Origin of the sequence: Nocardioides litoris, from assembly GCF_006346315.1 — a bacterium.
Classification (GTDB): domain Bacteria; phylum Actinomycetota; class Actinomycetes; order Propionibacteriales; family Nocardioidaceae; genus Nocardioides; species Nocardioides litoris.
On the sequence record NZ_VDMR01000001.1, the window covers coordinates 1,130,168 to 1,358,349 of the forward strand.

Below are 228,182 nucleotides of genomic sequence, written 5' to 3' on the forward strand. Positions count from 1 at the left end.
GCCGACCCGGTCGCCTGAGGCGCCTGGCGCTCAGCCGCGCGGGGCGGCGATGTCGTCGAGCTTGTCCCCGAAGGCCAGGCAGGCCATCGCGGCCAGCGGTCCGGCGTCGGGCCCCCCGCCCGCGTGCTCGGGGGCGCGCATCGAGACCATGACGTTGAGGAGCATGCCGTAGGCGATGAAGTCACGGACCTTGTCGTCGCTGCCGCCGGTGCGCTCGAGCACGTGAAGGATGCGCTCCATGCCGGCTCGGCTCCCCGCGGCGACCTCCGCGATGTCGCCGGCCGTGAAGCCGTGCATCATCACCATCAGCAGGTCGCGGTCCTCGAGCAGGTCGAAGTAGGCCAGGCCCAGCAGCTCCCAGCCCGGGTCGTCGTCGGGGGCGGCCGGGTCGAAGGGGTGCTGCTCGACGACCTCGGCGAACGCCGCGGCTATGCGGGCCGTGGTGCGGTCGAGCACCTCGCAGAACAGGGCGAGCTTGGTGCCGAACAGGCGCACGACGTACGGCTGGGAGACCCCGGCCTCCTTGGCCACGGCGTCGGTGCTGGTGCCGTGCAGGCCGGTGCGGGCGAACGCCCGCGTCGCGGCGTCGAGCACCAGCTCGCGGCGGTCGTCGGCGCTCATCCTCGTCGTCACGGTTGACATGTTATCAGCTGATTACTTACCGTCGTCATCGTAGTAATCATTCGATGCCTTCCTGTGGACGGAGCTCTCTCCATGGCCCTTCTCGACGCCCCCGTCGCCCCGCGCGACGACGCCGCGGCCCCCCGGCCTCGCGTGCCGGTCTGGCTCGCCGTCGTCGCCGCCTCCTTGCCGATGTTCATGGCCACCCTCGACAACCTGGTGATGACGACCGCGCTGCCGGTCGTCCAGGTCGACCTCGACGCGACGGTCGGGCAGCTGTCGTGGTTCCTCAACGCCTACACGCTGGCCTTCGCGACCTTCATGCTCCCCGCCGCCACGCTCGGTGACCGCCTCGGCCGTCGCCGGGTGATGGTGGCCGGCATCGCGGTCTTCACCCTGGCCTCCATCGCCGCCGCGCTCAGCACCAGCGCGGAGGCCCTCATCGCCGCCCGGGCCGTGCAGGGCCTCGGCGCGGCCGCGATCATGCCGCTGTCCCTGAGCCTGCTCGCCTCGTCGGTGCCGCCGGCCGCCCGCGCGCTGGCCATTGGCGTGTGGGGTGGCGTCTCGGGGCTCGGCGTCGCGCTCGGCCCGGTCGTCGGCGGTGCCGTCGTCGAGGGCGTCAGCTGGCAGGCCATCTTCTGGCTCAACGTGCCCGTCGCGGTCGTCGCCGTCCCGCTGCTCCTCGTGGCGGTGCGGGAGTCGCGCGGCGAGCCGACCCGCCTCGACCCGATCGGCACCCTGCTGATCGGCGGCGCCGTCTTCCTCGGCATCTGGGGCATCGTCCACGGCAACGACGACGGCTGGGGCTCGGCCGCGGTCGTCGCGCCGCTGGTGCTCGCCGCCGTCCTGGTGCCGTCGTACGTCGCCTGGGCCCGGCGACGCGGGGCCGACGCCGTCATGCCCCTGCGGTTGTTCCGGTCGCGCAGCTTCAGCGCCGCCAACGTCGTCGCCCTGGCCTTCACCGCCGGCATGTTCGGGGCGGTCTTCCTGCTCTCGCAGTACCTCCAGGTCGTCGACGGCTACTCCCCCCTCGAGGCCGGCGTGCGCACCCTGCCCTGGACCGCCGCGCCGATGGTCGTGGCGCCGCTGGCCGGGGTGCTCGCCGGGCGTGTCGGCGTCCGACCGCTGCTGGTCGCCGGCCTCGCCGCGCAGACCACCGCGCTCGTCTGGTTCGCCGTGCTGACCGAGGGCGCCGCGTCCTACGGCGCCTTCGTGCCCGCGCTCGCCCTGGCGGGCATCGGCATGGGCCTGTGCTTCGCCCCGGTCTCGACCGCCGTGCTCGACGGCCTGCCGGACGCCGACTTCGCGGTCGCCAGCTCCACCAACTCCACCCTGCGCGAGTTCGGCGTGGCCCTCGGCATCGCGGTCGTCGTCGCGGTCTTCCTCGGCAACGGCGGCCAGATCACCCCCACCGGGTACGACGGCGCCGTCGGCCCGGCCCTGCTGACCGGCGCGGCCGCGGTCGCGGTCGGGCTCGTGGCGGCGTTCTTCCTCCCGCGCCGCGCCCGGGCCTGACCCCGGCTGCCGCTAGCGCGGCAACGCGCTCGCGGCCCAGCCTCCCGGGCCGTGGGGCAGGGTGCGCCGCACCTGGCGGTGCGGCGCACCCCACTCACGTCGGGGGCGCGGCGCCGGCGGCTCGCCGCCGCCCAGCGCGCTGAGCACGGCTACGACCGCCGCGACCTCCTCGGGGGTCGTGTCGGGCGTGATGACGCGCAGCACCGGAGGTGCGGGAGCCTCCTTGGTCACAGCGGGATGTTCCCGTGCTTCTTCGGCGGGAGCGAGGCCCGCTTGGAGCGCAGCAGGCGCAGGGCGCGGACCACCTCGATGCGCGACTCGTGCGGCGAGATCACCGCGTCGACGTACCCGCGCTCGGCGGCGATGTAGGGGTTGGCCAGCGTTGTCTCGTACTCGTCGACCAGCTCGGCGCGCCGGGCCTCGACGTCGCCGCCGTCCTTCTCGACCGCCGCGAGCGTCTTGCGGTGCACGATGTTGGCCGCGCCCTGGGCGCCCATCACCGCGATCTGCGCGGTCGGCCAGGCGACGTTGATGTCGGCGCCCAGGTGCTTGGAGCCCATCACGTCGTAGGCGCCGCCGTAGGCCTTGCGCGTGATGACCGTGACCAGCGGCACGGTGGCCTCGGAGTAGGCGTAGATGAGCTTGGCGCCGCGCCGGATGATGCCGTTCCACTCCTGGTCGGTGCCCGGGAGGAAGCCCGGCACGTCGACGAAGGTCAGCACCGGGATGTTGAAGGCGTCGCAGAACCGCACGAAGCGGGCGGCCTTCTCCGAGGCGTCGATGTCGAGCGTGCCGGCGAACTGCATCGGCTGGTTGGCGACCACGCCCACCGGCCGCCCCTCGACCCGGCCGTAGCCGATGACGAGGTTGGGCGCGAACAGCTCCTGGACCTCGAGGAACTCCTCGTCGTCGAGCACCGCCGTGATGACGTCGTGCATGTCGTAGGGCTGGTTGGCGCCGTCGGGGATGAGCGTGTCGAGCGAGCGGTCGAGGTCGGTGACCTCCATGACCGCCTCCTCGTCGTAGGTCGGCAGCTCGTCGAGGTTGTTCTGCGGCAGGTAGGACAGCAGCGCCTTGACGTACTCCAGCGCGTCCTCCTCGTCGGAGGCCATGTAGTGGGCGTTGCCCGACTTGGTGTTGTGGGTGCGCGCGCCGCCGAGGTCCTCCATCGAGACGTCCTCGCCGGTGACGGTCTTGATGACGTCGGGGCCGGTGATGAACATCGCCGAGGTCTGGTCGACCATCACGGTGAAGTCGGTGACCGCGGGGGAGTAGACGTGGCCGCCCGCGCAGTTGCCCATGATCAGGCTGATCTGCGGGATCACGCCGGAGGCGTGCACGTTGCGGCGGAAGATCTCGCCGTACAGGCCGAGCGAGACGACGCCCTCCTGGATGCGGGCGCCTGCGCCCTCGTTGATGCCGATGATCGGGCAGCCGGTCTTGATGGCGAGGTCCATGACCTTGACGATCTTCTCGCCGTACACCTCGCCCAGGGAGCCGCCGAAGACGGTGAAGTCCTGGCTGAACACGCACACCTGGCGGCCGTCGATGGTGCCGTAGCCCGTGATGACGCCGTCGCCGTACGGGCGGGTCTTCTCGAGCCCGAACGCCGTCGACCGGTGGCGGGCCAGCTCGTCGAGCTCGACGAAGGAGCCCTCGTCGAAGAGCAGCTCGATGCGCTCCCGGGCCGTCTTGCGGCCCTTGGCGTGCTGCTTCTCGACGGCCTTCGCCGAGCCGGCGTGGACGGCCTCGTCGAGTCGTCGCTCGAGGTCGGCCAGCTTGCCGGCCGTGGTGTGCAGGTCGAGGTCGTCGGGGACCTCGGTGCCTTCTCCGGGCTGGGCGCTCAACGGCTCTCCCGCTCTCTTGGGTGACTGTCGGTGCTTGGACAGGGCTGGTCGGTAGGACAGGCTAGTGCTCGTGACCACCGACCAGGCCGGACGCCCACCCCTCGACAAGGCCCGTCTCGGCAGCGACAACCCCGAGCTGATGCCCGACCTGACCGTCGAGGTGGTCGACCAGCTCCCCTCGACCAACGCCGAGGCCGCCGACCGCGCCCGCGCGGGCGCGCCCGACGGCCTGGTCGTCGTGGCCGACCACCAGTCCGCCGGTCGTGGTCGCCTCGACCGCACCTGGGAGACCCCGCCCGGCACCGCGGTCACCTTCTCCCTCATCCTGCGCCCCGAGGTGCCCGTCGCGCGGTGGCCCTGGCTGCCGCTGCTCACCGGGTACGCCGTCGACAAGGCCCTCCAGGCCAGTGGCCTCGAGGCGGGCGTGAAGTGGCCCAACGACGTCCTGGTCGGCGACAAGAAGGTCGCGGGCATCCTGGTCGAGCGGGTGGAGACCCCCGACGGCCCGACGGCGGTCGTCGGCGTCGGCATCAACGTCGGCCTGGGCACCGACGAGCTGCCGGTGCCCACCGCCACCTCCCTCGAGCTCGAGCTCGGCCGCCCCGTCGACCGCACCGACGTGCTGGTCGAGGTGCTCAACACCATCCGCGAGGCCGTCGACGCGTGGGAGATGGGCGGGGAACCGGGCGTCGCGCGGCTCCAGGAGTCGTACGCCGCCGCCTGCGTGACCGTGGGCCGCGACGTCCGCGTCGACCTGCCCGACGGCTCGGCCCTCGAGGGGCGGGCTGTGCAGATCGACGACGTCGGCCGCCTCGTCGTGGAGGCCGGCGGCGCCCGCACGGCGGTCTCCGCGGGTGACGTCGTGCACGTCCGCACGGCGTGACCCTGCCCCCGGGGCCGGACCCCCTGCCGGAGCCCGTGCCGGAGCCCGACGACGCCCCCGCGGCCCTGGCCGAGGGGGAGGAGGCCGTCCGTCCCGAGTGGGGCGACCCGGCCGCCATCGTGCGGGCGATCCTGCGCGAGGAGCCGACGTACTCCGCGGCCGAGGTGGCCGAGGACGCCGGCATCACCCTCGGCCAGGCCCGCCGGCTGTGGCGGGCGCTCGGGTTCCCCGAGGCCGACGGCGCGGCGGTCTACACCGCCTCCGACACCGACGCCATCCGCACCATGGTCGAGGCCATCGACTCCGGCCTGCTCGACTTCGACCTCGCCGTCACCATCACCCGCGCGCTGGGCCAGACCATGGCCCGCCTGGCCGACTGGGAGGTCGGGGCGCTGGTCCACCGGGTCGAGGAGCTGCAGGTCGAGGGCCAGCGCGGCAACGTCACCCAGACCGCCGCCCACCTGCTCGAGGAGCTCGGCGACGGGTTCGAGACGATGATGGTCTACGTCTGGCGGCGCCACCTGGCCGCGGCCGTCTCCCGCATTGTCGCGCTGGGCCAGGCCGACGACCTGCACACCACCCGGCTCACCGTCGGGTTCGCCGACATCGTCAGCTTCACCGCGCTGTCCAACGAGATCTCGCGCGAGCGCATCGGCGACCTCGTCGAGCTCTTCGAGTCGCGCTGCGCCGACGTGGTCGCCACCCAGCGCGGCCGGGTCATCAAGAGCATCGGCGACTCGGTGCTGTTCGTGAACGACGACCCCATCCGGGCCTACGACACCGCCGAGGGCATCATCACCGTCATCGGCCGCGACCCCCGGATGCCCGACGTCCGCGTGGGCCTGGCCACCGGCGACGTCGTCATGCGGGTCGGTGACGTCTTCGGGCCGCCGGTCAACCTCGCCGCGCGGCTCACCGCGGTCGCCCGCCGCAACCGCATCATCATCGACGCCGCCACCGCGGCCCGGCTCCCCGAGGACCAGTTCGAGACCCGGCGGCTGCCCGAGCGGCCGGTGCGGGGCTTCGGGCTCGTCGAGCCCGTCGCCGTACGCCGGCACTGAGGCCACGACCGGCGCCGTGGCCCGGTCTGGACCGCCCGGGGCACATCTGGCCGTTCCGGTCCCCCCGGGAGCGGGGCTTCCTACGGTGAGGGCGTGCTCGAGGTCCAGGGGGTCCGCGTCGACCCGGCGACGCGCCGCGTGTGGGTCGCCGAGGAGGAGGTCGCGTTCTCCCGCAAGGAGTTCGACCTGCTGCACGCCCTGATCTCCCGCGCCGGCCAGGTGGTCTCGCGCGACGACCTGATGCGCGATGTCTGGCAGACCACCTTCTGGACGTCGTCGAAGACCATCGACGTCCACCTCGGCTGGATCCGGCGCAAGCTCGGCGACGACAGCCGCCGCCCCCACCTCATCACCACCCTGCGGGGCAAGGGGCTGCGCTTCGAGACCCAGGCTCCGGTCCGCAGCGGCTGAGGGCCTCCCACTACCGTTGGCCCCGTGAACGCCACGCCGTCCGCCCCTCTCGTCGCGGTCGTCGGCGGGGGCCAGCTCGCACGGATGATGGCCGAGCCGGCCGCCGCGCTCGGCCTGCCCCTGCGCCTCCTCGCCGAGGCCGAGGGCGTCTCGGCCGCCCAGGTCGTCGTCGACCACCTCGTCGGCGACCACACCGACCTCGACGACCTGCGGGCCGTGACCCGCGGCGCGTCGGTGGTCACCTTCGACCACGAGCACGTCCCGACCGAGCACCTGCGCGCCCTCGCCGCCGACGGCGTCGCCGTGCGCCCTGGGCCCGACGCGCTGGTCCACGCCCAGGACAAGGGCGTCATGCGCGAGCGGCTGGCCGCCCTCGACGTGCCCTGCCCGCGCAACGCGATCGTCGCCTCGGCCGCCGACGTCGAGGCGTTCGGGTTCCCCTGCGTGCTCAAGACCACCCGCGGCGGGTACGACGGCAAGGGTGTCTGGTTCGTGCGCGGGGCCGCCGACGTGGCCGAGCCCCTGCGGGCCGTCGCCGAGGGCGCCGAGCGCGGCGTGCGGCTGCTGGCCGAGGAGCTCGTCGACTTCCGCCGCGAGCTCTCGGCGATCGTGGTCCGCTCGCCCAGCGGGCAGGCCGCGGCGTACCCGGTGGTGGCCTCGACCCAGCGCGACGGCATCTGCCACGAGGTCGTCGCCCCGGCACCCGACCTCGACCCCGACCTGGCCACCCAGGCCCAGGAGGTCGCGCTCCGCATCGCCGGCGAGCTCGACGTCACCGGCGTGCTCGCCGTCGAGCTGTTCGAGACCGGTGACGGCCGGATCCTGGTCAACGAGCTCGCGATGCGACCGCACAACACCGGCCACTGGACCCAGGACGGCGCGGTCACCTCCCAGTTCGAGAACCACCTGCGCGCCGTGCTCGACCTGCCGCTCGGCTCGCCCGCGGCCCGTGAGCCGTGGACGGTGATGGTCAACATCCTCGGCGCCCCCGATCGCGACCTCGGCGACGGGAGCGTCCCGGTCGGCCGGCTCTACGACGGCTACCCGCACGCGATGGCCCGCGACCCGCGGCTGCGCGTGCACCTGTACGGCAAGGACCTGCGGCCCGGCCGCAAGGTCGGCCACGTCAACGCCTACGGCGACGACCTCGACGACTGCCTCGAGCGCGCGCGGCACGCCGCCGCGTGGTTCCGGGGCGACCTCGGCGACGAGAGCGAGTGAGCATGAGCGAGCAGCAGGCGACCCGTCCGCGGGTCGGCATCGTGATGGGGTCCGACTCCGACTGGCCGGTGATGCGGCTGGCGGCGGAGGCCCTGGAGGAGTTCGGCGTGCCCCACGAGGCCGACGTCGTCTCGGCGCACCGGATGCCCGAGGAGATGCTGGCCTACGGCAAGGAGGCCGCCGGCCGGGGCCTGTCGGTCGTCATCGCCGGGGCCGGGGGAGCGGCCCACCTGCCCGGCATGCTGGCCGCGGTGACGCCGCTGCCGGTCATCGGCGTGCCGGTGCCGCTGAAGACCCTCGACGGCATGGACTCCCTGCTCTCGATCGTCCAGATGCCGGCCGGCGTGCCGGTGGCCACGGTCGCCATCGGGGGCGCCCGCAACGCCGGGCTGCTCGCCGTGCGCATCCTCGCCGCGACCGACCCCGCGCTGCAGGAGCAGATGACCGCGTTCCAGGCCGAGCTGAAGAGGTCCGCGCAGGACAAGGGCGCGGTCGTGCGCGGGGAGAGCGGTGCCCGCCGGTTCGGCTTCTAGCCGCACCCGCACCCGCGGTCGGTCGGGCCCGGGCGCGGGCAGCCGGACCCGGGGCGGCGGCGACCGGCTCGTCGGCATCGACCTCGCCCGGTGCCTCGCCCTGCTGGGCATGATGGCGACCCACGTGCTCGACGCGCGCACCCCGGGCGGTGACGTCAGCGCCTCGCACTGGCTGGCCAGCGGGCGCGCCTCGGCCCTGTTCGCCGTGCTGGCCGGGGTCTCGATCGCCCTGGTCAGCGGCCGGGGCACGCCGGTGGTCGGCGGGCAGCGGCTGCGGGTCAGCGCGGCGCTGGTCGTGCGTGCCGTGCTCGTCGGCGCCATCGGGCTGCTGCTGGGCACGCTCGACACCGGGATCGCGGTGATCCTCACCTACTACGCGGTGCTCTTCGTGCTGGCCCTGCCCTTCCTCGGGCTCACCGCGCGGCCGCTGCTGGCCGTGGCCGTCGCCTGGGTCGCCGCCGCGCCGGTGGTCTCCCACCTCGCTCGCCCCGAGCTGCCGCCCCGGCAGTTCGACAGTCCCGAGCCCGAGCAGCTGCTCGAGCCCGGCCGCCTGGTCGCCGAGCTGCTGTTCACCGGCTACTACCCGGCCGTGCCCTGGGTGGCCTACCTGCTGCTGGGCCTCGCGATCGGCCGCGCCGACCTCCGCTCGCGCCGGGTGGCGGCTGTGCTCGTGGTCAACGGCGCCGTGGCCGCGGTCGGCGCGACCCTGCTGTCGCGCGCCCTGACCTCGAGCCGGTTCGACTGGACCGAGCTCGACGCGGTCGCGGGCGGCATGTACGGCCAGACCCCCACCGACAACGGCTGGCGCTGGCTGCTCGTCGTCGTGCCGCACTCGACGACGCCGTTCGACCTCGTGCAGACCGGGGGCAGCGCGGCGCTCGTGGTCGGGCTGTGCCTGCTCGTCGCGGGGGCGGCCCGCGACCTCTCGCCCGTGGTCGAGCGAGCCCTGCAGGTCCTGGTCGGCGCCGGCGCCATGACCCTCACGCTCTTCGTCCTGCACGTCGTCATGCGCACCGACGCTGTCTGGCCGCCCGAGGAGCCCTCGACGTACGCCTGGCACGTGCTGGTCGCCCTCTGGATCGGCAGCGTGTACGCCGCCCTCGGCCGCCGCGGCCCCCTCGAGACGGTCGTCGGGTGGCTGCCCGGCAAGATCAGGGGCCGCTCGTCGGGGTGAAAGGTGCCCAGGACGGCCCCGTTCTCTTGATCCGGTCCACTCTGGGTTCCTACGTTCGAGCGGTGCCCCCGGACCTCGAGGCGCTGCTGCGGGCGGTGCCCCTGCGCGTCACCCGACCACGCCTGGCCGTGCTCGGCGCCGTCATGGAGCGCCCGCACGTCGACGCCGACACCGTGACCCGGGTGCTGCGTGCCGAGGACCCGTCAGCGGTCTCGCACCAGGCGGTGTACGACGTGCTGCGGGTGCTGACCGACGCCGGTCTGCTGCGGCGCATCCAGCCCGCCGGGGCCACCGCGCGCTACGAGGCGCGCGTGGGCGACAACCACCACCACGTGGTGTGCCGCACCTGCGGCGCCATCGACGACGTCGACTGCGCCGTCGGCGCCGCGCCCTGCCTCACCGCCCCTGACCACGGGGCCGGCCACGGCTACGTGGTCGACGAGGCGGAGGTCGTCTTCTGGGGCACCTGCCCCGCCTGCACGGCCGCCGAGACCACCACCCCCACCCATACCGACCCGGAAGGTCACCGATGAGCGACAGCCAGGACCACCCCGTCAGCCCCCAGGGCGTCGACGCCAAGGAGGCGGCCGGCTGCCCGGTCAACCCGGACTCCGCCGCCGCCCACGGCAGCGAGAGCGAGAACCCGGTGATCTCCTCGCCGACCCCGGCGACCGGCACCCGGCCGCGCACGGTCAAGGACTGGTGGCCCAACTCGTTGGAGCTCTCGGTGCTGCACGCCCACTCCAGCAAGGGCAACCCGCTGCCCGCCGGCTCCAGCTACGCCGAGAAGTTCGCCGGCCTCGACGTCCAGGCGCTCGTGCGCGACGTCGAGGACGTCCTGACCACCTCCCAGGACTGGTGGCCCGCCGACTTCGGCCACTACGGCGGCCTGATGATCCGGATGAGCTGGCACTCCGCCGGCACCTACCGCATCTACGACGGCCGCGGCGGCGCGGGCGACGGCGGCCAGCGTTTCGCCCCGCTCAACAGCTGGCCCGACAACGCCAACCTCGACAAGGCCCGTCGGCTGCTGTGGCCGGTCAAGCAGAAGTACGGCCAGGCCATCTCCTGGGCCGACCTCATCGTGCTCGCCGGCAACGTCTCGCTGGACTCCATGGGCCTGCCGACGTTCGGCTTCGGGTTCGGCCGCGAGGACGTGTGGGAGCCGGAGGAGATCTTCTGGGGTCCCGAGGACACCTGGCTCGGCGACGAGCGGTACGCCGGGGAGCGCGACCTGCACGAGTCGCTCGGCGCGGTCCAGATGGGGCTGATCTACGTCAACCCCGAGGGCCCCAACGGCAACCCCGACCCCGTCGCCTCGGCCCGCGACATCCGCGAGACCTTCGCCCGGATGGCGATGAACGACGAGGAGACCGTCGCCCTGATCGCCGGCGGCCACACCTTCGGCAAGACCCACGGCGCCGGCGACGCCTCGCTCGTCGGGCCCGAGCCCGAGGGGGCGCCGCTGGAGGAGCAGGGCCTGGGCTGGCGCAGCGAGTTCGGCTCCGGCAAGGGCGCCGACGCCATCACCTCCGGGCTCGAGGTCACCTGGACCCGCACCCCGGTGCAGTGGAGCAACGACTACTTCACCTTCCTCTACGACCACGAGTGGGAGCTCGAGGAGAGCCCCGCCGGCGCCAAGCAGTGGGTCGCCAAGGACGCCGAGGCCGTGGTCCCGGGGCCGACGCCCGACTCGCCCAAGCGTCGCCCCACCATGCTCACCAGCGACCTCGCGCTGCGCTTCGACCCGGCGTACGACAAGATCTCGCTGCGCTTCCGCGACGACCCCGACGCGTTCGCGCTGGCCTTCGCCAAGGCCTGGTACAAGCTGCTGCACCGCGACATGGGTCCGGTCAGCCGCTACCTCGGCCCGTGGGTCGCCGAGCCTCAGCTGTGGCAGGACCCGGTGCCCGCCGTCGACCACGCGCTGGTCACCGACGCCGAGGTCGCCGACCTCAAGCAGCGGGTGCTCGGCTCCGGCCTCACCGTGGCCGAGCTCGTGCAGACGGCGTGGGCCTCGGCGTCGAGCTTCCGCTCCACCGACAAGCGCGGGGGCGCCAACGGCGCCCGGATCGCCCTGGAGCCGCAGCGCGGCTGGGAGGTCAACCAGCCCGAGCAGCTCGAGCGCGTCCTCGGTGTCCTGGAGGGCGTGCGCGCCGACTTCCACGCCGCCGGCGAGGCCCGCATCTCGCTGGCCGACCTCATCGTGCTCGCTGGCTCCGCGGCCGTCGAGCAGGCCGCCCGCGACGGCGGCGTCGAGGTCACCGTGCCCTTCCACCCGGGCCGCACCGACGCCACCCAGGAGCAGACCGACGTCGACTCCTTCCGGGTCCTCGAGCCCCGCGCCGATGCGTTCCGCAACTACCTGCGCCCCGGTGAGAAGACCCAGCCCGAGGTCCTCATGGTCGACCGCGCCTACATGCTCGACCTGACCGCGCCGGAGATGACCGTGCTCATCGGCGGCCTGCGGGTCATCGGCGGCAACGTCGGCGGCGCCACCCACGGCGTGCTCACCGAGCGCCCCGGCGCGTTGACCAACGACTTCTTCGTCAACCTCCTCGCGCCGGGCTCCCGCTGGCGGGCCTCCCAGTCCGAGGAGCACGTGTACGACGTCGTCGACCTCGCCACCGACGAGGTGCGGTTCACCGCCACGGCCGTCGACCTGATCTTCGGCTCGAACTCGCAGCTGCGGGCGCTCTCGGAGGTGTGGGCCAGCGTCGACGCCCGCACGCAGTTCGTGCACGACTTCGTGGCCGCGTGGGTCAAGGTGATGGACAGCGACCGGTTCGACCTGCGCTGAGGTCTTCCGGGGTTGGTGTGGGCGGCCGCGCGCGTAGTCGATCGGGTCTCCGGGTCAAGGACGCTCGCTGCGCTCGCGCCGGCTCCGCCGGCCGCTGCGCGGTCCTTGACCCGGAGCCTCGCCCGATCGACTGACGGCGCGCTTGCCGGCACGGGCTCCGCCCGCGCCGCCGCTGGCGCGGCCGCCCCATCCGTCACACTGATGTCACTCCTGACGCCGATCTCCCACTCCTGGCAGGGAGTTACCGACCAGGGGTGGGAGATCCCCGCCAGGAGTGGTGCGGGCGGGTCAAGTGTGACTGGTGGGGCGGGTGGCCGCGCCAGCGGCGGCGCGCCGAGCTTGCGAGGCGTCGCCGACAGCGCGCAGTCCGGCGGGCTGCGCGAGGCTCGGGGTCAAGGACGGCCGGAGGCCGCCGCGCAGCGGCGCGAGCGCAGCGAGCGTCCTTGACGCCGAGACGCGGCCTGCCACGCGCGCGGGCCACCCGCCCCACCCCGCCCACACCAACCACCCAGAGCAGTCACGCCCGGGTCATCACGTGCTTGACCCGCGAGTAGTCATCGACCGACCGGGTGGACAGCTCGGCGCCGTACCCGGAGGCCCCGAACCCGCCGAAGGGCATCTCGGAGACGGTGGTGAGGTGGTCGTTGACCCAGACGGTGCCGAAGTCGAGTCCGGCGGAGAACGCCTCGGCGCGGCGCAGGCTCGTGGTCCAGACGCTCGCGGCGAGGCCCTGCTCGACGTCGTTGGCGGCCGCGAGCAGCGCGTCGTCGCCGGCGGCGCGCTGGACGGTGACGACGGGACCGAAGACCTCGCGGCGCACGACCTCGGCGTCGGCGGCGACGCCGGTCAGGACCGTGGGGGCGAAGAACCAGCCGGGCCGCTCCAGGCGGTGGCCGCCGACGACGGCCTCGGCGCCGTCGGCCAGCGCGCGGTCGACGAAGCCGGTGACGCGGGCGAGGTGAGCCTCGCTGACCAGCGGGCCGAGGTCGGTGCGCTCGTCGGCGGGGTCGCCGACGCGCAGCCGGCGGACGGCGGCGGCGTAGGCGTCGAGGAAGGCGTCGTGCACCGCGTCGTCGACGAGGACCCGGCAGGCGGCGGTGCAGTCCTGGCCGGCGTTGAGGTAGCCCGCGGGGACGAGGGTGGCGACGGCGTCGTCGAGGTCGGCGTCGGCGCAGACGACGACGGGCGCGTTGCCGCCGAGCTCGAGGTGGACGCGGGTGACGTCGCGGGCGGCGGTGGCGGCCACGGCGCTGCCGGCCTCGGTGCTGCCGGTGAAGGAGACCAGCCGCACGAGCGGGTGGGCCACCAGGGCCTGGCCGACCTCACCGTCACCGAGCACCACCTGGAGCACGTCGCGGGGCAGCACCTGCGCGGCCAGCTCGGCCAGCCGCAGGCTCGACCCGGGGGTCAGCTCCGAGGGCTTGAGCACCGCGGTGTTGCCGGCGGCCAAGGCGGGCCCGACCTTCCAGACCGCCTCGAGCAGCGGGTAGTTCCACGGCGTGATGAGGCCGACCACCCCGAGCGGCTCGCGCACCAGCGTCGAGCGGCGACCGGGGGCGAAGGTGCCCGAGGCGCCGGTGGCCGGGACGCGGGCGGCGCCGGCGAGGAAGCGCAGGTTGTCGACCACGCCCGGCACCTCCTCGCGGGCCGCGGTGATCGGCTTGCCCACCTCGGCGGAGTCGAGCTGCGCGAGATCCTCGGCGTGGGCCTCGACGAGGTCGGCCAGGCCGAGCAGCGCCGCCGCCCGCTCGGCCGGTGTCGTGCGCGACCAGGCCGGGAACGCTGCCGCGGCGCGGCGTACGGCGTCGTCGACGTGCGCGGTCGTCGCGGTCATCAGGAGATGAGCTCGTCGATGCGCGAGTAGGCGCTGGCGTCGCCCCGCAGCACGCGGCTCGGGCGACCCGAGATCGCGACCGGCACGTCACCGGCCACGGTGATGCGACGCATCTCGCGGTAGTGGGTGTCGAAGTCGGCGACGGCGTAGTGCTGGGTGGCGCGGTTGTCCCACATCGCGACGTCGCCGGGCTGCCAGGTCCAGCGCACGGTGTTCTCGAGCTTGGTGATCCGGTTCTGCAGGAGCTGGAACAGCGCGGTCGACTCGGCGGTGTTGAGGCCGGTGAACGACTTCACGAAGTGGCCGAGCACGAAGGCCCGCTCACCGGTCTCGGGGTGCACCCGCACCACGGGGTGCTCGGTCTCGAAGACCTGCGAGACGAAGTCCTCGCGGGAGTAGTTCGCGTCGGGGGCGTCGGACTCCTCGTCCCGCTGGGCGTAGTCGTAGCTGTTGGTGTGCACCGCCCACAGGTCGTCGACGAGGGCGCGCAGGGGAGCGGGGAGCCGGTCGTAGGCGTCGACGGCGTTGGCCCACACCGTCGTCCCGCCGTACGGCGGCAGGGCGATGGCCCGCAGCACGCTGATGGCCGGCACCCGGTCGACGAAGGTGACGTCGGTGTGCCAGGCGTTGGCCGCCATGCCCTTGTCGGCGGTCACCTTGAACACGCGGCCGGAGCCGGTGTTGACGGTCGGGTGGGCGGAGGTGAGGGTCCCGAACGACTGGGCGAAGGCCTCCTGGCCCGCGTCGTCGAGGTGGTGCTGGCCGGAGAAGAACACGACCTTGTGGCGCAGCAGCGCGGCGCGGATCGTCGCGACCGTCTCGGGGGGGAGGTCGGCCCCGAGGCGGACGCCGTCGATGCGGGCGCCGATGCGGCCGCCGACCTGCTGGACGACGACGCCGCTGCCGGTGCGGGGGGCGATGGTCTCGCGCTCGAGGGTGCTGGTCACGGGTGCCTCCAGGGAAAGCGGGGAAGTAAGTCACCTGAGACTATAGAGAAAGAAATCGGATGACCGGCGCCGGTGCCGTCGGGGAGCGAGACCAGTTCTCGTCCGCCGCCATCGACGTGGTCTATGGCCGGGCGATCGAGCGGGCGATCTCCAGCATCGCGACGCCGGCATCGTCGAGGCTGCCGTCGCGCCAGACGAGCTGCACCTCCGCCCGTCGCGGGGGGTCCAGCCGGGCCAGTCGGGCGCCCTGGGCCCCGGCGTCGGCCGCCATGGCCTCGGGCAGCAGGGCCGCTCCCGCCCCGGCCAGCACGAGCGGCACCAGGCTGGCCACGTGCGCGGTCTCGACGGCGAGGTCGACCGCGGCCCCCACGGCCTCGAGGTGCTCCTCGAGGAGCCAGCGCAGCGCGGTGCCGGGCGGGGTGCCCACCAGGCCGTGGCGCAGCAGCTCCGCGGTGTCGGCGACCAGGCCGTGGTGCGGCCCGGTGCCGGGCGGCAGCACGGCCACCAGGTCGAGGGTGACCACGGTCAGCGACGCCAGGGGGTCGCCGGGCGGCGGGCCGGACAGCAGCCCGAAGTCCGCCTCCCCGGCGCGCACCTGCTCGACCACCACCGCGCGGCTCGCCGGGTCGCTGACGCGGAGCCGGACGCGGGGCCGGAGCTGGCGCAGCTCGCCGACCACCCGCACGAGCGGGTCGAGCGCCCAGACGGTGTTGGTGACCACGTGCAGGCGCGCGAACCCGCTCTCGCCCGCCCCGCGCACCGCCACCTCTGCCTGCGCGAACGACCGCAGCGTCCGGCGCGCCGGACCGACGAGCGCCTCGCCGGCGGGCGTGAGGGTCACCCCCCGCCCGTGCCGCTCGAAGAGGGGCTCGCCGAGCTCGCGCTCGAGCGCGCGCACGGCGTACGACAGCGAGGGCTGGGCGATGCTCAGCGCCCGCGCGGCGCCGGTGAACGTGCCGGCCTCGGCGATCGCCAGGAAGAGCTCGAGCTGGCGGCGGTCCACGGTCTCAGGCGGCCAGGCCGTGCTCGTGGGCGTACACGACGATCTGCACGCGGTCGCGCAGGGCCAGCTTGCGCAGGATGGAGCCGACGTGGGTCTTGACCGTCGACTCGCTGAGGAAGACGCGGGCGCCGACCTCGGTGTTGGAGAGCCCGGCGGCGACGGCGGCGAAGACCTCCCGCTCCTTCTCCGTCAGGCCGAGGTACGCCGCCGGGACGGGGGTCGGGGCGGTGAAGCTGCCCGCCATCAGGGCGTTGAGGTCGCCGGGGGCGAGCACGGCGTTGCCGGCGTGCACGGTGCGGATCGCGTCGCGCAGCTGGACCGGTGTCGTGTCCTTGAGCAGGAACCCGCTGGCGCCGTGGCGGATGGCGGTGGCCGCGCGGTCGTCGAGGTTGAACGTGGTGAGCACGACGACCCGTACCGGCGGCGCGCCGGCGGCGGCCCGCCGGGCCACCGCGTCGGGCGCGAAGAGGCGGCGGGTCGCTTCGACGCCGTCCATCTCCGGCATCCGGATGTCCATGAGCACCACGTGGGGCGCGAGCTCCTCGACCCGCCGCAGCGCCTCGGCCCCGTCGGCGGCCGTGCCGACCACCGTCATGCCGTCCTGGGCGTCGACGATGACCCGCACGCCCTCGCGGAAGAGGTCCTGGTCGTCGACCAGGAGCACCCGGATGTCGTCGTCGCTCATCGCGGGCCCAACGGTATCGACGCCGTCGCGGTGAAGGTGTCCGCCCCGGTCGCGGTCTCGAGCCGCCCGCCCACGCTGGCCAGGCGGTGCCGCATGCCCTCGATCCCGGTGCCGCCGACGGCGATCATCCTGGTCTCCTCCGTGGACTCGGCGGGGTTGCGGACCTCGATCCGCAGCTCGCCGGTGCCCTCGCTGTCGGGCCAGTGCCGCTCGACCCGCACCGCGCCGTCGCGCCGGCCGTGCTTGACGGCGTTGGTCAACATCTCCTGCAGCACCCGGTAGGCCGTCACCTCGAGGTCGGGCGGCAGCGGCCGGGCGGTGCCGCGCTCGCTGACCACGACCTGGTGCCCGCCGGCGCGGACGCCGTCGACGAGGGTGTCGAGGGGCCGGGCGGCGGGAGGCGTGTCGGGGGAGGAGAGCACCTGGCGCACGTCCTGCAGCGAGGTCCGGGCCGAGGTCGCGATGGTCTCCATCGTCTTCTTCAACCGGGCCGGGTCGTCGTCGGGCAGGTACTGCGCCGACTCGGCCTGGGCCAGGATCACCGCCAGGGAGTGGCCCACCACGTCGTGCACGTCGCGGGCCAGTCGCGCCTGGTCCTCCCGCAGCCGGGCGATCTCGCGCGCCGACTCGGTCTCCTCCTGCGCGGCGCTCGCGCGCTCCTGCGCGGCCGCCTCGGAGCGCTCGGACCGGTCGGCCCGCACGGCGAGGCGGACCGCGAGCCCCGCCAGCCACGGCACGGCCAGCACCAGCAGGGCCACCGCGGCGAGCACCACGGTGACCCGGCCGCCGCCGTACCGGGAGGCGAGGTCGTACAACGCGCTCGCCGTCGCCCGGTCGGTGAACGGCTCGTAGGAGAGGTTGAGGACGAACACGACCGCGGTCACCGACACCGCGGGGATCGACAGGGCGCTGAGCGCCAGCGTCGCCCGGCCACCCCAGCGGGCGCAGCCGTAGGCCACCAGGGCCGCGGCGACCTCGACGGCCAGCAGGGGCGTCGCCGTCGCCACCTGCAGCACGGCCGCGGCCCAGACCAGGGCCAGCGCGACGGCGGGCTGCCGGCGCACGGTCGTCGCCGCCACCACGACCGCGGCGGCGACGACCGCCGCGGCGACCTGGCTCGACTCGCCGTCGAGGCGCTCGCGCACCTCGAGCAGCGCCACCGCGCCGAGCACCACGCCGGTGAAGACCTCCGTGGGTCGTGGCGGTGCGGGCCTCACCGGGCCACCTCGGCCCGGGCGGCGCCGGCCGCCCGTCGCGAGGCCCGTCGGGAGGCCCGTCGCAGCAGCGGCTCCTCGACCAGCCGGGTGCTGGCGACGGCGGCGAGCAGGGTCAGCGGCACGGCGAGGAGGCCGGCGACCTCGGGCCCGCCCAGGTGGGGGCGGAGCCAGACGGTGAGGGGGTAGTTCCACAGGTAGGCCGCGTAGGACACCGTGCCCAGGGCGACGAGCCCCCGCAGGGCGACCGGGCGCACGTCGTACCACTCCCGCCAGGCGAGCAGCAGGCCCGCGGTCACGAGCGCGACGGCCGGCGCCGCGACCAGGTACGTGGTGGCATGACCCCGCAATGGAAGCACGCTGAGGACCCCCAGCAGCGCCAGGCCGGGCAGGACGAACGGCGTGGCGCGCGCGGTCGGCACCCGGTGCCCCAGCAGCCGGGCCGCCGCACCCACGACGAAGCAGGTGGCCCAGCTCGTCGGGAGGGCGTAGGCGAGGTCGGGGTCCTCGTGCAGCCAGGCCACGGTGAGCCCGGCCGCGGCCAGGCCGCCGAGCGCGGCCAGGGCCAGCAGGGCGGGCACGCGGCGACGGGTCCAGGCGAGGGCGAGCAGGGCCGGCCAGACGAGGTAGAACTGCTCCTCGGTGGCCAGCGTCCAGAGGTGGAAGGTCGCGTCGCTGCCGTGGTCGGGGGGCAGGTTGGCCGTCCAGGTGAGCGCGACGACGACCGTCCGGCCCAGCTCGTCGCGGTCGTCGAGCGGGTCGAGCAGCAGGGTCACGAGGACCACGCCGACCACCAGCACCAGCAGCGCGGGCACCAGGCGCAGGGCCCGGCGCCTGTAGAACCGGCCCAGGTCGACGCGGCCGGCGCGGTCGAGCTCGGCGGCGAGCACCCCCGTGATGAGGTAGCCGGACAGCGCGAAGAAGGCGACGACCCCGACCACGCCGGCGCCCGGGAAGACCTCGGGCAGCGCGTGGCGCAGCATGACGAGGCCGACGGCGACGCCACGCAGCAGGTCGATGGCCCCGACCCGCCGGGGGCCCGCCTCCGCGGTGACCGGGCTGGCCCCGGTCACCGGCCGGTCAGCGCGTCGCGGACGAGCAGGTCGAGCAGGTCGGGGTAGGCCAGGCCGGCCGCGGCGAACATCCGCGGCACCTGCGACTGCCCCGTGAACCCGGGCATCGTGTTGACCTCGTTGAGCACCGGGCCGTCGGCGGTGAGGAAGAAGTCGACCCGCGCGACCCCCGCGCAGCCGAGCGCGTCGTACACCCGGACCGCGGCGTCCTCGAGCGCCTTGGTGCCGGTGTCCTCGAGCGGGGCCGGGATGCGGAAGACCGCGCTGCCGTCGTACTTCTCGGCGAGGCCGAAGACGCCGTCGGTCACGACCTCCAGGGTCGGCGCGACCACGCGGCTCCCGTCGGGCCGGCCGAGCACGGCGACGTCGACCTCGCGGCCGACCACGACGTCCTCGACCAGGACGCGGTCGTCGAGGGCGAACGCGGCGTCCAGCGCGGCGTCGAGCCCGCCGGCGGCGTCGACCAGGGACACCCCGTGGCTGGAGCCGGCGGACACGGGCTTGACGACCACCGGGTGTGTCCAGGCGTACGCCGCCCGGTCGGCCGGGGTGAGCAGCACCCCGGGGGCGGTGGCGACGCCGACGGCCTCGGCGACCAGCTTGGTGGCCCACTTGTCCATGGCCAGCGCGCCGGCCCGGACGCCGGAGCCGACGCAGGGCAGGCCGGCCAGGTCGCTCAGGGCGGCCAGGGTGCCGTCCTCGCCGTGCGGTCCGTGGACCACGGGCAGCACGACGTCGCAGCGGCGCAGCAGGCACAGCGCACCGGTGAGCCCGACCGGACGCCCACCCGGGTCCAGCCAGGTGCCGTGGGGGTCGATGGTCAGCCGGACCACGTCGTACGTCGCCGGGTCGAGGGCGTCGGCGACCGAGGCGGCCGAGGCCAGCGAGACGTCGTGCTCGCAGCTGGCGCCGCCGCCGATGACCGCGACGCGGGTGCGGGGGTCGCGCACCCCGAAGCCGCTCACGCCCGCACCATCCGGGCGCTCCGCGCGCCGAGCCCGGTGGCGACCTCGTGCTCGATGGTGCCGGACCAGGCGGCCCACTCCGCCGCGGTCGGCTCGCCCCCGTGCCCGGGGCCGAGGACGCAGGCGGTGGCGCCGGGCTCGACGTGGTCGTCGCCCAGGTCGACCACGACCTGGTCCATGGAGACCTGGCCGACGACCGGGCGGCGGCGCCCGGCCAGCAGCACCTGGGCGCGACCGCTGGCCGCGCGCGGCAGGCCGTCGGCGTACCCCAGCGGGAGCAGGGCCAGCGTCGTCTCGCGCGGCGCGGTCCAGGTGTGGCCGTAGCCCACGCCGGTGCCGCGGCCGACCCGGCGGACCGAGACCACGGGGGCGGTCAGGGTCAGGGCGGGGGAGAGCGCAGTGGTGCGGCTCGGGTCGATGCCGACGAGGCCGGCCCCGACCCGGCTCATCGTGTGGTGGGAGGCCGGGTCGGTCAGGGTGGCGGCGGTGGCGGCCAGGTGGCGGTGCCGCGGCCGGAGCCCGGCGGCGCGGGCCACCGCGACACCCCAGTCGAAGACCCGGCGGCCGGCGGCGTTGGCCGGGTCGGCCGGCGTGTCGGCGCAGGCCAGGTGGCCCATGACGCCGACGACGCGGACGGCGCCGGTGCGCTCCGCCCGGCGGGCGGCCCGGCACAGCGCGGTCCACGTGGCGGGGGCGGCCCCGTCACGGGCCAGGCCGGTGTCGAGGTGCAGGTGGACGCGGGCGCCGATGCCGGCGCGGGCGACGGCGTCGAGGTGCTCGATGCCGGGCACGGCGACGTCGACGCCGGACCCGACGGCCGCGGAGAAGTCGGCGTCGACCGGGTTGAGCCAGCTCAGCACAGGGGCGTCGAGACCGGCGGAGCGCAGGGCGAGGGCCTCGGTGACCGAGGTGACGCCGAGCCAGGTCGCGCCGTGGGCGAGGGCGGTGCGGGCGACGGCGACGTCACCGTGGCCGAACCCGTCGGCCTTGACCACGGCCATCAACGCGCCGGTGGTGCGGGCGGCCAGGAGGCGGGTGTTGGCCGCGACGGCGTCGAGGTCGACGTGGAGCCGGGACCCGGCCACGGGGCGCGTGGGGAGCGGGACCGCGAGGGCGGCGCTCACGACAGCGGCCCGTACGGCGCGTGGTCGGCGCCGGTGGCCAGCGCCCAGTAGCGGTCGCCGAAGGACCAGTGCCACCATTCGGTGGGGTAGTTCACCAGCCCGGCGCCCCCGAGGACCCGCGCCATCAGGTCGCGGTGCGCGCGGGCGTCGGCGCCGATGCCGTCGGCGGCGGTCCAGCAACGGCCCTCGCTCTGCTCGGGCGTCGCGTCGATGGGGGTGCCGAGGTCGAGGTCGTCGCCGCAGGCGTCGACCAGGGTGAGGTCGACCGCGGCGCCGGCCACGTGCGGCGCCACCTCCAGGGGCGCGACGAACCGGCTGCTCAGCACCCGCAGCCGGGCGGCGTCGGCGTCGGGGTGCCGGGCGGCGAGCTCGGCGGTGTACGACGCCACGATGGCCGCTTGGTCGGCCGCCGTCCGGTGGCCCTCGACGACCCGGAGCCCGATCCCGTCGGGCAGCCGCCCGGCGGCCGAGGCGAGCCGCTCGGCCAGCCCCCGGCGGACCCGCTCGCGGGTCGCGGAGAGCTCGCGCGGCAGCCGGACGAGGGGCTCGCCCGACTCGTCGACGGGCACGGCGGCGACCCGGGGGTCGGAGAGCAGCACGACCGGCGGCGCCGGGGAGGAGAGGGTCTGTGTGGTCACGACGGCGACGCTAGGAACGGCGCGGCGGCGCGGCATCGGCCGCAGGTGCCGACCAGCCAGCCCCAGGTGCCGGGCGGGGTGCCGGGCGGGGTGCTGGGTGGGGAGCCGGGGGAGGAGGTCAGTCGCCGCGCACGCGGCCGCGCAGCGCCTTGGTCTGCCCGCGCTGCTTCTTGGCTTCCAGCCGCCGCCGCTTCGACCCGGCGGTGGGCCGGGTGGCGCGGCGCGGTGGTGGCGGCGGCAGCAGGCCGTCGCGCAGCCGGGCCGCGAGGCGCTCCCGCGCGGCCACCCGGTTGCGGTGCTGCGAGCGGTGCTCGGAGGCCACCACCACGACCGGCGAGCCGAGCCGACCCACCAGCCGCGCCCGCTGGGCCTCGCTGAGCACGGCCGACGCCAGGACGTCGTACTCGAGCTCGACGCGGCTGTCGGTGGTGTTGACCGACTGGCCGCCCGGCCCCGAGGAGCGGCTGAACCGCTCGACCAGCTCGGCGTCGGGGACGGTCAGCCGGGGGGTGACGACGAGGTCGTCCACCTCACTGCCCCCGCTGGCGCCACTCGATCGCCGGGCAGGTGTCCATGACCATCGGGACGCCGGCGGCCCAGGTGCGCGCGTACGCCGCCTCGTCGACCACCCCGAGCTGGAACCACACGCCCCGCGCACCGACCTCGACCGCCTGGTCGGCGAACGGCCCGGCGGCCTCGGAGCGCCGGAAGACGTCGACGACGTCGATGGCGAAGGGCACGTCGGCCAGGGCGGCGTACCCGGTCTCGCCGAGGACCTCCTCGGCCCCCGGGTTGATCGGCACGATGCGCTTGCCGCGCTGCTGCAGCAGCGCCGCGATGGAGTGGGCCGTGCGCGCGGTGTTGCTCGTGAGGCCGACCACGGCCCACGTGGTGCACTCCTCGAGCATCAGCGTCACGGCGTCCGGGTCCTGCCAGGAGGCGGGTGCGGTGCGGGGAGTCGTCACGACACGAGGGTAGTCACCGCTGCTCGAGAGCCCTCACGGGTTTTGTCTGCATACGTGGTGCGGGCGGGGGTACGCACGGGGGGGAGCCGCCGAGATCCCCCCACTCGGCGGCTCCCACTTCTCTTCTGCGCCCCGTCGTGCGGCGCCCGTCACCGGCAACCGGTCCTCGGGTGCCCGGCCGTCCGGTCCGTCGTCCGGTCCGCCGTCCGGTCCGCCGGCAGTGGTCACTGCGGGTGGTCAGGAGCACCCGGTCGGGTGAAGTCGATCCGAGACCTGCCGCACCACGGTGTGTCTGTGACAACATGAGTCACACAACATCTGTCTCGGGACGACCTTCGGGTCGCGACCGGAAGGTAGCTCGCACATGGGGTCGAGTCGCACCGTGAGCGACGCGCGCAGGCGCGTCGAGACCGCCGTCCTGCTCGCCCGCGCGAGCACGGCCACCGGCGACCAGCGGGCGCGCCTGGAGGACGAGGTCATCCGCCTCAACATGCAGGTCGCCTCCGAGGTCGCCCGCCGCTACCACGGCCGGGGCATCCCGTCCGAGGACATCGACCAGGTCGCCTACCTCGGGCTCGTCAAGGCCGTGCGCGGGTTCGACCCCGCGGTCGGCGACGACTTCCTGAGCTACGCCGTCCCGACGCTGCGGGGCGAGATCCGCCGCTACTTCCGCGACTCCGGCTGGGCCGTGCGTCCGCCGCGGTCGGTGCAGGAGGTGCAGGCCCGCGTGGTGCAGGCCGAGGCGGTGCTGACCCAGCGGCTCGGCCGTGCCCCCCGGCCCGCCGAGATCGCCGCGCACCTCGACGCGCCCCTCTCGCTCGTCGTCGACGCCCTCTCGGCCACGGGGTGCTTCAGCCCGGTCTCGCTCGACGCCCCGCGCCCCGACGGCGAGGCCGCCGAGTCCCCGATCGACCGCATGGGCGACCACGACCCCGCCTTCGCCAGCGCCGAGGCCCGGGTCGCCCTCGCGCCGCTGATGGCCTCGCTCTCAGCCCGCGACCGCCGCATCATCGAGCTGCGGTTCTTCGAGAACCGCACCCAGGCCCAGATCGGCGCCGAGGTCGGCGTCAGCCAGGAGCAGGTCTCCCGCCTGCTCACCGGCATCCTGCGCCGGCTGCGCGCCTCCCTCGCCGCCTGACCCCTCCGGCAGCCGGGCCACCGTCGAGGCGGCGGTCAGCCGGGGTGGGCTCAGGAGGGGAAGATCCGGGGGGCCTCGGAGGCCTTGCCGGTGAAGCGGGGTGTGCGCTTGTCCTTGAAGGCCGCGACGCCCTCCTTGCCGTCACCGGTGCTGGCGTGCCACATGGCCACCGAGTCGGACAGGTGCGCCTCGATCGGGTGGTCGGCGGCGGCGTTGCGGTAGACGAGCTCCTTGGCCAGCGCGAGCGCGACGGGGGAGCGGTCGACCACGAACGACCGCGCCAGCTCCAGCGCCGCGGGCAGCAGCTCGTCGGGCTCGTGCACCGAGCGGACCAGGCGTCCGGCGTGGGCCTGCTCGGCGGTGAGGATGTCGGCGGAGTAGACCCACTCCAGGGCCTGCTGGACCCCGACGATGCGGGGCAGGAACCACGTCGACGCGGCCTCGGGGACGATGCCGAGCCGGCCGAAGACGAAGCCGATGCGGGCCTTGGTCGAGGCCAGCCGCAGGTCCATGGCCAGCGTCATCGTCGCGCCGATGCCGACCGCGGGTCCGTTGATCGCGGCGATCACGGGCTTGCGCAGGGCGTGGATGGCCAGGGTCACTCGGCCGCCGGTGTCGCGGACACCGTCGGCGTACGCCGGGTCGTCGAAGCGCTCGCGCAGCAGCTCGGGGGTGACCTCGAGGGTCTCGTCGAGACCGAAGACGTTGCCCTCGGCCGAGAGGTCCATCCCGGCGCAGAAGGCGCGCCCTGCGCCGGTGACGACCACGGCCCGGACGTCGTCGGCGGCGGCCTCGGTCTCGAAGACCGACAGCAGCTCGCGGGCCATGGTCAGGTCGAAGGCGTTGAGGGCGTCGGGGCGCGAGAGGGTCAGCGTGGCGATGCCATCGGCGTCGACGGCCCAGTCGAGGGTCTGGTGGCTGGTCATGTGGTCATCGCACGATCCCGTTGGGCGTGCACTGCTCCTTGGTGATGTCGTCGGTGCGGTTGTCGATGATGGCGGCGAACAGCGGGTCGGCGCGGTCGCGGTCCCAGGTGGTGGCCGAGGTGTCGGTGACCGGCATCGTGCAGGTCAGGTTGCCGCCCGTGCCGGTGCGGGTCATGGCCAGCGCCCACCGGCCGGCGTCGACGGTGCTCGTGTCGTCGCCGAAGGCGAAGAACGACGGGACGGCCTTGTTCAGCCGCCACCACCGCACGGGGTTGACGACCGTCCAGGGCGAGAGGACCTTGTCGCCGATGCCGGCGATGACCTCGCGCTGGCGCCGGACGCGCTCGAGGTCGCCCAGGGCCGACTGCTTGCGGGAGCGGGAATAGCCCAGCGCGGTGCGGCCGTCGACCTCCTGGCAGCCCTTCTTGATGTTCAACCCCGCCAGCGGGTCCTTGAGCCGCTCGCGCGGGCAGACCTCGATGCCACCGACCGCGTCGACGACGTCGGCGACGCCACCGAGCCCGATCTCGACGTACTCGTCGACGCGGATGCCGGTCTGGGCCTCGACGATCCGGGTCAGCAGCGGCGCGCCGCCGCGGTTGTAGGCGCCGTTGATCTTCCCGGAGAAGTACGGCTCGTCGATGGTCGTGTCGCGCGGGATCGACAGCAGCACGCTCGGGCCGCCGCCGGTGTGCAGCAGCATGATGGTGTCGGTCAGCACCGAGTCGGGGTTGCCGGTGCTGAGCTCCTTGCGCTGCTCGGGCGTCAGGTCGCGCCGCGAGTCGCTGCCCACGAGCAGGTACGTCGTGCCGTCCTGCTCCGCGGGACGCTCGCCCTCGGGCGCGAACGGGACCTTCTCGGCGCTCTGCCACACCACGAACGGCACCGCGATGGTGAACACCAGCCAGAGCACGAGCAGGGCGAGCACGGTGCGGATCCAGAACCGTGGCCGGCGGACCCGTCGGACCCAGGCACCACCCCCGGGCGGTCGCCCCCGTCCGGGTTCGGGCGCCAGCGGACGCGGCTGCGGGGTCGGCTGCGGCGCCGGCTGCGGGGCCGGCTGGGGCCGCCCCACCGGCTGCGGTGCCGGGCGCTGGGTGCGCACCGGGCGGGTGGCGTCGGGGCGGGGCTGCACCGGCATCCGGCGGGTGGCCTCGTCGTCGGCCGGGTCGGTCGGGCCGCCCTGGCCGCCGGACCCGCGGCCGCCGTACAGCCAGCCGAACTCCGGCCCCTCCCCGGGGCCTCCGCTGCCGGGGCGATCGTCCATGTCGCACGACGGTACCGGTCGCTACCGTCCCGGCATGACCGACAGGCCCACCGCCGCGCCCCCGGCTGCGCTCCCGCCCTCCTTCGCCCGCGTCTCCCTGGCCGTGATGACCTCGGGGCGGGAGGCCAACCTGCTCGGCAACGTGCACGGCGGCGAGATCGTCAAGCTCGCCGACTCCACGGCCGGTGCGGTGGCCCAGCGCCACAGCGGCGGCCCCGCCGTGACCGCGGCCCTGGACGAGATGGCCTTCCTGGCGCCGGTGCACGTGGGCGACATCGTGCGCACCGTCTCCCAGGTCAACTGGGCCGGGCGCACGTCGATGGAGATTGGGGTGCGGGTCGAGGCCCAGCCCTGGAACGACCCGGCGGTGGAGTCGCTGCACGTCGCGTCGGCGTACTTCGTGTTCGTGGCGGTCGACGCCGACGGTCGGCCCCGCGAGATCCCCCCGCTGGACCCCCGCACGCCCGACGAGCTGCGACGCGCCCGCGAGGCAGAGATCCGGCGCTCGCACCGGCTGGCCAAGAAGAACGAGATCGAGAGCGGGAGGCGCGGCGCGTCGGGACCCGTGTGACACCTGTGACTGGTGATACTGGCGCGTCTGCTTCCTTCCCCGGTCACGAGCAGAGGTCCTTCCCTGATGCAACCCCTCACGTCGAGCGCGCCGTCGGTCGCGACGTTCCGCGCCCACGCCGCCACGCCCCTCGCGCAGCGCGCCGCCCAGGTGCGGTTCCGCCGGGCGTTGTCGCTGATGGTCATGACGCTCCTCGCGCCCGGCACGGCCCAGCTCGTCGCCGGCAACCGGCGCATCGGGGTGATCGCCTTCCGCACCTGGCTCGGGGTGCTCGGTGTCGCGCTGGCGACCGGGATCGCGGTGCTCGTCCACCCGGCCCTGGCCCTGCAGCTGGCGACCAACACCGCGCTGCTGCTGTGGATCAACCTGGCCCTGATCGCGGGCGCGGTCGGCTGGGCCTTCCTGTTCTTCGACGCCTGGCGCATCGGCCAGCCGCTGACCTACTCGATGACCCACCGCCGCGTCTCGGTCGGCGTCAACGGCGTCATGGCCCTCGGCGTGGCCGGCGTCCTGCTCTTCAGCGCCCACATCGTCTCGGTGCAGCGTGACTTCATCATCGCCACCTTCACCGGCGCCGAGGCCACCGGCGCCCACCACGGCCGCTACAACGTGCTCCTCGTCGGCGGTGACTCGGGCGCTGGGCGGTGGGGCACCCGCACCGACTCGATGACGGTCGCCTCGGTCGACGCCGAGACCGGCGAGACCGTGCTCATCGGCCTGCCGCGCAACATGACCGGCTTCCCGTTCCGCCGGGGCACGGTGATGGACGAGCAGTTCCCCGACGGCTTCGACTGCGACGGCTGCATGCTCAACGGCGTCTCGACCTGGGCGCAGGACAACACCGAGCTGTTCCCGGGGTCGGCGGACCCCGGTGTCGACGCCACCATCATGGGCATCGAGGGCATCACCGGCCTGCGCATCAACTACTGGGTCATGGTCAACCTGCAGGGCTTCAAGAACCTCGTCGACGCCGTCGGCGGCGTCACCCTCAACGTCCGCCAGGACATCCCGATCGGGCTGCCCGGCGACGAGGTCACCGGCACCGTCGAGGCGGGCACCCGCAAGCTCGACGGGTTCGAGACCCTCTGGTACGCCCGCGCCCGCTACGGCTCCGACGACTACTCCCGCATGGCCCGCCAGAAGTGCGTGATGAACGCGATGCTCCAGCAGGTCAGCCCCTCGGTCGCCGTGCGCAACTTCGAGGGCATCGCCAAGGCCGCCTCCGACATGGTCCGGACCAACCTCCCGGCCTCCGAGCTCAGCCGCTTCGCCGACCTCGCTCTCAAGGCGCGGACGACCAAGGTCGCGACGCTCTCGCTCGTGCCGCCGCTGGTCGACACCTCCGACCCCGACATCAAGCTCATCCATCGCAAGGTCGCCGAGGCCGTCGACCGCAGCGAGGGCGACGCCCCCGCGCCGGCCAGGGCCGCCGGCGCCGGTGGCGGCGCGACGAGGAAGCCGGCCGCCCCGAGCGAGGACACCGGCGTCACCGGTGGGTCGATCGGCTCGCTCAAGGACGGGTACGCCGCCAACCAGTCCGAGGACCTCGGCGCCGCCTGCTAGGGCGCGGGGGCCGGGCTCAGCGCAGGTCCCAGCCCGTCACCAGCACGTCGTACGTCGCCGCGTCGGCCGCGGCGACCAGCCAGTGGTCGTGGGTGCCGCGCGGGTCGTACCCACGGCCGTCGAGGTGGCGCAGCACGCCGCCCGCCTCGGTGAGCAGCAGCTGGCCGGGGGCGTGGTCCCAGGGCTTGGTGGACTTGTAGAGCAGGGCGTCGCAGGCGCCTTCGACCAACCGCGGGTAGTCGACCCCGCAGGCCACCCACGACAGCGACAGGGCGCCGACCTCTCCCACCGGGCGGCCGACCGAGGACCTCCGCGAGGTCCGCACGTCCCAGCCCGCAGGCGGCCCGGCCGGCGGCTGCGTGACCAGGCGGTCCCGGCGGCCGCCGTGCTCGCGGAAGGCGCCCGCGCCGCGCTCGGCGACGTACATCGCGTCGTGCTGGGGCTGCCAGATCCAGCTGCGCACGACCTCGCCGGTCACGAGCTCGGCGACCATGACCGCGTGGTCGGGGGAGCCGTGCACGAAGTTCTTGGTGCCGTCGACTGGGTCGACGGTGAAGGCGTGCTCGGCGGCGGCGTACCGGCCGAGCAGGGCGCGGTCGGTGGCCGTGGCCTCCTCGCCGAGCACGACCGCATCGGGGTGGGCACGGCGCAGGACCGCGGTGACCAGCTCCTCGGCCTCCCGGTCGGCGACGGTGACGAGGTCGCCGGGGTTCTTCTCGGCCACGTCGCCCGAGTCGAGCGAGCGGAAGCGAGGCGTGATGACCTCGGCCGCGACGTCGCGCAGCAGGGTGCTGATGTCGTCGGTCTCCACCCCTCAACAGTAGGGTCAGCGCGTGCAGCGGGTCGTGGCGGTGGTGGTGACCTACAACCGACTGCCGCTGCTGCAGCGCCAGGTCGCCCGGCTGCGCGAGACGTCCTCCCTGGCCGAGGTGCTGGTCGTCGACAACGCCTCGACCGACGGCACGTCGGCCTGGTTGGCCGAGCAGGACGGTCACGACCGCGTGCGGGCCCGCACCCTGCCGGACAACATCGGCGGCGCCGGCGGCTTCGCCGCGGGGCTGACCTGGGCCATGGAGGGTGACGCCGACCTGGTCTGGATGATGGACGACGACGGCCTGCCCGACCCCGACTGCCTCGACCGGTTGCTGGCCCGCGCCGACGAGCTCGACTTCTGGGGTCCGGCCGTCGTGGCCGAGCAGGACCCGACGCGGCTGTGCTTCCCCATCCGCCTGCCCGGCGGCACCACCGTCGTGCACGACCTCGCCGACGTGGAGGCGGCGGCCCGTGGCGGTCTCGTCCGCGGGGTCGTGATCCCCTTCAACGGCGTCCTGGTCACCCGGGCGCTGGTCGAGCGCATCGGGGTGCCACGCGCGGAGTTCTTCATCTGGGGCGACGACGTCGAGTACCTCTGGCGGGCCGAGCGGGCGGGTGCCCGGATCGCGACCGTCGTCGGCGCCCGGGTCGCCCACCCGGCCACCGACGACCTCGGCACGCCGATGATGGGCGGGCGGACGACGTACAACGACACGCCGAGCGACCTCAAGCACTACTGCATGGCCCGCAACAACACCGTCAACCTGCGCACCTACCGCGGCTGGCCGCACGTGCTGATGTTCTGGGTCAAGACGCTGTGGTTCTTCACCCTGACCCGCCGCCGGCCGGGCCGGGTCGCCATGAGCGCACGGGCGGCGTGGGCCGGGCTCCGCGGCGACTTCACCGGCCACCGGCGGTACGTCCGGTGAGCGGGCCGCAGGAGGGCGGCGAGGGCAGGGAGTCGGTCGCGGTCGTCGTCGTCACCTACAACCGGGCCGACCTGCTGGCCCGGGTGCTCGACGGGCTCGCCGCCCAGACCCGGGTCCCCGACCTGGTCGTCGTGGTCGACAACGCCAGCACCGACCACACCTCGGCGGTGCTCGACGCCGCCCCCGCCGGGCTGCCGCTGGAGCGGGTCCTGCTCCCCGACAACACCGGGGGAGCGGGCGGCTTCCACACCGGCCTGCAGACCGCGTACGCCCGGGGGCTCGACCGGATCTGGCTGATCGACGACGACGTGGTGCCGGCCCCCGACTGCCTGGAGGTGCTGATGGCGGTCGACGAGGACTGCCTGACCTCGGTGCGCGAGGACCTCGACGGCGCCCTGGTCGAGAAGGCAGCCACCCGCTTCGACCTCGCCAACCCGCTGGCCATCAAGCCCAAGACCGCGATGGTCGAGACCGACCACGGCACCCGCAACGCCATGCCGCGGCTGGTCGAGGTCGAGAACGTCGCCTTCGAGGGGTTCCTCGTGCGCCGCGACGTCGTGACCCGCGTCGGCCTGCCCGACCCGCGGTTCTTCATCTTCTACGACGACTGCGACTACGCCCTGCGTGCCCGCGCCGCCGGCTACCGCATCTGGGCCGTCCGCGACGCCCGGCTGGTGCGCCAGCTGGCCTTCGACCAGCAGCACGACCTCGCGGGCTGGAAGGGCTACTACATGTACCGCAACCTCTTCGTGGTGCACCTGCGCCACGGGGAGAACGTGCTGGTGCGGCTCAAGCCGTGGCTCGTCGCGCTCGTGGTCGTGCTGCTCAGCCCGCTGCGCGGCGGCCCGGCCGAGGCCCGCAACGTGGTGCGCGCGGTGCGCGATGCGCCCGCGCTGCGCCGGCTCCCGCCCGAGGCGGGGCCGGCGGCCCTGGCGCAGGTCAGGCGCTGACGGTCTCGCTGTCGGCCGGCTCGGAGCGCATCAGCCGCGGCCGCAGGCCGACCCGGTTGCCGGTGGCCATCGCGGCCGCCCAGACGGCGAACGAGCCGATCGCGGCACCGCCGAGCACGTCGACGAAGTAGTGCCAGCCGAGGTAGAGCGTCGAGAGCATCGTCAGGACGAGGAACGCCCAGGCGAGCGTGCGCAGCCAGCGGGGGAGGCCGACGTACTCGGCGACCAGGCAGATGGTGACCATGATGCCGCAGTGCAGCGAGGGGAACGCCGCGATCGTCTGCAGGGTGCCGGCGCCGAAGACGTCGCTCACGACCGCCACCCGGTCGGTCCACAGCACCTCGACGAGGTGGGTGTTGTAGGTCTGGGGCAGGTCGGCGAACTGGCCACGCTGGGCCTCGGTGAAGACCGGGCCGAGCGAGGGGAGGGCGAAGTAGACCGCCGCCCCGAGCATCCAGTCGAACGCCACCGCGGTGACGTACCAGGAGCTCGCCGGGCGGTTGCGCACGAAGACCAGCGCGATCGCGATCGAGGCGGGCACGAGCACGATCCACACGACGTACACGCCGCTGAAGAAGTGCGCCGCCCACCCGGTGCCGAGAAGGTCGTGCATCACCTGGGCCGGGTCGTGGCCGAACCACAGCCACTCGTCGACCTTGCGCATCTCGGCGTCCCAGTTGTGGTGGTTGACGAACGGGACGTAGCTCTTGAGGTTGCGGAACGTCGCGTAGGTCAGGTACCACGCGCCCACGCCCGACAGCGCGAACAGCAGGTGCGTGCGCTGCCACCGGTCGCGGGTGACCTCGCGCCACTGCAGGCCGCGGCGCTCCTCGCGGTCGCGCCAGGCCCGCCACAGGGTGACCCCGATGATGTCGAGCGCGATCGCTCCCAGCACGATGGCAGGCATCCGGACGTACGCCGGCACGCCCGCGACCACCGCGTCGGGGTCGAGGACCGGCAGCTCGGCGATGGCCGCGATGAGTGCCGTCGCGAGCGCCATGACCCCACCGGCGACCCACGCCCAGGCGAAGTTGAGCTCGAGGACTCCGCGCAGCGTACGGGGTGGCTGGGGCTGCTCCATCCGACCAAGATACGGCGACCCGCCCGGGCTGTCGGTATCCGCACGCGTACTCAACGGGTGATCTGCGTCGTGTCCCCACGGTCCTCCGTGGTCGGAGACGGTGGGTGGGTCGGGTGGCCGCGCGCGTGGCAGGCCGCGTCTCGGCGTCACGGACGTCGCTCCGCTCCGCCGCTGCGCGGCGCGCTTCGCGCGTCCTTGACCCCGAGCCTCGCGCGGCCTGCCGGTCTGCGCGCTGTCGGCGACGCCTCGGGTCCCGTGCCCGGCGCGCCGCCGCTGGCGCGGCCACCCGCCCCACAGGTCACGCCTGACCCTCCGGCACCACTCCTGGTGGATACCTCCCACTCCTGGTCGGCAACTGCCCGTCAGGAGTGGGAGATCGGCGTCAGGAGTCGGGGGCGGCCGCGCCAGCGGCGGCGCGGGCGGAGCCCGTGCCGTTGAGCGCGCCGTCAGTCGATCGGGCGAGGCTCCGGGTCAAGGACCGCCGCAGGCGGCCGGCGGAGCCGGCGCGAGCGCAGCGAGCGTCCTGGACGCGGAGACCCGATCGACTACGCGCGCGGCCGCCCACACCAGCCACTCCTCCGATCTGCCCACCCCTGTCGCCAGCCCGCCCGGCCGACCAACAGCACTGTGACCAACCTCCGGGCGTTGCGGAATGCTCGCCTGGCAGCCCCGTCCGTAGACTCCTTCACCGTGTCAGACGCCACTCCCCAGCCCACGACCACGCCGACCGAGTCGACCGACCAGCCGGACCTCGTCGTCGTCGGGTCGGGGTTCTTCGGGCTGACGATCGCGGAGCGCTGCGCCACCGAGCTCGGCCTGAAGGTGCTGGTGCTCGAGCGTCGCTCCCACCTCGGCGGCAACGCCTACTCCGAGTTCGACCCCGAGACCGGGATCGAGGTCCACCAGTACGGCACGCACCTCTTCCACACCTCCAACGAACGGGTCTGGGAGTACGTCAACCGGTTCACGACCTTCACCAGCTACCGCCACCGGGTCTTCGGCAAGTACCAGGGGCAGGTCTACTCGCTGCCGATGAACCTCGGCCTCATCAACCAGTTCTTCGGCCGCTCCCACACGCCCGACGAGGCGCGGGCGCTCATCGCGGAGCAGGCGGCGGAGTTCGACACCGCCACGGCGAGCAACCTCGAGGAGAAGGCGATCAGCCTGATCGGGCGGCCGCTGTACGAGGCGTTCATCAAGGGCTACACCGGCAAGCAGTGGCAGACCGACCCCACCGAGCTGAGCCCCGACATCATCACGCGGCTCCCGGTCCGCTACACCTTCGCCGACGGGTGGTTCAACGACACCCACGAGGGCCTGCCGACCGACGGCTACACGGCCTGGCTGACCCGGATGGCCGACCACCCCGGCATCGAGGTCCGCGTCGACACCGACTTCTTCGACGTCGCCGAGCAGTACAAGGGCAAGGTCCCGATCGTCTACACCGGCCCCGTCGACGAGTACTTCGGCAACAGCGAGGGCCGGCTGTCGTGGCGCACGGTCGACCTGGAGGCCGAGACCCTCGACGTCGACGACTACCAGGGCACCGGCGTCGTCAACGCCAACGACCCCGACGTCCCGTTCACCCGCGTGCTGGAGTTCAAGCACCTGCACCCCGAGCGCACCTACCTGCCGGGCAAGACCATCGTGGTGCACGAGTACTCCCGCTTCGCCGAGGAGGGCGACGAGCCCTACTACCCGATCAACACCGCCGAGGACCGCGAGAAGCTGCTGCGCTACCGCGAGCTCGCCAAGCGGGAGCCCATGGTGCTCTTCGGGGGCAGACTGGGGACCTACAAGTACCTCGACATGCACATGGCCATCGGGTCGGCGCTGTCGATGTACGACAACAAGCTGCGGCCCCACTTCGCCGAGGGCGCGCCGCTGACCAGTGGAGGAGTGGACGAGTGAGCCAGACCGCGAGCGCGACCGTCAGCGAGGCCCCGACCGTGCGCCGGCTCCTGCAGCGGCAGGTCATGCCGACCGACCGCGACGTCGACGTCCTCCCGCTGTACGTCGACCCCGAGCCGGCCGTCCTCGACGCCGACAAGTACGAGGTCGGCTCCAACCGCAACGCCCGTGAGCTCAACGCGGCCACGATGCGCCAGGGCACCAAGACCGGGGTGTCGATCCACCCCGACCAGATCGAGTCGCGCACCTCGTTCCGCGTGGCCTCCGGTGACCGGCTCTCGTTCGGCACCTACTTCAACGCCTTCCCGGCCAGCTACTGGCGGCGCTGGACCATCGTCGACCAGGTGCGCCTCGAGGTCACCGTCAGCGGTGCCGGTGCCTCGGTGATCGTCTACAAGTCCATGGCCCGCGGCAACAACCAGCGCGTCGAGTCGGTCGAGACCGTCGGCGGCGGGTCCGAGACGTTCACCTTCGACCTGTCGCTCAAGCCGTTCATCGACGGCGGCTGGTACTGGTACGACGTGGTCGCCAGCGACGGCGACGTGCTCGTCGAGAGCGCCGAGTGGTACGCCGACGTCCCGGCCGACCGGGCCGAGCACGGCACCCTCGACATCTGCATCACCACGATGAACCGCCCCGACTTCTGCGCCAAGCTGCTCGCCCAGATCGGTGAGCGGCCGACCCTCGCGCCGTACCTCGACACCGTCTTCGTCATGGAGCAGGGCACCCAGAAGGTCGTCGACTCCGAGAGCTACCCGTACGCCGAGAAGGTGCTCGGCGACAAGCTGCGGATCATCGAGCAGGGCAACCTCGGCGGCTCCGGCGGCTACGCCCGCGGACAGCTGGAGTCGGTGCGCAAGGGCACCGCGACGTACGCCGTCATGCTCGACGACGACGTGGTGTGCGAGCCCGAGGGGTTCATCCGTGCCGTCACCTTCGGCGACCTGTGCCGCCGGCCCACGATCGTGGGTGGCCACATGTTCAACCTCTACGCCCGCACCCGCATGCACAGCTTCGGCGAGATCGTGCAGCCGTGGCGCTTCTGGTGGCAGTCGGCCCCCGGCGTGTTCAACGACTGGGACTTCTCCGCCCGCAACCTGCGCTCGACCCGGTGGCTGCACCAGCGCGTCGACGTCGACTTCAACGGCTGGTTCATGTGCACGATCCCGCGGGTCGTGCTCGAGGAGATCGGCCTGTCGCTCCCGCTGTTCCTCAAGTGGGACGACTCCGAGTACGGCCTGCGGGCCAAGGCGGCCGGCTACCCGACCGTGACGTTCCCCGGCGCGGCGGTGTGGCACGTGCCGTGGACCGACAAGAACGACGCGCTGGACTGGCAGGCCTACTTCCACGTCCGCAACCGGTTCGTGGCCGCCCTGCTGCACTCGCAGTACGACAACGGCGGCCGGATGGTCCGCGAGAGCCGCAACCACCAGGTCGCCCACCTGGTGGCCATGCAGTACTCCACCGTGGAGATCCGCCACCAGGCGCTGCTCGACGTGCTCTCCGGTCCCCAGCACCTGCACGAGGTGCTGCCGACCAAGCTGGCCGAGGTCAACGCCCACCGCAAGCAGTTCAGCGACGCCCGGCTCGAGGCCGACCCGGACGCCTTCCCCGCCGTCCGCCGCACCAAGCCGCCGCGCAAGGGCCGCGACGGCACCGAGGTGCCCACCCGCAAGCAGCTGCTCGTCAACGCCGCGCTGCAGCCGCTGCGCCAGCTCAAGCCGCCGCGGCCGCTCTCGCGCGAGCACCCCGAGGCGGAGATCCGCGCGATGGACGCCAAGTGGTACCGCCTGGGCCGCTACGACTCGGCCGTCGTGTCGATGAACGACGGCACCTCCGCCGCCCTCTACCAGCGCGACCCCGCCAAGTTCCGCGAGCTGGTCAAGGCCACCGTCGAGGTCCACGAGCGGCTGCGCCGCGAGTGGCCGCGGCTGGCCGCCGAGTACCGCGCGGCCCTCGGTGACATCACCTCGCCGGAGACGTGGGACCGCACCTTCGCCCCGTGGACCGGGGGGACCGCGGGCGATGACTGACCTCGTGGAGCCGCGACCGGTCTCGACGGAGGTCGACGAGAAGGACCTGCCGCCGCTGCGGCCGCCGTCGGCCGACAACGGGCTCGCGGGCGTGCTGCGCCGCCGCTACCTGCTCAAGCTGCTGGTGCGCCGCGAGGTCATCTCGCGCTACCAGGGCTCGCTGCTCGGCCTGATGTGGTCCTACATCAACCCGCTCAGCCAGTTCTTCATCTACTACTTCATCATGGGGACGATCTTCCGTCTCCACGAAGGCATCCCGAACTTCGCCATCCACATCTTCTCGGCGATCGTCATCGTGCACTTCTTCGCCGAGACCTTCGGCGCCGGCACCCGCTCCATCGTGTCCAACCGGGCGCTGGTGGTGAAGATGGCCATGCCCCGGGAGATGTTCCCGGTCGCCACGATGCTCGTCTCGCTCTACCACGTGGGCCCGCAGCTGGTGATCCTGCTCGTCGCGACCACCATCTCCGGCTGGACCCCCGACCTGTACGGCATGGCCTGCCTGGTCGTCGCGATCTTGATGATCATGATCCTCGGCACGGGCCTCGCCCTGCTCTTCAGCGCTGCCAACGTGTTCTTCCGCGACGTCGGCAGCTCGATCGCCATCATCAACAACGTCATCCGCTTCGGCGTCCCGATGATCTACAGCTACGAGATGGTCGCCACCCGCTTCGGCCGGTTCGAGCACTACTACCTGTGGAACCCCATCGCCGACGCCGTGCTGCTCTTCCAGCGCGCCTTCTGGACCGGCTCCACCGACAGGCCCACCGTCATGCCCGACAACCTCCTGCTGTGGGGCATCGGCATGGTCGGCGTCAGCCTCGTCGTGCTCGCCATCGGCCAGCTGGTCTTCAGCCGTCTGGAGAACAAGATCCCCGAGAGGCTCTGAGGTGGCCGAGTCCATCCGCGTCGAGCACGCCACGAAGTCGTTCACCAAGCGCTACCAGCGCACCATCAAGCAGGTCACCGTCGCCAAGCTGCGCGGCCACAAGACCATCGAGACCTTCAACGCGATCGACGACGTCTCCTTCAGCGTCCAGCAGGGCGAGTCCATCGGCCTGATGGGCCTCAACGGCTCCGGCAAGAGCACGCTGCTGAAGATGATCAACGGCGTCATGCGGCCCGACCAGGGCACGATCCTCACCCGCGGCCGCATCGCCGGGCTCATCGCCACCGGCGCCGGCTTCCACAAGCAGCTCAGCGGCCGCGAGAACCTCATCCTCAACGCCGCCATCCTCGGGATGAGCGAGAAGGAGACGATGCGCAAGTTCGACTCGATCGTCGACTTCGCCGGCCTGGAGGACAAGCTCGACACCCAGGTCGGCCACTACTCCTCGGGCCAGAACGCCCGCCTCGGCTTCGCCATCGCCATCCACGTCGACTCCGACATCTTCCTCGCCGACGAGGTGCTCGCGGTGGGGGACAAGCCCTTCAAGAAGAAGTGCCTCCAGCGCATGGAGGAGGTCCGCGACAGCGGCCGCACCCTCTTCTACGTCTCCCACGCCGCCGGGTCCGTGCGGCGCATGTGCAACCGGGTGCTCGTGCTGCGCGACGGCAAGCTCGTCTTCGACGGGGACGTCGACGCCGGCATCAAGTTCCTCAACTACGACGACGAGCCCGAGAACGTCGAGGACCGCGACGCCGAGGAAGAGCTCGGGGCTGACATCTGATCGGCCCGGGCGGGTGACGGCGGGGATTGCGACCGTCGCCGATCTGGGGCGCGTCGCGCCCGGCCGGCTCGGTTGTGGTGCAGCCACGCCGTGGTCGGGGCGCCGACCGGTCGCGTCCTCACGCGCCCCTGATCGGCGCCGGCCGCAAGATGTACCCCCGCCGCCACCCGCCCGGGCGGGTGCGCTTCGCGCACCACACGGTGGTCGAGGAAGGCCGCCTGCGGCCTGTCTCGAGGCCACGTGCCGCAGCTGACGGGGCGCCGCAGAGCTCTGGGGTCCGTCCGATCGGGCAATTGACAAATCTCAGAATTGTCGGCGTGTCGAGTGGAAATTACAGGTCTGTAGTTACTCAGATCCTCTTCCACCTCCGTGTGACTGGTGTGAAAGTTGCTACCCGTGTGACTCTTCCCCGCGCACTGGAGCTGACTTCCCCATGTTCTTCCCGCACCGTTCTCCCACCCCGTCCCGGGCCGACCACGACGCCGTTCCCGCAGGCGTCGAGGGTTCCCAGGAGACCCCCGCCGGCCGCTCTCGAGCCGCCCAGCGGCTGGTCAGCACGTGCCAGCACCTGTTGGTGCTGGGCGTGATCCTGGCGGTCCTGACCCCGGCGGCCCAGATCGTCTCCATCGACTTCGGGCCGGCGCCCGAGCCGGACGCGTCGTCCGGGGCCGGGAGCGCCGCGCCCGCGGTGCCGGCCGCGCTGTCGGCGTACGCCCAGGCCCAGACCGTGGCCTCGGTCGTGCCGGCCTCGGTCGTCGACCCGGTCGTCCGCGAGGTGTCGCTGACGCCGCCGGCCGGGGCGCGCGTCTCGCCGCGCGCCATGGCCTCCGCGGCCCGCGCCAAGGTCATCCGGACCGGCGGGCAGCGGCTGCTGAGCGCGCCCCAGGAGGTCACCGGGTACGGCGCGGTGGGCCTCACCTGGCAGCACGGGGACGTCGTCCCCGACGACCAGATCAAGGTCAAGGCCCGCACCCGGTCCTCCGGTGGTGCCTGGTCGCGCTGGACCACGATGGCCTACCACGACGAGCACGGTCCCGACCCCGCCAGCGCCGAGGGCCGCCGGGCGCGCCCGGGCACCGACGAGCTGCTCGTCGGGCGCGTCGGCGAGGTCCAGGTCAAGGTCGTCACGCCGGCCTCGGCGCCGCCCGACCTGCGCCTCGCGGTGATCGACCCCGGGGTACCGTTGGCCACCAAGCTCGAGAAGCCGGCCCTCGACACCGCGAAGCCCACCGGAGCCCAGGCCCAGCCCGCGGTCGCTACCGACGTGCCCGACGCGCCGGCCGACGTGCCCGGCGCGACCCAGTCGACCTCCGCGGGCGACGTCCGGCTCGCGGCCGCGTCGTACACGCCGCGGCCGGTCATCTACAGCCGCGCGCAGTGGGGGGCCGACGAGCGCCTGCGCGACAAGAGCTCGCTGCGCTACCACGAGGTGCACGCCGGGTTCGTCCACCACACGGTCAACGCCAACAACTACCAGCCGGCCGACGTCCCCGCGATCCTGCGCGGCATCTACGCCTACCACACCAAGTCCCGCGGCTGGTCCGACGTCGGCTACAACTTCCTCGTCGACAAGTTCGGCCGCATCTGGGAGGGCCGCGCGGGCGGCATCGACCGTCCCGTCGTCGGCGCCCACACCCTGGGCTACAACGACGACTCGTTCGCCATGTCGGCCATCGGCAACTTCGACACCGCCAAGCCCTCCGCGGCGCTCGTCCAGGCCTACGGCGCGCTGTTCGCCTGGAAGCTGTCGCTGCACGGCGTCAGCGCCGCCTCGACCCGCCAGTACGTCACCACGAAGTACTTCCAGGCCATCAACGGCCACCGCGACGCCGGGTCGACCGCCTGCCCGGGCCGCTACCTCTACGCCCGGATCCCCGACATCCGCCGCCTCGCCGCGCAGGCCCAGGTCGGCTTCGCGGGCCGGCAGCTGGAGCGCAACCTCGCCGGCACGCCCCAGCCCGACGTGCTCGTGCGGCGCAAGAGCGACAAGCGCGCCTACGTCGTGCCGCTGCAGAAGACCGCGACGGGCTACTCCCGCGGCACGCCGATCAACACCGGCATCGACATGAGCCAGCAGAACCTGCTGCTCAACGCCGGTGACTGGAACCGGGACGGCAAGCCCGACATGATCACGCGCCGCTCCACCACGGGCGTGCTGTACATGCGGCCCGGGCTCGGCAACGGCAAGTTCGGGCCCGCGGTGGAGATCGGTCGCGGCTTCGGCCCCGTCAAGCTCCTCTCGGCCGTCGGTGACGTCACCGGTGACGGGTGGCCCGACCTCATGGGGCAACCGACCGGAGCCGGCATGCGGATCTACCCCGGGCGCGGGCCCGCGCCGATCGCGACCTACTACCCGGCCTATGGGCGGGTCACCGGGGGCAACCAGATCGCCGTCGGCCTCTGGGACGGCGACGGCGCGCCCGACAGCCTGGTCCGCCAGGGTCGCAAGCTCGTCCTCTACCCCGGCAACGGGCCGGGCGGCATGACCGGGGCGCGGTCGCTGTCCCTCGACCTGCGCGGCTACGACCGCGTGGTCGGGCTGAGCGACATGGACCTCACCGGTCACCCCGACCTGGTGCTGCGCAAGAAGGGCACGGGCGAGGCGTTCCTCGTGCCCGCGACCGCGACGGCCTTCGCGGCCCCCGTCAGCCTGGGCAAGGGCTGGGAGGTCTTCGACATGATGGGCTGAGCCCCGTCGAAGGGTGTCCGGTCACTCAGGCAGGGAAGCGTGCGGTGGTGCGCTCCGAGGCGGCGATCGCCTCGAGCCGCTCCCGGGCGGCCCGGGTGACCAGGACCAGTGAGCCGCGGCGATGCAGCGGCTCGGTGAAGGAGGCCACTCCCGGTGGGGAAGCCGGGTCGGTCTCCGACAGGAGACGGCCGCCGTCGGTGAGGAGACTCCCGGCGGCGGCCGTCCGCCACACCTGCGCCTGGGTCACCGCCGCGCCGTCGAGGTCGTGGGCCACGTCGTCGGGCCCGGGCGGGTCCCACGGCGTGAACGCGTCCGGCTGCGACCAGACCTCGGCGCCGAGGTCGTGGACGCCGGGCGGCACCCCGTCGGCGTACGGCCGGCCGAGCGGGTGCAGGGCGCTGGCCAGCACCACGGGCCTGCCGCCCGCTCCGGCGGCCGCGGCCCAGCGGGGGAGCGCGTCGGGGCCGCACAGCACCGCGTCGGGGTCGTCGCGACCGGTGAGCACCAGGCCGGCCGACCACGCGGCGCCGAGCGCCACCGGGCCGAGCCAGTGGACCGGCAGGTCGACGCGCAGGGTCGACCCGCGCTCGAGGTCGAGCTCCTCGACCAGCAGGCTCGCCGTCTTCGCGACCCAGTTGGCGTACGTCGTCACCGACAGCTCGGTCCGCTCGCCGGTGGCCTCGTCGTAGAAGGTCACCAGCGGGCGGCCGGCGTCGGTGCGGAGCAGGTCGGACAGCACGGCGGCGAAGGTCGTCACCCCGTCAGTCTCGCGCAGTCGTGCCGGCCACTATCGTCGGCGCCCATGCAGCCCCTCGCGCCGCTCGACGACCTGTGGGCGGTGGTGCCCGCCGGTGGTGCCGGCACCCGCCTGTGGCCCCTGTCCCGCTCGGCCTCGCCCAAGTTCCTGCGCGACCTCACCGGGTCGGGCCGCTCGCTGCTCCAGGCCACCCGTGACCGGCTCGTGCCGCTGGTGGAGGACCGCCTGCTCGTGGTCACCGGCGCCGCGCACCGCGACGCCGTCGTGGCCCAGCTGCCGGAGGTCGACCCGGCCCAGGTCGTGGCCGAGCCGTCGGCCCGCGACTCCATGGCCGCCATCGGCCTGGCTGCGGCCCTGCTCGAGCGGCGCGACCCCGGTGCGGTGATGGGCTCCTTCGCCGCCGACCACGTCATCACCGACGAGGCCGCGTTCGGCGACGCCGTCACGCGCGCCGCCGCCGCCGCCCGGGAGGGCTGGCTGGTCACCATCGGCATCGAGCCCACCTCGCCGTCCCCGGGGTTCGGCTACATCCACCTCGGCGACGACCTCCCGGGCCACCCCGGCGTGCACGCGGTGCGGGAGTTCGTCGAGAAGCCGTCGCTCGAGGTGGCCCGCGGCTACCTCGAGACCGGCCGCTACCGCTGGAACGCCGGCATGTTCGTCGTCCGGCCCGGGGTGCTGCTCGACCTGCTCGCCGAGGGGGACCCGGGGTTCGCCGCCGCGCTGCGCGAGATCGCCGCCGACCCCGACGCCCTGCTCGCCGCGCGCTGGCTCGACCTGCCCAAGATCGCCCTCGACCACGCCGTCGCCGAGCCGGCCGCCGCGGCGGGCCGGGTGGTCGTCGTACCGGCGGCGCTGGGGTGGGACGACATCGGCGACTTCGACTCCCTCGCCGGGCTGCTGGGCGATCCCGCCCGGTCCGTGACCGTGCTGGGGGAGCGGGGGCTGGTCGTGGCCCAGGACGCCTCCGGGCTCGTCGTGCCCGCTGCCGGCCGGGTGGTCGCCGTGGTGGGCCTCGACGACGTGGTCGTCGTCGACACCCCCGACGCGTTGCTGGTGACCACGCGTGCCCGCGCCCAGGACGTCAAGGGCGTCGTGGCCGCGCTGAAGGAGGCGGCCGACGACGGCACGGGCCGGCCCGGGCTGACCTGAGCCAGCCCGGACCGGCCCGGGCGCGGGACGGTCGGGACGCGTTACGGGACGGTCGCCTCGGGCGCGTCGGTGTAGGGGTAGGTGTCCATGAAGTCGACGAGCGCGGCGCCCGAGACCTCGTCGCAGTACTGCCACACGCCGGTCGAGGTCGTCGTGTCGCCCTTCCAGTGCGTGAACGCCACGTGCTGGCCGTCGGGGAACTCCGCGCCGTCCTCGTCACTGTCGAGCCACGGGGCCGCGATGAACTTGTTGCGGAAGTTGGCGTTGTCGCCCGACTCCTTGTACTTGCGGGCGATCGCCTTCACCTGCGCGAGCTGGTCGCTGTCGTCGGCGATGGTCTGGTCGTACCAGAGGATCGTGTAGCCGTGCTCGAGGTTGTGCACCAGCGCCTCGAGCGGCGGGCGGTCGTTCTCGCCGTAGTACTTCTCCCGGAAGGTCGCGGGCGCGACGCCGGCGACGTTCCAGTGCGGGCCGAAGGCCGGGGGAGCGGTGTCGTAGGTGACGCTCTGGCCCTGCTCGACGTGGTTGCCCACGTCGGTGCCCTGCTTCTCGACGACCTTCTGGCACACCGACGCAGCGGCCCCGATCTTGTTGACCGGGGTGTCGGCGTACGCCTGCTCCTGGAAACGACCGATGACGATCGGCCCGGCCGCGACGCCGAGGATCACCAGCGCCACCACGACGGCGCTGATGATGATGATGTTGCCCTTGCGCTTCTCGGTCGAGCGCTGCTTCTTCAGCGTCTCCTCGATGAGCCGCTGGCGCTCGGTCTTGGCGGTCTTGGAGGGCTTGGACGGCTTGGCCATCGCTCGGCGTACCTCGGTCTCGGTCGTGCAGCCTGGTGCTGCGGGGCGCAAACGACGATGAGTCTACGGAGTGACCCTCACGAAGCGGTGATCGGCGCCACCCCCGTGGGGAGACCACCCGTGGGCGAAGGCCACGACCGCCAGCAGCGCCAGCACGGGTACGGCGTCGGGCGGCACGACCACGGTGGCCTCGTCCACCACGACCAGCTCGACGGCGAGGGCCTGGCGGGCCGCCGCGACGAGGTCGTCGGCCGGGACCGGCGCCCCGAACGGCGCCGCGTCGGCGGGGTCGCCCGCCACGGCGCGGAGCACGGCCTCCCGGGCGCCCCAGCCGAACATGTCGCCGCCCTCGCTGCGCACCAGGGCGACCGCACCCGGTCCGTCGTCGTCGGGCGGGAGCACCAGGTCGCCGCGTCCGCGGACCACGGCGAAGGGACGGCCGCCGAGCTTGCCCTGGGCGAGCTCGGCCAGGCCCGCGATCTCGTCGGCCACCGCGGGCGCGGTCACGGCCAGCTCGTTGCCGTGGGCGTCGTGCCGCCCCGCGAAGTCCTCGGCGACGCGCAGGCCCGCGGCGCCGACGGCGATGTCGGTCTGGCCCTCGCGCCAGGCCCGGCCGGCGGTGTCGGTGACCACGACCCCGACGGTGCGGCCGGTGCGCTCGCGCAGCCCCGCGCGCAGGGCCCGGGCGCTCGCGTCGGGGTCGAGCGGGAGCAGGACGGCCGAGCCCGCTGCGACGTTGGAGCCGTCGATGCCGGCGGCGGCGAGGGTGAGGCCGTGGCGGGTGCGGACGATGGCCGTCGGGCCGCGGCGGGCCACGACGCGGGCGGTCTCGGCGGCCAGGTGCTCCTCGCGGGCCCCGGCGACCACCCGGCCCTCGGCCTTGCTGACCACCTTGCTCGTCACGACCACGACGTCGCCGTCGCGCAGCTCCTCGGGGCCCAGCGCGGTGAGCAGGAGGTCGACCAGGTCGGCGCCCGTGGAGACCTCGGGCACCCCGTCGGGCGCCGTGGCCGAGACGGTCGGGCCGGTCATCCGGCCTCGGCCGCGCCGGCGCCGGTCACCAGCGCGATCGCAGCGGCGGCCATCGCGGCCGTGGCTGCGGGGTCGGTCATCATCAGGGGGACGGCGGCGCACGGCAGTCCGGCGGCCCGCACCCGCTCGACCTGGTCGGCGTCGCGCTCGTCGACCAGCCAGCCGTCGAGCACCCCGGCCGACCCGCTGCGGCGGGCGCCGTAGTGCAGGCCGACTGCGGACGCGCTGACCTCGACCCCGATGGCGGTGAGCACCTGCCGGGCCATGCCGCGCACGTGGGTGCCGCCGACGATGGGGGACAGGCCGACCACCGGGGCGGGCGAGGCCCGCAGGGCGTCGCGGACCCCGGGCACGCCGAGGATGGTGCCCACGGAGACGACGGGGTTGGAGGGCGGCAGCACGACGAGGTCGGTCTCGGTGATCGCCTCGAGCACGCCGGGTCCGGGGGTGCTGGCGTCGAGCCCGACGACCAGCACCGACTCCGCGGGCACCTCGGCCCGCATCCGGACCCAGTACTCCTGGAAGTGCACGACCCGGCGTCCGCTCGGCTCGGCCTCGTCGGCGACGACGACGTGGGTCTCGACCCGGTCGTCGCTCATCGGCAGCAGCCGCACGCGGGGCTCCCAGCGCCGGCACAGGGCCTCGGTCACGGCCGAGAGCGGGTAGCCGGCCTCGAGCATCTGGGTGCGGACCAGGTGGGTCGCCACGTCGCGGTCGCCGAGGCCGAACCAGGTCGGCTCGACACCGTACGCCGCGAGCTCCTCCTTGACGCTCCACGACTCGTCGCGGCGCCCCCACCCGCGGTCGAGGTCGATGCCGTCGCCGAGGGTGTACATCACGGTGTCGAGGTCGGGGCAGACCTTGAGGCCGTGCACCCAGATGTCGTCGGCGGTGTTGGCCACGACTGTGACCTCGGCGTCGGCCGCCACGCCGGGCAGGGTGCCGGCGGCGATCCCGTGCAGGAGACCCTGGAGGAACCGGGCCCCGCCCATGCCCCCGGAGAGCACCGTGATCCGCGACACCGGTCGCGCGGAGACTGCGTCCATGGCCCCTACTCTGCCGGGTCGCGCGCACCGGGCTGGACCGGGCCTGCTCCATAGCAGAGGGTGGCTTGACTTCCCGGTATGACAGGCATGTAATTCTCACAATGTCGTTCGGGGGTCACACGGGTCGAGAGGTGGACACATGAGGGAGCTGTTCCTCCTGGAACCAGCAGGGGACGAAGCCGGGTGGCAGGAACGCGCACTGTGCGCGCAGACCGACCCCGAGGCGTTCTTCCCCGAGAAGGGCGGTTCGACGCGGGAGGCCAAGAAGGTCTGCCTCACGTGCGAGGTGCGTGACGACTGCCTGGAGTCGGCGCTCATGAACGACGAGCGCTTCGGCATCTGGGGCGGGCTGTCCGAGCGCGAGCGCCGCAAGCTGAAGAAGAAGGTCGTCTGACCTGACACGTCCCAGCACGAGGGGTCCCCGGCCGCAACGGCCGGGGTCCTCGTGCTTTTGCAGGTGGTCGGCTGCGCGGGCGGGCCGTCGGCGAATCGGGCGGGTGGAGCGGCCCCGATAGTCTTCCCGGTCGTGTCGTCCCCCGCTCCGTCGTCGGTCCCGCCGTCGGTCGTGGCCCTCCTCGTGACCCACGACGGGGCCCGCTGGCTGCCCGGGGTGGTCGAGGGGATCCGCGAGCAGGGCCCGGCCCTCCGGCGTGTCGTGGCCGTCGACACCGGCAGCAAGGACGACAGCCGCGCGCTCCTCGACCCGTCCTTCGACCTCGTCGAGACCGGCTCGGCCACCACCTACCCCGAGGCCGTCGCCCTCGGCCTCGAGCACGTCGCGGCGTCCGCCCCCGAGACGGAGTGGGTCTGGCTGCTGCACGACGACTCCCGGCCCGCGCCGGGTGCGCTCGACGCGCTCCTCGCGGCAGCCGAGCGGCGTCCCGACGTCGACCTCCTCGGCCCCAAGGTGCGCGAGTGGCCCTCCCTGCGGCGGTTGGTCGAGCTGGGCGTGACCATCTCCGGCACCGGGCGGCGCGAGACCGGGCTCGAGCGCGGCGAGTACGACCAGGGCCAGCACGACGAGGAGCGCGAGGTGCTCGCGGTCGGTTCCGCGGGCCTGCTGGTCCGCCGCCGGGTGCTCGAGGACCTCGGGGGCTTCGACCCGCACCTGCCGCTGTTCGGCAACGACCTCGACCTCGGCTGGCGCGCCACCGCGGCCGGCCACACCACGCTCGTCGTCCCCGACGCGGTGCTCTTCCACGCCGAGGCCGCCCACCGCGGTGTCCGTCGTACGCCGCTCACGGGCCGGCACACGCACTACCAGGAGCGCCGCGCCGCCCTGTACACGCTGCTCGTCAACGCCAGCGCGGCCTCGCTGCCCTGGCGGGTCGTCCGGCTGACGTTCGGCACGTTGCTGCGGATGGTCGGGTTCCTGCTCGTCCGCTCGCCCGGGGAGGCGCTCGACGACCTCGCCGCGCTGGTCTCGGTCGTCTTCCGCCCCGGCACCGTGCGCGCCGGCCGCCGCGAGCGCCGCGAGCGCGAGGCCAGGCGGGGCACGCCGCCCGACACCGAGCGCGTCCGACGCCTGCTCGCCCCGGCGTGGCTGCCCTACCGGCACGGCCTCGACCTCGTGGGCGACCTCGTCTCCGCCGCGAGCAGCCAGGCCGCCGACGTCGCCGAGCGGCGCCGCGAGGCCGCCGCGGCCCTCGACCCCTCCTCGCAGGCCGCGGCCCGGCTGCGGGCGGAGCGCGCCGCGCGCGAGGAGGACTACGAGCTCGCCGACACCGGTGCCGTCGCCCGCTTGCTGACCAACCCGGTCGCCCTCGTGCTCGCGCTGGTCGTGGTCGGGATGCTGGTCGCCGCCCGCACCGCGTTCGGACAGGTCAGTGGTGGGGCGCTCGCGCCGGCCCCGGCGGCCGCCGGCGACTGGTGGGCACTGCACCTGCAGACCTGGCACCCGCTCGCCTTCGGCACCGACGTCCCCGCCCCGCCGTACGTCGCGGTGCTGGCGCTCCTCGGCTCCGTGCTGGGCCCGGAGGTGACCGTGACGGTGCTGCTGGTCGGGTCGGTGCCGCTCGGGCTGTGGGGTGCGTTCCGCTTCCTGCGGGTCGCCGGCCGGCTCGTGAGCCCGCTGGGCGCGCCGCGCTGGCTGCTGGTCGGCGCGTCCACGACGTACGCCCTGGCGCCGGTCACCGCGGGGGCCTGGGGCGAGGGGCGGCTCGGGCTCGTCGTCGCCGGGGGGCTGCTCCCGTGGCTGGCCCACGCCGCGCTGGGGTTCGTCGAGCCCGCCGTCGACCGTCGTCGCCGGGCCGGGTGGCGGGTCGGCCTGCTGCTGGCGATCGTGGCGGCGTTCGCTCCCGTGGCCTGGCTGGTCGCCGCCGCGCTCGTGCTGGCCGTGCTCGTCGTCGGGCTCGTCGTGGCCCGGGGCGTCGTGGCCTCCCGCGACGTGGCCGGACCTCCGCTGGTCGCGCTCGGCGTGCCGCTCGTGCTCCTCGCGCCGTGGTGGCTCCCGGCGGTGCTCGGCGGCCACGCCGGCGCCCTGCTGGTCGAGACCGGCCGGCTGCCCGGCCCGGCGCTGGCGGCCACCGACCTGCTCCTGGGCCGGCTGGGCGACAGCGGTGCTCCCCGCTGGATCGGTGCCGTGCTCGTCGTGCTGGCCCTGTTGGCCCTCGTGCCGCGCGCGAGCCGCATCCCGGTGACCCTCTGCTGGCTGGTCGCCCTCGTGACCTCGCTCGTCGCGGTGCTGCTGTCGCCGGTCACCGTCACGCTGGCCAGCACCGACACCCCGGTCGGCCTCGGCGCACCGCTGCTGGTGCTGCAGGCCTGCCTCGTCACCGCGGTCGTGCTCGGAGCCCAGGGCGCCGTGCGCAACCGGGTCGCGCGTCCCCTCCAGGTGCTGACGGCCGTCGGCACCGTCGCCGCGCTCGTCGTGCCGGTCGCCGGGGCGGCGTGGTGGGCGACCTCCGGTGACGACCTGACCTCGGCCGACGACACCCTCGTGCCGGCCTACATGCTGCAGCGGGCGAGCACCGGGTCCCAGCACGGCGTGCTCGTCGTGCGGGGCAGCGTCGAGGACGGCCTGTCCTACACGGTGCGGCGCGGCGACGGCCTGACGCTCGGCGAGGACGAGGTCGTCGCGCTGACCGATGCCGACCCCGCGGCCACCGCGACCGTGCGGGAGCTCGTCTCGCGGCCCACCCCCGAGACGGTCGACCGGCTCGCCGACCTCGGCGTCGAGTTCGTGCTGCTGCCGCGACCCGCGGACGGGGCCGTCGCCGCGTCGCTCGACGCGGCCAGCGGGCTGGCCCAGGCCAGCTCGCCGCCCGGCAGCCGGGCCTGGCTCGTCGACCGCGAGGTGCCCGTCGACGCCGTGGCCGGCGACGGCACCTCCTGGCTGCGCGTGGGCCTGCTGGTCGTCCAGGGCGTGTTCGTGCTCGTCGTGCTCGTGCAGGTCGCGCCGACCGTCCGCGCCCGCCGCCGCGACGGCTCGGACGGCGACGACGACGCGGACGAGCGTGACGACCGCGAGGGCGACGGCTCCCGGCCCCGCGTCCGGGCGACGTCGGAGGTGGGCCGATGAGCGTCCCCGACCCCTCCCGCACCACCGCCGGCACCCGCACCGCGCGCACGCCCGGCGGGCGGCGTCTCGACGTGACCACCCTGCTCGCCGTGCTGCTGCCGCTGCTGGCGGTGGCGGTCGCGCTCGTCGTACGCACCGACGGGGGAGCCGAGCGGACCGGCGCGGCGGCGGAGGAGGTGCCCCTGACCCGGGCCAGCGTCGTGTGCCCGGGTGGGGGGAGCGACGTGCTCGTCACCTCGACCAGCGGCGCGGACGGGACGGTGCAGGTGCGGGCCGGCGACGAGGACCGCGACGTCGAGGTCGGTCCAGGACGGGTGGCGGAGGTCGACCTGGGCGAGCGGCCCGCGGTCGTCACGGGGGAGGGCGACCTCGCCCCGGGGCTGGTGGCGGGGCGCTTCTCCTCGCCCCTGGCCAGCTTCGACTGCCGGGCGCCGGTGTTCGACCAGTGGTTCACCGGCGTCGGCGCCGGAGCGCGCCACCAGTCGGTGCTGCAGCTGGTCAACCCCGACGAGGGTCGGGCCGTCGTCGACGTCGAGGTGCTCGGCGCCGAGGGCGAGGTCGACGCCCCGGGACTGCGCGGCATCGCCGTGCCGGGCGGCCAGACCCGGGCGCTGCCGCTGGCCGAGGTGCTCCCGCGCCGCGACGAGCTGGCGCTGCACGTGACCGTCGTCCGCGGCCGGGTGGCGGCGAGCGTCCGCGACACCGTGCGCGACCTCGGGCGCGGCCGCTCCGGCGACGACGGGCTGGCCTCGCAGTCGGCCCCGGCCGCGACCAACCTGCTCCTCGGGGTGCCCTCGGGCACCGGGCCGCGCTCGCTCGTGCTGGCCAACACCGCCGAGTCCGAGGGCCGGGCGTCGATCTCCTTCGTGACCGGCCGCTCGACCTTCGCCCCCGCCGGCCTGGAGGCGGTGGAGCTGCCGCCGCGCAGCACGGTCGTCGTGCCGCTGACCCAGCCCCTGGCCCAGGCTGCGACCGACGGCGAGGCCGGTCGTCCGGTCGGGCTGCAGGTCGAGTCGACCGTGCCCGCCACCGCTGCCCTGTCCGGCTTCGTGCGCGGCGACCTGGCCACCGCGGTGCCCGTCGACCCGCTGGCGGGGTCTGGCACCGCCGTGCTGCCCGCGGGGGACAAGACCCTCGTCCTCGGTGGGTCCGGCAGTCCCGGTGTCGTCACCGTGACCGCCCGTGACGCCGACGGCCGCCAGCTCGCCGAGGAGCGCGTCGAGGTCGCCGCGGGACGGGCGCCCTCGATCGAGCTCCCCGGCGCGGCGCGCCTGGTCACGGTGGCCGCCGCGCGCACCACGGTGCAGGCCGTCGTCCTCGTGGTCGGCGACGGCGGCGCCACCGTCGTCCGGGTCCGTGAGCCCGTGACGACCGGGCTGGTGCCCGACGTGCGGGTCGGGTTGCCCTAGCCCTCGTCCACGCACGGCGGGTGCACGTCGACGGGAGGCGGACCGGCCGCAGGTCGCGCTGCCGCCCCAGGTCGTGGGACGAGCCGCCCTCCTCGACCACCGTGGGTGCGGTCGGCTCGGCTCCTCTACCCGCCGGCGAGCCCGAGCCGGGCCAGCGCGGCGGGCAGGCCGGCGGGCAGCTCGGCCCACGGCACGTGCGCCGAGGGGTGCTCGCAGACCCGGTCGACGACCCGCTGCGACGGCACCTGCACGGCGGGGGAGCGCGGGTCGCCGAGCTCGAGCACCCGGGTGCCGGCCGGCGCGAAGGCCGACAGGTGCAGCGCGGAGCCGGCGGCCCCGGCGAGGACCGAGGCCGAGGCGGCCAGGCGCACCTGCTCGCGCACCGCGAGCGCCTCGGGCGCCACGACGTCGAACCCGGCGTCCGCGAAGGCCCGGTCGAGCGCCGCGTCGTGCCCCTCGTCGGTGCGGGTCGCGCGGCCGGCCTCCCGTTCCGCGCGGTGGAAGGCGGAGCGGGACAGGAACACGCGCGGGCCGTCGGGGTCGAGGTCGGCGGCAGCGCCGGCCGCCACCGCCATCCGGCGCCACACCGTCCGCGCCTGCTCCCAGGCCCAGCCGTTGACGACGAGCCCGCGCCCGGGCACGAGGAGCCGCTCGACCACCACGTTGTCGTCGGCGACCACGACCTGCGGGAGGTGGCCCCACCCCGCCAGGTCGAGCAGCGTGGCCTGGGCGGGCGAGGGGCCGTCGACCGGCCCGCTGAAGGTGTGGAACACGACGCCCCGCACCTCGAGCAGCGACGCCGGCTCGGGCCACAGGGTGGTGACGGTCTCGAGGAAGAAGTGGCCGAAGTGCCGGACCCAGTGACCGCCGTACAGCCAGGTGCCCTCGAGGCGCCGCGCGCCCGGTTGCCGGGCCGGCACGCGGTCGGGGTCGGCCTGCGCGAGCTGGGCGCCGTGCAGTCCGCCGATCTTCTGCGAGGAGACGACGAGACGGCCCCGGTCGTCGTGCACGGCGCCGCGGATCCACCGGGTCGGCTCGACGATCGTGCGCAGCCGGCCGCGCCGCACCTTGGTCAGGATCGCGCCCGGGACCTCCTCCAGCCCAGGCGGGCCCTCGACCGGCTCGTGCGGGAAGGTCGGCAGCGCCCAGCCGGTGGGCGGACCGACCGGACCGACCGGACCGGTGCTCAGTCGTCCTCGCCGACCCGCGGGTCGACGACCTCCGGCGCCACGCCGAGCAGCTCGGCCACCTGCTCCACGACCACGGTGAGGACCATCGCCTCCAGGTCGCTGCGGCCCGCGCAACGGTGCTCGATCGGACGGCGGAACACGACCAGCCGGCTCGGGGTCGCGCCGCTGCCGCGCACGAGCGAGGCCAGCGGGACGGTCGCGCTCTCCCAGTCGTCGGGCACCTGCGGGGTGTCCTCGACGGCGTACTCGACCAGGCCGAGGTGCTCCTGCCAGCGCTCCTCGATGTCGGTGACCACCGCGAGCACGAGGTCGTCGAAGCGGTCGCGGCGCGTGCGCGTCTCGGGCGTGCCCGGCCGGCGGGGCAGCACGGCCGGCCCGCGCATGCCGCGGTCGCGGCGGTCGCGGGTGCGTCCCCGCCGTCGGCCGGAGGCCGGGTCCCGGTGCTGCGCCACGACCGCGAGCCTAGTCAGGATCGTCGGTGGTGCCGGGTAGCGTTCCCGCCGTGAGTCTCGCCCGGCGCTGTTCGCGCACCCCCTGCGGCCGGCCCGCGGTGCAGACCCTCACCTACGTCTACGCCGACCAGACCGCCGTCCTCGGCCCGCTGGCGACCTACGCCGAGCCTCACGCCTACGACCTGTGCGCCGAGCACTCCGAGCGGCTCTCGGCGCCCCGCGGCTGGGAGGTGCTGCGGCTCTCCTCCGACGTGCGGCCGCGCGGTCCCAGCAACGACGACCTGCTCGCCCTGGCCGACGCCGTCCGCGAGGCCGGCCGCCCGCTGCCGTCGTCGCGGCCCGCCCCCACCGAGGAGACCGGCCGCGAGACCACCCGGCGCGGTCACCTGCGGGTGCTCTCGACCGACTGACGACCCGCCCCACGGAGGGCACTAGGGTTCGCGGCATGGCTCTGGACCCTGCGACCGTCGGCGCCGTCTTCAAGGCCTACGACGTCCGCGGCACCGTGCCCGACCAGGTCGACGAGGAGCTGGCCCGCGCGGTGGGCCGGGCGTTCGTCGAGGTCCTCGACGTGCGCGAGGTCGTCGTCGGCTACGACATGCGGCCCTCCTCGCCCGGGCTGGCCGGTGCGTTCGCCGACGGAGCCACCCGCGGCGGTGCCGACGTCGTGATGATCGGCCTCGCCTCCACCGACCAGCTCTACTTCGCCTCCGGGCACCTCGGGCTGGCGGGGGCGATGTTCACCGCGAGCCACAACCCCGCGCAGTACAACGGCATCAAGATGTGCCGCCCCCTCGCCGTCCCGGTGGGCGCCGAGTCGGGCCTGACCGACATCCGCGACCTCGCGCTGGCCGGCGGCCTCCCCGACGCCCCGCGGCTGGGCTCCATCAGCTCGCACGACGTCCTCGAGGCGTACGCCGCCCACCTGCTCTCGCTCGCGCCCGTCACCGGCCGTCGGCTCAAGGTCGTCGTCGACGCCGGCAACGGCATGGCCGGGTGGACGGCTCCCGCGGTCTTCGGCCGCCTCGCCGACGCGGTCGACCTGGTGCCGCTCTACTTCGAGCTCGACGGCACCTTCCCCCACCACGAGGCCAACCCGATCGAGCCCGACAACCTGCGTGACCTGCAGGCCGCGGTCGTCGAGCACGGCGCCGACGTGGGCCTGGCCTTCGACGGCGACGCCGACCGCTGCTTCCTCGTCGACGAGCGCGGCGAGGCCGTCTCGCCGTCGACGCTGACCGCCCTCATCGCCGAGCGCGAGCTGGCCAAGCACCCCGGCGCGACGGTCATCCACAACCTCATCACCAGCCGGGCGGTGCCCGAGACGGTGCTCGAGCTCGGCGGCACGCCCGTGCGCACCCGGGTGGGCCACTCCTTCATCAAGGCCACCATGGCCGAGACCGACGCGGTCTTCGGCGGCGAGCACAGCGGCCACTTCTACTTCCGCGACTTCTGGCGCGCCGACTCCGGCATGCTCGCCGCGCTGCACGCCCTGGCCGCGCTCGCCGAGCACGACGGCCCGCTGAGCGACCTGTTGGCCCGCCACGAGCGCTACCCGCTCTCCGGCGAGGTCAACAGCACCGTCGCCGACCAGGCGGCCACGGTCGCGGCCGTCGAGGCGGCGTACGCCGGGCGCGACGGCGTCACCACCGACCACCTCGACGGGCTCACCGTGAGCCACGTCGACTGGCAGTTCAACGTCCGGTCCTCCAACACCGAGCCGCTGCTGCGGCTCAACGTCGAGGGCCGCGACGAGTCCACCATGCAGGCGGTGCGCGACGACGTGCTCGCCCTGATCCGCGGAGGCACGACATGACCACCCACGGCATCGACGAGGGGCTCCTCGAGATCATCGTGTGCCCGGCCGACCACGGTGACCTCGCCGTCACCCCGGTCGCGGGCGGCACGACCGACGTGGAGCTGGTCTGCGGCTCCTGCGGCCTGGCCTACCCCGTGCGCGACGGCATCCCCGTGCTGCTCGTCGACGAGGCCCGCCGGCCGTGACCTGGTTCGACGAGTCCCGGCTCGACGACGCCACCGCGCTCGGTGCGGCCGACCTGCGGCTGCGCACCCTGGCCGAGTCCGGGGCCCGCGTGCGCCGCGGGGCGGGGGAGGCCGCCGACGCCGCCCGTGAGGGCGCGGCCCGCGCCCAGGACGCCCGACCCCGCGCCGTCATCGCCGCCGGTCCCGACTCGCGGCTGCTGCGAGCCGTGCTGGAGCCGGCGTGCCCGGTGCCGTTCGTGGCCTGGCCGGGCCCGGCCCTGCCCGGGTGGGCCGGCAGCCTCGACCTCGTCGTGGTCCTCGCCCCCGACGGCAACGACGCCGGCACCGCCTCCGCGGTGGCCGAGGCGGTGCGCCGCGGGTGCCAGGTCGTCGTGGCCTGCCCGCCGACCTCGATGGTCGCCGAGCACGCCGCCGGCCGGTGGAGCACCGTGCTGCCCACGACCACCGCCGACCAGCTCGCCGTCGCCGTCGTCGCGCTGGCGTTCCTGGCCGAGGTCGGCCTCGGCCCGCAGGCCGACCCCGACACCGTCGCCGAGGCCCTCGACGCGGTCGCGCTCTCCTGCACGCCCCACCGCGACATCGCCGTCAACCCGGCCAAGATGCTGGCGATCTGCCTCGCCGACGCCAACCCGCTGCTGTGGGGCGGCTCCGTGCTCGCGGCCCGCGCCGCGCGCCGGGTCGCCGAGTCGATCCGTCGTACGACGGGTCGCACCGCGCTGGCCGGCGACGCCGACGTGCTGCTGCCGGTGCTCGAGGCGACCCGGCCGCGCGACGTCTTCGACGACCCCTTCGCCGACGGGGGCGCGCGCGAGCTGCGGCCCGTGCTCGTCGTCCTCGACGACGGCGCCGAGGGGCCGGTCGTGCGCGAGCAGCGCGGTCGGCTCCAGGCGGCCGCCCAGGGCGTCGGCGTCCGCGTCGAGACCGTCGCCGCCGAGGGGGTCGGCGACGTCGCCCGCTACGCCTCGCTCCTGCTCACCGGCACCTACGCCGCGGAGTACCTCCGCCTCGGCCTCGTCGAGGACTGAGGCCAGGCCGACCCCGTCGTCGTGGGTGGGGCGCAGGGGAGGCCGGTCGGCTCTAGGCTCCCCCCATGAGCGCTGGCCTGTTCGGACTCCTCGACGACGTCGCTGTGCTGGCCCGCGCGGCGGCGGCCTCCATCGACGACGTGGGCGCCGCGGCCGGTCGCGCGAGCATGAAGGCCGCGGGCGTCGTCGTCGACGACACCGCGGTCACCCCGCAGTACGTCAAGGGCGTCGCCGCCGAGCGCGAGGTCCCGATCATCAAGAAGATCGCGGTCGGGTCGCTGCGCAACAAGCTGCTCTTCATCCTCCCGGCCGCGCTGCTGCTCAGCCAGTTCGCCCCCGACTGGGTGCTGCCGCTGATCCTCGTCGGGGGTGGCACGTTCCTGGCCTTCGAGGGCGCCGAGAAGCTCTGGGAGCGGGTCTCGGGCCACGGGCACGCCGAGGAGGAGGGCCTCGGCACCGAGATCACGCCCGAGCAGGAGAAGACGATGGTCGCGGGCGCCGTGCGCACCGACTTCATCCTCTCTGCCGAGATCATGGTCATCTCGCTCGACAGCGTGGCCGAGGAGCCCTTCTGGACCCGGCTCGCCGTCCTGGCCGTCGTCGCGGTCCTCATCACCGCCCTCGTCTACGGTGTCGTCGCTCTGATCGTGAAGATGGACGATGCCGGCATCGCGCTCGCCCAGCGCCCCTCGGCGCTGGCCCAGCGCGTCGGCCACGCCCTGGTGAAGGCGATGCCGCGGCTGCTCGCGATCATCTCCGTCGTCGGCATCGCCGCCATGCTCTGGGTGGGCGGCCACATCGTCGTCGAGCAGCTGCACCACCTCGCCGAGGAGGACTTCCCGCTCGGCTGGCACGGCCCGTACGACGTCATCCACCACCTCGAGGAGCAGGTGCACGACGCGCTCGGTGCCCTCGGTGCGGTGGCCGGCTGGCTGGTCAACACCGCCCTCGCCGCGGTGGTCGGTCTGGTCATCGGCGGGGTGGTCGTGGCCGTCCTCCACCTCGTCCCGAGGCGGCACGCGCACCCCGCGCACGATTGAGGGTTCGGCGCAGGGCTGTCCTACTGTGGGACGCGTCCGCGTGGGAGATCCCGACAGCGCGCAGATGCGCGGCGCAGGCAGTCGCAACCGCATCCAGGAGATGACGATGGACTTCAAGGTCGCCGACCTTTCGCTGGCCGACTACGGCCGCACCGAGATCACGCTCGCCGAGCACGAGATGCCCGGCCTGATGGCGATGCGCGAGCGCTTCGCCGACTCCCAGCCGCTCGCCGGTGCCCGCATCGTCGGGTCGATCCACATGACCATCCAGACCGCTGTGCTCATCGAGACGCTCACCGCGCTCGGTGCCGAGTGCCGCTGGGCCTCCTGCAACATCTTCTCCACCCAGGACCACGCGGCCGCCGCCGTCGTCGTGGGCCCCGAGGGCACGGTCGACAACCCCACCGGCACCCCGGTCTTCGCCTGGAAGGGCGAGACGCTGGAGGAGTACTGGTGGTGCACCCAGCAGATCCTCGACTGGGGCGACGAGCTGCCCAACATGATCCTCGACGACGGTGGCGACGCCACCCTCCTGGTGCACCTCGGCGTCCAGGCCGAGAAGACCGGCCAGGCCCCCGACCCCGCCACCGCCAAGAGCGGCGAGCAGCGGATCATCTTCGAGGTCCTCAACAAGGTCCTCGCCGAGAAGCCCGGTCACTGGACCCCGATCGCCAACTCGATCAAGGGCGTCACCGAGGAGACCACCACCGGCGTGCACCGTCTCTACGAGATGATGCGCGAGGGCACGCTGCTCTTCCCGGCCATCAACGTCAACGACTCGGTCACCAAGTCGAAGTTCGACAACAAGTACGGCTGCCGCCACTCGCTCATCGACGGCATCAACCGCGCCACCGACGTCCTCATCGGCGGCAAGGTCGCGGTCGTCTGCGGCTACGGCGACGTCGGCAAGGGCTCGGCGGAGTCGCTGCGCGGCCAGGGCGCGCGCGTCATCGTCACCGAGATCGACCCGATCTGCGCGCTGCAGGCCGCCATGGACGGCTACCAGGTCACCACGCTCGAGGACGCGCTCCCGATCGCCGACATCATCGTCACCGCCACCGGCAACCGCGACGTCGTCACGGTCGACCACATGCGGGCCATGAAGCACAACGCGATCGTGGCCAACATCGGCCACTTTGACAACGAGATCGACATGGCCGGCCTCGAGGCCGACGGCGTCGCCGTCCGCAAGAACGTCAAGCCGCAGGTCGACCTGTGGACCTTCCCCGACGACAAGGCGATCATCGTCCTGTCCGAGGGCCGCCTGATGAACCTGGGCAACGCGACCGGCCACCCGTCGTTCGTCATGTCCAACTCGTTCACCAACCAGGTGCTGGCCCAGATCGAGATCTACACCAAGACCGAGGAGTACCCGGTCGGCGTGTACGTGCTGCCCAAGCACCTCGACGAGGAGGTCGCCCGCCTCCACCTCGACGCCCTCGGCGTCAAGCTGACCACCCTCACCGAGGACCAGGCCGGCTACCTCGGCCTCGACGTCCAGGGCCCGTTCAAGCCGGAGGCCTACCGGTACTGAGTCGGATGGCTCGCTGCGGGAGGGCGTGCGCCGCAGACCCGCGCCGCTCTCGCACGGCTGCCGCCGGTCTGGTCTCCCGGGCCTGACCGGCGCAGGCGCCCTCCGCTCCGCTCGCTGCGCCGTGTGGCCCGGTCCTGTTGTGGCCCGGGCGCCTCGAGGGGGACAGGGCACTGGCCCGGTCCCCGCACCACCACTCGCCAACGCCACCACGGGGAGCACTCCCCGTGGTGGCGTTCGGCGTCTCCCGGGCGACTGACACACTGGAGGGCATGACCGAGACGAGCGACCTGGCGACCAACGGTCGCGTCCTCGTCGTCGACGACGACGCGGCGCTCGCCGAGATGCTCTCGATCGTGCTGCGCCAGGAGGGGTTCGACTCCCAGGTGGTGGCGCGCGGCGACCGCGCCCTGGAGGCGGTGCGGGCCTACAAGCCCGACGTCGTCCTGCTCGACCTCATGCTCCCGGGCCGCGACGGCATCGACGTGTGCAAGGAGATCCGCGCCGAGTCGGGCATCCCCATCGTGATGCTCACCGCCAAGGGCGACACCGTCGACGTCGTGGTGGGCCTGGAGTCCGGCGCCGACGACTACGTCGTCAAGCCGTTCAAGCCCAAGGAGCTCGTGGCCCGCATCCGGGCCCGGGTCCGTCGGCGCGAGACCACCGACACCGGCGCGCAGGAGTCGCTGGCCATCGGTGACCTGTCCATCGACGTCGACGGCCACGCGGTGACTCGCGAGGGCCGGCCCATCAGCCTCACGCCGCTGGAGTTCGACCTGCTGCTGTGCCTGGCCCGCAAGCCGTGGCAGGTCTTCACCCGCGAGATGCTGCTCGAGCAGGTCTGGGGATACCGGCACGCCGCCGACACCCGGCTGGTCAACGTGCACGTGCAGCGGCTGCGCTCCAAGGTCGAGCACGACCCCGAGCACCCCGAGATCGTGGTGACCGTGCGCGGCGTCGGCTACAAGGCCGGCCAGGCCTAGCCGGCGCGGCACGGGCGCAGGACGGGCAGGACGGGATGGAGCGGCGCCGGGTCCGGCTGCCCCACGGCGTACGCCGGTGGCTCACGTTCTGGCGCCGGTCGACCCAGGCGCGGGTCGTGGTGAGCACCGTGCTGCTCTCGGCGGTCGTGGCGGGCGCGGTCGGGTGGTACCTGCTGCGCGAGACCCGCGACGGCCTGCTCGACAGCCGGGTGCAGACCGTGGTCGCCGAGGCCGCGTCGGAGACCCGCGAGGCCGACGAGGACCTGGCCGCGGTCGAGGTGCGCGACCGCGACGTCGCCGACCAGCTGCGCGACCTGGCCGACCCGATCATCGAGCGGGGCGAGACGCGCGACTTCGCGGTCGTGGTCGCCGGCCCCGTCGACGACGAGCGTCCCCTCGACCAGTCGCTGGCGTCGTACACCTCCGGCCTGGACCCCGGGGCCAGCGTGCCGGCCTCGCTGCGCACGCGGATGGCCGACGTCGGCGCGCCGCCGGGCTGGACCTACACCACGATCGAGCGGCGCGGTGCGGACGACGGCCGCCCGGCGGTCGTCGTCGGCTCGCAGGTGCGGCTGCCGGCCGACGGGCGCACCTACGCCATCTACCTGCTGTACCCGCTCGACGACGAGCAGCGCACCCTCGACCTGGTGACCAGCTCGCTGCTGACGGCCGCGATCCTGCTGGTGCTCCTCGTCGCCGGGGTCACCTGGCTGGTCACCCGGCAGGTCGTGACGCCGGTGCGGCTGGCCCGCCAGGTCGCGGAGCGGCTGGCCGCCGGCCACCTGCAGGAGCGGCTGGTGGTGCGCGGGGAGGACGACCTGGCGCGGCTGGCCACGTCGTTCAACCAGATGGCCACCAACCTGCAGCGTCAGATCCGCCAGCTCGAGGAGCTCAGCCGGGTGCAGCGCCGGTTCGTCTCCGACGTCTCCCACGAGCTGCGGACGCCGCTGACGACGGTGCGGATGGCGGGCGACGTGCTCCACGACGCCCGCGACCGCTTCGACCCGGGGACGGCCCGGGCGGCCGAGCTGCTGCAGACCGAGCTCGACCGGTTCGAGACCCTGCTGGCCGACCTGCTCGAGATCAGCCGGTTCGACGCCGGCGCGGCCGTCCTCGACCTCGAGGACGTCAACCTGGGCGACGTGGTGCGCCGGGTGGTCGACAGCACCCGCCCCCTCGCCGACCAGCGCGGCGTGAGCGTCGCCATCGAGGACCCCGGCGTGGCGGTGCTCGCGGAGGCCGACACCCGACGCGTCGAGCGGATCGTGCGCAACCTGGTCACCAACGCCATCGACCACGCCGCGGTCGGGGGTCGCGACCCGGGCATCGTGGTCCGCCTCGCCGCCGACGCCGACGCCTCCGCCGTCGCCGTCCGCGACTACGGGGTGGGCCTGGAGCCGGGGGAGTCGGCCATGGTCTTCAACCGCTTCTGGCGCTCCGACCCGGCCCGCGCCCGCACCAGCGGCGGCACCGGCCTCGGCCTGTCCATCGCGCTCGAGGACACCCACCTGCACGGCGGGTGGCTCCAGGCCTGGGGCCGGCCCGGGGCGGGGGCGCAGTTCCGGCTGACGCTCCCGCGTCGTGCCGGGTTCGCGCTGCGGCGCAGCCCGCTTCCCCTGCAGCCCGAGGACGCGCCCGAGCCGGGCGAGCCGGTGCGGGCACCGGCCGCCCCGACGACCCCGGGGCGCCGATGAGCCGCCCCCTCCGGCCGACGCCGCGGGCGGGACGCGCCGTCCTGGCCGCGCTGGCCGCGATCGTCGCCCTGGCCGCGCTGACGGCCTGCACCGGCGTCCCGACGTCGGGTCCCGTCCGCGACGCCGGCCCGCGCACCACGGTCGACGAGGACCCGGTGAGCGACGTCAGCGCCGTCCCGCCCCGGCCGGGCCTGACCCCCAGCGCGGTGGTGCTCGGCTTCATCGACGCCATGGCCGCCTCGCCCACCCGCATCGACATCGCCCAGCAGTACCTCACCGGCGACGCCGCCGCCGCGTGGGAGCCCGAGGCGGGCACCATCACCTTCGGGGCGCGCCAGCAGCCGCGCGACCAGCGCCTGGAGATCTCGGTCGACCTCGTCGACGCCGAGCGCTTCGACCGCAGCGGCACCTACCTGGGCCGGATCGCGCCGAGCCGCAGCACGCTGCGGTTCGACCTCCAGGTCGAGGGCGGCGAGTTCCGCATCACCAACCCGCCCGACGCCCTGGTCGTCTCGCGCGGGTGGTTCAACCAGCGCTACCGCCAGGCCTCGCTCTACTACTTCGACCCCACCGGGCGGATCGTGGTGCCCGAGCCGGTGTTCGTCCCGCGCGGCGACGAGCTCGCGTCCAACCTGGTGGCCCGGTTGCTCGCGGGTCCGGGCCCGCGGCTGGGCCGCTTCGTGCGCTCCTACCTGCCACGGGGCCTCGACGCCGGCCTGTCGGTGCCGGTCTCCCTCGACGGCGTGGCGCGCGTCGACCTCGGCGGCGGCCCGGGGGTGACCTCCTCGGTCGGCGCCGAGCGGCTGCTCGCGCAGCTGGCCTGGACCCTGCGCCAGGAGCCGCGCATCCGGGCACTGCAGGTGACCCTCGGGGGCGAGCCGGTGCGCGGCCCCGAGGGCCAGGAGCTCTACGACGTCGACGAGGCCGACCTCTTCGGGCCCACCGGGCCCGACCCCTCCACCGACCTGTACGCCGTGCGCGACCAGGCCCTGCAGGTGCGCGACGGCAACGAGCTGGTGCCCGTGCCGGGCCCCCTGGGCGGCGAGCGCCCGGTCCGGTCGGCCGTGCCCGACATCCCCGGCGTCCGGGCCGCGGGGGTGACCCCCGACGGCGGCACGCTGGTGCTGGCCGACCTGGTCGAGGCCGGCGCGGGCGAGCCGCCGACCCCGACGCAGGTGGTGCTCCGCGGGGCGGACGACCTCCAGCCGCCGGCGTGGGACTTCGCGGGCCGCCTCTGGGTCGTCGACCGCAACGGCGGCGACGCCGTCGTGCACGTCGTCGTCGACGGTCGCGACCGGGTCGTCCCCGTGCCCGGCGTCAGCGGCCGCGACGTGCGGTCGCTGCTGGTCTCCCGCGACGGCACCCGGGTGGTGGCGGTCGTGCGCGGCGAGACGACCGACGAGCTGCGCGTCGGGCGGGTGGAGCTCGACGACGAGGGCCTGGTCGACTCCGTGCCGATCACGACCCCCATCGACGTGCAGCCCGACCTCGCCGTGCGCGTCGACGACATCACCTGGACCTCCCCGACGACGATCGCCGAGCTCACCACGCTCGAGGCCGACGCCATCTACGAGGTCCGGTCGGTCGGCGTCGACGGCTCGCCCGACTCCACCGAGCTCCAGCCCGTGCCGGTCGGCGGTCCCGTGACCGCGCTCGCCGGCACCCCGGTCGAGGACCAGCCGACCTACGCGGTGACGCCGACCAGCTTCATCGACATCACCGACGACACCAGCTTCGGGTTCGTCGGCGATCCGCCGACCAGCGTGCTGTACGCCGGCTGAACGCTCCTCCACAGGCCGGCGGCGGCGGGTGGCGGCGCGGACCGCGGCGTGGTGGGGTCGACCCGGTGACCGGGAGCCTGCACGACGCGGCCGTCGACCTGCTGCTCGGCGGTTCCTGCCTCGGTTGCGCCCGGCCGGGCCGGCTGGTCTGCGTCGCCTGCGCGGCCGCGCTCCCGCGCGGGGCGTCGCCCCGGTGGCCGACCCCGGTGCCGCCGGGCCTGGTCACGCCCTTCGCCGCGGCGTCGTACGACGGGCTGGTGCGGGCCCTGGTCCTCGGCCACAAGGAGCACCGGCTGCTCGCGCTCGCCCCGGTGCTGGGGGTGCTGCTCGCGACGGCGGTGGCGGCGGCGCTCGACGACGCGGGCGCGTCGGGACCGGTGCTGCTGGTCCCGGTGCCGTCCCGCGCGGCCGCTGTGCGGGCCCGGGGCCACGACCCGACGCGCACGATGGCGCGCCAGGCGGCGCGGCGGCTGGCCTCGGCCGGGCGGAGCGCCGAGGCCGTCGCGCTGCTGCGCACCCGGCCGGGCGTCGCCGACCAGGCCGGCCTCGACCGCGAGGCACGACGGGCCAACCTGGCCGGGTCGATGGCGGTGCGCGGGCGCGTGCTGGCCGCCCTGGCGCGCCGGGGCACCCGGGCCCACGTCGTCCTGTGCGACGACGTCCTCACCACGGGGAGCACGGCTCGCGAGGCCCAGCGCGCCCTGGAGGTGGTGGGCGTGCGGCCGCTGGCGGTGGCCTGCGTGGCGGCCACCCGGCTCCACAGCGTTTCCTCAGCCGATTCGGCGGGTGGAGAGGTTCCACCGCCCGGGCCGACGCACTAACGTCTCTGCATGGAGTCCGTCCGGGTCCGTGGTTGCCCCGTCCAGGGGTCTGTCCCAGGACGGCTAGCCGATGCCAGTCGCAGGCAAAACGGCCCACGTAACTCGCCGCCCTCACCGGCGCGAGGATCACGGTGCGGCTTAGTCGTAAGTCCTGCCCCGTCCCGGTCGTCAGATGCGACCAGCCCCTCGGGGTGGCGGGAGAGGGTGGGTAGTGGCACCGAGCCGCGAGAGCCCCAGCAGGCGGGTGTGGGGTCGAAGACCAGGTCGGCCGGACGGACTCCTCCTCGTGCGCTCCCCCCAGCGCGCGAGGCCGCCTGAAACCAATCGCCACCGGGAGGTTCACCCATGGATGTCGTCGTCACCGGGCGCCACTGCGAGATCACCGACTCGTTCCGAGGTCACTGCGAGGAGAAGTTGGCCAAGCTCGAGAAGCACGACCACCGGATCATGCGGGTCCACGTCGAGGTGGACTGCGAGGCCAACCCCCGGCAGCACGACAAGTCCGTCCACGTCGAGCTCACCGCCTTCTCCAAGGGCCCGGTGATCCGCGCCGAGGCCGCGGCCGACCACCAGATGGGGGCCCTCGACCTCGCCCTGGACAAGATGGCCTCCCAGATGCGCAAGGCCGCCGACCGGCGCCGGGTCCACCGCGGCCGCCGCGCGCCCGTGTCCGTGGGCCAGGCCCTGGCCGGGATGGAGACGATCGACGACGCCGCCGAGACCACCGCCGCCCCCGACGAGGGCCTCGAGCGCGCCGTCGGCCCCATCGACGTGACCGGCGACGGGCCACTGGTGGTGCGCGAGAAGACCCACCCGGCCGACCCGATGACCCTCGACCAGGCGCTGTACGAGATGGAGCTGGTCGGCCACGACTTCTACCTGTTCGTCGACAAGGAGAGCGAGAAGCCGTCGGTCGTCTACCGCCGCCGTGGCTACGACTACGGCGTCATCTCCCTCGACCTGGGTGCCGACACCGGAGCCTGACCCGGCGACGCCCCACCCTCCGGCCCCGGCGCCACCCGCCGTCCTCGACCGCACCGGCCGTCCTGCGGCGGTCGAGGGGCGAGCGCCGGGGCCTCGGCGTGTCATGATGCCCCCGTGGCAGACGTCGCAGGACCGGGCCAGGCGCCCGAGCGTGAACCGATCCGGGTGCTGGTGGTCGACGACCAGCAGCTGTTCCGACGTGGCCTGACCATGCTCCTGGCGGTCGAGCCCGGGCTCGAGGTCGTCGGCGAGGCCGGCGACGGCATCGAGGGCACGGCGCTGGCCGAGACGGCCGCTCCCGACGTCATCCTGCTCGACGTCCGGATGCCCAAGCGGTCCGGCATCGAGGCCTGCCTGGCCATCAAGCAGGCCGTGCCGTCGGCCAAGATCATCATGCTCACCGTCTCCGACGAGGAGGCCGACCTCTACGAGGCGGTCAAGAGCGGCGCTTCGGGCTACCTGCTCAAGGACTCCTCCATCGAGGAGGTCGCCCAGGCCATCCGCGTCGTCGCCGACGGCCAGTCGCTCATCAGCCCGTCGATGGCCATCAAGCTCATCGACGAGTTCAAGTCGATGTCCAAGCCCGAGCGCGAGACCGGCCCGGCGCTGCGGCTGACCGAGCGCGAGCTCGACGTCCTCCGCCTCGTCGCCCAGGGCCACTCCAACAAGGAGATCGCGGCCCGGCTCTTCATCAGCGAGAACACGGTGAAGAACCACGTGCGCAACATGCTGGAGAAGCTGCAGCTGCACTCCCGCATGGAGGCCGTGATGTACGCCGTGCGCGAGAACCTCCTCGAGCTGCCCACCGGTACCGAGGGCGGCCGCGGCCGCGGCTGACTCCCGTCGTCCAGGCGCCGCGGTGGCCACCTCCTCCTCTTCCGGCTCGCTGTCCCGGGCGCAGGCCCGGCGCGTGGCCGTGGCGGCCCAGGGCTTCCTGGACCCGGCGCACGACCCGCCGACGCTGCGCACGGTGACCCGCACCGTCGGCCGCACCGGTGTCCTGCAGGTCGACTCGGTCAACGTGCTGGCCCGGGCGCACCTCGTGCCGCTGTACTCCCGGATGGGGCCCTACGACCCGGCCCTGCTCGAGCGGGCGGCCTCCGGGCGCGAGCAGCGACGCCTGGTCGAGTACTGGGCGCACGTCCAGGCGCTGGTGCCGGTCGACCTGTGGCCGGCGATGGCCCACCGGCGCGACGCCTACCGCGATCGGCGCGGCAAGTGGGGCTTCGTGGCCGCCGACGACGCGCTCGAGGCGGGCGTCTTGGGCGAGCTCGCCGCCCGCGGGCCGTCGACGTCGCGCGAGCTCGCCACGGCGCTGGGCGAGTCGGCCACCCGCAGCACCGAGCACTGGGGCTGGAACTGGTCGCGCACCCGGCGGCTGCTCGACTACCTCTTCACCGCCGGCGACGTCGCCATCGCCGGGCGCAACGCCCAGTTCGAGATTCGCTACGGCCTGCCCGACCAGGTGCTGCCGCGCGCGGTGCTGGAGGCGGCGACGCCGACCGTGGAGGAGCAGCACCTGGAGCTGGTCCGCCGGGCGGCCCGCTCCCACGGCGTGGCGACCCTGCGCTGCCTGGCCGACTACTACCGGATGGCGGTCGCCGACGCGGCCGCCGCGGTCGAGGTGATGGTCGAGGCCGGCGAGCTCGAGCCCGTCACGGTCGAGGGGTGGCGCCGCCCGGCGTACCTGCACCGCGACGCGCGCCGCCCGCGCGCCGCCGCGTTCGCCGGCGTCCGCGCGCTGCTCAGCCCGTTCGACCCGCTCGTGTGGGAGCGCGAGCGCGCCGAGCGGCTCTTCGACTTCCACTACCGCATCGAGATCTACACCCCGGCGGAGAAGCGGGTGCACGGCTACTACGTGCTGCCGTTCCTGCTGCGCGACGAGCTCGTCGCCCGCGTCGACCTCAAGGCCGACCGCGCCACGGGACGCCTGCTCGTCAAGGGGGCGTACGCCGAGGACGGCGCTCCCGACGACACCGCCGATCAGCTCGCGGCCGAGCTGGCCCGGGTCGCCGGCTGGCTGGGCCTCGGCGAGGTCGTGGTGGAGGACCGCGGCGACCTGGCGCCGGCCCTGGTCCGCGCCGAGGAACGCCTCGTCGTCGACGCTCGTTAGGATGGAACGTGGCCCACACCTGGGCCGCGCCCGCCACACCCGAGACGTGCAGGGAGTCCACCCACGTGCCCGCCATCATCGACAAGCTCCTCCGCATCGGCGAGGGCAAGACGCTCCGACGTCTCGAGGCCATCGCCAAGGCCGTGAACTCGATCGAGCCCGAGTTCGAGAAGATGAGCGACGCCGAGCTCCAGGGCATGACGGCGGAGTTCAAGGAGCGGCTGGCCAACGGGGCCACGCTCGACGACATCATGCCGGAGGCGTTCGCGACCATCCGCGAGGCCTCGCGCCGGGTCACCGGCATGCGCCCCTTCGACGTCCAGGTCATGGGTGGCGCGGCGCTGCACCTCGGCAACATCGCCGAGATGAAGACCGGTGAGGGCAAGACCCTCGTCGCGACCCTGCCGTCCTACCTCAACGCCCTGTCGGGCAAGGGCGTGCACGTCGTGACGGTCAACGACTACCTGGCCAAGTTCCAGTCCGAGCAGATGGGCCGCATCCACCACTTCCTCGGCCTCTCGGTCGGGGTGATCCTCCCGTCGATGCGCCCGGCCGAGCGCCGCGAGGCCTACAGCTGCGACATCACCTACGGCACCAACAACGAGCTCGGCTTCGACTACCTGCGCGACAACATGGCGGGCTCGATCGACGAGTGCGTCCAGCGCGGCCACAACTTCGCCGTCGTCGACGAGGTCGACTCGATCCTCATCGACGAGGCCCGCACGCCGCTGATCATCTCCGGTCCTACCCAGGACGAGGTGAAGTGGTACGACGAGTTCGCCAAGATCGCCGCCAAGCTCGTCCTCGACGAGGACTACGAGGTCGACGAGAAGAAGCGCACCATCTCCGTCCTCGAGCCGGGCATCACCAAGGTCGAGGACCACCTCGGCATCGAGAACCTCTACGAGTCGGTCAACACCCCGCTCATCTCGTTCCTCAACAACTCCATCAAGGCCAAGGAGCTGTTCCGCAACGACAAGGAGTACGTCGTCATGAACGGCGAGGTGCTCATCGTCGACGAGCACACCGGCCGCATGCTGGCCGGCCGCCGCTACAACGACGGCCTGCACCAGGCCATCGAGGCCAAGGAGGGCGTGCAGGTCCGCGAGGAGTACCAGACCCTCGCCACCATCACGCTGCAGAACTACTTCCGCCTCTACGACACGCTCTCCGGCATGACCGGCACGGCGATGACCGAGGCCAGCGAGTTCGACAAGATCTACAGCCTCGGCGTGGTCCCGATCCCGACCAACAAGCCGATGGTCCGCCAGGACCAGCCCGACCTCGTCTACCGCACCGAGGAGGCCAAGTACGACGCCGTCGTCGACGACATCGTCGAGCGCCACGAGAAGGGCCAGCCGGTCCTCATCGGCACCGTCTCGGTCGAGAAGTCCCAGTACCTCTCCGAGCAGCTGACCGAGCGCGGCGTCGCGCACTCGGTCCTCAACGCCAAGGTCCACGCCGACGAGGCCAAGATCGTCGCCCTCGCCGGCCACAAGGGCGCGGTCACCGTGGCCACCAACATGGCCGGTCGCGGCACCGACATCATGCTCGGCGGCTCGGTCGACTTCCTCGCCGACCAGGAGCTGCGCAAGCGCGGCCTGGAGCCCACGGGCGAGACGGCCGACGAGTACGACGCCGCGTGGCCCGACACCGTCGAGAAGATCCGCGAGCAGGTGGCGGCCGAGCACGACGAGGTCCGCGAGCTCGGCGGCCTCTACGTCGTCGGCACCGAGCGCCACGAGTCGCGGCGCATCGACAACCAGCTGCGTGGTCGTTCCGGCCGTCAGGGCGACCCGGGCGAGTCCCGGTTCTACCTGTCGCTGCAGGACGAGCTGATGCGGTTGTTCAAGTCCGAGTGGGTCGACCGCGTGCTGACGATGCTCAAGATCCCCGACGACGTCCCGATCGAGAACAAGCGCGTCACCAACGCCATCGCCAACGCCCAGGGCCAGGTCGAGGCGCAGAACTTCGAGTCCCGCAAGAACGTCCTCAAGTACGACGACGTCATGGACCGCCAGCGCAAGGTGATCTACGGCGAGCGGCGCGAGGTGCTCGAGGGCGCCGACATCGAGGAGCAGGTCCGCGGGTTCGTCGACGACGTCGTCGAGGGCACCGTGCGCGGCTCGCTCGAGGACTTCTCCGAGGAGTGGGACCTCGACCAGCTCTGGACCGACCTGCGCCAGTTCTGGCCGGTGTCGGTCTCCCACGAGGACCTCGTGGAGGAGGTCGGGGGCACCCAGGGCAGCCTGGAGAAGGACGAGCTGGTCAAGCGGCTCCAGCTCGACGCCCAGGAGGCCTACGACGCCCGCGAGGCCGAGGTCGGCCCCGAGGTGATGCGCGAGCTCGAGCGCCGCGTGCTGCTCTCCGTGCTCGACCGCAAGTGGCGCGAGCACCTCTACGAGATGGACTACCTCCGCGAGGGCATCTACCTGCGCGCCTACAGCCAGCGCGACCCGCTGGTGGAGTACCAGCGCGAGGGCTTCGACATGTTCGCCGCCATGATGGACGGCATCAAGGAGGAGGCGGTCGGCTTCCTGTTCAACCTCGAGGTCCAGGTCGAGGAGGAGCCCGAGGCGGACGACGACGGCACCTACGACCCGTTCGGCATCGCCGGCGGCGGGGCCGACGGGGCTGACGGCACGGTCGAGGAGCCGCTGCGTCGCGAGCTCCCCTCGGAGCCGCAGCCGGCCGAGGCGCCCACGCTCACCAAGCAGGCGCCGCAGATCAAGGCCAAGGGGCTGGAGAAGAAGTCCATCCCGAGCAACCTGCGCACCTCCGCCCCGAGCATCGACGGCGACAACGAGGTCGAGGAGACCGGTGGCACCGTGACCACCGCCGACGACGAGTACGCCGGCGTCGGCCGCAACGCCAAGTGCCCCTGCGGCTCGGGCAAGAAGTTCAAGCAGTGCCACGGCGCCCCCGGTGGTCCCACCGGGGTCACCGCCCGCATCGGCTGACCGCTCCACCTCCACGCTGACCCGTCGTCCACGACGGGTCAGCGTGCTTTTTCGGGCCTGCGCGCTGGCTGAGGTGCGAGGAGCGCAACCACGAGCCTCGAAGGCCCGGAGCCGGTCTCGGTGCCGGACCCGTGCTGGGGTGTCGAGACCCGGCTGCGGTGGTCTCGACGCGCGGTTGCGACCTCGTGCCTCGGTCGCACGCTTGATCGACCCGCCTGAGCCCACGCAGGCAGCTCGTTCCTCGCTTCGTGCTGCTCAGGCGGCTCGGGTCAGGCGAACTCCAGGGCGGTGCACAGCCACCGCTCGTCGCGCCGCTCGAAGCGTGCCGCGACGGCACGCGAGCGGTCGCCGTACCGCACGTGGGCGGAGGTCTCGGCGACCTCGGGGGAGACCAGGCTGACGTGCACCGAGCGGACGCGCGGTCGCACGGGCTGGTGCCGGCCGGTGCCGGGGACGTGCCCGCCCGCACGGGCGACGAGGACGGCGCGGCGGTCGAGGTCGGCGTGCACGTCGCGGTCGCAGTGGCGCAGCAGCTGGCTGCTCGGCCGGTCGCCCCCGACGATCTCGACGGCCGCCTGCACGAACCGGTGGGCCCAGGCCTCGACCTCGTGCCGCCGACGCTCCTCGACGCGGGTCACCGAGGCCAGGGGGCGGTCGGGCACCTCGGGCGGGTCGAGCCGCGGCTGCAGGGCGAGCGCCAGCGTGCCCTGGGTCGCGGCCACGGGCACGGGGACCCGGAGGGGCACGACGTTGCGGTGGAACAGGTCGTCGACGGTGGCGGTCATCAGGGTCACGACTCCTTCGGGTGCTGGAGGTGGTCGGGCGTCCGGAGTCGGAGCCCGGGGTGGATGAGGTCGGGGTCGTCGCCGACGGCGACGTGGTTGGCGCGGTAGAGGTCGTCGGTGGCGTGGGCGACATCGGCCACTGCTGCCTCGGGACCGAGCAGCCCCTCGCTGATGGCCCACAGGCTGTCGCCGGGACGGACGACGACCTCGGAGACGGGAGCACGGCGGGCGTGGGCGGGACCCACGGCGCGATCGGGGAACGGCAGTCCGTCGAGGTCGGCCGTCGAGGTGGCCGACCGGCCGGCGGTGGCAGCGGCGACCCCCGTGCCGGCCGGCCCGAGGTCGACCGACGTCGCGTGCGCGGGGGCGGTGGTGAGGGCGGCGACCCCGCAGGCCGCGAGGAGGCCCCGGACGGCCCAGGCAGGGACGCCGGGCAGGGACGGCGCCGGGGCCCGGCGCACGGCCTGCACCACGACCACGGTGCACACCACCCACGCCCACAGGGCACAGGCGGCCAGGACCCAGCCGGCGCCGGCGACGACGGCGTCGTCGAACGCGCGGGCGGCGCCCTCGCGGGCCGGGGCCACGGCCCAGGCCGCCACCGTGCCCGCGACCAGGGTGGCCACTGCCCAGACGAGGAGGCAGCGCATCGTCGTTGTCATCCCAAGACCAACTCTTGTGTTTGCGTGCGTTTGCACCATTTGACGCCCGAAAGGGTGGGGCGTCAACCGTTCGTCCACAAGACGGGGTTTGTACGCTCGACGCATGTCGTGGGAGGAGGAGCTCTTCGCCGTCCTCGACGATCTGGAGGCCCAGGCCGCCGGCATGTACGACGCCGAGCGGACGCTGGAGCTGGCCGACCGCGCGCGGGCGGAGTACCGCGAGGTCACCTTGGCGGCCCGGCTGCAGGCCTCCGTGGGTCGGGAGGTCGTGCTGCACGTCCGCGGGCCGGGGGTGGTCTCGGGCCGGCTCGACCGGGTGGCGCACGGCTGGCTGGTGCTGACCGGGGCGGCGCAGGACTGGGTGGTGCGCACGGCGGCGCTGGCTGCGGTCGACGGCACCTCGGACCGCGCCGTGCCCGAGGTGGCCTGGCCGGCGGTGGCCCGGCTCGGGGTGGGCTCGGCGCTGCGGCGGCTGGCCGACGCGGGGGAGCGGTGCGTGCTGCACCGCCTCGACGGCGGCCGCCACGACGGGACGCTGCGCCGGGTGGGTGCGGACTTCGTGGAGGTGCTCGAGGGCGACCCGCCCCGGGTGGGCCTGGTCGCGCTGGAGGGCCTGGCGGCAGCTAGTTCCCGCTAGCGGGACGGTGGGGTCCGGCTCAGGTCGCCTCGAGGTCGAACGGCGGCCGCTCGCCCTCGCGCAGCGGCCTCTCGCGCTTCTGGACGGTCGCGGCCTCGTCGCCGGCGTCCTCCATCGCCTCGATGATGTGCTTGCGCACGATGGCGCGGGGGTCGAGGTCGCGCAGCTCGAGGTCGGCGTACTCGGGACCGAGCTCCTCGCGGAGGTCGTCGCGGGCGGTGTTGGCGAACTCGCGGAGCTTGCGCACCATCGCCCCGGCCTGCTTGGCCAGGTCGGGCAGCTTGTCGGGCCCGAAGACGATGACCGCCACCAGCGCGATGACGGTCAGCTCCGGCAGCCCGATCCCGAACACGCGATCAGCCTAGAACTTGCTGGTGGGGGTGAGACCCAGCTGCATGCCGGCCAGGCCCCGTCCCCGGCCGGAGAGGCGGGTGGCGACCTGGGTGAGCTCCTTCGCGGCGGGCGCCGTGGGGTCGGACTCGACGATCGGCTTGCCGGCGTCGCCCCCCTCGCGCAGCGACATGTCGAGCGGGATGCGGCCGAGCACGGGCACGTCGTAGCCGAAGCGCTGGCCGAGCGTGGTCGCCACCCGGTCGCCGCCGCCGGACCCGAAGACCTCGAGCCGGTGCTCCTTGCCCTCGGCGGTGCAGTGGGGGCAGGGCAGGTAGCTCATGTTCTCCACGACGCCCACGACGCGCTGGTGCATCATCGAGGCCATCGTGCCGGCACGCTCGGCGACCTCGGCGGCGGCCTCCTGGGGCGTGGTCACCACGACCACCTCGGCGCCCGGCAGGTGCTGGCCGAGGGAGATCGCGATGTCGCCGGTGCCCGGCGGCAGGTCGAGGAGCAGCACGTCGATGTCGCCCCAGAACACGTCGCTGAGCATCTGCACCAGCGCCCGGTCGAGCATCGGGCCGCGCCAGGCGACGACCTGGTCGCGGCGCGGCTTGAGCATGCCGATCGAGATGACCGAGACGCCCGAGGGGGTCGGCACGGGCATGATCAGGTCGTCGACCTGGGTGGGCCGCGAGTCGGCCACGCCGAGCATCGCCGGCACCGAGTGGCCGTAGATGTCGGCGTCGACGACCCCGACCTTCAGGCCCTGCTGGGCCAGCGAGAGCGCGAGGTTGACGGTGACCGAGGACTTGCCGACGCCGCCCTTGCCGCTGGCGATGGCGTAGACCTTGGTCAGGTTGCCGGGCTGGGAGAAGGGGATCTCGCGCTGGGCCTGGCCGCCCTGCAGGGTCTCGCGCAGGCCGGTGCGCTGCTCGGCGGTCATCACGCCGAGGGTGAGGTCGACGCCGGTGACGCCGGGCACGCGCTCCAGGGCAGCGGTGACGTCGCGGTTGATGGTGTCCTTGAGCGGGCAGCCCGCCACGGTCAGCAGCACGGTGAGGTGGACGACGCCGGCGTCGTCGACCTCGACGGTGTCGACCATCCCGAGGTCGGTGATGGGGCGCTTGATCTCGGGGTCGTTGACCGTCGCCAGGGCGGCATCGAGCTGCTCACGGGTGGGAGAAGTCATGGTGCCCCGAGTCTACGGGGGCCGCCGCGGCGCGCCGGGGGCCGACGGCGCTGTGAGAGCGAGCACACACGCCGGGGCGGAGCCGGGAGTCAGGAGCCGGGCGGCGGTGGCCGGTCGTCGGGCCCGTCGTGGGAGGCCCCGCGGCCCTCCAGCGCCCGCCGCGTCGCCTCCTCGACCCGCTCGTCGAGGTCGGCCAGCAGCGAGCGCAGCTCGGAGCGCAGGTAGTCGCGCGTGGCGACCTCGCCCACGGCCATCCGCAGCGAGGCGACCTCGCGGGCCAGGAACTCCATGTCGGCGTGCGCCCGGGCGTTGGCCTGCCGGTCCTGCTCGGCGACCACCTTGTCGCGCTGCTCCTGGCGGTTCTGGGCGAGCAGGATCAGCGGCGCGGCGTACGACGCCTGGAGGCTGAGCATCAGGGTCAGGAAGATGAAGGGGTAGCCGTCCCACCGGGCCGACCCGGGCAGCAGCACGTTGGCCGCGACCCAGACCACCACGAACAGCGTCATGTAGGCCAGGAACGTCGCGGTGCCCATGAAGCGGGCGAACTGCTCGGCGAAGACGCCGAAGGCGTCGGAGTCGTAGGCCGGGCGCCGCACCAGGGCGCGCCGCGGGTCGCGGGGGAGGTCGAGCCGCTCGCGCCGGTCCTGGCGCTCGTGCCGCTCGCGCTCAGCCACGCCGGCTCCCGGCGTCGTCGCGCAGCGCCCGGTCGCGCCAGCCCGAGGGGAGCATGTGGTCGAGGAGGTCGTCGACGGTGACCGCGCCGAGCAGGTGCCCGTCCTCGTCGACCACCGGCGCCGCCACGAGGTTGTACGTCGCCAGGTGGGCCGCGACCTCGTCGATCGAGGCCTCGGGAGGCAGAGCCTCGAGGGCGTCGTCGAGCGCGCCCGCGACCAGCGAGGACGGCGGCTCGCGCAGCAGCCGCTGGATGTGGGCCACGCCGATGAGGCGCCCGGTCGGGGTCTCCAGCGGCTGGCGGCAGACGTAGACCAGGGCGGCCAGCGACGGCGTGAGGTCGGGGTTGCGCACGTGGGCCAGGGCGTCGGCGACGGTGGCGTCGGGGCCGAGGATGACGGGCTCGGGCGTCATCATCGCGCCCGCGGTGTCCTCGACGTAGGACATCAGCCGCCGCACGTCCTCGGCCTCCTCGGGCTCCATCAGGTCGAGGAGGATCTCGGCCGTCTCGGGCGGCAGGTCGGCGATGAGGTCGGCCGCGTCGTCGGGCGACATCTCCTCCAGCACGTCGGCGGCCCGCTCGGAGTCGAGGCGCTCGAGGATCTCGACCTGGTCGTCCTCGGGCAGCTCCTCCAGGACGTCGGCCAGCCGCTCGTCGTCGAGCGCGGCGACCACCGCCGCACGACGCTCGGGCGGCAGCTCGTGCAGCATCGTCGCCGCGTCTGCGGGCCGCATCTCCTGGAGCGCGTGCAGCAGCGCCGTGGCGCCCTGGCTGTCGGGGTCGGTGCGGGTGAGGCCCTCCACGTCGCGCCACTCCACGACGTGGGTCTGGCCGCGGCGGCGCAGCCCCCGACCCGGCTCCTGGACCGCGACCCGGCTCAGCACCCAGTCACGGGTGCGGCCCTGCTCCATCGCGACGTCCTGCACGGTCGCGGCGATCCGGCCCTGGGGCCCGGGGATGGTGACCTGGCGGTCGAGCACCTGCCCCACGACCAGCGTCTCGGTCGAGCGCTGCTCGAAGCGGCGCACGTTGAGCAGGCCGGTGGTGTAGACCTGCCCGCTGTCGATGCCCGTCACCCGGGTCATCGGCACGAAGATGCGGCGCCGGCCGAAGACCTCGGCCACGAGGCCGAGCACCCGCGGCTGGCTGCGCTCCGCGCGCACGGTGACGACGACGTCGCGGACCTTGGCCACCTGGTCACCGCGCGGGTCGAAGACCGGGAGCCCGACCAGCCGCGCGACGTACACGCGCGTGGGGCCGTTGCTCATGCGTCGTCCTCCCGGCGGTCGTGGGGCCCGACCCGTGCCGGTCGGTGCGCCCCGATTCAACCACCCGGGGCCGCACCCGCTGCGTGGTCCTCGTCCGGTGGCCCGGCCCCACCGTCTACCATCGCCGGGTGGACGCGCCGGACGAGGGACAGGAGCCGTCGCACCGCACCCCTCGGGCCACCCGCGAGGCCGTCGCCACGCTGACCCTGGTCGGCGTGCTGGTCCTGGCCAGCCTGGCCATCGTGGTCTGGTCGCAGCGCTCCGACGGTGGTGGCGGTGGCGGTGGCGGTGGCGGCGGCGCTGCCGAGCCCGCCGCCGGGTCGACCTCCACCTCCTCGGCCGGTGAGACCACCCAGGCCACTGAGACCGCCTCGCCCGCCCCGACGCCGCGCCCGATGGGCCAGCAGGCCCCGGCCATCAAGCTCGCCAAGCTGGCCGACGTCGACGAGGCCATGGCCCGCAAGGGCAAGACCCGGGTGCCCACGCGCGAGGTCGAGTCCCTGTCGTTCGTGGTGTCCTCGTTCAACATCCTCGGGGCGAGCCACACCCGCGGACCCGGTGCCCGGCGCGGCTTCGGCAGCGCCGAGGCCCGGCTCGGCGGCCAGATCGAGCTCCTGGACGCCAAGGGCGTCTCGGTCGCGGGCCTGCAGGAGTCGCAGGGCCCGCAGATCAGCGGCCTGCTCGGGCGCACCGGCGACACCTGGGGCATCTTCCCGGGCCTGCAGCTCGGGGAGCTCGCGGCCGACAACTCGATCATCTGGCGGCAGGCCGAGTGGACCCTCGTCCAGGCCGAGACCAGCCAGATCCCGTACTTCGGCGGCCGGCCGCGCGAGATGCCGCACGTGCTGCTCGAGCATCGCGAGACCGGGCGGCGGGTCTGGTTCGGCAACTACCACAACCCCGCCAACATCGGCGGCAACGAGGCCGGCAACCGCGCGCGGGCCCTGGCGATCGAGGCCGACCTCTCCCGGCGCCTCAGCGCCGACGGCACGCCGGTCGTCATCACCGGTGACATGAACGACCGGGGCGCCTTCGCCTGCCCCTTCGCCGCCCAGAGCGGGATGGTCTCGGCCGACGGGGCCAAGGACGAGGGCGGGCAGTGCTTCACCCCGCGCCAGATGAACGTCGACTGGATCTGGGGCACCCGCGACCTCACGTGGACCGGGTTCCTCACCGACTACCAGACCGAGGACCGCAAGCTCTCCGACCACCCGATGATCACCGCGACGGCCAACCTGCCGGGCGTCGCCGACCGACAGGGCTGCGTCTCGCGGATCACGCGCAAGGGCGCCTTCTGGTACTGCCCGAGCTAGGGCACGCCGAGGTCGCCGGCGTCAACGACCCGAGCGCGAGCGGACGGCATCGACCACGCGGCGTACCCGGCGGCGGCCCTGCTCGGCGCGCGTCGGCCGGACCGGGCGGGCGCCGTACAGGTCGCGCAGCCGTGGCCCGAGCGTCTCGGCGTCGGGGCTGTCGGGGATGAAGAGGAGCTTGTCGACGTCGCGGAGCAGGTCGAGCCGCTCGCGCAGCAGGGCGCGATCGGCGTCGGGCAGCGGCGTCGGGGTGTGGGTGGGGCGCCGCACGTCGACCTCGACCAGGAGGCCGAGCCGGTCGAGGTCGGCCACCGGGTCCTCCATGTAGGTGCGGTAGACCCGCTCGAGGTAGCGCGCCTTCGTCTCCGGCGGGAGGTCGCCCTCGACGAGCGTCTTGAGCCCGTCGGCCAGGACCTGCCGGTGCTCGCCGAAGTGCATCTTGGGGCCCGAGCTGACCATGTTGGTCCACTTGCGCACGAAGTCGTCGCCCGAGTAGGACTCGTAGTGCAGCAGTCGCAGGCCGGGGTCGGGCTTGACGAAGATCCGCTCGTCGTCGCGGTTGACGGCCTTGTGGATGCCCAGCCAGACGTCGAGCCGCGGCCGGATGCCGACCTTGCCGATGACGTGGCTGCGGAAGTAGCGCGAGTTGGTGGGCTCGGCGAGGACGCCGAGCTGGTGCAGCAGGTCGAGCTCGTCGGGCTCCAGCAGCCGCTTGAACTGCCGCGGCTCCCCGTCGGGGTGCAGCACGCTCACCACCTCCAGCGGGCGCAGCACGACGCCGCGCACGTGGGCGGGGACGGCGTCGAGGGCCGCGCGGTCGATGCGCACCACCTCGTCGGCGTCGACGTGGAAGAGCCAGTCGGCCCACGGGGAGAAGGCCAGGGCCGCCTTGGCGACGTTGGCGTTGACCCGCTGCCGCTTGTTGAGCAGGTGGGGACGGTTGTTGTTCCAGTAGGCGGTGTTGGTGACCACCGCGGTGACCTCGGGCCGCGAGTCCAGCCAGGACTCGACCGCCCGGTTGCCGCCCTGGTCGAGGAACACGACCAGGTGGTCGGCGCCGCCGGCCAGGTTGCCCTCCACGAACCGCTGGATGTTGGGCAGCGTGTCCTTGACGGTGCTGACGGTGACGATCACGGCGGGATCCTAGGAGTCGCGGGCCCGGACGCACGAGGGCGGGCCGACCCCGGACCGGGGCAGCCCGCCGTCGTCAGGCGTCACTGGTCGCGCCACTCCTCGCTGTCGATGCCGAGGCCGTCGTACAGGTAGGGCTTGACCACGACCGTGCGGCCGTCGGGCGTGACCCGCGAGGCGCCGCCGTTGAAGGAGAAGCCGTGGGTGTGGTTCTTGTAGACGTAGCCCCAGTTGTCGGCGTACTGCCGGTACAGGTTGGCGCTGTTGATGGCCAGGACCAGCTCGTCGCCGTACTGGCCGCCGTTCTGGTAGTTGCTGGACCCCGTCACCACGAGCTTGCGGTCGCGCTTGCCGGCCATGTTGCCGTTGACCGTGAGGATCTTGGTGTGGCTGTAGAGGTCGATCTCGAGGTCGCCGTCGGTGTCGTAGCCGGTGCTGCGCATCGGCACGAAGCCCCGCTTGGTGCGCTGGCCGAAGACCTCGCGGGCCTGGCGGCCGGCGAAGCCCACCATGAGCTTGACGTCGCAGCCGTCGGCGTACAGCTGGCGGAAGCGCTTGGCCAGGGCGAGGCCGCGCTCGCCGTCCCAGGCGTGCATGTTGACGCGGACGATCGTGCGACCGCTGTCGGTGCGGGCGCCGGTGCACTTGATGCGGTTGAGCAGCTTGATGATCGGGTCGCGACCGATGCGCCACTCGGTCTTGGGGGTGGCGCCCTTCTGGCGGGCGAACGGCATCGTCCACAGCTCGTAGCGGCCGAAGACCTCGTGCTTGAGCGGGTTGCGCAGGACCTTGTCCTGCTTCATCTGCTGGAAGGTCTTGTCGAGGGAGCCGTAGAGCCCCGGCGCCTTGTTCAGCACCAGCAGGTCGTTGAACTGGTTGACCGCACCGTTGGCCTTCATGTTCAGCGAGCCGACCATGGTGACGTTCTTGGCCGCCCCGGTCTGGGTGAACAGCACGAACTTGCTGTGCTGGACGTCGAAGTGGCCGCGGCACGAGGAGACGCACTGGTAGAAGAAGCTGTTGCGCCGCGCGGGGTTCTTGGGCTTGGGCTTCTTCTTGTAGCGAGCGCCCAGCGCCCGCTGCAGGTCGACCTGGGCGCCGGGCTTCTCGTGGCCGTTGACGATGACCTGCACGGTCACGTTGCGCTTGCGGTAGGCCCGGATCAGCGCGTCGGAGACGGGCTTGCGGTCGAAGGAGAACATCGCCATCTTGATGGTGGAGTTCTTCCGCGCGTGGTTGATGGCCTCGATGATGCGGGCCTCGTTGCGGTACTCGTTGGCCGCGGAGCTGCGCGGGATGTTGAACGAGGCGCCCTCGCGGGGCTTCCAGCCCGCCCAGCGCCGCTTCTTGCCGTTGACGGCCGCGCGGGGCTGCGCGAGGCCGTCGAGGCGAGCGGTGGTGAGGGGGGTGGCGCCCTCGGCGACGGCGGCCGCCGCCGTGAGGCTGCGGGTCGGCGCGGCGGCCACGGTGGGCGGCGCGACCGTGGCGACGAGGCCGAGCGAGACCGTGGCGACGACCACCGGGAGAGAGGTTCGACGGAGCCTGGTCGGACGACCGTCACGAGGGCGGCGGGGGAGGGAGGCCGGGTTCACCGGCAAACGATAACCCTGGACCGGCCCGTCGATGGTCTCGACGCCGCAAGACGCGCCGGACGGGTCGGGCACCCGACCACCGGGGCTACCGGCGGCGTCGGACCCGCGCGGCCAGGCGACGGGCGAGGGCGCCGGGGGCCGCGATGCCGGTGGGGGTCTCGGCGTCCGGCGCCGGGGTCGTGCCGGCGTCCGGGTGCCCGTCGGGCCCGCGGTCGTGCTCACCGCCGGGCGGTCGTCGGGCGTCCTCGGCCCCGCCGGCACGGTCGTCGGCACCCCCGTCGGCACCCTCGTCGGCACCCGCGTCGGCACCGACGTCGTCGGGGCGGCGCCCGGCCTCGCGCCCCAGGTCACGGACGTCGCCGAGCAGCACGGCGAGGAGCCGGGTCGCGACGTCGAGCAGCTCGTCGTCGGCGACCTGGCCGGGCGTGCGGCCGGCGGCCGGCTGCTGCGGACCGAGCACCTGGTCCAGGTCGCCGTGAACGGCGAAGCCCCGCTCGCGGACCAGGGCGACGGCCCGCGCGCTCCGCTCGGCGCACTCGCGGGCCAGGCGCGGCGACAGGGACACCCGCTCGCTGTCGGGCCGCAGGTCGCGCAGCCGCCGCTCGGCCAGGTAGCCCCGGATCCAGGTGCCGCGGTCGTACGGCGTGTCGAAGCCCTCCAGGTGCATGTTGATGCGGCGCAGCAGCTCGGCCTCGACCACGCCGAGGGAGGGGTTGGCGGGGCGCTCGGGCACGTCGTAGTCGTCACCGGTGGCGCCGAGGACGTCGGCGAAGCGGCGCCACAGGTCGTCGGGCGGCGAGCCGGGGGCGGGCATCGGGAGCACGTGGACCCGGTCGGGCGGCACCGTCGGGCCCCACCGCTCCAGGACGCCACCGAGGTCCCAGGTGCGCCAGGAGAACTCCGAGTGGCTGTCGTCGTCGGCGACCGAGCGCAGGTTGCGGTAGCCGCCGTTCTTGACCATCTCCTGCCACCCGGCGGCGAGCAGCCCGGCGGCGTCGCGGGCGGTGACGACCACGTGCACCTCGTGCGCCGGCAGGCGCTCGACGGCCGACCTGGCCTGCTCCGCGCTCGCGCCGCAGAAGAACTCGTGCGTGACCAGCGCGGCGCCGCCCTCGACCTCGTCGAGCTCGCGGCACAACCGCTCCCAGCTGCCGGGCGCCTCGGGGTGGCGGCGGGCCAGGCCCCCGCGCTCCTGCACGTCGAGCGCGGCCCAGAGGTGCTCGCGGTGCCCGCGGCCCGGCAGGACGAGCCCGTCGCGGAGCAGCAGGTCGCGGTTGCCCCAGACGACGTCCTGCAGGTAGGTCGTGCCGGTCTTCGGCTGGCCGATGTGGAGGTAGGCGCGGTCGAGCATCGTGGAGGGCTCGCGGGTCAGCGGGCCCGGTGGCCCTCGGTGCTGACGCCGAGCCGGTAGCGCTCGATGATCTCCGCGACCCGGGGGTCGTCGCTGTCGGCGAGCGGGACGAGGAGCTCGGTGACCGCGTCGACGAGCTCGGCGACGCGGAGGTTGAGCTGGCGGGCCTCCTGCACCTCGGCCTCGAGCTCGTCGAGCCGACGCCGCAACCGCGCGGGGGAGGTCAGCAGCTGGCGGGCCTTCAGTTCCATTCGACGACCAATCGGCTCAGGTGGGCGGGCGTGGCGGGGGTGGCGGTGAGCCGGCGGCCGTCGACGTCACCGTCGGTGCGCTGCACCACGTGACCGCCGTGGCGGGCGACCTCGGCGCAGAAGGCGTCGACGTCGACCGGACGCAGGCCGGCGAGGGTGCCGGCGGGGCCGGGTGCGGAGAGGACCTGGACGTGGAGGCGGCCGCCGCCGGTGAGCACCGTGCGGGACAGGCGCAGCAGGTTGTCGCGCCCGAGCGCGCTGGTCGAGTCGACGAGGTGGCGCGCGACCACGACCTTCTGCCCCGGCAGGCTGCGCAGCGCCGCCGCCGCGGCCACGACCGATCGCACCTCGGTGAGGTTGGTCGGCCAGAACGTCGCCGGGAACCCCTTGCGCTCCGCGCGGGCGGCCAGCGGTCCGAAGGCCCGCGGCACGTAGTCCAGGCCGTACGCCGGCCGGCCGCGCCGGGCGGCGTACATGACGTCGGCGCCGGTGCCGCACCCGACGTCGACGAGGGTGCGGTCGGCGGGCTCGTGGTGGTGGACCCACTTCACGAGCGCGCTCGCCGTGGTGCGGGTCAGGGCGCGGTCCTGGCCCCAGTAGGGGTCCCAGGTCGACTCGCGGCGGTGCCGCGTGCCGCGGAACCACCCGTTGAGCCGGCGGACGACGCCGGACGGCGTCTCGAACTTGAAGGCCGGGTCGGGCACCCGCCAGCTCGGGCCGTACATCGCCTCGAGCAGCCGGTCCGGCACGGCGGGGGCGGGGAAGGTGCGCCCGGCCATCTCGACCTCGGTCAGCGGGAAGACCCACTCGCTGCGGTAGGCGGTGCCGACCTCGCCCATGAGGTAGAGGCGCCCCTCGCGGAGGAACCCGGCGAACACGTCGAGCCCGCGCAGGGTGCCGTCGGGCTCGGTGACGATGATCTTGATCGCCGCCCCGCTGTAGCGCAGCACGGAGTAGCCGCGGGCGACGAGGTGGCGCTGGAGGCGGTAGGACTCGAGCATCACGTCGGCGGGGTGGTCGAGCCGGCTGACGTAGCCGAGGTCGACGTCGGAGTCGTGCCCGATGAAGCCGCCCTCGCGCACCGCACCGAGCAGCGTGCCGTAGGCGAGGAAGGGCTCGATCCCGGCGTCCTGGAGGGCCCCGACGACCTCCTCCATCGTGTCGAGCAGGGGGGCGAGGAACTCCGGGCTGCGCGAGTCGAACAGCCGCACCAGCCGCTGGCTCTTGTCGAGGCTGAGGGGGTTGCCCTTGGCGTCGACCACCGCGATGCGCCCCGCGCCCTCGCCGAGGGACACCTCGCGGGCCCACAGCGGCGCGTCCCCGCCGTGGACGCCGAGGGCGAGCTCGGTGCGGCCGTGCAGCTTGGGCCGCAGGCTGCGGGGCCACGCCCACAGCCGGGCGCCGCCGGCCTCCGCGGTGTCGCGCACGGTCCAGAACGACCCGATGCGGCGGCCGTCGAAGAGCACGTCGACGGGCTGGTCGTCGGCGGCGGTGGTGAAGCGGATGCCCTCGTCGTCGACGCGGACGTCGGAGACCGGCGTGCTCGCCATGGCCACTCGTCCTCCCGTCGTCGCCGCGCTCGCCGGTCGTGGGGTCCGCGCCGGGCTGGCGAGCAACTATAGGGACGAGGCGGCGGCACGTCCCGGCCGGGACGACCGCCGGGCCCGCTGGTCGCCGTGCGTCGCCGTACGAGATCCGTGCCGTGAGCATCGTCACGGGGCATGATGAGAAGGCTGGGTCGGCGCTAGATTTGGCTACCGACCGGTAACCGGATCACCCCCGCACGTCCAGACGCCACCGAACCGAAAGGCTTCACGATGGGCCGCCTCTGCCAGACCGAAGGCCTCAGCGAGGACCAGCAGCAGATCCTGAAGGCGGTGCGCCAGTTCACCGAGGACAAGATCATCCCGGTGGCCACCGAGCTGGAGCACGCCGACGAGTACCCCCAGGAGATCGTCGACGGCCTCAAGGAGCTCGGCGTCTTCGGCCTGATGATCCCCGAGGAGTACGACGGCCTCGGCGAGTCCCTGCTGACCTACGCCCTGTGCGTGGAGGAGATCGCGCGCGGCTGGATGAGCGTCTCCGGCGTCATCAACACCCACTTCATCGTGGCCTACATGCTGATGCGCCACGGCACCGAGGAGCAGAAGCAGCGCTACCTGCCCCGGATGGCCACCGGCGAGGTGCGCGGGGCCTTCTCCATGTCCGAGCCGGGCCTCGGCTCCGACGTCTCGGCGACCAAGACCAAGGCCGTCCAGGACGGCGACGACTGGGTCATCGACGGCCAGAAGATGTGGCTGACCAACGGTGGGTCCTCGACCCTGGTCGCCACCCTGGTCAAGACCGACGAGGGCGCCGACTCGGTCTACCGCAACATGACGACGTTCCTGGTCGAGAAGGAGCCGGGCTTCGGCGAGGTCGCCCCCGGCCTGACCATCCCCGGCAAGATCGACAAGATGGGCTACAAGGGCGTCGACACGACGGAGGCCGTCTTCGAGGGCCACCGCGTCTCCGGCGACCAGATCCTGGGTGGGGAGCGCGGCAAGGGCTTCTACCAGATGATGGACGGCGTCGAGGTCGGCCGCGTCAACGTCGCCGCCCGCGCCTGCGGCATCGCCAACCGCGCCTTCGAGCTGGCCATCGCCTACAGCCAGCAGCGCGAGACCTTCGGCAAGCAGATCGCCGACCACCAGGCCATCCTCTTCCGCCTGGCCGAGATGGCGACCAAGGTCGAGACCGCGCACGCGATGATGGTCAAGGCCGCCCGGATCAAGGACCGCGGCGAGCGCAACGACGTCGAGGCCGGCATGGCCAAGTACCTCGCTGCGGAGTACTGCAACGAGGTCGTCCAGGACTCCTTCCGCATCCACGGCGGCTACGGCTACTCCAAGGAGTACGAGATCGAGCGCCTCTACCGCGAGGCCGCGTTCATGCTCATCGGCGAGGGCACCAGCGACATCCAGAAGATGATCATCGGCCGCGCGCTCCTCAAGGACTACGCGCTGAAGGGCTGACCTGCCCGGTCCGCCCGATCCACCCGGCGCCCCCGGCCCGTCACATACGACGGGTCGGGGGCGTCGTGCGTGGCGGGTGTCAGCCGGCCTGACCGAGGTGGGCGCGGTAGCGCTGCTGGTGGAGGTCGGCCGGGCCCACCGCGACCTCGGGCACCTGCCACTCCTCGATCCCGCGCAGCTCGCCCGTCACGCCCGCCTCGCGGCAGGCCGCGACGACGTCGTCCCAGTCGTCGTCGCCGTGCTCGGTGGACTCGAGGGCCAACCACTCGGTGACCGAGCGCGCACCGACCAGCTCGAACTGGCCCTCCGACCCGTAGAGGACGAGGGGCGCCTCGGCGAGCGGGGTCGCCTCCGGGCCGCGCCAGTAGCCGACGACCTGGTCCTCGTCGGTCCCGAGCACCCAGTGCACGAGGGCGGCGGTCTCGTTGATCGCCCGCACGTTCGCGGCGAGGTCGGCGTTGGCGGCGAGCTCGTCCTCGGAGAGGTAGGCGTGGTCGAACGTCGCGCCGGGGGCGCCGTCCTCGGTCCACTCCACGCCCATCTCGTCCCAGGGGGTGGGCTCGTCCGCGGCGGCGCGGTCCATCCACAGGCGGACGTCGGCGGGGAGGTCGGGCGGGTGGCCGTTCGGGTTCGTCACGGTGTCGCCGTGCCCCGAGTCGAGCCGTGGAAAACGGCCGACGACCGCGGGGCGCCGGTGTGCTGCGATGAGTCCGGACGTCGGAGCCGGTCAGTCCCCGCGCACGCCGGACGTCGACCAGAGGAGCACTCGTGCCGCAGTACGTCATCTACTTCAACCAGCAGTGGGTGGGCGACCACCCAGCGGAGTGGTTCGAGAGCCGCGGGCCGCTGGCCTCGGCCGTCGTCGAGGAGATCCGGGCGGCGGGGGAGCTCGTCGTGGCCGGCGGGCTGGTCGAGGACGACGCCCGGGCGGCGCACGCCGACGCGACGAGTGGCTCGCTGGTCGTGCGCGACGGCGCGTACGCACCGCACGAGCAGCGGGTCGGTGGGTTGACGATCGTCGACGTCGCCGACGACCAGGCGGCGCGGACCTGGGCGGGGCGCATCGCGGAGGCGTGCGGGTGGCCGCAGGAGGTGCGCCAGCTCTGGTGACCCGGCTCCTGCGGGGGGTGGGTTCGGCGCAACCGGTCTGGTGCCGCGACGGGACGTGAGTCGATCGAACGTAGTGACGACAACTGTCGGTGGTCGCGTCTAGTCTGGTGACATGCCCACCAGCCGCCTCCTCGACCCGGCCCTCGCCGCCGTGGCGCGGGCGCGCGGTCGCAAGCTGCGCGAGGAGGTTGCCGAGCTCGTCGCGGTGCTCGACTGGTGCGCGGCCCACGAGGTGTTCGGGGCCGAGGCGTCGATCAACACGATGACCCCGGGTCTGCAGCTCGGCGGGCCGGGGTGTCCGTGGGTCAGCGAGTTCGACACCCACGACTTGGCCTGCGTGCTGGGCCGCTCGCCCGACTCATGCGCGGTGTACGTCGGCAGCGCCCTCGAGCTGCGCCACCGCCTCCCGCGCCTGTGGGCGCGGGTGGTGGCGCTGGAGGTGCCGGTGTGGAAGGCGTTCCGGATCGCTGAGCAGACCCAGCAGCTCCTGCCCGCGGGTGCGGCGGAGGTGGACCGGGCGCTGGCGCCGACGGCGCACTCGTGCACGTTCGCGCAGGTCGACCGCACCGTCGCCTCCGCGCTGGCCGCGCACTGTCCCGAGGAGGTGGAGCGCCGCAGGTTGGCGGCGTTGGAGCACCGCCGGTTCGACGTCCACCTCGACCACGTCCGTTCGATCGACGGCACGGTCGAGGTGACGGGCACGCTCGACTTGGCCGACGCGGTCGACCTCGACACGGCCGTCACCGGCGTGGCGGCCCAGCTCGGTGACCTCGGGTCGACGGAGTCCTGGGACGCCCGTCGGGCCCTTGCGGTGGGCGAGATCGCCCGCGCCCAGCTGGCGCTCGACCTCGAGACCACCACCGGTCGCGGTGTCACGGTCTACGCGCACCTGCGCTCGGACTCCGACGTCGTCGAGACCACCAGCACCACCATCACGGCCGAGCAGCTCGCCTCGTGGTGCCGCCAGCCCGGCACCCAGGTCACCATCACGCCCGTCCTGGACCTCCCCGGCGGCGACCCCACCGCTGCCCAGGCCATGGCCGAGCAGGTCGCGACGTGGCTCGACACCGGCGCGCACGTACGTCCCGTCATCGACCTGGCCGCCGACCTCACCAGCAGCGGCTACACGCCGTCACCGACGTTGGCCGAGCAGGTCGACCTCCGCGACCGACGGTGCGTGTTCCCTCACTGCAATCGGCGCCGCACCGACCGCGACCACATCCGGCCCCACGACTCCGGTGGCGAGACCAGGTCCAGCAACCTCGCCCGGCTCTGCCGAGCCCACCATCGCGCCAAGACCCACAGCCCCTGGACCTACCAGCAACTCAGACCCGGGGTCTTCGAGTGGCACAGCCCCGCAGGCGCGACCTACGTCGTCGACCGCTCCGCCGAACCCTGACCACCCAGCCCCACACCCCGCCCACCACCGGTGGGCGGGGGCATCAGCACGCGTTCTTAGGCCTGACCGACCCAGCATCGGCGGGTGTCCGCCATCGCTGCCGGTCTGTTTCGCCGGACCGCGGTCGAGCGGAGCGACCAGCGGGTGTCCTGGGAGCGAGCGGACCAGGCGTTCTTCGCCTCGGCGGGCGCGCCAGGTGCTCGCACGGGCATGTCGCGCGGGCCTTCGTGCAGGCGCACCGGCCGGCCTGGCTCGGCACGAGCACGACCGGAGCCGGAGGATCCGGACGCCCTACGATCAGCCCGTGCAGCTCGGACCCGCGTTCCGCCGGCAGGCGGAGGCCTGCGCCGAGCTCGGGTCCCCGATGTACGCCGACCTGCTGGGCCGCGTGGCCGACGCGCTGCTCGCGGGCGGGGAGGAGGCCGCGCCGTTCCGCGCGGTCCTGGCCGGGCACGAGGACGACCCGGGTCCCTCGGCGATCGCGCTGCGGCTGATGGGCTCGGTCCACCGGCTCGTCCTCGAGCGCCGGGCTCCCGCGCTGGCCCTGCACTACCCGAGCGTCGGGGGCACGTGGGAGGCCGAGGGGTGCTGGACGGCCTTCCGCGACCTCGTGGCCGACCAGCCGGCCGCCGTCCGGGAGTGGCTCGACCGGCCTCCGCAGACCAACGAGGTCGGCCGGGCGGCCGGTCTGCTGGCGGGCCTGCTGGAGGTGGTGCGACGCACCGGGCTGCCCGTGCGGCTGGTGGAGATCGGGTCCTCGGGCGGGCTCAACCTGCTCGGCGACCGGTTCCGGTTCTGCGACGACACCGGCGCCTGGCACGGCGACGAGGGCTCCCCGGTCGCGCTCGACGGCGCCTGGACCGGCCCCGGCCCGTGGCACGGCGGCGCCACCTGGCCCGAGGTCGTCGAGCGGGTCGGCTCCGACCTCCGGCCGGTCGACGCCACCGGCACCGAGGGCCGGCTGGTGCTCACGGCCTACGTCTGGGCCGACATGCGCGTCCGGCTCGAGCGGCTGCGCGGCGCGCTCCGGCTGGCGCAGGAGGCGCCGGTCGAGGTCCGCCGGGCGGGAGCCCGCGACGTCGTGGACGGCCTCGAGCTCGTCGAGGGCACCGTGACGGTGCTGTGGCACAGCGTGATGTGGCAGTACCTCGACGACGCCGAGCGCGCCGACGTGCTCGCCCGGACCGAGGAGCTCGGCGCGGCGTCGACGCCCACCCGCGCCTTCGCCCACCTGCAGCTCGAGCCCCGTCGTCGTACGGCGGAGGAGGAGCACGCGTTCTGGCTGGTGCTGCGCACGTGGCCGGGCGGGGTGGAGGAGCACTTGGCCCGGTCCCGTGGCCACGGCCTCCCGGTCGACTGGGGCCACTAGGCTCGCCGCACCATGACGAGCGCGCAGCGACCCCGCCTGGTGGTGCACATCGGCGCCATGAAGACCGGCACCACCTACCTGCAGAACGTGCTGGCGGCCAACGTCGACGCGCTCGGTGCGCTCGGCTGGTACGTCCCGAAGCAGCGCCGCGTCGTGCAGGCCACCACCGAGGTCCTCGCGCTGCCGGGCGTCTCCATCGCCAACCCCGCCGCCGACGACGTGCCACCCGCGACCGCGTCGCGGCGCTGGGCCGCCCTCGTCGACGACCTGCGCGAGCAGGCGGCCCGGCCCGGGAGCGTCGGGGGCGTGGTCTCGATGGAGTTCCTCTCCTTCGCCCGCCAGGTCGGGGCCCGGCGGATCGTCGAGTCCCTCGCCGACTTCGACGTCGACGTCGTGATCACGGTGCGCGACGCGATGCGGGCGCTGCCGTCCCAGTGGAACGCCCTGACCGCCAACGGCTTCCAGTACACGTGGCCCGAGTTCGCGGTGGGCGTGCGCGCGTTCATGGCCGGCACCAAGGACCCGGCCGGGCGCCCCTTCCGGCGCACCCAGGACGTCCCGCGGATGGTCCGGGCGTGGTCGGCTTCCGTCGAGCGCGACCGCTTCACCACCCTCCTCGTGCCGCCGCCCGCGGCCGGCCTGCCGCGCTCGGTGCTCTGGGACCGCTTCGCCGACGTGCTCGGCGTCGACCCCGCCCGCACGACCACCGAGGTCGAGTTCGACAACCCGCAGCTGGGCTACGGCTCCTGCGAGCTGCTCGTCCGCGTCAACGCCGCCCTCGACGCCACGCCGACACCCGACTACCGCTGGGTGCTGCGGCGCCTGACCCGCGAGCACCTGCTCGACCTGCGCGAGGGCCAGACCCGGCCCCGCAACGACCGCCCCACCGCGGTCGCCGCCGCTGACCTCAACGCCCGCACCCTCACCGTGGCCGGCGAGCGCACGGTCGTGGTCGGTGACCGCAGCGGCCTGCCCACCCACGTGGCCGACGACCTGTCCCTCGACCCGGGTGACCGCCCGCGGCTCGCCCCGGAGGCCGAGGTGCGCGACGCCGCGCACGCGGTGCTGGCGGGCGCGGTCGCCATCGGCCGCGACCTCGGCGTCGACCCGGCGCCCGACGGGCTCCCGTCGCTCGACGGCGACCTCGACACCGTCGTACGACGCGTGGCGGGGGTCCTGGCCGCGACGATCGAGGCGCGGGCGGCGCAGCGGGCCCGGCGCGAGCACGAGCGCGCTCAGCGCTGACGCAGCCGCCGCAGCACCCCGCGCGGCCCCCGGGCCCCGTCACCGTCGCCGTCACCGTCGCCACCGCCGGCCTCGGTGCCCCCGGCGGCCTCCTCGAGCTCCGCGACGCGCCGCTCCAGCGCGGCGATCCTGTCGAGGTCCTCGCCGCGCTGCAGGACGGCGGCAGCCAGGGCCGCGACCGCCGCGGGCAGCACCGCGTCGGGCAGCGGCCTCGGCAGGTCCTCCGGGGCGTCGTCGCCGGGGAGCAGCTCGTCGAGCGACCCGACGACGTCGTACCCCGCGGCCTCGAGGGCGCGCACCTGCCGCTCGGTGACCTCCCGGCACCAGTCGAGCCGCTCGCGCGGCAGGACGATGCGGGTGCCGTCCTGGGCGGCGAGGACCGTCTCGGCCAGCCAGTCCTTGACCAGCCGGGCGTAGCGACGGCGCTGGTCCAGCAGCGAGTCCGGCAGGGCGCGGTTGACCTGGCGCAGCAGCTCGGCCTGCTCGAAGCCGAGCATCGCGTTGCTCCGGCCGGCGGCACCGGCGCGCAAGGTCGTGGCGTTGACCCCCAGCAGGCCGAAGAAGCGCTCGGCCAGCAGCGTGGGCGGTGACCCCGCCGGCGGCAGGGTCACCACGTGCACCCGCCCGGCCGGCACGCCGCGGCTCCACCGGGCGAGCACGGCCTGGTAGTCCTGGCCGCGCCAGAAGACGTGGTCGGGGTTGTCGCGGATGCGGCCGAGGAAGTTGCGGTAGGTCGCGATGTGCTGGGTCTTGACGAACTGCTGCCACTCCGAGGGCACCTGCCGCTGGTAGTCGCGCACCGTGAGCACCAGGTGCACCTCGAAGCCGGCCAGCAGGTCGAGGAGCACGTCGAGGTGCGAGGGCAGGGCGTGCGAGAGCAGCTCGTGGGTCAGCAGGACGTCGCCGCTCGGGTGCGCGGCCAGGTCGTCGGCCAGCCGGCGCAGCACCGGCCGGTCGGCGAGGTCGTGCGGCGCCACGTCGTCGGCGCGGAGCGCCTCGGCCAGCAGGAAGTGGTCGTGACGGGCGAGCGGCAGGTGGACCCCGGCCGCGGCCAGCACGTCGCGGGAGGCCCACGCGGTGTTCTGCAGGTGGGTGGTGCCCGTCTTGGGGGAGCCGAGGTGGATGAACGCGCGCCTCTCCATCGGCCGACACTGTAGCGGCGGGAGCGGCAGTGCCGGCCGGGGTCCGTGCGAGGATCTCGCCCGTGATCGTCTCGGTCAGCACCGTCAAGGACTCGGCGGCCAACGTGGCGCGGTTCTGCCGCCGCAACCTCGCCAACGGGGTCGACCACCTCGTCGTCTTCACCGAGGACACCGGTGCGGAGGCCGAGGCCGTGCTCGACGAGCACCCCGCGGTCACCCACGTCCGCACGGGCGGGGACTGGTGGCCCCACCGCCCCGACGGGCTGAACCAGCGCCAGCAGCACAACGCCAACCTCGCGCGGGTGCTCCTGGCCCCGTTCGGCTGGGCGGAGTGGCTGGTGCACGTCGACGGCGACGAGGTGGCCCTGCTGGACCAGTCGGTGGTCGACGGGCTGCCGGCCGACTGCGAGACGTTCCGGATGCCTCCGTGGGAGGCGGTCTCGCGCGAGGCGTGGCCCGAGGGCGAGGTCACCCACTTCAAGCGGCTGCTGGCCAAGCGCGAGCTCTCGCTCCTCCTCGCCCTCGAGGTCATCCCCGAGCCCACCAACAAGGCCTACTTCCACGGCCACGTGCAGGGCAAGGTCGGCGTGCGGCTGCGCACCGACCAGCGCCTCGGCATCCACCACGCCACCGACGGCGGCGGCGCGAGCCGCGCGGCGTCGTACGACGGCCTGGCGGTGCTGCACCACGACTCGGCCACGGCGGAGGAGTTCGTGCGCAAGTTCCGCACCCTCACCGCGTCGGGCTCCCGGGTGGTCTACCGGCGCGACAAGGTCCCGGTGCTCAACGCGATGCGCCACCTGGTGACGATGGGCCTCGACGAGGCGACCACCGACCGCTACCTGCGCCGCATCTACGAGCGCACGACCCGGGAGGACTTCGACACCCTGCTCGAGCTCGGCCTGCTCCAGGAGGTCCGCGCCGACCAGGGCACCCACCGACCGGAGCCGGCCCCGCCGGCCGACCTCGCCGCGTTCGAGGCCCTCCTGGCCGCGGCCGCACCGCTCCCGCGTCGGCCCCTCAACGTGCAGCACCCCAGCGGCGGTCTCGACGTCCTGCGCTCCGCCCTGGACGCCACGGGCGTGCCGCCCGGGGCCGCCGCCGCGCTGCTCGACGCGGCCGCGGGAGCCGGGACGGGGGCGGTCCGGTGATCGTCGGGGTGCTGACCGACGACGGCTCGGTCGACACCGGGGACGTCGCGCGACGCAACCGCGCCCACGGGCTCGACCACGTCGTCGTCGTCCGGGGCACCGAGCCCGTGGCCGACGCCAACCTGGTGCGGGTGCTGCTGGCGCCGTTCGCCTGGGCGCGGTGGGTGGTCCGGGTCGGGCCCGACGACACCGCGCTGGTCGACCACGGCGTGCTCGACGCCCTCCCGGCCGAGCGGCAGGTCGCCGGCCTCGGCGCGCTCGAGGCCGTGGCGCACGACGCCGCGGGGGAGCCCGGCACGACGACGTGGGCCAAGAGGCCCCTCGAGCGGCCCGAGCTGCTCGTGCTCCTCGCCCTGGGCCTGGTCGGCCGGCCCAACAACCGGTCCTGGTTCCGCGGCCCGGTCAAGGGCACGCCGGCGGTGCGGGTGCGCGCCGACGTCCGCCTCGGCGGCGGGCACAAGCCCCACGGCCCCGACGGCGCGGCCCTGGCGGCCCCGCCCGTGCCCGGCCTGGCCGTGCTGCGCGGCGCCGGGGCGGCGTACGACGACTTCGTGCGCGAGCGCACCGTGCTGGCCCGCCGCACCACCCGCGACGACGCCGCGTCCACCCCGGAGGTCAACGCGGTGCGGGCCCTGCTCGGCGCCGGGCTGCCCGACGACGTCGTCGCCGACTACCTGCACCGGCTGCACCGGCTGCGGTTCGAGGACGTCGAGCAGGCCCGCGAGCTGGGCTTCCTGGTCGAGGTGCCCCCGCCCGCCGACGGAACGACGACGTCCCGGCCCGCGCCGCCCGCGGCCGACCTCGAGGCGCTGGCGGCGATGCTCGACGCCGTGCGCGGGCTGTCGCGCGCCGACCTCGCGCCCGACCACCCCGACGGTGGTCGCACCCTGCTGCGCACCGCCCTCGAGCGCACCGGACTCGACGTTGGTCCCGCCGCCGACCTCCTGGCCCTCGCCGGGCCGAGGTCCTAGCGGGAGCGGACCCGGAGCCGCCCCACGCTGACCTCGGCGCGTCGACCCCGGGCGCCGAGCGCCCACCGCGCCCGTCCGCGCAGCTCGTCGTCGCGCCAGTCCAGGTCGCCGGAGGTGTCGACGGAGAGCAGGTACTCCCAGCCCCGGCCTCGCCCCTCGTCGGCGTACGCCGTCGACGTGGCGCCGTCGAGGACGAAGGCCAGCCGGGCGCGGGGTCCGCCGAGGTCGACGGTGCCGTCGAGCGCCTGGGGCCGGACGGCGCGCAGCTCCTCGCCGTCGCGGCGCATGTTGCAGCCGACCGACCGGGTGTCGTGCCGGTAGTACATGAACAGGAACGTGTCCTCGTCGACCGCGAGGCCGAGCTGCAGGGTCAGGGGCAGGCGCCGCTCGCCCAGGTCGCCGAGGTCGCCGAGGTCGAGCACCCCGACGACCCGGTCGGTGGCGGGCGCGACGTCGGTGCGCACGACCAGCTGGGCGGTGCGCGGGAAGGACAGCCGGAGCCGCGGCCCGTCGGGCCGAGCCGACGCCCCGCCCCTGCGGTCCAGCACGGTCAGCACGTCGGCCTCGCGCCACCGGACCCGGCCGCCGGCCTGCGGGTAGGCCCGTCGGCCCGGGGCCGGCGGGACGACCTCGAGCTCGCGGACGTGCTGGTCGAGGAGCGCTGCGAGGCGCCGTCTGTCGCCGGGGCGGCTGCGGGCCAGGTCGCGGGTCTCGCCGGGGTCGCGCCCGAGGTCGTACAGCTCGGCGCGGCCGTCGCGCAGCAGCTGCACCAGCTTGAGGTCGCCGACCCGGATGGCCGAGCGCGGGGGGCGGCCGGCGAAGTGGTGCGGGAAGTCCCAGAAGAGCGCCTCGCGCGGCGCGAGCCGGCCGCGGCCGGGCAGCAGCAGCGGGGCCAGGCTGATGCCGTCGAGCTCGGCGCGGGCTCGCGTCCGGCTTGCCCCGGCGAGGTCGAGGGCGGTCGGCACGACGTCCATCGTGATGACCGGGGTGTCGACGACCCGGCCCGGTCGCCGGCCGTCGGCCCACGCCGCGATCGTCGGCACCCGGATGCCGCCCTCGTACAGGTCGCCCTTGCCGCCCCGCAGCGGGGCGTTGGTGGCGGGGAACGACCCCCCGTTGTCGGAGAGCAGGACCACCAGCGTGCGCTCGGCGAGCCCCCGCTCGCGCAGCGCGTCGACCACGGTGCCCACCTGGGCGTCGACGCGCTCGAGCATCGCGGCCAGCTCGGCCTCCGCGCGGGTGCCGCCGGAGCCCGGCTTGGCGAGGTACTTCTCGACCAGGTCGGGCGGGCCCGCGAGCTCGGTGTGCACGGCGTAGTTGGACAGGTGCAGGAAGAACGGCTGGTCGGCGTGGTCGTCGAGGAACGACACCGCCTCGACGGCCAGCCGGTCGGTGAGGTGCTCGCCGTCGGTGAGGGGGCGCACCGTCTCCATGAAGTCGTACGGCGCGGAGTAGTCGCCCCGGCCGATGTACCGCTCCTCGGTCAGCCGGACGTCGTCGAACCCGTCGGCCCGCGGGCTGCCCTCCCGCTCGTCGAGCGGGGTCAGGTAGTCCTCGCTCAGGTGCCACTTGCCGACCAGCCCGCTCTCGTACCCGCGGGTCCGCAGCAGGTCGGCCACGGTGGGGATGCCCGGCCGCAGGAACGTGTCGCTCGGCTCGTCGGCCGGGCCCAGGAAGTCGGTGACGCCGGTGCGGACCGGGAAGCGACCGGTGACCAGCGCGGCCCGGCTCGGTGAGCACACCGGTGCCGCGCTGTAGGCCTGGGTGAACCGGACGCCCGTGGCGGCGAGGGCGTCGATGCGGGGGGTCTCGTTGAAGGTGTTGCCGTAGCAGCCGAGGTCGCGCCACCCGAGGTCGTCGACGGAGACCACGACCACGTTGTGCCGCGTACGACGCCCGCCCGGTCGCCCCGCCGGCACCGGCCCGGTCGCCCCGGTCGAGGGCGCGGGCCCGGCCGGGGGCCGGGCGCGGTCGTCCGGGCCGCCCGTGCAGGCCGCGAGGAGCGTGCCGCCGAGCGCGCCCGAGGCGGTGCGCAGCACCGTCCGTCGTCCGGGGCGGGGCGGGGGAGCGTCCATGTCGGGTCGTCCGTCGGGGCTGGGCGGGGTCGGGGGGTGCCGACACAGGGTAGGCACAGGTCGGCCGCCGCACCGGCACCTCGCCGTACGGGCGCGAGGCGGGTCGAGAACTCGGTCGACGGTCCCGGCGTCCGGTGCGAGGGTGGGGCCATGACGAACGAGGACCTGAAGGCCAAGATGCGCGAGGCGCTCGATCGCAAGAACACCCGTGCGAAGGGCGTCCACGAGGACGGGCCGACGCACGAGAAGGCCCACGGGCCGGAGGTCGCGGGCGGCGCCGCCCCGCAGGTGCACCGGCGCAAGGCGGGCGGGGGCGGCTCCTGACCGTCGGCACGGCACGGCGCGGCACGGCGCGGCACGGGTGAGAGGGGTCACGTCGGACCGCCCTTCCCACGGGCCCCGCGGCTGCGAGGATGACCGGCGTCCCGGCCCACACCAGTGAGGAGCAGCCGTGCAGTTCGGTCGTAGCTACGAGGAGTTCGAGGTCGGTGCGACCTACAAGCACTGGCCCGGCAAGACGGTCACCGAGTACGACGACCACCTGTTCTGCCTGCTCACCATGAACCACCACCCGCTCCACCTCGACGTGCACTACGCCGAGGAGACGACCCAGTTCGGCAAGAACGTCGTGGTCGGCAACTACGTCTACTCCATCCTGCTCGGCATGTCGGTGCCCGACATCTCCGGCAAGGCGATCGCCAACCTCGAGATCGAGTCGCTGCGCCACGTCGCGCCGACCTTCCACGGCGACACGCTGTACGGCGAGACGACCGTGCTCGACAAGTGGGAGTCCAAGAGCAAGGACGACCGGGGCGTCGTCCACGTCGAGACCATCGGCTACAACCAGGACGGCAAGGTCGTGTGCATCTTCCGCCGCAAGGTGATGGTGCCGAAGAACTCCTACCTCGAGTCCCGCGGCGGCGAGCAGCCCGGCCGCCCGGTGCCCCAGCCCGACAAGAACTGGGCGGGCCCCACCCAGGCCGAGTGAGAGGTCCGGCCCCGGCGTACCGGGGTCAGGGGCGGGCCGAGACCGTCACGTCGGTGACCGTGAAGAGGTTGAGGTTCCACAGCGGGACCCCCAGCGGGCGCCACGTGGTGCGGACCCGGTCGTGCCGGAAGACGTAGCGCACCTGCCGCTGGAGCGAGTCGAAGTGGTTGGGGTGGTCGACCGCGTGGACGAGCTCGAAGAACTCGCCGATCCCTCGCTTGCGCGCCGCCCGCCCCGACGTCAATCGCTGCGCCGTGCGGTAGCTCCAGCCGGGGTCGGTCGGCACCAGGAGGGTGATGCCGCCTCCGGGGCGGACGACCCGGCGCAGCTCCTTCAGCGCGGCGAAGGGGTCGGGCACGTGGTGGAGCAGGCAGGTCGCGACGACCCGGTCGAAGCTGTCGGCGTCGTGGGGGAGGTCCTGGACGTCGGCTGTCTCGGCCTCCACGCGGGGGTCGAGGTCCACGCCGCTCACGTCGGGCGGGAACAGGTCGGACAGGACGTACCGGTCGAACCCGTGCCGGACGTAGGGCACGTGCTCGCCGCGGTTGCCCCCGACCTCGAGCACCTGGCTGAACGAGACGGACGCTCCGTGCCGGGCCTCCATGGCCCGGTGCATGTAGCGCTCGAACACGGACCCGTTGGCCGTGGCCGAGGTGGAGGAGTAGAACCGTTCGTACCACAGCCGCAGGATGTCCTCCCGGCCGGCGAAGGTGTCGTCGCGGTCGTTCGTCACAGGTCTCTCCTCCGGGTGCAGCGGTCGCCCGCACCCTAGTGCCGCCGGCGGGGCGCGGGTCCGGGGCATCCCGGGGGAGCCTGGCGCGTCCGCCCGGCCTAGTCTCAGCCGCGTGAGCGAGCTCTGGCTGGTCCGGCACGGTCCCACCGAGTGGAGCAAGGCGGGCCGCCACACCTCGGTCACCGACCTCCCGCTGCTGCCCGAGCACGAGGACGACGCCCGCGCGCTCGCGCCGCGGCTGGCCGGGCTCGACCCGGTGCTGGTGCTGAGCAGCCCGCGGCAGCGTGCCCGGCGCACGGCGGAGCTGGCGGGGTTCGCCGAGCCCGACGTCGACGACGACCTGGCCGAGTGGGCCTACGGCGAGTACGAGGGCGTCACCACGGTCGACATCCGCGAGGACCGCCCGGGCTGGTCGATCTGGACCGACGGCTGCCCCGGCGGCGAGTCGCCCGAGGAGGTCGGGGCGCGCCTGGACCGGGTGGTCGCGCGTGCCCGTGACGCCGTCGGACCGGTGCTCGCCTTCGCCCACGGCCACTCGCTGCGGGTGCTCGCGGCGCGCTGGCTCGGCCTGCCGGCGGCCGACGGGCGGCACTTCGTGCTCGACACCGCCACCGTCTCCGTGCTCGGTGACGACCGCGGCGAGCCGGCCGTCCTGCGGTGGAACAGCTGAGCGCTTGACGGTGGTCGGGCGGCCCACGACCGTAGGTGCATGACGCTCTCGGCGGGGTGCCCGCGCTGCGCCGCGCCGGTCACCGAGACCCCCGCGGGGTGGGTGTGCGTCGAGCACGCCGAGATCGACCCCCTGTGGCGGCCCGACGAGGCGTCGTACGACGCGTTCGGGGAGCACCTGCGTCGCACGACCGCCTTCCCGACCTACCTGCCGTGGCCGATGAGCCCGGGCTGGACCGTCAGCGACTTCGCGGTCGTCGGGGCCCAGCCGGAGCGGGTGCGGGCGACGATGACCTGCACCAGCGGCACCAGCGCGCTCGACGGCCCCGTCGACGTCGTCGTGGTCAGCGAGGAGGCCGGCACCGGCCTGGGCGCACGGATCGCGGGCACCCGGCACGGCGACCCCGGCCCCGAGGTCGGCCACGGCCCACCCGGTGTGCGGGTGCGCCTGGAGCGCCAGGTCGTGCCCCTGTGGCCGGTCTCGACGTGCCTGGGCAGCGCCGAGTGGGACCGCTCCGTCGTGGCCGGCGAGGCCGAGGGACGGTGGCTGTGGATGGTGCTGCGGCCGGCCTCCGCGCTGCTGCTGCTGCGCGACGACTGGATCCTGCGCGACGTGTCGCGGCGGGGCCCGGAGCTGGTCGAGCTGCCGTTCGGGGGTCCCGCGCCCTCCTGGTGAGCGGGCAGGCTGGGCGGGTGCGCATCGACCTCCACACCCACTCCCGCGTCAGCGACGGGACGCAGTCGCCGACCGAGCTCGTGCAGGCGGCGGCCGACGCCGGCCTCGACGTCGTCGCGATCACCGACCACGACACCGCGGCCGGCTGGGACGAGGCGGTGGCGGCGGCCGAGGCCACCGGGATCGAGCTGGTGCGGGGCATGGAGGTCAGCACCCACCACCCCGGTGGCGGCGTGCACCTGCTGGCCTACCTGCCCGACCCCACCCACCCCGGGCTGGCGCGCGAGCTCGACCGGATCGTGGCCGGTCGCGGCACCCGCGCGCCCGCGATGATCGAGGCCCTGCAGGCCCACGGCATCGAGATCACGGCCGACGACGTCGTGGCCCAGGAGGTGCCCGGCCGCCCCCACGTCGCCGACGCCCTGATCCGGCTCGGCGTGGTCGCCGACCGCGACGAGGCCTTCGCCCGCTGGCTCTCGCCGGGCCGGCCGGCGTACGTCGACCGGTACGCCGCCCCGCTCGACGACATGATCGCCACTGTGGCCGCCGCCGGTGGGGTCAGCGTCATCGCCCACCCGTGGGGCCGGGGGAGCCGCCGGGCCCTGCCCCCGCGGGAGATCGAGCGGCTGGCCCGCCTCGGGCTCGCGGGCATCGAGGTCGACCACCGTGACCACGAGCACCCCGACGTGCGCGCCGAGCTCCGGGCGCTGGCCCGCGACCTCGGCCTCGTGGCCACCGGCTCCAGCGACCACCACGGCCTCGGCAAGACCCACCACGACCTGGGGTGCCACACCACGGCGCCGTGGGAGTACGAGCGGCTGGTCGACCTGGCCGCCGCGGCGTCGGCCGCCTCGGGCCGGACGACGCCGGCGGTGCTCGGTCCTACTTCCGGCCCAGGGACTGCAGCGTCTGCAGCGCCCGCGACGGGACGACCCGGGTCAGACCGGTGATCGCCTTGTACTGCATGCCGGGGATCGAGTACGTCCGCCCCTTGTCGTAGTCCTTCAGGGCTTGGCGCACCAGGAAGTCGACGTCGAGCCAGAGGAACCCGTCACCCCGCTTGACCTGCATCCGCTCGTGGAACTCGGTCTTGGTGAAGCCCGGGCACAGCGCCATCACCGTCACGCCGTCGGAGCGGTACTCGTTGGCCGCCCACTCGCTGAAGCTGTTGACCCACGCCTTGGCGGCGGAGTAGGAGCCGCGGGGCAGGAACGCCGCCACGCTGGAGACGTTGATGACCCCGCCCCGGCCCCGGGCCGTCATGCCGCCGAGCGCGGCGTGGCTGAGCCGCAGCACGGCGGTGACCAGCACCTCCAGCATCGCGACCTCGTCGTCGACCGGGTTGTCGAGGAAGCGCTTCTTCAGCCCGAACCCGGCGTTGTTGACCAGCAGGTCGACCGGCCGGGCGTCGTCGCGCAGCCGCTCCTCGACCAGCGCCAGCTGCTCGGGCACGACCAGGTCGGCCACCAGCACCTCGGTGCCGACGCCGTGCTCGGCGCGCAGCGCGGCGGCGACCTCCTCGAGCCGGACCTCGTCGCGGGCGACCAGCACGAGGTCGTGGCCGCGACGGGCGAGGTGGACGGCGAAGGCGTGCCCGATGCCGACGGTGGCACCGGTGACCAGGGCGGTGGAGGTGGAGGAGGCGGTGGGCATGACCGGATTGTGGCCGACGCCCCGCCGCCGCCTCCCACCCGCCCGCGGCGCGGTCGGGCAGAATGAGCCCCGATGAGTCCCTCGCGCCCGAGCACCACCCTCGCGATCGCCAACCAGAAGGGCGGCGTCGCCAAGACGACCAGCGTCGCCTCGATCGGTGCGGCGCTGGCCGAGCTCGGGCACTCCGTCCTCCTGGTCGACCTCGACCCCCAGGCCTGCCTGACCTTCTCCCTGGGCATCGACCCCGAGGACCTCGAGCTCTCGGTCCACCACGTGCTGACCAAGGGCCTCGACCCGACCGAGGTCGTCATCGAGACCGACGACGGCGTCTCGCTGCTGCCCGCGACCATCGAGCTCGCGCGCGCCGAGGCCGACCTGCTCACCCGCACCGGCCGCGAGCACGTGCTGCGCGGCGTCCTGGAGGACCTCGCCGCCAAGGACGTCCACTTCGACTGGGTCCTGCTCGACTGCCCGCCCTCGCTGGGCGTGCTCACGGTCGCCGCGCTGACCGCCGCCGACGGCGTCCTCATCCCGCTGCAGTGCGAGACGCTGTCCCACCGCGGTGTCGGCCAGCTGCTCGACACCGTCCACGACGTCCGCCGGTTCACCAACCGCGACCTCGCCGTGTGGGGCGTCCTCCCCACGCTGTACGACGGCCGCACCACCCACGCGCGCACCGTGCTCGAGACCATCTCCGAGACCTACGACCTCGAGGTCGTCGAGCCGCCGATCCCCAAGACGATCAAGTTCGCCGAGGCGCCGGCGGCCGGGCGGTCCATCCTGGCCACGAGCCGCACCAGCAAGGGCGCGGCTGCCTACCGCGAGGTCGCCGCCAACCTCGTTGCTCGCGCCGCACGAGCGGGCGCGTGAGCCGTCACCGCGGCGAGGCGCCGCCCTCCTACCGGCCCCGCTGGGGCCGTCTCGCCGTGCTCGGCGTCTCCCTGGCCACGACCGCGGTCGCCATGCTCGGGGGGCTCGGGGTGCTGCCGTCCTCGGCCGGCGACCAGCCCGACCCGGCCGTCGTCGCCGTCGACGCCGTCCAGGTCGCCGACGAGACCGCCGTCCAGCCCTCCACCGGTGGGTCCAGCGAGGAGTCCGCCGGGGAGTCCACGCCGGGCCCGTCCGCGGCCGAGGTGCCACCGGCGTCGGGCTCGGGGGCGTCGTCCGAGACGGCCGACCCGGCACCCCTGCCGGCCGAGTCAGGCGAGGGCCGCCGCATCGTGTTCAGCGAGTCCGAGCAGCGGGTCTGGCTGGTCGGCGACGCCGGCAAGGTCCGGCGCACCTACCTCGTCTCCGGCAGCCTGACCGACAACCTCGACCCGGGCACCTACCAGGTCTACTCCCGCTCCGAGGACGCCGTCGGCATCGACGACTCCGGCACCATGAAGTGGTTCGTCCGGTTCACCCAGGGCCCGTCGGGCGCGGCCATCGGCTTCCACACGATCCCGGTCGACGAGGGCGAGCGGGTGCAGACCAAGGCCGAGCTCGGCACCCCGCAGTCCCACGGCTGCATCCGCCAGACCACCGCCGACGCCAAGGCCCTGTGGGCCTTCGCCCCGCTCGGCACCACCGTCGTCGTCGTCTGACCCACCGGGGGCCCGACGACGACGGCCCGCCGCCCCGGGGGGCGGCGGGCCGTCGTACGAGCGCGGATCAGGCGTCGGTCGAGGCGCTCTCGGCCGCGGCGCCGCCCTGGCCGCCGCCGGAGCGGCTGCGGCGCCGACGACGGTTGCGGTTGCGGTTGGACGACGAGCGGCCCTCGCCGTCGCCGGCGGGTGCGGACCCCGCCTCACCGGTGGCGGCCGCGGTGGCGGCCTCGGGGGACTCGGTGGTCTCGGTCACGACGGTCGCGCCGCTGCGGGTGCGCGTCCGGTTGCGGTTGCGCTCGCGCGGCTGGCGCTCGCGGGACTCCCGGGGCTCGCGGTCCTCGCGGGGCTTGCGCTCCACCGGCGCCGGGTCGACGACACGGCCCTTGGTGCCGGGCGCGATGCCCTGGTCGTGGAACAGGTGCTCGCTGGTGGAGTAGGTCTCCTGCGGCTCGTCGAAGGGCAGGTCGAGTGCTTTGTTGATCATCTTCCAGCGGTGCAGGTCGGCCCAGTCGACGAAGGTGATCGCCGTGCCGGTCGCGCCCGCGCGGCCGGTGCGGCCGATGCGGTGGACGTAGGTCTTGTCGTCCTCGGGGCAGGTGTAGTTGATGACGTGGCTGACGCCGGCGACGTCGATGCCGCGCGCCGCGACGTCGGTGGCCACCAGCACCCGGATCTTGTTCTCGCGGAACTTGGCCAGCGCCTTCTCGCGCGCCACCTGCGCCATGTCGCCGTGCAGCGGCGAGGCGCTGAACCCGCGCTCGGCCAGGTCGTCGGCCACTCGCTGCGCCTGGCGCTTGGTGCGGGTGAACACGATGAACTTGTCGGCGTCCTCGGCCTGCAGGATGCGCCCGATGATCTCGGGCTTGTCGAGGTCGTGGGCCTGGTAGATGAACTGCGCGGTCGCCGGCACCATCGTGGTGTCGTAGGACGACTCGGCCCGGATGTTCATCGGGTGCCGCATGTGGGTGCGGGCCAGCGCGACGATCGCCGCCGGCATGGTGGCCGAGAACAGCATGGTCTGGCGGGTCTCGGGCGTCATCGACAGCAGCCGCTGCACGTCGGGCAGGAAGCCGAGGTCGAGCATCTCGTCGGCCTCGTCGAGCACCACGGCGTGCACGTGGGAGAGGTCGAGGGCCCGGCGGTTGGCCAGGTCGATGAGGCGGCCGGGCGTGCCGACCACGATGTCGACGCCGCTCTCGAGGGTCTCGAGCTGGGTGTCGTAGCCGACGCCGCCGTACACGGTCAGGACGCGCAGGCCGAGGTCGGCGCTGGCCAGGTGCAGGTCGTTGGAGACCTGCAGCGCCAGCTCGCGGGTGGGGGCGACGATGAGGGCCTGCGGCTTGCCCTGCGGGAGGTCGGAGTACGCCGGGTCGGTCGAGACCACCGAGCGCTGCAGCACCGGGATGCCGAAGGCGAGGGTCTTGCCGGTGCCCGTGCGGGCCTGGCCGATCAGGTCGGTGCCCATCAGGGCGACGGAGAGGGTCATCTCCTGGATGGCGAAGGGGGTGGTGATGCCGGCGCGCTCGAGCGCGTCGCAGATCTCGGGGAGGACCCCGAGCTCACGGAAGGTGGTCACAGCACTGCTTTCGGGTCGGTCGTGGCTGTGCGGCCGACCCCGCGATGTCAGTGGTGCAGAACAGCGACGGAGCGTCGCCGGCAGGCGGGTCAACCGCGCACATGCAGGGGTCAGTCTATCGATAGGGTGAGGACATGGCTGCATCCGCCGCGCCCGAGGCGATCTTCGGCGACGACCCCGGCTACCGCGCGGCCGTCGTCGACCTGCTCGGCGTCATCTCCTACGGCGAGATCTCGGCCTTCGAACGGCTGGCCGAGGACGCCAAGATGGCGCCCGACGTCGAGGACAAGCTGGCGCTGGCACAGATGGCCGCCCACGAGCTGACCAAGGTCGCGCCGCTGCACGACCGGGTGCGCGAGCTCGGCGCCGACCCGTTCGAGGCGATGGCGCCGTTCCGGGTCGCCCTCGACGCCTTCCACCGTCACACCGCCCCGGCCGACTGGCTCGAGGGCATGGTCAAGGCCTACGTCGGCGACGGGCTGGCCAACGACTTCTACCGCGAGATCGCGGCCTTCCTCGACCCCGCCACCCGCGACCTGGTGGTCGTCTCGATGGACGAGGACGGCGGTCACTCGGCGTTCGTCGTCGACCGGGTGCGCGCGGTCATCGCCGCCGACCACAGGGTCGGCGGCCGGCTCGCGCTCTGGGGCCGTCGGCTGATGGGCGAGGCCCTCACCCAGGCCCAGCGCGTCGCGGTCGACCGCGACTCGCTCACCGCCCTGCTCACCGGCGGCGTGGACCGTCCCGGCCTCGACCTCGCGGCGCTCGGGCGGATGTTCACCCGCCTCACCGAGCGCCACGCCGAGCGCATGGCCGAGCTCGGGTTGGACAGCTAGCTCACAGCAGCAGGCACGTCCGCACCGACCGTCGAGCGCAGCGAGGCACGTCGGCCGGCGGCGGTCGGGTCAGGGGACCGTCGCCGGCCGACCATCAAGACCTGAAGCCCACGGTGCCGGCGACGCCGCCGCCGATCTCGACGTAGGCGATCTTGGCGGCCGGGACGATGACCTTGCGGCCCTTGCTGTCGGTGAGCGTCAGGACGCCCTCGGCCGAGACGGCCTCGGCGATGCGCTTCTCCACGTCCTCGGCGGAGTCGCCGGTGTCCACGACGAGCTCGCGGGGTGAGTGCTGGACGCCGATCTTGACCTCCACGGGAGGCCTCCTTCTGTTGGTCTGGGCTGTTGGGGTGGAACGTCGGTCAGTCGGTCAGTCGGTCAGCGGGTAGCCGCGGATGCCGCGCCAGGCCAGGCCCGAGACCAGGGCGACGGCCTGCTCGCGGTCGAGGCCGCCGGCCTCGGCGAGCCAGTAGCGGGCGCTGACCTGGGCCATGCCGACGAGCGAGACGGCGAGCAGGCGAGCGGCGGGGTCGGGCAGGCCGGTGTCCTCGCGGATGACGTCGGCGATCATCGCGGCGCACTCGGTGGTGACCCGCTCGACGTGCTGGCGCACGGCCGGTTCGTTGGTCAGGTCGGACTCGAAGACGAGGCGGAACGCACCGGTGTCGCGGCCGACGTAGTCGTAGAAGGCGCCCATGGCCGCGCCGACGCGCAGCTTGTTGTCGTGGGTCGACTCCAGCGCGGCGTGGCAGTTGGCGATGACGGCGTCGCAGGCGGCGTCGAGCAGCGCGAGGTAGAGCTCGAGCTTGCCCGGGAAGTGCTGGTAGAGCACCGGCTTGGAGACCCCGGCGCGGTCGGCGATCTCGTCCATCGCGGCCGCGTGGTAGCCGTGCTCGACGAAGACCTCGAGGGCCGACTCCAGCAGCTGCACGCGGCGCTCGCGCCGGGGCAGCCGGCCGCCGCGGGGCCGGGCGCCGTCGAGGCCGGTCGATGTCGTCGCCACGGCGGCGAGCCTACGCGGTGGGCGCGCGGGGTCCGGATCGCGGGTCGGCGCGCGGGCGCCTCCCGGGCCGGGGGAACAATGGAGCGCACCGCGGGCGTTCCCACCCAGGCACGCCCCTGCAGCACCCCCTCCGAGCCCACGACAGAGGAGTCCACCCGTGAGCCTTCCCGCGCTGGTCGAGCCGGCCGACGAGCTGACCATCGACGAGGTACGCCGCTACAGCCGCCACCTGATCATCCCCGACGTGGGCATGACCGGGCAGAAGCGGCTGAAGAACGCCAAGGTGCTCGTCATCGGCGCCGGGGGGCTCGGCAGCCCGGCGCTGCTCTACCTCGCCGCGGCGGGCGTCGGCACGCTCGGCATCGCGGAGTTCGACGAGGTAGACGAGTCCAACCTGCAGCGCCAGATCATCCACGGGCAGTCCGACATCGGGAAGTCCAAGGCCGAGTCGGCCCGGGAGTCGATCGCCGAGGCCAACCCGTACGTCGACGTGGTGGTGCACCCCGAGCGCCTCGACAACGACAACGTGATGCAGGTCTTCGAGGGCTACGACCTCATCGTCGACGGCACCGACAACTTCGCGACCCGCTACATGGTCAACGACGCGGCCTACTTCCTCGGCATCCCCTACGTCTGGGGCTCGATCTACCGCTTCGACGGCCAGGCCTCGGTCTTCTGGCCCTCGTCCGGTCCCGACGCGCCGTGCTACCGCTGCCTGTACCCCGAGCCCCCGCCGCCGGGCATGGTGCCCAGCTGCGCCGAGGGCGGCGTGCTCGGCGTGCTGTGCGCCAGCATCGGCTCCATCCAGGTCAACGAGGCCATCAAGGTGCTCACCGGCATCGGTGACCCGGCCGTCGGCAAGCTCGTCATCTACGACGCCCTCGAGCTGGAGTGGCGCAAGCTGAAGGTCCGCAAGGACCCCAGCTGCGCGCTGTGCGGCGACAACCCCACCGTCACCGGCCTCATCGACTACGAGACCTTCTGCGGCGCGATCAGCGAGGAGGCCGCCGACGCGGCCGCCGGGTCCACCATCTCGGTCACCCAGCTCGAGCACATGCTCAAGGAGCGCGAGGAGGGCACCCGCGACTTCGTGCTCGTCGACGTGCGCGAGCCCAACGAGTACGAGATCAACCAGATCCCGGGCTCGGTGCTGATCCCCAAGGGCGACTTCCTCAACGGCTCCGCGCTGGAGAAGCTGCCGCCGGTCGACTCCGGCAAGCAGGTCGTCATGCACTGCAAGTCCGGCGTGCGCTCGGCCGAGACGCTCGCCATCGTCCAGGGCGCGGGGTACGACGACGCCGTGCACGTCGGCGGCGGCGTCGTGGCCTGGGTCAACCAGATCGACCCCAGCCAGCCGTCGTACTGACGCTCCTCCCGTACCGGACCCTTGCGGCCGGGTGGTCACTCCCTAGTCAGGAATGACCACCCGGCCGTAACCCGTTCGGGGGGTGCTTCGTTGGGTAGGTCACACACCCAGCGTCCCGGGCGGCCGACACCGCGGTCCGGGGCACGACGAGAGGTCCGACCCGACGATGCGCCTGACCACGAAGATCGCCGTTGCCGCCGCCAGCACCACCGTCGCCCTCGCGACCTCGCTGGTCGGCGCCGCGCCGAGCACCGCGGCCGTCACCCGCACCACCGCGTTCGCCCCCGCCGCCACCGCCCAGATCGCCCCGGGCGTGCAGATGTACACCAACGGCGCCCAGTGCACCGGCAACTTCGTCTTCACCGACTCCTCCGGCGGCGTCTACGTCGGGTACGCCGCCCACTGCGCCGGCACCGGCGCGGCCACCGACACCAACGGCTGCCTCAACGAGTCCGTGCCGATCGGCACCACCGTGACCTTCAACCGCGGCGGCTCGCTGCTCGGCGAGGGCACCCAGGTCGGCACCGGCACCCTGGCCTACAGCTCGTGGCGCACGATGCGCGCCCGCGGCGAGGACCCCGCCAGCAACACCTGCGCCTACAACGACTTCGCCCTGGTCAAGGTCAGCGCGGCCGACGTCGGCAAGGTCAACCCGAGCATCCCGTTCTGGGGCGGCCCGACCGGCATCGACACCGACGGCACCGTCGCCGGAGACCGCGTCTACTCCTACGGCAACTCCAGCCTGCGCGCCGGCATCGAGCTGCTCTCGCCCAAGACCGGCATCAGCCTCGGTGACGACGCCGCCGACGGCGGCTGGAGCCACCCGCTCTACACCGTGACCCCCGGCGTCCCCGGTGACTCCGGCTCGGCCTTCGTCTCGGCCGACGGCAAGGCCATCGGCACCCTGTCGACGCTCGGCCTGGCGCCGCTGCCGCTGTCCAACAACATCGGCGACCTGGCCAAGGAGCTGGCCTACGCCCAGCAGCACTCCGGCATCGCCGGCCTGCAGCTGACCCCGGGCACGGAGCCGTTCGACCCGATCCTCTGATCCACCCCGCGCCACCCCGAGGCCCCGTCCGGCTCTGCCGGGCGGGGCCTCGTCACGGGCGGTCGAGGTGTGGAAGCCTCCTCGACGTGGTGCGGGCCGACGAGGAGTACGTCGAGCGGGTGCTCTCCCTCGTCGAGGCGGTCCCGCGCGGCCGGGTGACGACGTACGGCGCGATCGGCGACGTCGTGGGCAGCGGGCCCCGCCTGGTCGGCAACGTGCTGGCCCGGCACGGCGCGCCGGTGCCGTGGTGGCGGGTCGTGCGCGCCGACGGCTCGCTGCCGCCGAGCCACCACGACGAGGCCCGGCAGGCCTATCGGGAGGAGGGGACGCCGCTGCGCCGCTCGGGCGCCGCGGTCGACGTGGCCGCCTGCTTCTGGGACCCCGCCGACCCCACTTACCCCGCGGGACACGACGGCTAGCGCAGCCGGCCCACGAAGTGCGCAGCGCGCTGCACGTCGACGACGCGGCGCTCCCACGTCGTGCCGACCGCGACCAGCACCGCGCCGGCCAGGGCGATCACGACCCACTGCGGGGTCGCGGCGGCGTACGGCGCCAGCTCGGCCAGCACCAGCACGGTGCCGACCGCGGCGCCGACGAGGAGCGGCGCGCTCCAGCGCAGCGACGCGCCGCCGAGCACCAGGACCAGGCAGGCCAGCCCGAGCAGCAGCGCGCGCGGCGAGACCGGGTCGGTGGCCAGGACGTGCAGCAGCGACGGCACCGTCGCGAGCAGCAGGCCCGGCGCGAGCGCGAGCGCGGTCGAGGCCGACCGGTCGCGGCGCAGCCGCAGCGCTCCGGCGAGCAGGAGCAGGCCGGCGGCCGGGAGCGTGTAGCCCTCGACGACCTCGACCCCGAGGTCGGCGAGCCGCACCCACAGGCCGGCGAGCACCAGCGCCGAGCCGACCCACGCGAGCCGACGGCGCGAGGCGTGCACGACCGCGTGGGTGCCGACGAGGGCGCCGGCGAGCGTGAGGTGGAGGGAGAGGCTGGTCTGCTCGGCGCCGGCCATCGGCAGCGCGGTGAGGACCGCGACGGTGCCCGCCACGGCGGCGGACACCTCGAGCTCGACCCGGGGGCGACCCAGTGCGGCCGCGGTGAGCACCACCAGCACCGGCACCGCACGCCCGGCGTCGAGGCCGGCCAGGTCGCCGAGCACCCAGGTCAGCCCGGCGAGCGCAGGCGCGAGCAGCAGCAGGCCGAGCTCGGCGGCGCCCGGTGCGCGACCCGCGACCGCGAGGCCCGTCGCGACCGCGACCAGCACCAGCAGCGGCAGCAGGACCAGCGGCGTGGACGCCGCGGCCACGGGGAGGGCCAGCACGGTGACGGTCGCGGCCAGACCCGTCTGCGCCACACCGGCTGCGTCGCCGCGGCGCAGCCCGTCGACGGCGTACGCCGCGGCGCCGGCGACGACGAGCGCGACCAGCAGCACCACGGAGGAGCCCCCGAGGGCCAGCCCCACCGCGGTCGCGGCCACGAGGGCGGCGGGCACGAGGCGGAGGACGACGAGGCGACCGGCCCGGGACAGCGGAGCGGCGACCAGGCCGAGCAGCACGAGCAGCGCCGGGCCGACCAGCCACGGCCCGGCCACGGCGTCCGCCGGCGCGGCCCGCAGGCCGGTCGTCGGGTCGAGGGCGGCGGCCAGGGCCTGACCGGCCAGGGCGGCGGCGACCGCGAGCCCGGGCAGCGCCGCGAGCACGCCGGGCACGAGGGCGGCGGCGACCCGGCGGCGCGGGACCACGAGGGCCGCCGCGGTCCACAGCGCGGCGGCGACGACCGACGTCGCGGCGACCGTGGTCGGGCCCTCGTCGAGGGCGGGCAGGGCCAGGAGCAGGGTGGCCGCGGACCCGGCGGCCGCGACGGCGAGCTGGCGCACGACCTCGGCCCGCACGACCACCACCGGCGCGAGCAGCAGGACCGCGGCGCCCAGCAGCCCGACGTACGACGGGGAGCCGGCGAGCGCGGCCACGCCCAGCTCGTCGACCTCGACGAGGCCGACCAGGCCCACGACGACCAGCTGGCCCCACGTGACGGCGGCACCCAGCGCCGCGGTGACGACCGTGGGCAGCAGGTCGCCGACGCGACGCGCGGCCGCGGCCAGGGCGACCAGGGCGACGACGGCGACCGTCGGGACCACCAGCGGGTGCCCGGCGACCGAGGGCAGGGCGAGGGCCGCGGTGGCGAGCCCACCGACGCCGACCACCTGCGGCACGGCCAGCCGCCGGCCCCCGGCGGCGACCAGGGCCAGTCCGCCGCCCGCGGCGGCCAGCACCAGGCCGGTCAGCACGGTCGAGCCCGCCGGACCGGTGGTGACCCAGCCGGCCCGCACGGCCCCGACGACGTCGAGCACCAGCAGGCCGAGGGCGACCGCGGCCAGCGCCTCGGCCGCCACCCGCAGCCCGCGCCCGGCCAGCACGACCGACGCGGCACCGGCCACGCCCGTGAGGCCGACCAGGACCGCCGTACGACCGCCGAGGCCGAGCCAGGACCAGGCGACGGCCAGGAAGATCACCGACGCCACGAGCAGGCACAGCGCGCCGACGCCGAGCAGGACCGCCGGGACCGAGGAGCCGCGCACGCCCTGGCGCGGCTGCACCGGCTGCACCGGCACCCGCGCCGGCGCCGTGACCGGCTGGGGGAGGACCGGTGCGGCCGGGCGCGGGGCCGTGGTGGCGGACCGCAGCCGGCCGACGACGGCGTCGGTGTGCCGCAGGGCCGCGAACACCTCGGCGGCCAGCGGGTGGCCCACCGCGACCCCGCAGGCGGCGCAGCGGTGGTCGGCAGGGGCGGGCTGCAGCAGCGGACCGCGGCACGACGGGCAGGCGCGAGGGTCGGCGTAGGTGAACATGCCCCCATCCCAGCCGCGGCGGCCTCCGGCGGGATCGTCCGCGCCGCTCAGCCGCCCCTGGGTATGCGTGCTCAGCCGGTTCGGCGCACGCCTGTGCACCGTCCTCCACTGCTGTGGACAAGCCTGTGGAGAATCCCGGGTCGGCTGTGGATCCGTCGGCGCGTCGCTGTGGACCGCGCGCGGTGGGCCGCGACGTGAGGGATGTCCCGCTACCGGCCCGGGGGACCGGGTGGTGCGGTGGCGCCGTGCGTCGTGCCCTCCTCGCCCTGCTGGCCACCCTGCTCCTGACCGTGGGCCTGACGGTCGGCCTCACCGTCGTGGCCGCCGCGCCGTCGTGGGCCGCGTCGTACCCGACCCTGGCCACCGGCGCGTCGGGCAGCAACGTGACCTCGCTGCAGCACCTGCTCACCTCGCGCGGCCTCTCCACCACCGCCGACGGGCGGTTCGGGTCGGGCACCCAGGCCGCCGTCACGGCGCTGAGCGCTCGGCCGGCCTCGGCAACGACGGCGTCGTCGGCCCGGCCTCCTGGACGACGCTGCTGGGCACCGGAGGCGGGTCGAGCGGAGGCGCGCCCGGCACGACGTACGCCTCGCTGTCGGACACGCAGAAGGCGGACGCCCGCACGATCATCGGCGTCGGCAAGGGCGCCGGCGTGCCGCAGCAGGGCTGGGTCGTCGCCCTCGCGACCTCGATGTAGGAGTCGACGCTGGTCGACATCGACTACGGCGACCGCGACTCGCTCGGGCTGCTCCAGCAGCGCCCCTCGCAGGGCTGGGGCACCGAGGCGCAGGTCCTCGACACCCGGCTGTCGAGCACGGCGTTCCACGGCACCGCGACGCACAAGCCCGACCCCGGCCTGCTCGACACCAGCGGCTGGCAGTCGATGACGGTCACCCAGGCCGCCCAGGCCGCCCAGGCCGCCCAGGCGGTGCAGCGGTCGTGCTGCCCCGACGCCTGTGCGAGGTGGGAGTCCCTCGCCCGCGACGTCGTGGCCCACGAGGCCGGGGGCGTCGCACCCATCTCCCATCTCCGAGGGGCCTGCGCGCAGCCGGTTCGGTGGACCCACCGGTAACCAGCACACTGCCGAACGTGATCTACCGGGCGCTGCACGCGGTGGTCCCGCCCGTGGCCAAGGCCGTGTGGCGGCCGACCGTCACCGGGCTCCACCACGTGCCCCGCACGGGCGGCGTGCTGCTGGCCAGCAACCACGTCAGCTTCGCCGACTCCCTCGTCATCCCGATCGTGGTGCCGCGCAAGGTCGTGTTCCTGGCCAAGTCCGACTACTTCACCGGCTCCGGCGTGCGGGGAGCCCTGTCGCGGGCGTGGTTCGAGGGCCTGGGCATGCTGCCGGTCGACCGCGACGACCCGCAGGCCGCGCTGGCCAGCCTCGACACCGCGCTCGGGGTGCTGGCGCGCGGGGAGGCGTTCGGGATCTACCCCGAGGGCACCCGTTCGCGCGACGGCCGGCTCTACCGGGGCCGCACCGGCGTCGCCCACCTCGCCCTGACCGCCGGCGTGCCGGTCGTGCCGGTGGGCCTGGTCGGCACCGAGCGGCTCCAGCCCGTGGGGGCGCGGCTGCCCCGCGTCGTACCCGTGCGGGTGGCGTTCGGCGAGCCGATCCCGACCGGCGGCCGCTACGACGGCCTGCCCCTCGGCAAGGCCCGGCGGCTGCTCACCGACGAGGTGATGGCCGCGATCCAGGGGCTCTCGGGCCAGGCGCCCGCGGGCGTCTACAACGACCGCGCGCCCGACGCCTGACGGGCCGCCCGGTCAGGGCGCGCGGCCGGCCTCGACCGGGCGCAGCGGGTCGTGGCCCACGTCCATCAGCGCGTGTCGCCAGCCGTCGTCGGGCCCGGCGTCGGGCTCGAGCGGGTCCTCGCCCCGCAGGCCGCGCACGAGCTCGACCACGGCCTCCATCGCCTCGACGTCGTCGGGCGTCACGTCGGCGCGGCGCTTGCCGAGGATGCCCAGCACCTGGTGGCCGAGCGTGCCGTCCTCGTCGGGCAGGCCCTCGGTGGCCTCACCGGCCTGCTCGGCGCGCAGCCAGTCGCGCAGGGCGGGGGAGGGCATGTTGACGAGCAGGTGGAACTCGTCCCAGGTCGTGTCGTCGACGATCGTCTCGGCCATGCCGCCCGGTACCCACCGGACGGCGTGACCTGCAGGGGAAGTGTCGGTGGTCGCTGGCACAGTGGCGCCCATGGCCGGCACGCACCCCTCGGGACCCACGCACCGCCTCGTGCGCGAGCACCGCGCCGTCGCCGTGCCCGAGCTCGACGCGCAGCAGCGCGCGGTCGTCGACCACCGCGAGGGGCCGCTCCTGGTGCTGGCCGGACCCGGCACCGGCAAGACCACGACCCTGGTCGAGGCCGTCGTCGACCGGCTCTCCCAGTCCGGCGTGCGCCCCGAGCACGTGCTCGCGCTGACGTTCTCCCGCAAGGCCGCCGAGCAGCTGCGCGACCGGGTGACCGCCCGGCTCGGGCGCACCCTGGCCACCGGGTTGTCCTCGACGTTCCACTCCTTCGCCTACGCGCTGGTGCGCCACCACGCCCCGGCCGACATCTACGCCGCGCCCCTGCGGCTGCTCTCCGCACCCGAGCAGGACGTCGTGCTCCGTGAGCTGCTCACCGACGCCCCCGAGTCGGTCACCTGGCCCGAGAGCCTGCGTCGTGCGCTCGGCACCCGCGGGTTCGCCCGCGAGGTCAACGCGGTGCTCTCCCGGGCGCGCGAGAAGGGCCTCGACGGCGACGAGCTGCTCGCCCTCGGCGCCGAGCACGGCCTGCCCGAGCTGAGGGCCGCGGGCCTGTTCCTCGAGCAGTACCTCACGACCCTGGACCACCTCGGCGCCACCGACTACGCCGACCTCATCCGCCGCGCCACCATCGAGGCCGCCGCCCACCGCGACGAGCTCCGGGCGCGCTACCGCTACGTCTTCGTCGACGAGTACCAGGACACCGACCCCGGCCAGGTCGCGCTGCTGCGCCAGCTCGCCGGCGACGGCGGCAACCTCGTGGTCGTCGGCGACCCGCACCAGTCGATCTACGGCTTCCGAGGCGCCGAGGTGCGCGGCATCCTCGACTTCCCCGCGCAGTTCCCGCGGGCCGACGGCCGGCCGGCCGAGGTCGTCGCGCTGCGGACCACGCGCCGCTTCGGCCCCCACCTGCTGCTCGCCTCGCAGCGGGTCGCCTCCCGCCTGGCCCTCCCGGGCTCGATCCCCGAGGCAGCCAGGCAGGCCTTCCTCGAGCCGCGCTCCGACGCCCCCACCCTCGGCAAGGCCGAGGTGCTCACCTTCGACACCGAGCGCGCCGAGGCCGAGCACCTCGCCGACCTGCTCCGGCGCGCCCACCTCGAGCAGGGGCTCGACTGGTCCGACATGGCGGTGCTCGTCCGCTCCGGCCGGTCCACCCTCCCGCCGCTGCGCCGCGCGCTCGGCGCCGCCGGCGTGCCGGTCGAGGTGAGCCACGACGAGGTGCCCCTGGTGCGCGACCCGGCGGTGCTGCCGCTGCTCGACGCGGTGCGCGCCGTGGTCAACCTCGACAACGCCGACCCCGACCACGTCGACTTCGTGCACGCCTCCCGGGCGGAGTCGCTGCTCCTCAGCCCGCTCGGCGGCCTCGACGCCGGCCAGCTGCGCCGTCTCGGCCGCCAGCTGCGCACCCGGGCCCGCGTCCTCGCCCGTGACGAGTCCGCGTCCACCACCCCGCCGACCTCGCGCGACCTGCTCCGGTCGACCGTGGTCGAGGCCGGGTTCCTCGACGGGCTCGAGGGGCCCGAGGTGGAGCGTGCCCGAGCCCTGTCCGCCCTGCTGCACGGCTGTCGGGCCGAGCTCGACGGCGGTGCCTCGGCCGAGGAGGTGCTCTGGCACCTGTGGTCCGGCACCCGGTGGCCCGAGCGGCTGCGCCGTGCCGTGGAGCTCGGCGGCGGGGCCGCGCGCCGCGCCCACCGCGACCTCGACTCGATCTGCGCGCTCTTCGAGGCCGTGGCCCGGGCCGAGGAGCAACGGGTCCACCTCGGTGTGGCCGACCTGTTCGCGACCCTGGCCGCCCAGCAGATCCCCGCCGACACCCTGGCCGAGCGGGGCGCCCGCGGCGCCGCCGTACGCCTGCTGACGGCCCACCGGTCCAAGGGCCTCGAGTGGCCGCTGGTCGTGGTCGCCCACGTGCAGCAGGAGTCGTGGCCCGACCTGCGGCGACGGGCGTCGCTGCTGCAGCCCGACCGCATCGGCGAGGGCGAGCTGGTGCCGCCGGTGTCCTCGCGCGAGCTGCTGCTGGAGGAGCGTCGGCTCTTCTACGTCGCCTCCACCCGCGCCCGCGAGCGGCTGGTCGTCACCGCCGTCGCCTCGCCAGACGACGAGGGCGAGCAGCCCTCCCGGTTCCTCGAGGAGCTCGGGGTGCCGGTGACCCACCGGGTCGGTCGCCCGCCGCGGCCGCTGTCGCTGGCCGGGCTGGTGGGCGACCTGCGCCGCACCCTGGCCGACCCGGAGACCCCCGAGCCGCTGCGCGACGCCGCGGCCCGGCGGCTGGCCCGGCTGGCCGGCGAGACCGTCGGCACCCGTCGCCTCGTGCCCCAGGCCGACCCGGCCTCCTGGTGGGGCACCCGCTCCCGCACGTGGTCCACCGAGCCGGTCCGCGAGTCCGACCAGCCCGTGCCGGTCTCGGCGTCGGTGCTCGAGCACCTCATGGTCTGCCCCACGCAGTGGTTCCTCGCCCGCGAGGCCGGTGGTGTCGCCCGCTCGCACCAGGCGGCCAACCTCGGCCAACTGGTGCACGCCCTCGCCGAGCGGGTCGCCCGCGGCGACCTCGACGCCGGCGTCGACGGCGTCGAGGTGCTCATGGCCCACGTCGACGAGGTCTGGGACCGCCTCGAGTTCCGCACCCCGTGGGCCAAGGAGCGCGAGCACCAGCGCACCCGCGCCGCCCTCGCGCGCTTCCTGCGCTGGCACCACACCGCCACCCGCACCCTGGTCGGGGTCGAGCAGAGCTTCTCCGCCGTCGTCGACGTGCCCGACCCGACGGTCGAGCCCGGTGGGGCCGCGGCGGACGACCCGACCCTGCGGGTGCGCCTCACCGGTTACGCCGACCGGGTCGAGGTCGACGCCGACGGCGCGGTGGTCGTGGTCGACCTCAAGACCAACCGCTCCATGCCCACCGGTCCGGCCGTGGCCCAGCACCGCCAGCTCGCCCTCTACCAGTACGCCGTCGACGCCGGCGCCGCCGACCAGCTGGTCCCCGACGGCCGGCCGGCCCGCTCGGGCGGCGCCCAGCTGGTCCAGCTCGGCAGCCTCGACGACCGCGAGACCGCAGTGGTCCAGACCCAGGACCCGCCCAGCCCCGACGGTCCCGAGCGACGGCGGCTGCGCGGCGAGATCGGGGTCGCGGCCACCCTGCTGCGCACCGAGCAGTTCCCCGCCGTGCCCGGCCCGCACTGCCGTGACTGCGACTTCGTGCCGGTCTGCCCTGCCCGCAGCGCCGGGTCGGTGACGGCATGACCCCGCGCCCGATCCGCACCCCGGCCGAGCTGCAGGAGGTGATGCGGGCCGCCTACCCCGTGAGCGACCAGCAGTGGGCCGCGGTCAGCGCGCCGCTGGAGCCCGCGGTGGTCGTGGCCGGCGCCGGGTCCGGCAAGACGACGCTGATGGCCGCACGCGTGGTCTACCTCGTCGTCACCGGCCAGGTGCGTCCCGAGGAGGTGCTCGGGCTCACCTTCACCACCAAGGCGGCCAGCGAGCTGCGTCGCCGCATCCGTGATGCCCTCGTCGCCGCCGGGGCGCTCGACGCGACGAGCGGTGGCCACGACGAGACCGACGACGGCCTCGAGCCCACCGTCCTCACCTACAACGCCTACGCCGCCCAGCTGCTCACCGAGCACGGGCTGCGCATCGGGCACGAGCCCGACACCCGGGTCGTGACCGACGCCGCCCGCTACCAGCTCGGCGCTCGCGTCGTCGACCGGCACACCGGCGACGTCGTGCTGCTCACCGACCACCCGCCCACGGCCATCCAGAACCTGCTGGCCCTCGACGGCGCCATGTCCGAGCACCTGGTCGGCCCCGAGGAGGTCCGCGCCTTCGACGCCCGCGAGCGGGCCGGGTTCGTGCGGGCGGTCACCGAGGAGCAGGCGGGCAAGGACCGCAAGACCTACCGCGACCTGCCCGAGAAGGCGATCTCGGCCATCGACCGTCGCGCCGAGCTCCTGGGCCTGGTGGCCGACTACCGCCGCCTCAAGGCCGACCTCGGCCTCATGGACTTCTCCGACCAGATCGCGCTCGGCGCCCGGCTGGCCCAGGAGAGCCCCGACGTCGGGGTGGTCGAGCGCGGCCGGTTCCGGGTCGTCCTCCTCGACGAGTACCAGGACACCTCGGTCGCCCAGGCCACCATGCTCTCCCGGTTGTTCTCGGGCCCCGACGTCGAGCGCGGGCTCGGCCACGCCGTGACCGCGGTCGGCGACCCCAACCAGGCCATCTACGGCTGGCGGGGCGCCTCGGTGAGCAACATCGTCAACTTCGCCGGGAGCTTCCCGCCCGCGGCCGGCGAGCCCGCGCTGTTCCACCTCACGGTGAGCCGACGCTCCGACCACCGCATCCTCGAGGCCGCCAACCACCTGGCCGCGCCGCTCTACGACGCCTACGACCAGGTCGCGCCCCTCGAGGCGGCCGAGGGCGCCGCCCCGGGCGAGGTCCGGGTGGCCGTCCACGAGACCGCCGACGCCGAGCTGGCCGCCCTGGTCGCCGCCGTCCGCGAGCGGCACACGGGCGCCGAGGGCGGGCGCTGGTCCGACGTCGCCGTGCTGACCCGCGACAACGCCCACGCCGAGGGGGTCTTCGACGCCCTCACCGCGGCCGGGGTCCCGGTCGAGATCGTCGGGCTCAAGGGGCTGCTCCGGCTGCCCGAGGTCGCCGAGGTGGTCGCCACCCTCCACCTGCTCCACGACGTCACCCACAACCCGTCGCTGCTCACCCTGCTCACCGGTCCGCGGTGGGCCATCGGGCCGCGCGACCTGCGGCTGCTCAGCCGCCGGGCCACCGAGCTGTCCGGTCGGAGCGCGCCGGGCGACGACCTCGCCCTGGCCGACCAGCTCGCCGAGATCGCCGACGGTGTCGACCCGGCCGAGCTGCCCGCCCTCGACGACGCCCTCGCCGACCCCGGCGAGGCGGCCTACTCCGTCGAGGCCCGCGACCGGTTCGCGCTGCTCGCCGACGAGCTGCGCTACCTGCGCGCCCACGTCGGCGAGCCCCTGCTCGACCTGGTCCGGCGCATCCTCGACGCCAGCGGCGTCGACGTCGAGCTGGCCGCCGCGGTCAGCCCGGCCGCGGCAGCGCGTCGCGACAACCTCGACCTGTTCGTCAAGGCCGTGGCCGACTTCCAGGCCGTCGACGGCGAGGTCACCCTGCCGGCGCTGCTGGCCTACCTCACCGCCGAGGACGACCAGGGCAACGGCCTCGACCTGGCCACCCCCAGCGAGGCCGACTCGGTCAAGCTGCTCACCGTCCACCGGGCCAAGGGCCTGGAGTGGCCGGCGGTCTTCCTGGTCGGGGTGTGCGAGACCCGCTTCCCCTCCAACCGGTCGCGCTCGCTGTGGACCTCGGCCCCCGCCGTGCTGCCGGCGCCGCTGCGCGGCGACGCCCCCGACCTGCCGCAGCTGGCCGGGCACGACAAGCCGGCGCTCGAGGCCTACCGCGCCGCGACCAAGGCCCACGACGCCGAGGAGGAGCTGCGGCTGGGCTATGTCGCCGTCACCCGCCCCGCCCACCTCCTCGCGGTCACGTCCTACTGCTGGGGCTCACGCGCCACGCCGTACGGCCCCTCGGCCTACCAGCGCACCCTGCGCGAGCTGCTCGACGCGTGGGGTGAGCCCACCGAGGTCTGGCTCGACAAGCCCGAGAAGGGCACCGCCCACCCGCTCGCCGACCAGGACCCGTCGGTCCCGTGGCCCCCGTCGGGCACCAGCGAGGAGGTCGGCCTGCGGCTCGCGGCGGCGGCACGCGTGGCGGCCGCCGACCCCGCCGCCGTCGACGACGACCTCGACATGCTGACCGCGGCCCGGGTCGCCGACTGGGACGAGGAGATCGAGCGGCTGCTGGCCGAGGCCCACCGCGACCGCGGCGACGTCCTCGACGTGCCGATGCCGAGCAGCCTCTCGGCCACGGCCGTGGCTCGGCTGCGCGATGACCCGGAGGGCTTCGCCCGCGACCTCGCCCGGCCGATGCCCCGGCCCCCGTCGCCGGCAGCGCGGTTCGGCACCCGGTTCCACGCCTGGGTCGAGGCCCGGTTCGGCCAGCTGTCGCTGCTCGACACCGACGAGATCTCGGGCCGGGGCGACGCCGACGTGGCCGACGACGCCGAGCTGGCCGAGCTGGTCGAGGCGTTCGAGAAGGGCGCCTTCGCCGACCGGGTGCCGCTGGCCGTCGAGCCGGCGTTCGCGCTCGTGCTCGACGGGCAGGTGGTCCGGGGCCGCATCGACGCGGTCTACCGCGAGCCCGACGGGTCGGTGCTGGTCGTCGACTGGAAGACCAGTCGCGCCCGCACCGCCGACCCGCTCCAGCTCGCGCTCTACCGACTGGCATGGGCCGAGCTGCACGACCTCCCGGTCGACCGGGTGCGGGCGGGGTTCTACTACGTGCGGACCGGCGACCTCGTCGAGCCCGACGACCTGCCCGGGCGCGCGGAGCTCGAGGTCCTGCTCAGGCCGTGACCCGCTCGGCCGTGCGGTCGAGCCAGGCCGCCACGCCGAGGGCGGCGACCCGTCCGGCGCGGTTGGCCCCGATCGTGCTGGCCGACGGTCCGTAGCCCACCAGCTGCACCCGGGGGTCGGCGACCGCCGTGGTGCCGTCGAGGGTGATCCCGCCACGCGGGCTGCGCAGGTGCAGCGGGCCGAGGTGGCCGACGGCCGGCCGGAAGCCGGTCGCCCACAGCACCGCGTCGACGCGCTCGACCGTCCCGTCGTCCCACCGCACGCCGTGCGGCCCGAAGCGGGCCGGCACCGGCCGCCGTGTGTAGGCGCCGAGCGCGGCCGCGGCCTGCTCCTGCGGCCGCAGGGCCAGCCCGGTCACCGAGACGACGCTGGCCGGCGGCAGGCCCCGGCGTACCCGCTCCTCGACCAGCGCCACCGCGGCTCGGCCGACCTCGGGCGTGAAGTCGTCGGAGCGCCAGACGGGCGGGCGCCGGGTGACCCACACCGTGTCGGTCACGAGCGCGACCTCGCCCAGCAGCTGCACGGCCGAGGCGCCCCCGCCCACCACGAGCGTGCGGAGCCCCCGGAACGCCTCCGCACCCGGGTAGTCCGCGGTGTGCCACTGCGGCCCGGCGAACGTCTCGATGCCCGGGTAGTGCGGCACGAAGGGCTGGGTCCAGGTGCCGGTCGCGTTGACCAGGGTCCGCGTCGTCCACGACCGCCGGCCGGCCTCGACGCGCAGCAGGTCCTCACCGGCCTCGACCACGCGGTCGACCCGCACCGGTCGCACCACCGGCAGCCCGTGCTCGCGCTCGTACGCCGCGAAGTACGCCGGCACGGCGCGGTTGGCCCGCTCGTCGGGGTCGAGGTCGGGGTCGGGCGCGCCGGGCAGGGCGGCGACGCCGTGCACGTCGTGCACGGTGAGCGAGTCCCAGCGGTGCTGCCAGGCGCCACCGGGGGCCTCGTCGGCGTTGAGCACGACGTGGTCCAGGCCCCGCCGCTGCAGGTGGTACGACGCCGACAGCCCGGCCTGGCCGGCGCCGACGACCACGCTGTCGAGCACCCGGCTCGGGTCGAGCGTCCCCGTCATGCCGGGACAACGCTCCTAGCCCGCGGTTTGCTCCCCGAGCGCGGCGGTGAGCGCGACCTCGACCATCCGGCCGAAGGTCTGCTCGCGCTCGGCCGCCGTGGTCTCCTCGCCGGTCACGACGTGGTCGGAGACCGTGCAGATGGCCAGCGCCCGTCGGCGGTGCCGGGCGGCGAGGGTGTAGAGCGCGCTGGCTTCCATCTCCACGGCCAGGGCGCCGTGCTCGACCATGCGGTCCACGAGCTCGGGCCGGGTCGGGTAGAAGGAGTCGCTGCTGTAGATCAGTCCCACCTTCGCCTCGGGCGCCGCCGCGGCGGCGTCGCGCAGCAGGCCGAAGTCGGCGACGGGGGCGTAGTCGAGCCCGCCGAAGGTGATCCGGTTCATCGAGGAGTCGGTGCAGGCGCCGGAGGCGATGACGAGGTCGCGCAGGGCGAGGTCCTCGGTCAGCGCACCGCAGGAGCCGACGCGCACGATCGTCGCGACGTCGTAGGCGGTGAAGAGCTCGTGGACGTAGATCGACATCGACGGCTGCCCCATGCCCGAGCCCTGCACCGAGACCGGCTGGCCGCGCCAGGTGCCGGTGTAGCCGTACATGCCGCGGACCTCGGAGTGAGAGGTCGCGTCGTCGAGGAACGTCTCGGCAATCCACCGGGCGCGCAGCGGGTCGCCGGGCAGCAGCACGACGGGGGCGATCACGCCGGGCTCGGCGCCGATGTGGGTGCTCACGGGGCCCCACCCTAGGAGGGGCGCGCGCGGTCCTAGTCTCGGGACGTGAGCACCCCGACCTACCCGCACCTGCGCCTGAGCGCCGGCGCGCACGACCGGCTCGGCACGCACCGCAAGGACGACGCCTGGCTCGACATGCGCTGGCACGACCGCCGCTCGCAGGTCCTGGTCGTCTCCGGCACCCGGGTCCGGCCGGTGGACGGCGCGCTGCCCTGGGTCGAGCCGGGCGAGGCCCCCGAGGGCGTCCGGGTCCTGCTCGGCGAGCGCGACGGCACGACGTACTGGGCGGTGGTCACCGGGCCCGAGGTCGCCGCGGCGGCCGAGGGGGAGTGGTACGCCCTGCGCGGCCTGCTGCCCGCCCTGGCCGGCGACGGCGCCACCGACGGGGCGTTGGTGCTGCACGCGCTCGGCCTGGCCGAGTGGCTCTGGGCCACGCGGCACTGCCCGCGCTGTGGACGCCCGCTCACGTCGGCCGCGGCCGGCCACGAGCTGGTCTGCGCGAGCGAAGGCGGCTGCGGCCGCACGCAGTTCCCGCGCACCGACCCGGCGGTGATCATGCTGGTCAGCACGGGCGAGCCGGGCAGCGACGACGAGCGCTGCCTGCTCGGCCGCTCCCCGGTCTGGCCCGAGGGTCGCTTCTCCACCTTGGCCGGCTTCTGCGAGCCGGGGGAGTCGCTGGAGGACGCCGTGCGCCGGGAGGTCGCCGAGGAGTCCGGCGTCGTCGTCGGCGAGGTCACCTACTTCGGCAACCAGCCGTGGCCGCTGCCGCAGAGCCTGATGCTCGGCTTCCTGGGGCGGGCGGAGACGACCGAGATCGACCTCGGTGACCACGAGCTCGAGGACGCCCGCTGGTTCACCCGCGCCGAGATGCGTGACCAGGCCACGGCCGGGTCGCTGGTGCTCCCCGGCGGCGTCTCGATCAGCCGCTCCCTCATCGAGCACTGGTACGGCGGCCCGCTCCCCGGCTCCTGGTGAACGCTGACCCGCCGTGGACTCACGACGGGTCAGCGGGGTGGGGCTGCGGAGGAGGGGTCAGGCGAGGGCCGCGACCTTCTCCTTGACCTGGGCCAGGGAGGGGTTGGTCTGCGAGGTGCCGTCGGAGTAGACCAGGGTCGGCACGGTCTGGTTGCCGCCGTTGGCCGACTCGACGATCTGCACCGCGTCGGGCTGCTGCTCGATGTCGACGATGTCGTAGGCGATGCCCTCGTGGTCGAGCTGGCTCTTCAGCCGATGGCAGTAGCCGCACCACGGCGTGGTGTACATCGTGAAGCTCGCGTCGCTCATGTCAGGAGTGTCCCCTCCGGCGTCTAGGGTCGGACCGTCCGGTCCCCGGCACTCGATCCAACCACCGGCAGAGGAGTTCTGTTCCGCGATGCCCGCCCCTGACCTGCTCGCCGCGCTCGACCCCGAGCAACGTCAGGTGGCCGAGACGCTGCGCGGTCCGGTGCGGGTCCTGGCCGGTGCCGGGACCGGCAAGACCCGGGCGATCACGCACCGCATCGCGCACGGGGTGGCCACGGGGGTCTACGCGCCGACGGAGGTCCTCGCGGTCACCTTCACCACCCGCGCGGCCGGCGAGATGCGCGGGCGCCTGCGCTCGCTGGGCGCGCCGACGGTGCAGGCCCGCACCTTCCACTCCGCCGCCCTGCGCCAGCTGCGCTACTTCTGGCCCCACGTCCACGGCACCGAGCTGCCGACGCTGACGGAGTCCAAGATCCCGCTGGTCGTCGGGGCCGCACGCAGCCTGCGGGTCCGCTCCGACCAGGCGATGCTGCGCGACCTCGCCTCGGAGATCGAGTGGGCCAAGGTCAGCAACGTCCGCCCCGAGCAGTACGCCGAGGTGGCGCAGGCGCGCGGCCGGTCGGTCGCCTCCCTCGACGGCGAGCTGGTGGGCCGGTTGATCGCGGCCTACGAGGACGTCAAGCGCGAGCAGGGCCGCATGGACATGGAGGACGTCCTGCTGCTGACCGCCGGCCTGCTCGCCGACGACGAGCGGGTGGCGGCCCAGGTGCGCCGGCAGTACAAGTGGTTCGTCGTCGACGAGTTCCAGGACGTCTCGCCGCTGCAGTCGGCGCTGCTCGACCTCTGGCTGGGCGGCCGCGACGAGATCTGCGTGGTGGGCGACCCGGCCCAGACCATCTACTCCTTCGCCGGGGCCGACGCGACCTACCTGCGCGACTTCCCGGCCAAGCACCCGCGCACCACCTCGATCGAGCTGGTCCGCAACTACCGCTCGACCCCGCAGGTCGTCACCGCGGCCAACACCCTGCTCGCCGGCACCGGGTCGGCCGGCGTCGAGCTGCGCGCCCAGCGGCCCGGGGGAGCGGCGGTCTCCTACGCCGGCCACCCCGACGAGGTCGCCGAGGCCGGCGCCGTGGCCCGCGAGGTCGCCCGCCAGCGCGGCACCGGTCGTCCGCTGGCCGAGATGGCGGTGCTGTTCCGCATCAACGCCCAGTCCGAGGCCTACGAGCAGGCCCTCACCGACGCCGGCATCCCCTACGTCATCCGGGGCGCCGCGCGCTTCTTCGAGCGGCCCGAGGTCCGCGAGGCCGTCACCCGGCTGCGCGGCGCCGCCCGCGGCGGGGCGGCCCCGGCCGACGACGACACCTGGGTCGACCTGGTGCGCGACACGCTGGCCGGCATGGGCTGGCGGCCCGACCCGCCCGAGGCCCGCGGCCAGACCCGTGACCGCTGGGAGTCCTGGCAGGCCCTGGTCAGCCAGGCCGAGACCTTCGCGGAGGGCGCGCCCGGGTCCGACCTCGGGGCGTTCGTCGACGACCTCGACCGACGCGCGTCCGAGCAGCACGCCCCGGTCGCCGAGGGCGTCACGCTGGCCACCTTCCACGCCGCCAAGGGCCTGGAGTGGGACTCGGTGTTCCTCGTCGGGCTCCAGGACGGCACCCTCCCGATCACCTACGCCCAGACGCCCCAGGCCGTCGAGGAGGAGCGACGACTGCTCTACGTCGGCATGACCCGGGCCCGCCTCGACCTCGCCCTGTCGTGGGCCCAGGCCCGCAACCCCGGCCAGGCGGCCCGCCGCAAGCCGTCGCGGTTCCTCGACCCGCTCCTGCCCGACGCCGACAAGCCGCCCGCGCGGCGCAGCACCCGCGGTGTGCGCACCTGCGTCGAGTGCGGCAAGCCCCTGGCCGGCGAGAAGGGCAAGCGCCGCTGCGCCGAGTGCCCGGCGCCCTACGACGAGGCCCTCTTCGAGCGCCTGCGCACCTGGCGACTGGAGCGCTCGCGCGAGGAGGAGATCGCGCCGTTCATGGTCTTCAGCAACGCCACCCTCGAGGAGCTCGCCGAGCGCCGGCCGCAGTCGCGGCACGCCCTGAAGTCGATCAGCGGGGTGGGGCCGGGCAAGCTCGACAAGTACGGCGACGACCTGCTCTCGCTGGTCGCCGAGCAGCCCGCCTGACGGGTCCCGCGAGGAATTCCGAGACAAAGTCATAAAATAGTTTGCTCCTTACACCGGAGACGCCGTAGCGTTCCCGTTACAGCAACCCGCGCACCAGGGCACTGACAACGCCCGCGCCAGAGTCCGCCCCAGGAGGTGACCCCCATGGAGAACACCACGATGACGACGCCGTTCGCGCCGTTCGCCGACCTTGCCCTGTCCTACGACAGCTGCGTCCGCGAGCGCTTCGCGTCCGAGTTCGGCATGCCCAGGGGCGCCGCCTTCCGTGGCGACCTCGTCGGTCGTGCGGCGTGGATCCCGGGCACCGGTCTGTCCATCGAGACGCCGGCCACCGGCACCACCTCGCGCGAGCGCCAGGGCACCGCTGTCAAGGGACACGTGGCTCTCGCCGCCGTCGCCATCCCGGGTACCCCTGCCTGGAGTCCGCCTCTCTGTTGACACACATCAGCAGAGCAGCAGCCTCCAGGCCGCGGAACCCGACACCCGGGATCCGCGGCCTTTCTGTTTCCCCTGCAGTTCTCCACCGCTCAGGAAGCAAGCAATGGACAGCAACACCAGCACCACCAGCACCACCCATCCCGCGATCACAGACGAAAGAGGTGACACCATGACGACCACCACCCTCGAGCGCACCGACGGCACGCTCGTCGAGTTCGTGGCCCCCTCGGGCCTCGGGCACCTCCACGACGAGGCCGACAAGGTCGACGAGTCCCTGCTGCCCTGCCGGGTCAACGACCCCGAGCTCTGGTTCGCCGAGCTCCCGGCCGACGTGGAGTTCGCCAAGGCTCTCTGCCAGGCCTGCCCGGTCCGGCAGCTGTGCCTCGGCGGCGCCGTCGAGCGGCGCGAGCCGTGGGGCGTGTGGGGCGGTGAGCTGTTCCTCCAGGGAACGGTCATCCCACGCAAGCGGCCCCGGGGTCGGCCCCGCAAGGACGCCGTCGCATGAGCGCCGGCGCCACCCTCACCACCACCCAGACCACCGACTCGAAGCGGAGCACCACCATGAACACCATGCACGAAGCCCTCGCGCGCGCCCAGATGGACGCGCGCCTGGGAGAGGCGCAGCAGATGCGGCGCGGCCACCAGATGGCCCGTGCCCGGCGCTTGAGCCGCAAGGCCGAGCGCGCAGCGCAGCAGGCTCGTCTCGCCCTCGCCCGCGCTCTGTAGGACTCCGGGGCCGTCACCTCGGAACACCCATGATCGCGGGTGTCGCACCACCAACTGCACAGGAACCACCAGACCGGGAAGCCGGGTCCGACGTCGTCGGGCCCGGCTTCTCCGGTTCCCGGCCCGACACGGGACCTACGCTGGATCCATGACCGAGCCTCCCACCCTGACCTGCGACTTCTGCGGCGCCCGGGCCGAGGAGGCGGCGACGCTGACGTGGAGCACCAGCGTCGAGAACGGCCGGCTCCGCCGCTACTGCGACACCTGCTCGCGGCGGCACCTGCGCTCGATGGAGGGCAAGCTCGACTCCGAGTTCTGGTGACCCGGTCCGGAGCAGTCGAGCGGGAACGGGGTCAGTAGGGCAGGTCTGTCCAGGCGCACCCGCAGTGCGGGTGCCGCGGCCACGACCGCACCACCGGGTCCGCGCCCTCGTCGAGGTCGACCGTGCCCGACCACGTCAGGGGGCGCCGCCCGGCGATGTACGCCGCGGCCTCGCGCGCCGCCCAGGCCAGCGCGAGGTCGAGGACCCCGGGACCCGGCAGCGGCGCGGGTCGGCAGGCCAGCTGCTCGACGACCAGCGGCCGCCGCGGGTCGTCGACGGCCTCCGCTGCGTCGACGCACCGCAGGCACGCCGTCAGGCCGGGCTCGACCAGCGGGCCGAGGCGCAGCGCGCCCGGCCGGCCGGGGCCGGCGAGCAGCAGGTGCGGGGTGCCGTCGGCCACCCAGTCGTCGAGCACCGCGCGGGGGACCGGCGCGGCCGAGGCCAGCACGACCAGGTCGGGGGCCACGCCCGCGACGTCGGGCCCGACGCCGGCGCGCCGCAGCATCGTGTCGAGCCGCCGGATCCCCAGACCTCGGTCGACCAGGCGGACGGTCGGGGTCGCAGGACCAGCAGCGTCGTCGGGCGCCGGCCCGACGAGCAGCCCCGCGTCGGTCAGGGCCCGCACCAGCCCGGCCCGCGCGGGGTCGTCGACCGGCAGGCGCACGCCGTGCCGCAGCTCGTCGAGCAGCCCGAGCAGCCGCTCGTCGCGGCGCACGACGACGCGGGCGGGCGGGTCCAGCCCCACCTGCACGTGGTCGTCGTCGCGGCGCACGACGTGCACGCCGGGGGCCAGCCGGGCGGTCGCTCCACTCATGCCCCGGACCCTGGCACGCCGGGCGCCTGCGGCGCGGGCGTCGTCCACAGGCCCGGCGGACGGGCCGCCTCAGGCCTTGCCGAGCATCCGGTTGAGCTTGGTCCCGCACACGGGGCACACCGCCTTGGCCATGCGCCGCCCGTTGTCGCCGACCACGACCTCGCCCTGCGTCTCGCGCTTGTCGTTGCACCGCACGCAGTAGAAGTCGCCGCTCCAGGTGTCCGTCATGGCCGTCTCCTCCCGCCTCGGGCCGGGCGTCGGCGGTGACGCTACGCCACTACTGTCGTCGCCATGGCCGACCTGACCCACCTCCGTCTCGAGCGACCCGCCGACGGGGTCGCCCTGCTCGTCCTCGACAACCCCGACCAGCGCAACGCGATGTCGGTGCCGATGACCGAGTCGTGGGTCGCGGCGGTCGGCGAGCTCGCGGCCGACCGGAGCGTGCGGGCCGTGGTCGTCACGGGGGAGGGCCGCGCGTTCTGCTCCGGCGGCGACACCAGCTGGCTGGCCTCCGAGCCCGGTGCGGGTGTCGACAGCCTCCGCGACCGGATGCTGCCGTTCTACCGGGCCTGGCTCTCCGTGCGCCGGCTCGAGGTGCCGGTGCTCGCGGCCATCAACGGCGCGGCCATCGGGGCCGGCCTGTGCCTGCCGCTGGCCTGCGACCTGCGCTTCGCCGCCCGCGGCGCCAAGCTCGGGGTCCCGTTCGTCTCGCTCGGCCTGCACCCCGGCATGGCCGGCACCTACCTGCTGCCCGACGTGGTCGGCGAGGCCGCCGCCCGCGACCTCATGCTCACCGGCCGGCTCGTCGACGCCGACGAGGCGCTCGCGCTGGGCCTGGTCTCCCGGGTGCTCGAGCCGGAGGAGCTGCTCGGTGCCGCGCTCGAGACCGCCTCCGGCATCGCGGCCACGGCCCCGGTCGCGAGCCGGCTGACCACGCTCGCGCTGCGCCAGCGGCACGCCTCGATCGAGGCGGCGCTGCAGTGGGAGGCACTGGCCCAGCCCGTCACCCTGGCCACCGAGGACCTGCAGGAGGGGATCCGGGCGGTGCAGGAACGTCGCGCGCCGCGGTTCACCGGTCGCTGAGCGGGTGACCGGCTGCCCGGTCGGCCCGGCACGACAGGTGGCCCCCGCGCCGCCTCCCGACACCCGCCTTCCCCTTGCGAGTGTCGCTCGCCGGCCCGAGGGCCATCTGCGCGCAACGCTAGGGACCAGCGGCCCGGCCGGTCAACGTCGCGCCGTCCCCACCTGTGGAGGAGGCTGTGGACAAGGGTGTGCACAACCCGGACAACCGGGGGAGAACCGCGGGGAGAGCCTGTGGAGACCGTGTGGACGACGCGGTGGGCGACCCGTCGTACGCTGCGCTGACCAGCACCGATGCTCGTCCACCGCCTGTGGAGGGAAGAAACTTCCGTGACCAGTGGCCCCCATCCCGACCCCGCGGCGTACGACGCCGGACCGGTCGCCGCGCTGCGCCGCATCGCCTTCCTCCTTGAGCGCCGGCGTGAGGACACCTACAAGGTCAAGGCCTTCCGCGGGGCGGCCGCCGCGATCCTGCCGCTGCCGGCCGAGGACGTGGCCCGGGCCGTCGAGGACGGCACCCTCACCGACGTGCCCGGTGTCGGCAAGAGCACGGCCAAGGTCATCGCGGCGGCGGTGCGCGGCGAGCAGCCCGAGCGGCTCGCCGAGCTCGAGCGCACCCACGCCGCGCCCCTGGCCTCGGGCGGGGTGGAGGTGCGGGCCGCGCTGCGCGGCGACTGCCACTCCCACTCCGACTGGAGCGACGGCGGCTCGCCCATCGAGGAGATGGCGATGACCGCCATCGAGCTCGGGCACGACTACCTCGTGCTCACCGACCACTCGCCCCGGCTCAAGGTGGCCCGCGGGCTGAGCGCGGAGCGGCTGGCGCGCCAGCTCGAGGTCGTCGACGCGGTCAACGAGCACCTCGGCGGCGAGTCCTTCACGCTGCTCAAGGGCATCGAGGTCGACATCCTCGACGACGGCTCGCTGGACCAGACCGAGGAGATGCTGCGCCGCCTCGACGTCCGGGTCGCCAGCGTGCACTCCAAGCTGGCCATGGACGCGGCCCCGATGACCCGCCGGATGATCGGCGCGGTCACCAACCCGCTGACCAACGTGCTCGGCCACTGCACCGGACGCCTGGTCACCGGTGGCCGGGGCACCCGCGCCCAGTCGCAGTTCGACGCCCGGGCGGTCTTCGAGGCCTGCGCGGAGCACGACGTGGCCGTGGAGATCAACTCCCGGCCCGAGCGCTGCGACCCGCCCGACGAGCTGCTCGCCCTGGCCCGCGACGCCGGCTGCGTGTTCTCGATCGACTCCGACGCCCACGCCCCGGGGCAGCTGGACTTCCTGTCGCTGGGCTGCGAGCGGGCCGAGGACGCCGGCATCGACCCGGACCGGATCGTCAACACCTGGCCGAAGGAGCGGTTGCTGGCCTGGGCCACCCGGTAGTTTCCGGGAATGGCCGAGGTGGAGGTGCGTCGCAGCAAGCGCCGCCGCCGCACGGTCTCGGCCTACCGCGACGACGACCACATCGTCGTGCTCATCCCGGCGTCGTTCAGCGCCGAGGACGAGCGTGAGTGGGTCGCCACCATGGTCGCGCGCATCGAGCGCCGCGAGCGGCCCGACACCCTCAGCGACGACGACCTGCTGCGCCGCGCCCTCGACCTGAACGACACCTACCTCGGTGGGCTGGCGGTGCCGGAGTCGGTGCGGTGGGTCACCAACCAGAACTCCCGCTGGGGCTCCTGCACCCCCGGCGACCGGTCGATCCGGCTCTCCGAGCGGCTGCAGCGGATGCCGGGCTGGGTGCTCGACTACGTCCTGGTGCACGAGCTGGCCCACCTGCTCGAGCCCGGCCACGACGAGTGCTTCTGGGGCTGGGTCGACCGCTACCCGCAGGCCGAGCGGGCCAAGGGCTACCTGCTGGGCTGGTCGGAGGCCTCGGCCGTGCGGCCCCCGTCGGAGTTCGAGCCGGTCGACTGACCGCGCCCCCCGGTGCCCAGCGCGGCGAGGGCCGCCGCCACCAGGGGCTCCAGGTCGGGCTCCGGCAGGGCGTCGACCGGCCACCAGCGCACGTCGAGCGACTCCTCGCTCACGGCGTACGACGCGCCGGCGGGCGCCAGGGCCACGAACCGCACGTCGAGGTGGTGGACCTCGCGGCCGTCGTCCGCGACGCCCTCGGGCGGGCGGCAGAACGGCACCGCGTGCTCGTCGAGGTGGACGGGCTGCGGGTGCAGCGCCAGGCCCGCGACGCCGGACTCCTCGGTCGCCTCGCGCAGCGCGGCGGCGTCGAGCCCGGGGTCGTCGGGCTCGAGGTGGCCGCCGGTCTGGAACCAGCGCCGCGCCTTGGCGTGCAGGGTGAGCAGGGTGTGCGTCCGGTCGGCCGACAGCACCAGCGTGCTCGCGGTCAGGTGGTCGGGCCGGCAGCCGCGGGACAGCCCGTCGGGGTGGGCGTCGAGGTGGGCGACGTACCGCTCACGCAACGCGGCCTGCGCGTCGCTCGGCGGCGTCCAGGCCCGCAGGACCGCCAGCGCGTCGGCGTGGGCGCTCACGCGTCCTTCTCGCCGTCGCCCTCCTCGCCGTCGCCCTTCGCGCCGAGGTCGCCGTCGAGCAGGGCGCGCAGCTCGGCGTCGAAGTCGTCCTCGCTCAGCGCGGCCGGGGCCGTGGCCTCCTCGCGGAAGCCCAGCGGGTCGTCGAGGTCGGCCGCGGTCGGCAGCAGGTCGGGGTGCAGCCACACGCCGTCGCGGGCCTCGGTGCCCTGCCGGGTGCGCAGCGAGCCCCACAGGGTGGCGGCGTCGCGCATCCGGCGCGGGCGCAGCTCGAGGCCGACGAGCGCGGCGAAGGTCTGCTCGGCGGGACCGCCGGCAGCCCGGCGGCGGCGCACGGCCTCCTGCAGCTTGGCCGCGGTGGGCATGCGGTCGGCGGTGGCCTGCTCGACGACCTCGTCGACCCAGCCCTCGACCAGGGCGAGCGCGATCTCCAGGCGCTCGAGCGCCGCCTTCTGGGTCGCGGACTGGGGGACGTCGAACATGCCGCCCTCGAGCAGCTGCTGGAGCGACTCGGGGTTGGTCGGGTCGACGCCGCGCAGCTGCTCCTCCATCTGCCGCTGCATGCCCTCGAGGTTGACCTCGACGCCGCGGGCGTAGTCGGTGACGGCGCCGATGAGGTGCTCGCGCAGCCACGGCACGTGGGAGAACAGGCGGTGGTGGGCGGCCTCGCGCAGCGCGAGGTAGAGGCGCACGTCGGCCTCGGGCACGTCGAGCCCGGCGGCGAACGCGGCCACGTTGGCCGGCACCAGGGCGGCCTTGCCGGGGGCGCTCAGCGGCAGGCTGATGTCGGAGGCGGTCAGCACCTCCCCGGCCAGCTGGCCGAGGCCGGAGCCGACCTGGGTCGCGAGCACCCCGCCGACGGCCTTGCCGAGGAACCCGATCAGCGGGCCGGCCTGGGCGGCGATCTCGGGCGGCAGCGCGCCGCTGAGGCCCTGGGTGGACTGCTCGGCGACGGGGCCGACGAGGACCTTCCACACGTCGAGGGTGCCCACCAGCCACTCCGCGCGGCTCCAGGCCGCGGTCGAGGTGACGCCGGAGGGGAACTCGGTGGCCGCGTCGAGCCACAGGTCGGCCAGGTGCACCGCGTCGGCCACCGCGGCGGACTCGGAGCCCGTGGGCACCGGGTCGGCCTCCTGGGCCGCGGTCTTGCGGGCCAGGTCGAGGGCGGCGTCCCAGTTGAGCGGCCCGTCGTAGGGCTGCATGAGGTTCTGGATCTGGCCGAAGAGGGCGCCGAGGTCGGGCATCCCGCCCCCGGGCCCGCCGAGGCCGCCCAGGGCCCCGAAGTTCAGTCCGCCGCCGGAGAAGAGCTGCTCGAAGGGAGTGCCCTTGAACGGGTTGGGCTGCTCGTCGTCGCGGTCGTCGGCCATGCACCCAACGGTACGCGGGTGGTGCTAGGGCGTGGCTCTCGATTCTCGGCGGATGCCGGCGGCGTCCGGGTGGTGCGATGGCAAGGCGCCGGAGCGCTGGCATACCGGGTCGTCTTCCGAGCGACGGCAACGCCGCCAGCGTGCCGCCCGGGCGTCGTCCGGCGCCGCCATGGGATCGAGAGCCATGCCCTAGGGTCGCCGCGTGACCGCCGCCCCTCCCGCCGCCGTGCGCCTGGTCGAGATCCGCGACACCCCGCTCTCGGTCGACGACGTGCTGGCGAGCCTCGACGAGTCCGTCGACGGCGGCGTCACGCTGTTCGTCGGCAAGGTCCGCGACCACGACGGCGGCCGCGGCGTCACCGGCCTCGACTACTCCGCCCACCCCAGCGCGCTCGACCGGCTCCGCGAGGTGTGCGCCCAGGTCGCCGCCCGGCACGACGTGCACGGCGTCTCCGCGATCCACCGCGTCGGCCGCCTCGGCATCGGCGACCTCGCCGTGGTCGTCGGCACGGCGGCCGCCCACCGGGGCACCGCGTTCGAGGCGTCCCGCGACCTGATCGACACCCTCAAGGCCGAGGTGCCGATCTGGAAGCACCAGGTCTTCACCGACGGCACCGACGAGTGGGTCGGCACGCCGTAGCACGTCCGCCGCATCGGCCGTCGCCCGACCTACCCTCGGGAGCATGGTCCTGCTCTGGCTGCTGCCCAGCGTCGTCGTGACGCTGGTCGCGATGGCCTGGATCGCCTGGGCCGGCCGCGAGGGCCGCGGGGTCGTCGACCGCGAGGTCGCGCTGCGCCGGATGGCCGACGTGCTCGACCCGCCGGTGCGCACCGGCCGGGCCGCCCGGCTGGCCCGTCTGCTCCCCGGCCGGCGCCGCGCGCGCCCCGTGCCGTCGTACGCCGTCCGCGCGCCGCGCGACCGCAGCACCGGCCTGGCCGTGCGACCCTCCCGCAGCACCTCCACCGGCACCTCGACCAGCGCCTCCGCCGGACCAGTGACCGGAGCGGTGGGCGAGGCCCCGGCCGCACCCCCAGCCCCACCCGCCCCACGGGCCGAGCCTCCGCGCCGCCGGGCGTCCTGACCCGGCGCCACCCCCCGAGGGGGTTGGGACCGGATGAGAGGCTTCGCGCATGACTCAGCGCCTGTGGGCCGCCATGGTGGCCGTGCCGGCGGTCGTCGCCCTGCTGGTCTACGCCTCGATCGGGACGCTGCCCTACGCGACGTACGCGCCCGGCGAGACCGTCGACGTGCTCGGCACCGACGGCAGCGCGTCCGACGCCGAGATCATCCAGGTCGACGGGCACCCGGTCTACCGCGACGACGGCGGGCTGCTGATGACCACGGTGCGGGTCTCCCCGCCGGTGCCGCCGGGCACGCCGAAGGGGGAGAACCTGTGGAGCCTGATGGCCACCTGGTTCGACCGCGACAGCGCCGTCTACCCCTACGACGACGTGCACTCCGAGGACGAGACCCCCGAGAGCAGCCGCGAGCAGGGGCAGCAGCAGATGACCGGGTCGCAGGACACCGCCATCGAGGTCGCGCTGTCGGAGATGGGGGTCGAGGTGCCGCAGACGATCGAGGTCAGCGAGCTCACCGCCGGCCTCCCGGCCGCGGAGGTGATGGAGGTCGGTGACGTGCTGCGCAGCGTCGACGGCACGAAGGTCACCTCCGCCGAGCAGCTGGTCACCCTCATCCGCGACGCCCCGGCCGGCACCCCGCTGCGCATCGGCATCACCCGCGACGGCACCGAGCAGGCGGTGCGCGTCACCCCGGTGCGGGCCGACGACGGCCGCGCCCTCATCGGCATCCAGCCCGCCGTCGCCGACTACCAGTTCCCCTACGAGGTGAAGATCAACATCAGTCCCGCCATCGGCGGCCCGAGCGCCGGGTTGATGTTCTCCCTGGCCGTCTACGACACCCTCACCCCGGGCTCGCTCACCGGCGGCCGCACCGTCGCGGGCACCGGCGAGATCAACCCCGACGGCACCGTCGCCCCCATCGGCGGCATCCAGCAGAAGATCGCGGGCGCCCGATCCGACGGCGCCCAGCTCTTCCTGGTCCCGCCCGCCAACTGCGCCGACGCCCTGGGCGCCGACAACGGCGACATGCGCCTGGCCATGGCGACGACGATGCACGACGCCCGCCTCGCGCTGGAGGAGTTCGCCGAGGACCCCGACGCCGACCTGCCGTCCTGCACCGACGCCGACCAGGTGCTGGCCGGGGCCGCCCGATGAGCCTCACCGACGACCCGCGCTGGGCCGACCTCGACGCCGACCCCGCGCTGGCCAGCGCGGTCATCGAGATCGAGCAGCACCTCGCCACCGACGGCTGGGACCAGCCCGCCCGCCTGTACGCCCTCGTCGACACCGCCCGCCTCGTGGTGGAGGAGCCCGCGCTCGCCGCGGCGATGGGCCTCGACGCCAGCTCCGAGCAGGGCTCGCTGACCGCGGTCGAGCAGGAGCAGCTCGACCCGCAGGTGCCGCTGGAGCAGGTGCTCGAGACCGTCGTGTGGCCCGAGGCCGTCGCGGGGTGCGCCGCCATGGTCGAGCGCCTCGTGCTCCCGCCCGGCGCCGACGACCAGATCCCCGAGGGCGCCGAGGCCGCGCAGGCCTGGGCGCGCGAGCACCCCGACCGCCAGGAGGTGCGCATCGTGGCCGCGGTGACGCGCACCGGCTCGGCGTACTGCGCCCTGCGGCTGCGCGCGCACGACGACGACGCCTCGGTGGTCGGCGGGCCCGACCTCGTGCCGGGCCTGCTCGAGCTGCTGCGCACCACGTTCACCGACACCGAGACCGACCAGCACGACGACCAGCACGACGACCAGAAGGACCAGACGCCGTGAGCGAGCTCTTCGACGACGACCCCCGGGCGACGCCCCCGGCCCGCAGCCAGGGCGGGCGCTCCCGGGCCCTGCTGATCACCCTGGGTGTCGTGGTGGCCGCGATCTTCGCCGTCACCGTCTTCTCCTCGATCTACACCGACCGGCTCTGGTACCAGTCCGCCGGCTACGGCCAGGTCTTCAGCACGATGCTGTGGACCCGCGTGGTGATGTTCGTGGTCTTCGGCGCGGTGCTCGGGGGCGCGGTCGCGCTCAACGTCTACCTCGCCTACCGCTTCCGGCCGCTGTTCCGGCCCTCCTCGCGCGAGCAGTCCAACCTCGACCGCTACCGCGACGTGGTCACCCCCATCCGCACCTGGCTGGTCGTCGGGCTCGCGCTGGTCGTCGGCGCCTTCGCGGGCGCCTCGGGCCTGAGCCACTGGAAGACCTTCCTGCTGTGGCGCAACGCGCCCGAGGTCTCCGAGACCGACGCCTACTTCGACAAGAGCATCGGCTTCTACCTCTTCGACCTGCCCTGGTACCACTTCGTCGTCGACTTCCTCATGGCCACGCTCGTGCTGGGCCTGGTCGCCGCGGTCGTCACGCACTACCTGTACGGCGGCATCCGGCTGCAGGTCACCCACGACCGCTTCTCCGGCGCGGCCCAGGTGCAGGTCTCGGTGCTGCTCGGCCTGTTCGTGCTCGCCAAGGGCGTCGACTACTACCTCGACCGGTTCGACCTGGTGACGGAGAAGAACGGGCTGTTCACCGGCATGAACTACACGGCCGAGAACGCCGTGCTGCCCGCCCGGAACATCCTCATGGTCGTCGCCGTCATCTGTGCGGTGCTGTTCTTCGTCAACGTGTGGCGCCGCACCTGGCAGCTGCCGTCGGTGGGCCTGGCGCTGCTGGCGCTCTCGGCCATCCTGATCGGGATGATCTTCCCGGCCGTGGTCCAACAGTTCCAGGTCAAGCCGTCGGAGGCCGACCGCGAGCGCGACTACATCGCCGAGAACATCAAGGCGACCCGCGACGCCTACGACATCGACATCCCGCCCGAGGACACCGAGCCCTACTCGCCGACGAGCGCGCCGCCGACCGACCTGGCGCAGTTCATCAGCAACACCAGCTCGGTGCCCACCTCCGACCCGCGGCTGCTCTCGCAGGCCTTCGAGAACCAGCAGCAGCAGCGCGGCTACTACTCCGTCCCGCCGGTCCTCGACGTCGACCGCTACGAGGTCGACGGCGTGCAGCGCGCGATGGTCCTCGGACCGCGCGAGCTCAACCAGTCCGCGCTGCCCGACGACGCGACCAACTGGTCCAACCTGGCCACCGTCTACACCCACGGCAACGGCGTCATCGCGGCGTACGCCAACCAGCGCGACCGCGAGGACGACCCCGTCGCCTCGACGGGGTCGGAGGGCTCGAGCCAGCCGCAGTACGCGCAGGGCCTCAACACCGAGGACGACCTCACCGAGAGCATCGGCGAGTACGAGTCGCGCATCTACTACGGCGAGGAGAGCCCCGACTACAGCGTCGTCGGCAAGGCCAGCGAGGACGCGGGCGACGTCGAGCTCAACCTGCCGGTGCCCGGGTCCGACCTGGGCGAGCGGACGACGTTCGGCGGCGAGGGCGACGCCTCGGTCGGCAGCACGTTCAACAAGCTGATGTTCGCCATCAAGTTCGGCGAGCCCAACTTCCTGCTCTCCGAGCGGGTCAACGACAACTCCAAGGTCCTCTACGTCCGCAACCCCACCGAGCGGCTGGAGAAGGTCGCGCCGTGGCTGACCGTCGACAGCGACCCCTACCCGGTGATCGTGCCCGGCGAGGGCGACGCCGAGGGTCGCATCCTGTGGGTGCTCGACGGCTACACCACCACCGACCGCTTCCCCAACGCCCAGCGCGAGTCCTTCGAGTCGATGACCGAGGACGCGCTGCAGAGCGAGACCGGGGCGCTGCAGACGGTGCCCACCGACGAGATCAACTACATGCGCAACGCCGTCAAGGCGACCGTCGACGCCTACACCGGCGAGGTCACGATGTACGCCTGGGACGAGGACGACCCGATCCTCCAGGCCTGGCGCGACGCCTTCCCGGGCTCGGTCCAGGACAAGGACGAGATGCCGGAGAGCCTGCTCAACCACGTGCGCTACCCCGAGGACCTGTTCAAGGTCCAGCGCTACCAGTTCGCGCGCTACCACGTCACCGACGCCGGCGACTGGTACAACAACAACGACCGGTGGGTCGTGGCGAGCGACCCGGTCGACAGCAGCACCTTCCAGCCGCCCTACCGGCTCTTCGTCGACGGCGCCGACGGCCCCGAGTCGGAGAACTGGGCCCTCACCTCGGTCTACCTGCCGTTCGGCCGCAACAACCTGGCCTCGTTCGTGCAGGTCAACTCCGACGGCGCCAGCGAGGACTACGGCCAGATGCGGGTGCTGCGGCTCAGCAACGCCGACAGCGACTCCGAGAGCGACCAGACACCCGGCCCCGGCCAGGTGGCCAACCTCTTCGCCAACGACGACGGCATCAACAACACGCTGACCGACCTGCAGATCAACACCGAGGTCACCTTCGGCAACATGCTCACCTTCCCGGTCAACGGGTCGATGATGTACGTCCAGCCCGTCTACGCCCAGAACCGCAACACCGCCAACACCGCCTCGTTCCCGACGCTGCGCTACGTGCTGGTCAACTACGGCAACAACGAGCGGTACGTCGGGTTCGGCACCAACCTCGAGCAGGCGATCCGCAGCACCTTCGGCGGGTCGACCACGCCGACCACGCCGCCCGACGACGGTGGCAGCGGCGGGGGCCAGCCGCCCGCGGGCGAGCAGACGCTGCAGCAGCTGCTGGACGGTGCGCTCGACGAGGCCTTCGACAACTTCGCGGCCGCCGACGAGGCGCAGTCCAACGGCGACTTCGCCCGCTACCTGACCCTGGTCGAGGCGGCGGGGGCCGCTCTCGACCGGGCCCAGGGCTACCGCGACGACATCGAGGGCGGGGCCGATCCCGACCAGCCGCCGGCGAACGGCGCGGGCGGGGAGTCCTCGGAGGACCCGTCGGCCAGCCCGTCGCAGGCGCCCTCGCAGGGCGCGTCGCAGGGCTCGGCGGCGGCCTCGACCGAGCCCGAGGCCTCGGCCGGGCAGTGACGGTGGCCGCGGGCGGGGACGGGGTCGCCCCCGGGGACGACCCCGGGCTGGTCGACCGGTGCGTCGGGGTGCTCCTCGGCTCGGCGGCCGGCGACGCCCTCGGCGCGGGCTACGAGTTCACGACCCCCGCGGCCGACCTCGTGCCGGCGATGATCGGGGGCGGGCTCGGCGGGTTCGCGCCGGGGGAGTGGACCGACGACACCTCCCAGGCCGTGCCCATCGCCGAGGCCGCGGCGCGCGGCCTCGACCTGCGCTCGCCCGAGGCGCTCGACCACGTGGCCGGCCGGTTCGCCGACTGGTACGCCGAGGGGCCCGCCGACGTGGGCATCCAGACCGCCGAGGTGCTGCGGCGCGCCGGTCGGCACCCCTCGGGCGCGCAGATGGCCGAGGCCGCCCGCGAGGTCCACGACCGGACCGGGCGCAGCGCCGGCAACGGCTCGCTCATGCGCACCGGCCCCGTGGTGCTGGCCCACCTCGACGACCCCGACGCGCTCGTCGAGGCCGCCCAGGCGGTCGCCGCGCTCACGCACTTCGAGACCGTGGGACGCGAGGCGAGCGCCGTCTGGTGCCTGCTGGTGCGGCACGCCGTGGTCAGCGCCGCGCTGCCGTCGTACGACGACGTGGCGGGATGGGTGCCGGGCGACCGCGACCACTGGCGCCGGGTCCTGGCCGAGGCCGAGCAGCAGCCGCCGGGGGCGTTCACGACCAACGGCTGGGCGGTCGGGGCGCTGCAAGCGGCCTGGTCGGCCGTCGTGCACACGCCGGTGCCGGCCGAGCGGCCCGAGCAGCACCTCGTCGAGGCCCTCGGCACCGCCATCCGCATCGGCCACGACACCGACACGGTCGCGGCGATCGCGGGGGCACTGCTGGGTGGGCGCTGGGGCGCGAGCGCCGTGCCCGGGACCTGGCGGGGCATCCTCCACGGCTGGCCGGGCCTGCGGGCCGACGACCTCGAGTCGCTCGCCCGGCGCGCGATCGGGGCGGGGGACGTCTCCGCGGGGTGAGCCGTGGGGGAGGGAGACAGTAGGATCCCTCCGTCGTGCCGCCCGCGCGGCGGAGCAGCACAGAGAAGCGGAGCCCATGCCCTCGTCGTCCCCGTACTCCGGCGCCACGGAGGCAGCCGCCAAGCTGCGCCGCGACGCGGAGATGGCGGCCGCCGAGCAGGCCGCCGAGCGGCTGGCCGCCGAGGAGATCGCCACCGAGGCGATCCGCGCCCGCACCGAGGCCGAGCGGCTCGCACGCGAGCACGCCGAGGCCGCGGCCGCGGCCCACGAGGCCCGCACGGCGGCCGAGACGGCTGCGGCGACCTACGCCGAGCAGCGCCGGGCCGCCGAGGAGGCCGCCCAGCGCGCCGCGCTCACCCGTGAGGCCGCCGAGCGGTCTGCCCGCGACCACGTCGAGCTCGCCGAGTCCGAGGCCGCCCGTCGGTCCTCGGCCGAGCGGCACGCCTCCGAGCTGGCCGAGCGCGTGGTCGCCACGCTGGCCGAGCGCGAGGCCGCCGAGGCCGCCGCCCGCCGCGAGACCACCGCCGCCCAGGAGGCTGCCACCGCGCGGGCCCGGGCCGAGGAGAACGCCCGCTACCACGCCGAGCTCGCCGAGCAGGCCCTCGCCGACCGGGCCGAGAGCGAGCGCCGGGCGCTCGAGCTCTCCGAGGCGGGGGTGGCCGCCGCCGACGAGCACCTGGCCGCCGTCCGCGAGGCCCACGAGGAGCGCGACCGGCTCGAGCGCGCCGCTCGCGAGCAGGTGCGCGCCCGCACCGCCGCCGAGGAGGCCGCCCAGCGGCAGGCCACCCTCGCCGCCGACGCCCACCAGGCCGCGCGAGACGCCGAGCTGCGCGCCCGCAGCGTCTCCGACCAGGCCGCGGCTCGGGCCGAGGAGCACGCCGCCTTCGCCCGCCACGCCGTCGAGCAGCGCGAGGCCGCCGAGGCCGCGCTGACCGAGATGGCCGACGCGCGCCGGCTGGCCGAGCAGGCCGCCGCCGAGCAGTCCGCGCTGGCCGAGCAGGCCATGGTGGCCCGCGCCCAGGCCGAGGACCGCGCCCGTGAGCTCGCCGACACCGCGAGCGCCTCGGCCGAGGAGTACGCCGACTTCGTCCGTCGCGCCGCCGACGACCGCGACCTGCTGCAGTCGGCCGCGATCGAGCAGGCCAAGTCCCGCATCCGGGCAGAGGAGCTGGCCACCGAGCAGGCCGACCTCGCCCGCACCGCCCACGCCCAGTCCGCCGAGGCCGCCGAGGTCGCCCGGCGCGTCGCCGGCGAGGCGGCGACCGCCGCCGAGGAGCACGCCGCCTTCGCCCGCCAGGCGCTCGAGGAGCGGCGCGTGGTCGAGGCCCGGGTGCTCGAGATGGCCGAGGCCCGCCGCCTGGCCGACGAGGCCGCCGCGCTGCAGGCCGAGCTCGCCCGGGCCGCCGAGCTCGAGCGCACCCGCGCCGAGGAGCACGCCCGCGAGACCGCCGAGCTGGCGAGCCGGTCGGCGGGGGAGTTCGCCACGTTCGTCGAGCAGGTCGAGCGCGAGCGCACGGTGCTGCAGGAGGCGGCGCAGGAGCAGACCCGCGCCCGCGGCGAGGCCGAGCGCGCCGCCAGCCGCCACGCCGGGCTGGCCGCCGAGGCCCACCAGGCCGCGATGGACGCCGAGCAGCGCGCCCGCGAGGTCTCCGAGCAGGCCGCGGCGGCCGCCGAGGAGCACGGTGTCTTCGCCACCCGCGCCCTCGAGCAGCGCCAGGCCGCCGAGCAGTCCGCCACCGAGCAGGCCGCCCGCGCCCAGCGGGCCTTCGCCGACCGCGAGCAGGCCGAGGTCAAGGCCCGCGAGCAGATCGAGCTGGTCGCCGAGGCCAACCGGATCGCCGCCGCCAGCGCCGAGCAGGCCGCCTCCGCGGCCGAGGAGGCCCGCCTGGCCAGCCAGCTGCGGCACTCCTCGGAGGAGTCGGCCCGCAAGGCCTCCCGCGCCCGCCTCGAGGCCGAGGAGTCGGCCCGCACCCTCGCGGCCGCCGCCGAGACCGCGGCCCAGCAGCGTCGCGAGGCCGAGCTCCGGGTGCGCGACGTGCACCAGCAGGCCGAGGCCCTCCTCGGTGAGCACCGCGAGTCGCTGCGCGTCGCCCAGGAGCAGCTGTCCTCCGCCAAGCGCGAGGCCGCCCAGCAGGCCCAGGCCCGCGCCGACGCCGAGCGCACCGCCGCCCGGCACGCCCAGGCCCGCGCCGAGGCCGAGACCCGCGCCGCCGACCTGGCCATCCAGCTGGCCGAGGCCCGCGCCCGGCTGCTCGCCGTGCCCCGGCCCGCGGCGGTCCCCGCGCCCGGTGGTGGCACCGAGCCCGAGCCCCAGCGGCGCCGCGAGCCGGAGCCCGAGCCCGAGCCCGTTGTCGAGGCGGTCGAGCCCGAGGTCGTCCAGCCCGAGCCCGAGGCGCCGGTCGAGGCCGAGCCCGACCCGGTCGCCGAGGAGCGCAGCGTCACCGACACCGCGGAGCGGCCGGCGGTCGTCGTACCGGTGGCGGAGGGGGAGGACGAGCGGCCCTCGTCGCCCAAGGCCGGACTGGCCGAGCGGGTCTCGGGCCTGCTGCAGCCGCGGGTCGTCAGCCGGGACGACGAGGCCGACGGGGACTACCACGACAGCCGCCACTACCGCCCGCTGGTGCTCGCCGCCTCCGGCGTGGCCGCGCTCGGGCTGGTCATCACGGCGCTGATGCTCATCACCGGCGGGTTCTCCGCGGGAGTGCTGCTCCCGCTGTTCGTCACGCTCGTCTCGGCCTTCGCCGTGGTGTGGCTCGGCGGCCGCTCGACCGAGGTGTCGCTCGAGCAGGGCACGCTCGAGCTGCGGCTGGGCGACGACCGGCGCACGTTCGACCTCACCAACGACGCCACGACCATCGAGACCTCGGGCGAGCCGGGCGAGCCCGGCTGGACCATGACCCTCGTGCGCCGCGGCCTCGGCCCGGTCGAGCTCGACGCCCAGGTCGTCGACCCGGTGCGGTTCGCCGCGGCCGTCGAGCACTGGCGTCCTGGCTCCTCCTAGCCCTACCGCTCGCCAACCTCACCCGGGCATGCTGAGTGACGTCCGTCACTCCAAACCGTGAGGTGGTCCCGTGGTCGAGCAGCAGTCCGGTCCGTACGACGTCGTCGTGGTCGGGGGAGGGTCGGCCGGCGCGGTCGTCGCCGCCCGCCTGAGCGAGGACCCCGACCTCCGGGTCGCGCTGGTCGAGGCCGGCGGGCCGCCCCCGCCGCACGCGCTGATGCCGGCGGCCGTCGCGTCGCTGCAGAACGACCCCGACGTCGACTGGATGTTCTCCGGCGACCCGGGTGGCGCGGGGGAGGGCGTGACCGACGGTCGGATGATGGTGCCCCGCGGCAAGATGCTCGGCGGCTCCTCCGGCCTGAACTACATGGCCTACGTACGCGGCCACCCCGGTGACTTTGACGGCTGGGCCGCCGGCGGCGCCAAGGGCTGGTCGTACGACGACGTGCTGCCCTACTTCATCAAGGCCGAGGGCCTGGTGCCGCCCGACCCGGCCGACGGCGTCGACATCGACGACGAGGCCCACGGCACCGACGGCCCGGTGGGCGTCTCGGTGCGCTCGCCGCGGCTGGCGGCGGCGGAGCAGTTCGTCGAGGCCGCCTCGGCTGCGGGCATCCCGCGCGGCGACTACAACGGCCGTGACCGCGGCGGTCCGCGCGGCCTGGCGTCGCTGTTCCAGACGACGACCAAGGACGGCAAGCGGTCCTCGACCTACACCGCCTACCTCGAGCCCGCCCTCGACCGTCCCAACCTGACGATCATCACCCACGCCCACGTCGAGCGGGTGCTGCTCGAGGAGGGCGGGGCCGGCCTGCGCGCCACCGGCATCCGCTACCGCGACGCCGACGGCGAGGTGCACGAGGTGCACGCCGGGCGCGAGGTGGTGCTCAGCGCCGGCGCGATCGGTTCCCCGCAGCTGCTGCTGCTCTCCGGCATCGGCCCCTCGGCCGAGCTGGCCGAGGTGGGCGTCGACTGCGTGCTCGACAACCCCCACGTCGGCAGGCACCTCAAGGACCACCTGCACATGCCGCTGTTCTTCCCGGCGCCGGGCATCGCGCTGACCATGGCCGAGATCGGCGTCGCCCTCGGCCCCGACGCGCTCCGCGCGCCCGCCGGCCCGCTGCCCGCCGACCCGGCCGGCGACGCCGACCTCCCCGAGGAGCTCGCCGCGCTCAAGGCCGAGGCCGAGCGCCAGCTGATGGCCTGGGCCACCAGCGGCCAGGGTCTCCCGTCCTCGTCGATGTACGACGCCGTGGCGTTCTTCTCCACTGGTCTCGGCGACCTGCACACCCACGACGCCCAGATCGGACTCCTCGCCTGCGGTTACACCCCCGACATCTGGCGCAACGTCTTCCGCATCGACCCCGACCGCTACTTCGACGACCCCGCCACCGCCCTCGCTGCCGACGCCCAGACCGTCGTGGTGCTGCCCAACCCGGTGCAGCCGCACTCGGAGGGCTCGGTGTCGCTCGCCAGCGCCGACCCCGCCGCCCATCCCGTCATCGACCTCAACTACTACGACGACCCCCACGACATGGACGTGATGGTCGCCGTCGTCCGTCGGGCACTGGAGGTGGTCGCGGCCTGGCCGGGCGACGGCCTCGGCGACATGCTCGTCCCGCCCGCCCTGGCCGAGAAGCACGGCCACCAGCCCGGCGCCGTACCGAGTGACGAGCTGCTGACCGACATGGCCCGCCACTACTCGCTGACGGTCTACCACGAGACCTCGACCTGCCGGATGGGCGACGTCGTCGACCCCGAGCTGCGCGTGCTCGGCGTCGCCGGCCTCCGCGTCGCCGACGCGAGCATCATGCCGACCGTGGTCAGCGGCAACACCAACGCCGCCGCGATCATGATCGGCGAGAAGGCCGCCGCGATGATCGCCGACGACCTCCGCGTCGAGCCGGAGGTCGCCGCCGGCTGACGGGACCGACCCCGATTTGAGCCGCTGCACCCCGTCCGCTAACGTTCTGTTCACCGACGCGGGGTGGAGCAGCTCGGTAGCTCGCTGGGCTCATAACCCAGAGGTCGCAGGTTCAAATCCTGCCCCCGCTACCATTCCGAGGGCCCTCACAGTTGTCGTGAGGGCCCTCGGTTGTTTTGGCGTAGTCGTGGTGATGCTCTCAGTCGTATCAACGGACGGGTTGCAGCGATCGTCCCCCGTGACGCCGTTACCCGGGGGTTGTGCTGACGCCCGAGGCGAAGAACGGCCTGAGGTGCTCGCGGAGCGCTGGGTCGCAGACATAGACGTAGGTGCCGCGCATGCCCCTCGTCAGGAGGACGGCGTAAACGTTCCGGACGAATCGCAGCACATCGTCGTCTGTGTACGTGATGCCCAGCATCCGATTGTTGGTGGCGCCGCGCGGGTCCCAGTAGTGCTGCCGATCGAAGACGATGCGGTCTTGATCGAACCGGAGATCGCGACCGATGATCACGCCGGCGTAGTTGAGGTCGTAGCCCTGAATGGTGTGGATCGAGCCGACCTGCTCAAGTGAGCCGGGTGAGTTGACCCAGTCCACGTCCACGGCGTTCCAGCGCAGCTGGAGCCCGTCGAGCTCGATGTCGACAGCAGTCCGGTCGCGTCGGGACGCGTAGGGCCACGCGAAACCGGCGAGCAGGCGGGAGAGCCCGACCTCGGCCTCACGCGCACGTATCTCGTTGCGCATCTCCGGCAGGTGGTCGAAGAAGCGCAGATCGTAGTTCTCGAACGATCGGGGTGCCGTGACGGTCCCGTCGAGCACGCCACGGACGTAGCCCACGTAGTCGCTCCCGGCCTTGACTCGCATCTGGGAGGTGAGGGGGTAGAACCGCCCGGCTCGTCGGCCTGACTCGACCAGGGCCTCGATGGCGTCTGTCGACAGGTCGGCCGGCCGTATCGCTTGTGCGCCGTCCACGAGGAGGATCTGGTGCCGGCTCTGATGATCAATCCAATCGAGCTGGGTGTACTTGTAGTCGTCCCTGCCGAACAGAGTCTCGTTGATCTGCCGGAACTTGGCGTTGAGTGGACCCGAGGGCTGGTTGGCGCGCTGGTTGAGTCGATGGGACTCGTCCACGATCAGGAGGTCGAACTTGTCAGGAGACGCGCCGACCTCGAACGGCGAGAGCACCTGCCGGGGGAGCAGCCCCGGAGTCTTTCGGAACACCTTCTTGATCGACTCCCGCAGCGACTGCTGGGGAACCACGAGCGCGGCTCGAAAGCCGCTGAGCAGCTGGGCGTAGCCCGGGACGAAGTATTCCGAGAGGAGCGTGTCCCTCTCGGGCGCGGCGTGCTCGTCGCCGGCTTGGATGTCAGCCAGCAGCTTCATCAGGAACACCGCCACCACGGTCTTGCCAGTTCCGGGGCCGCCTTGGATGACGATCCGGCTCGAGATCTCCTGCGCGAGGTCGTTGAAGAGTCCCGAGAGGATGTCGTCCACCGCGATTGCCTGGTCCTGGGTCAAGGCCTTGAAGGGCGAGAGCTTGAAGAGGTCGGTGTTCTCGATCTCGCGGATGGGGCGGGTGAAGGCGCCCCGCGCACGCAGCTCCTCGAAGATCGCGTGGAACGTCTCCCGGTAGCCGTCGCGTCCGAAGTAGTTGGACTCGGTGATGCCGCTGTTGCCGTTGAGAACCTGGTAGTGCCCGTCACCCGCAAAGAGGCGGATGAGGAACGACTCGAGGTCGAGGCAGGCGGACTTGTTGAAACGATCGTCGATGACGACGCGCGCGCCCTTCAACCTGGCCTTGTCAGAATCGATGTGCTGCTTGAATCGAGCGGCCACGTTCAGAGACTCGCCGACATAGAGGTCCCGCTCGTCCGAGAGCGCGTAGACCACGGGCCAGTTGCGGAACTGCGGGTCAGATCGGGCCCATCTGTCGATCTCGTCCCTGCGGAGCGAGACCTCCTCAATCCTGAAGCCGGTCATACCGGGTGCTCCGTCCGCGTGCGGAGTCGGCCGGATACTTCGATCGAGTGATCTCGAGCTTGTCGAGGATGATCTGCTCCGGATCGAGGTCGAGACGTGCGGCTAGGAGCAGGCAGTAGGTCATGACATCGGCGAGCTCGGACCTGACATCGGCCAGGTCGGCGTCGTCGTCCCACTGGAAGCACTCGAGCAGCTCACCCGCCTCGATCGCGACGCTCTTGGCGAGGTTCGAGGGCGAGTGGAATTGCGCCCAATCACGCTCAGCAACGAACGCCTCGATAGCCGTCCAGACTGACTGGCTCGTCATGCGTGCACCCTAGCCGCGGGAGGCCCGGGCCGACCGTCCTGCGACGTCGTGCGACCCGTCCGGGCCACTTCTGCCGGCCGATCAGACGAATGTGCAGCGTTCGCCGGACAGTTCAGCCACGAGCGACCTAATCTCTCCGGGTCCTATACTTTCTCGACCCGGAGATCCCCTTGTCTCGTCGACCCGTCATCGGCCTCTCGGCCCTTGTCTCGGCCCTGCTCATTCCCCTGGCATCCATCGCTGGAGCCCCCGCGGCCCACGCTGCCGACCGCGACTGCAGCGACTTCGGCAGCCAGCGTGATGCGCAGATCTTTTTCCTGCAGCAGGGGGGACCCTCCTCGGACCCGCACCGGCTCGACGCCGACGGCGACGGCATCGTGTGCGAGTCCAACGGGGGCGCGACGTACTACGGCACCTCGCTGCCGGGTGGCGGGAGCAGCCCGGCTCCGGCCCCGGCTCCGCCGAAGCCGAAGATCAAGAACGTGCGTTCGACCGTCGACCTCACGGTCGCGCCTCGCGCCCTGGTGGCCGGAGAGCGGTTCCGGGTGACGGTCAAGGTCCGGCCCGCGATCAGCCGCAAGGTCGTCCTGCAGCGCAAGGTCGACGGCCGCTGGCGGTCCTTCGGCTCCGGCACGACCAGCAAGCGGGGCGTGACGCACGGAGACTTCCGCGCTCCGAAGGCCTCGACGACCTACCGCGCCGTCGTGGCCACCCTGGTCCGTGGCACCTCGCGCTACTCCACGGCCACCAGCCGGCCGCGAACGGTCGGCGTCCAGCAGCAGCGGGTGACGCTGGCGTTCGCCGAGCCGGCGGCTGCTGCGGGCGCGGCCGCCCAGGCCGTCGTGCGCGTCTCGCCGGTGCGCCCCGGCCGCACCGTGGCGCTGCAGCGCTGGAACGGGAGCGGCTGGGTCGGCGTCCGCAACGCCAAGGTCGACTCCCGCGGACAGGCCGTCATCCCGACGACCGCTCCGCTCGGGCGCACCGGCTTCCGCGCCGTCGCCCTCGCCCACGCCGGCGCGGCGGCGGTGTCGTCCTCCGCAGTGGCCCTCACCGGGTCCGACGCGACGCCGCCCCCCGCGCCGTACGGCCTCACCGCCACCCCCGGCAACGGCAGCGTGGTGCTGAGCTGGTCGCGCACCGCCGTCGCGGACTTCGCCCACGACGAGGTGTGGATGAGCGCGGGCGGTGGCCCGTGGCAGGTCGTCCAGACGACGGGTGGCACCGGTGCCGTGGTCGACCGGCTCGTCAACGGGACCACGTACTCCTTCACGGTCACCAGCACCGACACCTCGGGTAACCGGTCCGCGGTGGCTCCGGTCGTCGCCACCACCCCGACGTTCCCGCCGGTCGACTGACGTCGGATCCGGTCCTCGCCGAGCGACGCGCATGCGCCCGGACGCGTGCGACGACGTGGGTCAGCGGGGCTTGCGGCGCACGGTGGAGGTGGAGAGCACCGCGTCGTGGTCGGAGTGCAGGTTGCGCAGGTAGGAGTAGCCGCGCGACTGCAGCCGGTTCTGACCGCGCGGCTTGATGAAGTGGTAGACGTAGTCGATGTGACGGCGGCCGCCGCTGCCGTGGGTGCCGGAGCCCTTCACGCCGTGGATGGTGTAGCAGGACCGGAGTGACGGCAGGGCGCTGCGCTTGGCCTTGTCCTCGAACATCGCGAACGGGAACTGAGGCGTGGGCTTGCGTCCACCCGTGCGGTCGCTGTCGCGGGCGTAGTCGATGTTGAGGTCGCCGGTCAGGACGACCTCGAGGCCGGCCTGCGCCGAGAGGGCCGCGCCCACCGCGGTGGTGAAGATCTGGTCGAAGACCGAGGGCAGCCGGCCGTCGGGCGCCTTCGGCCGGACCCTGCTCTCGATGTGGGGCGGCAGGTGCATCGAGCAGTGGACGATGCCGACCCCCGTACGGCGGTGCACGAACCGGCCCCACACCGAGGAGTTCGGGATCGGGCCGGCGGCGCCGTTGATGTCGTCGCTGTACCAGCTGCCCTTGTCGGCGATGTCGAAGACGGACTTGCGCGCCAGGACGGCGTTGTCGCTGAGGTTGGTGCCGGGGAAGTGCACGAGGTGGAAGCGGTTGACGTCGGCCCAGTAGGCGAGCGGGATGGCGCGGTCGACGTCCCAGACCTCGTTGAGGCCGATCAGGTCGGAGCGGAGGCCGACCTGGCCGAGGTCCTCGAAGAACTTCCGGTCCGACATGCTGTAGGGCAGGTTGACCTGCGCGACGCGGAACGAGCCGGTGCTCGCGGCCTCCGCCGTCCCGGCGCCGATCAGCGGAGCGGCCGCTGCCCCCGCCCCCAGGGCAGCACCGCCCAGGACGAGTCCACGACGGGTGAGAGCGGTGGACGGTACGGCGGGCTCGGGTGCGGACATGGCGGCCTCCGGTCGTGCTCGTGGTGCGGACGGGGCAGCACTACCCGCGGGCGATGGGGGTCAACCGGGTCGTGGTCTCGAGACAGGACTTCGTCCTTCCTCGACCACCGTGGGGTGCGGTCGGGTCCGTCGGCTGCGGAGGTCTCGAGGCTCGTCGCTGGCGCTCCTCGCACCTCGACCAGCGTCAGCGGGGCAGGCGGAGGACGCCGGGCGGGCGGGGGACGGGGTTGGGGCGGCAGGGCTCGGAGTGCATCTGGGCGCAGGAGGGGAGCGCCTTCTTCACGTTGGCGCGCGGCAGCAGGCCGAGGACCAGGCGGGAGGGGAAGCGCTTGCCGGAGTGCACGGTGACCGTCTGGGGGGTCAGGTTGGACAGGAAGCCCCACAGGCCGGTGACGCCGGGGTTCTCGACGTACATGCGGACGCTGGAGCCGGCGCGGAAGGTGTGGCCGAAGGGCATCACCTCGACCCGCGCGAGCTGCGGGCGGCCGGGCGTGAGGAAGCGCTGGGCCTTCGCGGTGTGCGGGTGCCAGGGGCGCAGGGCGGTCGAGCGGCGGGCGTCGAGGGCGCGGTGGGAGGCGCGCAGCCAGCCGCGCTGCACGTAGACCTCCTGGCCGTCGGGCCGCACCTCGGTGATGGTGACCTGCAGGTCGACGTCGCGGGCGGTGCTGGAGATCCAGAGGTCCGCGCTCGAGCTGCCGTACGTCGTCATGGTCCGCGCGAGGCGGGGGGAGGTGAAGACGGCGCGGCCGGCGCCGACGTACGGCTGGACCGACCAGGTGTTGACCCGCAGGTCCTCCTCGAGGTTGACCGCTGAGGTGTCGACGACGGCGGGTGACGGCAGCGGGTAGAGGAAGGGGCGGCCGTCGGCGCGGGCGACGGGCGTGGCGCCCATGGAGCCGCCGGGGCGCAGGTAGAGCGGGGTGGCCTCGACCTTGACCGGCAGCGAGCGGCGGGTGGTGACGCTGCGGGGCAGCTTGGCGTTGGTGGTCTCGTGCCAGACCTGCACCTTCGGCGTGCGGCCGAAGCCGTTGCGGATGCCCTTGACGTGGAAGTCGTAGAACCGCGCGAGCGTGTCGAGGACGCGCGGGGAGAACTGGTACATCAGGTGGTGGCCGTTGGTGGAGATCATCCAGGTCTTGCGCGGGTCCATCCGCTCGAAGAAGTGCCCGCCGCGGCCGCCGGTCTCCTCGTCCTGCCAGCTCTGCACGACCAGGGCGGGGACGTTGATGCGGCCGGCGCGCGGCGCGATGCTGTGGGAGCGGTGCCAGCCGTCGGCGAACGGGTGCCGCGGCGCCTGGACGGCGAGCTGGTTGCCCGCGTTGCCGGGCACGTGTGCGGCGGCGGTGGCCAGGCAGGCGAGGTCGCCGTCGGCGGCGGCCTTCTGGCCGCCGGTCAGCCAGTCCTGGTTGAGCGCGAGGCCCCACTCCGGCGGGAAGACGGTGTTGTAGATGCCGCCGGGGAAGCCGATGTCGCGGTAGGTGTCGCCGACGATGTTGGCTGGGGTGATGGCGACGAGGTGCTTCGGGCGCTCCGCGGCGACCCAGGCCTGCATGATGCCGCCGTAGGAGTAGCTGTACATCGCGACCCTGCCGTTGGACCACCGCTGGCGGCCGGCCCAGTCGACGGCGTACGCGCCGTCCTTGCCCTGCTGGCGGTTGAACAGCTCCCACGTGCCGGTCGAGCAGGCAGAGCCGCGCAGGCTGACGCCGATGACGGCGTACCCCTTGGCCAGCATGCGGGGCACGAAGGTGTCGTTGGCGCGGGTGGGGTCGCTGCCGGCGAAGTAGCCCTCGTACTGCATGAGCGTCGGGAAGGGGCCCTTGCCGCGGGGGAGCAGCAGCGTGTACTTCAGCCGCGTGCCGTCGGGGAGCCGGATGTAGCCGGCGGACTTCGTCGTGCCGGCGGGCAGCGGCGCGGGGACGGGCCCCGTGGCGACGGTGACGGTGGCGGGGGCGGCGACGGACGGGCCGCTCGTGGCCACCAGGGCTGGGGTGAGCAGGCCGAGCAGGAGCAGCAGGACCGTGGCGGTACGACGCATGCGGGGTTCCTCGGGGTCGGGTGGTGCGGGGAGGGAGCAGGAGAGAGGGTCAGCCGACGAAGCGGTGGCCGGCGAAGAAGGCGGGGCCCTGGCCGTCGCCGACGGTGCCGAGGCCGCTGGCGCCCCACATGGAGCCGACGGCGGGGGCGTCGGAGCCGCTGCGGAGCACGGCGTTGACGGTGACCAGGCCGGCGCGCAGCCGGCGGCCGACGGCGCGCGCCTGATCACGGTCGGCGCCGAAGACGTAGCCGACGAGGCCGTAGGCGTGGTCGTTGGCGCTGGCCACGGCCTCGTCGAGGTCGCCGTAGGTCCGGACGAGCAGCACGGGACCGAACACCTCGTCGCGCAGGCTCGCGCCGCGGTCGGCCAGCACGACGGTGGGCTGCAGGAAGAGCCCCTCGCCGTCGGGCAGGGTGCCGTAGCGGCGCACGTCGCACCCCAGCGCGGCGTACGCCGCCACCTGCCGCTCGAGGTGCGCGCGGTGCCCGGGGTGGGCGAGCGGGCCGGTGGTCGTCGCGGGGTCGTCGGTGCGGCCGAGCATCACGTCGGCCAGGGCCGCGTCGAGGGCGGCGAGGTGGTCGTCGAGGCGGTCGGCGGGCACGACGAGGCGGCGGGGGCCGACGCAGACCTGGCCGTTGAGGAGCTGGAGACCGAACGCGACCTCGGCCGCGACCTCGGCGGGGTCGGCGTCGGGCAGGGCCAGGACGGGGTTGTTGCCGGAGAGCTCGAGGTCGGCGGGCTTGAGCTGGGCCGCACAGGCGCGGGCGACCTCGGTGCCGCCGGCGACACCGCCGGTGTAGGAGACGGCGCGGACCCGCGGGTCGGTGACCAGCGCCTCGCCGACCTCGCGGCCGCCGTGCACCACCTGCACCAGGCCTGCGGCCAGCCCGGCTGCCTGCACCGCCTCGGCGAACGGGCCGGAGAAGTGCGGCGCCCACTCCGAGGCCTTGACCACGACCGGACAGCCGGCGAGGAGCGCGTCGACGGTCTTGGTGACCACGGTCGGGGCGGGCGCGTTCCACGGCAGCAGCACGGCCGCGGGGCCCCAGGGCAGGCGCCACTGGTCGGCCGGGCCGACGGCGCTGGTCAGCTCGGTGCGCTCCCACCCGGCCTCGAGGTCGGCCGCCGCCTGCTCCAGCAGGCCGACGCGGCCGCCGACGAGCGCCGTGGTCCAGGTGAGCGGGACGCCGGTGTCGAGGCTGTCGGCCGCGGCCAGCCGGTCGGCCCGGACCGAGAGCTCCGCCGCCAGCCGGCGTACGGCGGCGGCCCGGTCGGCGAGCGGCAGGCCGGTCCACGACTCCTCGGTGTGGACGCGCGACGCCGCGGCCACCGCGGCCTCGAGGGCGTCGGCGGACGTGGCGGCCTGGGCGTGCAGGTCGCCCCCGGTGTCGGAGTCGCACAGCCGCGGCTTGAGGGTCTCGGCCGGTGTGGCGAGGGTGCCGTCGACGAGCTCGCGGACGGTGCAGTCGTGCTCGGTCACGCGGGTGCTCCCATCAGCCGGGCGACCTGCTCGCCGACGAAGATGGCGGCGAGGTTGGTGTTGGCGCGCGGCGTCCACGGCAGCACGCTCGCGTCGGCGACGCGCAGGCCCTCGACGCCGACGACACGGCCGACCGGGTCGACCACGACGTGGGGCTCGCCGGCCGTGCCCATGGTGCAGGTGCTGGTGGCGTGCACGGTGTCGGCCACGTTGGCCAGCGCGAACGCGCGGAACTGGCGGTCGTCGAGCTCGGTCGCCGGGTCGAGGTCGGCGCCGAGGGTGAACCCGCCGGCCAGCGCCCGGAGCTCGGGCTCGCGGGACCAGGCCCGCAGCTCGTCGACGACCACCCGGAAGCGGCGCAGGTCGTCGTCGGTGGAGAGCATGTCGAACTCGACCCGCGGCTCCAGGATCGGGTCGGTGGTGGTGATCTCGACCGAGCCGGTGGAGCTGACGCGGTTGACCCAGCCCGCGATGCCGGCCACCGGGAGCCCGATGCCGAGCGCCCCGACGACGGCGACCATCAGGTCGTCCTGGCCGTCGGGCCCCTCGCCGACGCCGGAGGAGAAGCGCACGCAGAGCTGGCCGCGCTGCGGCCGGCCGGCGTAGTCGGGCGGCTCGTGCAGGTCGAGGGCGAGCGCGATGCCCGGGTGCTCCTGGAGGCCGAGTCCGACGGGCAGGTCGGCGCGCAACCGCACGCCGAGGTCGCGCAGCAGCCGCGACGGGCCGATGCCGGAGCGCTGCAGGATGGCGGGCGAGTGGATCGCACCGGCGCAGACCACGACCTCGCTTGCCGCGACGTCGACGTACTCACCGTCGACGATCGCCCGCACCCCGGTCACCCGCGGTGTGCCGGGGCCGTCGGTGAGCAGCACGCGGTCGACGAGCGCGCCGCCGCGGATCGTCAGGTTGGCGCGGTCGCGGGCGGGCTCGAGGTAGCCGTCGTTGGTGGAGACGCGGCGACCGTCGCGGCCGTTGTAGGCGTACGGCGACGCGCCGGTCGTGCCCGGGGCGTTGTGGTCCTCGGCCCACGGGTGGCCCAGGCGGGCGGCGATGGCGTCGGCGGCGGCGTCGAGGGGGCTGAAGTCCTCGCGGCGCGGCCGGGTGACCGGGATGGGGCCGCCGCGGCCGTGGTGGTCGGCGTCGCCGAAGTCGAGGTCGTCCTCGAGGGCGCGGAGAGCGGGCAGCGCCTCGTCGTACGACCAACCGGCGCAGCCGGCCGCGGCCCAGCCGTCGAAGTCGGCGACCGTCGGCCGGATCGCGAACATGCCGTTGATGGCCGAGCTGCCGCCGACGCCGCGGCCGCGCAGGTAGGCCGCGGGGTCCTGGACCGCGGAGCGGCGGGCCTCGAGCTTGGTGAAGGTGTGCTCCTCGGCCAGGCCCACGGTGGGCTGGACGCGGCCGGGCTCGATGCTGCGCAGCTCCTCGGGGGTGTCGGCGGAGCGGTAGTCGGGGCCGGTCTCGAGGAGGAGGACGGTGCGGCCCTCGTCCTCGGTGAGGCGGGCGGCCAGCGCGGCGCCGGACGAGCCCGCGCCGACCACGACGACGTCGTAGGCGCGGCCGAGAGCACCGGGGGTCATCAGCTCGCCTCCGTGGTCGGGTGGGGCGCGGGGGAGGACGCCGGCATCCAGCGCTCGAACCAGTCGACCGTGCGGGCCAGCGCGTCGAGCACGGCCGCGGTCTCGCGGGGACCGTGGCCGGCGGTGGGGTAGGTGACGCACGCGCTCGGCACGCCGCGCGCGGCCAGCGCGCGGTGCATCGCCAGGGCCTGACCGGGCGGGGTGGCGCGGTCGAGGGTGCCCGCCAGCAGGAGCGTCGGTGTGCGGACGGCCGCGGCGTGGGCCAGGGGGCTGCGCTCGACGTACTGGCCGGTGGGGAGCCCGCCGGGGCCGTGCGGCGACCCGTCGAGGAACAGCTCGTCCCACACGGGCATGCACGCGGTGCCGTGCTGCTGGGCCCAGTCGGTGACGGGGTGCTGGGCGACGGCCGCGGCGAACCAGTCGTGCCGGGTGACCAGCCACGCGGCGAGGTAGCCGCCGTAGGACCCTCCGGTGAGGCCGACACGGGTCGGGTCGACGGTGCCGTCGTCGACCAGCGACCGGACACCGGCGACCACGTCGTCGGCGTCGGCGCCGCCCATGTCGCCGACGACGGCGCGGGCGAACGCCTGGCCGCGGCCCGCGGAGCCGCGCGGGTTGGGCTGCAGCACGGCGTACCCGCGGTCGAGCAGGAGCGCGGTGGTCAGGCCGAGCGGGCCCCACGTGGCGCGGTGACTGGCGATCGGGCCGCCGTGCAGGAGCACGACGAGCGGGTGCGGGCCCGGCCCGTCAGGAAGGTGGAGCCACCCCTCGACCTCGAGCTCGTCGGGTGCGGTCCAGCGGTGGACGCGGGAGGTGCCGGGCAGCCCGACCGTGCTCGCGGGCAACGACGCGGCGACGTGGGTGCGGCCGTCGTCGTCGAGGAGCAGGACCTCGGGGCGGGTACGTGGGCCGACGTGGCTGAACGCGATCCGGCCGGGTCGGAACGACGCCCGCGGGTGCAGGCCGGAGGCGGTGGAGGCGACGCTCTCCCACAGGACGCGGCGATCGCCGGTCGCGACGTCGACGAACCCGAGGACCGTCGTCAGGCCCTCGAGCCCGGCGAACCCGACCTCGGTCTCGGAGACGAAGGCCGCGTCGGAGACGTCGGTCGGTGCGGCCAGGCGGCGGGTCTCGCCGGTGTCGAGGTCGAGCACCTGCAGGTCGCCCGCCACGAGGTCGCGGTCGCTGGCCACCGACTCGACCCAGGCGATCCGCCGCCCGGACGGCGAGGCGGTGACGGCCCCGACCTGCGCCTCGGGGCGTACGACGACGTGGTCGGTGCCGGTGGCCGGGTCGAGCAGGCGGAGGTCGGCGGCGTACCAGGCCGACTCCGAGGCCGACCCGTCGGAGCAGACCGCGAGCACCTGGGGGCCGGCCCAGCAGGCGTCCCACACGGTGAGGTCGGGGCGACCGACGGTGCGCGTCGCGCCGGTGGCGGGGTCGAGCAGCACGAGGCGGCGCCAGCAGGACGAGCCGTCGGTCGACTCGACGCGGGGCTCCCAGGGCTCCGCGCCGGGCACGAGCCCGGAGCCGGCGACGCCCGGCAGCTCGGAGCCGGGCTCGGCCACGACGAGGAGGAGGGCGTCGCCGTCGGGGGCCCAGGCGAGACGCTCGACGTGGCCGGTGACGGTGCGGTGCAGGTCGCCGATCCAGACGCCGGTGTCGTCGAGGTGGGCGAGCCTCGAGCCGTCGGGAGACCAGGCGGGGAGGCGGCCGTCGCGCTGCCGGTCGGCTGCGGCCGGGTCGGGGCCGGCGGCGCCGTACGTGGTGACGACCCCGCGGGCGGGGGCGAGCAGGTGATCGCGGACCTCGGCGACGGCGGCCACGCGATCGTCGGTGGGGTGCAGGGCGACCGAGCCGGCTGCGACCGGGCGGCCGAAGGTGCCGGCGAGCCGCGCCTCGGCGTACGCCACGACCGCGTCGTTGCCGCTCGGCCTGGCCATCGGTGGTCCTCTCGCCGGCGCGTGTCCGGCAGGGTGCCGCGCGCCGGACGATCGTCACCCACCCGACGGGACGCGTCAACCAGTTGGGCCAGATTGCGTCATAGTTTGTTGGGACACGACGCGGATGGGCGGGGTGGGCCTATCATCCGCGGGTGCAGCGCATCCAGCTCAGCGAGACGTCCGGGGTGCCGGTCTTCCGCCAGATCATCGACCAGGTCGTGTTCATGATCGAGGCGGGCGAGCTGCGCGACGGCGACCGGCTGCCCAGCAGCCGGCTGCTGGCCACCAACCTCGAGGTCAACCGCAACACCGCCGCCCGCGCCTACGCCGAGCTGCGCCGGATGGGCCTGGCCACCTCGCAGGGTCGCGCCGGCATGGTCGTGACCCGCTCGGCCGAGGTGCGCGACGCGTTCGCCGACCACGAGCAGGCCGTCGCGCTGCTCTCCGGGCCGGTGCGCGAGTGCCTGGCACTGGGCCTCGACGCCGACGAGATCAGCCGGATCGCCCGGCACGAGGCCCTGGCCGCCCAGCAGGCGGAGGTGCAGGTCGGGTTCGTGGAGTGCAACGACGAGCGCGCCGAGACCTTCGCCCGCGACCTGTCCGAGACCGTCGGGGCGAAGGTGCGCCCGCACGTGCTCGGCGCCTTCGAGCCCGCCGAGCTGGGCGACCTCGACCTGGTGGTGACGACGTTCTTCCACCACGCGGAGGTGCGCCGGCTGGTCCGCTCGGTCGAGGCCGACCCGTTGCCGGAGGTGCTGGCCATCGTGGCCGCCCCGCACCTGCGCACCCTGACCCGGCTCTCGGCCCTGCCGTCTGACAAGCGCATCGGCATCCTCTACTCCACCGAGCACCAGGCCGAGCTCATCGGCCAGTCGCTCAGCGACTCCGGCCTGACCAACGTCTCGGTCGTGCGCGAGACCAGCGACGAGGCGCTGGCCGGGTTCGACGTCGTCGTGGTGCCCAGCGAGGACCCCGAGCTCAACGCGCTCGTCAAGGACCGCTCCAAGGTGCTGGAGTTCGGCAACGTGCTCGACCCGGCGAGCCGGCGCATGGTCTCCGACGTGGTCGACGACCTGCGCGAGCGGCGTACGCGGGAGGGCTGAGGCGCCTCGCCCGAGGGCTCGCTCAGGCGCCGCCGGCGGCCAGCACCGACCCGATGGAGGCCTCCAGGACGTCGAGGCCCTGGTCGAGCTCGTCCTCGCTGATCGTGAGGGGCGGGGCGATGCGGAAGACGCCGCCCATGCCGGGCAGCTGGACGATGTTCACGTGCAGCCCGCCCTCGAGGCAGGCGGCGGTGACGGCAGCGCCGAGCTTGTCGGCGGGCGTCCGCGACTCCTGGTCGGTGACCAGCTCGAGACCACGCAGCAGGCCGCGGCCGCGCACGTCGCCGACGACGTCGTACCGCTCGCGCATCGCCTCCAACCGGCCGCCGAGGTGCTCGCCGAGGCGCCGGGCGCGCTCGACGAGGCCGTCGCGCTGGATGACGCGCAGGACGGTCAGCGCGACCGACGCCGCGAGCGGGTCGGAGACGTGGGTGGTGAAGAACAGGAAGCCGCGGTCGTGGCAGACCGCCTCGACCTCCTCGCTGGTCACGACGACGGCCACGGGCAGCCCGCCCCCGAGGGTCTTGGACAGCGTGAGCAGGTCGGGGACGACGCCGTCGCGCTCGAAGGCGTACATCGTGCCGGTGCGGCCGAGGCCGGTCTGGGCCTCGTCGGCGATGAGCAGCATGCCGCGCTCGGCGCAGAGCTGGGCGAGCAGGCGCAGGTAGCCGGGGGGCGGCTCGATGATGCCGCCGGAGGACAGGATCGGCTCGACCAGGCAGGCGGCCAGGCTGCCCGAGGACTGCTGGTCGACCATCGCGAAGCCGTAGTGCAGCTCGGTCTCCCAGTCGTGAGAGCCGTCGGCGTGCCGGAACGGCGAGCGGTAGGCGTTGGGGGTCGGCAGGACGAGGTTGCCGGGCACCGGCGGGCCGTAGCCGCGGCGGCCGGCCGAGAACGTCGCCGACGCGGCGCCCGAGGTCATGCCGTGCCAGGACCGGTCGAAGGAGACGACCTCGTAGCGCCCGGTGTAGAGCTTGGCCATCTTGAGCGCGGCCTCGTTGGACTCCGCTCCGGTGGTCAGCAGCAGCACCTTCTCCAGCGGCTCCGGCAGGGTCGCCGCCAGCTCGCGGCCGAGGTCGACCACGGGCCGGCTCAGCATCCCGCTGTAGAGGTGGTCGAGCGTGGTCATCGACTCGTGCACGGTGGCCACGACCTCGGGGTGCGAGTGCCCGAGGATGGCGCTCATCTGGCCCGAGGTGAAGTCGAGGATCGGCGTGCCCGCCGCGTCGTAGACCCAGGAGCCCTGGGCCCGCTCGATGACGCGGGGGGTGAAGGCGGCGCCGTACCGCACGAGGTGGCGGCTCGCGTCCTGCCAGAACTGGTCGGTGCTCACGAGCGCCGAGCATGACTGTCATAGTTCGTTGTGTCAATCGGTTCCGGGAAGCGCTGGACCGGGTGGGCCACGACGACTACCGTCGGCGTCCGTGCCGACCCCGATCCCCGCCGCATCTGTGTTCGCCGGCCGGATCGGGTTCGACTGGCTGCGCCGCGACGGCGACGGGCTGCTGTGGGTCGAGGCCCGGCCGGCCCAGGGCCGCTCGGTGCTGGTCTCGTGGCAGCCGGGAGCCGAGCCCGTCGACCTCACCGCGCCCGGACGCTCGTGCTCGGCCCGCGTGGGCTACGGCGGCATCCCGTACGCCGTGGGCCCGGCCGGTGAGGTGTGGGCCGTCGAGGGGGCCGACCAGCGGGTGCGCTGCGCCCGGGGACCGCGGCGGGGCACCGCGGTGACGTCGACCGATGGCGACGTGCGGTGGGCCGACCTCGTCGCCACCGCCACCCACCTGTACGCCGTCCGCGAGACCCACCACGGCCCGCGCGCCGACGAGGTCGACAACGAGCTGGTCCGGATCGCCCTCGACGGCTCGGGCCGGCCCGCCGGGGAGCAGGTCGTGCTCGACGCAGGGCACGACTTCGTGGCAGCCCCCCGGGTCTCGCCCGACGGGCGACGGCTGGCCTGGATCACCTGGGACCACCCGCGGATGCCGTGGGACGGCACCGACCTCTGGGTCGCCGACCTCGTGCCCGAGGGGATCGCCGGCATCGCCGCGCCGCGCCACGTCGCGGGCGGGCCGGAGGAGTCGGTGCTCGAGCCGACGTGGACCCCCGACGGCGACCTCTTCTTCCACACCGACCGCTCCGGGTTCTGGAACCTTCACTCCCTCCAGCGTGGCCGGCTGGTCGACACCGACCACGACATGACCCCGCCGCCGTGGCACCTCGGCCTGCGCACCGTCGACTGCTTCCCCGACGGTCGCCTGGTCTGCACCTGGATCGCCGACGCGACCGAGCACCTCGGCGTGCGGCACCCCGACGGCCGTCTGGAGGAGCTCGCGACGCCGTACACCCGGCTCGGCTCGCCGACCGTGCTGGGCGACCGGGTCGCCGTCGTCGCGGCCGGTCCGCGCCACCCGGCGGCGGTGGTGCTCCTCGACCCGAGTGGGGGGCGGGTCGAGGAGCTCCGCCGCGAGCCCGTCGACGTGCCGTCGGCGACCAGCGAGCCGGTGGCGCTGACCTACCCGACGACGGGCGGCGACGTCGCGCACGCCTTCTACTACGCACCGCCCGGGCCGGCCGGCCCCGCCCCGCTCGTCGTCAACGCCCACGGCGGCCCCACCAGCCACGTCGTCCCCGTGCTCGACCTGCGCCGGGAGTTCTGGACGAGCCGCGGCTACGGCTACCTCGAGCTCAACTTCCGGGGCAGCACCGGGTACGGCCGCCGCTACCGCGACGCGCTCAAGGGCGAGTGGGGCGTCGTCGACGTCGACGACGCGGTGGCCGGGGCACTCCACCTCGTCGAGCGGGGCCTCGCCGACCCCGACCGGCTCGTGGTGCGCGGGTTGAGCGGCGGCGGCTGGCTGACCCTGTGCGCACTGGCCTTCCGCGACGTCTTCGCCGCGGGCGCCAGCAGCAACGGCGTCGCCGACGCGCACAAGATGGCCGCCGACACGCACAAGCTCGAGTCGCACTACCTCGACTCCCTCATCGGCCCGCTGCCGCAGGCGCGCGCGACGTACGACGAGCGCTCGCCCATCACCGCCGCCGACCGCATCGACGCGCCGCTGCTGCTGGTGCAGGGGGCGCTCGACGAGGTGGTCCCGGCCGACCAGGCCCAGATGATCGCCGACGTGCTCGCGGCGCGAGGGGTCGACCACGAGCACCTCGTCTACCCCGACGAGGGCCACGTGTTCGTGCGCGCCGACAACCTGGCCCACGCGCTGGAGGCCGAGGCGGCGTTCTTCGCGCGGTCGCTGGCGTTCAGCCCAGCTTGAACGGGTCGCGCGTGCCGCCGGTGAGCTCGACGTACACCGACTTCGTCTCAAGGTACTCCTCGACCGCCGCCGAGCCGTTCTCGCGGCCGATGCCCGACATGCCGAAGCCGCCGAAGGGCATGTTGGGCGCGACGACGCGGTAGGCGTTGATCCACACCGTGCCCGCCTTGATGGCGTGTGCGACGCGGTGGGCGCGGTGGACGTCCTTGGTCCACACCGCGCCGGCCAGGCCGTACGGCGTGTCGTTGGCCAGCCGGACCGCCTCGTCCTCGTCGGTGAAGGTGTAGGCGGTGAGGACGGGCCCGAAGACCTCCTCGCGGGCGATGGTGGCGTCGTGCTCGGCGACGACGACGGTCGGCTTGACGAACAGGCCGCCGAGGTCGGCGTTGGGCTCGCCGCCGGTGGCGATGGTCCAGCCCTCGTCGCGGGCCCCCTGGAGGTAGCCGAGCACCTTCTCGTACTGCGGCTGGTTGGCCACGGGGCCCATCTCGGTCGCGGCGTCCGTGGGGTCGCCCTGCTGGATGGCCTCGGCGCGCGCCACGACCTTGGCCACGAGCTCGTCACGCACCGACTCGTGGACGACGAGGCGCGAGCCGGCCATGCAGGTCTGGCCGGTCGCGGCGAAGACCCCGGCGACCAGGCCGTTGGCCGCGGCGTCGAGGTCGGCGTCGGGGAAGACGACCTGGGGCGACTTGCCGCCGAGCTCGAGGGTCACCCGGTTGACGTTGGCCACCGCGGCCTGGGCGACCTTGATGCCGGTGGCGGTGCTGCCGGTGAAAGCGACCTTGTCCACGCCCTCGTGCGAGGCCAGACGCTCACCGGTGGAGCGGTCCCAGCCGGTGACGACGTTGAGCACGCCCGCGGGCAGGCCGGCGGCGTGCAGCACCTCGGCGAACGCGACGGTCGAGGCCGGCGCGTGCTCCGACGGCTTGACCACGCACGTGCACCCCGCAGCCAGCAGGGGCGCGAGCTTGAAGGTGAGGAGCAGCAGGGGCGAGTTCCACGGCGTGATCGCGCCGACCACGCCGATCGGCGTCTTGGTGGTGTAGCCGAAGTAGGTGCTGGGATTGACCTGCGGGACGGTGCGGCCCTCGAGCTTGTCGGCCAGGCCGGAGAAGTAGGAGTACCAGGTGCCGAGGCCCTGCAGCTGCCCGAGCATCTCGCGCAGCAGCTTGCCGGAGTCGTTGACCTCCAGCCGGGCCAGGCGGTCGGCGTCGTCGGTGATCGCGTCGGCCACCCGGCGCAGGATGCGCGCCCGGTCGAACCCGGTCATCCGACCCCACTCGCCCTCGTACGCCGCGCGGCTCGACGCGACGGCCCGGTCGACGTCCTCGGGGCCGCCGTCGGCCATGGTCGCCCACGTGGTCCCGGTCCAGGGGTTGGTGGACTCGAAGGTGCGACCGGACAGCGCGGGCACCTGCTGGCCGTCGATGAACATCCCGAACGACTCGATGTCTGGCATGGTCCCGACGCTACGAGCGCCGTCGGGCGGCGGATATCCGCTGGCTGCGGTGCGGGGTCCGGTCAGCGCGTCGGCTGCGGGGGCTTCGAGGCTCGTCGCTGGCGCTCCTCGCACCTCAGCCACCGTGTTGGCGTCAGCGGTTGAGGGTCGCGCTGGGGAGCTCGCCGAACTGGTCGCGGTACTGCTGGGCGAAGCGGGACTGGTGGAAGAAGCCCCACCGCATCGCGAGGTCGGTGACACGGGTGCGCTGGGGGTCGGCGCGGAGGAGGTCGGCACGGACCCGGCCGAGGCGGACGCGGCGTACGTAGGCCATCGGCGTCTCGTCGAGCTGCTCGGCGAAGGCGGCGTGCAGGGTGCGGACGCTGACGCAGGCGACCTTGGCCAGGAGCTCGGGGGTGAGCTCGGCGTCGGCGTGCTCCTCATGTAGCGGACGACGGGGGCGAGCCGGCCGAGGCGGGTGGTGTCGTCGCGGCCGGCGAGGGCGTCGGAGTACTGGTGGCGGCCGGCCTGGAGGAGCGTGGTGAGCACGTAGGTCTCCAGCTGGGTGCGGGCCAGCGGCAGGTCGCGCAGGCCGCCGGGGCGCTCGAGCTCGGTGGCCAGGAAGCGCACCGACTGGAGCAGCGCCTGGCCGGCGGGGGAGGTCAGGTCGAGGCCGAAGTCGAAGTCGACGACGTCGGTGACCGGCCGGCCGATGAGGTCGCCGAGGTGCGACTCCAGCCCGGTGCGCGAGACCTTGAGGATCAGCTGCTCCGCGTCGGGCGTCCACCGCACGGTGTTGGACTGCTCGGGGTTGAGCACGAGCCCGCGCGCCAGCGCCGGGGTGTGCTCACGGGTGCCGTCGCGGCGGGAGGCACTGGTGGAGCCGGTGAGCTGGAGGTTGACGTGGTACCACTGCTCGGCCGCGGGCATCCGCAGCTCGGTCTCGGCTCCGTAGGTCAGGTAGCCGAGGGTCAGGTGCCGGTCGCTGGCGGCGTTGAGCCGCATGTCCATCGCGTCCTGCGGCCCGACGAGGTCGTGCGGCAGGTAGACCCGGGTCACAGCGTCGCGGGCCTCCTCGAGGCTGCGGGTCGCCATGACAGCGTCGCCCGCGAGGTACTCCCTGAGCAATCCCGACCCCCCAGCTCGGCCGCCGGTGCGACCGTGACGACGGTCACCGTATGCGGCGGGTCAAGCCCGCTCTACCTCCCCAGGAGGTCCAGCGCGGCCTCGACGACGGAGTAGGCGTCGATGCCGTGCAGCGCGTAGGCGTCGGACAGGTCGGAGCTCTGCCCGAACTCGGTCACCCCGAGGCAGCGGATCCGGTCACCGCGCGCACCGGCGAGGAACGACAGCGTGTGCGGGTGGCCGTCGATGACGGTGACGATCGGGCAGTGGTGGTGGGGCGGCAGCAGCAGGTCGAGCACGCCCGACCCCTCGCCGGGGCGGCGGCTGCTGCGCTGCTGGAACGACCGGAACACCAGGTCGGCGCTGGTCAGGCACACCACCCCGGCCACGACGTCGTGCGCGGCGAGCCGCTCGGCCGCGGCCAGCACCTCGGGCATGACCGCGCCGGTGCCGACCAGCGTCACCTGCTCGTCGGCGACGGCGTGGTCGGTGATCCGGTAGCCGCCGCTGACGACCTGGCGTCGGCGGCGCTCCCGCAGCACCTCGTCGTCGGGCACCCGGGCCAGGGCGGGGTCGATGGGCCGCGTCGAGAGCCGGAAGTACGACGACGTGCCGCTCGGCACGCCGACCTGGCCCATCGCGTGCAGGAACGTCCACTCCAGGTCCTGGGCGAAGGCCGGCTCCCAGGCGGTGCAGGCCGGCTGCTCCAGCCCGATCGACGGCGTCGAGACCGACTGGTGCGCCCCGCCCTCGGCCGACAGCGTCACGCCCGACGGGGTGCCGACCAGGATCGACTGCCCGCCGGCGTACATGCCGAAGGACCAGGGCTCCAGGGCGCGGGAGACGAACGGGTCGTACATCGTGGCGATCGGGATCAGCCGCTCGCCCCAGCGCGACCACGTGGAGCCGAGCTCGGCGGCCAGCCCGACGAGGTTGACCTCGGCGATGCCGAGCTCGATGTGCTGGCCCTCCTCGGACTCGGCCCACTTCAGCAGCCGCTGGGCGTCGTCGGCGAACCAGTCCTGCCGCTCGGCCACCGACCACACGCCGGTCTTGTTGATCCAGCCGCCGAGGTTGGTCGAGGACGCCACGTCGGGGCTCGTGGTCACCACGCGGGCCGCGGCCTCCGGGGCGTCGCGGACCAGATCGGCCAGCAGCCGCCCGAGCGTGGCCTGGGTGGAGACGACCTTGCGGTGGGGGTGCCCGAGCTCGGTGGGTACGACGACCTCGCCGGTCGGCACGGGAGCCGACCGCGCGAGCGCCGTACGACGCCGAGCGGCGAGCTCGGCGGCGGCCGAGCCCTCCGGCAGGCCGGCCCACGGGTCGGCCAGGTCGTGTCCGGTCGCGTCGGCCAGCGCCTGCATCTGCCCCTCGGTGAGCAGGGCGGAGTGGTTGTTGGGGTGGCCCTCGGTGGGCAGCCCGCGGCCCTTGACGGTGTAGGCGAAGACCACTGTCGGGCGGTGGTCCTCGACCGACTCGAAGGTGTCGAGCAGCAGCCCGAGGTCGTGTCCGCCGAGGTCGCGGACGGCGGCGGCGAGGTGGGGGGTCGGCACCGACTGCAGCAGCTCCTGCAGCGCCTCCTGGCCGGCCGGGCCGCCCGGGGACCCGTCCGGCTCGCCCATGATCCGCTCGGCGACCTCGGAGGAGTCGACGCGCAGCATCCGCTGGTACTCCTCGTTGGGCATGGCCTCGAGCCGGGCCCGCAGCTGGTCGCCCCCGGGGCGGGCGAACAGCGCCGAGATGAGCCGGCCCCACTTGAGCGTCACGACCTGCCAGCCCGCCGCCGCGAACATCGCCTCCAGTCGCTGCACCTGGATGTCGGGTACGACCCGGTCGAGGGACTGCCGGTTCATGTCGACGACCCACAGCAGCTCTCCCAGGCTGGCCACCTGGGGGTCGGCGACGGCCTCCCAGATCGCGCCCTCGTCGAGCTCGGCGTCGCCGAGCAGGCTGATGAAGCGCCCGGCGCGCGGGGCGTCGCGGAACTGCGAGCGCACGTAGCGGTGCGCGATCGCCGCCCACAGCGTCGCCGTCGCGCCGATGCCGACCGAGCCGGTGGAGAAGTCGACCGGGTCGGGGTCCTTCTGCCGCGACGGGTAGGACTGCAGTCCGCCCTTGGCGCGCAGCGTCGGCAGGTAGCGGGCGTCGAGGTCGCCGAGCAGGTAGTTGACCGCGTGGAGCACGGGCGAGGCGTGCGGCTTGACCGAGACCCGGTCGCGGGAGGTGAGCTCGGCGAACCACAGCGCCACCATGATGTCGACCATCGAGGCCGACGAGGCCTGGTGGCCGCCGACCTTGATGCCGCTCTCGTCGGGGCGGCCGCGGTTGGCCGCGTCGACGATCGCGGTGGCCAGCCACAGCACGGTGCGCGAGACCTCGCGGAGCACCTCGACGTCGGGCCGGTCCTGCGGGGCGTCGCTCATGTCGGACCATCCTCCTCGGTGAGCAGGTCGTGCAGCCAGGCCGTGTCGGCGCCCAGGTCGGGTCCGAGGTGGGCGACCGGCAGGGACGTCTCGCCGAGCAGCGGCACGACGCCCGGGAACGCCACCGCGCGCAGCCGCCCGTCGATCTCCACCGGCAGCTCCTGGACCATCTTGCGGGCCAGGTACTGCTCGTCGTCGACGATGTCGGCCGCCCGGTAGATCGGCCCGGCCGGCACCGAGGCCTCGTCGAGCAGCCGCAGGGTCTCGTCGCGGTCGTGCTGCCGGGTCCAGGACTCGATGGCCTCGTCGAGCTCGTCGCGCCGCGCCCACCGGCCGGCGTTGCCGGCGAGGTCGTCGTCGGCGGCGAGGTCGTCGCGTCCGATGGTGGCCATCAGCCGCTGGAAGATGGAGTCACCGTTGCCGGCGATGACCACCGAGGTGCCGTCGCCGCACTCGTAGGCGTTGGACGGCGCGATGCCCTCCATCCGTCCGCCCGTGCGTCGGCGGGTGACCTCGAAGGCGGAGTAGTCGGGGATCAGGGACTCCATCATCGAGAAGACCGCCTCGTGCAGCGCCACGTCGACGTGCCGCTCGGCCGGCGTCACCGGGGCCGCGTCGGCCGCCCGCCGCCGCTCCCGGTCCAGCAGGGACATGACGACCCCGAAGGCGGCGTACAGCCCCGCGATGGAGTCACCGATCGAGACCCCGACCCGGGCCGGCGGCCGGTCGGGGTCGCCGACCAGGTCGCGCATGCCGCCGAACCCCTCGGCCACCGCGGCGAACCCGGGCCGGGCGGCCATCGGCCCCGTCTGCCCGTAGGCCGAGACGCGGGCCACCACGAGCTCGGGGTTGGCCTCGGCCAGCACCTCGGGGGTCAGGCCCCACTTGTCGAGGGTGCCGGGGCGGAAGTTCTCGAGCAGGGCGTCGGAGCGCCGCAGCAGGTCCAGGACGGTCTGCCGACCCTCGTCGGTGCGCAGGTCGATCTCCACCGACCGCTTGCCCCGGTTGATGGTGCGGTAGAGCAGCGAGGTGTCGCCGCCGTACAGGCGCCAGGTGCGGAGCTCGTCGCCGGTGCCGGGGCGCTCGACCTTGACCACCTCGGCGCCGAAGTCCGCGAGCATCCGGCCGGCCGTCGGGGCGGCGATGTAGTTGCCGAGCTCGACGACGCGCAGGCCCGAGAGCGGGCGCATCGGGTCGTCGGGACGCGCGCCGATCACGGGGCCTCCGGGAAGTCGCCGGCCCGGCCGAGCAGCGCGTCGACCGGGCGGCCGAGCTGCTCGGCCAGCCACGACGCGGTGCCGGTGAGCGGGGCGAGGTCGGTGGGGTGGGGGCCGCAGACGGGAGTGCCGGTGCGGCGCAGGAGGTGGAGGAGGTCCTCGGTGGCGATGTTGCCGGTGGCGGCCGGGGCGAACGGGCAGCCGCCGTACCCGCCGACAGAGGCGTCGAGCGCGACCCGGCCGCCGACGGGGCCGAGGTCGAGACGGGTGGCGGCCCAGGCGTTGGCGTAGCCCGTGTTGCGGGTGTTGTGGAAGTGGAACCGGAGGGAGCGCAGCCGGTCGTCGGCCAGCGCAGCGGCGCCGAGCTCCTCGACCTGCGTCGGGACGCCGACGCCGACCGTGTCGGCCAGCGCGAGCTCGTCGACGCCGAGGTCGAGCACCCGGTCGACGACCTCGGCGACCCTGGCCGGGGCGACCTCGCCCTCGAACGGGCAGCCGAAGGCCACCGCCAGCGTGACGGAGACGTCCTTGCCGGCGGCCCGGGCGACCTCGACGACCCCCCGGGTCTGCTCCAGCAGGCCGGCGGTGTCGGCGCCCTGGTTGCGGGCGGCGAAGGTGTCGGTGACCGGGACGACCATGTTGAGCTCGTCGCAGGAGGTCTCGGCAGCCCGCTCGGCGCCGCGGCGGTTGAGCACCAGCCCGATGAGCGAGACCCGCCCGCGCAGGTCGGCCAGGCCGTCGAGGACCTCCTCGGCCCCGGCCATCTGCGGCACGCGGTCGGGCCGAACGAACGAGACGACCTCCATGCGGCGTACGCCCGCGTCGGCGAGGCGGTGGACCAGGGCGACGCGGGTGGGGACGTCGAGGGTGCGGGCCTCGTTCTGCAGGCCGTCGCGGGGGCCGACCTCCACGAGCTCGACCGTGGGCGGGCTGTGCATGACCTCCACCCTGACCGAGCGCGCCGGGGGTCGGTATCCGGGTCCTGCAGGGCCCTGTCCGCTGCGCGCAGAGTCGCTCCGGGAGCCTGGTGCGGTGCGTCACGTCGGGTGCACGATCCGGCCATGGACTACGCAGAGGCACAGGCCGCCTTCTTCGGGCGGCGCGAGGGGGAGGCCCGCTCCCTGGACTGGTCGAGCCCCGGCCGGCGGCTCCGTGACGCGATCGAGCCGCTGGCCACGATCTGCTTCTGGAGCGAGCCGGCCTACGAGGCGTACGCCGCCCTCGGGCTCGACTTCCTCCAGGGGTACGTCTACGGCCGCGGGTGCGTGCTCGGCGACGCCGAGCCGGGCGTGGTCGCCGCGGCCTTCGGGGTCTTCGAGCCCGGGCTGGTGGCCGGGGTCTTCGCCGCCGCCCGGGAGGTGTGCTCGGTGGACGACGTGCGGGCGGCCAAGGAGCGCGGGTCGATGACCGCCTTGCGCGAGGCCGTGACCTTCGACGACGCCGAGCTTCGTGACGTGGTGGAGGTGCTGCGCCGCGCCTGCGACGCCATCGACCCGACCGGCCGGCCGCTGCACGCCGGTCTGGCCGCGATGCCGTGGCCCGATGACCCCGTCGCCGCGCTGTGGCACGCGTGCTCGGTCCTGCGCGAGCACCGTGGCGACGGCCACCTCGCCGCCCTCGTCGCGGCCGGCATCGACGGCGTCCAGGCCAACCAGCTGACCGAGCTGTGGGTCGGCTGGGACCCGCTCGCCTACACCTCCTCGCGCGCCTGGTCGGAGGAGTCGATGTCGTCGGCCACCGCCTCGCTCGAGGAGCGGGGCTGGGTCGCGGACGGCGAGCTCACCGACGACGGCCTGCGGGTCCGGCAGGGCCTCGAGGAGGCGACCGACCGGGCTGCGGCCCGGGTCGTCGAGGCCCTCGGCGACGACCTCGACCGCGTCGTACCGCTGCTGGAGGGGTGGTCGGCCCAGGTCGTCGAGCGCGGCTGGTTCCCGCCCGACCCGTACAAGCGCGCGTCGGGCTGAGGCCGCCGCCGCGCCGTCGGCTGGTGTGGTCCGGGGCCGACCCGGGGGAGCGGTGAGCCAGCGACCGACCTCGGCGTCGAGGAGGTCGCCAGGTCACCGCTCCTCGGCGTCAGGGCGCGACGACGACCTTGATCGCCCCGCCGGACTTCGACGAGGCGACCTCGAAGGCCTCGGCGATGTCGTCGAGGGCGAAGCGGTGGGTGACCATCGGGTCGAGGTCGAGGCGGCCGGTGCGCACGAGCTCCTGGGCGCGCTCGTACTGGCCGCGGCCGCCGTTGCCGCCCACGCCGAAGACGGTGAGCGTCTTGGCCATGATCGGGATGACGGGCAGTGGCGGGAGGTCGTTGGCCCAGCCGATGTGGGCCACCTTGCCCTCCTTGCGCACGACGTCGAGCACCATCGCCGAGGACGCCGGGAACCCCGAGGTCTCGATGACGATGTCGGCGCCGGCGCCGTCGGTGAGCTCGAGGATCGTCTCCTTCGCGTCGACCTGGGTGACGTCGAGGCAGTCGCTGGCGCCGTACGCGCGGGAGACCTCGAACGGTGCCTCGCGGGCGTCGGTGACGATCAGCCGACCCGCACCCGACAGCGCGCAGAGGCGGGTCAGGGCGAGGCCGATCGGGCCCTGGCCGAGCACGACCACGGTCTCGCCGAGCAGGATGCGGAGCCGGTCGACGGTGTTGAGGCCGACGGCGATCGGCTCCAGCAGGGAGGCCTGCCAGGCCTCGACGCCCTCGGGGCGGGGGATGAGGTTGACGACCGGGACGGCGATCCGCTCGGTCATGCAGCCGTCGGACCACAGCCCGATGAGCTTCTTCTTCTTGCAGTCGAACGGCTTGTCCTGCGAGCACTCCAGGCAGTCGCCGCACGGCAGCGAGGGCTTGACCGCGACCGGCTGGCCGACCCAGCCCTCGTCGGCGCCCTCGCCGACCGCGACGACCCGGCCCGAGAAGTCGTGCCCCGGCACCCGCGGGAACGGGGTGTCGATGCGGCCGTCGTACTGGTGGACGTCGGTGCCGCACAGCGACATCGACTCGACCTGCACCACCGCCCAGCCCGGGCGGGCCTCGGGCTCGGGACGGTCCTCGAGGACGACGGTCTCGAGGGCAGTCAGCACCGCGGCGCGCATCAGACCCCCTCGGGCGCGAACTCGCGGTCGTGCATGATCTCGAAGGCCTGGTCGACGTGCCCCGCGGCGTGGCCGATGATCAGCGGCGCCCACTCGCGCACCGTCATGGTGCCGAGGTCGGGGATGGTCAGCGTGCGGTCCAGGACCTCCTCGGGCGTGGCGGGCCCGGCGGTCGCGAGTGTACGGCGGGTGCTGGCCAGCGCGCCCCGCGCCAGGTCGATCGTGGGCGGCGGGTAGCCGGTGAGGTCGTGCCCGACGTCCTCGCGGTAGATGAAGTCGAGCTCGGGGTCGTGGGCCACGCGCTGCAGGTCGCCGAGCCACATGATCGTGCAGACGTGGATGTGGGAGACGACCTGGGCGACGGTCCACCCGCCGTCACGGTGGGCGCGGTGGAGGTCGCCATCGGAGAGCTGCTCCAGGGCACGGTCGAGCCGTCCGAGGGCGTCGTCGGCCTCGGCGAGGGCGGTGGTGATGTCGGTCATGCCCCGAGCCTCACCCGTCGCCGCGAGCCGCGGTATCCGGTGGCTGCGAGGCGGTGTCCGCTCCCCGCACAGTGCCCGTCGGGTCCTCGGGTGACGGGCGCCTGACGGGTCGGTGACAGGGTCCTGACAGGTTCGCTGCGCACCCTCGGCCCATGGACACGAAGCTCAAGGCAGGGCTCGCCGCCGTCGCCGTCGTCACCCTCGGCGCCGTCGCCGCGGGTGGCGCGGCCATCGCGTCGGGAGGCGACGCGGGCGGACGCGGATACGGGTACGGCGGGCACGGTCCCGGCGGCCCCGGTGGCCCCGGTGGCCCCGGTGGCCCCGGTGGCCCCGGTGGCCCCGGTGGCCCCGGTGGCCCCGGTGGCGTCGGCGGCCCCGAGCACGAGCACACCGAGGTCACGGGCGCGGAGGCGACGAAGGTCGAGGACGCGGTGACCGCCGAGCACGACGACGTGACCGTCGAGTCGGTGCGCCAGGACCCCGACGGCTCCTACGACGTGATGGCTACCCGCGACGGGGACCCGGTGTTCGTCGAGGTCTCCGCCGACCTGGCCACCGTCACCGAGCGCACCGACGACCCCGGCCGCGGCGGTCCGGGCGGGCCGCACGGGCCGGGTGACGACGTGCCCGGCACCCCCGGGTCCGAGGCACCGACTCCCGGCTGAGCCGGCCCGCACCGCCTCGAGACCAGTTGCCCACCTCCGGGGACCGTGGTCGGCTCGCGGGTGTGACCCTCCACCTCGAGGCCGTGACGTACGACGTCGCCTCGGCCGCCGACCTCGACACCGCCGTGACCTTCTGGGCCGGCCTGCTCGGTCGGGACCCCGTGGCCGGACAAGCGTCCGGCCCCGCCCTCTCCGCGCTCCTGCCCGGGCCGGACCACGAGGTCGGCCTGCGGTTCGAGGTCCCCGACGACGCGGACGGCCCCGCGCTGCGGAGCACCCGCGACCTGCACCTGCACCTCACGACCCGCGACGACGACGACCGGCGGGCCGTCCTGGAGCGGGCGGCGTCCCTCGGGGCGCGCCCCCTCGACGTCGGACAGCTCCCCGAGGAGGAGCACGTGGTGCTGGGTGACCCCGGCGGCCGGGCGTTCTGCGTGATCGAGCCCGGCAACGGCTACCTCGTCGGCACCGGCTTCCTCGGCGAGGTGGCCTGCGACGGCACTCGCGCGGTCGGGGAGTTCTGGAGCACCGCCCTGGGCTGGCCGCTGGTCTGGGACCAGGACGGGGAGACCGTGGTGCAGGCGCCCGCCGGCGGCACCAAGGTCGCGTGGGGCGGCGAGCCGGTCGAGCCCAAGCACGGCCGCAACCCGCAGCGCCTCGACCTGGTCACCGACGAGCCCGAGCGGGAGGTCGCGCGGCTGGTCGACCTGGGCGCCCGGGCGCTCCCGACCCGTGCGGGATGGCTCGAGCTCGCCGACCCCGACGGCAACGAGCTGCGCCTGCGACCGGCCTGACCCGCTCGTGGCCGACCTACGCTGAGCGCATGCGCCTCGGAGTCCACTACGCCAGCTTCACCCACCCCGACTGGCAGACCACGCTGGAGGACCGGCTGGTCGAGACCGCACGGGTCGCCGACGAGGGCGGGGTGTCGTTGCTGACGGTGATGGACCACTGGTTCCAGATGGAGCAGCTCGGCGGGCCGGCCGAGCCGATGCTCGAGGCCTACACCACGCTCGGCCACCTCGCCGCGGTCACCAGCAGGGTCCGGCTCGCGGCGCTGGTCACCGGCGTGACCTACCGCCACCCCGGCCTGCTGGCCAAGCAAGTGACCACCCTCGACCGGCTCTCCCGCGGCCGCGCGATGCTCGGCATCGGCGCGGCCTGGTACGACCGCGAGCACGCCGGGCTCGGCGTCCCGTTCCCCTCGACGGCGGAGCGGTTCGAGCGGCTCGAGGAGGCGATCGAGGTCTGCCTGCAGGTGTGGGGCGACGACGACGGCGCCTACGCGGGCAGGCACTACCAGCTGGCCGAGACGATCGGCGTCCCGCCGTCGTATGCCCGGCCGCACCCGCCGGTGCTGATCGGCGGGTCGGGGGAGCGCAAGACGCTGCGCCTGGTCGCCCAGCACGCCCAGATGTGCAACCTCTTCGGCGAGAGCCAGGAGGTCGTGGCCCACAAGCTCGAGGTGCTGCGCGGCCACTGCGACCGGCTCGGCACCGACTACGACGCCATCGAGAAGAGCATCATCGCCATGGGCGGCACCGACGACCCCGACGCGTTCCTGGCCGACATGGAGGGCTACGCCCGGCTCGGCGTCGACACCGTCGTCGTCGGTCCGGACGGCGACGACCCGGTCGCCTGGACCACCGACCTCGTCGAGCACGTGCTGCCGCGGCTGCGCGACCTCTGACCACCATGTGACCACGCTCACGAAGGGTGGTGCGGCGCCCACCCGGCTCGGGCAGGGTGGCAGGGTCCCGATCACCCTCTCGGGCGAGGGAACGACCACACCTCGGAGGCCCCATGACCGACCTGGCGCAGAGTCCCGACACGCAGTCCACCGCGGCTGCCGATCCCGGACGCGAGGTCGCCGACTCCGCGGCCTCGCCGCTCGACCTCCTGCTCGCCGACGCCTCGCGCAGCCCGCTGCGGCGGTTCCTGCCGGGCATGTCGGGGGTCCGGTTCACCGCCGGCCTCGCGCGCCACCCCGGCCGCGTCGTACGCCGCACGGCCGGGTTGTCCGCCGAGCTCACCAAGGTGGTGGTCGGGCGCAGCGACCTCAAGCCGCACGCCAAGGACCGGCGGTTCGCCGAGGACGCCTGGGCCAAGAACCCGTTCCTCAAGCGCACCCTGCAGACCTATCTGGCCTGGGGCGAGGCCACCCGCGGGCTGGTCGACGACGCCGGGCTCGGCTGGGGCGACGCCCAGCGGATGGGGTTCATCCTCGACAACCTCGTCGAGGCGAGCGCGCCCAGCAACAACCCGCTGCTCAACCCCAAGGTGCTCAAGCGGGTCATCGACACCGGGGGCGGCAACCTCGTCGAGGGCGGCCGCCGGCTCGTGCGCGACTACGCCACGCCGCCGCGGGTGCCGTCGATGGTCGAGCCCGACGCGTTCGAGGTCGGCGAGGACATCGCGGTCACGCCGGGCGAGGTCGTGCTGCGCACCGACCTGTTCGAGCTCATCCAGTACACCCCGACCACGGCCAAGGTGCGCGAGGTGCCTCTGCTGATCGTCCCGCCGACGATCAACAAGTACTACGTCGTCGACCTCGCCCCGGGCCGCAGCATGGTCGAGTACTTCCTCTCCCAGGGCCAGCAGGTCTACTGCATCTCCTGGCGCAACCCCGACGCCCGGCACGCCGCCTGGGGCCTCGACGACTACTGCGGCGCGATCCTCGAGGCGCTCGAGACCACCCGGGCCGTCGCCCGCCAGGACAGCGCGGCCGTGCTCGGCATCTGCTCCGGCGGCATGCTGGCCGCGATGACGCTGGCGCACCTGGCGGCGACCGATCGGCTCGACGAGGTGGCGGCGTTCAGCCTCGCGGTCACCGTCATCGACCAGGAGCAGGCGGGCCTGCCCAGCGCGCTCCTCTCGCACAAGGCGGCCGCGGCCTCGACCCGGGCCTCGGCCGAGAAGGGCTACCTCGACGGCCGCGCGCTGGCCGAGGTGTTCGCCTGGCTGCGGCCCAACGACCTGATCTGGAACTACTGGGTCAACAACTACCTGCTCGGCCACGCGCCCAAGGCCTTCGACATCCTCTACTGGAACGCCGACCCGGTCCGGATGACCGCCGCGATGCACCGCGACTTCATGGATCTCGCGATCCGCAACGCGCTGGTCGAGGCGGGCGGGGTCACTGTCCTCGGCACGCCGGTCGACCTGTCGTCGATCACCACCGACGCCTACGTCGTCGCCGGCATCGCCGACCACCTGTGCCAGTGGGAGTCCTGCTACCGGTCCATGCGGCTGCTGGGCGGGTCGAGCCGGTTCGTGCTGTCCACCAGCGGCCACATCGCCGCGATGGTCAACCCGCCGACCAACGAGAAGGCCAGCTTCCAGACCGCACCCGCCTCCGACGCCTCGCCCGCCGACCCGCAGGAGTGGCTGGCCCGGGCGAGCAAGGTCCGGGGCTCGTGGTGGGAGGACTACGCCGACTGGCTGGGGGAGCGGTGCGGCGACGAGCGCGGCAAGCCCCGTCGGATGGGCTCGGCCGCCTTCGAGCCGGTGTGCGCGGCCCCGGGCACCTATGTCCACGACCGCTGAGGGCACCGGCCCGGGCCTGGCCGACCGCGTCCGCACCGTCGCCGTGCGCCGGATCTCGGTGCGCGTCTCGGAGCGACGCGGCTCCGGGCCGTACGCCGGGCAGCCGCCGCTGCTCATGTGCAACGGCATCGGCGCCAGCCTGGAGGCGCTGCAGCCGCTGGTCGACCACCTCGACCCGCGCCGGGGCGTGGTGCGCTTCGACGTGCCCGGGGTCGGCGGGTCGCCCCTGCCGCCGGTCCCCTACACGATGGCGGGTCTCGCCTCCTGGGTCGGCGCCCTGATGACCCGCCTGGGCCACCGGACCTACGACGTGCTCGGCCTGTCCTGGGGCGGGGGACTGGCCCAGCAGCTCGCCTTCCAGCAGCCCGGCCGGGTGCGCCGCGTGGTGCTGGTCGCCACCGGCACCGGGTCGCTGATGGTGCCCGCGCGCCCGAAGGTGCTGGCCACGATGCTCACCCCGCGCCGCCACCGCGACCCCGACTACGCCCGGCACGTCGCGGCCCGCATCTACGGCGGCTCGATGCGCACCCACCCCGAGCGCGGCGCCGCGCTGCTGCACCACGCCACCCGGTCGGGTCCGCAGCGGGGCTACTACCTCCAGCTGCTCGCCGGCGCCGGGTGGTCGAGCCTGCCCGGCCTGCCGTTCGTGCGCCAGCCCGTGCTGGTGCTGGCCGGCGACGACGACCCGATCATCCCGCTGGTCAACGCCAAGATGATCACCGCGCTGCTGCCCGACGCCCGCCTGCACGTCTACGGCGGCGGCCACCTCGGCGTGCTCACCGAGTCCGACGAGCTCGCCCCGGTCGTCGAGACGTTCCTCGACGACCCCACCGCCGTGCCCCCGCGCCACACGCCGCGAGTCCCCCAGGAGGACGCATGACCGCCACGCCCGACACGATCGACTCGACCGTCGACCTGCGCGGCCTCGATCCCGACCGCACGCCGTTCAGCGACTTCCTCGGCTTCGAGCTCCTGCTGGCCGAGGAGGACCGCGAGCTGCTGAGCCGGGTGCGGTCGTTCATGACCCGCGAGGCCGAGCCGGTGGTCAACGAGCACTGGACCCGTGCGTCGTTCCCCTTCGACCTGCTGCCCGGCATGGCCGAGCTCGGCATCTCCGGCCTGACCTACGACGGCCCGGGCTGCCCGGCGCGGGGCGCCCTGGTCAACGGCCTGGTCGCCATGGAGCTCTCCCGCATCGACCCGTCGCTGGGCACCTTCATCGGCGTCCACGGCGGTCTCGCGATGGGGTCGATCGCGCTGTGCGGCTCGCCCGAGCAGCAGGAGCGGTGGCTGCCGGCGATGGCCCGGATGGAGCTCATCGGCGCCTTCGGCCTCACCGAGCCCGACGTCGGGTCCGGCATCGCGGGCGGCCTCGCCACCAGCGCCCGCCGCGACGGCGACGCCTGGATCCTCAACGGCACCAAGAAGTGGATCGGCAACGCGACCTTCGCCGACCTCACCGTCATCTGGGCCCGCGACGAGGACGACGGCCAGGTCAAGGGCTTCGTGGTCGAGAAGGACACGCCGGGGTTCGTCGCGGTCAAGCAGGAGGACAAGATCGCGCTGCGCATCGTGCAGAACGCCGAGATCACCCTCACCGACGTCCGCGTGCCCGAGAGCAACCGGCTGGCCGAGGCCCACTCCTTCGCCGACACCTCCCGCGTGCTGCGGGTGACCCGCATGGACGTCGCGTGGCAGGCCGCCGGCTGCGCCCGGGGCGCCTTCGAGCACGCCCTGCGCTACACCAAGTCGCGCGAGCAGTTCGGCAAGCCGATCGCGTCGTTCCAGCTCGTGCAAGACCTGCTGGTCAAGATGCTGGCCAACGTCACCTCGGTGACCGCGATGAACGCCCGCGCCAGCCAGCTCCAGGACGCCGGGATGCTCCGCGACGAGCACGCCTCCCTGTGCAAGGCCCACGGCACGGCGCGCATGCGCGAGACCGTCGGCTGGGCCCGCGAAGTCCTCGGCGGCAACGGCATCCTGCTCGAGCACCACGTGGGCCGGTTCGTCGCCGACGCCGAGGCCATCTACTCCTACGAGGGCACCCGCGAGATCAACACCCTCATCGTCGGGCGCGCCATCACCGGCGAGAGCGCCTTCGTCTAGCGCGCGGTGGCTGAGGTGCGAGGAGCGCCGGCGACGACCCTCGAAGCCTCCGCAGCCGGCGCGCCCGGCCCGACCCCCACCACCGTCGTACGACGGGTGCGGCTGCCGTGCAGCACGCCGGCGACGACCAGCGCCGCGCCGACCAGCTCGAGCGGGGCGAGCGCCTCGCCGAGCACGACCCAGGCCGTGCTCAGCCCGACGACGGGCACCAGCAGCGAGAACGGCGCGACGACGCCGGCCGGGTGGCGGGCCATCAGCCAGGTCCAGAGGCCGGAGCCGAGCAGGGTGCCGAGCAGGACGGTGTAGGCCAGGCCCAGCAGGGCGGGCACGGCGGTCGGGGCGCTCCAGGTGGTGAGCGACGTCGCGATCCGGTCGGGCCCCTCGGTGAGCAGCGACAGCGCGAGCAGGGGCAGCGGCGGCACGACCGTCATCCACAGCGTCAGGTGCAGGGCCTTCGGAGCCCGGGCGCGGGCGTTGGCGTGGTTGCCCAGCGCCCAGCCGAGACCACCGGCGAGCACCAGCAGGAACGGCACGACCGAGGCGCCCTGGCTGCGCTCCCAGCCCACGAGGGCGAGCCCGCCCACGGCGACGCCGAGCCCGGCAGCCTGGCGGCCGGTGACCCGCTGCCCGACGAGGGCGCCGATGAGCACGGTGAACGGCGCCGACGACTGCAGGACCAGGGAGGCGAGCCCGGTCGGCATGCCCTGCTCCATGCCGAGGTAGAGGAAGGCGAACTGCAGGGTGCCGAACCCCACGCCGTACCCCACGAGCCAGCGCAGCGGCACCTGCGGCCGCGGCACGAGCAGGATCGTCGGCACCGCGATCACCGCGAAGCGCAGGGCCGCGCAGAACAGCGGCGGGAAGTGCGCGAGCGAGGCGTGGATGGCCAGGAAGTTCAGGCCCCACGTCACGGCGACGACGAGGGCGAGCAGGCGGTGGCGCAGCGGCATGCGACCAGCGTGGCCGCCGGGACCTTGCAGCACCAGCGCATGATCGAACTCTCGTCGTGTAGGTTGCCTTCATGGACGTGCGGCACCTCGAGCTGCTTCGCGCCCTGGCCGACCACGGCACGGTCACCGCCGTGGCCCGTGCCACCCACCGCACCCCGTCGGCGGTCTCGCAGCAGCTGCGCACGGCGAGCCGCGAGGCGGGGACGCCGCTGGTCGAGCGGCACGGCCGTGGCCTGCGGCTGACCGACGCGGGCCGGCTCCTGGCCGACGGGGCGCACGACGTCGCCCGGGCCCTGGCGCAGGTGCAGGCCCGCCTCGACGAGCTCCGGCACCAGCCCACCGGCACGGTCTCGGTCGCGGCGCTGCCCAGCGTCGCGACGTTCCTGCTGCCGCCGGTGCTGGCCGAGCTCGAGGGCACCGGCGTCGACCTCGAGGTCACCGACGTCGACCTCCCCGAGGCGCGCTACCCGCGCCTGACCCGCGACCACGACCTCGTGGTCGGCCACAGCCTGTCGGCCACCGTGCCCGCGGGCGTGCCCGAGCTGATCTGCGTCGAGCTGGTCCGCGAGCCGCTCGACATCGCGCTGCGGCCGGGGCACCCGCTCGCCGCCCGGTCGGTCCTGCGTCCCGCCGACCTCGTCGACGTCGAGTGGTACGGCGTCCCGCTCGGCTTCCCCTTCGACGCGGTGCGGCTGGCGGTGGAGGAGGCGACCGGCGCCCCGGTGCGGGTGGTGCAGCGGCTGCGCGACAACCGGCTGGTCGAGGCTCTTGTCGCGGGCAGCGACCGGGTGGCCGTGCTGCCGCGGTTCACCACCCACCCCGGCGCCCGGGTCGAGCTGCGCCCGCTGGTCGGCGTCACGGCGGCCCGCCACGTCTACGCCTACGCCCGCCCCGACCGCGCCGAGCGGCTGGCCTGCCGTCGGGTCCTGGACGCACTGCAGGGCGCCGCCGCTGCTGCGGCGACGCCCTGAGCGTCGTACGAGAGTGAGGGGCAGGTCAGCCCTTGAAGGCGTCCTTGACGTTCTCGCCGGCCTTCTTGGTCGACGCGGCGGTCTGGTCCTTCTTGCCCTCGGCCTGGAGGTCCTTGTTGTCGGTGGCCTCGCCGACCTTCTCCTTGACCTTGCCGGCGGCGTCCTGGGCGGCGTTCTTGGCCTTGTCTGCGAGCGACATCTGCGGCTCCTTCTGCGAGGTCGACCCCCGGGGTGGGATCGAGGTGCTTACAACGTAAGCAGGCCGTCGGCGCACCTGTTCCACCCCAAGGGTGACCCCGGCCGAGGTCTCATCGTCTTCTCAGGCACGAGGGGCGACGGCTGCCGCAGGGGCCTTCCGGCGACGGGGTGAAGCACCCCGGAGGGGCCGGGCCTAGGGTCGTCTCCCGTGACCGACCACCCGGAGGTGCCCGACGCCGACGCCGCCCGCGTCGCCGGCGAGGCGGCCCCGTCCGAGCGCGTCCCGCTCGACCGCGAGCGCATCGTCTCCGAGGCCCTCGGCTTCCTCGAAGAGGTCGGCCCGGCCGGGCTCACCATGCGCCGGCTCGGCCAGCGCCTCGGTGTCGAGGCCATGTCGCTCTACCGCTACGTCCCCGGCAAGGAGGACCTCCTCGACGCGATCGTGGAGCACCTCATCGCGGGCATGTACGCCGACGAGGAGGTGCTCGACGCGCCGCGCGACGGGTGGCAGGACTTCCTGCAGCGGCTCGCCCACGGCGTACGACGGGTCGCGCTGTCGCACGTGCAGGCCTTCCCCCTGGTGGCCTCCCGCCCGCCCGAGGCCCCGTGGCTGCGGCCGCCGCTGCGCAGCCTCGACTGGGTCGAGACGTTCTTGTCGGGCCTGGTCTCCGAGGGCTTCAGCCAGGCCGCCGCGGTCGGCGCCTACCGCGCGTTCACCAGCTTCCTGCTCGGCAGCCTGCTGCTCGAGGTGGCCTCCCACGGGGCCGACGTCGGTCCGCTCGACGTGCTCGACGACGGCAGCGACGAGCAGGTCGCCCTCGAGGACCACCCGACGGTGGCCCGGATGAAGGACGACCTGCGCCAGGACCGCTCGGCCAGCGAGTTCGAGGAGGCGCTGGAATCGCTGCTCGACCGGATCGCCTTGATGAAGGTCGAGCTGGCCGACGACGGCCCCGACGTCTGAGGGTCCGGTCTCGGCTCAGGTGTCCCCGCGGGGGCGCAGGGCCGCGATGAGTGCCGCGCCGAGCAGGCAGCCGCCGGCGCAGACCGCCACGGCCACGGTCCAGCCCGCCCGCAGGTCGGCCGGGTCGGGGCCGTGGGCGTTGACCAGCACCGCGACGACGGTGACGCCGACCGCCGAGCCGAGGTAGCGCGCGGTGTTGGTGGCCCCGCTGCCCACGCCGCCGCGCCCCACCGGCACGCTGGCCACCGCCTCCCGGCCGAGGGCGGCGTTGATGACACCGGTGGCGACCCCCGCCACCACCATCCCGGGCAGGAGCCGTGCCCACCCCGCGTCCGCCGGTACGCCGGCCAGCGTGGCCAGCCCGAGGCCGACGACCACCAGCGACCAGCCGAGCTGGGTGCGTCCGGAGACCGACGCCGGGATCCGTCGTGCGAGGAGCGCCAGCACCACGCTGGTGGCCGACCAGCCGAGCAGCAGCACGGCGGTGAGCACGACGGAGTACCCCAGGGCCGGCCCGGTGAACGCGGCCAGGTAGGAGAACAGCGCGATCGGGCCGGTGCCGAGCACGAACGCCGCCACCACGACCACGAGGAACCGCGGGGAGCGCAGCACCCCCGGCTCGACCAGCGGTCGGGCGGAGCGGCGCTCGACGAGCACGACGAGTGCGACCAGCACCGCGGCCACCACGAGCAGCAGCAGCGGCAGGGGAGCGGTCCAGTCGCGCCGGCCCTCGACCAGGCCGGCCAGCAGGGCGCTCACCCCGGCTGCGAGCAGGGCCGCGGAGACCACGCCCACGCCGCGGGGCTCGGGGTGGCGCGACTCCTCGAGCCGGGTCGCCACGACCGCGGCCAGGCCGAGCGCGGCCATCGTCATGGCGGCGTAGCAGGTGCGCCACGACCCGGTGCCGTCGGACAGCGCGGCGACCAGCGGGCCGAGGGCGATGCCCGCGCCGACGCTCGCGCCCCACATGCCCGTGGCCGTCGCGCGGGCCGGTCCGGCCGGCACGTGGTGGGCCAGCATCCCGAGCCCGGCTGCCGTCACCGCGGCGCCGCCCAGGCCCTGGACGACCCGAGCCGCGACGAAGACCCCCGTGCTGGTCGCGGCCGTGGAGGCGAGCAGCCCGAGGGCGAGCAGGGCCAGGCCGCCGGCGAAGGTCCGTCGCCGGCCGAGCTCGTCGGCCACCGCGCCCGCCGGCAGCAGCGCCGCGGCCAGGCCGATGCTCATCGAGCTCAGCACCCAGGCCCGCCCGGCGACCCCGGCGCCCAGCGACTCCGCGATGGGGCCGACGGCGGCGAGCGGGGCGGTGAAGGCCATCAGCACGAGCAGGGTCGCCGCCGCCACGACGGCGACCAGGCCGCGGTGCCCGGCGAGGGCGGCCGGGTCCTCGTGGGCGCGTGCCGGGGGCACGGGGAGGCTCATGGCCGCGACCGTAGCAGCGGTGGCAGGGCGTTGACCTGCTCCGTCACGATCCAGGACGGACGACGGTGCCCTAGGATCACCCCGTGCGCCACGACGACCTCGCCGACGTCAACTGCTCGGTCGCCCGCACCTGGGCGGTCGTGGGGGAGCGGTGGACGATGCTCGTGCTGCGCGAGCTCTTCCGTGGCCGGCGTCGGTTCGAGGTCATCCAGGACCAGCTCGGCCTCGGCCGCAGCGTGCTGACCGACCGGCTGCGCACCCTCGTCGAGCACGGCGTCGTCGTCCGCGAGCCCTACCAGGACTCCCCGCGGCGCCACGAGTACCGCCTCACGCCCAAGGGCGAGGACCTGTACCCGCTGCTCGTCGCGATGATCCGCTGGGGCGACCGCTGGTCCACCGATGGCGACCCGCCGGTCGTGCTGGAGCACCGCGGCTGCGGCCACGAGGTGGACCTCCGGCTCGCCTGCCCCGCCTGCGACCGCGACCTGGGCCGGCGCGACGTCACGGCCGTCTTCGCCCCCGACGCCTGGTGACCGGGCCCACCAGTTGACGACCAAGTCTACTGGGTCGATAGCCTTGGTCGGGTGAGTGCTCCGACGACCACCGACACCGCCCACCCTGACGGCCAGACCGCCGACCCCCGCAAGGTCGCCTCGGCCTCGGCGGTCGGCGCGGTCATCGAGTGGTACGACTTCTTCCTCTACGGCACCGCCGCCGGCCTCGTCTTCGATCGGCTCTACTTCAACGGGCTCGACGGCCCGGCCGCCCAGTTCGCAGCCTTCGGCACCTTCGCCGTCGGCTTCGTGGCCCGCCCGGTCGGCGGGCTGCTCTTCGGGCACTTCGGCGACCGCGTCGGCCGCAAGACGATGCTGATCTGGACCCTGCTCATCATGGGTGTCGGCACCGCCGTGATCGGCCTGCTGCCGACGTACGACCAGATCGGGGTGTGGGCGCCGATCCTCCTGGTGGTCCTGCGGGTGCTGCAGGGCATCGGCGTCGGCGGCGAGTACGGCGGCGCCGTGCTGCTCGCCGTCGAGTTCGCGCCCGCCGGGCGGCGCGGGTGGTTCGGCAGCTTCGCCCACATCGGCGTGCCCGGCGGGTTGTTCCTGGCCTCGGGGGCGTTCTCGATCGCCAGCCTGCTGCCCGACGAGCAGTTCCTGGCCTGGGGCTGGCGGGTCTGCTTCCTGGTCTCGATCGTGCTGCTGGCCATCGGGGCCTGGATCCGGCTGAGCGTGATGGAGACGCCGGCCTTCCAGCAGGTGCAGGAGGCCAAGCACGTCACCGACAAGCCGGTCGTCGAGGTGCTGCGCCACCAGCCGCGCCGCCTGCTGCTCGGCATGGGCACCCGCTTCGTCGAGGGCTTCACCTTCAACCTGTTCTCGGTGTTCTTCCTGGCCTACGCCGTCACCGAGGTCGGCATGGACCGCTCGACCGTGCTGCACGCCATCATGCTCGGCTCGGCCGTCGGGGTCGTGCTGGTGCTCGTGTCGGGGGCCCTGTCCGACCGGGTCGGCCGCCGGCCGGTCTTCGCCGTCGGCGCGCTCGTGGCGCTGGTCTTCGCCGTCCCCGCGACCCGGCTCGTCGAGGGCGGGTCGACCCTCGGCATCGTGGTCGTGATGGTGGGCGGCCTCGGCGTCGTCTACGGCGTCGTCTACGGCCCGCTCGCCGCGTTCTGGAGCGAGCTGTTCGACACCCGCTACCGCTACTCCGCGCTGTCCCTGCTCTACCAGCTCTCCGGCGTCGTGGCCTCCGGGCTCACGCCACTCGTGGCGGCCTGGCTCGTGCAGCGCGCCGGCGGCGGGCTCGAGCTCGTGGCGGCGTACGCCGTGGGCGTGGCGGTGCTCAGCCTGGTGTGCGTCCGGCTGCTGCCGGAGACCCGTGGTCGTGACCTGACCGTCGACGAGGCACCGGCCCACCCGTCGCGCTGAGTCCCCTACCTCGGGGGGACCCGATCCCTCGGGACCCTGCGGCACCCTGTCCGGACACTTCTGGGGGGCTGGCGAGAGGGGTCGGCGATGGCGAGGGCAGGACACACGCGCGGGCTGCGCAGGCGGCCGCGGAGCACCAGCCGGGTGCGGGTGCGCGGCTGCGGCGGCAAGGTCCGGTTCCGCGACCACGAGGAGGCCGTCGAGCACCTCCACCACGCGGCCAGCGCCCGCCAGGCGGCCTCCCTCGTGGAGGGCGTCGTGACCACCCTGCACGCGCTGCGCGCCTACGCCTGCCAGGCCTGCCACGGCTGGCACGTCACCTCCCAGCCCCGCACGACCGAGGCGGTGCCGGCCTGACACGCCGACGGTCGGCGCAGACCGGCGGCCGGGGCACCGGCGCGGGAGGATGGCCGCGTGCCCGGACGTGACCAGCTCGGCCCCATGCAGCGCGTCGTGCGCATCATGGCGCTGCTCGACGACGCGGGGTCGCGCGGCACCAGCGGCGAGCGGCTGATCGCCGTCGCGGGGTACGGCGACGCCGACCCGGGCACCCAGCTCAACCGCGAGCTCGCCCACCTGCGCGCCCAGGGATGGCGCATCGACAACGTGGCCGGTCCGGGCGAGCCCGCCCTCTACCGCATGGTCTCCGGCGACAACCGGCTGCGGCTCGCCCTGACCACGGCCCAGGTCGCCGCCCTGCAGCGGGCAGTCATCCTGGCCGACCGCGGTGACCTCGCCCGCCGCCTCGGGCTGGCCGAGGACGCGATCCCCGCCGGCGTCGGCGCCCCCGTCGTCGCCCACGAGACCGGCCCCGGCCTGTCGGGGGCGCTCGAGGCCGTCCGGCGCCGCAGCCGGCTGCGCTTCTCCTACAAGGGCGTCGCGCGGACCGTGCACCCCGCGGCGGTGCGCTTCGAACGCGGCGCGTGGTACCTCACCGGCTACGAGGAGGACGCCGCCGGCGCCCGCTCGTCGTCGCTCAAGCACTTCGTGGTGGGCCGGATGAGCGCGGTCGTCCCCGACCCGCCCGGCTCGGCCGAGGTGGTCGTCGCCGACCGCACCGCGCCCCAGCACCCGCTGCAGTGGGAGGTCGACCCGCCCGTCGAGGTCGTGCTGCGCACCGAGCCCGACTACGTCCCCGACGTCCTGTGGCTGCTGCGCGCCCCCCGGCACGCCGAGGAGCACGACGGGGTCGTCGACCTGACCTACTCCGTCACCCACCGCGCGGCGCTGCGGGCCCGGCTCTACGCCCTCGGCCGGCGCATCACCGTGGTCTCGCCCGACGAGGTCCGCGAGGAGCTGCTCGACGAGCTGCGCGAGATGGCGGGGCACTGATGGCACCGCCCCCGAAGTACATCCAGCGGGTCGCCCGCCTGCCCGAGGTGCTGCGGGTGCTGGCCGGCTACCCCGACGGCCTGACCCTGGCCGCGCTCGGCGCCGAGGTCGGCGTGCCGGCGGCGACGCTGCGCGAGGACCTCACCGCCTACCTCGACACCGAGGCGTGGGGCTGGTCGCTCGACGTGTTCCGACCGCCCACGGTCGAGTTCGTGGCTCCCGACGACGGTCCCGACGGTCCCGACGGTCCCGACGAGGTGCCGGCCGACGACCCCGACGGCACTCGCACGGTCGTCCGGGTGGTCAACGACGGCGCCGCCGGCCTCGGGGTCGAGCACGTCGACTCCGGTGACCTGGCCGTCGTCTACACCGCAGGGCTCGCCCTGCTCGACGTCGACAGCGACGACACCGACCTGGCCGACGCGCTCGTCGTGGTCGCCGAGACCATGCTCGGTGGGGCCGGAGGCACGACGACCCCGACCCCCGACCCGCGCCACCGCTACGTCGGCCCGCTTCAGCGCGCGGTCGCCGAGCGCCGCCGCGTGCGCATCGTCTACTCCCGCACCTGGCACGAGGGCGTCACCGAGCGGGTCGTCGAGCCGCTGCGCCTCGTGCAGACCCAGCGCGGGTGGGAGGTCGACGCCGGGCCGCCCGACGCCGACGGCCGCCTGCGCACCTACCTCCTCAGCCACGTCCGCTCCGCCGAGGTCCTCGAGGACACCTTCGAGGCACCCGACCGGCTCGCCGACAGGCTCGAGCGGCAGCGGGCCACGACGCGGGTGCGGCTGCAGCTGCCACAGGGTGCCCGCTGGGTGGCCGACGTGTACGCCGAGCGGGTCGCCGTGGTGGAGGAGGACGAGGCGGCGGTGGTGCTCGACCTCGACCTGCTGGAACCCGTCGAGCGCCGGGTCGGCCTCGTGCTGCTCGTGGCCGGATCGAGCTCGCGCGTGCTCGCGCCCACCACGCTGCTGCCGGCCACGGCCGAGCTGTTCGAGGAGCTCATCGAGCACCACGGAGGCTGAGGCACGGGGCTCCTCCTATCCTCCAGGGGTGCGCCGTCCGTTCCTCTGCCTCCTCGTCCTGACGCTCGCCGCGGTCCTGCTCGGTCCCGCGGGCCCGGCCCGGGCGGCGGTGCGCCCGCTGCCCGTCGGCACCGAGGCCGACTACCAGCTCGGCGGACCCGACGCCGTCCCGCCCGGCGTCGGCATCGTGGTGCGCGACCGCACCGCCCGACCGGCCGGGGCGGCGTACGACGTGTGCTACGTCAACGGCTTCCAGACCCAGCCCGACGCCAAGCGGTTCTGGCGGGCGCGGTGGGGCCTGGTGCTCCAGGAGGACGGCCGCCCGGTGGTCGACGAGGCGTGGGGTGAGTGGCTGCTGGACCTGCGGACGCCTCGCAAGCGGCAGCGCCTGGCCGCGATCGTCGGTCGGTGGGTGCAGGGCTGTGCCCGGTCGGGGTTCGACGCCGTCGAGTACGACAACCTCGACTCCTTCACCCGGTCCGGCGGGCTGCTCGACCGTGAGGACGCGATCGCCTTCGCCCAGCTCCTCGTGCACGCCGCGCACCGCGCGGGGCTGGCCGCCGGCCAGAAGAACCTCGCCGGCTACGACGGCACCCGGATCGGGTTCGACTTCGCGGTGGCGGAGTCGTGCGCTCAGTACGACGAGTGCGGGCGCTACGTGCGCCACTACGGGCGGCGCGTGGTGATGGTGGAGTACCGCGCGGTCGACTTCCGGCGCGGCTGCGCCCGCTGGGGCGCCACGCACCCGGTGGTGCTGCGCGACCTCGACCTGGCGCCGTCGTACACGCCTCGCTCCTGCTGAGGCGCGCACGACGGCGGCTGGAGCGGGTCGGTCAGGCCAGGGCGGCCCGGGCGTCGGCCTCGCCCTTGTCAGCCTCGAGGGCCGCGACGACCTTCGCGACCTGGTCGTCGTCGAGGGTCAGGCCGACCTCGTCGAGGCCCTTGCGGACCTCGGACTCGAGGGTGCCCTCGGTGGCGCCGTCCTGCCAGGAGGAGACGCGGTCGATCACGGCCTGCACGGCGGTGAGCTGGTCGTCGGTCAGTGCGTTGTCGGTCATGTCGTCCTTCGTAGTCCGCGGCGCGGGCCGATCCCGACACCTGCGGGGGTGAGTGGTCGGTGCAGAGGGGTGGGTCGGTGCGCTCAGCCGACCCGCGCGGCCGGGGCGTCGGCGTACCAGGCGGTGACGAGCTCGAGGTAGGCCTCGGGGTCCTCGAGCATGAGCGCGTGCCGGCGGTCGTCGAGCACGTGGCCCTCCCAGTCGCGGCGGCGAGCGAGCACCTGGCGCAGCACCCGGGCCGGGACGAGGGCGTCGAGGGTGCCGCCGACGACCATCGTGGGGGCCTCGACGGCGTCGATGGCCCGCCAGACCCGGCGGGGGTCGATCCATGACTGAGCGATCGACCACAGCGACGACAGCAGCGCCCGGCGCCGCTCCTCGGGCGTCGCACCCTCCCGGTCGGGCGCGAACTCGGCCGCCATCAGGTCGACCAGGTCGGGGTCGATGTCGTCGGGGGAGCCGAAGATGAGCCCGAGCAGGGCCCGCTGGCGCCGCTGGTCGAGGGCCTCGGGCGCCAGGCGCAGCAGGCCGAGGGCCGCCGCGACGCCGCTGGAGGCCACGATCGGGGCGAACCCGCCGATGGTGGCTCGCGAGGGCCGGAGCAGCTCGAGCGGGAACGACGGCGGCAGGGCGGGGGAGACCAGCACCACCCGCTCGACGCGCTCAGGGTGCGCGGCTGCCACCAGGACCGACACCAGTCCGCCCATGGAGTTGCCGTGCAGGGTCAAGCGCGACCAGCCCAGGGCGTCCGCGCAGCCGAGCACCAGCTCGACGTGCTCGTCCACGGTGAGGTGGTCGTCAGGAGTGGCGCGGGTGCCGCCGAAGCCGGCCAGGTCGAGGGCCACGACCGGGCCGCGCTCGGCGAGGCCCTCCATGACCTGGACCCAGGTGACCGCCGACGCGCCCAGCCCGTGCACCAGCAGCTGCGGCTCGCCGGGGCCGGACCCGTGCCGCCCCGCCACGCGCAGCACCCGCACGCTGCGGTCGCCGACGACGACCTCGTCCTCGACGATGCCGGGCCACGCGGGGGCGAGCGGACGTCCGGTCTCCGGCGCGGCCTCGAGGGCCCGGCGGCGGCGTACGCGCCTCATGCGGCGAGCCCGTCGAGCACCTCGACCAGCTTCTCCTCGGTCTTGGTGCCGATGCGCTCGAAGAGCAGCTTGAGGATCGGCTCGCCGAGCTTGCCGACGCCCTTCGGCTCGATGACGGCCTCGTAGGTGACCTCGCTGCCCTGCTGCTTGGCGGTCACGGTGATGGTGTCGGTCGTCTCGGCGGAGTCGTTGCGCCCGACGAAGACGATGCGGCCCGGCGTGAGCGTCTCGAGGGTGTAGGTCAGCTCGGTGCTGACGCCCGCGATCTTGCTCTTGTTGTGCCACCGGGTGCCGACACCGATCTCGCCTGGCGTCTCCTGGTGGCACTCCTCGGTGCCCGGGTCCCACGCCTCGGCGTGGGAGAAGTCCTTGAGGTAGTCCACGACCGTCTCGGGGTCGGCCGTGGTGGTGAACGTCCTGCTCACGGTGGTCATGTACTGGACGGTAGGCACGGCTGTGCACCGGCCGGACCACCCGTGGGGGCCGTCCTCGTCCGGTCACCCGGCCGGGTGGGGTGGCGTCGTACGACCTCAGGTGCCGGACTGGCGGGCCCGGTAGGCGGCGACGGCGTTGCGGTTGCCGCAGGAGGTGGAGCAGAAACGCCGCGAGCGGTTGCGGGAGAGGTCGAGCACGACGCCCTCGCACTCGTCGTCGGCGCACAGGCCGAGCCGGGAGAGCTCGTCGGCGCGGATCACGTCGATCATGGCCATCGCGGTCTCGACCCGGATGCGGGCGGGGAGCGGGGCGTCGGGGTCGATGGCGTGCAGGTGCCAGTCGAAGCCGTCGTGGCGGGCCAGCTGGGGGAGCGCCTGCTCCTCGGCCAGCATCCGGTTGACGATCACGACGGCGTCCTCGCGGGTGGCGGTGAGCAGGTCGCGCAGCTCGCCGCGCAGGGCCAGGACGCCCTCCAGCTCGGCCTCGTCGAGGTCGTGGCGGCCGGAGTAGGAGTAATCGTCGAAGAACATCGCCAGCTCCTCGACCGTGGTCATGGTCTCCGGCGGCAGCGCGCTGTTGGCCAGCGCGGTCGCGGCCTGCAGGGCGATCTCGACGTCATGGGCGAACACCACTTTGACAGATTACCCCACGCCTCCTACTGTCATGTCCCATGACGACGTTGACCGATGACACCCGCGTGCCCGCGGTGTCCGGGAGCCGGCCCGCGGCGGGCCTGCTCCTCGCCCTCGCCTCCGCCTTCTCCTTCGGCCTGTCCGGCGCACTGGCGCGCCCGCTGCTCGATGCCGGCTGGACCCCCGGCGCCGTCGTCCTCATCCGGATCGCCCTCGGCGCGCTCATCGTGGTGCCCTTCGGGGTCCGCGCCCTGCGCGGTCGGTGGCACCTCGTCCGCGACAACGCCGGGAAGATCACCCTGTACGGCGTCCTGGCGGTCGCCGGCGCCCAGTTCTGCTACTTCTCCGCGGTGGCCCACATGGAGGTCGGCCCGGCCCTGCTGATCGAGTACACCGCGCCCGCCGCGGTCGTGGTCTGGCTGTGGCTGCGCCACGGGCAGCGCCCGGGCCGGATCACGCTGCTCGGGGCCGCCGTGTGCGCACTCGGCCTCGTGCTGGTCCTCGACCTGCTCTCGGGTGCCGACCTCAGCATCGTCGGGGTGCTCTGGGCTCTCGGCGCGATGGTCGGCTGCGCGGCGTACTTCGTCATCGGCAGCGACGACACCACCGGTCTCCCGCCGCTGAGCCTGGCTGCGGGCGGCCTCGTGGTCGGCGCCGCCCTCCTCGGCGCCCTCGGCCTCGTGGGGCTCCTGCCGATGCGCTCGGCGTCCACCGACGTCACCTACGCCGGCCTCGACGTCGCCTGGTGGCTCCCCCTGCCGGTCCTGGGCCTGGTCACCGCCGCCGTCGCCTACGTCACCGGCATCGCCGCCGGCCGCCGCCTCGGCTCCCGCCTGGCGTCGTTCGTCGCGCTCAGCGAGGTCCTCGCCGGCGTCATCTGGGCCTGGCTCCTCCTCGGCCAGCTCCCGGCCCCCGTGCAGCTGCTCGGCGGCGCGCTCGTCGTCGCCGGCGTCATCGGCGTCAAGCTCGGCGAGCGCGACGTCGTCGCCGCTCCCGCGGAGGCCGAGGTCCGGGTCTGACCCGCCCTCCAGGCCTGCCTCGGTCCAGCCCGACCTGGGGTGGGGGTGAGGTAGCGACGTCTGGTGGGTCGGGTTCGGTCGCCAGGTCACCGCTGCCTCGGGCACCGGGACGCGATCGCAGGGTGCGGGAAACGGGCCGGCTACCGCTCGTCCTGGTTGCGCACCACGACCTCGCGCAGCAGCAGCAGGATCGCGGCGGCGGTAGGGACGGCGAGCAGGGCGCCGACGACGCCGAGCAGGGCGGTGCCGATGAGGGCCGCGATGACCGTCACGGCGCCGGGGACGTCGACCGACCTGCGCATGACGCGCGGGTAGATCACGTAGTTCTCGACCTGCTGGTAGATCACGTAGAACACGATGCAGGCGATCCCGGCGTTGACGTCGGAGGCGAACGCGATGGCCGTGACCGCCACGGCGCCGATGGTGGCGCCGATCATCGGGATCAGGTCGAGCAGGGCGACCACGACGGCCAGCGCGACGGCGTACTCGCCGAGGCCGATGATGAACAGGAACACCAGGGAGGTCAGGCCGGCGCACAGGCCGACCACGACGGCCCCGGAGACGTAGCCGCCGATGTTGCGCACGATCCGGTCGCCGAGGCGGGTGACGCGCTCGCGGCGCGAGGCGGGGGCGAGGCGGAAGAGGGCCTGCTTGGTCGTCTCCAGGGAGGCCAGGAAGTACAGGGTCAGCACCACCACCACGAACGCGTTGAACAGCGCCGACAGCACGGCCAGACCGACGCCGACGGCGCCACCGAACAGCCCGGAGATGAAGGTGCCGCCGCTGACGTACTCGCGCGCCTTGTCGAGGACCTGGAACTCCTCGTCGAGCTGCTGCACCCGCTCGTTGCGCTCGAGCTCGTCGACCCAGTGGGGCACGTTGGCGGTCAGGGCCGCGGTCTGGTCGGCGATCACCGGCACGATGGCCAGCACGAACGAGACCACGACCAGCAGCACGGCCACGATGACCGCCGCGCAGGCCCAGGCCCGGCTCAGGCCCCGGCGCTGCAGGACGCGCACCGCCGGGTCGAGGCCCGCGGCCAGGAACATCGAGACCACGATCAGCATCAGCACCGAGCCGATGCTGGTGATCGCGGTGAACAGGAACCACGCCGTCAGCGCGCCCAGCGCCCCGACGAACCCGAGGTAGAACGGGTTGCGCTTGACGAACGGCTTGCCCGGCCGCCCGAACTCGTCGACGGGTACGCCGGCCGCGCCCGCGGCGGCGGGCCCGGCCGGGCCCGCCGACCGGGCCGCCGCCGTGGCGACCACGGCCGACTCCTCGGCCCGCTCGGCGGCGACCTCCGCCCGGTCGGCGGCGTCGGCGACGTCGGCCGCGAGGTCCGCGGCGGCGTCGTCGGCACCCGGACCGGGCGGCCGGCTCACTTCGTGTCGGCCTCGTCAGCCGGCGTCGCGTCGTCGGCGCCGTCGTCGCTGCCGAAGCCGGCGACCACGTCGCGCAGCGACGCCAGCTGGGCGGTGATGGAGTCACGCCGCTTGACGAGCCGGTCGAGCTCGTTGCGCTTGGCCGCGATCTCGCGGGCGACGGTGTCGTCGGCGCCGGCGGTGATGGCCTCGGCCTGCTGCTGGGCGGCGGAGACGATCTGCTCGGCCTCGCGCTTGGCTCGCTGGACGACGCTCTCGGCCTCGGCCGCCGACGCGGCGCGGGACTCGGCGGCCCGCTGGGTGGTCTCGGCGGCCCGCTTCTCGGCGGCCTCGGCACGTCGCTCGGCCTCCTCGACGAGCCGCTTGGTCTCGGCGACGGCGGTGTTGTGGTGGTCGGTGGCCTCGCGGGCCAGCCGCTCCTTCTCCACCGCCAGCGTGCGGCGGGCCTCCTGGACCTCGCGGTCGGCCGCGGCCCGGGCCTGCTCGACCTCACGGGTCGCGCGGGTGCGCATCTCGCTGGTCTCCTGCTGCGCGGCCAGCCGCACCTGGTCGGCCTCGCGCTGCGCGGCGGCGACGATGTCGGCGGCCTCGGCCTGGGCGAGCGTCCGCTCCTGCTCGGTGTCGGCGGCAAGGCGGGACCGGGCGTCGTCGAGCTCCTTGAGCTGGACGACCTTCATGTCCTCGACCTCGCGGTTGGCCTCGGCGCGGATCGCCTTGCCGTCGCGCTCGGCTTGGGCCTTGATGTCGGCGGCGTCGCGCTGGGCGGCGGCGCGGATCTCGTCGGCCTCCTCCTCGGCCAGGCGCAGCATGGTGCTCGCGCGCCCGCCGAGCCCGGCGTACGACGGCGACTTCTGCTCCGCCAGCTGGCTGCGCAGGTCACCGAGCTGCTTCTCCAGCTCGAGCACGCGGCGCTCGGACTCGGTCAGGCTGGCCGACAGGCCGGCCTTCTCGCTGCTGAGCTGCCGGACGCGGGAGTCGACGGCGGCCTTGTCGTAGCCGCCCCGCCGCACGACGGGGAAGGTGCTCTGCGCGGCGGTGGTGGCGCCGCCAGCCGGGGCGCCCGAGGCCTGGGCGGGCGGGATGACCGGGCGGGCGCCGCCCTGGGGCGTCGCGGACGGCTGGGGGCGGCTGGTGGGAGCGGCGCCGCCCTGGGCGGGACCGCGCGGCGGGGCGGAGGGCCGGCCGGCGGCGCCGGTCGGCGGGGCGGCGCCCCCGGTCGTCACGGGGATGACCTGGGTGCGCTCGCCGTCGTTGTCGGCGCCCGGGCTCGCGGTGGACGCCCCCTCGGTCTCGTCCGGCTCCTCGTCGAAGATGGACAGGCCTCGGTCGCTCATGCGGTGAACCTCGCTCGGGTCGGGGGTGACTGGGAAGGGAGTGAGCTCGCCGGGGAAGTCGGCGAGGTCCCATCCTGTCCGATGGAGGCCCCCGATCCCACCCCGACCCGGCGGCGCACGGCTGGTGCACGTCGTGAGACGCGTCTCGGCCCCGGTCGGTTGTCCGACCGGGGCCGAGGAGGCGCCGTACGACGTGCGGTGGGGTGGGCCGAGGGGTCGCGGGGAGGGCCCGGTCAGACCCCGCGGAACCGGTTGATGGCGTCGAGGTGCAGGGCCCGCTTCTCGTGGTCGCGGACGCCGAGACCCTCCTCGGGCGCCAGGCACAGCACGCCGACCTTGCCCTGGTGGGCGTTGTGGTGCACGTCGAGCGAGGCCTGGCCCACCTCGTCGAGGGTGTAGGTCCGCGACAGGGTCGGGTGGATCTTGCCCTGGTCGATGAGGCGGTTGGCCTCGTAGGCCTCGCGGTAGTTGGCGAAGTGGCTGGAGACGATGCGCTTGAGGTTCATCCACAGGTAGCGGTTGTCGTACTCGTGGAGGTAGCCGGTCGTCGAGGCGCAGGTGGTGATGGTGCCGCCCTTGCGCGTGACGTAGACCGAGGCGCCGAAGGTCTCGCGGCCGGGGTGCTCGAAGACGATGTCGATGTCCTCGCCGCCGGTCAGCTCGCGGATGCGCTTGCCGAGGCGCTGCCACTCCTTGGGGTTCTGCTTGGTCCCCTCCTCGTTCCAGAACTGCCACTGCTCCTCGGAGCGGTTGATGACCATCTCGGCGCCCATGGAGCGCACGATCTTGGCCTTCTCCTCGTTGGAGACCACGCAGACCGGGTTGGCGCCGCCGTTGAGGGCGTACTGCGTCGCGAACCCGCCCAGGCCGCCGGAGGCGCCCCAGATCAGCACGTTGTCGCCCTGCTTCATCTGGCCGGCGTTCTTCGACACCAGCTGGCGGTAGGCGGTGGCGTTGACCAGGCCGGGGGAGGCGGCCTCCTCCCAGGTCAGGTGGGCGGGCTTGCGGAGCAGCTGGTTGGACTTGACCAGGGCGATGTGGGCGAGGCCCCCGAAGTTGGTCTCGAAGCCCCAGATGCGCTGCTGGGGGTCCATCATCGAGTCGTCGTGGCCGGCGGGGTCCTCGAGCTCGACCGAGAGGCAGTGCGCGACGACCTCGGCGCCCGGCTTCCAGGCGGTGACGCCGGGCCCGGTCTTGAGGACGACGCCGGCGAGGTCCGAGCCGACCACGTGGTAGGGCAGGTCGTGGCGCTTGGTGAGCTCGGAGACCCGGCCGTAGCGCTCGAGGAAGCCGAAGGTGGAGACGGGCTCGAAGATCGAGGTCCACACCGTGTTGTAGTTGATGGCCGAGGCCATCACGGCGACGTACGCCTCGCCGGGGCCGAGCTCGGGCAGCGGCACGTCCTCGACGTGGATGGACTTGCGGGGGTCCTTGTCCCGGGTCGCGATGCCCTCGAACATGTCGACCTCGTCCTTGTGCACCGTCGCGGCCCGGTAGGACTCGGGCAGGGCGAGGTTGGCGAAGTCCTCGCTGGTCGCGCTGCTCGGATCGGCGCTGGCGGCCTGGATGGCGTCGAGGATGTGCTGCACGGGTGGGCCCTCCTGGAGGTGGTCGGCAGGCGGTCGGTCGTGACCAGACCGCAACGTACCGGCCGGTAACCCGTGCTTGGGTCGACTGTGCGGCACGTCTCACCGGTCCCGCCGGAGCGGGACGGGCGGCGTCAGTGCGCGGCGCCGCCGGCCGCCGGCTCCACCAGCTCGACGAGCACGCCGCCGGCGTCCTTGGGGTGCACGAAGTTGATGCGCGAGTCCGACGTGCCGCGCTTGGGGGCGTCGTACAGCAGCCGCAGGCCGCGCTCGCGCAGGATCGCGCTCACCTGCTCGACGTCGGTGACGCGGTAGGCGACCTGCTGGCAGCCGGGGCCGTTGCGGTCGATGAACTTCGCGATCGTCGAGCTCTCGCTCAACGGCGCCAGCAGCTGCACGTGGGAGCCGGAGTCACCGACCGCCATCATCGCCTCGCGCACGCCCTGCTCCTCGTTGGTCTCCTGGTGGGCCAGCTCCATGCCGAAGGTGTCGCGGTAGAAGGCGATGGCCACGTCGAGGTCGGGCACGGCCATGCCGACGTGGTCGATGGCGGTGAACAGGTGCGGCGGGATCTCCAGCGTCATGGCCGCATTGTGACGCTCGCCTCCGCGGACACCGGGTGCGGTCCGGTGAATGATCGGTAACCTCGGCCACACCTCAGACCCACCCACTCGTGGAGGACCTCTCATGTCCGGATCCGTCATCGTCGCCGGTGCGCGTACGCCGATCGGTCGCCTGCTCGGCGGCCTCACGTCTCTCTCGGCGGCCGACCTGGGTGGCGTCGCCATCAAGGCCGCGCTGGAGAAGGCCGGGGTCGGCGGCGACCAGGTCGACTACCTCATCATGGGCCAGGTCATCCTCGCCGGCGCCGGCCAGAACCCCGCCCGGACCGCGGGCATCGCGGCCGGTCTGCCGCTCTCGCTGCCCTCGATCACCATCAACAAGGTGTGCCTCTCGGGCCTCAACGCGATCGCCACCGCCGACCAGATGATCCGCGCCGGCGAGGCCGACATCATCGTCGCCGGCGGCATGGAGTCGATGACCAACGCCCCGCACCTGCTGCCCAAGTCGCGGCAGGGCTTCAAGTACGGCGACACCGCGCTCGTCGACTCGATGGCCTACGACGCCCTGTTCGACCAGGCCACCCAGCAGGCCATGGGCGCGCTGACCGAGCAGTGCAACGCCGCGGGCACCAACCTGTCCCGCGAGGAGCAGGACGCCTTCTCCGCCGGCTCGCACCAGAAGGCCGCCGAGGCGTGGAAGAACGGCCTGTTCGACGACGAGGTCGTCCCGGTCTCGATCCCGCAGCGCAAGGGCGACCCGGTCGTGGTCTCCCAGGACGAGGGCGTGCGCGGCGACACCACCGCCGAGTCGCTCGGCAAGCTGCGCCCGGCGTTCGCCAAGGACGGCACCATCACCGCCGGCTCGGCCTCGCAGATCTCCGACGGCGCCTGCGCCGTGGTCGTGATGAGCAAGGCCAAGGCCGAGGAGCTCGGCCTGACCTGGCTGGCCGAGATCGGCGCCCACGGCATGGTCGCCGGCCCCGACTCCACGCTGCAGCTGCAGCCGGCCAACGCCACCGCCAAGGCCTGCGCCAAGGAGGGCATCGACCCGAAGGACCTCGACCTGGTCGAGTTCAACGAGGCCTTCGCCGCGGTCGGCATCGAGTCGGCCCGCTCCCTCGGCATCGACGAGGACAAGGTCAACGTCAACGGCGGCGCCATCGCCCTGGGCCACCCGGTCGGCATGTCCGGCGCCCGGGTCGTGCTCCACCTCGCCCTCGAGCTGCAGCGCCGCGGCGGCGGCGTCGGGGCGGCCGCGCTGTGCGGCGGCGGCGGCCAGGGCGACGCCCTGATCGTGCGTGTCCCGCAGCAGTAGCAGGACCAGCCGGGGCCGGGTCGACGTACCCGACCTCGTCGCGCGGGCCCGGGACGGCCAGTCCCGGGCCGTCGCGCGGCTGATCTCGCTGGTCGAGGACGAGTCCCCGGCCCTGCGCGAGGTCACCGCCGCGCTCGCCCCGCACACGGGGCGGGCGCAGGTCGTCGGCATCACCGGCGCGCCCGGCGTCGGCAAGTCCACCTCGACCAACGCCCTGGTGCGCGCCCTGCGGGCCGCGGGGCGCACGGTCGGCGTGGTGGCCGTCGATCCCTCGTCGCCGTTCTCCGGCGGTGCGCTCCTGGGCGACCGGGTGCGGATGGGCGACCACGCCGACGACGACGGGGTCTACATCCGCTCCATGGCCGCCCGCGGCCACCTCGGCGGCCTGTCGTGGTCGACCCCGCAGGCCGTGCGCGTGCTCGACGCGGCGGGGTACGACGTCGTGCTGGTCGAGACCGTCGGCGTCGGCCAGAGCGAGGTCGAGGTCGCCGGGCTCGCCGACTCCACGGTCGTGCTCCTCGCCCCCGGGATGGGGGACGGCATCCAGGCCGCCAAGGCCGGCATCCTCGAAGTCGGTGACGTCTACGTCGTCAACAAGGCCGACCGCGACGGAGCCGCCCAGGTCGCCCGTGACCTGCGCTCCATGCTCGCCCTGGCCGAGCGCCGCGAGGGCGCCTGGCGGCCCCCCATCCTGAAGACCAGCGCCCAGACCGGCGACGGCGTCGCCGAGGTCGTGGCGGCCCTCGACGAGCACCGCACCTGGTCGCAGGCGTCCGGGGCGCTGGTCCGCCGCCGCGAGCGCCGGGCCCGCGCCGAGATCGAGGCCATCGCCGTGGCGGCCCTCCGGTCGCGCTGGGCCGACCTCGGCGGCCACGCCGAGCTCGACCGGCTCGCCGCCGCGGTGGTCAGCGGCGAGTCCGACCCGTACGCCGCCGCCGACCGCCTCCTCGCCGACTGACCGTCTGGTCCTCCTGGTCGGGCCATGGCCGTCCCCGGGTTTGCCCGGCCGGTCGCGGCGGAAGGGAGGCCTGTGCTCGTCGTCCTCGGCTCCTCGGTCGTCGTCCTGCTCGTGGCGCTCGTGCGCCTGGTCGGGGCTCGCAGCGAGGCCTCCCTCGCCCGGCGAGCCCGGCGACGGTGGGTCCACCCCGACGCGCACCGGCTCACCCCTGGCGCCACTGTCGAGCTCCGGTTGGCGTGGGTCGCGGTGGCGGTGCTGGCGGCGGCCGCGGTCGTGCTCACGTTCCCGCGCCCGGGCCCGATCACCGCCGGCGAGCTGCGCGAGGAGCTCCCGGAGTCGTTCCTGGACGGACTGGGGGGACTCCCGACGGCCACGGCCGCGCGCCGGATCGAGCTGCGCGGCGACGGGCCTCGCTGGACGCTGCACACCGTCAGGGGACAAGACCCCGGCTTCGTGTCCCGCAGCCAGTCGCAGCAGCGCTGGCAGGCGCTCGGCACCGACGGCCGAGCGGCACTGTGTGTCTACCTGGTCAGCGTGGTCGAGTCCGACACCGTCGACTTCGCCTCCACCACCACCGGCTTCTGCTAGGCCCCAGCAGCCGGTGGCCCCGTCGTGGTCGGCGTCGGCTCAGCGCACCCGGACGTCCACCCAGACCGCGCGGTGGTCGGAGGAGGGGAACGGGAACTCGCCGGTCAGCCGCGACAGCGGGTCGGACGGCACCGGCCAGAACACACCGGCGTCGCGCACCTGCAGCCCGCGGCGCGACGGCAGGACGTAGTCGGCGCGCAGGTTGCCCGGGGCGGGGGAGTCGGCGAAGTCGGCGGTGTCGAGCGCCGGGTCGCCGCGGTGGGCCAGGTTGGCCCCGCCCTGCCGGACCGCCGCCTCGCGGCCGCCGGCCGACGTGGGCCGCGGGTCCTGGACCGCGGGGCTGTCGAGCAGCTGGTCGATCGCGGCGTCGGCCGAGTCGCCGTCGAGCGGGTCGGCGTTCTGGTCACCGGCGACGACGAACCGCGCGCCCGGCGCGAGGCCGCCACGCTGCCCGCGGTCGTCGTACACGTACGACGCCGCCCGGCCCCCGCGCACGTAGTCGGCCCAGAAGCGGATCTCGTCGTGGTTGCGCCGGCCGTTGCGGTCCTCGGGGCCGTCGAACGTCGGCGGGGTGGGGTGGGAGACGAGGAAGTGGACGGTCCGCCGACCGATGCGGACGGGCACGTCCCAGTGCGACTTGCTCGACAGCCGCAGCACCCGCTGCTCGGCGGGGGAGTAGAAGCCGGTCGGCAGCAGCGAACCGGGCATGTCGGCCCAGCGGAACTGCTGGAAGGTGCGCACCGCGCCGACGTCGATCGGGTAGCGGCTCAGCACGGCCATGCCGTACTGGCCCTCGAAGTCGCCGAACCCGTAGGCGTCGTTGCCGCCCCCGACGGTGCCGTTGCCGTCGAGGTCGAACCCGCTGGCCACGCCGGTGTTGGACGGCGCGACGAAGACGTAGGGGTACTCGATCGGGCGGGCGCCACCCTGGCCGACCTCGAGGTAGTTGTCGCGGAACAGGTCGACCGCGCGGTTGCCGGGCTCGTAGTCGAGCTCGTTGAGGAGCAGCACGTCGGGCCGGGTGCGCTGCACGACCTCGGCCACGGTGCGGGCCTGGGCGTCGGTGCCGGTGGAGAGGTCGGAGACCAGCTGGCCCGCGGTGGCGCGGTTGAGCGAGGCGTTGAAGGTCTGGAACCGGACCGTGTGGTCCGTGGGTCCCTGCCCAGGCCCCTGCCCAGGCCCGTGCCCCGGCCCGTGCCCGCGCTCGGCGTCGGCCGGCGCGGGGGTCGCGGCGAGGAGACCGGCGCCGAGGAGCAGCAGGGTGGGCAGGGCGACCAGGCGCGCCCGAGAAAGCGTCGTCATGGCCTCACCCTGCCACGGGCCAGGGACAGGATCGGGACGCTGCGGGCCAACGGCAGGTGAACGCCCGCCGGTCCCTACGATGGACCCCATGACGCAGCAGCCGTTCACCCGCCGTGGCGCCATCGACCTCTCCGGCCTCTCGCGACAGGCCTCCCCGCCGCCGGGCGCCGGGGCGGGCCCCGTCACGCCCAACGGGGGCAGCGCCGGCGGGGGCGCGCCGGGCCTGGGCGCCTACGCCGTCGAGGTGACCGCGCAGACCCTGCAGGACGTCGCCGAGGCCTCGATGACCGCGCCCGTCCTCCTCGTCGTCTACGCCGGGTCCCGCTCGCCCGAGAGCGCGACGTACGCCCAGGACGTGGCGGCGCTGGTCGAGCAGTACGAAGGCCGGTTCCTGGCCGGTCTCGTCGACCTCGACACCTCCCCGGAGGTCGGGCAGGCGCTGCAGATCCAGCAGGTGCCGGTGCTGCTGGTGCTGCTCGACGGCCGCCCGGTCACCCAACCCATCCCGGGCGTGGTGCCGAGCGACGAGCTGCAGACCCTGCTCCAGCAGCTCGGCCAGCAGCTCACCGCCCAGGGCGTGACCGGGCGCCACCAGCCGCAGAGCCACGCCGGCCCCGCGGCCGAGGGCGACGAGGAGCCCGCGGGCGACCCGCGCTACGCCGCCGCCGAGGACGCCCTCGCCCGCGACGACATCGACACCGCCGTGGCGGAGTACCAGAAGCTCGTCGACGCCAACCCCGCCGACCACGGCGCCGCCGCGGGCCTGGCCATGGCCAAGGTCATCCAGCGGGCGTACGCCGCCGACCCGGCCGCCGCGCACGCCGCGGCCGACGCGGCCCCGGCCGACGTCGAGGCGCAGACCCTGGCCGCCGACGTCGACCTCGTCGACGGCCGCGTCGAGGAGGCCTTCGGCCGGCTCATCGAGCTGGTGCGGGTCACCGCCGACAAGGAGCGCGACAAGGCCCGCGAGCACCTCATCGGCCTGTTCGCCGCCGTCGGCAACGACGACCCGCGCGTCCTGGCCGCCCGCCGCAACCTCGCCTCGGCGCTCTTCTAGGCCGCGGCCGTGCGCGCCTACCTCGACGGCGCCGCGTTCCTCGGGCAGGGGTGGCGGCTGCTGCGGCAGCGCCCGCGCCTGCTGCTGCTCGGCATGGTGCCGGCGGTCATCGTCTTCGTCGTCCTCGCCGGCCTGTTCGTCCTGCTGGTCACCCAGCTCGGCGACGTCGCAGCCTGGATGACGCCGTTCGCCGACGACTGGTCCGACCCGTTGCGCTCGGTGCTCCGCTGGGGCCTCGGGCTGGCCCTCGTGCTGGCCGCGCTGGTGCTCGCGGCGTCGACGTTCACCGGCCTCACCCTCGCCGTCGGCGACCCGTTCTACGAGCACATCTGGCGCGCCAGCGAGGACCTGCTCGGCCCGGTCAAGCTCGGCGACGGCCTCGGGTTCTGGGAGTCGCTGCGCGACGGCCTCAAGCTCAGCCTCGTCGGCCTCGGCATCTCGCTGCTGGTGCTGGTCAGCGGGTTCGTCCCCGTCGTCGGACCGGTGCTGGCCGTGGTGCTCGGCCTGGTCCTGTCCGGCCGGATGCTGGCCCGCGACCTCGTCGAGAACCCCCTCGCCGCCCGCGGCTTCGACAAGCCCGCCCAGCGCGAGCTGCTCCACCCCCACCGCCGCACCCTGCACGGCTTCGGGATCGTCACCCAGGCCTGCTTCCTCGTGCCGCTCGGCGGCGTGCTCATCATGCCCGCCGCCATCGCCGGTGCCACCGCGCTCGTCCGCGACGTCCTCCCCGACGAGCGCGGCCCGGCGTACGAGAAGGCGGCGCTGCGGCGCTGAGGATCGGCCCGGCGGGGCCAGCAAGACCTCCGGTCATCCGGAGGACTGACGCTCCGGCGCGGGACCGCCGCCCGCTCGCGGTGCACGACGCGCCGGGCGGTGAGCGCGGCCCGGGGAGTCCGGGTCGCGGAACATCCGGTCGACCGGGTGTTCCTCCGGCTAGCCAGGGAATCCTCGCGCTGGGTGGGCAATGCAACGCCTGACCAGCGCAAGTTTTCCCTGGCCAGCTCGGACCGGAGGAAACCCCGGCTGACCGGGGATTCCCGCGCTTGCCCGGGAGTTCCTACACACCCCCGGGGGTACGTGGACAGGCGGGGCTACCGCCCGCTCTCGGTGTACGACGCGCCGCCGGTGAGCGCGGCCAGGGCGGCGGTGATGCGACGGGCCGTGAAGTCGGCGCACCGGTCGGCGACCTGCTCGGGGGTGCAGAACTCCGCGGCCCGGATCTCCCGGGCCTGCAGGTGCAGGCGGGCGGGGTCGATGTCGTCACGGACGCCGCCGTCGAAGACCAGGCACAGGGCGTCGTCCCAGCCGCCCCACGGCGGGAGCCAGTCGGTGAGCAGGAGCCGGTCGGCGGAGACCCGGAACCCGAGCTCCTCCTCGACCTCGCGGGCCGCCGCGAGCTGGGGCGATTCGCCGACCTCGACGACGCCGCCGGGCAGGTCCCAGTCCTGCTTGTAGGTCAGGCCGCACAGCAGCACCCGGGCGTCGGGTCCGGCGGAGTCGCGGACCAGCACCTGGGCGATGGCGCGCTTGCGGGGCAGGAAGGAGTTGAGCAGCGCGCGGAAGGCGCCGGGCTCGCTGAGCGGCGGGTCGGTGCTCAGCCGCGACAGGACGACGTAGGCCTCGGCCTCGGGGCGTTCGCCGGTGCCGGCGACGACGCGCTGCACGCCCTCGCGGCGCAGGCCGCTGCGGGTGGCGACCCGCAGCGACGCCTCGTTGTCGGCGTCGACCCGCGCGTGCACCCGCGACAGGCCCAGGCCGCCCTGCTCGCGGCCGGTCAGGGCCCAGTCGACGACCACGCGGGTGGCGCGGGTGGCGTACCCGCGGTGGCGGTGCCCGGCGTACAGCGCCCACCGGACGCCGGCGCTGTCGCCGTCCTCGCGCTGCAGCACGACCGAGCCGACGACCTGGCCGTCGTGCTCGACCACGAAGGCCACCACGCCCGGCTCGTCGTCGGGCCGACCGACGGGCGTGCCCTCGCCCAGCCACCGGGCGATCAGCTCGTCGTGGCCGGCCTCGGCGGCCGCCACGTCGCTGTCGCGCCAGGGCCGGAGGGTGACCGTCCCGTCGGTCAGGGTCGGCTGGTCGGTCACGGCTCCAGGCTAGTCGGGGGCTTCGGGGAGTCGGTCGCGGGCGACCCCGCCCCACCGGCCGCCGCCGGACGCGCTGGCGCCTGCCGCCGCAGCCACAGCGTCGCCAACGGGGGCACGACGATGTCGGCGTGCGCGGGCATCGAGCCGTGGTGGCCCTCGACCGCGAGCACCGAGCCGAGGTTGCCGACCCCCGACCCGCCGTACGACGACGCGTCGGTGTTGAGCACCTCGGCCCACAGCCCGGCCGCGGGCAGGCCGACGCGGTAGCCGTCGTGCGGCGTGGCGGCGAAGTTGGTGATGCACACCAGGTCGGGCTCGCCCGAGTCCGGAGCGGCGCGGCGGACGAAGGAGTAGGTGTTGCGACCGGCGTCGTCGGCGTCGACCCACTCGAACGAGCCGGGGGAGACGTCGAAGGACCAGGCGGCCGGGGTTTCGACGTAGGCCCGGTTGAGGTCGCGCACCAGGCCGCTGAGCCCGCGGTGCTCGGGGTGCTCGAGCAGCCACCAGTCGAGCTCGCGGGACTCGGCCCACTCCGACTCCTGGCCGATCTCGCCGCCCATGAACAGCAGCTGCTTGCCCGGGTGGGCCCACATGAAGGCGTAGTAGGCCCGCAGGGACGCCAGCTGCTGCCAGCGGTCGCCGGGCATCTTGCGCAGCAGGGAGCCCTTGCCGTGCACGACCTCGTCGTGCGACAGCGGGAGGACGAAGTTCTCGGTCCAGGCGTAGGTGATGGCGAAGGTCAGGTCGTGGTGGTGCCACTGCCGGTGCACGGGCTCGCGCGCGAGGTAGTCGAGCGTGTCGTGCATCCAGCCCATGTTCCACTTGAACCCGAACCCCAGGCCGCCCTCGGACGTCGGCGCAGTCACGCCGGGCCACGAGGTCGACTCCTCGGCGATCGTGCAGATGCCGGGCACCCGCCGGTAGACGGTGGCGTTCATCTCCTGCAGGAACTGCACCGCCTCGAGGTTCTCGCGCCCACCGTGCTTGTTGGGCGTCCACTCGCCCTCCTCGCGGGCGTAGTCGAGGTAGAGCATCGAGGCGACGCCGTCGACGCGCAGCCCGTCGGCGTGGAACTCCTCCAGCCAGTACAGCGCGTTGGCGTAGAGGAAGTTGCGCACCTCGGGCCGGCCGAAGTTGAAGATGTGGGACCCCCACTCCTGGTGCCAGCCGCGCTGGGGGTTGGGGTCCTCGTACAACGGGGTGCCGTCGAAGCGGGCCAGCGCCCACTCGTCGGTGGCGAAGTGGCCGGGCACCCAGTCGAGGATGACGCCGATGCCGGCCTGGTGGAGCCGGTCGACGAGTCGCCGGAAGCCGTCGGGGTCGCCGTAGCGGCTGTCGGTCGCGAAGTACGACGTCACGTGGTAGCCCCACGAGCCGCCGAACGGGTGCTGCATGACCGGCATCAGCTCGACGTGGGTGAACCCGAGGTCGGCCAGGTAGGGCACCAGGTCGTCGGCCAGCTCGTCGTAGGACCAGAACCGCCCGCCCGGGTGCCGCTTCCACGAGCCCAGGTGCATCTCGTAGACCGACATGGGCTCGTCGATGGGGTTCTTGGCGGCCCGCGCCGCCATCCACTCCTGGTCGCCCCACTGGTGGGAGGACTCGAAGACCCGCGAGGCGGTGTCGGGCGCGACCTCGGCGTGCGCCGCCATCGGGTCGGCCTTCTCGCGCCACTGGTCGTCGGCGCCCAGCACGACGTACTTGTACGTCGTGCCGGAGCCCGCCCCGGGCACGAACAGCTCCCAGACGCCGGAGCGGCCGAGCTGGCGCATCGGGTGCTCGCGCCCGTCCCAGGAGTTGAAGTCGCCCTTGACCCGCACCGCGCGGGCGCCCGGCGCCCAGACCGCGAAGGACGTGCCGGTCACGGTGCCGCCGAGGGGCTCCTCGTAGCGGTGCACGCGGGCGCCGAGGACCTGCCAGAGGTTCTCGTGGCGACCCTCGTTGACCAGGTGCAGGTCGACCTCGCCCAGGGTCGGCAGGAAGCGGTAGGGGTCGTCGACCTCGACGGCGCCCTGGCCGTGGTCGACCAGGAGCCGGTAGCCGGGCACGGAGTCGAGCGCGACCGCGCCGACCCAGATGCCGCCGTGCTCGTGCTCGAGCGGCACCTCGGTGTCCCCGAAGCGCACGGTGACGCTCCGGGCGAGCGGCTTGAGCACCCGGAAGGTGCAGACCCCCGCGTCGAGGTGGGGCCCGAGGATCGCGTGCGGGTGGCCGTGGTCGCCGCGCACGACCTGGTCGAGCTCGCCGCGGGGGACCTCGGCGGGCCGGGCGGGCTGGGCGGCGGGGGCGCCGTTCGGGGTGGGCGTGCTGGACGGGCTCATGCGGCTCCGATCCGCGCCACGGCCGCGAGCGGGATGTCCACCCAGGTCGGCCGGTTGCGGGTCTCGTAGATGGTCTCGTAGACCGCCTTGTCGGCGGTGTAGGCGTCGACGAGCGTGCGCTGCTCGTCGCTCAGGTCCCCGCCGGCGTAGGCGGTGAGGAAGTAGCGCTGCTGGCGCTCGGTCCACTCGACACCCCGCGCCTGGCGCTCGGCCGAGCCCTCGGGGTCGTCCTCGCGCTGGCGGGCCGCGACGTGCGGGGCGTAGTCGAAGGACCGCAGCATCCCGGCGACGTCGCGCCAGGGCGAGTCGGGCAGCACCCGCTCGGCCAGGGTCTTGGCCGGCTCGCCCTCGAAGTCGACGATCTTCCAGCCCGCCGAGGTGCGCAGGGTCTGGCCGAGGTGGAGGTCACCGTGCACGGTCTGCACGTCGACGTCGCCGAGGTCGGCCAGGCGGCCGTAGAGCGCCTCCAGGGCCGCGACGTGGTCGCCCAGCCCGGGCACGATCCCGACCGCGCGGCGAAGCCGCTGGACCATCACCCCGGCCACCTGTCCCGCCGGCACCGTCGAGGTCGCGAAGGCCTCGCGCAGGTCGGCGTGCACCTCGGCCAGGGCCTCCCCGAGCCGCCCGGCCTCTCCGGAGAAGTCGCCACCGGCCTCGCGGGCCTCGACGTCCGGGTCGGCCAGCAGGTCGCGCACGCTGGTCAGGGCGAGGTCGAAGCCGTCGGTGGCGGTGCGCAGGAACTGCTGGAGCATGCCGAGGTGGGTCTCGCCGGCCTCGACCCAGCCGTAGAGGTGGGCCACCTGCGTCGACCCCTTGCGGGTCAGCGCGTCGTGCGTGGTGATGTCGGGGTTGGGGCCCGGGGTGATCTTGCGGAACAGCTTGAGCACCGAGTCCTCGCCGTAGAGGATCGAGGAGTTGGACTGCTCGCCGCTGAACAGCGTGCCCGTGGCCCCGAGGTCGAGCTCGTGGCCCGGCAGGGTGCGGAAGGTCAGGCCGTCGTCCTCGCCCGGCCGCTCGTCGGCCGCGCCGAAGGCCTCCAGCCACAGCCGCGTCGCCTCCCGGTCGTGCAGGGCGTCGTAGGCGTGCACCCAGCCGTGCCGGGGGTCCTCCCACCAGCCCAGGAAGGCGTGGTCGAGGCGGTGCTCGGGCTCGGCGTAGTAGGTCAGCGGCACCTGGTAGAGCTCGACCGCGTCGTCGCCGCCCGCGGGCACGTCACCGTAGGTCAGCTCGACCAGCAGCACGTCGACGTGCGGCCACCGGTCCGCGGTGCCGCTGCCCAGGCCGCCCACCCGGCGTACACCGGAGACGGCGAAGGGCCGGCCCTTGCCGCCGAACCAGCGGGTCCGGCCGACGTAGTCGACGAAGACCTGCGGCTCGATGTGGGAGACCTCGACGACGTCGGAGAAGTAGCGCGAGTAGTCCCTCACAGCAGCACCCCCTCGTCGGGGGTCTCGCTCGGCACCAGCCGGAACCAGTAGAAGCCGTACGACGCCAGCGTGAGCAGGTAGGGCAGCTCGCCGATGCGCGGGAACTCGACGCCGCCGAGCAGCTCGACCGGCACCATCCCCTCGAAGCGCCGCAGGTCGAGCTCGACCGGCTGCGGGAAGCGCGAGAGGTTGTTGACGCACAAGATGATGTCGCCCTGGTGCTCGCGGGTGTAGGAGAGCACCGAGGAGTTGGAGCCGCCGAGGTCGTGGAACTCGCCCAGGCCGAACGCCGGGTGCTGGCGCCGGGCGTGGATCATCCGGCGGTTCCAGTGCAGCAGCGAGGAGGGGTTCTCCAGCTGCGACTCGACGTTGACGCTCTGGTAGCCGTAGACCGGGTCCTGGATGGCCGGCAGGAACAGCTTGCCGGGGGTGGCGGAGGAGAAGCCGGCGTTGCGGTCGGGGGTCCACTGCATCGGCGTGCGCACGCCGTCGCGGTCACCGAGCCAGATGTTGTCGCCCATGCCGATCTCGTCGCCGTAGTACAGGACGGGGGAGCCGGGCAGCGAGAGCAGCAGCGCGTTGAACAGCTCGATCTGGTTGATGTCGTTGTCGAGCAGCGGGGCCAGACGCCGGCGGATGCCGATGTTGGCCTTCATGCGGGGGTCCTTGGCGTACTCGTCCCACATGTAGTCGCGGTCCTCGTCGCTGACCATCTCGAGCGTGAGCTCGTCGTGGTTGCGCAGGAAGATGCCCCACTGGCAGCCCGAGGGGATCGGCGGCGTCTGCTCGAGGATCTCCGAGATCGGGTAGCGCGACTCGCGGCGCACCGCCATGAAGATGCGGGGCATCACCGGGAAGTGGAAGCACATGTGGCACTCGTCGCCGCCGGACTCGAAGTCGCCGAAGTAGTCGACGACGTCGGCGGGCCACTGGTTGGCCTCGGCGAGCAGCACCTTGCCGGGGTACTTCTCGTCGACGTAGGACCGGACCTTCTTGAGGAAGTCGTGCGTCTCGGGGAGGTTCTCGCCGTTGGTGCCCTCACGGACGTACAGGTAGGGCACCGCGTCGAGGCGGAACCCGTCGAGGCCCATGTCGAACCAGAACGAGATGGCCTCGAGGATCGCGTCGTGGACCTTCGGGTTCTCGTAGTTGAGGTCGGGCTGGTGGTGGAAGAACCGGTGCCAGTAGTACTGCTGGCGCACCGGGTCCCAGGTCCAGTTGGACGGCTCGGTGTCGACGAAGATGATCCGCGCGTCGGAGTACTTCTCGTCGGTGTCGGACCAGACGTAGAAGTCGCCGTAGGGGCCGTCGGGGTCGGTGCGGCTGGCCTGGAACCACGGGTGCTGGTCGCTGGTGTGGTTGGCGACGAAGTCGATGATGACCCGGATGCCGCGGGCGTGGGCCTCGTCGAGCAGCAGGTGGAAGTCGTCGACCGTGCCGGCCTCGGGGAGGATGTCGGTGTAGTCGGCGACGTCGTAGCCGCCGTCGCGCAGCGGCGAGGCGAAGAACGGCGGCACCCACAGGCAGTCGACGCCGAGCCACTGCAGGTAGTCGAGCTTCTCGATGAGGCCCTTGAAGTCGCCGGTGCCGTCGCCGTTGGAGTCGCGGAAGCTGCGGACCATCACCTCGTAGAAGACCGCGGTCTTGAACCACTCGGGGGTCTGGTTGGCCGCCTCGCCCGGCGAGGCGGGCCCGATGGGCTGCTCGACGGGCTCGCCGGTCGTGGCCGGGCCGACCTCGATCTCCTGCGTGGGGGTCGGGAGCGTCTGCTCGTCGGTCACGCGGTCCTCCTCACGTGCAGCACGTGCGCGGGCTCGTGGTGGGGGTCGAGCCGCACGTAGTCGTGCTCGCCCCAGGTCCAGGTCTGGCCGGTGATCTCGTCGTGCGCGGCGAAGGTGTCGGACCAGTCGAGCCCGAGCGCCGGCATGTCGAGGTGCACCGTGGTCTCGCGGGCGGCGTGCGGGTCGAGGTTGAGCACCACCAGCACCGTGTCGTCGGTGCCGTCGGGCAGCGTCGCGGTCTTGGAGAAGACCAGGACGTTCTCGTCGTCGGCGCCGTGGATGGTGATGTTGCGCAGCCGCTGCAGGGCCAGGTGGCTGCGCCGGATCTCGTTGAGCCGCGTCACGTACGGCGCCAGCGAGCGTCCCTCGGCCTCGGCGGCCTCCCAGTCGCGGATGCGGACCTGGTACTTCTCCGAGTCGAGGTACTCCTCGCTGCCCGGCTTGACCGCGACGTGCTCGAAGAGCTCGTACCCGGCGTACATGCCCCAGCTGGGGACCGACAGCGCCGCCAGGGCCGCACGGACCTTGAACGCGCCCGGGCCGCCGTACTGGAGGTACTCGTGGAGGATGTCGGGGGTGTTGACGAAGAAGTTGGGCCGCATCACGTGGTCGGACTCGCTGGAGACCTCGCGCAGGTAGTCCTCGATCTCCCAGCGGGCGGTGCGCCAGGTGAAGTAGGTGTAGCTCTGCTGGAAGCCGACCGCGCCGAGGCCGTGCATCATCGGCGGCTTGGTGAACGCCTCGGAGAGGAACACCACGTCGGGGTCGGTGCGGCGCACCTCGCCCAGCAGCCACTCCCAGAACTGCAGCGGCTTGGTGTGCGGGTTGTCGACGCGGAAGATGCGCACGCCGTGGCGCATCCACAGCTTGACGATGCGCAGCACCTCGCGGCAGATGCCGGTGGGGTCGTTGTCGAAGTTGACCGGGTAGATGTCCTGGTACTTCTTCGGCGGGTTCTCGGCGTAGGCGATGGTGCCGTCGGCGCGGGTGGTGAACCACTGCGGGTTGCTGGTGACCCACGGGTGGTCGGGTGCCGCCTGCAGGGCCAGGTCGAGCGCGACCTCGAGCCCGAGCTCACCGGCCCGGGCCACGAAGGCGTCGAAGTCGTCGAAGTCGCCCAGGTCGGGATGGATGGCGTCGTGGCCGCCGTCCTTGCTGCCGATGGCCCACGGCGAGCCCGGGTCGTCAGGCCCGGGGGTGAGGGTGTTGTTGGGGCCCTTGCGGTTGACCTCGCCGATCGGGTGGATCGGCGGCAGGTAGATGACGTCGAAGCCCATCGCGGCCACGGCGTCGAGCCGCTCCGCCGCGGTGCGGAAGGTGCCGCTGACGACCGTGCCGGTCTTCTCGTCGACGTGGGCGCCCTCGGAACGGGGGAAGAACTCGTACCAGCTGCCGACGAGCGCGCGCTCGCGGTCGGCGTACGCCCGGAACGGGCCGGCGACGGAGAGCAGGTCGCGCAGCGGGTGGGCCGTCAGCACCCGCACCACGTCGTCGGCCTGCAGCTGGGCCAGCCGCGCCTCGGCGGGCCGGGCGGTGTCGGTGGCCGCGGCCAGGGCGCCCTCGACCACCACGGCGTCGGCGGGGTCGGTGACCTCGGCACGGACGCGCTCGAGCAGCAGTGCGCCCTCGGCGAACATCAGCTCGACGTCGATGCCGGCCGGCACCTTGATGCCGGTGGCGTGCTGCCAGGTGGCCACCGGGTCCGACCACGCGCGCACCTCGAAGGTCCACAGGCCCGGGGCGTCGGGGGTGACCCACGCGAGGTGCCGGTCGACCGGGTCGGTCTGCTTGACCAGCGGCACCGGGTCCTGTCTCACCCCCGTCGGCGACGTGAGCACCACGTCGGCACCGAGCTTGTCGTGTCCCTCCCGGAAGATCGTCGCCGAGACCGGGAAGGGCTCACCGACGGTCGCCTTGGCGGGCAGCCGCCCGAGGTCGACGACCGGGTGGACATCCATGACAGGGATACGTCCGACCATGTCCGCAACCCTTGCGGGTGCGACCAAGCACGTGCAACCTCGGCCGGGGTGAGGGATGTCCGGCCGCCCGTGCGGTAGTGGCCGACCCCGGTCGGGCCGGGGTGGGGACGCCGGTTGCGGCGCGTCGTCGAGAGCCAGGTCACGCCCCGCGGACGGCCGGCGGCGACCACTTTGGACGAATCCTTGGATCGATCCAAGGAATCGGTCTACCGTCGTCCCGTGCGTGCCATCCGTCGCTTCACCGTCCGCCCCGTCCTGCCCGAGGCGCTCGCGCCGCTGGGCGACCTCGCCGGCAACCTGCGCTGGTCGTGGCACCCCGAGACGCAGGACGTCTTCGGCGAGGTCGACGCCGACCTGTGGGAGTCCACGGGCCACGACCCGGTCAAGCTCCTCGGCGCCGTCGGCCGCGAGCGGCTCGACGAGCTCGCCGCCGACGCGGGCTTCCTGGAGCGGCTGCGCGCGGCGCGGGCCGACCTCGAGACCTACCTGACCGCCGACCGCTGGTACCAGAAGCGGGTGGCCGCCGACGGCGGCACCGGCGCCCCCGGCCCGCGCTCGATCGCCTACTTCTCGCCGGAGTTCGGCATCACCGCGGTCCTGCCGCAGTACTCCGGTGGTCTCGGCATCCTGGCCGGCGACCACCTCAAGGCGGCCAGCGACCTCGGCGTCCCGATCGTCGGCGTCGGCCTGCTCTACAAGCACGGCTACTTCAAGCAGTCGCTCTCCCGCGAGGGCTGGCAGCAGGAGACCTACCCCGTCCTCGACCCCGACGAGCTGCCCATCTCGCTGCTGCGCGAGCCCGACGGCTCCCGCGCCACCATCTCGATCCAGATGCCCGACGGCCCCGACCTGGTGGCCCGCATCTGGGTGGCCAGCGTCGGCCGGGTGCCGCTGCTCATGCTCGACACCGACGTCGAGGGCAACCCCGACCACTACGTCGACGTCACCGACCGGCTGTACGGCGGCACCTCGGAGCACCGGCTGCGCCAGGAGCTGCTGCTGGGCGTCGGCGGCGTGCGGGCGCTGCGCGTGCACGCCCGGATCACCGGCCACCCCGAGCCCGAGGTCTTCCACACCAACGAGGGCCACGCCGGCTTCCTCGGCATCGAGCGCATCCGCGAGCTCACCGTGGCCGAGGGCGGGCCGCGGCTCGACTTCGACACCGCGCTCGAGGTCGGCCGCGCCTCCACCGTCTTCACCACCCACACCCCGGTGCCGGCCGGCATCGACCGCTTCCCGCGGTCGCTGGTCGAGCAGTACCTCCACGACGACACCGGCGCCACCCCGGGCGTCCCGACCGGGCGCATCCTCGGCCTCGGCACCGAGGACTACGCCGGCGGCGACCCGGGCGTGTTCAACATGGCCGTGATGGGCTTCCGCCTCGCCCAGCGCGCCAACGGCGTCTCGAAGCTGCACGGTGAGGTCAGCCGAGGCATGTTCCAGGGGCTGTGGCCCGCCTTCGACGAGGCGGAGGTGCCGATCGGCTCCATCACCAACGGCGTGCACGCCCCGACCTGGGTCGCCCGCGAGGTCTTCGGCCTGGCCACCTCCCAGGGCGCCGACGGCGACGCCGACGACGCGGAGAGCTTCTGGGCCGCCGTCGACAAGGTCCCCGGCACCGAGGTGTGGGCGGCCAAGCGCGAGCTGCGCCAGCGGCTCGTCGTCGAGGCCCGCAAGCGCCTGGCCAGGTCGTGGGAGAAGCGGGGTGCGGCGAAGGCGGAGCTCAAGTGGACCGAGGACGCCCTCGACCCCGACGTCCTCACCATCGGATTCGCCCGCCGCGCGGCGTCGTACAAGCGGCTGACGCTGATGATGCGCGACCCCGAGCGGCTCAAGGCGCTGCTGACCCACCCCGAGCGCCCGGTGCAGCTGGTCATCGCCGGCAAGGCCCACCCGGCCGACGACGGCGGCAAGAAGCTCATCCAGGACATCGTCCGGCTCTCCGACGACCCGGCGGTGCGCCACCGCATCGTGTTCCTGCCCAACTACGACATCGCGATGGCCAAGCCGCTCTACCCCGGCTGCGACGTCTGGCTCAACAACCCGCTGCGCCCCTACGAGGCCTGCGGCACCTCCGGCATGAAGGCCGCGCTCAACGGCGGCCTCAACCTCTCGGTGCTCGACGGCTGGTGGGACGAGTGGTACGACGGCGACAACGGCTGGGCGATCCCGACCGCCGACGGCGTCGACGACATCGACAAGCGCGACGACCTCGAGGCCGCGGCGCTCTACGACCTGATCGAGAACGAGGTCGCCCCGCGCTTCTACGACGTCGACGCCGACGGCGTGCCGACCCGGTGGGTCGAGATGCTGCGCCACACGCTGAAGTCGCTCGGTCCCAAGGTGCTCGCCACCCGCATGGTCCGTGACTACGTGCGCCAGCTCTACGCCCCGGCCGCGGTCAACGGCCGGGCGCTCAACGACGACTACGCCGGCGCGCGCGAGCTCGCCGCGTGGAAGGCCAAGGTCAAGGGCGGCTGGCCCGAGGTGCGGGTCGAGCACGTCGAGTCCAGCGGCGTCGGCGACGCCCCCGAGGTCGGGCTGAGCCTGCACGTGCGGGCCTTCGTCGCCCTCGGCGACCTCGAGCCCGGCGACGTCGAGGTGCAGCTCGTCCACGGCCGCGCGCAGTCCGACGACACCCTCGTCGACACCGTCGCCGTGCCGCTCGCCGTCGGGGAGACCTACGAGGGCGGCCGGCACCGCTTCGACGGCGAGGTCACCCTCGGCCGCAGCGGTGCCTTCGGCTACACCGTCCGGGTCGTGCCGAGCAACGGCCTGCTGACCTCCTACGCCGAGCTCGGCGTGGTCGCCACCGCCTGAGGGCGCCCCGGTCACCGCCCGGGTCCGGGGCCTCGAGCCCGGGGCCCGGGCGGTCGTGCGTCCGGCTCCGCCGCCGGCAGGTCAGTCGGCGGCGGGCGGGGCGCCGGCGGCGCCGGCCGGGACGAAGAGCGCCGTCAGCTGCTGCAGGTAGACCTTGGCCGAGCCCGACGACGGCGAGAGCGTGAGCCGCAGACGGTGCTGGCCGGCCGCGACCGGCACCGTGACCGTGCTCGACTGCGCGACCCAGTCGGTGCCGCCCGGACCGCCGGGCGACCACAGGTTGTTGGCGAGCAGCCGCGAGCCGTCGTACAGGCCGGTGTAGACGAACGCCCCCGCCGAACCGCCGGCGAGGGAGGCGTCGGCGGTCACCACGAGGAAGCCCCGCGCCGGCGCGACCGCGTCGACCGTTGCCACCTCGACCGCGGGTCCGGACGACAGCAGCGTGGTCACCCCGGCGGCCGCGTTGCCGCTGTGGACGCGCGAGGCCGGCGGGAGATTGAGCGTCGACTCCCGGACGTCGGCCCCGGTGAGGGTGTCGGGGGCCACCTTGGCCCCGGTGACCGCCTTGGCGGCGAGGTCGCGGGTCTTGACCTGGCCGTTGGCGATCTGGGCGGAGCGGACCGAGCCCGGGGCGAGGCCGGCGGCGACCGCGGCCCCCGACCCGGCGTGGGCGACGGCCAGGGCCGTCGCGGAGGCGGTGTTGGCGGAGGTGAGGTGGCGGCGGGGCGGAGGCATGCCGGCACGGTGGCACGGGTGCAGGCCCGCGACCATGGCGCGTCCGGGCCATGGTGCGCAGGTCCGGCGGCGCGCCGGGCTCAGAGCCGCACGGCCCCCGGCACGCCGTCGCGCACGGCGTACGACGCGAGCGTGTACTGCGCCGCGGCCGCGGTCGTCACCGTGCGCACCATCTGCAGGTCGAACCGCATCTGCCGCCGGTCGACGGTGACGCGCACGTGCCCGCGCCGGTCGCCGTCGAAGAACCGGATGTGCGGGTTGAACGGGATCATCGGCCCGTAGTAGGGCCCGTACGGCGTCCGGTCGCCGTTGGAGGAGACCGACGTGCCGACGACCTCGGTGGCCACGACCGGGCTGTCGGGGCGGTCGGGGTCCTGCAGGACGTCGTTGACGAACGTCGAGTGCCAGTCGCCGGTGATGACGACCGGGTTGCGGGTGCCGGCCCGCTCCCAGGCCCGGACCAGGCGCCGCCGGGCGGCCGGGAACCCGTCCCACGCGTCGTGCCACAGCCGGTCGCCGGCGGCGCCGTCGTGGTCGAGGCGGGCCAGCATCACGTTGCTGGCGAGCACGTCCCACTGGGCGCGGGACGTCGCCAGGCCGTCGTACAGCCAGCGCTCCTGCTCGAACCCGAGCATCGTCACCTCGGGGTCGGAGGCTGCGTCGCACGCGTCGGCCTCGCCCCAGCCGCACGGCGGGACCGAGCGGTACTGGCGGCCGTCGACCAGGTCGACCTGGGCCAGCCGCCCCCACCGCAGCCGTCGGTAGATGCGGGCCCCGTCGACGGTCGGCCGGGAGGAGAGCCGGACGGGCTGGTGCTCGTACCAGGCCTGGTACGCCGCGGCGCGCAGCCGGCCGATGTCCTCGTAGCCGGCGTACTGCGACTGCGTGCCGGCGTAGTCGTTGACGACCTCGTGGTCGTCCCAGGTGACCAGCCACGGCACCCGGGCGTGCAGGCGCTGCAGGTCGGGGTCGGACTTGTAGAGCGTGTAGCGCAGCCGCCAGCCGGCGGTGTCCTCCGGCGCTGGGCGGTAGACGTCGGGCACCGCCACCGCCCGCTCGCGGCCGGTGGCGCCGAGCCCGCCCTCGTAGACGTAGTCGCCGAGGAAGACCATCAGGTCGAGGTCGTCGTCGGCGAGGTGGCGGTAGGAGGGGTAGAACCCGTCCCCCCAGTTCTGGCACGAGGCGAAGGCGAGGTCGAGGCGGCCGACCTGGTCGCCCGGCCGGGGTGCGGTGCGGGTGCGGCCGGTCTCGGAGAGGTGCCCGCCCCAGCGGAACCGGTAGAACCACTCGCGGTCCGGCGCCAGCCCGTCGACCTCGACGTGCACCGAGTGCGCCAGCTGCGGCAGCGCCCGCGCCGAGCCCGACCGGACCACCCGTCGGAAGCGCGGGTCGGCCGCGACCTGCCACTGCACCGCCGTCGGCCGCGCCGGCATCCCGCCGTCGGGGCTCAGCGGCTCCGGCACGAGCCGGGTCCACAGCACGACCCCGTCGGCGGTCGGGTCGCCGCTGGCGATGCCGAGCGTGAACGGGTTCCCCCGCGGCCGCCCCGGTCCGGCCAGGGCGTGGTCGAGCGGGGTCAGGCCGATCGCGGCGAGGCCGGCGACGCCGGTGACGCCCGTGGCGCGGAGGAACGTGCGACGTCCGGCGGCGAGCGCGGGGCGCTGCGAGGGGTGGCCGGCGTGCTGGTGGTCGGCGCGCGGGTGGGTGGGGTCCGAGAGGTGGGTCACCCCGGCACGCTAGGTGTCCCCCTGGCCCCGGGCCAGGGTCGCGCGACCGGGTTCGGCCGGTCGTCCGCGAGTGTTCGTCCGGCGTTCAGGGCGATGCCCTGGGGGGTGTGCAGAACACCCGGTCGACCGGGTGTTCCTGCAGCTGGGCGGGGAGTCCTAGCGCTGGGCGGGCGATGCATTGCCCGCCCAGCGCGAGTTGTGCCCGTCCAGTCGCGCCCGTGGTGGACACCCGGTCGACCGGGTGTTCTCGCGCTGGGCGGCCCTTCCCGACGTACGACGGCCGCGCGCGTCAGCCCCGCCGGGGGTCGCTCAGCAGCTCGGGACGGGGAGGCTGGCGGGGCCCTGGATGAACACGTTGCTGACGTAGCCGGCGTACGGGCTGGAGATCCGCGACCAGAGGTCGTTGGTGTACCCGTTGGCGGTGACCGTCTGGCCGGCGACCTGGCACTCGACGTAGACCGTGCGGGGGGCGGTGCCGAGGTTGCCGACGGGCGTGCCGGAGGTGGACGGCGTGGGCCGCACGTTGACGTTGCTGGAGTAGACGGTGAACGGTGTCCCGCTCGGCCCACCGCCGCTGCTGCCCATCAGCCGGGCCACGTCGGCGCGCATCGTGTCGAGGTCGATGAACGACGGGTCGATCTTCCCGGTCGTGCTGGTCTCCCGATGCCCGCGGGCGTACGACGCGTCGCGGCCCAGCTGGCGCAGCACGGCCGCGGTGGCCTTGAGCGAGGCGTCGTACTGAGCGGAGGTCATCTGTTGCACCACCCCGCCGCCCCCGTCGCCGGCGTAGTCGATCTCCCAGCCGATGAGCATGACGTTGCCGCTGCCGGCGGGGACGGGGCCGCTGGCCCGGGCGGTCCCGGCGTGGTTGGCGTAGTTGGCCGAGACGAGGTGGAAGACGCCGAAGTAGTCGACGAGGGCGTGGCACAGCGGGCCGGGCAGGTCGGCGCGACCGTTGATGCAGACGCCGAGCGCCGGCGACGGGTTGCTGGCGCTGCTGGGGGCGGCGGTGTGGTGCCAGAGCACGCCGATCGGGTCGAGCGTGCCGTTGGCGGTGCGGGTGAGCCAGCCGGGCTCCTCGACCACCTGCACGCCGGCGGCCCGCAGGACGTCACCGAGCCACGAGATCCGCACGGGTCACCTCCCCGCTGGCGATGAGGTCGGCCAGGCACTCCGGCGGCGCGGCGGCCGGCGCGACGGCCGGCGCGACGGCCCGGGCGGCCGCGGCAGCCGCCGGCAGGACGGCGGCGGCCACGGGGGCTGCGAGGGCGCCGAGCACGAGGCGGCGCCGGACGGGGTCGACGGGTCCGGGGGTGGGCATGGCGCCACCCCACCACCGCCGGCGTCCCCGGCTCGACGGGGAGAACCCTTGCGTCCCGCCTGCTGTCGGAGCCGTGGGGCACGATGCCGCCATGGCCCCGCCGGTCCCGCCCCCGCCGCCCGCGCTGGCGGGCTCGCGCCTGCTCGCCCTGGTGTGGCGCTGGGCGCACCGGCTACCGCTGGCGCCGTCGTACACCTTCGCGCCGGCGCCGCACGGCGAGGAGGTGGCGGTCTTCCGCTACGGGCCGTCCTACCTGGCGATGCGGGTGGTCATCGGCGTCGTCGGGCTGCTCGTGCCGGTCGCGGTCGTCGTGCTCGACGTCGCCGTGGAGGGCCGGATCGCGGTGCGCGGGTCGGTCTCGGCCTACTTCTTCTCGCCGTCGCGGGAGGTCTTCGTGGGCTGCCTGTCGGCGGTCGCGTTCCTGCTCGTGACCTACATGTGGGCGCACCGCCGCACCGTCGACTTCGCCGCCAGCCTGCTCGCGGGCCTCGGCGTGCTCGTGGTGGTGCACGCTCCCACCCGGCGCTCCTCCCCGGCCGACGAGCCGACCTGGCTGCAGTCGGCGATCGGGGAGGACCCGACGTGGGTGCTCCACGTCGCCGGCGCGGCGACGTTCGTCGGCTGCAGCGTGGTGCTCTCGGTGGTCTACGCGATGCGCGAGCTGCGCTTCGGGCTCACCGCCGTCGACCCCGACCCCCACGCCGTACGACGTGCGCGGCTCTACCTCGCCCTGGCCGGGATCACGCTGGTCGGCGTCGCGACGCTGCTGGTCTCGACGTTCGCCGGCGAGCTGGTCGCGTTCTGGGCCTTCGCGGTCTCGTGGCTGGTGGCCAGCCGCGCGCTCCGCTCGCCCCTGCGCCGGGTGCGGGCCGGCCGGGCCGGCCGGGCCGGCAGGTCGGCGGCGCTCAGGCCTCGCGCAGCACCACGACCGCCGGACCCGACAGGCGGAGCACCGACCCGTCGCTGACGGTCGTCCCGACCGCGACCTCGGGGTCGGTGGAGACCACGACCTCGCCCGAGCGCGACCACGGGTTGCGGGGGAGGACGACGTCGATCGGGTCGGCGCCGGCGTGGAACCACGTCACGAACGAGGCGTCGGCCATCTGCTCGCCGCGTGGCCCGGGCGAGCGCAGCGGGGTGCCGAGCACGAACATGCCGAGCGTGGCCAGTGACTCGTCGTGCCAGTCGTCGGTGGTCATCTCGCGGCCGTCGGGGTGCAGCCAGGCGAGGTCCTTGGGGCCTCCGGTGATGGTCGGACGCCCCTCGAACCAGTGCCGCTGGCGCAGGGCCTCGTGCTCGCGGCGCAGCCGCAGCGCCGCGCGCACCACCTCGTAGACGTCGAGCCACGCGTCGTCGGGGCGCCAGTCGACCCAGGAGGTCGCGTTGTCCTGGCAGTAGGCGTTGTTGTTGCCGCCCTGGGTGCGCCCGCGCTCGTCACCCATCGTCAGCATCGGGACGCCGTTGCTCAGGCACAGCGTGACCATGATGTTGGCCGCGGCTCGCCGCCGCGCGGCCTGCACGGCGGGGTCGTCGGTCTCGCCCTCGACCCCGTGGTTGGCCGAGCGGTTGCCGTCGGTGCCGTCGCGGTTGCCCTCGCCGTTGGCCTCGTTGTGCTTGCGCTCGTGGCTGACCAGGTCGCGGGCGGTGAACCCGTCGTGGGCGGTGACGAAGTTGACCGAGGCGTACGGCGAGCGGCCGTCGTCGGCGTACAGGTCGGAGGAGCCCGCGAGGCGGGTCGCCACGTCGCGCACGCCGACCGTCGCGCCGCGCCAGAAGTCGCGGATGGTGTCGCGGTACTGGTCGTTCCACTCCACCCAGGGCGGGGGGCACCGCCCCACGACGTACCCGTCCATGGTGGCGTCCCAGGGCTCCGCGATGAGCTTGACGCCGCGCAGCACCGGGTCCTGGGCGACCACGGTCATGAACCGCGAGCGCAGGTCGACCGCGCGGTCGGTGCGGGCCAGCGCCGAGAGCAGGTCGAAGCGGAACCCGTCGACGTGCATCTCCTCGGTCCAGTAGCGCAGGGAGTCCAGCACGAGGCGCAGGGCGAACGGGTCGTCGGTGTCGACGGTGTTGCCGCAGCCGGTGGCGTCCCAGTAGGGGTCGTCGGCGGCGTCGGGTGCGGGCGGGGCGCCCGGCTCCGGGGGAGCGGGGCGCCGGTAGAACGCCTGGTCGTCGAGCCCCCGGAAGCACAGCGACGGCCCGTCGGGCCCGGCCTCGGCGGTGTGGTTGTAGACGACGTCGAGGTAGACCTCGATGCCCGCGGCGTGGAAGGCGCGCACCATCTCCTTGAACTCCCGCACCTGCCCGCCGCGGTCGCCCGCGGCGGAGTAGGCGCCGTGCGGCGCCAGGAAGCCGATGGTGTTGTAGCCCCAGTAGTTGACCAGCCCACGGGCGGACACCCCGGGCTCGGAGACGAACTGCTGCACCGGCAGCAGCTCGACCGCGGTCACCCCGAGGTCGAGGAGGTAGTCGATGACCGCGGGGGTCGCGAGGCCGGCGTACGTGCCGCGCAGGTGCTCGGGCACCCGGTCGTGCAGGGCGGTCATGCCCTTGACGTGCAGCTCGTAGACGACCGTGTCGCGCCACCGCTGCCGCCGGGGCCGCTCGCCGCCCCAGGCGAAGTCGGGGTCGGGCGCGACGACCACCGACAGCGGCACGTGGCCGAGGGAGTCGAGCTCGTTGCGGACCGTCGGGTCGTCGAGGTCGTGGGCGTACGTCGACTCGTCGGGCACGAAGGCGCCGGAGACCGCGCGGGCGTAGGGGTCGAGCAGCAGCTGGGCCGGGTTGAACCGTGACCCGGACGCCGGGTCCCACGGCCCGTCGACCCGGAACCCGTAGCGCGTGCCCGGCTCGACCCCCGGCACCGCACCGTGCCAGGTGCCGAGGGTGCGCTCGGTCAGCTCGTGGCGCGTCTCGTGGTCGGCGTCGTCGACCAGGCACACCCACACCCGGGTCGCGCGGGGCGCGTGCACGGCGAAGTTGGTCGCCTCGGGCGTCCACGTCGCGCCCAGCGGCTCGAGGCGCCCCGGCCAGACCGCCGCTCGCTCGCCGATCTCGTTCCAGGTGCCCAGGGCCACCCGGGGAATGATAGGGAGGGGCCAGCAGCCCTCCGACGACGGACCAGCAGGTCCAGATGGGACCGACATGGGTGAGTTCGTGCGGCTGGAGGTGTCCGACGGCGTCGGCACGATCCGGCTCGACCGTCCGAAGATGAACGCCATCAGCCTGCAGGTGCAGGCCGAGCTCCGCGAGGTCGCGGCCGAGGCGACGGCGCGCGACGACGTCCGCGCCGTCGTCGTCTACGGCGGCGAGCGGGTCTTCGCGGCCGGTAACGACGTCAAGGAGATGGCCGACCTCTCCTACGCCGACATGGTCCGCCACAGCACGTCGGTCTCCTCCGCGGTCACCGCGGTGGCCCGCATCCCCAAGCCCGTGGTCGCCGCCATCACCGGCTACGCCCTCGGCGGCGGTTGCGAGCTCGCGCTCGCCGCTGACTTCCGCATCGCGGCCGACAACGCGACGCTCGGCCAGCCCGAGGTGCTGCTCGGCATCATCCCCGGCGCCGGCGGCACCCAGCGGCTGCCGCGCCTCGTCGGCCCGAGCCGGGCGAAGGACATCATCTTCACCGGCCGCTTCGTCAAGGCCGACGAGGCGCTCGCCATCGGGATGGTCGACCGCCTCGTCCCCGCCGCCGAGGTCCACGACGCCGCGGTGGCCTGGGCGGCGCAGTTCTCGGCCGCCGCGGCGCTGGCCGTCCGCGCGGCCAAGGAGAGCATCGACCGGGGCCTCGAGGTCGACCTCGAGACCGGGCTGGAGATCGAGCGGGCGCAGTTCGCCGCCACGTTCGCCACCGACGACCGCACCACGGGCATGCGATCGTTCGTCGAGAACGGGCCCGGCCAGGCGACCTTCGAGGGGCGATGAGATGAGCGACGAGACCGAGACCGAGACCGGCAAGACCGGCAAGACCGGCACGACCGGCGGGACCAGCAAGACCGGCGGGACCGGCGGGACCGACGGGACCGACGGGACCACGACCACCGCCGAGGAAGCACCGGCGAGGCGCCGCGGACTGGGCGGCCTGGGCCGTCGTACCGGGGGCGACGAGGCAGGCAGCGGGAGCGGCGACGCCTCGCACGGGGCCCAGGTGGCCAAGGTCCGCACGCTCGTGGCGCGGGTGCTGTGGCTGGTGTGCGCGCTCTTCGCGCTGGTGCTGGCGCTGGCCGTGCTGCTGATCGCGCTCGAGGCCAACGACCGCAACGAGCTGGTGCGCTGGATCATCGCGCGGGCCGCCGACGTCGACCTGCACTACTTCAGCCTCACCAACCCGATCAAGGACTTCGACACCGCCAAGGGTCCGTCCGACGACGTGGGCACCGCGCTGCTCAACTACGGCATCGCGGCGATCGTCTGGCTCGGCATCGGCAAGCTGCTCGACAAGATCGTGCGGCCCTGATCCGGGCCCGAGCGGCCGTTGGATCGTTCACATCACCCCCGTCGGCGTGATGTGGCGCACGTCGGGCCTCGGCTGGGTCACAGGGTGGTCCAGCCGAGGTGACGCGGCGGTAACCTCGAGGACAACGCATCCTCCGGGCCGCAGCGACGGCCCACCGACTGCATCAGGAGGGGCCCCACGGGGCCACACACCATGAACATTGTCGTCTGTGTGAAGTACGTCCCCGACGCCACCGCCGACCGGCGGTTCGAGTCGGACAACACCGTGGACCGCGTGGGCGTCGACGGTCTGCTCTCCGAGCTCGACGAGTACGCCGTCGAGCAGGCCCTCCAGATCAAGGAGAAGGCCGACGGCGACGTGACCGTCACCGCGCTCTGCATCGGGCCCGAGAAGGCCGTCGACGCGGTGCGCAAGGCGCTGCAGATGGGCGCCGACCAGGGTGTCCTCGTCACCGACGAGGCGATCGCCGGGTCCGACTACCTCGCGACCTCGCTCGTCCTGGCCAAGGCCGTGGAGAAGGTCGGCGTCCCCGACCTCGTCATGTGCGGCATGTCGTCGACCGACGGCGCCGGCGCGGTGCTCCCGGCCATGCTGGCCGAGCGTCTCGACCTGCCCCAGGTGACCCTCGCCTCGGTCGTGGAGACCCAGGGCGACCAGGTCCGCGTCAAGCGTGACGGTGACACCGCCACCGAGGTCATCGGCGGCACCATGCCGCTGGTCCTCTCGGTCACCGACCAGACCGGCGAGGCGCGCTACCCGTCGTTCAAGGGGATCATGGCGGCCAAGAAGAAGCCGCTGGAGACCTACTCGCTGGCCGACCTCGGTGTCGACGCCGGCCAGGTCGGCATCGGTGCCGCCTACAGCGCCGTCGAGGACACCGCCGAGCGGCCCCCGCGGTCCGCCGGTGAGGTCGTCAAGGACGAGGACGGGTCCGGCGCCGGTGCGCTGACCGACTTCCTCGTGTCGAAGAAGTTCATCTGAGCCGCGCGCTCGATCCGAGACTGAGCTAGACAGAGGAAGAGGAAACAGATGTCTGAGGTCCTGGTCGTCGTCGACCACGTCGACGGCGCGGTCCGCAAGCCCACCTACGAGCTGCTCACCCTCGCCCGCAAGCTGGGCGAGCCGTCGGCGGTGTTCTTCGGCTCCTCCGAGCAGGGCAGCGCCGCTGCCGAGGCGCTCGGCAAGCACGGCGCCGAGAAGGTGTACGTCGTCGACGACACCGAGATCAAGGGCTACCTCGTGGCCCCGAAGGCCGAGGCCCTGCAGCAGCTGGTCGAGAAGACCTCGCCCGCGGGCGTGCTCTTCGTCTCCGGCTTCGAGGGCAAGGAGGTGGCCGCCCGCCTGGCCATCAAGATCGGCGCCGGCATCATCACCGACGCCGTCGACGTCGAGGACGGCGGCGTGACCACCCAGAGCGTCTTCGCCGGCAACTTCACCGTGCGCTCCAAGGTCACCCAGGGCGTCCCGCTGATCACGGTCAAGCCCAACTCGGCCCAGGTCGAGGAGGTCGGCGCCGCCGGCACCGTCGAGGAGTTCGCCGCGACGATCTCCGACTCGGCCAAGAAGGCGCAGATCGTGGCCTCCCAGCCGCGCAAGTCCTCCGGCCGCCCCGAGCTGCAGGAGGCCGCGATCGTGGTCGCGGGTGGCCGCGGCACCGGTGGCGACTTCACCGCCGTCGAGGGTCTCGCCGACTCCCTCGGTGCCGCCGTCGGGGCCTCCCGCGCCGCCGTCGACTCCGGCTGGGTGCCCCACAGCTACCAGATCGGCCAGACCGGCAAGACCGTCTCGCCGCAGCTGTACGTCGCCGCCGGCATCTCCGGTGCCATCCAGCACCGCGCCGGCATGCAGACCTCCAAGACCATCGTCGCGGTCAACAAGGACGAGGAGGCGCCGATCTTCGAGCTGGTCGACTTCGGCGTCGTCGGCGACCTGCAGTCGGTCCTCCCGGCCGCCAAGGACGCGGTCGACAAGCGCAAGGGCTGACCACACCGGGTCGCTCCCCGCAGCATCCACGACCCCGCCGGCCTCCCGCCGGCGGGGTCGTTGGCGTCTTGACAGCCCCACCGGTCCCACAACGGCGGTAGTCCCTGGCAAGGATCACGGGTCGGCGGCCCGGCACCCGTGATTCTTGCCAGGGACCATCGTCCGCCGGCGGCCAGCGGGCAGGCGGTCAGGACCGGGGACGACCGAGGCCGAGGCCGCGCTCGGGGGAGGGGAGGCGGCCACCGGTGACGGTCTCGATCGCGTTGAGCACCTGCCGCTCGTCGGGCACCATCCCGCGCAGCGGCACCTGCACGGCCAGGGGCGGCGCGGCCCCCAGCGACCGCGTCAGGCCGGTGGCGCGGGGCGAGCGCTGCTGCGCCGCCCTCGCCGCATCGGTCTCCAGCACCAGGACCCGGTCGATGCTGCCGATCACGTACGCGTCGTGCACCTGCTCCCAACGCCACCCCTCGGTCCCGCCGCGGCGCACCCGTACCAGACCAGCCGGTCGCACCTGCAGCTCCTGCCGCGAGGGCCGTCGTACGACGACCGCGACCGCCCCCAGCGCGAACACCGCGCCACCGAGCGAGAGGCCGACCCCGTCGTCGAGGACCCCTCGCGCGAGCTGCACGAGCCCCCAGGCGAGGGCGAGCACCGATGCGGCCGCCACGGCCAGGGCGAGGCACTCGCCCTGCGAGAGGTGCCACCGATCGGACCGGGAGACCAGCACGGGCGCGTCGTCGTCGGGCTGCACGGGGGGAAGGATGCGTCGCCGAGACCGGGCGCAAACGGCGCCACCGCCTCACTACGCTTCGACCCGTGACCGACGCCCAGGACCCGACCCAGACCGTCGCCGACCTCGCCACCCGGGCCCGCGAGGCGTCGTACGACCTGGCGCTGGCGACCCGCGGGGCCAAGGACGCGGCCCTGCACGCGATGGCCGACGCCCTGCTGGCCCGCGGCACCGAGGTGCTCGCCGCCAACGCCGACGACGTGGCGCGCGCCGAGGCCGACGGCACCCCCGCCAACGTGGTCGACCGGCTGCGCCTGACCGACGAGCGGCTGGCGGGCATGGCGCAGGGGCTGCGCGACGTCGCCGGGCTGCCCGACCCCGTCGGCGAGGTCGTGCGGGGCAGCACGCTGGCCAACGGGCTCGAGCTGCGGCAGGTGCGGGTGCCGTTCGGCGTGGTCGGGATGATCTACGAGGCGCGCCCCAACGTCACCGCCGACGCCGCGGGCATCTGCCTGAAGTCCGGCAACGCGGTGCTCCTGCGCGGCAGCGGCAGCGCCGCCGCCTCCAACGCCGCGATCGTCACGGTGCTGCGCGACGCCGTGGCCGGCGCCGGGCTGCCCGCCGACGCCGTCCAGCTCGTCCCGGCCGAGACCCGCGAGACCGTCAAGGCCCTGATGCGGGCCCGGGGGCTCGTCGACGTGCTCATCCCGCGTGGGGGAGCGGGCCTGATCCAGTCCGTCGTCGACGAGTCGACGGTGCCGGTCATCGAGACCGGGGTCGGCAACTGCCACGTGTACGTCGACGCCAGCGCCGACCTCGACCAGGCGCTGGCCGTGGTGCTCAACGCCAAGACCCACCGCACCAGCGTCTGCAACAGCGCCGAGTCGCTGCTGGTCCACGCCGGCCTGGCCGAGACCTTCCTGCCGCGCGTGGTGACGGCCCTGCAGGACGCCGGCGTCACGGTGCACGGCGACGAGGTGGTCGCCGCGCTCCCGGGCGTCGTGCCGGCCACCGACGACGACCACGCGCGCGAGTACCTCTCCCTCGACATCTCCGCGGCCGTCGTGGCCGACGTCGACGCGGCCGTCGCCCACATCCGGCGCTTCTCCAGCGGGCACACCGAGGCCGTCCTGGCCCGCGACCTCGACGTCACCCGTCGGTTCGTGGCCGCCGTCGACAGCGCCGCGGTGCTGGTCAACGCCAGCACCCGGTTCACCGACGGGGGTGAGCTCGGCTTCGGTGCCGAGATCGGCATCAGCACCCAGAAGCTGCACGCCCGCGGCCCCATGGGCCTGCCCGAGATGACCTCCACCAAGTACGTCGTCACGGGCGACGGCCACGTGCGTTGAGCCCGGGCGCTGCGGCCGGGATAGGGTCGCGGCCGTGACTGCCGCCCGCGCGACGCACGCCGACCCGGCGGTCGAGCGGCTGTGGACCGGCGCGACGGTCATCACCGCGGTCCGCACGGTCGCCTCGCTCGCGCTCTGCCTGGTCGGGCTGTGGCAGGAGGAGCTGGCCTGGCTGGTCGCCGGCCTGGCGACGTACTGGGTGGGCGACATGGCCGACGGTGCGTGGGCCCGGCTGCGCGACTGCGAGACCCGCATCGGGGCGGTCGTCGACATGCTGTGCGACCGGCTCAACTGCGCGGCGTTCTACTTGTGCTTCGCCGCCCTCGAGCACGAGATGATCCTGCCGGTCGCGGTCTACCTGGCCGAGTTCCTGGTCATCGACTTCTTCCTCTCGCTGGCCTTCCTGGCCTGGCCGATCCGCAGCCCCAACTACTTCTACGAGGTCGACGAGCGCATCTACCGCTGGAACTGGTCCAAGCCGGCCAAGGCGGTCAACTCCTCCCTGTTCGCGGTGCTGCTGCTCGTCACCGGGTGGTGGGCGCTCGGCCTGGCCATCGCGATCGCACTGACGGTGCTCAAGTGCGTCTCGCTGCGCTGGCTGCTCCAGCTCGGCCTGCCGGTGCCGGTGCGCACGGCCGAGCCCGCGGGCCAGCCCCTCCGGTAGCCGGTGGACGTCCTCGTCTGGCCGGCCATGGTCCTGCTCAGCGCCGCCCTGGCGCTGGCGCCCTTCCCGCCGTTCGAGGCGGCCGGGCTGGCGCTGGCCGAGGCCGCGCCGTCCGGCCCGGTCGCTGCGGTCGCGCTCGGCGTGCTGGCGGGCGCGGGCGCGACGCTGGGCAAGCTGCTCTGGTACGAAGCGGCCCGCCGCAGCACCGAGTCGCGCTGGGTGCAGAAGAAGATCGGCAGGGCCAAGGTCCGCGCCGCCTACGACCGTTGGACCGCGCGCGTCGACGGCCGCCCCGTGTACGCCGGCGGGGTCATGTTCGTCGCCGCCTCGGTCGGCCTGCCGCCCCTGCTGGTGATGGCCGCGGTCGCCGGCGTGGTGCGGATGCCGATGTGGGTCTTCGTGCCGACCGTCTTCGTCGGCCGCAGCATCCGGTTCGGGCTGCTGTTCCTCGGCGCCGACGCCGTCCTGCCCGACTTCGCGCACTAGCCCCGGTCGGGCCGGTCTGCCGCCAGGGGTGAGGCCGGCGCCCGCTACGATCCCCCCATGGCGCTGACCTCCGTGACGACCGTCCTGACCACCGTGGCGGCCGAGTCGGGCGAGCACTCCGACCCCGCCGTGCCGGTCTGGGTGGTCGGGCTGATCGCCTTCGGCATCCTGCTGGCGCTGCTCGTCGGCGTCGTCGCCTTCGGCGGGGGCCGCGAGCACTCCTGAGCCGGTGTCGCTCCCCGTGGGGTCCGCCGCCGAGGCACCCGTACGCCGTCGCATCGGCGTCATGGGCGGCACCTTCGACCCCATCCACCACGGCCACCTCGTCGCGGCCTCGGAGGTGCAGGCCTGGTTCGACCTCGACGAGGTCGTCTTCGTGCCGACCGGCCGGCCGTGGCAGAAGTCCGGGCGCGACGTCTCGCCGCCCGAGCACCGCTACCTGATGACGGTGGTCGCCACGGCGGCCAACCCGCGCTTCCGCGTCTCGCGCGTCGACATCGACCGGGACGGGCCGACGTACACGATCGACACGCTGCAGGACCTCGCCGCCGAGCTGCCCGACGCCGACCTGTTCTTCATCACCGGCGCCGACGCGCTCAGCGAGATCTTCAGCTGGCGTGACCACGAGCGGCTCTTCGACCTGGCCCACTTCGTGGGGTGCACCCGTCCCGGCGCCGACCTCACGGCCTCGACCATCGAGCAGATCCCGCACGACCGGGTGACGCTCCTGGAGGTGCCGGCCCTGGCCATCTCCTCCACCGACTGCCGTGCCCGCCAGCGTGCGGGCCGCCCCGTCTGGTACCTCGTGCCCGACGGTGTGGTGCAGTACATCCACAAGCACCGCCTCTACTCGGAAGCCTGAGCTGACCCACCCATGACCGCCACCGACCACGCCATCGAGCTCGTGCACGCCGCCGCCCGCGCGGCGAGCGACAAGCTGGCCCAGCAGATCATCGCCTTCGACGTCAGCGACCAACTGGCCATCACCGACGCCTTCGTGCTCGCCTCGGCCACCAACGACCGCCAGGTCAAGGCCATCGTCGACGAGGTCGAGGACAAGCTGCGCGAGATCGGCGCCAAGCCCGTGCGGCGCGAGGGCGAGCGCGACGGCCGGTGGGTGCTCATCGACTACGGCGAGATCGTCGTGCACGTCCAGCACGAGGAGGAGCGGCAGTTCTACGCCCTCGAGCGGCTCTGGCGCGACTGCCCGACCATCACGCTGCCCGCCGACGTCGTCTCGCACGAGCGGTGAGCGCGGGCGCCCGACTCGTCCTCCTCCGCCACGGCCGCACCGCCTGGAACGCCAGCGGCCGCATCCAGGGCCAGCTCGACGTCGGCCTCGACGACGTCGGCGTCGCCCAGGCGGCCCGCACCGCACCCGTCGTGGCCGCGCTGGCCCCGGTCGTGCTGCACTGCTCCGACCTGCGCCGGACCCGGATGACCGTCGAGCCGCTCGCCGCGGCCACCGGGCTGCCGGTCACCTACGACGAGCGCCTGCGCGAGCTCACCTTCGGCGCCTACGAGGGCCTCGAGCGCAGCGACCTCGCCGATCGCGACCCCGCGTCGTACGCCGCCCTGCGCCGGGGCGACTACGAGCGGGTCCGCCACGCCGAGCCGACCGACGAGGTCACCGCCCGCATGCTCGCCGTGCTGACCGCGCTGCTCGGCGGCCTGGGCGACGACCAGACCGCCGTCGCCGTCAGCCACGGCGCCGCGATCCGGATCGCCGTCGGCGCCCTGCTGGGCTGGCCCGAGGGCGTCTTCCGCACCCTCGGCGGCCTGGACAACTGCGGCTGGGTCGAGCTGCGCCGCCACCCCGAGACGGGCGTGCTGCGGCTCGAGGCCTACAACCGCACGGCGTCCTGACCGGCTGCCGTCCACGGAGGGGACCCGATTTCACATCGTCGTCACCCATTGGCTAAAGTTCTCGTTGTTCACGGGGGTGTGGCGCAGCTGGTAGCGCACCTGCATGGCATGCAGGGGGTCAGGGGTTCGAGTCCCCTCACCTCCACCGCGAACGCAAGGCCCGGTCCGACGAGGACCGGGCCTTCGTCATTTCCTCGGCCGGGCCGGCTGCGGTCGACGTGGTGGGGCGCAGCTGGTAGCGGCTCTGCCTCTGAGGCATGGCATGCAGGGGGTCAGGGGTTCGAGTCCCCTCACCTCCACCGCGAACGCAAGGCCCGGTCCGATGAGGACCGGGCCTTCGTCATTTCCTCGGCCGGGCCGGCTGCGGTCGACGTGGTGGGGCGCAGCTGGTAGCGGCTCTGTCTCCTGAGGCATGGCATGCAGGGGGTCAGGGGTTCGAGTCCCCTCACCTCCACCGCGAACGCAAGGCCCGGTCCGACGAGGACCGGGCCTTCGTCGTCCTCGGGCCGGCTCACTCGCCGCGAGCGACCTCGCGGCGCAGCTGCGCCCGCCGCCGCACGAGCGCAGCCACCGGCACGGGCGGCTCGCCGAGCGGGTTGACCCGGGCGACCTCGTCCATCGCGGCCATCACGTTGCGCAGGTTGGTCAGCACGCCGCCGTACTCCGGCCACAGCTCGAGCCGCAGGCCCTCGGCGTGCAGGGACGAGATGACCTCGTCGAGCCGGGCTCGGGCCCGCAGGAGGGGGTCGACCTCGGCGTCGACGATCGCGTCGCCGGCCTCGGTCAGCAGGTCGGCGAAGCACTCGCGGAAGGCGTCGTCCCACGTGCGGCCCGCGGCCAGGCTGTGGCCGAAGGTGCGGGCCAGGCTGCGCGACTCGGCCACGGCCTGCTCGAGCCGCTGGAGCAGCTCGTACCAGTCCTGCGGGTCGCGCAGCTGCCTGGCCGAGCGGCGGGGGTTGAGCCGGGCGCTCTCGACCGCCTGGCGCACCAGCGCCCACGCCTCGTCGATCAGCTCGTCGAGGTCGCGGGTGCGCTGGACCCACTCCTCGACCAGGTCGGGGGAGACGCCGTCGCGCAGGCCGTGGCCCATCTCGCAGACCAGCTCGCCGAGCCGGTCGTCGATGCGGTCGATCGCCCGCACCGCCGTGCGCCGGCGCAGCGGCGGCCAGACGACGAGGTTGACTGCGATGCCGACGCCGATGCCGATCGCGGTGTCGAGCAGCCGGGCCAGCAGGACCGTGTCGTCGTCGGAGAAGCCCGTGGCCACGACCACGAGCGCGGTGGCCGCGACCGTCGTCTCCTGCCCGTCGAACCACGGCAGAGCCCCGACCACGAGCCCGAGCAGGACCGCGAGGGCCACGGTGGTGACGCTGAGGCCGAGCAGGTTGCCGACGGCCGAGGCGAGCAGCACGCCGGCCACGGTGGCGGCCACCTGGCGCGTGCCCTGGCTGACCGTCTTGTAGACGGTGCCGTGCACCACCAGGATGGCCGCCCACGGCGCCAGGAAGGGTTGCTCGAGCCCGAACGTGTCGGCCGCCAGGACCCACGCCAGCGTGGCGGCCACGGCGGTCTTGGCCAGCTGCGTGACGTCGTTCCAGAAGATCGGGTCGCGCAGGCGGGCGCGCTCGGACATCGTGGGTCTCCCTCCCCACCGGCCGCGGCGAGCGGCCAGCGCTCCAGCGAAGCACAGCCCGGGTCCGGTCTGGTCCCCCCGACGGTGGGCTGGTGGCACCCGGCAGCATGGGGGAGTGAGCGACGCCTCCGACCTGCGCTGGTCGACCCACGCCGACCCCGACTTCCTGGTCCTGCAACCCGCCCCGGTGCCCGCGGTGTCGGACGGCCGGCCGGTCGACGTGCTCCGCGAGCTGTTCGCCCGGCGCGGGTTCCGCCCGGTCGCGGAGGCCGAGCGCCTCGACCTCGGCGCGTCCAGCGGGTGCCTGCTCTCGCGCGGCGACGACGGCGAGGTGGCCCTGCTCGTCACGATCAGCGAGCGGGCCGGGGCCACCCGCTTCGCCCTGCCCGGGCTCGACCCGGAGTGGTGGGCACGGGCGGTCCAGGTCGGTCACGCCGCCGTGCTCGTCTCCTCGGCGGCCCTGGGCCTCGAGGGCCCGGTCGACCGCGACCAGCTCCGGGCCGACGTCGAGGCGGGCGGCGTCGTCGCCGCGCTGGTGCCGGCCGCCGGCTGAACAGGCGGGCTCAGCCGAGGGGCACACGGCGCGCGAGGTCTGCCAGGAACGCCTCGTCACCGCCGCGGACGGTGGCCAGGTCGAGCAGCACCACGCTGTCGGGATCGTGGGCCTCCCAGCGCGGGAACGTCCGCTGGGTCGCCAGCGGGTCGAGCACCGCCAGCTCGCGCGCCCACTGCGCGGCGTACCCCGGGGTGCAGCGGACCCGCAGCTCGCGTCCGCCGGCCGGACCGGGCGTCACGCCGGCTCCCTGGACGAGCGACCACGCCAGGGCGGCCGGCGCCACGCCGGTGCGCTCGAGGCGCAGGCCGCCGGGGTCGAGGACCAGCCGCGCCCCCGACGGGCCCGCGGCCTGGCGGCGCGCCGCGACCAGGACCAGCGCCCCGACCCCGATGCACACCAGCAGGACGAGGAGCCCGAACGCCGCGCCGACCACCCCGCCCGTGGTCGCCCAGGTGCCTCCGCCGACGCCGAGGCCGACGACCAGGGCCGTGACCACCGCGATCACCTGCAGGACTCGGGTGGCGGCCGCCTGCTCCGGCAGGTCGACGCCGTACGACGCGGGCGGCTGCACCGGCTCAGCCCGGTGCGGGCGCCGACCCGCCGGCGATCTCGTAGTTCCAGACCTCGCTGTGCGTGGAGACCGGCCGCGGCGCGTCCCCGCCGGCCCGCTCCTGCGCAGAGCGGTGGCCGTCGGCGAACCCGGGGGAGGAGAGCCACCCCTGGAAGGCCTCCTCGTCGCGCCAGCGCGTGATGACCAGCCACTGGTCGCGGCCGTCGGTCGGCTTGAGCAGCTCGAACCCCTCGAACCCCTCGGCTCCGTCGACGGCCCCGGCCCGCTTGGCGAAGCGGTGGGCGAGCTCGTCGCCACTGTCGGCGGGCACGGTGATGGCGTTGATCTTGATGACGGTCACGCCGCCAGCCTGCCAGGTCGGTCGGCGGCGTTTCCTGGTGAGCCCGGAGGGTAGGTGGGGACGACGCCCGCCCGACCAGGAGGTCCGCCCGTGCCCACTGTCGATCCCACCGCTCTGCGCGACCTCGCGTCGCGCTGGACGGCCGTCTCCGACCACGTCACCCGCGCCCGGGCCGCCGTGGCCCGCACCGAGGACGTCAGCCTCACCAACTTCACCGCCCTCGCGCTGTCCATGGCGGCCGTGCACGTCGAGGCGGAGAACTACGTGCAGCGCGAGCTCGACGCCAAGGACGAGGACGCCGACGGCTTCGCCGTCCGCATGCGGGCGACGGCGGACACGTGGGAGACGACCGAGGCGGCCAACACGGTCTCGGAGGGCGGGTCGTGAGCAACCCCTTCACCAGCGGCGCCGAGATGGCGACGACCGCGCTCCTCACCGGGTACGTCGGCGCCGCCACCTTCCCGGCGGCCTGGCCGCTGGTCTCGGAGATCTTCTTCCTCCAGGGCGACCCCGGCGCGATGTACGACGCCGGCATGGCGTGGATGGACGCCGCAGAGGCCATCGCCGACGCCATCCACGAGGCCACCGACATCCAGGCGGCGGTCGCCGCGACCGGGTGGGAGGGCACGGATGCCGACGCCTTCCACGAACGCGTCGGCGAGTACGTCACCCAGCTGACCGCCGACATGCTGATCTGCACCACGACGGGCGTCTCGATGATCGTCATGGCCACGTTGATCTTCGTGGCCGTCGTGTTCGTCTTCGCCCTCTCCGCGATCCTGGCCGGGCTCGCGGTGGCCTACTGGGCCATGCTCGCCGGGGTCGTCTCGGCCCCCGCGGCCGCGGCGTTCTGGGCCAACGTGCAGGCGTGGTGCCTCTCGATCCTGGCCCCGGTCAAGTCGATGAGCACGGCCATCACCGTGACCGGGCAGGGCTGCGCGGCCGCGATCGGCGCGATGCTCGTGGCCAACCTGGGCACCCAGACGCTGACCGGCAACCCCGAGGCCTGGCTCGACGCGGGCAAGGCCACGATCGACAGC

212 protein-coding genes, 3 tRNA genes and 1 pseudogene (2 of these 216 running past the window's edge) are annotated in these 228,182 nt (G+C 74.1%); 121 read left to right on the forward strand and 95 right to left on the reverse strand.

From position 1 onward, the window contains the following. Positions 1-18, forward strand: the end of a protein-coding gene (locus FJQ57_RS05430) for a YbjN domain-containing protein (protein WP_139978154.1). 450 nt of this gene lie to the left of the window's left edge; 18 of the gene's 468 nt are visible here — the last part of the coding sequence; the start codon falls outside the window, past its left edge; it ends in the stop codon at positions 16-18. A gap of 12 nt (positions 19-30) precedes the next feature. On the opposite strand, the gene FJQ57_RS05435 is transcribed toward FJQ57_RS05430, so the two are convergent. Further along, positions 31-642, reverse strand: a complete 612-nt coding sequence (locus FJQ57_RS05435; RefSeq protein ID WP_425465413.1) for a TetR/AcrR family transcriptional regulator — start codon at positions 640-642, stop codon at positions 31-33. A gap of 72 nt (positions 643-714) precedes the next feature. Here FJQ57_RS05435 and FJQ57_RS05440 point away from each other — a divergent pair, with 72 nt between their 5' ends. Continuing rightward, the gene (locus FJQ57_RS05440) at positions 715-2,136 is read left to right on the forward strand and encodes an MFS transporter (RefSeq protein WP_139978155.1); all 1,422 of its coding nucleotides are present in this window, start codon (positions 715-717) and stop codon (positions 2,134-2,136) included. A gap of 12 nt (positions 2,137-2,148) precedes the next feature. Here FJQ57_RS05440 and FJQ57_RS05445 read toward each other — a convergent pair whose 3' ends face one another. Both FJQ57_RS05445 and FJQ57_RS05450 read right to left on the reverse strand, forming a co-directional pair. Beyond that, on the reverse strand, positions 2,149-2,367 hold the full coding sequence (locus tag FJQ57_RS05445) for an acyl-CoA carboxylase epsilon subunit (protein WP_139978156.1): 219 nt from the start codon (positions 2,365-2,367) through the stop codon (positions 2,149-2,151). Then, a complete protein-coding gene (locus FJQ57_RS05450; RefSeq protein WP_139978157.1) occupies positions 2,364-3,983 on the reverse strand; it encodes an acyl-CoA carboxylase subunit beta in 1,620 nt (539 codons plus the stop codon). The genes FJQ57_RS05445 and FJQ57_RS05450 overlap by 4 nt, the downstream gene beginning before the upstream one ends. 70 nt (positions 3,984-4,053) lie before the next feature. Here FJQ57_RS05450 and FJQ57_RS05455 point away from each other — a divergent pair, with 70 nt between their 5' ends. The 8 genes from FJQ57_RS05455 (at position 4,054) to katG (ending at position 12,066) form a co-directional block, all read left to right on the forward strand. Next, positions 4,054-4,866, forward strand: a complete 813-nt coding sequence (locus FJQ57_RS05455; RefSeq protein WP_246081598.1) for a biotin--[acetyl-CoA-carboxylase] ligase — start codon at positions 4,054-4,056, stop codon at positions 4,864-4,866. After that, positions 4,863-5,927, forward strand: coding sequence for an adenylate/guanylate cyclase domain-containing protein (locus FJQ57_RS05460; RefSeq protein ID WP_246081599.1), 1,065 nt, complete (start codon positions 4,863-4,865; stop codon positions 5,925-5,927). Before FJQ57_RS05455 ends, FJQ57_RS05460 begins: the two co-directional genes overlap by 4 nt. 93 nt (positions 5,928-6,020) lie before the next feature. Continuing rightward, positions 6,021-6,338 carry a winged helix-turn-helix domain-containing protein gene (locus tag FJQ57_RS05465; RefSeq protein WP_139978158.1) on the forward strand — a complete coding sequence of 106 codons (318 nt, stop codon included), beginning with the start codon at positions 6,021-6,023 and terminating at the stop codon, positions 6,336-6,338. An 84-nt stretch (positions 6,339-6,422) separates the two neighbouring features. Next, a complete protein-coding gene (locus tag FJQ57_RS05470; RefSeq protein ID WP_246081678.1) occupies positions 6,423-7,559 on the forward strand; it encodes a 5-(carboxyamino)imidazole ribonucleotide synthase in 1,137 nt (378 codons plus the stop codon). A 2-nt stretch (positions 7,560-7,561) separates the two neighbouring features. After that, positions 7,562-8,092, forward strand: coding sequence for a 5-(carboxyamino)imidazole ribonucleotide mutase (gene purE, locus FJQ57_RS05475; RefSeq protein WP_139978160.1), 531 nt, complete (start codon positions 7,562-7,564; stop codon positions 8,090-8,092). Continuing rightward, the gene (locus FJQ57_RS05480; protein WP_139978161.1) at positions 8,070-9,266 is read left to right on the forward strand and encodes a heparan-alpha-glucosaminide N-acetyltransferase domain-containing protein; all 1,197 of its coding nucleotides are present in this window, start codon (positions 8,070-8,072) and stop codon (positions 9,264-9,266) included. Before purE ends, FJQ57_RS05480 begins: the two co-directional genes overlap by 23 nt. A gap of 62 nt (positions 9,267-9,328) precedes the next feature. Continuing rightward, positions 9,329-9,799, forward strand: coding sequence for a Fur family transcriptional regulator (locus FJQ57_RS05485; RefSeq protein ID WP_139978162.1), 471 nt, complete (start codon positions 9,329-9,331; stop codon positions 9,797-9,799). Continuing rightward, a complete protein-coding gene (gene katG / locus FJQ57_RS05490; RefSeq protein ID WP_139978163.1) occupies positions 9,796-12,066 on the forward strand; it encodes a catalase/peroxidase HPI in 2,271 nt (756 codons plus the stop codon). Before FJQ57_RS05485 ends, katG begins: the two co-directional genes overlap by 4 nt. 517 nt (positions 12,067-12,583) lie before the next feature. Here the strand turns inward: katG and FJQ57_RS05495 are convergent. The 11 genes from FJQ57_RS05495 to FJQ57_RS05545 all read right to left on the reverse strand — a co-directional run bounded on the left by FJQ57_RS05495 (position 12,584) and on the right by FJQ57_RS05545 (position 22,514). Continuing rightward, a complete protein-coding gene (locus FJQ57_RS05495) occupies positions 12,584-13,900 on the reverse strand; it encodes an aldehyde dehydrogenase family protein (RefSeq protein ID WP_139978164.1) in 1,317 nt (438 codons plus the stop codon). Then, entirely contained in the window at positions 13,900-14,847 is a 948-nt protein-coding gene (locus tag FJQ57_RS05500) for a TauD/TfdA dioxygenase family protein (protein WP_139978165.1), read from the reverse strand. Before FJQ57_RS05500 ends, FJQ57_RS05495 begins: the two co-directional genes overlap by 1 nt. Positions 14,848-14,968: 121 nt before the next feature. Continuing rightward, on the reverse strand, positions 14,969-15,850 hold the full coding sequence (locus FJQ57_RS05505) for a LysR family transcriptional regulator (protein WP_139978166.1): 882 nt from the start codon (positions 15,848-15,850) through the stop codon (positions 14,969-14,971). A 4-nt stretch (positions 15,851-15,854) separates the two neighbouring features. Further along, entirely contained in the window at positions 15,855-16,535 is a 681-nt protein-coding gene (locus FJQ57_RS05510) for a response regulator (RefSeq protein WP_139978167.1), read from the reverse strand. After that, complete coding sequence (locus tag FJQ57_RS05515; RefSeq protein ID WP_139978168.1) at positions 16,532-17,752, reverse strand: sensor histidine kinase; 1,221 nt, start codon at positions 17,750-17,752, stop codon at positions 16,532-16,534. The genes FJQ57_RS05510 and FJQ57_RS05515 overlap by 4 nt, the downstream gene beginning before the upstream one ends. Next, positions 17,749-18,822 (reverse strand): acyltransferase family protein, encoded by a 1,074-nt coding sequence (locus FJQ57_RS05520; RefSeq protein WP_211348749.1) that lies wholly within the window; start codon positions 18,820-18,822, stop codon positions 17,749-17,751. The genes FJQ57_RS05515 and FJQ57_RS05520 overlap by 4 nt, the downstream gene beginning before the upstream one ends. Next, positions 18,819-19,787 carry a D-alanine--D-alanine ligase family protein gene (locus FJQ57_RS05525; protein WP_246081600.1) on the reverse strand — a complete coding sequence of 323 codons (969 nt, stop codon included), beginning with the start codon at positions 19,785-19,787 and terminating at the stop codon, positions 18,819-18,821. Before FJQ57_RS05525 ends, FJQ57_RS05520 begins: the two co-directional genes overlap by 4 nt. Continuing rightward, on the reverse strand, positions 19,784-20,911 hold the full coding sequence (gene alr, locus FJQ57_RS05530) for an alanine racemase (protein ID WP_246081601.1): 1,128 nt from the start codon (positions 20,909-20,911) through the stop codon (positions 19,784-19,786). Before alr ends, FJQ57_RS05525 begins: the two co-directional genes overlap by 4 nt. Further along, positions 20,908-21,549, reverse strand: coding sequence for a M15 family metallopeptidase (locus tag FJQ57_RS05535; protein WP_246081602.1), 642 nt, complete (start codon positions 21,547-21,549; stop codon positions 20,908-20,910). The genes alr and FJQ57_RS05535 overlap by 4 nt, the downstream gene beginning before the upstream one ends. Positions 21,550-21,667: 118 nt before the next feature. After that, on the reverse strand, positions 21,668-22,078 hold the full coding sequence (gene arfB / locus FJQ57_RS05540; RefSeq protein WP_139978171.1) for an alternative ribosome rescue aminoacyl-tRNA hydrolase ArfB: 411 nt from the start codon (positions 22,076-22,078) through the stop codon (positions 21,668-21,670). Position 22,079: 1 nt separating this feature from the next. Then, positions 22,080-22,514, reverse strand: coding sequence for a CoA-binding protein (locus FJQ57_RS05545; RefSeq protein WP_246081603.1), 435 nt, complete (start codon positions 22,512-22,514; stop codon positions 22,080-22,082). A gap of 382 nt (positions 22,515-22,896) precedes the next feature. Between FJQ57_RS05545 and FJQ57_RS05550 the strand changes: the two genes are divergently transcribed. Further along, entirely contained in the window at positions 22,897-23,652 is a 756-nt protein-coding gene (locus FJQ57_RS05550; RefSeq protein WP_246081604.1) for a sigma-70 family RNA polymerase sigma factor, read from the forward strand. A gap of 50 nt (positions 23,653-23,702) precedes the next feature. Here FJQ57_RS05550 and FJQ57_RS05555 read toward each other — a convergent pair whose 3' ends face one another. After that, on the reverse strand, positions 23,703-24,578 hold the full coding sequence (locus FJQ57_RS05555; RefSeq protein WP_139978173.1) for a crotonase/enoyl-CoA hydratase family protein: 876 nt from the start codon (positions 24,576-24,578) through the stop codon (positions 23,703-23,705). 4 nt (positions 24,579-24,582) lie between these two features. Further along, the gene (locus FJQ57_RS05560; protein WP_139978174.1) at positions 24,583-25,845 is read right to left on the reverse strand and encodes an LCP family protein; all 1,263 of its coding nucleotides are present in this window, start codon (positions 25,843-25,845) and stop codon (positions 24,583-24,585) included. A 34-nt stretch (positions 25,846-25,879) separates the two neighbouring features. Here FJQ57_RS05560 and FJQ57_RS05565 point away from each other — a divergent pair, with 34 nt between their 5' ends. Both FJQ57_RS05565 and FJQ57_RS05570 read left to right on the forward strand, forming a co-directional pair. Further along, positions 25,880-26,416: an acyl-CoA thioesterase gene (locus FJQ57_RS05565; RefSeq protein WP_139978175.1), complete on the forward strand. Its 537-nt coding sequence runs from the start codon at positions 25,880-25,882 to the stop codon at positions 26,414-26,416. A 66-nt stretch (positions 26,417-26,482) separates the two neighbouring features. After that, the gene (locus FJQ57_RS05570) at positions 26,483-27,979 is read left to right on the forward strand and encodes an LCP family protein (protein ID WP_139978176.1); all 1,497 of its coding nucleotides are present in this window, start codon (positions 26,483-26,485) and stop codon (positions 27,977-27,979) included. Positions 27,980-27,995: 16 nt separating this feature from the next. Here the strand turns inward: FJQ57_RS05570 and FJQ57_RS05575 are convergent, their stop codons facing one another. After that, the gene (locus tag FJQ57_RS05575) at positions 27,996-28,790 is read right to left on the reverse strand and encodes an inositol monophosphatase family protein (RefSeq protein WP_139978177.1); all 795 of its coding nucleotides are present in this window, start codon (positions 28,788-28,790) and stop codon (positions 27,996-27,998) included. 22 nt (positions 28,791-28,812) lie between these two features. Here FJQ57_RS05575 and FJQ57_RS05580 point away from each other — a divergent pair, with 22 nt between their 5' ends. Both FJQ57_RS05580 and FJQ57_RS05585 read left to right on the forward strand, forming a co-directional pair. Further along, complete coding sequence (locus FJQ57_RS05580) at positions 28,813-29,721, forward strand: glycosyltransferase (RefSeq protein WP_139978178.1); 909 nt, start codon at positions 28,813-28,815, stop codon at positions 29,719-29,721. Continuing rightward, positions 29,718-30,671: a glycosyltransferase family 2 protein gene (locus tag FJQ57_RS05585; RefSeq protein WP_139978179.1), complete on the forward strand. Its 954-nt coding sequence runs from the start codon at positions 29,718-29,720 to the stop codon at positions 30,669-30,671. The genes FJQ57_RS05580 and FJQ57_RS05585 overlap by 4 nt, the downstream gene beginning before the upstream one ends. Here the strand turns inward: FJQ57_RS05585 and FJQ57_RS05590 are convergent. After that, a complete protein-coding gene (locus tag FJQ57_RS05590) occupies positions 30,661-31,752 on the reverse strand; it encodes a phosphatase PAP2 family protein (protein WP_139978180.1) in 1,092 nt (363 codons plus the stop codon). The genes FJQ57_RS05585 and FJQ57_RS05590 overlap by 11 nt on opposite strands. A 690-nt stretch (positions 31,753-32,442) precedes the next feature. On the opposite strand from FJQ57_RS05590, the gene glf reads away from it, so the two are divergent. The 5 genes from glf to FJQ57_RS05615 all read left to right on the forward strand — a co-directional run bounded on the left by glf (position 32,443) and on the right by FJQ57_RS05615 (position 40,055). Beyond that, on the forward strand, positions 32,443-33,663 hold the full coding sequence (glf, locus tag FJQ57_RS05595) for a UDP-galactopyranose mutase (protein ID WP_139978181.1): 1,221 nt from the start codon (positions 32,443-32,445) through the stop codon (positions 33,661-33,663). Beyond that, positions 33,660-35,696 carry a glycosyltransferase gene (locus tag FJQ57_RS05600; protein ID WP_246081605.1) on the forward strand — a complete coding sequence of 679 codons (2,037 nt, stop codon included), beginning with the start codon at positions 33,660-33,662 and terminating at the stop codon, positions 35,694-35,696. The genes glf and FJQ57_RS05600 overlap by 4 nt, the downstream gene beginning before the upstream one ends. Further along, positions 35,689-36,585 carry an ABC transporter permease gene (locus FJQ57_RS05605; RefSeq protein WP_139978182.1) on the forward strand — a complete coding sequence of 299 codons (897 nt, stop codon included), beginning with the start codon at positions 35,689-35,691 and terminating at the stop codon, positions 36,583-36,585. The genes FJQ57_RS05600 and FJQ57_RS05605 overlap by 8 nt, the downstream gene beginning before the upstream one ends. Position 36,586: 1 nt before the next feature. Further along, the gene (locus FJQ57_RS05610) at positions 36,587-37,366 is read left to right on the forward strand and encodes an ABC transporter ATP-binding protein (RefSeq protein ID WP_139978183.1); all 780 of its coding nucleotides are present in this window, start codon (positions 36,587-36,589) and stop codon (positions 37,364-37,366) included. A gap of 583 nt (positions 37,367-37,949) precedes the next feature. Next, complete coding sequence (locus FJQ57_RS05615) at positions 37,950-40,055, forward strand: FG-GAP-like repeat-containing protein (protein WP_139978184.1); 2,106 nt, start codon at positions 37,950-37,952, stop codon at positions 40,053-40,055. A gap of 25 nt (positions 40,056-40,080) precedes the next feature. On the opposite strand, the gene FJQ57_RS05620 is transcribed toward FJQ57_RS05615, so the two are convergent. Further along, complete coding sequence (locus tag FJQ57_RS05620) at positions 40,081-40,812, reverse strand: TIGR03089 family protein (protein ID WP_139978185.1); 732 nt, start codon at positions 40,810-40,812, stop codon at positions 40,081-40,083. A 45-nt stretch (positions 40,813-40,857) separates the two neighbouring features. Here FJQ57_RS05620 and FJQ57_RS05625 point away from each other — a divergent pair, with 45 nt between their 5' ends. After that, on the forward strand, positions 40,858-41,964 hold the full coding sequence (locus tag FJQ57_RS05625) for a mannose-1-phosphate guanylyltransferase (protein WP_139978186.1): 1,107 nt from the start codon (positions 40,858-40,860) through the stop codon (positions 41,962-41,964). Positions 41,965-42,005: 41 nt separating this feature from the next. On the opposite strand, the gene FJQ57_RS05630 is transcribed toward FJQ57_RS05625, so the two are convergent. The 3 genes from FJQ57_RS05630 to cofD form a co-directional block, all read right to left on the reverse strand. Further along, positions 42,006-42,770 (reverse strand): DUF3105 domain-containing protein, encoded by a 765-nt coding sequence (locus FJQ57_RS05630; RefSeq protein ID WP_139978187.1) that lies wholly within the window; start codon positions 42,768-42,770, stop codon positions 42,006-42,008. 63 nt (positions 42,771-42,833) lie between these two features. Then, positions 42,834-43,802, reverse strand: coding sequence for a coenzyme F420-0:L-glutamate ligase (gene cofE, locus FJQ57_RS05635; RefSeq protein ID WP_139978188.1), 969 nt, complete (start codon positions 43,800-43,802; stop codon positions 42,834-42,836). Beyond that, positions 43,799-44,848, reverse strand: a complete 1,050-nt coding sequence (gene cofD, locus FJQ57_RS05640; RefSeq protein ID WP_139978189.1) for a 2-phospho-L-lactate transferase — start codon at positions 44,846-44,848, stop codon at positions 43,799-43,801. Before cofD ends, cofE begins: the two co-directional genes overlap by 4 nt. A gap of 139 nt (positions 44,849-44,987) precedes the next feature. Between cofD and FJQ57_RS05645 the strand changes: the two genes are divergently transcribed. The 3 genes from FJQ57_RS05645 to FJQ57_RS05655 all read left to right on the forward strand — a co-directional run bounded on the left by FJQ57_RS05645 (position 44,988) and on the right by FJQ57_RS05655 (position 49,777). Continuing rightward, on the forward strand, positions 44,988-45,242 hold the full coding sequence (locus FJQ57_RS05645) for a WhiB family transcriptional regulator (protein WP_139978190.1): 255 nt from the start codon (positions 44,988-44,990) through the stop codon (positions 45,240-45,242). 132 nt (positions 45,243-45,374) lie between these two features. Next, positions 45,375-48,368, forward strand: a complete 2,994-nt coding sequence (locus FJQ57_RS05650; RefSeq protein ID WP_170219285.1) for a glycosyltransferase — start codon at positions 45,375-45,377, stop codon at positions 48,366-48,368. Continuing rightward, on the forward strand, positions 48,365-49,777 hold the full coding sequence (locus FJQ57_RS05655) for a DUF5719 family protein (RefSeq protein WP_139978192.1): 1,413 nt from the start codon (positions 48,365-48,367) through the stop codon (positions 49,775-49,777). Before FJQ57_RS05650 ends, FJQ57_RS05655 begins: the two co-directional genes overlap by 4 nt. A 125-nt stretch (positions 49,778-49,902) precedes the next feature. Here FJQ57_RS05655 and FJQ57_RS05660 read toward each other — a convergent pair whose 3' ends face one another. After that, on the reverse strand, positions 49,903-50,844 hold the full coding sequence (locus FJQ57_RS05660) for a glycosyltransferase family 61 protein (RefSeq protein WP_170219286.1): 942 nt from the start codon (positions 50,842-50,844) through the stop codon (positions 49,903-49,905). A gap of 119 nt (positions 50,845-50,963) precedes the next feature. Further along, positions 50,964-51,419 (reverse strand): metallopeptidase family protein, encoded by a 456-nt coding sequence (locus tag FJQ57_RS05665; protein WP_246081606.1) that lies wholly within the window; start codon positions 51,417-51,419, stop codon positions 50,964-50,966. A 50-nt stretch (positions 51,420-51,469) separates the two neighbouring features. On the opposite strand from FJQ57_RS05665, the gene FJQ57_RS05670 reads away from it, so the two are divergent. From FJQ57_RS05670 to secA, 14 genes are all read left to right on the forward strand, one after another. Further along, the gene (locus tag FJQ57_RS05670; RefSeq protein WP_139978194.1) at positions 51,470-51,829 is read left to right on the forward strand and encodes a DUF3499 domain-containing protein; all 360 of its coding nucleotides are present in this window, start codon (positions 51,470-51,472) and stop codon (positions 51,827-51,829) included. 35 nt (positions 51,830-51,864) lie between these two features. Next, the gene (locus FJQ57_RS05675; protein WP_139978195.1) at positions 51,865-53,235 is read left to right on the forward strand and encodes a phosphomannomutase/phosphoglucomutase; all 1,371 of its coding nucleotides are present in this window, start codon (positions 51,865-51,867) and stop codon (positions 53,233-53,235) included. Further along, the gene (locus FJQ57_RS05680; RefSeq protein WP_139978196.1) at positions 53,232-53,423 is read left to right on the forward strand and encodes a Trm112 family protein; all 192 of its coding nucleotides are present in this window, start codon (positions 53,232-53,234) and stop codon (positions 53,421-53,423) included. Before FJQ57_RS05675 ends, FJQ57_RS05680 begins: the two co-directional genes overlap by 4 nt. Further along, positions 53,420-54,448 (forward strand): SIS domain-containing protein, encoded by a 1,029-nt coding sequence (locus FJQ57_RS05685; RefSeq protein ID WP_139978197.1) that lies wholly within the window; start codon positions 53,420-53,422, stop codon positions 54,446-54,448. The genes FJQ57_RS05680 and FJQ57_RS05685 overlap by 4 nt, the downstream gene beginning before the upstream one ends. Positions 54,449-54,513: 65 nt before the next feature. After that, the gene (locus FJQ57_RS05690) at positions 54,514-55,488 is read left to right on the forward strand and encodes a DUF808 domain-containing protein (protein WP_139978198.1); all 975 of its coding nucleotides are present in this window, start codon (positions 54,514-54,516) and stop codon (positions 55,486-55,488) included. Between the two features lie 100 nt (positions 55,489-55,588). Next, positions 55,589-57,022: an adenosylhomocysteinase gene (ahcY, locus tag FJQ57_RS05695; RefSeq protein ID WP_139979083.1), complete on the forward strand. Its 1,434-nt coding sequence runs from the start codon at positions 55,589-55,591 to the stop codon at positions 57,020-57,022. A 269-nt stretch (positions 57,023-57,291) separates the two neighbouring features. Next, the gene (gene mtrA, locus FJQ57_RS05700) at positions 57,292-58,002 is read left to right on the forward strand and encodes an MtrAB system response regulator MtrA (protein WP_139978199.1); all 711 of its coding nucleotides are present in this window, start codon (positions 57,292-57,294) and stop codon (positions 58,000-58,002) included. A gap of 35 nt (positions 58,003-58,037) precedes the next feature. Beyond that, on the forward strand, positions 58,038-59,696 hold the full coding sequence (gene mtrB, locus FJQ57_RS05705; protein ID WP_139978200.1) for an MtrAB system histidine kinase MtrB: 1,659 nt from the start codon (positions 58,038-58,040) through the stop codon (positions 59,694-59,696). Further along, positions 59,693-61,477 (forward strand): LpqB family beta-propeller domain-containing protein, encoded by a 1,785-nt coding sequence (locus FJQ57_RS05710; protein ID WP_139978201.1) that lies wholly within the window; start codon positions 59,693-59,695, stop codon positions 61,475-61,477. Before mtrB ends, FJQ57_RS05710 begins: the two co-directional genes overlap by 4 nt. 65 nt (positions 61,478-61,542) lie before the next feature. Next, positions 61,543-62,298: a ComF family protein gene (locus FJQ57_RS05715; RefSeq protein WP_211348750.1), complete on the forward strand. Its 756-nt coding sequence runs from the start codon at positions 61,543-61,545 to the stop codon at positions 62,296-62,298. A gap of 345 nt (positions 62,299-62,643) precedes the next feature. Next, positions 62,644-63,282, forward strand: coding sequence for a ribosome hibernation-promoting factor, HPF/YfiA family (gene hpf, locus FJQ57_RS05720; protein WP_139978202.1), 639 nt, complete (start codon positions 62,644-62,646; stop codon positions 63,280-63,282). 114 nt (positions 63,283-63,396) lie between these two features. After that, the gene (locus FJQ57_RS05725; RefSeq protein ID WP_139978203.1) at positions 63,397-64,119 is read left to right on the forward strand and encodes a response regulator; all 723 of its coding nucleotides are present in this window, start codon (positions 63,397-63,399) and stop codon (positions 64,117-64,119) included. A gap of 22 nt (positions 64,120-64,141) precedes the next feature. After that, entirely contained in the window at positions 64,142-65,395 is a 1,254-nt protein-coding gene (locus tag FJQ57_RS05730) for a winged helix-turn-helix domain-containing protein (RefSeq protein ID WP_139978204.1), read from the forward strand. Positions 65,396-65,460: 65 nt separating this feature from the next. After that, on the forward strand, positions 65,461-68,355 hold the full coding sequence (secA, locus tag FJQ57_RS05735) for a preprotein translocase subunit SecA (RefSeq protein ID WP_139979085.1): 2,895 nt from the start codon (positions 65,461-65,463) through the stop codon (positions 68,353-68,355). Positions 68,356-68,624: 269 nt separating this feature from the next. Here the strand turns inward: secA and FJQ57_RS05740 are convergent, their stop codons facing one another. Beyond that, a complete protein-coding gene (locus FJQ57_RS05740) occupies positions 68,625-69,140 on the reverse strand; it encodes an Rv3235 family protein (RefSeq protein ID WP_246081680.1) in 516 nt (171 codons plus the stop codon). A gap of 5 nt (positions 69,141-69,145) precedes the next feature. Beyond that, positions 69,146-69,802 carry a LysM peptidoglycan-binding domain-containing protein gene (locus FJQ57_RS05745; protein WP_139978206.1) on the reverse strand — a complete coding sequence of 219 codons (657 nt, stop codon included), beginning with the start codon at positions 69,800-69,802 and terminating at the stop codon, positions 69,146-69,148. 103 nt (positions 69,803-69,905) lie between these two features. On the opposite strand from FJQ57_RS05745, the gene FJQ57_RS05750 reads away from it, so the two are divergent. Beyond that, on the forward strand, positions 69,906-70,439 hold the full coding sequence (locus FJQ57_RS05750) for a hypothetical protein (protein ID WP_139978207.1): 534 nt from the start codon (positions 69,906-69,908) through the stop codon (positions 70,437-70,439). A 19-nt stretch (positions 70,440-70,458) separates the two neighbouring features. Here the strand turns inward: FJQ57_RS05750 and FJQ57_RS05755 are convergent, their stop codons facing one another. The 4 genes from FJQ57_RS05755 to FJQ57_RS05770 all read right to left on the reverse strand — a co-directional run bounded on the left by FJQ57_RS05755 (position 70,459) and on the right by FJQ57_RS05770 (position 73,905). Then, positions 70,459-70,791: a sec-independent translocase gene (locus tag FJQ57_RS05755; protein ID WP_139978208.1), complete on the reverse strand. Its 333-nt coding sequence runs from the start codon at positions 70,789-70,791 to the stop codon at positions 70,459-70,461. Positions 70,792-70,800: 9 nt separating this feature from the next. Continuing rightward, on the reverse strand, positions 70,801-71,964 hold the full coding sequence (locus tag FJQ57_RS05760) for an Mrp/NBP35 family ATP-binding protein (RefSeq protein WP_139978209.1): 1,164 nt from the start codon (positions 71,962-71,964) through the stop codon (positions 70,801-70,803). Between the two features lie 89 nt (positions 71,965-72,053). Continuing rightward, positions 72,054-72,638: a DUF1003 domain-containing protein gene (locus tag FJQ57_RS05765; RefSeq protein ID WP_139978210.1), complete on the reverse strand. Its 585-nt coding sequence runs from the start codon at positions 72,636-72,638 to the stop codon at positions 72,054-72,056. Next, entirely contained in the window at positions 72,631-73,905 is a 1,275-nt protein-coding gene (locus FJQ57_RS05770) for a magnesium transporter MgtE N-terminal domain-containing protein (RefSeq protein ID WP_139978211.1), read from the reverse strand. Before FJQ57_RS05770 ends, FJQ57_RS05765 begins: the two co-directional genes overlap by 8 nt. Positions 73,906-74,033: 128 nt before the next feature. Between FJQ57_RS05770 and FJQ57_RS05775 the strand changes: the two genes are divergently transcribed. Then, entirely contained in the window at positions 74,034-75,218 is a 1,185-nt protein-coding gene (locus FJQ57_RS05775; RefSeq protein ID WP_139978212.1) for an exonuclease/endonuclease/phosphatase family protein, read from the forward strand. Positions 75,219-75,239: 21 nt separating this feature from the next. On the opposite strand, the gene FJQ57_RS05780 is transcribed toward FJQ57_RS05775, so the two are convergent. The 5 genes from FJQ57_RS05780 to FJQ57_RS05800 all read right to left on the reverse strand — a co-directional run bounded on the left by FJQ57_RS05780 (position 75,240) and on the right by FJQ57_RS05800 (position 81,093). Further along, positions 75,240-76,352 (reverse strand): glycosyltransferase family 2 protein, encoded by a 1,113-nt coding sequence (locus FJQ57_RS05780; RefSeq protein WP_139978213.1) that lies wholly within the window; start codon positions 76,350-76,352, stop codon positions 75,240-75,242. A gap of 80 nt (positions 76,353-76,432) precedes the next feature. Beyond that, entirely contained in the window at positions 76,433-77,869 is a 1,437-nt protein-coding gene (locus FJQ57_RS05785; protein ID WP_139978214.1) for a phospholipase D-like domain-containing protein, read from the reverse strand. Between the two features lie 157 nt (positions 77,870-78,026). Beyond that, positions 78,027-79,292: a hypothetical protein gene (locus FJQ57_RS05790; protein ID WP_139978215.1), complete on the reverse strand. Its 1,266-nt coding sequence runs from the start codon at positions 79,290-79,292 to the stop codon at positions 78,027-78,029. A 17-nt stretch (positions 79,293-79,309) separates the two neighbouring features. Further along, positions 79,310-79,543: a DUF6752 domain-containing protein gene (locus tag FJQ57_RS05795; RefSeq protein WP_139978216.1), complete on the reverse strand. Its 234-nt coding sequence runs from the start codon at positions 79,541-79,543 to the stop codon at positions 79,310-79,312. Next, complete coding sequence (locus FJQ57_RS05800) at positions 79,534-81,093, reverse strand: class I SAM-dependent methyltransferase (RefSeq protein ID WP_139978217.1); 1,560 nt, start codon at positions 81,091-81,093, stop codon at positions 79,534-79,536. Before FJQ57_RS05800 ends, FJQ57_RS05795 begins: the two co-directional genes overlap by 10 nt. Before the next feature lie 267 nt (positions 81,094-81,360). Here FJQ57_RS05800 and FJQ57_RS05805 point away from each other — a divergent pair, with 267 nt between their 5' ends. Beyond that, on the forward strand, positions 81,361-82,557 hold the full coding sequence (locus tag FJQ57_RS05805) for an acyl-CoA dehydrogenase family protein (RefSeq protein ID WP_139978218.1): 1,197 nt from the start codon (positions 81,361-81,363) through the stop codon (positions 82,555-82,557). A gap of 79 nt (positions 82,558-82,636) precedes the next feature. Here FJQ57_RS05805 and FJQ57_RS05810 read toward each other — a convergent pair whose 3' ends face one another. After that, on the reverse strand, positions 82,637-83,194 hold the full coding sequence (locus tag FJQ57_RS05810; protein ID WP_139978219.1) for a hypothetical protein: 558 nt from the start codon (positions 83,192-83,194) through the stop codon (positions 82,637-82,639). Positions 83,195-83,325: 131 nt separating this feature from the next. Between FJQ57_RS05810 and FJQ57_RS05815 the strand changes: the two genes are divergently transcribed. From FJQ57_RS05815 to FJQ57_RS05830, 4 genes are all read left to right on the forward strand, one after another. Beyond that, the gene (locus FJQ57_RS05815; protein ID WP_139978220.1) at positions 83,326-83,667 is read left to right on the forward strand and encodes a YciI family protein; all 342 of its coding nucleotides are present in this window, start codon (positions 83,326-83,328) and stop codon (positions 83,665-83,667) included. Positions 83,668-83,779: 112 nt separating this feature from the next. Further along, positions 83,780-85,066: an HNH endonuclease signature motif containing protein gene (locus tag FJQ57_RS05820; protein ID WP_139978221.1), complete on the forward strand. Its 1,287-nt coding sequence runs from the start codon at positions 83,780-83,782 to the stop codon at positions 85,064-85,066. A 304-nt stretch (positions 85,067-85,370) separates the two neighbouring features. Then, complete coding sequence (locus FJQ57_RS05825; RefSeq protein WP_139978222.1) at positions 85,371-86,435, forward strand: DUF2332 domain-containing protein; 1,065 nt, start codon at positions 85,371-85,373, stop codon at positions 86,433-86,435. A 12-nt stretch (positions 86,436-86,447) separates the two neighbouring features. Further along, on the forward strand, positions 86,448-87,680 hold the full coding sequence (locus FJQ57_RS05830) for a hypothetical protein (protein WP_139978223.1): 1,233 nt from the start codon (positions 86,448-86,450) through the stop codon (positions 87,678-87,680). On the opposite strand, the gene FJQ57_RS05835 is transcribed toward FJQ57_RS05830, so the two are convergent. Continuing rightward, a complete protein-coding gene (locus FJQ57_RS05835; protein ID WP_139978224.1) occupies positions 87,671-88,822 on the reverse strand; it encodes a hypothetical protein in 1,152 nt (383 codons plus the stop codon). The genes FJQ57_RS05830 and FJQ57_RS05835 overlap by 10 nt on opposite strands. A 62-nt stretch (positions 88,823-88,884) precedes the next feature. On the opposite strand from FJQ57_RS05835, the gene FJQ57_RS05840 reads away from it, so the two are divergent. Together FJQ57_RS05840 and FJQ57_RS05845 are read left to right on the forward strand one after the other, a co-directional pair. Then, positions 88,885-89,973 carry a glycosyltransferase family 2 protein gene (locus FJQ57_RS05840; RefSeq protein ID WP_170219287.1) on the forward strand — a complete coding sequence of 363 codons (1,089 nt, stop codon included), beginning with the start codon at positions 88,885-88,887 and terminating at the stop codon, positions 89,971-89,973. Between the two features lie 8 nt (positions 89,974-89,981). Further along, entirely contained in the window at positions 89,982-90,944 is a 963-nt protein-coding gene (locus FJQ57_RS05845; protein ID WP_139978226.1) for a hypothetical protein, read from the forward strand. Here FJQ57_RS05845 and FJQ57_RS05850 read toward each other — a convergent pair. After that, on the reverse strand, positions 90,941-93,019 hold the full coding sequence (locus FJQ57_RS05850) for a sulfatase (RefSeq protein WP_139978227.1): 2,079 nt from the start codon (positions 93,017-93,019) through the stop codon (positions 90,941-90,943). The two genes, FJQ57_RS05845 and FJQ57_RS05850, sit on opposite strands and share 4 nt — an antisense overlap. Before the next feature lie 150 nt (positions 93,020-93,169). Here FJQ57_RS05850 and FJQ57_RS22285 point away from each other — a divergent pair, with 150 nt between their 5' ends. Together FJQ57_RS22285 and FJQ57_RS05855 are read left to right on the forward strand one after the other, a co-directional pair. Continuing rightward, complete coding sequence (locus FJQ57_RS22285) at positions 93,170-93,343, forward strand: DUF5302 domain-containing protein (protein WP_170219288.1); 174 nt, start codon at positions 93,170-93,172, stop codon at positions 93,341-93,343. Between the two features lie 127 nt (positions 93,344-93,470). Beyond that, the gene (locus FJQ57_RS05855; protein WP_139978228.1) at positions 93,471-94,007 is read left to right on the forward strand and encodes a MaoC family dehydratase; all 537 of its coding nucleotides are present in this window, start codon (positions 93,471-93,473) and stop codon (positions 94,005-94,007) included. Between the two features lie 25 nt (positions 94,008-94,032). On the opposite strand, the gene FJQ57_RS05860 is transcribed toward FJQ57_RS05855, so the two are convergent. Then, a complete protein-coding gene (locus FJQ57_RS05860) occupies positions 94,033-94,740 on the reverse strand; it encodes a class I SAM-dependent methyltransferase (RefSeq protein WP_170219289.1) in 708 nt (235 codons plus the stop codon). Between the two features lie 112 nt (positions 94,741-94,852). Between FJQ57_RS05860 and FJQ57_RS05865 the strand changes: the two genes are divergently transcribed. Genes FJQ57_RS05865 through FJQ57_RS05875 form a run of 3 tightly spaced genes read left to right on the forward strand, consistent with a single transcriptional unit; the run spans position 94,853 to position 97,035 of the window. Beyond that, positions 94,853-95,410, forward strand: coding sequence for a histidine phosphatase family protein (locus tag FJQ57_RS05865; protein ID WP_139978230.1), 558 nt, complete (start codon positions 94,853-94,855; stop codon positions 95,408-95,410). Between the two features lie 39 nt (positions 95,411-95,449). Beyond that, on the forward strand, positions 95,450-96,085 hold the full coding sequence (locus FJQ57_RS05870; protein WP_139978231.1) for a DUF6758 family protein: 636 nt from the start codon (positions 95,450-95,452) through the stop codon (positions 96,083-96,085). 17 nt (positions 96,086-96,102) lie between these two features. Next, positions 96,103-97,035 carry a PHP domain-containing protein gene (locus FJQ57_RS05875; RefSeq protein ID WP_139978232.1) on the forward strand — a complete coding sequence of 311 codons (933 nt, stop codon included), beginning with the start codon at positions 96,103-96,105 and terminating at the stop codon, positions 97,033-97,035. On the opposite strand, the gene FJQ57_RS05880 is transcribed toward FJQ57_RS05875, so the two are convergent. Beyond that, positions 96,968-97,738, reverse strand: coding sequence for an SDR family NAD(P)-dependent oxidoreductase (locus FJQ57_RS05880; protein ID WP_139978233.1), 771 nt, complete (start codon positions 97,736-97,738; stop codon positions 96,968-96,970). The genes FJQ57_RS05875 and FJQ57_RS05880 overlap by 68 nt on opposite strands. A 72-nt stretch (positions 97,739-97,810) precedes the next feature. Here FJQ57_RS05880 and FJQ57_RS05885 point away from each other — a divergent pair, with 72 nt between their 5' ends. Together FJQ57_RS05885 and FJQ57_RS05890 are read left to right on the forward strand one after the other, a co-directional pair. Further along, positions 97,811-98,608: a ParA family protein gene (locus FJQ57_RS05885; RefSeq protein ID WP_139978234.1), complete on the forward strand. Its 798-nt coding sequence runs from the start codon at positions 97,811-97,813 to the stop codon at positions 98,606-98,608. Beyond that, positions 98,605-99,324 (forward strand): L,D-transpeptidase, encoded by a 720-nt coding sequence (locus FJQ57_RS05890; protein WP_139978235.1) that lies wholly within the window; start codon positions 98,605-98,607, stop codon positions 99,322-99,324. Before FJQ57_RS05885 ends, FJQ57_RS05890 begins: the two co-directional genes overlap by 4 nt. 67 nt (positions 99,325-99,391) lie before the next feature. Here the strand turns inward: FJQ57_RS05890 and FJQ57_RS05895 are convergent, their stop codons facing one another. Continuing rightward, positions 99,392-100,813, reverse strand: a complete 1,422-nt coding sequence (locus FJQ57_RS05895; RefSeq protein ID WP_246081681.1) for a DEAD/DEAH box helicase — start codon at positions 100,811-100,813, stop codon at positions 99,392-99,394. A gap of 224 nt (positions 100,814-101,037) precedes the next feature. Between FJQ57_RS05895 and FJQ57_RS05900 the strand changes: the two genes are divergently transcribed. Beyond that, entirely contained in the window at positions 101,038-101,739 is a 702-nt protein-coding gene (locus FJQ57_RS05900) for a ferritin-like fold-containing protein (RefSeq protein ID WP_139978237.1), read from the forward strand. Positions 101,740-101,833: 94 nt separating this feature from the next. On the opposite strand, the gene FJQ57_RS05905 is transcribed toward FJQ57_RS05900, so the two are convergent. Then, a complete protein-coding gene (locus tag FJQ57_RS05905) occupies positions 101,834-102,055 on the reverse strand; it encodes a DUF3107 domain-containing protein (protein WP_139978238.1) in 222 nt (73 codons plus the stop codon). Positions 102,056-102,109: 54 nt separating this feature from the next. Then, on the reverse strand, positions 102,110-102,742 hold the full coding sequence (locus tag FJQ57_RS05910; protein ID WP_246081607.1) for a TetR/AcrR family transcriptional regulator: 633 nt from the start codon (positions 102,740-102,742) through the stop codon (positions 102,110-102,112). Between the two features lie 157 nt (positions 102,743-102,899). Here FJQ57_RS05910 and moeZ point away from each other — a divergent pair, with 157 nt between their 5' ends. The 3 genes from moeZ to FJQ57_RS05925 all read left to right on the forward strand — a co-directional run bounded on the left by moeZ (position 102,900) and on the right by FJQ57_RS05925 (position 105,575). Next, positions 102,900-104,108: an adenylyltransferase/sulfurtransferase MoeZ gene (moeZ, locus tag FJQ57_RS05915; RefSeq protein ID WP_139978240.1), complete on the forward strand. Its 1,209-nt coding sequence runs from the start codon at positions 102,900-102,902 to the stop codon at positions 104,106-104,108. Positions 104,109-104,274: 166 nt separating this feature from the next. Then, positions 104,275-105,156, forward strand: coding sequence for a hypothetical protein (locus tag FJQ57_RS05920; RefSeq protein WP_139978241.1), 882 nt, complete (start codon positions 104,275-104,277; stop codon positions 105,154-105,156). Between the two features lie 86 nt (positions 105,157-105,242). Continuing rightward, positions 105,243-105,575 carry an MGMT family protein gene (locus FJQ57_RS05925; RefSeq protein WP_342775367.1) on the forward strand — a complete coding sequence of 111 codons (333 nt, stop codon included), beginning with the start codon at positions 105,243-105,245 and terminating at the stop codon, positions 105,573-105,575. On the opposite strand, the gene FJQ57_RS05930 is transcribed toward FJQ57_RS05925, so the two are convergent. Further along, positions 105,572-107,998: an SCO7613 C-terminal domain-containing membrane protein gene (locus FJQ57_RS05930; protein ID WP_139978242.1), complete on the reverse strand. Its 2,427-nt coding sequence runs from the start codon at positions 107,996-107,998 to the stop codon at positions 105,572-105,574. The two genes, FJQ57_RS05925 and FJQ57_RS05930, sit on opposite strands and share 4 nt — an antisense overlap. 468 nt (positions 107,999-108,466) lie before the next feature. Then, positions 108,467-108,715: a hypothetical protein gene (locus tag FJQ57_RS05935; protein ID WP_139978243.1), complete on the reverse strand. Its 249-nt coding sequence runs from the start codon at positions 108,713-108,715 to the stop codon at positions 108,467-108,469. 372 nt (positions 108,716-109,087) lie between these two features. On the opposite strand from FJQ57_RS05935, the gene FJQ57_RS05940 reads away from it, so the two are divergent. Then, on the forward strand, positions 109,088-109,756 hold the full coding sequence (locus FJQ57_RS05940) for a lysophospholipid acyltransferase family protein (protein WP_246081608.1): 669 nt from the start codon (positions 109,088-109,090) through the stop codon (positions 109,754-109,756). A 12-nt stretch (positions 109,757-109,768) separates the two neighbouring features. Here FJQ57_RS05940 and FJQ57_RS05945 read toward each other — a convergent pair whose 3' ends face one another. After that, positions 109,769-110,125 (reverse strand): DUF3140 domain-containing protein, encoded by a 357-nt coding sequence (locus FJQ57_RS05945; RefSeq protein ID WP_139978244.1) that lies wholly within the window; start codon positions 110,123-110,125, stop codon positions 109,769-109,771. 70 nt (positions 110,126-110,195) lie between these two features. On the opposite strand from FJQ57_RS05945, the gene FJQ57_RS05950 reads away from it, so the two are divergent. Both FJQ57_RS05950 and FJQ57_RS05955 read left to right on the forward strand, forming a co-directional pair. Next, entirely contained in the window at positions 110,196-113,483 is a 3,288-nt protein-coding gene (locus tag FJQ57_RS05950) for an ATP-dependent helicase (RefSeq protein WP_139978245.1), read from the forward strand. Then, positions 113,480-116,686, forward strand: coding sequence for an ATP-dependent helicase (locus FJQ57_RS05955; protein WP_139978246.1), 3,207 nt, complete (start codon positions 113,480-113,482; stop codon positions 116,684-116,686). Before FJQ57_RS05950 ends, FJQ57_RS05955 begins: the two co-directional genes overlap by 4 nt. On the opposite strand, the gene FJQ57_RS05960 is transcribed toward FJQ57_RS05955, so the two are convergent. Together FJQ57_RS05960 and deoD are read right to left on the reverse strand one after the other, a co-directional pair. Further along, positions 116,676-117,755 (reverse strand): NAD(P)-binding domain-containing protein, encoded by a 1,080-nt coding sequence (locus FJQ57_RS05960; RefSeq protein WP_139978247.1) that lies wholly within the window; start codon positions 117,753-117,755, stop codon positions 116,676-116,678. The genes FJQ57_RS05955 and FJQ57_RS05960 overlap by 11 nt on opposite strands. A 15-nt stretch (positions 117,756-117,770) precedes the next feature. Further along, entirely contained in the window at positions 117,771-118,478 is a 708-nt protein-coding gene (gene deoD / locus FJQ57_RS05965) for a purine-nucleoside phosphorylase (protein ID WP_139978248.1), read from the reverse strand. Between the two features lie 45 nt (positions 118,479-118,523). On the opposite strand from deoD, the gene nudC reads away from it, so the two are divergent. After that, positions 118,524-119,453, forward strand: a complete 930-nt coding sequence (gene nudC, locus FJQ57_RS05970) for an NAD(+) diphosphatase (RefSeq protein WP_246081609.1) — start codon at positions 118,524-118,526, stop codon at positions 119,451-119,453. A 57-nt stretch (positions 119,454-119,510) separates the two neighbouring features. Here nudC and FJQ57_RS05975 read toward each other — a convergent pair whose 3' ends face one another. Further along, on the reverse strand, positions 119,511-119,762 hold the full coding sequence (locus FJQ57_RS05975; RefSeq protein ID WP_139978249.1) for a mycoredoxin: 252 nt from the start codon (positions 119,760-119,762) through the stop codon (positions 119,511-119,513). Between the two features lie 88 nt (positions 119,763-119,850). On the opposite strand from FJQ57_RS05975, the gene FJQ57_RS05980 reads away from it, so the two are divergent. The 5 genes from FJQ57_RS05980 to FJQ57_RS22290 all read left to right on the forward strand — a co-directional run bounded on the left by FJQ57_RS05980 (position 119,851) and on the right by FJQ57_RS22290 (position 123,379). Then, positions 119,851-121,893, forward strand: a complete 2,043-nt coding sequence (locus tag FJQ57_RS05980; protein WP_139978250.1) for an ATP-dependent DNA helicase UvrD2 — start codon at positions 119,851-119,853, stop codon at positions 121,891-121,893. Between the two features lie 144 nt (positions 121,894-122,037). Further along, a complete protein-coding gene (locus FJQ57_RS05985) occupies positions 122,038-122,331 on the forward strand; it encodes a hypothetical protein (RefSeq protein ID WP_139978251.1) in 294 nt (97 codons plus the stop codon). A 169-nt stretch (positions 122,332-122,500) separates the two neighbouring features. Then, the gene (locus tag FJQ57_RS05990) at positions 122,501-122,836 is read left to right on the forward strand and encodes a WhiB family transcriptional regulator (protein ID WP_139978252.1); all 336 of its coding nucleotides are present in this window, start codon (positions 122,501-122,503) and stop codon (positions 122,834-122,836) included. Further along, positions 122,833-123,057: a hypothetical protein gene (locus FJQ57_RS05995; protein WP_139978253.1), complete on the forward strand. Its 225-nt coding sequence runs from the start codon at positions 122,833-122,835 to the stop codon at positions 123,055-123,057. The genes FJQ57_RS05990 and FJQ57_RS05995 overlap by 4 nt, the downstream gene beginning before the upstream one ends. 148 nt (positions 123,058-123,205) lie before the next feature. Continuing rightward, a complete protein-coding gene (locus tag FJQ57_RS22290; RefSeq protein ID WP_170219290.1) occupies positions 123,206-123,379 on the forward strand; it encodes a hypothetical protein in 174 nt (57 codons plus the stop codon). Positions 123,380-123,410: 31 nt separating this feature from the next. Here FJQ57_RS22290 and FJQ57_RS06000 read toward each other — a convergent pair whose 3' ends face one another. Continuing rightward, positions 123,411-124,193 (reverse strand): hypothetical protein, encoded by a 783-nt coding sequence (locus tag FJQ57_RS06000; RefSeq protein WP_139978254.1) that lies wholly within the window; start codon positions 124,191-124,193, stop codon positions 123,411-123,413. 69 nt (positions 124,194-124,262) lie between these two features. Next, a complete protein-coding gene (locus FJQ57_RS22295) occupies positions 124,263-124,421 on the reverse strand; it encodes a DUF5679 domain-containing protein (RefSeq protein WP_170219291.1) in 159 nt (52 codons plus the stop codon). A gap of 63 nt (positions 124,422-124,484) precedes the next feature. Here FJQ57_RS22295 and FJQ57_RS06005 point away from each other — a divergent pair, with 63 nt between their 5' ends. The 3 genes from FJQ57_RS06005 to FJQ57_RS06015 all read left to right on the forward strand — a co-directional run bounded on the left by FJQ57_RS06005 (position 124,485) and on the right by FJQ57_RS06015 (position 127,196). After that, positions 124,485-125,276 (forward strand): enoyl-CoA hydratase/isomerase family protein, encoded by a 792-nt coding sequence (locus tag FJQ57_RS06005; protein ID WP_139978255.1) that lies wholly within the window; start codon positions 124,485-124,487, stop codon positions 125,274-125,276. Between the two features lie 327 nt (positions 125,277-125,603). Beyond that, positions 125,604-126,662: a PHP domain-containing protein gene (locus tag FJQ57_RS06010; RefSeq protein WP_246081610.1), complete on the forward strand. Its 1,059-nt coding sequence runs from the start codon at positions 125,604-125,606 to the stop codon at positions 126,660-126,662. A gap of 9 nt (positions 126,663-126,671) precedes the next feature. After that, on the forward strand, positions 126,672-127,196 hold the full coding sequence (locus tag FJQ57_RS06015) for a M48 metallopeptidase family protein (protein ID WP_139978257.1): 525 nt from the start codon (positions 126,672-126,674) through the stop codon (positions 127,194-127,196). Here the strand turns inward: FJQ57_RS06015 and FJQ57_RS06020 are convergent. Together FJQ57_RS06020 and FJQ57_RS06025 are read right to left on the reverse strand one after the other, a co-directional pair. Further along, the gene (locus FJQ57_RS06020; RefSeq protein WP_139978258.1) at positions 127,130-127,765 is read right to left on the reverse strand and encodes an NUDIX hydrolase; all 636 of its coding nucleotides are present in this window, start codon (positions 127,763-127,765) and stop codon (positions 127,130-127,132) included. The two genes, FJQ57_RS06015 and FJQ57_RS06020, sit on opposite strands and share 67 nt — an antisense overlap. Next, positions 127,762-129,129, reverse strand: a complete 1,368-nt coding sequence (locus tag FJQ57_RS06025; protein WP_139978259.1) for a zinc-dependent metalloprotease — start codon at positions 129,127-129,129, stop codon at positions 127,762-127,764. Before FJQ57_RS06025 ends, FJQ57_RS06020 begins: the two co-directional genes overlap by 4 nt. A gap of 202 nt (positions 129,130-129,331) precedes the next feature. On the opposite strand from FJQ57_RS06025, the gene FJQ57_RS06030 reads away from it, so the two are divergent. The 9 genes from FJQ57_RS06030 to FJQ57_RS06070 all read left to right on the forward strand — a co-directional run bounded on the left by FJQ57_RS06030 (position 129,332) and on the right by FJQ57_RS06070 (position 141,163). After that, entirely contained in the window at positions 129,332-129,769 is a 438-nt protein-coding gene (locus FJQ57_RS06030; RefSeq protein ID WP_139978260.1) for a molybdenum cofactor biosynthesis protein MoaE, read from the forward strand. A gap of 43 nt (positions 129,770-129,812) precedes the next feature. After that, entirely contained in the window at positions 129,813-130,211 is a 399-nt protein-coding gene (locus FJQ57_RS06035) for a hypothetical protein (RefSeq protein WP_139978261.1), read from the forward strand. A 49-nt stretch (positions 130,212-130,260) separates the two neighbouring features. Further along, the gene (locus FJQ57_RS06040) at positions 130,261-131,364 is read left to right on the forward strand and encodes a YlbL family protein (RefSeq protein WP_139978262.1); all 1,104 of its coding nucleotides are present in this window, start codon (positions 130,261-130,263) and stop codon (positions 131,362-131,364) included. Next, on the forward strand, positions 131,361-131,972 hold the full coding sequence (locus FJQ57_RS06045; RefSeq protein WP_139978263.1) for a PPA1309 family protein: 612 nt from the start codon (positions 131,361-131,363) through the stop codon (positions 131,970-131,972). Before FJQ57_RS06040 ends, FJQ57_RS06045 begins: the two co-directional genes overlap by 4 nt. After that, positions 131,969-135,100 (forward strand): UPF0182 family membrane protein, encoded by a 3,132-nt coding sequence (locus tag FJQ57_RS06050; RefSeq protein ID WP_139978264.1) that lies wholly within the window; start codon positions 131,969-131,971, stop codon positions 135,098-135,100. The genes FJQ57_RS06045 and FJQ57_RS06050 overlap by 4 nt, the downstream gene beginning before the upstream one ends. Positions 135,101-135,102: 2 nt before the next feature. After that, a complete protein-coding gene (locus FJQ57_RS06055) occupies positions 135,103-136,104 on the forward strand; it encodes an ADP-ribosylglycohydrolase family protein (protein ID WP_246081611.1) in 1,002 nt (333 codons plus the stop codon). Between the two features lie 76 nt (positions 136,105-136,180). Then, positions 136,181-139,105 (forward strand): hypothetical protein, encoded by a 2,925-nt coding sequence (locus FJQ57_RS06060; protein ID WP_139978265.1) that lies wholly within the window; start codon positions 136,181-136,183, stop codon positions 139,103-139,105. Positions 139,106-139,175: 70 nt separating this feature from the next. Further along, positions 139,176-141,029 (forward strand): GMC family oxidoreductase, encoded by a 1,854-nt coding sequence (locus tag FJQ57_RS06065; RefSeq protein ID WP_139978266.1) that lies wholly within the window; start codon positions 139,176-139,178, stop codon positions 141,027-141,029. Positions 141,030-141,086: 57 nt separating this feature from the next. Beyond that, a tRNA-Met gene (locus FJQ57_RS06070) sits at positions 141,087-141,163 on the forward strand. Between the two features lie 113 nt (positions 141,164-141,276). Here FJQ57_RS06070 and FJQ57_RS06075 read toward each other — a convergent pair. Both FJQ57_RS06075 and FJQ57_RS06080 read right to left on the reverse strand, forming a co-directional pair. Continuing rightward, complete coding sequence (locus tag FJQ57_RS06075; protein ID WP_139978267.1) at positions 141,277-143,007, reverse strand: DUF2075 domain-containing protein; 1,731 nt, start codon at positions 143,005-143,007, stop codon at positions 141,277-141,279. Further along, the gene (locus FJQ57_RS06080) at positions 142,988-143,314 is read right to left on the reverse strand and encodes a nucleotide pyrophosphohydrolase (protein ID WP_139978268.1); all 327 of its coding nucleotides are present in this window, start codon (positions 143,312-143,314) and stop codon (positions 142,988-142,990) included. Before FJQ57_RS06080 ends, FJQ57_RS06075 begins: the two co-directional genes overlap by 20 nt. Positions 143,315-143,484: 170 nt before the next feature. Here FJQ57_RS06080 and FJQ57_RS06085 point away from each other — a divergent pair, with 170 nt between their 5' ends. Beyond that, positions 143,485-144,669: an excalibur calcium-binding domain-containing protein gene (locus FJQ57_RS06085; RefSeq protein ID WP_139978269.1), complete on the forward strand. Its 1,185-nt coding sequence runs from the start codon at positions 143,485-143,487 to the stop codon at positions 144,667-144,669. 60 nt (positions 144,670-144,729) lie between these two features. On the opposite strand, the gene FJQ57_RS06090 is transcribed toward FJQ57_RS06085, so the two are convergent. The 5 genes from FJQ57_RS06090 to FJQ57_RS06110 form a co-directional block, all read right to left on the reverse strand. Next, positions 144,730-145,689: an endonuclease/exonuclease/phosphatase family protein gene (locus FJQ57_RS06090; RefSeq protein WP_139978270.1), complete on the reverse strand. Its 960-nt coding sequence runs from the start codon at positions 145,687-145,689 to the stop codon at positions 144,730-144,732. 184 nt (positions 145,690-145,873) lie between these two features. After that, positions 145,874-147,727, reverse strand: coding sequence for a CocE/NonD family hydrolase (locus FJQ57_RS06095; RefSeq protein WP_139978271.1), 1,854 nt, complete (start codon positions 147,725-147,727; stop codon positions 145,874-145,876). 49 nt (positions 147,728-147,776) lie between these two features. Beyond that, positions 147,777-149,207 (reverse strand): aldehyde dehydrogenase family protein, encoded by a 1,431-nt coding sequence (locus tag FJQ57_RS06100; protein ID WP_170219292.1) that lies wholly within the window; start codon positions 149,205-149,207, stop codon positions 147,777-147,779. Further along, entirely contained in the window at positions 149,204-150,784 is a 1,581-nt protein-coding gene (locus FJQ57_RS06105; RefSeq protein ID WP_139978273.1) for a GMC family oxidoreductase, read from the reverse strand. Before FJQ57_RS06105 ends, FJQ57_RS06100 begins: the two co-directional genes overlap by 4 nt. Continuing rightward, complete coding sequence (locus FJQ57_RS06110) at positions 150,784-152,727, reverse strand: S9 family peptidase (RefSeq protein ID WP_139978274.1); 1,944 nt, start codon at positions 152,725-152,727, stop codon at positions 150,784-150,786. Before FJQ57_RS06110 ends, FJQ57_RS06105 begins: the two co-directional genes overlap by 1 nt. Before the next feature lie 152 nt (positions 152,728-152,879). Here FJQ57_RS06110 and FJQ57_RS06115 point away from each other — a divergent pair, with 152 nt between their 5' ends. Next, on the forward strand, positions 152,880-153,830 hold the full coding sequence (locus tag FJQ57_RS06115; protein WP_139978275.1) for a GntR family transcriptional regulator: 951 nt from the start codon (positions 152,880-152,882) through the stop codon (positions 153,828-153,830). 22 nt (positions 153,831-153,852) lie between these two features. Here FJQ57_RS06115 and FJQ57_RS06120 read toward each other — a convergent pair whose 3' ends face one another. Beyond that, entirely contained in the window at positions 153,853-155,163 is a 1,311-nt protein-coding gene (locus tag FJQ57_RS06120) for an aspartate aminotransferase family protein (protein ID WP_139978276.1), read from the reverse strand. Between the two features lie 91 nt (positions 155,164-155,254). On the opposite strand from FJQ57_RS06120, the gene FJQ57_RS06125 reads away from it, so the two are divergent. Continuing rightward, positions 155,255-157,099: a dipeptidyl-peptidase 5 gene (locus FJQ57_RS06125; RefSeq protein ID WP_170219293.1), complete on the forward strand. Its 1,845-nt coding sequence runs from the start codon at positions 155,255-155,257 to the stop codon at positions 157,097-157,099. Here FJQ57_RS06125 and FJQ57_RS23755 read toward each other — a convergent pair. The 6 genes and pseudogenes from FJQ57_RS23755 to FJQ57_RS06150 form a co-directional block, all read right to left on the reverse strand. After that, the gene (locus tag FJQ57_RS23755) at positions 157,086-158,561 is read right to left on the reverse strand and encodes an aldehyde dehydrogenase (protein ID WP_139978278.1); all 1,476 of its coding nucleotides are present in this window, start codon (positions 158,559-158,561) and stop codon (positions 157,086-157,088) included. The two genes, FJQ57_RS06125 and FJQ57_RS23755, sit on opposite strands and share 14 nt — an antisense overlap. Positions 158,562-158,694: 133 nt before the next feature. Next, a complete protein-coding gene (locus FJQ57_RS23760) occupies positions 158,695-158,946 on the reverse strand; it encodes a helix-turn-helix domain-containing protein (protein WP_425465417.1) in 252 nt (83 codons plus the stop codon). A 137-nt stretch (positions 158,947-159,083) separates the two neighbouring features. After that, positions 159,084-159,635 (reverse strand): annotated as a pseudogene (locus tag FJQ57_RS23765) (cupin domain-containing protein); the annotation flags it as partial. A 104-nt stretch (positions 159,636-159,739) separates the two neighbouring features. Beyond that, positions 159,740-162,088, reverse strand: coding sequence for a transketolase-like TK C-terminal-containing protein (locus FJQ57_RS06140; protein WP_139978279.1), 2,349 nt, complete (start codon positions 162,086-162,088; stop codon positions 159,740-159,742). Beyond that, a complete protein-coding gene (locus tag FJQ57_RS06145; RefSeq protein ID WP_211348753.1) occupies positions 162,085-163,305 on the reverse strand; it encodes a CaiB/BaiF CoA transferase family protein in 1,221 nt (406 codons plus the stop codon). The genes FJQ57_RS06140 and FJQ57_RS06145 overlap by 4 nt, the downstream gene beginning before the upstream one ends. Continuing rightward, positions 163,302-164,243: a hydroxymethylglutaryl-CoA lyase gene (locus FJQ57_RS06150; protein ID WP_139978280.1), complete on the reverse strand. Its 942-nt coding sequence runs from the start codon at positions 164,241-164,243 to the stop codon at positions 163,302-163,304. The genes FJQ57_RS06145 and FJQ57_RS06150 overlap by 4 nt, the downstream gene beginning before the upstream one ends. A gap of 123 nt (positions 164,244-164,366) precedes the next feature. Between FJQ57_RS06150 and FJQ57_RS22300 the strand changes: the two genes are divergently transcribed. Continuing rightward, positions 164,367-165,269, forward strand: a complete 903-nt coding sequence (locus tag FJQ57_RS22300; protein ID WP_170219294.1) for an SCO6745 family protein — start codon at positions 164,367-164,369, stop codon at positions 165,267-165,269. Positions 165,270-165,378: 109 nt separating this feature from the next. On the opposite strand, the gene FJQ57_RS06165 is transcribed toward FJQ57_RS22300, so the two are convergent. Then, complete coding sequence (locus FJQ57_RS06165; RefSeq protein WP_139978283.1) at positions 165,379-166,398, reverse strand: zinc-dependent alcohol dehydrogenase; 1,020 nt, start codon at positions 166,396-166,398, stop codon at positions 165,379-165,381. After that, the gene (locus FJQ57_RS06170) at positions 166,398-166,880 is read right to left on the reverse strand and encodes a DinB family protein (RefSeq protein ID WP_139978284.1); all 483 of its coding nucleotides are present in this window, start codon (positions 166,878-166,880) and stop codon (positions 166,398-166,400) included. The genes FJQ57_RS06165 and FJQ57_RS06170 overlap by 1 nt, the downstream gene beginning before the upstream one ends. 152 nt (positions 166,881-167,032) lie before the next feature. On the opposite strand from FJQ57_RS06170, the gene FJQ57_RS22870 reads away from it, so the two are divergent. The 6 genes from FJQ57_RS22870 to FJQ57_RS06200 all read left to right on the forward strand — a co-directional run bounded on the left by FJQ57_RS22870 (position 167,033) and on the right by FJQ57_RS06200 (position 173,197). Next, complete coding sequence (locus tag FJQ57_RS22870) at positions 167,033-167,545, forward strand: hypothetical protein (protein WP_211348754.1); 513 nt, start codon at positions 167,033-167,035, stop codon at positions 167,543-167,545. A 62-nt stretch (positions 167,546-167,607) separates the two neighbouring features. Further along, positions 167,608-168,339 (forward strand): VOC family protein, encoded by a 732-nt coding sequence (locus tag FJQ57_RS06180; protein WP_139978285.1) that lies wholly within the window; start codon positions 167,608-167,610, stop codon positions 168,337-168,339. A 29-nt stretch (positions 168,340-168,368) separates the two neighbouring features. Then, positions 168,369-169,235 (forward strand): LLM class F420-dependent oxidoreductase, encoded by an 867-nt coding sequence (locus FJQ57_RS06185; RefSeq protein ID WP_139978286.1) that lies wholly within the window; start codon positions 168,369-168,371, stop codon positions 169,233-169,235. 113 nt (positions 169,236-169,348) lie between these two features. After that, positions 169,349-171,091, forward strand: coding sequence for a PHA/PHB synthase family protein (locus FJQ57_RS06190; RefSeq protein ID WP_139978287.1), 1,743 nt, complete (start codon positions 169,349-169,351; stop codon positions 171,089-171,091). Next, positions 171,075-171,971, forward strand: a complete 897-nt coding sequence (locus FJQ57_RS06195) for an alpha/beta fold hydrolase (RefSeq protein ID WP_139978288.1) — start codon at positions 171,075-171,077, stop codon at positions 171,969-171,971. The genes FJQ57_RS06190 and FJQ57_RS06195 overlap by 17 nt, the downstream gene beginning before the upstream one ends. After that, positions 171,968-173,197, forward strand: a complete 1,230-nt coding sequence (locus FJQ57_RS06200) for an acyl-CoA dehydrogenase family protein (protein ID WP_139978289.1) — start codon at positions 171,968-171,970, stop codon at positions 173,195-173,197. The genes FJQ57_RS06195 and FJQ57_RS06200 overlap by 4 nt, the downstream gene beginning before the upstream one ends. Here the strand turns inward: FJQ57_RS06200 and FJQ57_RS06205 are convergent. Beyond that, complete coding sequence (locus FJQ57_RS06205) at positions 173,194-174,147, reverse strand: EamA family transporter (RefSeq protein WP_139978290.1); 954 nt, start codon at positions 174,145-174,147, stop codon at positions 173,194-173,196. The two genes, FJQ57_RS06200 and FJQ57_RS06205, sit on opposite strands and share 4 nt — an antisense overlap. 71 nt (positions 174,148-174,218) lie before the next feature. Between FJQ57_RS06205 and FJQ57_RS06210 the strand changes: the two genes are divergently transcribed. Beyond that, on the forward strand, positions 174,219-175,118 hold the full coding sequence (locus tag FJQ57_RS06210) for a LysR family transcriptional regulator (protein ID WP_139978291.1): 900 nt from the start codon (positions 174,219-174,221) through the stop codon (positions 175,116-175,118). Between the two features lie 25 nt (positions 175,119-175,143). Here the strand turns inward: FJQ57_RS06210 and FJQ57_RS06215 are convergent, their stop codons facing one another. Then, complete coding sequence (locus FJQ57_RS06215) at positions 175,144-175,317, reverse strand: CsbD family protein (protein WP_139978292.1); 174 nt, start codon at positions 175,315-175,317, stop codon at positions 175,144-175,146. Positions 175,318-175,524: 207 nt separating this feature from the next. Here FJQ57_RS06215 and FJQ57_RS06220 point away from each other — a divergent pair, with 207 nt between their 5' ends. Further along, complete coding sequence (locus tag FJQ57_RS06220) at positions 175,525-176,280, forward strand: TetR/AcrR family transcriptional regulator C-terminal domain-containing protein (protein ID WP_170219295.1); 756 nt, start codon at positions 175,525-175,527, stop codon at positions 176,278-176,280. A gap of 15 nt (positions 176,281-176,295) precedes the next feature. Here FJQ57_RS06220 and FJQ57_RS06225 read toward each other — a convergent pair whose 3' ends face one another. After that, positions 176,296-177,699, reverse strand: a complete 1,404-nt coding sequence (locus FJQ57_RS06225) for an MFS transporter (RefSeq protein WP_139978293.1) — start codon at positions 177,697-177,699, stop codon at positions 176,296-176,298. Positions 177,700-177,782: 83 nt separating this feature from the next. Here FJQ57_RS06225 and FJQ57_RS06230 point away from each other — a divergent pair, with 83 nt between their 5' ends. The 6 genes from FJQ57_RS06230 (at position 177,783) to FJQ57_RS06255 (ending at position 182,783) form a co-directional block, all read left to right on the forward strand. Next, positions 177,783-178,232, forward strand: a complete 450-nt coding sequence (locus FJQ57_RS06230) for a winged helix-turn-helix transcriptional regulator (RefSeq protein ID WP_139978294.1) — start codon at positions 177,783-177,785, stop codon at positions 178,230-178,232. A 51-nt stretch (positions 178,233-178,283) separates the two neighbouring features. Beyond that, on the forward strand, positions 178,284-179,627 hold the full coding sequence (locus FJQ57_RS06235) for an MFS transporter (protein WP_139978295.1): 1,344 nt from the start codon (positions 178,284-178,286) through the stop codon (positions 179,625-179,627). Between the two features lie 87 nt (positions 179,628-179,714). Beyond that, entirely contained in the window at positions 179,715-179,984 is a 270-nt protein-coding gene (locus FJQ57_RS06240; protein WP_139978296.1) for a hypothetical protein, read from the forward strand. A gap of 57 nt (positions 179,985-180,041) precedes the next feature. After that, positions 180,042-180,959, forward strand: a complete 918-nt coding sequence (locus FJQ57_RS06245) for a helix-turn-helix transcriptional regulator (RefSeq protein ID WP_139978297.1) — start codon at positions 180,042-180,044, stop codon at positions 180,957-180,959. After that, on the forward strand, positions 180,959-181,981 hold the full coding sequence (locus FJQ57_RS06250) for a WYL domain-containing protein (protein WP_139978298.1): 1,023 nt from the start codon (positions 180,959-180,961) through the stop codon (positions 181,979-181,981). The genes FJQ57_RS06245 and FJQ57_RS06250 overlap by 1 nt, the downstream gene beginning before the upstream one ends. A gap of 28 nt (positions 181,982-182,009) precedes the next feature. Next, a complete protein-coding gene (locus tag FJQ57_RS06255) occupies positions 182,010-182,783 on the forward strand; it encodes an endo alpha-1,4 polygalactosaminidase (protein WP_139978299.1) in 774 nt (257 codons plus the stop codon). A 31-nt stretch (positions 182,784-182,814) separates the two neighbouring features. On the opposite strand, the gene FJQ57_RS06260 is transcribed toward FJQ57_RS06255, so the two are convergent. The 4 genes from FJQ57_RS06260 to FJQ57_RS06275 form a co-directional block, all read right to left on the reverse strand. After that, positions 182,815-183,039 (reverse strand): hypothetical protein, encoded by a 225-nt coding sequence (locus tag FJQ57_RS06260; protein WP_139978300.1) that lies wholly within the window; start codon positions 183,037-183,039, stop codon positions 182,815-182,817. Between the two features lie 83 nt (positions 183,040-183,122). Continuing rightward, positions 183,123-184,130 (reverse strand): alpha/beta fold hydrolase, encoded by a 1,008-nt coding sequence (locus FJQ57_RS06265; protein ID WP_139978301.1) that lies wholly within the window; start codon positions 184,128-184,130, stop codon positions 183,123-183,125. Beyond that, positions 184,127-184,564, reverse strand: coding sequence for an SRPBCC family protein (locus tag FJQ57_RS06270; RefSeq protein ID WP_246081612.1), 438 nt, complete (start codon positions 184,562-184,564; stop codon positions 184,127-184,129). Before FJQ57_RS06270 ends, FJQ57_RS06265 begins: the two co-directional genes overlap by 4 nt. A 96-nt stretch (positions 184,565-184,660) precedes the next feature. Continuing rightward, a complete protein-coding gene (locus FJQ57_RS06275) occupies positions 184,661-185,197 on the reverse strand; it encodes a CGNR zinc finger domain-containing protein (RefSeq protein ID WP_139978302.1) in 537 nt (178 codons plus the stop codon). A 38-nt stretch (positions 185,198-185,235) separates the two neighbouring features. Between FJQ57_RS06275 and FJQ57_RS06280 the strand changes: the two genes are divergently transcribed. Continuing rightward, complete coding sequence (locus tag FJQ57_RS06280; RefSeq protein WP_139978303.1) at positions 185,236-186,216, forward strand: EamA family transporter; 981 nt, start codon at positions 185,236-185,238, stop codon at positions 186,214-186,216. Positions 186,217-186,356: 140 nt separating this feature from the next. Here the strand turns inward: FJQ57_RS06280 and FJQ57_RS06285 are convergent, their stop codons facing one another. The 4 genes from FJQ57_RS06285 to mce all read right to left on the reverse strand — a co-directional run bounded on the left by FJQ57_RS06285 (position 186,357) and on the right by mce (position 191,105). Continuing rightward, a complete protein-coding gene (locus tag FJQ57_RS06285; protein WP_246081613.1) occupies positions 186,357-187,601 on the reverse strand; it encodes an AI-2E family transporter in 1,245 nt (414 codons plus the stop codon). Further along, the gene (locus FJQ57_RS06290; RefSeq protein ID WP_139978304.1) at positions 187,598-188,935 is read right to left on the reverse strand and encodes a coiled-coil domain-containing protein; all 1,338 of its coding nucleotides are present in this window, start codon (positions 188,933-188,935) and stop codon (positions 187,598-187,600) included. The genes FJQ57_RS06285 and FJQ57_RS06290 overlap by 4 nt, the downstream gene beginning before the upstream one ends. Before the next feature lie 233 nt (positions 188,936-189,168). Then, positions 189,169-190,524: a crotonyl-CoA carboxylase/reductase gene (ccrA, locus tag FJQ57_RS06295; RefSeq protein ID WP_139978305.1), complete on the reverse strand. Its 1,356-nt coding sequence runs from the start codon at positions 190,522-190,524 to the stop codon at positions 189,169-189,171. 131 nt (positions 190,525-190,655) lie between these two features. Then, positions 190,656-191,105 carry a methylmalonyl-CoA epimerase gene (gene mce / locus FJQ57_RS06300; RefSeq protein ID WP_139978306.1) on the reverse strand — a complete coding sequence of 150 codons (450 nt, stop codon included), beginning with the start codon at positions 191,103-191,105 and terminating at the stop codon, positions 190,656-190,658. A gap of 103 nt (positions 191,106-191,208) precedes the next feature. Here mce and FJQ57_RS06305 point away from each other — a divergent pair, with 103 nt between their 5' ends. The 3 genes from FJQ57_RS06305 to FJQ57_RS06315 all read left to right on the forward strand — a co-directional run bounded on the left by FJQ57_RS06305 (position 191,209) and on the right by FJQ57_RS06315 (position 193,945). Beyond that, entirely contained in the window at positions 191,209-192,399 is a 1,191-nt protein-coding gene (locus tag FJQ57_RS06305; protein ID WP_139978307.1) for an acetyl-CoA C-acetyltransferase, read from the forward strand. Next, positions 192,383-193,357, forward strand: a complete 975-nt coding sequence (gene meaB / locus FJQ57_RS06310; protein WP_139978308.1) for a methylmalonyl Co-A mutase-associated GTPase MeaB — start codon at positions 192,383-192,385, stop codon at positions 193,355-193,357. The genes FJQ57_RS06305 and meaB overlap by 17 nt, the downstream gene beginning before the upstream one ends. Before the next feature lie 72 nt (positions 193,358-193,429). Beyond that, positions 193,430-193,945, forward strand: coding sequence for a hypothetical protein (locus FJQ57_RS06315; RefSeq protein ID WP_139978309.1), 516 nt, complete (start codon positions 193,430-193,432; stop codon positions 193,943-193,945). Between the two features lie 39 nt (positions 193,946-193,984). Here the strand turns inward: FJQ57_RS06315 and FJQ57_RS06320 are convergent, their stop codons facing one another. After that, complete coding sequence (locus FJQ57_RS06320; protein ID WP_139978310.1) at positions 193,985-195,247, reverse strand: endonuclease/exonuclease/phosphatase family protein; 1,263 nt, start codon at positions 195,245-195,247, stop codon at positions 193,985-193,987. 88 nt (positions 195,248-195,335) lie between these two features. On the opposite strand from FJQ57_RS06320, the gene FJQ57_RS06325 reads away from it, so the two are divergent. After that, entirely contained in the window at positions 195,336-196,304 is a 969-nt protein-coding gene (locus FJQ57_RS06325) for a co-chaperone YbbN (RefSeq protein WP_139978311.1), read from the forward strand. 9 nt (positions 196,305-196,313) lie between these two features. Further along, positions 196,314-197,078: an EI24 domain-containing protein gene (locus FJQ57_RS06330; protein ID WP_139978312.1), complete on the forward strand. Its 765-nt coding sequence runs from the start codon at positions 196,314-196,316 to the stop codon at positions 197,076-197,078. Positions 197,079-197,395: 317 nt separating this feature from the next. Here the strand turns inward: FJQ57_RS06330 and FJQ57_RS06335 are convergent, their stop codons facing one another. The 5 genes from FJQ57_RS06335 to FJQ57_RS06355 are packed head-to-tail and all read right to left on the reverse strand — an operon-like array spanning position 197,396 to position 205,902. Next, the gene (locus tag FJQ57_RS06335) at positions 197,396-198,394 is read right to left on the reverse strand and encodes an NUDIX hydrolase (RefSeq protein ID WP_246081614.1); all 999 of its coding nucleotides are present in this window, start codon (positions 198,392-198,394) and stop codon (positions 197,396-197,398) included. Continuing rightward, positions 198,391-200,715 carry a 1,4-alpha-glucan branching protein GlgB gene (glgB, locus tag FJQ57_RS06340; RefSeq protein WP_139978313.1) on the reverse strand — a complete coding sequence of 775 codons (2,325 nt, stop codon included), beginning with the start codon at positions 200,713-200,715 and terminating at the stop codon, positions 198,391-198,393. Before glgB ends, FJQ57_RS06335 begins: the two co-directional genes overlap by 4 nt. Then, entirely contained in the window at positions 200,712-202,142 is a 1,431-nt protein-coding gene (locus tag FJQ57_RS06345; RefSeq protein WP_139978314.1) for a maltokinase N-terminal cap-like domain-containing protein, read from the reverse strand. The genes glgB and FJQ57_RS06345 overlap by 4 nt, the downstream gene beginning before the upstream one ends. Further along, positions 202,139-203,923 (reverse strand): maltose alpha-D-glucosyltransferase, encoded by a 1,785-nt coding sequence (gene treS / locus FJQ57_RS06350; RefSeq protein WP_425465414.1) that lies wholly within the window; start codon positions 203,921-203,923, stop codon positions 202,139-202,141. Before treS ends, FJQ57_RS06345 begins: the two co-directional genes overlap by 4 nt. After that, complete coding sequence (locus FJQ57_RS06355; RefSeq protein ID WP_139978315.1) at positions 203,920-205,902, reverse strand: alpha-1,4-glucan--maltose-1-phosphate maltosyltransferase; 1,983 nt, start codon at positions 205,900-205,902, stop codon at positions 203,920-203,922. Before FJQ57_RS06355 ends, treS begins: the two co-directional genes overlap by 4 nt. 219 nt (positions 205,903-206,121) lie before the next feature. On the opposite strand from FJQ57_RS06355, the gene glgP reads away from it, so the two are divergent. Further along, positions 206,122-208,722, forward strand: coding sequence for an alpha-glucan family phosphorylase (gene glgP / locus FJQ57_RS06360; protein WP_139978316.1), 2,601 nt, complete (start codon positions 206,122-206,124; stop codon positions 208,720-208,722). A gap of 81 nt (positions 208,723-208,803) precedes the next feature. Here the strand turns inward: glgP and FJQ57_RS06365 are convergent, their stop codons facing one another. From FJQ57_RS06365 to FJQ57_RS06380, 4 genes are all read right to left on the reverse strand, one after another. After that, a complete protein-coding gene (locus FJQ57_RS06365; RefSeq protein ID WP_139978317.1) occupies positions 208,804-209,457 on the reverse strand; it encodes a hypothetical protein in 654 nt (217 codons plus the stop codon). An 80-nt stretch (positions 209,458-209,537) separates the two neighbouring features. Further along, positions 209,538-211,184 (reverse strand): alkaline phosphatase D family protein, encoded by a 1,647-nt coding sequence (locus FJQ57_RS06370; protein WP_139978318.1) that lies wholly within the window; start codon positions 211,182-211,184, stop codon positions 209,538-209,540. Between the two features lie 309 nt (positions 211,185-211,493). Further along, complete coding sequence (locus FJQ57_RS06375) at positions 211,494-212,318, reverse strand: peptidoglycan recognition protein family protein (RefSeq protein ID WP_139978319.1); 825 nt, start codon at positions 212,316-212,318, stop codon at positions 211,494-211,496. Then, positions 212,296-212,505: a hypothetical protein gene (locus FJQ57_RS06380; protein ID WP_139978320.1), complete on the reverse strand. Its 210-nt coding sequence runs from the start codon at positions 212,503-212,505 to the stop codon at positions 212,296-212,298. Before FJQ57_RS06380 ends, FJQ57_RS06375 begins: the two co-directional genes overlap by 23 nt. Before the next feature lie 91 nt (positions 212,506-212,596). Here FJQ57_RS06380 and FJQ57_RS06385 point away from each other — a divergent pair, with 91 nt between their 5' ends. Then, a complete protein-coding gene (locus tag FJQ57_RS06385) occupies positions 212,597-213,472 on the forward strand; it encodes a hypothetical protein (RefSeq protein ID WP_139978321.1) in 876 nt (291 codons plus the stop codon). On the opposite strand, the gene glgX is transcribed toward FJQ57_RS06385, so the two are convergent. Beyond that, a complete protein-coding gene (glgX, locus tag FJQ57_RS06390) occupies positions 213,411-215,585 on the reverse strand; it encodes a glycogen debranching protein GlgX (protein WP_139978322.1) in 2,175 nt (724 codons plus the stop codon). The two genes, FJQ57_RS06385 and glgX, sit on opposite strands and share 62 nt — an antisense overlap. 67 nt (positions 215,586-215,652) lie before the next feature. On the opposite strand from glgX, the gene FJQ57_RS06395 reads away from it, so the two are divergent. From FJQ57_RS06395 to FJQ57_RS06410, 4 genes are all read left to right on the forward strand, one after another. Continuing rightward, entirely contained in the window at positions 215,653-216,432 is a 780-nt protein-coding gene (locus FJQ57_RS06395) for an enoyl-CoA hydratase/isomerase family protein (RefSeq protein ID WP_139978323.1), read from the forward strand. 1 nt (position 216,433) lies between these two features. Then, on the forward strand, positions 216,434-216,964 hold the full coding sequence (locus FJQ57_RS06400; protein ID WP_139978324.1) for a hypothetical protein: 531 nt from the start codon (positions 216,434-216,436) through the stop codon (positions 216,962-216,964). Between the two features lie 210 nt (positions 216,965-217,174). Next, complete coding sequence (locus FJQ57_RS06405; protein ID WP_246081615.1) at positions 217,175-217,945, forward strand: electron transfer flavoprotein subunit beta/FixA family protein; 771 nt, start codon at positions 217,175-217,177, stop codon at positions 217,943-217,945. Positions 217,946-217,993: 48 nt separating this feature from the next. Next, on the forward strand, positions 217,994-218,947 hold the full coding sequence (locus tag FJQ57_RS06410; RefSeq protein ID WP_139978326.1) for an electron transfer flavoprotein subunit alpha/FixB family protein: 954 nt from the start codon (positions 217,994-217,996) through the stop codon (positions 218,945-218,947). A 187-nt stretch (positions 218,948-219,134) separates the two neighbouring features. Here FJQ57_RS06410 and FJQ57_RS06415 read toward each other — a convergent pair whose 3' ends face one another. Beyond that, entirely contained in the window at positions 219,135-219,698 is a 564-nt protein-coding gene (locus FJQ57_RS06415; protein ID WP_139978327.1) for a hypothetical protein, read from the reverse strand. A gap of 65 nt (positions 219,699-219,763) precedes the next feature. Between FJQ57_RS06415 and FJQ57_RS06420 the strand changes: the two genes are divergently transcribed. The 9 genes from FJQ57_RS06420 (at position 219,764) to FJQ57_RS22310 (ending at position 224,341) form a co-directional block, all read left to right on the forward strand. After that, positions 219,764-221,026, forward strand: a complete 1,263-nt coding sequence (locus tag FJQ57_RS06420) for a glutamate-5-semialdehyde dehydrogenase (protein WP_139978328.1) — start codon at positions 219,764-219,766, stop codon at positions 221,024-221,026. 34 nt (positions 221,027-221,060) lie between these two features. Beyond that, on the forward strand, positions 221,061-221,690 hold the full coding sequence (locus FJQ57_RS06425) for a CDP-alcohol phosphatidyltransferase family protein (RefSeq protein ID WP_139978329.1): 630 nt from the start codon (positions 221,061-221,063) through the stop codon (positions 221,688-221,690). A gap of 3 nt (positions 221,691-221,693) precedes the next feature. Further along, positions 221,694-222,176: an SNARE-associated domain-containing protein gene (locus FJQ57_RS06430; protein ID WP_139978330.1), complete on the forward strand. Its 483-nt coding sequence runs from the start codon at positions 221,694-221,696 to the stop codon at positions 222,174-222,176. Positions 222,177-222,233: 57 nt separating this feature from the next. Next, positions 222,234-222,401, forward strand: coding sequence for a hypothetical protein (locus tag FJQ57_RS22305; protein ID WP_170219296.1), 168 nt, complete (start codon positions 222,234-222,236; stop codon positions 222,399-222,401). A gap of 4 nt (positions 222,402-222,405) precedes the next feature. After that, a complete protein-coding gene (nadD, locus tag FJQ57_RS06435; protein ID WP_281284231.1) occupies positions 222,406-223,038 on the forward strand; it encodes a nicotinate-nucleotide adenylyltransferase in 633 nt (210 codons plus the stop codon). A gap of 12 nt (positions 223,039-223,050) precedes the next feature. Beyond that, positions 223,051-223,428, forward strand: coding sequence for a ribosome silencing factor (gene rsfS / locus FJQ57_RS06440; protein ID WP_139978331.1), 378 nt, complete (start codon positions 223,051-223,053; stop codon positions 223,426-223,428). Continuing rightward, positions 223,425-224,042 (forward strand): histidine phosphatase family protein, encoded by a 618-nt coding sequence (locus FJQ57_RS06445; protein ID WP_170219297.1) that lies wholly within the window; start codon positions 223,425-223,427, stop codon positions 224,040-224,042. Before rsfS ends, FJQ57_RS06445 begins: the two co-directional genes overlap by 4 nt. 72 nt (positions 224,043-224,114) lie before the next feature. Further along, positions 224,115-224,187 (forward strand) — tRNA-Ala (locus tag FJQ57_RS06450). Positions 224,188-224,262: 75 nt separating this feature from the next. Further along, a tRNA-OTHER gene (locus FJQ57_RS22310) sits at positions 224,263-224,341 on the forward strand. A 212-nt stretch (positions 224,342-224,553) separates the two neighbouring features. On the opposite strand, the gene FJQ57_RS06455 is transcribed toward FJQ57_RS22310, so the two are convergent. Further along, on the reverse strand, positions 224,554-225,675 hold the full coding sequence (locus FJQ57_RS06455) for an FUSC family protein (protein WP_139978333.1): 1,122 nt from the start codon (positions 225,673-225,675) through the stop codon (positions 224,554-224,556). Between the two features lie 115 nt (positions 225,676-225,790). Between FJQ57_RS06455 and FJQ57_RS06460 the strand changes: the two genes are divergently transcribed. Then, a complete protein-coding gene (locus FJQ57_RS06460; RefSeq protein WP_139978334.1) occupies positions 225,791-226,228 on the forward strand; it encodes a hypothetical protein in 438 nt (145 codons plus the stop codon). 10 nt (positions 226,229-226,238) lie between these two features. On the opposite strand, the gene FJQ57_RS06465 is transcribed toward FJQ57_RS06460, so the two are convergent. Beyond that, entirely contained in the window at positions 226,239-226,802 is a 564-nt protein-coding gene (locus FJQ57_RS06465; RefSeq protein WP_139978335.1) for a hypothetical protein, read from the reverse strand. Between the two features lie 4 nt (positions 226,803-226,806). Then, on the reverse strand, positions 226,807-227,142 hold the full coding sequence (locus tag FJQ57_RS06470; RefSeq protein WP_139978336.1) for an antibiotic biosynthesis monooxygenase family protein: 336 nt from the start codon (positions 227,140-227,142) through the stop codon (positions 226,807-226,809). A gap of 90 nt (positions 227,143-227,232) precedes the next feature. Here FJQ57_RS06470 and FJQ57_RS06475 point away from each other — a divergent pair, with 90 nt between their 5' ends. Next, on the forward strand, positions 227,233-227,529 hold the full coding sequence (locus FJQ57_RS06475; protein WP_170219298.1) for a type VII secretion target: 297 nt from the start codon (positions 227,233-227,235) through the stop codon (positions 227,527-227,529). Then, positions 227,526-228,182, forward strand: partial view of a hypothetical protein gene (locus FJQ57_RS06480; protein WP_139978338.1) — the 5' portion only. The gene runs 216 nt beyond the window's last position; the window shows 657 of its 873 coding nt (coding positions 1-657); the start codon lies at positions 227,526-227,528; the stop codon falls past the right edge of the window. The genes FJQ57_RS06475 and FJQ57_RS06480 overlap by 4 nt, the downstream gene beginning before the upstream one ends.

Coding starts and splice junctions, on each gene's coding strand:
- FJQ57_RS06355 (WP_139978315.1), bottom strand. CDS start 205,902: ATGGTCGGACGTATCCCTGTCATGGATGTCCACCCGGTCGTCGACCTC.
- FJQ57_RS05930 (WP_139978242.1), bottom strand. CDS start 107,998: ATGTTCACCTACGCCGACCCTCGCGCCTGCCCGTCGTGCCGCGGTCCG.
- FJQ57_RS05980 (WP_139978250.1), top strand. CDS start 119,851: ATGCCCGCCCCTGACCTGCTCGCCGCGCTCGACCCCGAGCAACGTCAG.
- FJQ57_RS05950 (WP_139978245.1), top strand. CDS start 110,196: ATGGCCGGCACGCACCCCTCGGGACCCACGCACCGCCTCGTGCGCGAG.
- cofD (WP_139978189.1), bottom strand. CDS start 44,848: ATGGACGCAGTCTCCGCGCGACCGGTGTCGCGGATCACGGTGCTCTCC.
- FJQ57_RS06325 (WP_139978311.1), top strand. CDS start 195,336: ATGACGCAGCAGCCGTTCACCCGCCGTGGCGCCATCGACCTCTCCGGC.
- FJQ57_RS05850 (WP_139978227.1), bottom strand. CDS start 93,019: ATGGACGCTCCCCCGCCCCGCCCCGGACGACGGACGGTGCTGCGCACC.
- FJQ57_RS05895 (WP_246081681.1), bottom strand. CDS start 100,813: ATGACCCTCTCCGTCGCCCTGATGGGCACCGACCTGATCGGCCAGGCC.
- FJQ57_RS05920 (WP_139978241.1), top strand. CDS start 104,275: ATGCGCCTGACCACGAAGATCGCCGTTGCCGCCGCCAGCACCACCGTC.
- FJQ57_RS06290 (WP_139978304.1), bottom strand. CDS start 188,935: ATGAGCGACCGAGGCCTGTCCATCTTCGACGAGGAGCCGGACGAGACC.
- FJQ57_RS05470 (WP_246081678.1), top strand. CDS start 6,423: ATGATGGCCGAGCCGGCCGCCGCGCTCGGCCTGCCCCTGCGCCTCCTC.
- FJQ57_RS06240 (WP_139978296.1), top strand. CDS start 179,715: ATGGCGAGGGCAGGACACACGCGCGGGCTGCGCAGGCGGCCGCGGAGC.
- FJQ57_RS06000 (WP_139978254.1), bottom strand. CDS start 124,193: ATGAGTGGAGCGACCGCCCGGCTGGCCCCCGGCGTGCACGTCGTGCGC.
- FJQ57_RS05945 (WP_139978244.1), bottom strand. CDS start 110,125: ATGGCCGAGACGATCGTCGACGACACGACCTGGGACGAGTTCCACCTG.
- purE (WP_139978160.1), top strand. CDS start 7,562: ATGAGCGAGCAGCAGGCGACCCGTCCGCGGGTCGGCATCGTGATGGGG.
- FJQ57_RS05740 (WP_246081680.1), bottom strand. CDS start 69,140: ATGACCGCCACCGTCGACGACCTGTTCCACCGCAACGTCGTGCCCCTC.
- FJQ57_RS06165 (WP_139978283.1), bottom strand. CDS start 166,398: ATGCGCGCCGCGGTGCTGACTGCCCTCGAGACCGTCGTCCTCGAGGAC.
- FJQ57_RS06140 (WP_139978279.1), bottom strand. CDS start 162,088: ATGAGCGACGCCCCGCAGGACCGGCCCGACGTCGAGGTGCTCCGCGAG.
- FJQ57_RS05960 (WP_139978247.1), bottom strand. CDS start 117,755: ATGACGGGGACGCTCGACCCGAGCCGGGTGCTCGACAGCGTGGTCGTC.
- FJQ57_RS06040 (WP_139978262.1), top strand. CDS start 130,261: ATGACTCAGCGCCTGTGGGCCGCCATGGTGGCCGTGCCGGCGGTCGTC.
- FJQ57_RS06105 (WP_139978273.1), bottom strand. CDS start 150,784: ATGACCCCCGGTGCTCTCGGCCGCGCCTACGACGTCGTCGTGGTCGGC.
- rsfS (WP_139978331.1), top strand. CDS start 223,051: ATGACCGCCACCGACCACGCCATCGAGCTCGTGCACGCCGCCGCCCGC.
- FJQ57_RS05955 (WP_139978246.1), top strand. CDS start 113,480: ATGACCCCGCGCCCGATCCGCACCCCGGCCGAGCTGCAGGAGGTGATG.
- FJQ57_RS05680 (WP_139978196.1), top strand. CDS start 53,232: ATGACCACCCACGGCATCGACGAGGGGCTCCTCGAGATCATCGTGTGC.
- FJQ57_RS06080 (WP_139978268.1), bottom strand. CDS start 143,314: ATGACGAGCCAGTCAGTCTGGACGGCTATCGAGGCGTTCGTTGCTGAG.
- FJQ57_RS05820 (WP_139978221.1), top strand. CDS start 83,780: ATGCCCACCAGCCGCCTCCTCGACCCGGCCCTCGCCGCCGTGGCGCGG.
- FJQ57_RS06225 (WP_139978293.1), bottom strand. CDS start 177,699: ATGAGCCTCCCCGTGCCCCCGGCACGCGCCCACGAGGACCCGGCCGCC.
- FJQ57_RS05885 (WP_139978234.1), top strand. CDS start 97,811: ATGAGTCCCTCGCGCCCGAGCACCACCCTCGCGATCGCCAACCAGAAG.
- FJQ57_RS06185 (WP_139978286.1), top strand. CDS start 168,369: ATGCGCCTCGGAGTCCACTACGCCAGCTTCACCCACCCCGACTGGCAG.
- FJQ57_RS06410 (WP_139978326.1), top strand. CDS start 217,994: ATGTCTGAGGTCCTGGTCGTCGTCGACCACGTCGACGGCGCGGTCCGC.
- FJQ57_RS06320 (WP_139978310.1), bottom strand. CDS start 195,247: ATGACGACGCTTTCTCGGGCGCGCCTGGTCGCCCTGCCCACCCTGCTG.
- FJQ57_RS05440 (WP_139978155.1), top strand. CDS start 715: ATGGCCCTTCTCGACGCCCCCGTCGCCCCGCGCGACGACGCCGCGGCC.
- FJQ57_RS06060 (WP_139978265.1), top strand. CDS start 136,181: ATGCCCTCGTCGTCCCCGTACTCCGGCGCCACGGAGGCAGCCGCCAAG.
- FJQ57_RS05880 (WP_139978233.1), bottom strand. CDS start 97,738: ATGCCCACCGCCTCCTCCACCTCCACCGCCCTGGTCACCGGTGCCACC.
- FJQ57_RS06380 (WP_139978320.1), bottom strand. CDS start 212,505: ATGCCCACCCCCGGACCCGTCGACCCCGTCCGGCGCCGCCTCGTGCTC.
- FJQ57_RS06385 (WP_139978321.1), top strand. CDS start 212,597: ATGGCCCCGCCGGTCCCGCCCCCGCCGCCCGCGCTGGCGGGCTCGCGC.
- FJQ57_RS05790 (WP_139978215.1), bottom strand. CDS start 79,292: ATGCTCGACCGCGCCTACCTCCACATCGGCCAGCCGAAGACCGGCACG.
- FJQ57_RS05805 (WP_139978218.1), top strand. CDS start 81,361: ATGGGCCGCCTCTGCCAGACCGAAGGCCTCAGCGAGGACCAGCAGCAG.
- FJQ57_RS05870 (WP_139978231.1), top strand. CDS start 95,450: ATGACGCTCTCGGCGGGGTGCCCGCGCTGCGCCGCGCCGGTCACCGAG.
- FJQ57_RS05750 (WP_139978207.1), top strand. CDS start 69,906: ATGTCGTGGGAGGAGGAGCTCTTCGCCGTCCTCGACGATCTGGAGGCC.
- cofE (WP_139978188.1), bottom strand. CDS start 43,802: ATGACCGGCCCGACCGTCTCGGCCACGGCGCCCGACGGGGTGCCCGAG.
- FJQ57_RS06395 (WP_139978323.1), top strand. CDS start 215,653: ATGGGTGAGTTCGTGCGGCTGGAGGTGTCCGACGGCGTCGGCACGATC.
- FJQ57_RS05630 (WP_139978187.1), bottom strand. CDS start 42,770: ATGGCCAAGCCGTCCAAGCCCTCCAAGACCGCCAAGACCGAGCGCCAG.
- FJQ57_RS05565 (WP_139978175.1), top strand. CDS start 25,880: ATGACCGACAGGCCCACCGCCGCGCCCCCGGCTGCGCTCCCGCCCTCC.
- FJQ57_RS06400 (WP_139978324.1), top strand. CDS start 216,434: ATGAGCGACGAGACCGAGACCGAGACCGGCAAGACCGGCAAGACCGGC.
- FJQ57_RS05935 (WP_139978243.1), bottom strand. CDS start 108,715: ATGTCGACCAGCGTCGACTCCTACATCGAGGTCGCGAGGGCGACGACC.
- FJQ57_RS06025 (WP_139978259.1), bottom strand. CDS start 129,129: ATGGCCGACGACCGCGACGACGAGCAGCCCAACCCGTTCAAGGGCACT.
- FJQ57_RS06075 (WP_139978267.1), bottom strand. CDS start 143,007: ATGACCGGCTTCAGGATTGAGGAGGTCTCGCTCCGCAGGGACGAGATC.
- FJQ57_RS06045 (WP_139978263.1), top strand. CDS start 131,361: ATGAGCCTCACCGACGACCCGCGCTGGGCCGACCTCGACGCCGACCCC.
- hpf (WP_139978202.1), top strand. CDS start 62,644: ATGGATGTCGTCGTCACCGGGCGCCACTGCGAGATCACCGACTCGTTC.
- FJQ57_RS06090 (WP_139978270.1), bottom strand. CDS start 145,689: ATGTCCGCACCCGAGCCCGCCGTACCGTCCACCGCTCTCACCCGTCGT.
- FJQ57_RS05985 (WP_139978251.1), top strand. CDS start 122,038: ATGGAGAACACCACGATGACGACGCCGTTCGCGCCGTTCGCCGACCTT.
- FJQ57_RS05770 (WP_139978211.1), bottom strand. CDS start 73,905: ATGAGCAACGGCCCCACGCGCGTGTACGTCGCGCGGCTGGTCGGGCTC.
- FJQ57_RS06280 (WP_139978303.1), top strand. CDS start 185,236: ATGACGACGTTGACCGATGACACCCGCGTGCCCGCGGTGTCCGGGAGC.
- FJQ57_RS22290 (WP_170219290.1), top strand. CDS start 123,206: ATGACCGAGCCTCCCACCCTGACCTGCGACTTCTGCGGCGCCCGGGCC.
- FJQ57_RS05900 (WP_139978237.1), top strand. CDS start 101,038: ATGGCTGCATCCGCCGCGCCCGAGGCGATCTTCGGCGACGACCCCGGC.
- FJQ57_RS05655 (WP_139978192.1), top strand. CDS start 48,365: ATGAGCGTCCCCGACCCCTCCCGCACCACCGCCGGCACCCGCACCGCG.
- glgB (WP_139978313.1), bottom strand. CDS start 200,715: ATGAGCCCGTCCAGCACGCCCACCCCGAACGGCGCCCCCGCCGCCCAG.
- FJQ57_RS05675 (WP_139978195.1), top strand. CDS start 51,865: ATGGCTCTGGACCCTGCGACCGTCGGCGCCGTCTTCAAGGCCTACGAC.
- FJQ57_RS22295 (WP_170219291.1), bottom strand. CDS start 124,421: ATGACGGACACCTGGAGCGGCGACTTCTACTGCGTGCGGTGCAACGAC.
- FJQ57_RS06150 (WP_139978280.1), bottom strand. CDS start 164,243: ATGCACAGCCCGCCCACGGTCGAGCTCGTGGAGGTCGGCCCCCGCGAC.
- FJQ57_RS05435 (WP_425465413.1), bottom strand. CDS start 642: ATGTCAACCGTGACGACGAGGATGAGCGCCGACGACCGCCGCGAGCTG.
- ahcY (WP_139979083.1), top strand. CDS start 55,589: ATGACGATGGACTTCAAGGTCGCCGACCTTTCGCTGGCCGACTACGGC.
- FJQ57_RS05555 (WP_139978173.1), bottom strand. CDS start 24,578: ATGACCAGCCACCAGACCCTCGACTGGGCCGTCGACGCCGATGGCATC.
- FJQ57_RS06305 (WP_139978307.1), top strand. CDS start 191,209: ATGTCCGGATCCGTCATCGTCGCCGGTGCGCGTACGCCGATCGGTCGC.
- FJQ57_RS06270 (WP_246081612.1), bottom strand. CDS start 184,564: ATGACCACCGTGAGCAGGACGTTCACCACCACGGCCGACCCCGAGACG.
- FJQ57_RS06260 (WP_139978300.1), bottom strand. CDS start 183,039: ATGACCGACAACGCACTGACCGACGACCAGCTCACCGCCGTGCAGGCC.
- FJQ57_RS23755 (WP_139978278.1), bottom strand. CDS start 158,561: ATGCCAGACATCGAGTCGTTCGGGATGTTCATCGACGGCCAGCAGGTG.
- FJQ57_RS05495 (WP_139978164.1), bottom strand. CDS start 13,900: ATGACCGCGACGACCGCGCACGTCGACGACGCCGTACGCCGCGCCGCG.
- mtrA (WP_139978199.1), top strand. CDS start 57,292: ATGACCGAGACGAGCGACCTGGCGACCAACGGTCGCGTCCTCGTCGTC.
- FJQ57_RS06205 (WP_139978290.1), bottom strand. CDS start 174,147: ATGCCGCTGCGCCACCGCCTGCTCGCCCTCGTCGTCGCCGTGACGTGG.
- FJQ57_RS06195 (WP_139978288.1), top strand. CDS start 171,075: ATGTCCACGACCGCTGAGGGCACCGGCCCGGGCCTGGCCGACCGCGTC.
- FJQ57_RS05690 (WP_139978198.1), top strand. CDS start 54,514: ATGAGCGCTGGCCTGTTCGGACTCCTCGACGACGTCGCTGTGCTGGCC.
- katG (WP_139978163.1), top strand. CDS start 9,796: ATGAGCGACAGCCAGGACCACCCCGTCAGCCCCCAGGGCGTCGACGCC.
- FJQ57_RS05745 (WP_139978206.1), bottom strand. CDS start 69,802: ATGACAACGACGATGCGCTGCCTCCTCGTCTGGGCAGTGGCCACCCTG.
- FJQ57_RS06250 (WP_139978298.1), top strand. CDS start 180,959: ATGGCACCGCCCCCGAAGTACATCCAGCGGGTCGCCCGCCTGCCCGAG.
- FJQ57_RS06035 (WP_139978261.1), top strand. CDS start 129,813: ATGGTCCTGCTCTGGCTGCTGCCCAGCGTCGTCGTGACGCTGGTCGCG.
- FJQ57_RS05995 (WP_139978253.1), top strand. CDS start 122,833: ATGAGCGCCGGCGCCACCCTCACCACCACCCAGACCACCGACTCGAAG.
- FJQ57_RS22870 (WP_211348754.1), top strand. CDS start 167,033: ATGGACACGAAGCTCAAGGCAGGGCTCGCCGCCGTCGCCGTCGTCACC.
- FJQ57_RS06170 (WP_139978284.1), bottom strand. CDS start 166,880: ATGACCGACATCACCACCGCCCTCGCCGAGGCCGACGACGCCCTCGGA.
- FJQ57_RS06210 (WP_139978291.1), top strand. CDS start 174,219: ATGGACGTGCGGCACCTCGAGCTGCTTCGCGCCCTGGCCGACCACGGC.
- FJQ57_RS22285 (WP_170219288.1), top strand. CDS start 93,170: ATGACGAACGAGGACCTGAAGGCCAAGATGCGCGAGGCGCTCGATCGC.
- FJQ57_RS06110 (WP_139978274.1), bottom strand. CDS start 152,727: ATGGCCAGGCCGAGCGGCAACGACGCGGTCGTGGCGTACGCCGAGGCG.
- FJQ57_RS06200 (WP_139978289.1), top strand. CDS start 171,968: ATGACCGCCACGCCCGACACGATCGACTCGACCGTCGACCTGCGCGGC.
- FJQ57_RS05645 (WP_139978190.1), top strand. CDS start 44,988: ATGAGGGAGCTGTTCCTCCTGGAACCAGCAGGGGACGAAGCCGGGTGG.
- FJQ57_RS06015 (WP_139978257.1), top strand. CDS start 126,672: ATGGCCGAGGTGGAGGTGCGTCGCAGCAAGCGCCGCCGCCGCACGGTC.
- FJQ57_RS05975 (WP_139978249.1), bottom strand. CDS start 119,762: ATGAGCGACGCGAGCTTCACGATGTACACCACGCCGTGGTGCGGCTAC.
- FJQ57_RS05570 (WP_139978176.1), top strand. CDS start 26,483: ATGCAACCCCTCACGTCGAGCGCGCCGTCGGTCGCGACGTTCCGCGCC.
- FJQ57_RS05590 (WP_139978180.1), bottom strand. CDS start 31,752: ATGGAGCAGCCCCAGCCACCCCGTACGCTGCGCGGAGTCCTCGAGCTC.
- FJQ57_RS05510 (WP_139978167.1), bottom strand. CDS start 16,535: ATGAGCGACGACGACATCCGGGTGCTCCTGGTCGACGACCAGGACCTC.
- mce (WP_139978306.1), bottom strand. CDS start 191,105: ATGACGCTGGAGATCCCGCCGCACCTGTTCACCGCCATCGACCACGTC.
- FJQ57_RS06005 (WP_139978255.1), top strand. CDS start 124,485: ATGGCCGACCTGACCCACCTCCGTCTCGAGCGACCCGCCGACGGGGTC.
- FJQ57_RS05830 (WP_139978223.1), top strand. CDS start 86,448: ATGACGAGCGCGCAGCGACCCCGCCTGGTGGTGCACATCGGCGCCATG.
- FJQ57_RS06265 (WP_139978301.1), bottom strand. CDS start 184,130: ATGAGGCGCGTACGCCGCCGCCGGGCCCTCGAGGCCGCGCCGGAGACC.
- FJQ57_RS05990 (WP_139978252.1), top strand. CDS start 122,501: ATGACGACCACCACCCTCGAGCGCACCGACGGCACGCTCGTCGAGTTC.
- FJQ57_RS05800 (WP_139978217.1), bottom strand. CDS start 81,093: ATGGCGAGCACGCCGGTCTCCGACGTCCGCGTCGACGACGAGGGCATC.
- FJQ57_RS05760 (WP_139978209.1), bottom strand. CDS start 71,964: ATGACTTCTCCCACCCGTGAGCAGCTCGATGCCGCCCTGGCGACGGTC.
- FJQ57_RS22300 (WP_170219294.1), top strand. CDS start 164,367: ATGGACTACGCAGAGGCACAGGCCGCCTTCTTCGGGCGGCGCGAGGGG.
- FJQ57_RS05605 (WP_139978182.1), top strand. CDS start 35,689: ATGACTGACCTCGTGGAGCCGCGACCGGTCTCGACGGAGGTCGACGAG.
- FJQ57_RS05795 (WP_139978216.1), bottom strand. CDS start 79,543: ATGGAACTGAAGGCCCGCCAGCTGCTGACCTCCCCCGCGCGGTTGCGG.
- FJQ57_RS05710 (WP_139978201.1), top strand. CDS start 59,693: ATGAGCCGCCCCCTCCGGCCGACGCCGCGGGCGGGACGCGCCGTCCTG.
- FJQ57_RS06190 (WP_139978287.1), top strand. CDS start 169,349: ATGACCGACCTGGCGCAGAGTCCCGACACGCAGTCCACCGCGGCTGCC.
- FJQ57_RS05835 (WP_139978224.1), bottom strand. CDS start 88,822: ATGGAGAGGCGCGCGTTCATCCACCTCGGCTCCCCCAAGACGGGCACC.
- FJQ57_RS05560 (WP_139978174.1), bottom strand. CDS start 25,845: ATGGACGATCGCCCCGGCAGCGGAGGCCCCGGGGAGGGGCCGGAGTTC.
- FJQ57_RS06365 (WP_139978317.1), bottom strand. CDS start 209,457: ATGCCTCCGCCCCGCCGCCACCTCACCTCCGCCAACACCGCCTCCGCG.
- FJQ57_RS22305 (WP_170219296.1), top strand. CDS start 222,234: ATGGCGCTGACCTCCGTGACGACCGTCCTGACCACCGTGGCGGCCGAG.
- FJQ57_RS06095 (WP_139978271.1), bottom strand. CDS start 147,727: ATGCGTCGTACCGCCACGGTCCTGCTGCTCCTGCTCGGCCTGCTCACC.
- FJQ57_RS06455 (WP_139978333.1), bottom strand. CDS start 225,675: ATGTCCGAGCGCGCCCGCCTGCGCGACCCGATCTTCTGGAACGACGTC.
- FJQ57_RS06215 (WP_139978292.1), bottom strand. CDS start 175,317: ATGTCGCTCGCAGACAAGGCCAAGAACGCCGCCCAGGACGCCGCCGGC.
- mtrB (WP_139978200.1), top strand. CDS start 58,038: ATGGAGCGGCGCCGGGTCCGGCTGCCCCACGGCGTACGCCGGTGGCTC.
- FJQ57_RS05625 (WP_139978186.1), top strand. CDS start 40,858: ATGCAGCCCCTCGCGCCGCTCGACGACCTGTGGGCGGTGGTGCCCGCC.